209 protein-coding genes, 3 tRNA genes and 1 riboswitch (2 of these 213 only partly in view) are annotated in these 230686 nt (G+C 54.3%); of the genes, 127 read left to right on the forward strand and 85 right to left on the reverse strand.

Features of this window, described 5'->3' with window-relative positions; all coding sequences use genetic code 11:
• Both LF95_RS05975 and LF95_RS05980 read left to right on the forward strand, forming a co-directional pair.
• Positions 1 to 703: the end of a DUF2336 domain-containing protein gene (locus LF95_RS05975; protein WP_073954108.1), read on the forward strand. The gene continues 815 nt to the left of window position 1, outside the view; only the last 703 of its 1518 coding nucleotides appear in the window; its start codon lies off the left edge, out of view; the stop codon is at positions 701 to 703.
• Positions 704 to 709: 6 nt separating this feature from the next.
• The gene (locus tag LF95_RS05980) at positions 710 to 1639 is read left to right on the forward strand and encodes a hypothetical protein (protein WP_073954109.1); all 930 of its coding nucleotides are present in this window, start codon (positions 710 to 712) and stop codon (positions 1637 to 1639) included.
• A gap of 38 nt (positions 1640 to 1677) precedes the next feature.
• On the opposite strand, the gene LF95_RS05985 is transcribed toward LF95_RS05980, so the two are convergent.
• The 3 genes from LF95_RS05985 to LF95_RS05995 form a co-directional block, all read right to left on the reverse strand.
• Positions 1678 to 2007, reverse strand: a complete 330-nt coding sequence (locus tag LF95_RS05985; RefSeq protein WP_073954110.1) for a ribbon-helix-helix domain-containing protein — start codon at positions 2005 to 2007, stop codon at positions 1678 to 1680.
• A gap of 137 nt (positions 2008 to 2144) precedes the next feature.
• Positions 2145 to 2726, reverse strand: a complete 582-nt coding sequence (locus LF95_RS05990; RefSeq protein ID WP_073954877.1) for a DJ-1/PfpI family protein — start codon at positions 2724 to 2726, stop codon at positions 2145 to 2147.
• 236 nt (positions 2727 to 2962) lie between these two features.
• On the reverse strand, positions 2963 to 3973 hold the full coding sequence (locus tag LF95_RS05995; protein WP_073954111.1) for a mechanosensitive ion channel family protein: 1011 nt from the start codon (positions 3971 to 3973) through the stop codon (positions 2963 to 2965).
• A 232-nt stretch (positions 3974 to 4205) separates the two neighbouring features.
• Here LF95_RS05995 and LF95_RS06000 point away from each other — a divergent pair, with 232 nt between their 5' ends.
• Both LF95_RS06000 and LF95_RS06005 read left to right on the forward strand, forming a co-directional pair.
• Positions 4206 to 5108: an OmpA family protein gene (locus LF95_RS06000; protein ID WP_073954112.1), complete on the forward strand. Its 903-nt coding sequence runs from the start codon at positions 4206 to 4208 to the stop codon at positions 5106 to 5108.
• A 181-nt stretch (positions 5109 to 5289) separates the two neighbouring features.
• Positions 5290 to 5970: a hypothetical protein gene (locus tag LF95_RS06005; RefSeq protein WP_073954113.1), complete on the forward strand. Its 681-nt coding sequence runs from the start codon at positions 5290 to 5292 to the stop codon at positions 5968 to 5970.
• Between the two features lie 131 nt (positions 5971 to 6101).
• Here the strand turns inward: LF95_RS06005 and LF95_RS06010 are convergent, their stop codons facing one another.
• Positions 6102 to 6545 carry a CoA-binding protein gene (locus LF95_RS06010; RefSeq protein ID WP_073954114.1) on the reverse strand — a complete coding sequence of 148 codons (444 nt, stop codon included), beginning with the start codon at positions 6543 to 6545 and terminating at the stop codon, positions 6102 to 6104.
• 251 nt (positions 6546 to 6796) lie between these two features.
• Here LF95_RS06010 and LF95_RS06015 point away from each other — a divergent pair, with 251 nt between their 5' ends.
• On the forward strand, positions 6797 to 7702 hold the full coding sequence (locus tag LF95_RS06015; RefSeq protein ID WP_073954115.1) for a protein-methionine-sulfoxide reductase heme-binding subunit MsrQ: 906 nt from the start codon (positions 6797 to 6799) through the stop codon (positions 7700 to 7702).
• 21 nt (positions 7703 to 7723) lie between these two features.
• Here the strand turns inward: LF95_RS06015 and LF95_RS06020 are convergent, their stop codons facing one another.
• Positions 7724 to 8359, reverse strand: coding sequence for a LysE family translocator (locus LF95_RS06020; protein WP_073954878.1), 636 nt, complete (start codon positions 8357 to 8359; stop codon positions 7724 to 7726).
• Between the two features lie 214 nt (positions 8360 to 8573).
• Entirely contained in the window at positions 8574 to 9371 is a 798-nt protein-coding gene (locus LF95_RS06025) for an enoyl-CoA hydratase (RefSeq protein ID WP_073954116.1), read from the reverse strand.
• 278 nt (positions 9372 to 9649) lie between these two features.
• On the opposite strand from LF95_RS06025, the gene LF95_RS06030 reads away from it, so the two are divergent.
• From LF95_RS06030 to LF95_RS06050, 5 genes are all read left to right on the forward strand, one after another.
• The gene (locus LF95_RS06030; RefSeq protein WP_143181951.1) at positions 9650 to 10402 is read left to right on the forward strand and encodes a hypothetical protein; all 753 of its coding nucleotides are present in this window, start codon (positions 9650 to 9652) and stop codon (positions 10400 to 10402) included.
• 191 nt (positions 10403 to 10593) lie between these two features.
• Positions 10594 to 11037, forward strand: a complete 444-nt coding sequence (locus LF95_RS06035) for a PaaI family thioesterase (protein WP_073954118.1) — start codon at positions 10594 to 10596, stop codon at positions 11035 to 11037.
• A 159-nt stretch (positions 11038 to 11196) separates the two neighbouring features.
• Positions 11197 to 11664, forward strand: a complete 468-nt coding sequence (gene rplM, locus LF95_RS06040; RefSeq protein WP_073954119.1) for a 50S ribosomal protein L13 — start codon at positions 11197 to 11199, stop codon at positions 11662 to 11664.
• On the forward strand, positions 11664 to 12149 hold the full coding sequence (rpsI, locus tag LF95_RS06045) for a 30S ribosomal protein S9 (RefSeq protein ID WP_073954120.1): 486 nt from the start codon (positions 11664 to 11666) through the stop codon (positions 12147 to 12149). Before rplM ends, rpsI begins: the two co-directional genes overlap by 1 nt.
• Before the next feature lie 106 nt (positions 12150 to 12255).
• Positions 12256 to 13164, forward strand: coding sequence for a GNAT family N-acetyltransferase (locus tag LF95_RS06050; RefSeq protein ID WP_073954121.1), 909 nt, complete (start codon positions 12256 to 12258; stop codon positions 13162 to 13164).
• A gap of 70 nt (positions 13165 to 13234) precedes the next feature.
• Here the strand turns inward: LF95_RS06050 and LF95_RS06055 are convergent, their stop codons facing one another.
• The 4 genes from LF95_RS06055 to LF95_RS06070 form a co-directional block, all read right to left on the reverse strand.
• Positions 13235 to 13489 (reverse strand): hypothetical protein, encoded by a 255-nt coding sequence (locus LF95_RS06055; RefSeq protein ID WP_073954122.1) that lies wholly within the window; start codon positions 13487 to 13489, stop codon positions 13235 to 13237.
• Between the two features lie 151 nt (positions 13490 to 13640).
• Positions 13641 to 15335, reverse strand: a complete 1695-nt coding sequence (locus LF95_RS06060) for a phosphoethanolamine transferase (protein ID WP_073954123.1) — start codon at positions 15333 to 15335, stop codon at positions 13641 to 13643.
• Positions 15336 to 15453: 118 nt separating this feature from the next.
• Positions 15454 to 15993, reverse strand: a complete 540-nt coding sequence (locus LF95_RS06065; RefSeq protein WP_073954124.1) for a cytochrome b/b6 domain-containing protein — start codon at positions 15991 to 15993, stop codon at positions 15454 to 15456.
• A 1-nt stretch (position 15994) separates the two neighbouring features.
• A complete protein-coding gene (locus tag LF95_RS06070) occupies positions 15995 to 16273 on the reverse strand; it encodes a PepSY domain-containing protein (RefSeq protein ID WP_073954125.1) in 279 nt (92 codons plus the stop codon).
• A gap of 148 nt (positions 16274 to 16421) precedes the next feature.
• Between LF95_RS06070 and LF95_RS06075 the strand changes: the two genes are divergently transcribed.
• The 4 genes from LF95_RS06075 (at position 16422) to argC (ending at position 21127) form a co-directional block, all read left to right on the forward strand.
• Positions 16422 to 17078 (forward strand): response regulator, encoded by a 657-nt coding sequence (locus LF95_RS06075; RefSeq protein ID WP_073954126.1) that lies wholly within the window; start codon positions 16422 to 16424, stop codon positions 17076 to 17078.
• A 6-nt stretch (positions 17079 to 17084) separates the two neighbouring features.
• A complete protein-coding gene (locus LF95_RS06080; RefSeq protein ID WP_073954127.1) occupies positions 17085 to 18479 on the forward strand; it encodes a sensor histidine kinase in 1395 nt (464 codons plus the stop codon).
• Between the two features lie 48 nt (positions 18480 to 18527).
• On the forward strand, positions 18528 to 19913 hold the full coding sequence (locus tag LF95_RS06085) for a hypothetical protein (protein WP_215905652.1): 1386 nt from the start codon (positions 18528 to 18530) through the stop codon (positions 19911 to 19913).
• Positions 19914 to 20080: 167 nt separating this feature from the next.
• Positions 20081 to 21127: an N-acetyl-gamma-glutamyl-phosphate reductase gene (argC, locus tag LF95_RS06090; protein WP_073954128.1), complete on the forward strand. Its 1047-nt coding sequence runs from the start codon at positions 20081 to 20083 to the stop codon at positions 21125 to 21127.
• A gap of 76 nt (positions 21128 to 21203) precedes the next feature.
• On the opposite strand, the gene LF95_RS06095 is transcribed toward argC, so the two are convergent.
• The gene (locus tag LF95_RS06095) at positions 21204 to 22628 is read right to left on the reverse strand and encodes an aminotransferase-like domain-containing protein (protein ID WP_073954129.1); all 1425 of its coding nucleotides are present in this window, start codon (positions 22626 to 22628) and stop codon (positions 21204 to 21206) included.
• Positions 22629 to 22742: 114 nt separating this feature from the next.
• Between LF95_RS06095 and LF95_RS06100 the strand changes: the two genes are divergently transcribed.
• The 4 genes from LF95_RS06100 to LF95_RS06115 all read left to right on the forward strand — a co-directional run bounded on the left by LF95_RS06100 (position 22743) and on the right by LF95_RS06115 (position 26755).
• Positions 22743 to 23624, forward strand: coding sequence for a DMT family transporter (locus tag LF95_RS06100; RefSeq protein WP_073954130.1), 882 nt, complete (start codon positions 22743 to 22745; stop codon positions 23622 to 23624).
• Positions 23625 to 23734: 110 nt separating this feature from the next.
• Positions 23735 to 24289 carry a gamma carbonic anhydrase family protein gene (locus LF95_RS06105; protein WP_073954131.1) on the forward strand — a complete coding sequence of 185 codons (555 nt, stop codon included), beginning with the start codon at positions 23735 to 23737 and terminating at the stop codon, positions 24287 to 24289.
• Positions 24290 to 24398: 109 nt separating this feature from the next.
• Positions 24399 to 25301, forward strand: a complete 903-nt coding sequence (locus LF95_RS06110; protein ID WP_073954132.1) for a DMT family transporter — start codon at positions 24399 to 24401, stop codon at positions 25299 to 25301.
• Positions 25302 to 25417: 116 nt separating this feature from the next.
• The gene (locus LF95_RS06115; protein WP_252509669.1) at positions 25418 to 26755 is read left to right on the forward strand and encodes a cytochrome-c peroxidase; all 1338 of its coding nucleotides are present in this window, start codon (positions 25418 to 25420) and stop codon (positions 26753 to 26755) included.
• Positions 26756 to 26837: 82 nt separating this feature from the next.
• Here LF95_RS06115 and LF95_RS06120 read toward each other — a convergent pair whose 3' ends face one another.
• Together LF95_RS06120 and LF95_RS06125 are read right to left on the reverse strand one after the other, a co-directional pair.
• Positions 26838 to 27719 carry an NAD(P)-dependent oxidoreductase gene (locus LF95_RS06120; RefSeq protein WP_073954133.1) on the reverse strand — a complete coding sequence of 294 codons (882 nt, stop codon included), beginning with the start codon at positions 27717 to 27719 and terminating at the stop codon, positions 26838 to 26840.
• A 123-nt stretch (positions 27720 to 27842) separates the two neighbouring features.
• Positions 27843 to 29642, reverse strand: coding sequence for a PHA/PHB synthase family protein (locus LF95_RS06125; RefSeq protein ID WP_073954881.1), 1800 nt, complete (start codon positions 29640 to 29642; stop codon positions 27843 to 27845).
• A 192-nt stretch (positions 29643 to 29834) separates the two neighbouring features.
• On the opposite strand from LF95_RS06125, the gene LF95_RS06130 reads away from it, so the two are divergent.
• The 8 genes from LF95_RS06130 (at position 29835) to LF95_RS06165 (ending at position 39123) form a co-directional block, all read left to right on the forward strand.
• The gene (locus LF95_RS06130) at positions 29835 to 31358 is read left to right on the forward strand and encodes an OmpA family protein (RefSeq protein WP_073954134.1); all 1524 of its coding nucleotides are present in this window, start codon (positions 29835 to 29837) and stop codon (positions 31356 to 31358) included.
• A gap of 136 nt (positions 31359 to 31494) precedes the next feature.
• Positions 31495 to 32736 carry an LL-diaminopimelate aminotransferase gene (locus LF95_RS06135; protein ID WP_073954135.1) on the forward strand — a complete coding sequence of 414 codons (1242 nt, stop codon included), beginning with the start codon at positions 31495 to 31497 and terminating at the stop codon, positions 32734 to 32736.
• A gap of 123 nt (positions 32737 to 32859) precedes the next feature.
• Positions 32860 to 34164, forward strand: coding sequence for a homoserine dehydrogenase (locus LF95_RS06140; protein ID WP_073954136.1), 1305 nt, complete (start codon positions 32860 to 32862; stop codon positions 34162 to 34164).
• Positions 34165 to 34305: 141 nt separating this feature from the next.
• On the forward strand, positions 34306 to 35265 hold the full coding sequence (gene glpX / locus LF95_RS06145) for a class II fructose-bisphosphatase (RefSeq protein ID WP_073954137.1): 960 nt from the start codon (positions 34306 to 34308) through the stop codon (positions 35263 to 35265).
• A 209-nt stretch (positions 35266 to 35474) separates the two neighbouring features.
• Positions 35475 to 35930, forward strand: a complete 456-nt coding sequence (locus LF95_RS06150; RefSeq protein WP_073954138.1) for a hypothetical protein — start codon at positions 35475 to 35477, stop codon at positions 35928 to 35930.
• Between the two features lie 190 nt (positions 35931 to 36120).
• On the forward strand, positions 36121 to 37413 hold the full coding sequence (locus LF95_RS06155; RefSeq protein WP_073954139.1) for an Hsp70 family protein: 1293 nt from the start codon (positions 36121 to 36123) through the stop codon (positions 37411 to 37413).
• A 36-nt stretch (positions 37414 to 37449) separates the two neighbouring features.
• Positions 37450 to 38013 carry a TetR/AcrR family transcriptional regulator gene (locus LF95_RS06160; protein ID WP_073954140.1) on the forward strand — a complete coding sequence of 188 codons (564 nt, stop codon included), beginning with the start codon at positions 37450 to 37452 and terminating at the stop codon, positions 38011 to 38013.
• A gap of 54 nt (positions 38014 to 38067) precedes the next feature.
• On the forward strand, positions 38068 to 39123 hold the full coding sequence (locus LF95_RS06165) for an NAD(P)-dependent alcohol dehydrogenase (RefSeq protein ID WP_073954141.1): 1056 nt from the start codon (positions 38068 to 38070) through the stop codon (positions 39121 to 39123).
• A gap of 87 nt (positions 39124 to 39210) precedes the next feature.
• On the opposite strand, the gene LF95_RS06170 is transcribed toward LF95_RS06165, so the two are convergent.
• Complete coding sequence (locus LF95_RS06170) at positions 39211 to 39528, reverse strand: hypothetical protein (RefSeq protein WP_143181953.1); 318 nt, start codon at positions 39526 to 39528, stop codon at positions 39211 to 39213.
• Positions 39529 to 40047: 519 nt separating this feature from the next.
• Between LF95_RS06170 and recJ the strand changes: the two genes are divergently transcribed.
• The gene (gene recJ / locus LF95_RS06175; RefSeq protein WP_083607529.1) at positions 40048 to 41877 is read left to right on the forward strand and encodes a single-stranded-DNA-specific exonuclease RecJ; all 1830 of its coding nucleotides are present in this window, start codon (positions 40048 to 40050) and stop codon (positions 41875 to 41877) included.
• A 142-nt stretch (positions 41878 to 42019) separates the two neighbouring features.
• Here recJ and LF95_RS06180 read toward each other — a convergent pair whose 3' ends face one another.
• Positions 42020 to 42739 carry a hypothetical protein gene (locus LF95_RS06180; RefSeq protein WP_073954144.1) on the reverse strand — a complete coding sequence of 240 codons (720 nt, stop codon included), beginning with the start codon at positions 42737 to 42739 and terminating at the stop codon, positions 42020 to 42022.
• A 547-nt stretch (positions 42740 to 43286) separates the two neighbouring features.
• On the opposite strand from LF95_RS06180, the gene LF95_RS06185 reads away from it, so the two are divergent.
• From LF95_RS06185 to LF95_RS06200, 4 genes are all read left to right on the forward strand, one after another.
• Entirely contained in the window at positions 43287 to 44144 is an 858-nt protein-coding gene (locus tag LF95_RS06185) for a substrate-binding periplasmic protein (protein ID WP_073954145.1), read from the forward strand.
• Between the two features lie 188 nt (positions 44145 to 44332).
• Positions 44333 to 45025, forward strand: a complete 693-nt coding sequence (locus LF95_RS06190; RefSeq protein ID WP_073954146.1) for a glutathione S-transferase family protein — start codon at positions 44333 to 44335, stop codon at positions 45023 to 45025.
• 18 nt (positions 45026 to 45043) lie between these two features.
• Positions 45044 to 46330: an MFS transporter gene (locus LF95_RS06195; protein WP_073954147.1), complete on the forward strand. Its 1287-nt coding sequence runs from the start codon at positions 45044 to 45046 to the stop codon at positions 46328 to 46330.
• Between the two features lie 96 nt (positions 46331 to 46426).
• Positions 46427 to 46502: transfer RNA gene (locus tag LF95_RS06200), tRNA-Glu, on the forward strand.
• Between the two features lie 160 nt (positions 46503 to 46662).
• Here the strand turns inward: LF95_RS06200 and LF95_RS06205 are convergent.
• Together LF95_RS06205 and LF95_RS06210 are read right to left on the reverse strand one after the other, a co-directional pair.
• A complete protein-coding gene (locus tag LF95_RS06205; RefSeq protein ID WP_252509670.1) occupies positions 46663 to 48057 on the reverse strand; it encodes a DNA polymerase IV in 1395 nt (464 codons plus the stop codon).
• A gap of 208 nt (positions 48058 to 48265) precedes the next feature.
• On the reverse strand, positions 48266 to 49552 hold the full coding sequence (locus tag LF95_RS06210) for an EAL domain-containing protein (RefSeq protein WP_073954148.1): 1287 nt from the start codon (positions 49550 to 49552) through the stop codon (positions 48266 to 48268).
• A gap of 314 nt (positions 49553 to 49866) precedes the next feature.
• On the opposite strand from LF95_RS06210, the gene LF95_RS06215 reads away from it, so the two are divergent.
• Positions 49867 to 51216, forward strand: a complete 1350-nt coding sequence (locus tag LF95_RS06215; protein WP_252509671.1) for a tetratricopeptide repeat protein — start codon at positions 49867 to 49869, stop codon at positions 51214 to 51216.
• Here the strand turns inward: LF95_RS06215 and LF95_RS23625 are convergent.
• The gene (locus tag LF95_RS23625; protein WP_256359941.1) at positions 51209 to 51340 is read right to left on the reverse strand and encodes a hypothetical protein; all 132 of its coding nucleotides are present in this window, start codon (positions 51338 to 51340) and stop codon (positions 51209 to 51211) included. The genes LF95_RS06215 and LF95_RS23625 overlap by 8 nt on opposite strands.
• Here LF95_RS23625 and LF95_RS06220 point away from each other — a divergent pair.
• Both LF95_RS06220 and LF95_RS06225 read left to right on the forward strand, forming a co-directional pair.
• Entirely contained in the window at positions 51339 to 52085 is a 747-nt protein-coding gene (locus tag LF95_RS06220; RefSeq protein WP_073954149.1) for an SAM hydrolase/SAM-dependent halogenase family protein, read from the forward strand. The genes LF95_RS23625 and LF95_RS06220 overlap by 2 nt on opposite strands.
• Positions 52086 to 52143: 58 nt before the next feature.
• Positions 52144 to 52986, forward strand: coding sequence for an MBL fold metallo-hydrolase (locus LF95_RS06225; RefSeq protein ID WP_073954883.1), 843 nt, complete (start codon positions 52144 to 52146; stop codon positions 52984 to 52986).
• An 87-nt stretch (positions 52987 to 53073) separates the two neighbouring features.
• On the opposite strand, the gene LF95_RS06230 is transcribed toward LF95_RS06225, so the two are convergent.
• From LF95_RS06230 to LF95_RS06240, 3 genes are all read right to left on the reverse strand, one after another.
• Entirely contained in the window at positions 53074 to 53766 is a 693-nt protein-coding gene (locus tag LF95_RS06230) for an OmpA/MotB family protein (RefSeq protein ID WP_073954150.1), read from the reverse strand.
• A gap of 36 nt (positions 53767 to 53802) precedes the next feature.
• The gene (locus LF95_RS06235) at positions 53803 to 54597 is read right to left on the reverse strand and encodes a motility protein A (RefSeq protein ID WP_073954151.1); all 795 of its coding nucleotides are present in this window, start codon (positions 54595 to 54597) and stop codon (positions 53803 to 53805) included.
• Positions 54598 to 54949: 352 nt separating this feature from the next.
• Complete coding sequence (locus LF95_RS06240) at positions 54950 to 56665, reverse strand: methyl-accepting chemotaxis protein (RefSeq protein ID WP_073954152.1); 1716 nt, start codon at positions 56663 to 56665, stop codon at positions 54950 to 54952.
• A 388-nt stretch (positions 56666 to 57053) separates the two neighbouring features.
• Here LF95_RS06240 and LF95_RS06245 point away from each other — a divergent pair, with 388 nt between their 5' ends.
• The 5 genes from LF95_RS06245 to LF95_RS06265 all read left to right on the forward strand — a co-directional run bounded on the left by LF95_RS06245 (position 57054) and on the right by LF95_RS06265 (position 59869).
• The gene (locus tag LF95_RS06245) at positions 57054 to 57323 is read left to right on the forward strand and encodes a hypothetical protein (protein WP_073954884.1); all 270 of its coding nucleotides are present in this window, start codon (positions 57054 to 57056) and stop codon (positions 57321 to 57323) included.
• A gap of 376 nt (positions 57324 to 57699) precedes the next feature.
• Positions 57700 to 57957 (forward strand): hypothetical protein, encoded by a 258-nt coding sequence (locus LF95_RS06250; protein WP_143181954.1) that lies wholly within the window; start codon positions 57700 to 57702, stop codon positions 57955 to 57957.
• A gap of 127 nt (positions 57958 to 58084) precedes the next feature.
• Positions 58085 to 58612 (forward strand): adenine phosphoribosyltransferase, encoded by a 528-nt coding sequence (locus tag LF95_RS06255; RefSeq protein ID WP_073954153.1) that lies wholly within the window; start codon positions 58085 to 58087, stop codon positions 58610 to 58612.
• Positions 58613 to 58743: 131 nt separating this feature from the next.
• Positions 58744 to 59205, forward strand: coding sequence for a hypothetical protein (locus tag LF95_RS06260; RefSeq protein WP_073954154.1), 462 nt, complete (start codon positions 58744 to 58746; stop codon positions 59203 to 59205).
• A gap of 121 nt (positions 59206 to 59326) precedes the next feature.
• Complete coding sequence (locus tag LF95_RS06265) at positions 59327 to 59869, forward strand: Panacea domain-containing protein (RefSeq protein WP_073954155.1); 543 nt, start codon at positions 59327 to 59329, stop codon at positions 59867 to 59869.
• Positions 59870 to 59890: 21 nt separating this feature from the next.
• On the opposite strand, the gene LF95_RS06270 is transcribed toward LF95_RS06265, so the two are convergent.
• The gene (locus LF95_RS06270; RefSeq protein ID WP_073954156.1) at positions 59891 to 61210 is read right to left on the reverse strand and encodes a ChaN family lipoprotein; all 1320 of its coding nucleotides are present in this window, start codon (positions 61208 to 61210) and stop codon (positions 59891 to 59893) included.
• A gap of 42 nt (positions 61211 to 61252) precedes the next feature.
• The gene (locus LF95_RS06275) at positions 61253 to 62407 is read right to left on the reverse strand and encodes a trans-sulfuration enzyme family protein (RefSeq protein ID WP_073954157.1); all 1155 of its coding nucleotides are present in this window, start codon (positions 62405 to 62407) and stop codon (positions 61253 to 61255) included.
• Positions 62408 to 62523: 116 nt separating this feature from the next.
• On the opposite strand from LF95_RS06275, the gene LF95_RS06280 reads away from it, so the two are divergent.
• On the forward strand, positions 62524 to 63828 hold the full coding sequence (locus LF95_RS06280) for an NAD(P)/FAD-dependent oxidoreductase (RefSeq protein WP_073954158.1): 1305 nt from the start codon (positions 62524 to 62526) through the stop codon (positions 63826 to 63828).
• Between the two features lie 17 nt (positions 63829 to 63845).
• Here the strand turns inward: LF95_RS06280 and LF95_RS06285 are convergent, their stop codons facing one another.
• The 6 genes from LF95_RS06285 to LF95_RS06310 all read right to left on the reverse strand — a co-directional run bounded on the left by LF95_RS06285 (position 63846) and on the right by LF95_RS06310 (position 69851).
• On the reverse strand, positions 63846 to 64694 hold the full coding sequence (locus LF95_RS06285) for an EamA family transporter (RefSeq protein WP_073954159.1): 849 nt from the start codon (positions 64692 to 64694) through the stop codon (positions 63846 to 63848).
• 80 nt (positions 64695 to 64774) lie between these two features.
• On the reverse strand, positions 64775 to 65779 hold the full coding sequence (locus LF95_RS06290) for an MBL fold metallo-hydrolase (protein WP_073954160.1): 1005 nt from the start codon (positions 65777 to 65779) through the stop codon (positions 64775 to 64777).
• A gap of 181 nt (positions 65780 to 65960) precedes the next feature.
• On the reverse strand, positions 65961 to 66914 hold the full coding sequence (locus tag LF95_RS06295) for an ABC transporter substrate-binding protein (RefSeq protein WP_073954161.1): 954 nt from the start codon (positions 66912 to 66914) through the stop codon (positions 65961 to 65963).
• Between the two features lie 94 nt (positions 66915 to 67008).
• Positions 67009 to 67845 (reverse strand): ABC transporter permease, encoded by an 837-nt coding sequence (locus LF95_RS06300; RefSeq protein WP_083607531.1) that lies wholly within the window; start codon positions 67843 to 67845, stop codon positions 67009 to 67011.
• The gene (locus tag LF95_RS06305) at positions 67842 to 68675 is read right to left on the reverse strand and encodes an ABC transporter ATP-binding protein (protein WP_083607532.1); all 834 of its coding nucleotides are present in this window, start codon (positions 68673 to 68675) and stop codon (positions 67842 to 67844) included. The genes LF95_RS06300 and LF95_RS06305 overlap by 4 nt, the downstream gene beginning before the upstream one ends.
• A riboswitch (TPP riboswitch) is annotated at positions 68666 to 68777 on the reverse strand. Its footprint overlaps the gene before it by 10 nt.
• Positions 68778 to 68882: 105 nt before the next feature.
• A complete protein-coding gene (locus LF95_RS06310; protein ID WP_073954162.1) occupies positions 68883 to 69851 on the reverse strand; it encodes a quinone oxidoreductase family protein in 969 nt (322 codons plus the stop codon).
• 98 nt (positions 69852 to 69949) lie between these two features.
• On the opposite strand from LF95_RS06310, the gene LF95_RS06315 reads away from it, so the two are divergent.
• From LF95_RS06315 to LF95_RS06355, 9 genes are all read left to right on the forward strand, one after another.
• Positions 69950 to 70798 (forward strand): LysR family transcriptional regulator, encoded by an 849-nt coding sequence (locus tag LF95_RS06315; protein ID WP_073954163.1) that lies wholly within the window; start codon positions 69950 to 69952, stop codon positions 70796 to 70798.
• A gap of 217 nt (positions 70799 to 71015) precedes the next feature.
• Positions 71016 to 72128 carry an acetoin utilization protein AcuC gene (locus tag LF95_RS06320; RefSeq protein ID WP_073954164.1) on the forward strand — a complete coding sequence of 371 codons (1113 nt, stop codon included), beginning with the start codon at positions 71016 to 71018 and terminating at the stop codon, positions 72126 to 72128.
• Positions 72125 to 72571 carry a DUF192 domain-containing protein gene (locus LF95_RS06325; RefSeq protein WP_073954165.1) on the forward strand — a complete coding sequence of 149 codons (447 nt, stop codon included), beginning with the start codon at positions 72125 to 72127 and terminating at the stop codon, positions 72569 to 72571. Before LF95_RS06320 ends, LF95_RS06325 begins: the two co-directional genes overlap by 4 nt.
• Before the next feature lie 169 nt (positions 72572 to 72740).
• Positions 72741 to 72817: transfer RNA gene (locus LF95_RS06330), tRNA-Pro, on the forward strand.
• A gap of 107 nt (positions 72818 to 72924) precedes the next feature.
• Positions 72925 to 73218, forward strand: coding sequence for an ETC complex I subunit (locus LF95_RS06335; RefSeq protein WP_073954166.1), 294 nt, complete (start codon positions 72925 to 72927; stop codon positions 73216 to 73218).
• Between the two features lie 129 nt (positions 73219 to 73347).
• Positions 73348 to 73424 (forward strand) — tRNA-Arg (locus tag LF95_RS06340).
• A 381-nt stretch (positions 73425 to 73805) separates the two neighbouring features.
• Positions 73806 to 75503 (forward strand): methyl-accepting chemotaxis protein, encoded by a 1698-nt coding sequence (locus LF95_RS06345; RefSeq protein ID WP_073954167.1) that lies wholly within the window; start codon positions 73806 to 73808, stop codon positions 75501 to 75503.
• Positions 75504 to 75592: 89 nt separating this feature from the next.
• Complete coding sequence (locus LF95_RS06350) at positions 75593 to 76414, forward strand: polysaccharide lyase (RefSeq protein WP_168173662.1); 822 nt, start codon at positions 75593 to 75595, stop codon at positions 76412 to 76414.
• Between the two features lie 104 nt (positions 76415 to 76518).
• Positions 76519 to 77004 carry a hypothetical protein gene (locus LF95_RS06355; protein ID WP_073954168.1) on the forward strand — a complete coding sequence of 162 codons (486 nt, stop codon included), beginning with the start codon at positions 76519 to 76521 and terminating at the stop codon, positions 77002 to 77004.
• Between the two features lie 61 nt (positions 77005 to 77065).
• Here the strand turns inward: LF95_RS06355 and LF95_RS06360 are convergent, their stop codons facing one another.
• The 4 genes from LF95_RS06360 to hisI form a co-directional block, all read right to left on the reverse strand.
• The gene (locus LF95_RS06360; RefSeq protein ID WP_371440808.1) at positions 77066 to 77758 is read right to left on the reverse strand and encodes a DUF6198 family protein; all 693 of its coding nucleotides are present in this window, start codon (positions 77756 to 77758) and stop codon (positions 77066 to 77068) included.
• Positions 77759 to 77939: 181 nt separating this feature from the next.
• On the reverse strand, positions 77940 to 78770 hold the full coding sequence (locus tag LF95_RS06365) for an aldo/keto reductase (RefSeq protein WP_073954169.1): 831 nt from the start codon (positions 78768 to 78770) through the stop codon (positions 77940 to 77942).
• 364 nt (positions 78771 to 79134) lie between these two features.
• Positions 79135 to 80274: a CobW family GTP-binding protein gene (locus LF95_RS06370; protein WP_073954170.1), complete on the reverse strand. Its 1140-nt coding sequence runs from the start codon at positions 80272 to 80274 to the stop codon at positions 79135 to 79137.
• 42 nt (positions 80275 to 80316) lie between these two features.
• A complete protein-coding gene (hisI, locus tag LF95_RS06375) occupies positions 80317 to 80718 on the reverse strand; it encodes a phosphoribosyl-AMP cyclohydrolase (RefSeq protein WP_073954171.1) in 402 nt (133 codons plus the stop codon).
• Between the two features lie 130 nt (positions 80719 to 80848).
• Here hisI and LF95_RS06380 point away from each other — a divergent pair, with 130 nt between their 5' ends.
• From LF95_RS06380 to LF95_RS06390, 3 genes are read left to right on the forward strand one after another with little or no spacing between them, the layout of a single operon-like run.
• On the forward strand, positions 80849 to 81325 hold the full coding sequence (locus tag LF95_RS06380) for a Fur family transcriptional regulator (RefSeq protein WP_073954172.1): 477 nt from the start codon (positions 80849 to 80851) through the stop codon (positions 81323 to 81325).
• On the forward strand, positions 81306 to 82133 hold the full coding sequence (gene znuC / locus LF95_RS06385; protein ID WP_073954173.1) for a zinc ABC transporter ATP-binding protein ZnuC: 828 nt from the start codon (positions 81306 to 81308) through the stop codon (positions 82131 to 82133). The genes LF95_RS06380 and znuC overlap by 20 nt, the downstream gene beginning before the upstream one ends.
• A complete protein-coding gene (locus tag LF95_RS06390) occupies positions 82126 to 82935 on the forward strand; it encodes an iron chelate uptake ABC transporter family permease subunit (RefSeq protein ID WP_073954174.1) in 810 nt (269 codons plus the stop codon). Before znuC ends, LF95_RS06390 begins: the two co-directional genes overlap by 8 nt.
• Positions 82936 to 83018: 83 nt before the next feature.
• On the opposite strand, the gene metC is transcribed toward LF95_RS06390, so the two are convergent.
• The gene (gene metC / locus LF95_RS06395) at positions 83019 to 84203 is read right to left on the reverse strand and encodes a cystathionine beta-lyase (protein WP_073954175.1); all 1185 of its coding nucleotides are present in this window, start codon (positions 84201 to 84203) and stop codon (positions 83019 to 83021) included.
• 248 nt (positions 84204 to 84451) lie between these two features.
• Here metC and LF95_RS06400 point away from each other — a divergent pair, with 248 nt between their 5' ends.
• Complete coding sequence (locus LF95_RS06400) at positions 84452 to 85405, forward strand: threonine ammonia-lyase (protein ID WP_073954176.1); 954 nt, start codon at positions 84452 to 84454, stop codon at positions 85403 to 85405.
• A 219-nt stretch (positions 85406 to 85624) separates the two neighbouring features.
• Here the strand turns inward: LF95_RS06400 and rpmF are convergent, their stop codons facing one another.
• From rpmF to LF95_RS06430, 6 genes are all read right to left on the reverse strand, one after another.
• Positions 85625 to 85804 carry a 50S ribosomal protein L32 gene (gene rpmF, locus LF95_RS06405; RefSeq protein WP_073954177.1) on the reverse strand — a complete coding sequence of 60 codons (180 nt, stop codon included), beginning with the start codon at positions 85802 to 85804 and terminating at the stop codon, positions 85625 to 85627.
• A 41-nt stretch (positions 85805 to 85845) separates the two neighbouring features.
• Complete coding sequence (locus tag LF95_RS06410; RefSeq protein WP_073954178.1) at positions 85846 to 86508, reverse strand: GNAT family N-acetyltransferase; 663 nt, start codon at positions 86506 to 86508, stop codon at positions 85846 to 85848.
• Positions 86505 to 86975 carry a GNAT family N-acetyltransferase gene (locus LF95_RS06415; RefSeq protein ID WP_168173663.1) on the reverse strand — a complete coding sequence of 157 codons (471 nt, stop codon included), beginning with the start codon at positions 86973 to 86975 and terminating at the stop codon, positions 86505 to 86507. Before LF95_RS06415 ends, LF95_RS06410 begins: the two co-directional genes overlap by 4 nt.
• 257 nt (positions 86976 to 87232) lie before the next feature.
• On the reverse strand, positions 87233 to 88090 hold the full coding sequence (gene sseA / locus LF95_RS06420) for a 3-mercaptopyruvate sulfurtransferase (RefSeq protein ID WP_073954180.1): 858 nt from the start codon (positions 88088 to 88090) through the stop codon (positions 87233 to 87235).
• Positions 88091 to 88390: 300 nt separating this feature from the next.
• Entirely contained in the window at positions 88391 to 89104 is a 714-nt protein-coding gene (locus tag LF95_RS06425) for an alanyl-tRNA editing protein (RefSeq protein WP_073954181.1), read from the reverse strand.
• Between the two features lie 182 nt (positions 89105 to 89286).
• Positions 89287 to 89694 carry a nuclear transport factor 2 family protein gene (locus tag LF95_RS06430; protein WP_073954182.1) on the reverse strand — a complete coding sequence of 136 codons (408 nt, stop codon included), beginning with the start codon at positions 89692 to 89694 and terminating at the stop codon, positions 89287 to 89289.
• Positions 89695 to 89809: 115 nt separating this feature from the next.
• Between LF95_RS06430 and LF95_RS06435 the strand changes: the two genes are divergently transcribed.
• Complete coding sequence (locus LF95_RS06435) at positions 89810 to 90619, forward strand: helix-turn-helix domain-containing protein (RefSeq protein ID WP_073954183.1); 810 nt, start codon at positions 89810 to 89812, stop codon at positions 90617 to 90619.
• On the opposite strand, the gene LF95_RS06440 is transcribed toward LF95_RS06435, so the two are convergent.
• A complete protein-coding gene (locus LF95_RS06440) occupies positions 90605 to 91777 on the reverse strand; it encodes a PA0069 family radical SAM protein (protein ID WP_073954184.1) in 1173 nt (390 codons plus the stop codon). The genes LF95_RS06435 and LF95_RS06440 overlap by 15 nt on opposite strands.
• 168 nt (positions 91778 to 91945) lie before the next feature.
• On the opposite strand from LF95_RS06440, the gene rfbB reads away from it, so the two are divergent.
• Together rfbB and LF95_RS06450 are read left to right on the forward strand one after the other, a co-directional pair.
• A complete protein-coding gene (rfbB, locus tag LF95_RS06445; protein WP_073954185.1) occupies positions 91946 to 92998 on the forward strand; it encodes a dTDP-glucose 4,6-dehydratase in 1053 nt (350 codons plus the stop codon).
• Positions 92999 to 93152: 154 nt separating this feature from the next.
• Complete coding sequence (locus LF95_RS06450; protein ID WP_252509672.1) at positions 93153 to 93788, forward strand: LysE family translocator; 636 nt, start codon at positions 93153 to 93155, stop codon at positions 93786 to 93788.
• Between the two features lie 106 nt (positions 93789 to 93894).
• Here LF95_RS06450 and LF95_RS22935 read toward each other — a convergent pair whose 3' ends face one another.
• The 3 genes from LF95_RS22935 to LF95_RS06460 form a co-directional block, all read right to left on the reverse strand.
• Positions 93895 to 94050, reverse strand: coding sequence for a hypothetical protein (locus LF95_RS22935; RefSeq protein ID WP_168173664.1), 156 nt, complete (start codon positions 94048 to 94050; stop codon positions 93895 to 93897).
• Between the two features lie 4 nt (positions 94051 to 94054).
• Positions 94055 to 95626, reverse strand: coding sequence for an L-lactate permease (locus LF95_RS06455; protein WP_073954187.1), 1572 nt, complete (start codon positions 95624 to 95626; stop codon positions 94055 to 94057).
• 255 nt (positions 95627 to 95881) lie between these two features.
• On the reverse strand, positions 95882 to 96901 hold the full coding sequence (locus LF95_RS06460; protein WP_073954188.1) for an LLM class flavin-dependent oxidoreductase: 1020 nt from the start codon (positions 96899 to 96901) through the stop codon (positions 95882 to 95884).
• Between the two features lie 144 nt (positions 96902 to 97045).
• Here LF95_RS06460 and LF95_RS06465 point away from each other — a divergent pair, with 144 nt between their 5' ends.
• Positions 97046 to 97570, forward strand: a complete 525-nt coding sequence (locus tag LF95_RS06465) for a P-loop nucleotide/nucleoside kinase family protein (RefSeq protein WP_073954189.1) — start codon at positions 97046 to 97048, stop codon at positions 97568 to 97570.
• 14 nt (positions 97571 to 97584) lie between these two features.
• On the opposite strand, the gene LF95_RS06470 is transcribed toward LF95_RS06465, so the two are convergent.
• Positions 97585 to 98469 (reverse strand): LysR family transcriptional regulator, encoded by an 885-nt coding sequence (locus LF95_RS06470; protein WP_073954190.1) that lies wholly within the window; start codon positions 98467 to 98469, stop codon positions 97585 to 97587.
• A 121-nt stretch (positions 98470 to 98590) separates the two neighbouring features.
• Here LF95_RS06470 and LF95_RS06475 point away from each other — a divergent pair, with 121 nt between their 5' ends.
• On the forward strand, positions 98591 to 99856 hold the full coding sequence (locus tag LF95_RS06475) for an MFS transporter (protein WP_073954191.1): 1266 nt from the start codon (positions 98591 to 98593) through the stop codon (positions 99854 to 99856).
• Between the two features lie 80 nt (positions 99857 to 99936).
• On the opposite strand, the gene LF95_RS06480 is transcribed toward LF95_RS06475, so the two are convergent.
• Together LF95_RS06480 and LF95_RS06485 are read right to left on the reverse strand one after the other, a co-directional pair.
• Entirely contained in the window at positions 99937 to 100935 is a 999-nt protein-coding gene (locus LF95_RS06480; protein WP_073954192.1) for a cysteine synthase A, read from the reverse strand.
• 105 nt (positions 100936 to 101040) lie between these two features.
• Positions 101041 to 101670: an NUDIX domain-containing protein gene (locus LF95_RS06485; protein ID WP_371440809.1), complete on the reverse strand. Its 630-nt coding sequence runs from the start codon at positions 101668 to 101670 to the stop codon at positions 101041 to 101043.
• A gap of 318 nt (positions 101671 to 101988) precedes the next feature.
• On the opposite strand from LF95_RS06485, the gene LF95_RS06490 reads away from it, so the two are divergent.
• From LF95_RS06490 to LF95_RS06500, 3 genes are all read left to right on the forward strand, one after another.
• A complete protein-coding gene (locus LF95_RS06490) occupies positions 101989 to 102429 on the forward strand; it encodes a DUF3775 domain-containing protein (RefSeq protein WP_215905653.1) in 441 nt (146 codons plus the stop codon).
• A gap of 344 nt (positions 102430 to 102773) precedes the next feature.
• A complete protein-coding gene (locus LF95_RS06495) occupies positions 102774 to 104465 on the forward strand; it encodes a sensor domain-containing diguanylate cyclase (protein WP_073954194.1) in 1692 nt (563 codons plus the stop codon).
• A 290-nt stretch (positions 104466 to 104755) separates the two neighbouring features.
• The gene (locus tag LF95_RS06500) at positions 104756 to 106219 is read left to right on the forward strand and encodes an aminoacyl-histidine dipeptidase (RefSeq protein ID WP_073954195.1); all 1464 of its coding nucleotides are present in this window, start codon (positions 104756 to 104758) and stop codon (positions 106217 to 106219) included.
• A gap of 52 nt (positions 106220 to 106271) precedes the next feature.
• Here LF95_RS06500 and LF95_RS06505 read toward each other — a convergent pair whose 3' ends face one another.
• Positions 106272 to 107663, reverse strand: coding sequence for a DnaJ domain-containing protein (locus LF95_RS06505; RefSeq protein WP_252509674.1), 1392 nt, complete (start codon positions 107661 to 107663; stop codon positions 106272 to 106274).
• Between the two features lie 317 nt (positions 107664 to 107980).
• Here LF95_RS06505 and LF95_RS06510 point away from each other — a divergent pair, with 317 nt between their 5' ends.
• A complete protein-coding gene (locus tag LF95_RS06510) occupies positions 107981 to 108973 on the forward strand; it encodes a methyltransferase domain-containing protein (RefSeq protein WP_168173665.1) in 993 nt (330 codons plus the stop codon).
• A 123-nt stretch (positions 108974 to 109096) separates the two neighbouring features.
• A complete protein-coding gene (gene ykgO / locus LF95_RS06515; protein WP_007090004.1) occupies positions 109097 to 109222 on the forward strand; it encodes a type B 50S ribosomal protein L36 in 126 nt (41 codons plus the stop codon).
• A 146-nt stretch (positions 109223 to 109368) separates the two neighbouring features.
• Here the strand turns inward: ykgO and LF95_RS06520 are convergent, their stop codons facing one another.
• Positions 109369 to 111216 carry an adenylate/guanylate cyclase domain-containing protein gene (locus tag LF95_RS06520; RefSeq protein WP_073954196.1) on the reverse strand — a complete coding sequence of 616 codons (1848 nt, stop codon included), beginning with the start codon at positions 111214 to 111216 and terminating at the stop codon, positions 109369 to 109371.
• Positions 111217 to 111299: 83 nt separating this feature from the next.
• Positions 111300 to 111758 carry an Lrp/AsnC family transcriptional regulator gene (locus LF95_RS06525; protein WP_073954197.1) on the reverse strand — a complete coding sequence of 153 codons (459 nt, stop codon included), beginning with the start codon at positions 111756 to 111758 and terminating at the stop codon, positions 111300 to 111302.
• 159 nt (positions 111759 to 111917) lie between these two features.
• Here LF95_RS06525 and LF95_RS06530 point away from each other — a divergent pair, with 159 nt between their 5' ends.
• From LF95_RS06530 to LF95_RS06540, 3 genes are all read left to right on the forward strand, one after another.
• Entirely contained in the window at positions 111918 to 113000 is a 1083-nt protein-coding gene (locus LF95_RS06530) for a saccharopine dehydrogenase family protein (RefSeq protein ID WP_073954892.1), read from the forward strand.
• A 166-nt stretch (positions 113001 to 113166) separates the two neighbouring features.
• Positions 113167 to 114111, forward strand: coding sequence for a type 2 periplasmic-binding domain-containing protein (locus LF95_RS06535; protein WP_073954198.1), 945 nt, complete (start codon positions 113167 to 113169; stop codon positions 114109 to 114111).
• 90 nt (positions 114112 to 114201) lie between these two features.
• A complete protein-coding gene (locus LF95_RS06540; RefSeq protein WP_252509675.1) occupies positions 114202 to 116643 on the forward strand; it encodes a tetratricopeptide repeat protein in 2442 nt (813 codons plus the stop codon).
• 54 nt (positions 116644 to 116697) lie between these two features.
• Here LF95_RS06540 and LF95_RS06545 read toward each other — a convergent pair whose 3' ends face one another.
• The 3 genes from LF95_RS06545 to LF95_RS06560 all read right to left on the reverse strand — a co-directional run bounded on the left by LF95_RS06545 (position 116698) and on the right by LF95_RS06560 (position 119156).
• Entirely contained in the window at positions 116698 to 117198 is a 501-nt protein-coding gene (locus LF95_RS06545) for a universal stress protein (protein WP_073954199.1), read from the reverse strand.
• Positions 117199 to 117408: 210 nt separating this feature from the next.
• The gene (locus LF95_RS06555; protein ID WP_252509676.1) at positions 117409 to 118233 is read right to left on the reverse strand and encodes a TIGR02186 family protein; all 825 of its coding nucleotides are present in this window, start codon (positions 118231 to 118233) and stop codon (positions 117409 to 117411) included.
• Positions 118233 to 119156, reverse strand: a complete 924-nt coding sequence (locus LF95_RS06560) for a sulfite exporter TauE/SafE family protein (protein ID WP_073954895.1) — start codon at positions 119154 to 119156, stop codon at positions 118233 to 118235. Before LF95_RS06560 ends, LF95_RS06555 begins: the two co-directional genes overlap by 1 nt.
• Before the next feature lie 138 nt (positions 119157 to 119294).
• Here LF95_RS06560 and LF95_RS06565 point away from each other — a divergent pair, with 138 nt between their 5' ends.
• Both LF95_RS06565 and LF95_RS06570 read left to right on the forward strand, forming a co-directional pair.
• Complete coding sequence (locus LF95_RS06565) at positions 119295 to 119546, forward strand: sulfurtransferase TusA family protein (protein ID WP_073954201.1); 252 nt, start codon at positions 119295 to 119297, stop codon at positions 119544 to 119546.
• Between the two features lie 20 nt (positions 119547 to 119566).
• Positions 119567 to 120046 carry a GNAT family N-acetyltransferase gene (locus tag LF95_RS06570; protein WP_073954202.1) on the forward strand — a complete coding sequence of 160 codons (480 nt, stop codon included), beginning with the start codon at positions 119567 to 119569 and terminating at the stop codon, positions 120044 to 120046.
• Positions 120047 to 120070: 24 nt separating this feature from the next.
• Here the strand turns inward: LF95_RS06570 and LF95_RS06575 are convergent, their stop codons facing one another.
• The 4 genes from LF95_RS06575 to LF95_RS06590 all read right to left on the reverse strand — a co-directional run bounded on the left by LF95_RS06575 (position 120071) and on the right by LF95_RS06590 (position 126262).
• The gene (locus LF95_RS06575; protein ID WP_073954203.1) at positions 120071 to 121426 is read right to left on the reverse strand and encodes a DUF2336 domain-containing protein; all 1356 of its coding nucleotides are present in this window, start codon (positions 121424 to 121426) and stop codon (positions 120071 to 120073) included.
• 16 nt (positions 121427 to 121442) lie between these two features.
• Positions 121443 to 123428: a sensor domain-containing diguanylate cyclase gene (locus LF95_RS06580; protein WP_083607536.1), complete on the reverse strand. Its 1986-nt coding sequence runs from the start codon at positions 123426 to 123428 to the stop codon at positions 121443 to 121445.
• On the reverse strand, positions 123425 to 125416 hold the full coding sequence (locus LF95_RS06585; RefSeq protein ID WP_073954204.1) for a sensor domain-containing phosphodiesterase: 1992 nt from the start codon (positions 125414 to 125416) through the stop codon (positions 123425 to 123427). The genes LF95_RS06580 and LF95_RS06585 overlap by 4 nt, the downstream gene beginning before the upstream one ends.
• Positions 125417 to 125566: 150 nt before the next feature.
• On the reverse strand, positions 125567 to 126262 hold the full coding sequence (locus tag LF95_RS06590; protein WP_073954205.1) for a GGDEF domain-containing protein: 696 nt from the start codon (positions 126260 to 126262) through the stop codon (positions 125567 to 125569).
• A gap of 155 nt (positions 126263 to 126417) precedes the next feature.
• On the opposite strand from LF95_RS06590, the gene LF95_RS06595 reads away from it, so the two are divergent.
• Positions 126418 to 126741, forward strand: coding sequence for a DUF5818 domain-containing protein (locus LF95_RS06595; protein ID WP_073954206.1), 324 nt, complete (start codon positions 126418 to 126420; stop codon positions 126739 to 126741).
• A 29-nt stretch (positions 126742 to 126770) separates the two neighbouring features.
• On the opposite strand, the gene LF95_RS22760 is transcribed toward LF95_RS06595, so the two are convergent.
• Both LF95_RS22760 and LF95_RS06605 read right to left on the reverse strand, forming a co-directional pair.
• Positions 126771 to 127943 carry an SPOR domain-containing protein gene (locus tag LF95_RS22760; protein ID WP_073954207.1) on the reverse strand — a complete coding sequence of 391 codons (1173 nt, stop codon included), beginning with the start codon at positions 127941 to 127943 and terminating at the stop codon, positions 126771 to 126773.
• A gap of 13 nt (positions 127944 to 127956) precedes the next feature.
• Positions 127957 to 130338, reverse strand: a complete 2382-nt coding sequence (locus tag LF95_RS06605) for a Lon protease family protein (RefSeq protein WP_073954208.1) — start codon at positions 130336 to 130338, stop codon at positions 127957 to 127959.
• 275 nt (positions 130339 to 130613) lie between these two features.
• Between LF95_RS06605 and LF95_RS06610 the strand changes: the two genes are divergently transcribed.
• A complete protein-coding gene (locus LF95_RS06610; protein WP_215905654.1) occupies positions 130614 to 131561 on the forward strand; it encodes a PaaX family transcriptional regulator in 948 nt (315 codons plus the stop codon).
• Between the two features lie 51 nt (positions 131562 to 131612).
• Here LF95_RS06610 and LF95_RS06615 read toward each other — a convergent pair whose 3' ends face one another.
• Both LF95_RS06615 and LF95_RS06620 read right to left on the reverse strand, forming a co-directional pair.
• On the reverse strand, positions 131613 to 131942 hold the full coding sequence (locus LF95_RS06615; protein WP_073954210.1) for a hypothetical protein: 330 nt from the start codon (positions 131940 to 131942) through the stop codon (positions 131613 to 131615).
• Between the two features lie 158 nt (positions 131943 to 132100).
• A complete protein-coding gene (locus tag LF95_RS06620) occupies positions 132101 to 133660 on the reverse strand; it encodes an aminotransferase-like domain-containing protein (protein WP_073954211.1) in 1560 nt (519 codons plus the stop codon).
• 133 nt (positions 133661 to 133793) lie between these two features.
• Here LF95_RS06620 and LF95_RS23680 point away from each other — a divergent pair, with 133 nt between their 5' ends.
• The 4 genes from LF95_RS23680 (at position 133794) to LF95_RS06640 (ending at position 137418) form a co-directional block, all read left to right on the forward strand.
• Complete coding sequence (locus tag LF95_RS23680; RefSeq protein ID WP_073954212.1) at positions 133794 to 134027, forward strand: DUF1127 domain-containing protein; 234 nt, start codon at positions 133794 to 133796, stop codon at positions 134025 to 134027.
• 131 nt (positions 134028 to 134158) lie between these two features.
• Positions 134159 to 135136: a threonine dehydratase gene (locus tag LF95_RS06630; protein ID WP_073954213.1), complete on the forward strand. Its 978-nt coding sequence runs from the start codon at positions 134159 to 134161 to the stop codon at positions 135134 to 135136.
• Positions 135120 to 136502, forward strand: coding sequence for a pyridoxal phosphate-dependent decarboxylase family protein (locus tag LF95_RS06635; protein ID WP_073954214.1), 1383 nt, complete (start codon positions 135120 to 135122; stop codon positions 136500 to 136502). The genes LF95_RS06630 and LF95_RS06635 overlap by 17 nt, the downstream gene beginning before the upstream one ends.
• 100 nt (positions 136503 to 136602) lie before the next feature.
• A complete protein-coding gene (locus LF95_RS06640; RefSeq protein WP_073954215.1) occupies positions 136603 to 137418 on the forward strand; it encodes a PhzF family phenazine biosynthesis protein in 816 nt (271 codons plus the stop codon).
• A 96-nt stretch (positions 137419 to 137514) separates the two neighbouring features.
• Here LF95_RS06640 and LF95_RS06645 read toward each other — a convergent pair whose 3' ends face one another.
• Together LF95_RS06645 and LF95_RS06650 are read right to left on the reverse strand one after the other, a co-directional pair.
• Positions 137515 to 138183, reverse strand: a complete 669-nt coding sequence (locus LF95_RS06645) for an SDR family NAD(P)-dependent oxidoreductase (protein ID WP_073954216.1) — start codon at positions 138181 to 138183, stop codon at positions 137515 to 137517.
• A gap of 132 nt (positions 138184 to 138315) precedes the next feature.
• Positions 138316 to 139065 carry an SDR family NAD(P)-dependent oxidoreductase gene (locus LF95_RS06650; protein ID WP_073954217.1) on the reverse strand — a complete coding sequence of 250 codons (750 nt, stop codon included), beginning with the start codon at positions 139063 to 139065 and terminating at the stop codon, positions 138316 to 138318.
• Between the two features lie 131 nt (positions 139066 to 139196).
• Between LF95_RS06650 and LF95_RS06655 the strand changes: the two genes are divergently transcribed.
• The 7 genes from LF95_RS06655 (at position 139197) to LF95_RS06685 (ending at position 149242) form a co-directional block, all read left to right on the forward strand.
• Complete coding sequence (locus LF95_RS06655; protein WP_073954218.1) at positions 139197 to 140222, forward strand: LysR substrate-binding domain-containing protein; 1026 nt, start codon at positions 139197 to 139199, stop codon at positions 140220 to 140222.
• A 271-nt stretch (positions 140223 to 140493) separates the two neighbouring features.
• Positions 140494 to 142371 carry an SLC13 family permease gene (locus LF95_RS06660; protein WP_083607540.1) on the forward strand — a complete coding sequence of 626 codons (1878 nt, stop codon included), beginning with the start codon at positions 140494 to 140496 and terminating at the stop codon, positions 142369 to 142371.
• Positions 142372 to 142596: 225 nt separating this feature from the next.
• Positions 142597 to 143778, forward strand: coding sequence for a phosphoserine transaminase (locus tag LF95_RS06665; protein ID WP_215905655.1), 1182 nt, complete (start codon positions 142597 to 142599; stop codon positions 143776 to 143778).
• Between the two features lie 155 nt (positions 143779 to 143933).
• Positions 143934 to 145100 (forward strand): ATP phosphoribosyltransferase regulatory subunit, encoded by a 1167-nt coding sequence (locus LF95_RS06670; protein WP_073954220.1) that lies wholly within the window; start codon positions 143934 to 143936, stop codon positions 145098 to 145100.
• Positions 145101 to 145148: 48 nt separating this feature from the next.
• A complete protein-coding gene (locus LF95_RS06675; RefSeq protein ID WP_073954221.1) occupies positions 145149 to 146444 on the forward strand; it encodes an adenylosuccinate synthase in 1296 nt (431 codons plus the stop codon).
• A 164-nt stretch (positions 146445 to 146608) separates the two neighbouring features.
• Positions 146609 to 148735, forward strand: a complete 2127-nt coding sequence (locus LF95_RS06680) for a protein kinase family protein (protein WP_073954222.1) — start codon at positions 146609 to 146611, stop codon at positions 148733 to 148735.
• Positions 148736 to 148747: 12 nt separating this feature from the next.
• Positions 148748 to 149242 carry a hypothetical protein gene (locus LF95_RS06685; RefSeq protein WP_073954223.1) on the forward strand — a complete coding sequence of 165 codons (495 nt, stop codon included), beginning with the start codon at positions 148748 to 148750 and terminating at the stop codon, positions 149240 to 149242.
• Positions 149243 to 149377: 135 nt separating this feature from the next.
• On the opposite strand, the gene rpoH is transcribed toward LF95_RS06685, so the two are convergent.
• Positions 149378 to 150235: an RNA polymerase sigma factor RpoH gene (rpoH, locus tag LF95_RS06690; RefSeq protein WP_073954224.1), complete on the reverse strand. Its 858-nt coding sequence runs from the start codon at positions 150233 to 150235 to the stop codon at positions 149378 to 149380.
• A 110-nt stretch (positions 150236 to 150345) separates the two neighbouring features.
• On the reverse strand, positions 150346 to 151344 hold the full coding sequence (locus tag LF95_RS06695) for an RluA family pseudouridine synthase (RefSeq protein ID WP_073954225.1): 999 nt from the start codon (positions 151342 to 151344) through the stop codon (positions 150346 to 150348).
• A 275-nt stretch (positions 151345 to 151619) separates the two neighbouring features.
• Between LF95_RS06695 and LF95_RS22765 the strand changes: the two genes are divergently transcribed.
• Both LF95_RS22765 and LF95_RS06705 read left to right on the forward strand, forming a co-directional pair.
• Positions 151620 to 151991 (forward strand): hypothetical protein, encoded by a 372-nt coding sequence (locus LF95_RS22765; RefSeq protein ID WP_143181957.1) that lies wholly within the window; start codon positions 151620 to 151622, stop codon positions 151989 to 151991.
• A 57-nt stretch (positions 151992 to 152048) separates the two neighbouring features.
• The gene (locus tag LF95_RS06705) at positions 152049 to 152531 is read left to right on the forward strand and encodes a M67 family metallopeptidase (protein ID WP_252509712.1); all 483 of its coding nucleotides are present in this window, start codon (positions 152049 to 152051) and stop codon (positions 152529 to 152531) included.
• Between the two features lie 20 nt (positions 152532 to 152551).
• On the opposite strand, the gene LF95_RS06710 is transcribed toward LF95_RS06705, so the two are convergent.
• Entirely contained in the window at positions 152552 to 153757 is a 1206-nt protein-coding gene (locus LF95_RS06710; protein WP_073954227.1) for a glycosyltransferase, read from the reverse strand.
• Positions 153754 to 154254 (reverse strand): MarR family winged helix-turn-helix transcriptional regulator, encoded by a 501-nt coding sequence (locus tag LF95_RS06715; RefSeq protein WP_073954228.1) that lies wholly within the window; start codon positions 154252 to 154254, stop codon positions 153754 to 153756. The genes LF95_RS06710 and LF95_RS06715 overlap by 4 nt, the downstream gene beginning before the upstream one ends.
• Positions 154255 to 154577: 323 nt before the next feature.
• Between LF95_RS06715 and LF95_RS06720 the strand changes: the two genes are divergently transcribed.
• From LF95_RS06720 to rfbC, 16 genes are all read left to right on the forward strand, one after another.
• Complete coding sequence (locus tag LF95_RS06720) at positions 154578 to 156392, forward strand: type I secretion system permease/ATPase (protein ID WP_073954229.1); 1815 nt, start codon at positions 154578 to 154580, stop codon at positions 156390 to 156392.
• Positions 156389 to 157771: an HlyD family type I secretion periplasmic adaptor subunit gene (locus tag LF95_RS06725; protein WP_073954230.1), complete on the forward strand. Its 1383-nt coding sequence runs from the start codon at positions 156389 to 156391 to the stop codon at positions 157769 to 157771. The genes LF95_RS06720 and LF95_RS06725 overlap by 4 nt, the downstream gene beginning before the upstream one ends.
• Before the next feature lie 388 nt (positions 157772 to 158159).
• Positions 158160 to 159011, forward strand: coding sequence for a calcium-binding protein (locus LF95_RS06730; RefSeq protein WP_252509677.1), 852 nt, complete (start codon positions 158160 to 158162; stop codon positions 159009 to 159011).
• 76 nt (positions 159012 to 159087) lie between these two features.
• Positions 159088 to 161325: a glycosyltransferase gene (locus LF95_RS06735; RefSeq protein ID WP_073954232.1), complete on the forward strand. Its 2238-nt coding sequence runs from the start codon at positions 159088 to 159090 to the stop codon at positions 161323 to 161325.
• Entirely contained in the window at positions 161322 to 162524 is a 1203-nt protein-coding gene (locus LF95_RS06740) for a class I SAM-dependent methyltransferase (RefSeq protein ID WP_252509678.1), read from the forward strand. The genes LF95_RS06735 and LF95_RS06740 overlap by 4 nt, the downstream gene beginning before the upstream one ends.
• Positions 162521 to 163786, forward strand: a complete 1266-nt coding sequence (locus tag LF95_RS06745; RefSeq protein WP_073954233.1) for a glycosyltransferase family 4 protein — start codon at positions 162521 to 162523, stop codon at positions 163784 to 163786. Before LF95_RS06740 ends, LF95_RS06745 begins: the two co-directional genes overlap by 4 nt.
• A 14-nt stretch (positions 163787 to 163800) precedes the next feature.
• Positions 163801 to 164640 (forward strand): hypothetical protein, encoded by an 840-nt coding sequence (locus tag LF95_RS06750; protein ID WP_073954234.1) that lies wholly within the window; start codon positions 163801 to 163803, stop codon positions 164638 to 164640.
• Positions 164641 to 164650: 10 nt separating this feature from the next.
• On the forward strand, positions 164651 to 165580 hold the full coding sequence (rfbD, locus tag LF95_RS06755) for a dTDP-4-dehydrorhamnose reductase (RefSeq protein ID WP_073954235.1): 930 nt from the start codon (positions 164651 to 164653) through the stop codon (positions 165578 to 165580).
• The gene (gene rfbA / locus LF95_RS06760) at positions 165577 to 166560 is read left to right on the forward strand and encodes a glucose-1-phosphate thymidylyltransferase RfbA (protein WP_073954236.1); all 984 of its coding nucleotides are present in this window, start codon (positions 165577 to 165579) and stop codon (positions 166558 to 166560) included. The genes rfbD and rfbA overlap by 4 nt, the downstream gene beginning before the upstream one ends.
• The gene (locus tag LF95_RS06765) at positions 166553 to 168745 is read left to right on the forward strand and encodes a hypothetical protein (RefSeq protein ID WP_073954237.1); all 2193 of its coding nucleotides are present in this window, start codon (positions 166553 to 166555) and stop codon (positions 168743 to 168745) included. Before rfbA ends, LF95_RS06765 begins: the two co-directional genes overlap by 8 nt.
• Positions 168732 to 170057, forward strand: coding sequence for a glycosyltransferase family 4 protein (locus LF95_RS06770; protein WP_073954238.1), 1326 nt, complete (start codon positions 168732 to 168734; stop codon positions 170055 to 170057). Before LF95_RS06765 ends, LF95_RS06770 begins: the two co-directional genes overlap by 14 nt.
• Before the next feature lie 114 nt (positions 170058 to 170171).
• Positions 170172 to 171359 (forward strand): polysaccharide pyruvyl transferase family protein, encoded by a 1188-nt coding sequence (locus LF95_RS06775; protein WP_073954239.1) that lies wholly within the window; start codon positions 170172 to 170174, stop codon positions 171357 to 171359.
• Positions 171360 to 171478: 119 nt separating this feature from the next.
• Entirely contained in the window at positions 171479 to 172474 is a 996-nt protein-coding gene (galE, locus tag LF95_RS06780) for a UDP-glucose 4-epimerase GalE (RefSeq protein ID WP_073954240.1), read from the forward strand.
• A gap of 113 nt (positions 172475 to 172587) precedes the next feature.
• Positions 172588 to 173790, forward strand: a complete 1203-nt coding sequence (locus tag LF95_RS06785) for a polysaccharide pyruvyl transferase family protein (RefSeq protein ID WP_252509679.1) — start codon at positions 172588 to 172590, stop codon at positions 173788 to 173790.
• 83 nt (positions 173791 to 173873) lie between these two features.
• The gene (locus LF95_RS06790) at positions 173874 to 175067 is read left to right on the forward strand and encodes a hypothetical protein (protein ID WP_143181959.1); all 1194 of its coding nucleotides are present in this window, start codon (positions 173874 to 173876) and stop codon (positions 175065 to 175067) included.
• Positions 175068 to 175105: 38 nt separating this feature from the next.
• A complete protein-coding gene (gene rfbC, locus LF95_RS06795; protein ID WP_083607542.1) occupies positions 175106 to 175750 on the forward strand; it encodes a dTDP-4-dehydrorhamnose 3,5-epimerase in 645 nt (214 codons plus the stop codon).
• A 30-nt stretch (positions 175751 to 175780) separates the two neighbouring features.
• Here the strand turns inward: rfbC and LF95_RS06800 are convergent, their stop codons facing one another.
• Complete coding sequence (locus tag LF95_RS06800) at positions 175781 to 176806, reverse strand: quaternary amine ABC transporter ATP-binding protein (protein ID WP_073954242.1); 1026 nt, start codon at positions 176804 to 176806, stop codon at positions 175781 to 175783.
• Complete coding sequence (locus tag LF95_RS06805; protein ID WP_073954243.1) at positions 176803 to 177669, reverse strand: ABC transporter permease; 867 nt, start codon at positions 177667 to 177669, stop codon at positions 176803 to 176805. The genes LF95_RS06800 and LF95_RS06805 overlap by 4 nt, the downstream gene beginning before the upstream one ends.
• A gap of 337 nt (positions 177670 to 178006) precedes the next feature.
• Between LF95_RS06805 and LF95_RS06810 the strand changes: the two genes are divergently transcribed.
• Together LF95_RS06810 and LF95_RS06815 are read left to right on the forward strand one after the other, a co-directional pair.
• Complete coding sequence (locus LF95_RS06810) at positions 178007 to 178597, forward strand: PDC sensor domain-containing protein (RefSeq protein ID WP_073954244.1); 591 nt, start codon at positions 178007 to 178009, stop codon at positions 178595 to 178597.
• A 94-nt stretch (positions 178598 to 178691) separates the two neighbouring features.
• On the forward strand, positions 178692 to 180368 hold the full coding sequence (locus LF95_RS06815) for a methyl-accepting chemotaxis protein (protein ID WP_168173666.1): 1677 nt from the start codon (positions 178692 to 178694) through the stop codon (positions 180366 to 180368).
• Positions 180369 to 180486: 118 nt separating this feature from the next.
• On the opposite strand, the gene proX is transcribed toward LF95_RS06815, so the two are convergent.
• The 3 genes from proX to proV all read right to left on the reverse strand — a co-directional run bounded on the left by proX (position 180487) and on the right by proV (position 183876).
• A complete protein-coding gene (gene proX / locus LF95_RS06820; RefSeq protein WP_073954246.1) occupies positions 180487 to 181503 on the reverse strand; it encodes a glycine betaine/L-proline ABC transporter substrate-binding protein ProX in 1017 nt (338 codons plus the stop codon).
• A gap of 62 nt (positions 181504 to 181565) precedes the next feature.
• Positions 181566 to 182678 (reverse strand): glycine betaine/L-proline ABC transporter permease ProW, encoded by a 1113-nt coding sequence (proW, locus tag LF95_RS06825; protein WP_073954247.1) that lies wholly within the window; start codon positions 182676 to 182678, stop codon positions 181566 to 181568.
• The gene (proV, locus tag LF95_RS06830; protein WP_073954248.1) at positions 182671 to 183876 is read right to left on the reverse strand and encodes a glycine betaine/L-proline ABC transporter ATP-binding protein ProV; all 1206 of its coding nucleotides are present in this window, start codon (positions 183874 to 183876) and stop codon (positions 182671 to 182673) included. The genes proW and proV overlap by 8 nt, the downstream gene beginning before the upstream one ends.
• A gap of 227 nt (positions 183877 to 184103) precedes the next feature.
• Here proV and LF95_RS06835 point away from each other — a divergent pair, with 227 nt between their 5' ends.
• Positions 184104 to 184601, forward strand: a complete 498-nt coding sequence (locus LF95_RS06835) for a MarR family winged helix-turn-helix transcriptional regulator (protein ID WP_073954249.1) — start codon at positions 184104 to 184106, stop codon at positions 184599 to 184601.
• A 170-nt stretch (positions 184602 to 184771) separates the two neighbouring features.
• On the opposite strand, the gene LF95_RS06840 is transcribed toward LF95_RS06835, so the two are convergent.
• A complete protein-coding gene (locus LF95_RS06840) occupies positions 184772 to 185812 on the reverse strand; it encodes an ABC transporter substrate-binding protein (protein ID WP_073954250.1) in 1041 nt (346 codons plus the stop codon).
• A gap of 338 nt (positions 185813 to 186150) precedes the next feature.
• Between LF95_RS06840 and LF95_RS06845 the strand changes: the two genes are divergently transcribed.
• From LF95_RS06845 to LF95_RS06930, 17 genes are all read left to right on the forward strand, one after another.
• Positions 186151 to 186981, forward strand: coding sequence for a 3'-5' exonuclease (locus LF95_RS06845; RefSeq protein ID WP_073954251.1), 831 nt, complete (start codon positions 186151 to 186153; stop codon positions 186979 to 186981).
• A gap of 189 nt (positions 186982 to 187170) precedes the next feature.
• On the forward strand, positions 187171 to 188175 hold the full coding sequence (locus tag LF95_RS06850) for a Fe(3+) ABC transporter substrate-binding protein (protein ID WP_073954901.1): 1005 nt from the start codon (positions 187171 to 187173) through the stop codon (positions 188173 to 188175).
• Between the two features lie 303 nt (positions 188176 to 188478).
• Positions 188479 to 189492, forward strand: a complete 1014-nt coding sequence (locus LF95_RS06855) for a Fe(3+) ABC transporter substrate-binding protein (protein WP_073954252.1) — start codon at positions 188479 to 188481, stop codon at positions 189490 to 189492.
• A gap of 15 nt (positions 189493 to 189507) precedes the next feature.
• Complete coding sequence (locus LF95_RS06860) at positions 189508 to 191244, forward strand: ABC transporter permease (protein ID WP_252509680.1); 1737 nt, start codon at positions 189508 to 189510, stop codon at positions 191242 to 191244.
• Between the two features lie 97 nt (positions 191245 to 191341).
• Positions 191342 to 192661, forward strand: a complete 1320-nt coding sequence (gene glp, locus LF95_RS06865) for a molybdopterin molybdotransferase MoeA (RefSeq protein WP_073954253.1) — start codon at positions 191342 to 191344, stop codon at positions 192659 to 192661.
• A gap of 118 nt (positions 192662 to 192779) precedes the next feature.
• Entirely contained in the window at positions 192780 to 194351 is a 1572-nt protein-coding gene (locus LF95_RS06870) for an MBL fold metallo-hydrolase (RefSeq protein WP_073954254.1), read from the forward strand.
• A gap of 386 nt (positions 194352 to 194737) precedes the next feature.
• Positions 194738 to 195961, forward strand: a complete 1224-nt coding sequence (locus LF95_RS06875) for a glycosyltransferase family protein (protein ID WP_073954255.1) — start codon at positions 194738 to 194740, stop codon at positions 195959 to 195961.
• On the forward strand, positions 195958 to 197259 hold the full coding sequence (locus LF95_RS06880) for a glycosyltransferase family 4 protein (RefSeq protein ID WP_083607544.1): 1302 nt from the start codon (positions 195958 to 195960) through the stop codon (positions 197257 to 197259). Before LF95_RS06875 ends, LF95_RS06880 begins: the two co-directional genes overlap by 4 nt.
• A 5-nt stretch (positions 197260 to 197264) precedes the next feature.
• Positions 197265 to 198410 carry a glycosyltransferase family 4 protein gene (locus LF95_RS06885; RefSeq protein ID WP_073954256.1) on the forward strand — a complete coding sequence of 382 codons (1146 nt, stop codon included), beginning with the start codon at positions 197265 to 197267 and terminating at the stop codon, positions 198408 to 198410.
• Positions 198407 to 199018: a histidine phosphatase family protein gene (locus LF95_RS06890; RefSeq protein ID WP_073954257.1), complete on the forward strand. Its 612-nt coding sequence runs from the start codon at positions 198407 to 198409 to the stop codon at positions 199016 to 199018. The genes LF95_RS06885 and LF95_RS06890 overlap by 4 nt, the downstream gene beginning before the upstream one ends.
• Positions 199015 to 200160: a glycosyltransferase family protein gene (locus LF95_RS06895; RefSeq protein ID WP_073954258.1), complete on the forward strand. Its 1146-nt coding sequence runs from the start codon at positions 199015 to 199017 to the stop codon at positions 200158 to 200160. Before LF95_RS06890 ends, LF95_RS06895 begins: the two co-directional genes overlap by 4 nt.
• Positions 200144 to 200902 carry a polysaccharide deacetylase family protein gene (locus LF95_RS06900; RefSeq protein WP_073954259.1) on the forward strand — a complete coding sequence of 253 codons (759 nt, stop codon included), beginning with the start codon at positions 200144 to 200146 and terminating at the stop codon, positions 200900 to 200902. The genes LF95_RS06895 and LF95_RS06900 overlap by 17 nt, the downstream gene beginning before the upstream one ends.
• Positions 200893 to 201567, forward strand: a complete 675-nt coding sequence (locus tag LF95_RS06905; protein ID WP_143181961.1) for a hypothetical protein — start codon at positions 200893 to 200895, stop codon at positions 201565 to 201567. Before LF95_RS06900 ends, LF95_RS06905 begins: the two co-directional genes overlap by 10 nt.
• A complete protein-coding gene (locus LF95_RS23530) occupies positions 201564 to 203639 on the forward strand; it encodes an ABC transporter ATP-binding protein (protein WP_252509681.1) in 2076 nt (691 codons plus the stop codon). Before LF95_RS06905 ends, LF95_RS23530 begins: the two co-directional genes overlap by 4 nt.
• Positions 203639 to 205579 carry an ABC transporter substrate-binding protein gene (locus tag LF95_RS06920; RefSeq protein ID WP_083607545.1) on the forward strand — a complete coding sequence of 647 codons (1941 nt, stop codon included), beginning with the start codon at positions 203639 to 203641 and terminating at the stop codon, positions 205577 to 205579. The genes LF95_RS23530 and LF95_RS06920 overlap by 1 nt, the downstream gene beginning before the upstream one ends.
• Positions 205580 to 205656: 77 nt before the next feature.
• A complete protein-coding gene (locus LF95_RS06925) occupies positions 205657 to 206655 on the forward strand; it encodes an ABC transporter permease (protein ID WP_073954260.1) in 999 nt (332 codons plus the stop codon).
• Positions 206652 to 207824 carry an ABC transporter permease gene (locus LF95_RS06930; RefSeq protein ID WP_073954261.1) on the forward strand — a complete coding sequence of 391 codons (1173 nt, stop codon included), beginning with the start codon at positions 206652 to 206654 and terminating at the stop codon, positions 207822 to 207824. The genes LF95_RS06925 and LF95_RS06930 overlap by 4 nt, the downstream gene beginning before the upstream one ends.
• 24 nt (positions 207825 to 207848) lie before the next feature.
• On the opposite strand, the gene LF95_RS06935 is transcribed toward LF95_RS06930, so the two are convergent.
• The 4 genes from LF95_RS06935 to dusA all read right to left on the reverse strand — a co-directional run bounded on the left by LF95_RS06935 (position 207849) and on the right by dusA (position 212407).
• Complete coding sequence (locus LF95_RS06935; RefSeq protein ID WP_073954262.1) at positions 207849 to 208706, reverse strand: class I SAM-dependent methyltransferase; 858 nt, start codon at positions 208704 to 208706, stop codon at positions 207849 to 207851.
• Between the two features lie 146 nt (positions 208707 to 208852).
• Positions 208853 to 210031, reverse strand: a complete 1179-nt coding sequence (locus LF95_RS06940; RefSeq protein WP_073954263.1) for a 3-phenylpropionate MFS transporter — start codon at positions 210029 to 210031, stop codon at positions 208853 to 208855.
• A 10-nt stretch (positions 210032 to 210041) separates the two neighbouring features.
• Positions 210042 to 211418: an FAD-dependent 5-carboxymethylaminomethyl-2-thiouridine(34) oxidoreductase MnmC1 gene (mnmC, locus tag LF95_RS06945; protein ID WP_073954264.1), complete on the reverse strand. Its 1377-nt coding sequence runs from the start codon at positions 211416 to 211418 to the stop codon at positions 210042 to 210044.
• Positions 211415 to 212407 (reverse strand): tRNA dihydrouridine(20/20a) synthase DusA, encoded by a 993-nt coding sequence (gene dusA / locus LF95_RS06950; protein ID WP_073954265.1) that lies wholly within the window; start codon positions 212405 to 212407, stop codon positions 211415 to 211417. Before dusA ends, mnmC begins: the two co-directional genes overlap by 4 nt.
• 110 nt (positions 212408 to 212517) lie before the next feature.
• Here dusA and LF95_RS06955 point away from each other — a divergent pair, with 110 nt between their 5' ends.
• A complete protein-coding gene (locus LF95_RS06955) occupies positions 212518 to 212910 on the forward strand; it encodes an ArsC/Spx/MgsR family protein (RefSeq protein WP_252509683.1) in 393 nt (130 codons plus the stop codon).
• On the forward strand, positions 212910 to 213590 hold the full coding sequence (locus tag LF95_RS06960; RefSeq protein ID WP_073954266.1) for an HAD family hydrolase: 681 nt from the start codon (positions 212910 to 212912) through the stop codon (positions 213588 to 213590). Before LF95_RS06955 ends, LF95_RS06960 begins: the two co-directional genes overlap by 1 nt.
• Before the next feature lie 74 nt (positions 213591 to 213664).
• Here the strand turns inward: LF95_RS06960 and ggt are convergent, their stop codons facing one another.
• Together ggt and LF95_RS06970 are read right to left on the reverse strand one after the other, a co-directional pair.
• Positions 213665 to 215548, reverse strand: a complete 1884-nt coding sequence (gene ggt / locus LF95_RS06965) for a gamma-glutamyltransferase (RefSeq protein ID WP_083607546.1) — start codon at positions 215546 to 215548, stop codon at positions 213665 to 213667.
• 167 nt (positions 215549 to 215715) lie between these two features.
• Positions 215716 to 216552 (reverse strand): alpha/beta hydrolase, encoded by an 837-nt coding sequence (locus LF95_RS06970; RefSeq protein WP_073954267.1) that lies wholly within the window; start codon positions 216550 to 216552, stop codon positions 215716 to 215718.
• Positions 216553 to 216952: 400 nt separating this feature from the next.
• On the opposite strand from LF95_RS06970, the gene LF95_RS06975 reads away from it, so the two are divergent.
• The gene (locus tag LF95_RS06975) at positions 216953 to 217630 is read left to right on the forward strand and encodes a Crp/Fnr family transcriptional regulator (RefSeq protein WP_073954268.1); all 678 of its coding nucleotides are present in this window, start codon (positions 216953 to 216955) and stop codon (positions 217628 to 217630) included.
• Between the two features lie 267 nt (positions 217631 to 217897).
• Positions 217898 to 218305 carry a DUF423 domain-containing protein gene (locus tag LF95_RS06980; protein WP_252509685.1) on the forward strand — a complete coding sequence of 136 codons (408 nt, stop codon included), beginning with the start codon at positions 217898 to 217900 and terminating at the stop codon, positions 218303 to 218305.
• Between the two features lie 146 nt (positions 218306 to 218451).
• Here the strand turns inward: LF95_RS06980 and rpmG are convergent, their stop codons facing one another.
• The 3 genes from rpmG to LF95_RS06995 all read right to left on the reverse strand — a co-directional run bounded on the left by rpmG (position 218452) and on the right by LF95_RS06995 (position 220915).
• Complete coding sequence (rpmG, locus tag LF95_RS06985; protein WP_007089918.1) at positions 218452 to 218619, reverse strand: 50S ribosomal protein L33; 168 nt, start codon at positions 218617 to 218619, stop codon at positions 218452 to 218454.
• A 93-nt stretch (positions 218620 to 218712) separates the two neighbouring features.
• On the reverse strand, positions 218713 to 220341 hold the full coding sequence (locus tag LF95_RS06990) for a S41 family peptidase (protein WP_073954269.1): 1629 nt from the start codon (positions 220339 to 220341) through the stop codon (positions 218713 to 218715).
• A gap of 172 nt (positions 220342 to 220513) precedes the next feature.
• Complete coding sequence (locus tag LF95_RS06995) at positions 220514 to 220915, reverse strand: DUF983 domain-containing protein (protein ID WP_073954270.1); 402 nt, start codon at positions 220913 to 220915, stop codon at positions 220514 to 220516.
• A gap of 204 nt (positions 220916 to 221119) precedes the next feature.
• On the opposite strand from LF95_RS06995, the gene LF95_RS07000 reads away from it, so the two are divergent.
• The gene (locus LF95_RS07000) at positions 221120 to 221908 is read left to right on the forward strand and encodes an Hpt domain-containing protein (protein ID WP_073954271.1); all 789 of its coding nucleotides are present in this window, start codon (positions 221120 to 221122) and stop codon (positions 221906 to 221908) included.
• Between the two features lie 85 nt (positions 221909 to 221993).
• Here LF95_RS07000 and rnr read toward each other — a convergent pair whose 3' ends face one another.
• The 3 genes from rnr to dprA all read right to left on the reverse strand — a co-directional run bounded on the left by rnr (position 221994) and on the right by dprA (position 228575).
• Entirely contained in the window at positions 221994 to 224321 is a 2328-nt protein-coding gene (gene rnr / locus LF95_RS07005) for a ribonuclease R (RefSeq protein ID WP_371440816.1), read from the reverse strand.
• Between the two features lie 147 nt (positions 224322 to 224468).
• Positions 224469 to 227141, reverse strand: coding sequence for a type I DNA topoisomerase (gene topA / locus LF95_RS07010; protein ID WP_073954273.1), 2673 nt, complete (start codon positions 227139 to 227141; stop codon positions 224469 to 224471).
• A gap of 162 nt (positions 227142 to 227303) precedes the next feature.
• On the reverse strand, positions 227304 to 228575 hold the full coding sequence (dprA, locus tag LF95_RS07015; RefSeq protein WP_073954274.1) for a DNA-processing protein DprA: 1272 nt from the start codon (positions 228573 to 228575) through the stop codon (positions 227304 to 227306).
• Between the two features lie 302 nt (positions 228576 to 228877).
• On the opposite strand from dprA, the gene LF95_RS07020 reads away from it, so the two are divergent.
• The 3 genes in view from LF95_RS07020 to LF95_RS07030 are tightly spaced (at most 11 nt apart) and all read left to right on the forward strand, a layout consistent with a single transcriptional unit that may run on beyond the window.
• Positions 228878 to 229384 (forward strand): hypothetical protein, encoded by a 507-nt coding sequence (locus LF95_RS07020; RefSeq protein ID WP_143181962.1) that lies wholly within the window; start codon positions 228878 to 228880, stop codon positions 229382 to 229384.
• Positions 229377 to 230051, forward strand: coding sequence for a PspA/IM30 family protein (locus tag LF95_RS07025; RefSeq protein ID WP_073954276.1), 675 nt, complete (start codon positions 229377 to 229379; stop codon positions 230049 to 230051). The genes LF95_RS07020 and LF95_RS07025 overlap by 8 nt, the downstream gene beginning before the upstream one ends.
• An 11-nt stretch (positions 230052 to 230062) precedes the next feature.
• Positions 230063 to 230686, forward strand: the 5' portion of a protein-coding gene (locus LF95_RS07030) for a YqiJ family protein (protein ID WP_073954277.1). It continues 39 nt past the right edge of the window; only the first 624 of its 663 coding nucleotides appear in the window; its start codon is at positions 230063 to 230065; the stop codon falls past the right edge of the window.

A 230686-nucleotide genomic window follows, 5' to 3' on the forward strand; every position in this document is an offset into this window, starting at 1 on the left:
GGACCGTTTGTCGCGTACCGCACAGCGCAGAATGGCGCATTTTATTGCGGCCTCGCTGTTTGATACGCTGGTTGAAGAGGGCCGCCTGCGTGCCGAAGTGGCCCGTGCCCTGCGCCAGGCCGTGCGGCAGCGGATCGAGAAAGTCCGCTTTGACAGCCGCGTTGCCCGTGATACCCGGCCGCCCATTGGTGAGGACATTGCCAATGCCGACTTGGCCGTCGAAGGCAATACCTTCGCGGATAATTCCGCGCGGCGCGGCCCTAGTGTCGAGCAATATGTGCTGGATGCCCTCGCACGCAATGACGACGAGGCCGTGGTGCGTGAATTGGCCCGTTACGGGCAGTTGCCGCCGTCCGTTGTGGCAAAAATCCTGGATTCCGGAAGTGCCCGTGCCATTACGGCAATGGCCTGGCGGGCGGGGATGTCTGCCCAGTCGGCTGTTGTGTTGCAAATCAGCTCTGGCATTGACGAAGAGGCTTTGGAGTCTCCGGCAACGGGGGGGCGTTATGGTATGCCGCGTGCCGATATGGACTGGTATATTGATTTCTTCACCGATCCTGCTCCCGCTCCGGTCGTTGATGATAAGGCCAAAGCCGAAAAGACCGCGCAAAAGGTGGTGGATGAAGCCGCCGCACGCGAAGCGGATGGCAAATCCTCAAGGTCGCCTTCCTTGCGGCGTCGATTCGGTCGTAAGGGAGACTAAGCGCCAATGTCGCTTGACCTTGGGATTTCTTATGACGGTCTGAAATATGCGCTTTCCATCAAGGATAGCTATCGCACCCGCGAACCGTTGACGGTAACGGGGGCGGGGGACCGCAAGCGCCTGCTGATGCCGGAACATCTCCTCAGCAATGATCTGGCATTGCTGCAATATGATGATCCGCTGGCACTGGCAGTGATTGCGACCAAAGACCCGGAAAGCCCGATGGCACTGGCCGCAGCCACCCGCATGGGACCGCATGCCAAATGCAAGGAACTGATTACCGGTATTTTTGAAGTGGTGGGTGATGCCACCAAGCATGAACTGGTGCATGACTGCATCAAACTGCTGACCAAAAATGCCTTTAGCCCCGAATCCATGCACGTTGTGCGCAATCGCGCCTCCAACCATGTTGTGGAAATTCGCGAGTTTTATCGTCGGGCCATGACGGAAAATTTGCGCGCGTTGCTGGATGGCAAGCGTGAGGCGCGTGATTTTGTCGATGAATTTATCGAGCTTGCGACCAGCGGAAATTTGCGGATCGAAATTTACAAACGCCTGGTGATCAAGCTGATGCGCTCTGATGCCGTTCGGCCCAGTGTGAAATTCATGCTGCTGGAGCGGTTGGACTGTTTTCCGCAGATGGTCAAAATCCAGATCGTCTCCGAGGTGAATGCTGCGCCTGATACAGCGGAATATCAAACCCTCAAGCAGGAATTGCGCTGGATTTACGAAGCCAAGACCCGGGAAACCAAACGGGAAAATGCCGAACGCTCGGCGAAACCCTGGTTGTCACCTGCGCGTATGGATTTTGCAACGGCCGTCGGGATGCAAAACAAGCGCAATGCCGAGGCAAACCGCACAGCCGACCCGTATCGTGGAACCCGGTCCGCCATGCCCGGCTTTAACAGCCGCGAAATTGCGTCCTGGTTAAGCTGATCTCCCTTTGATTTTTGGGTTGTCTGATAAAATTCGGCTTATCCGGCAATGGCCCGGTTCGGGCTATCGGCAATTTTTGCGCTGCTGGTGACGGGCAGGGGGGATGTATCAGGCTGTTGTAAATATACGGTGCAAACAACCCGCAGAAGCGACGCAAAATTGGGTATGGTGCCGCGCTGGGCCACAACCTCGTCATGGAGGATCCCCAAAAATTGCGGTGTGGAGCATCCTTCTTTCAGGGAAATTTCATCCAGAATCTGCCAAAATCGCTGTTCAAGCCGCAGGCTGGTGACAACCCCGTTAATCCGGACGGACCGGGTAACGGTTTCATACAGGTCAGGGTCGGTTCCCGAATAGATATTGCACATGGTTTGCTTTCCTGGCTGTGTTGGCCTGTTTCACGACACAAGATGCAACAACAGGCTATGATGTTAACATCCAAAACATCATAGCCTGTTTATCTCTGTTGTGTCTCGGTCCAGCCAGCAGATAACAGGTGAGGCTGTTACAGGCTGATGGTTGTGCCCAGCACCTTCAGGAATTGTGCCATCCATTGCGGATGGGCGGGCCAGGCCGGGGCCGTGACCAGATTGCCGTCGGTATGGGCAGCATCAATGTCGATTTCCATATAGGTTCCGCCGGCCAGTGTCACCTCGGGCGCACAGGCGGGATAGGCCGAAACCTTGCGGTCACGAATGATGTCGGCAGCCGCAAGAATTTGCGCGCCATGACAAACCGCTGCGATGGGTTTGTTCGCGGCATGGAATTCCTTGACCAGTTCAATAACCTTTTTATTCAGGCGCAGATATTCCGGCGCGCGCCCACCGGGGATGACCAGCGCATCATAATCGGCTGCTTTCACATCCTCAAAATTCGCGTTTAATGCAAAGTTATGGCCGCGTTTTTCGCTATAGGTCTGGTCGCCTTCAAAATCGTGGATGGCGGTGCGAACAGAGTCGCCCGCTTTTTTCTCCGGGCAAACGGCATCCACCTTGTGACCAACTGCAAGCAGTGTCTGAAAAGGGACCATCGTTTCATAGTCTTCGGCATAGTCACCGACCAGCATCAGAATTTTTTTGGCAGGCATAATCGTTTCTCCCGTGATGATTGGTATGTGCAGGCGAAGCATAGAATATTTGCCCGTTGTGCGGGTAACAGCAGGCTACTACGCTTTGCAAAAGATGGTATTCTCGGACCACTTTGCCAGCCGGTTCATAAATACAGCGCAAAAAAAACGGACATCCACCAGGGACGTCCGTTTTCATTTGCGCATTATTCTGGTGCCAGATTCTTCCGGTACGAGAGTATAGCCTGCCGTCAGGCTCAGGCTTTTGTCTCGTCAGAGGTTTTATCTGGCGTCGGGTCGGCATCAACGCTGGCAGAGGTAGAAGTTGTTTTCTTTGCTGCCGGTTTGGCCGTCGTTTTGCTGGTTTTGGGCTTTGCTGCCGCTGTGCGCGACTTGCCTTCAGACTCGGCTTTTGCCTGCATGGCAGCAGAAAGGGCTTCGGCGCTATCGGATTTCAAATGCAGGTCGCGCTGCGGGAACGGAATAGAAAAACCGGCGGCTTCCAGTTCGGTTTTTGACCGACGGCTCAGATCCCAGAAGGTTGCCCAGAAATCCGGCGTATTGGTCCAGCCACGTGCGGTAATATCAACCGAGCTTTCCCCCAGATTGGCGACAAAGGACATCGGTGCCGGATCGGCCAGAACGCGGCTGTCGCTGGCAACCAGGTTTTTCATGAATTCCAGCGCGGCATCGACGTCATCTTCGTAGGCAATGCCGACTTTGATATCAAGGCGGCGGGTCGGATTGCGCGAATAGTTGGTAATGGCGCTGTTCCAGATTTGCGAATTCGGCACCGAAATAAAAACGCCATCGCCCGTTTTCATCAGGGTGGTGAACAAAGTAATTTCAACAACGGTTCCCGAAACGGAACCGGCCGAGACAAATTCGTCCACGCGCAGGGGCCGCAGCAGCAAAATCATCACGCCCGATGCAATATTGGACAGGGTTCCCTGCAGGGCCAGGCCAATTGCCAAGCCAGCCGCGCCAAGTACGGCAATGATGCTGGTCGTTTCAACGCCAAATTTGGACAGAACAGCAACAATGACAAATACAAGTATGGTATACTGTACGACACTGGCCGCTAGCGGCTTAAGTGTATTGTCAACAAGCTTGGTGTTTTTTAAGGCGCGTCGAACCAGGGCGGCGGCTTTGCCTGCGGCCCACCAGCCGACAATCAGAATGATAATCGCGCTGACGATCTGAATGCCCATTCCCAGGGCAAAAGCGCGAATCATTTCAACAATTGAATTTGTATCTGTGCCGTTCATGCAAACCTCGTATACTTGGCCACCGAAAATAAATTGATCATGTTTTTCTATTGTGGCGTATGGTGAACCTAGGATTACATGCTTTGATCGGGTTGAAAAGGTTGCTCGGAGCCACGATAAAAAATAATATCTTGGAACCTTTCGCTTTTTTGCACGTTTCCGGTCATAATAATACCACGTTTGGTACTATTGTTAGAGTTTGATAACAACCTGAACTACTGGGGCAAAGAACATGCAGTTTCGTTCGTCTTTACTAATCGCAATCGGCAGCGTCAGTATGCTGGCCGCATGTAGCAGCATCGACAATTCAGGCACCGCTGTTGCTTATGGTGGCAACCCGCTGACCTATGATAGCTCGCTTGATTCGGCCCTTCATGGCGCCGAGCCGACCACCGCTTTTGGCAAGGACCTCAAGGCGGAATACATTGCTTACGCAGAGCGTGAAGCTGATGAATGGTACGACTTCTTTGATGCTGACTTTTTTGCCCGCAAGGCAGCAAAAGTAGCTCAAAACGAAACCATCCTTCCGGAAGATCCGGCAAACTGGCGTTTTGACGACCAGGAAATCGCCCAGAAACGTGCCGTTCGTGAAGAACTGATCGGTCTTTTGGACGGCGGTGCACGTGAAGCGATGCCTGACGTTGCCGCAACGGCACAGGCCCGTTACGATTGCTGGATCGAAGAAAGTGAAGAAGGTTGGCAGACTGACCTGATCACCAAATGCTGGAAAGAATACGAAGACGCAATCGCCAAGCTGAAAGCACCGAAGGTTGCTGCGACCGAAACACAGCCGATGGCGGCTGCACCGCGTCTTTTCACCATTTTCTTTGATTTCGACAAATCCGAAATCACCCCGGTTGCCAAACGTGTTCTCGACGCCGCTGCCGAACAGTGGGCTGCAAGCCCGGGTATGGTAACTGTCGTTGGTCACACCGACTCGTCGGGTCCGGCTTCCTACAACCAGAAGCTTTCCCAGCGTCGTGCTGACACTGCGGCCTCCGCTCTGGAAGCACGGGGTATCAAAGCTGATGGCCTTGAAGAAAAAGCCGTTGGTGAAAGCGATCTGCTGATCCCGACTCCGGATGGTGTTCGCGAGCCGCGTAACCGTCGTGTTACCATTTCGATCGACAACTAATTTAAACTGTCGGTCATTTACCAAATCTTTGGCAACGGGATGGCATCATGCCATCCCGTTGTTTTTTTTGGATTGTGAGAAGGCGCGGGGATTCAGGCGGGAAAGTATGCTTGAAATGATCAGATAAACCCATACAGTCGTTGATCATGATGATCGGGCGTACTGAGACTCCGGGGGGAAAATGAACACAAAGTCGTTTTGGCAGAAGAGTGTTTTGTGTGCTGTTTCGGCAGTATTCGGGCTTGGTCTTTTAACGTTTTCCGGTGTTTCGGCTCAGGCAGCCGAGCCAACGCCGGTTGTTCCTTTTGAAAAACTGTTTGCCAAGGAGCGTGGGGATTCAAAAGTTCTCCGGTTTAACGGCTTTTCTGGCGAAATTCCCAATAAACGCATTAAGGAACTTTTGCGCTCCGGCCCGATTTTGGGGGACCGTGTTTTATTATCCGAAGATGTCGCCGTATATTTCCCGGATGGTTATATTGTTCAGTCCCGCGCACAGTTGGCAAAATATATCCCGTCGCCAGGGTTAAAACCGTTTCAGGTTCTCTCGCGGGATAATCTGGTAAAAAATCCGCGTTATAAGCTGGTCAAGGAATTTGACGGTGTTTTGGGCCGCGAATGTGCCCGTGTGGCTTATGGGAATGGTTTTGCTTCCATGCGCATCAACCGGGCTGGCGTGATGTCGCTCATTACCGAAACACCCGGTCTTTATGATGCCGTCATGGATGAAAACACCACGACATACGATGTTACCAGCGCGGTGAAACCGGTGTTTATTGGCAATAAGGGGCTTGTCCCCGACCTGATCCGCCTGTGTCAGACGGGGACGGGCAAAATTGCCGGTACGCTGACGGCACAGAAATAACCGTTAACAATACCCCGCTTTGTCCCGTCTTATGTTTTGTCAAAGGATGTGAAGTATTCAGGCGGGAATGTTGGTGCGATTGTTATTGTTAAAGTCCCCCAAAGCTTTTCGGCGCTTGGGGGACTTTGTTTTTACGGCTTGCGCCAGTCCGCGACAAAAAGCCTTGGAATTTCGATGGCCGGGCAACGATCCATTACAACGGTCAGGCCCGCAGCTTCGGCACGCTTTGCAGCTTCGTCGTTAATCACATTCAACTGCATCCATACGGCCTTGGCCTTGATGGCAATCGCTTCATCGACAACATCGCCTGCATCTTCGGAATTACGGAAAATATCCACCATATCGACCGGTTCGGGGATGTCTGCCAGCCGGGCATAAACTTTTTGATGGTGAATTTTATCGCCCGCCTGACCCGGATTAACCGGGATGACATGAAAACCACGCCCCAGCAGAAATGACATGACCCGATTTGACGGCCGTTCCGGTTTCGGGCTGGCTCCGACAAGGGCGATGGTTTTGGTGCTGTTAAATAATTCGCGCAGGCTGTTTGTGTCGGGATTGGTGAAATTGCTCATGTTGGGTTCTTTCCATCAGCGGAAGTCGCACATTCACATCATAACCTAAAGCGATTTTTCTTTAAGATATTATCGCATCGGGACAATGGGGCACAGGCAGTGATCCACTCTGATGCAGGCCTCTCGCAGAGTTGATCATGAGTTTAAGTGATCTTTGATGCGTTGTTGCGTTCTATAGGGAGGTAAATTTGCACCATGCTGTTGGCATGGGCGGGCAATGTCGCCGTTAAACCATCACAGAAGGGAAGCCCATGTTCCCGTGGCTTGATCATTCCGGTCGTTTTTCCAGTTTCAAGTTGATGGTTTTCATCGCCATCCTTGTGCCGGGATGTGTCGTGCTGTGGCCGGTTCTGTTTCATGATGGGGTGTCTTTGCCGATCAAGGATGCCATCCACGGATCAGGGGACTGGGCCATTCGCATGCTGCTGATTTCGCTTGCCATCACGCCATTCCGGCGTGTGACGAAATTTGCCAGGGTGGTTTTGGTACGGCGCATGGTCGGATTGGCGGCACTGGGCTATGCGCTGTGTCATTTGTTGCTGTATTGTATTGATCAGTCCTTTGATATCTCGCGCATTGCGACCGAAATTGTCGTGCGGATTTATCTGACCATCGGTTTTGTTGCGGTCATGGGCCTTGTTGTACTTGGCATTACCTCGACCAATGGCATGATGCGGCGGTTGGGGCGAAACTGGGGCCGGTTGCACAAGGCAAGTTACGTCATCGCGGCCTTGGGTATTTTGCATTTTTTCATGCAGTCCAAGGCAGATGTTACCGAAGCAACGCTGATGGCCGGTTTTTACCTGTGGCTGATGCTCTCAAGGGTTGCCAGTAAAATGAACTGGAAAATGAAGTCGCCCTTCACCCTGCTGGGGTTGGCGATTGTGGCCGCCATCGGCACAGTCGCGATTGAATATGCCTGGTTTGCCCTGGCAACCGGTGTTCCGCCCCTGCGGGTTTTGCAGGCCAATTTTTACTGGATGTATCCGCCACGTCCGGCCTGGATTGTCTTGATTGCTGGTGTCTTGATTGCCCTGTTCCCGATCATCAAACAGTTTTGGGAAAATTGGCGCAATAGGGATGATCCCAATATGGCGGGATCATCCTCGCGCCGACGTAACCGGGCAGGGGCGCGTGCCCGTGCCGCAGGTCGGTAAAACGTTCGCGGTTTTTGTTTTTCAGGTCGCGGCATTTGCGCGGCGCACAAGGGCCGTCATCAGCCCGGCGGCAATCAAAACCGAACCACCAGCCCGCCCCATGATTTGCAGGGCGCGCGGGCTGCGAAATTTTTCCCGCATGGTGCCAGCTGCCAGCGCCCATAGCAGCGCATTGATCATCGCCAGCCCGACAAAGGTTGCGATCAGAACGCTAAATTGCGGGGCGACCGGCTGATGCGGCACGATGAATTGCGGGACAAAGGCAATAAAGAAAACAATGCCCTTGGGATTGAGCGCGGTGACAATATAGGCATGCAAAAACATGCGGGACGGGCGGTTGCGCCGTGCCTCTTTGGAATCTTCAAGGCTATGGGGTTTTTCTCGCCACATTTTGATGCCCAGATATATCAGGTATCCGGCCCCAACAAGTTTGAGAATCCCAAACGCCGTTGCCGAGGCGGACAACACGGCGCCCGCGCCAAGCAGGGATAGGGTCATGGCGGTAAAATCGCCCAATGCCACACCTGGCACCGTGGCCCAGGCCGTTTGCCGTCCCTTGCCCAGGGCATAGCTGACCACCAGCATGATGGTCGGGCCGGGAATGGCCAGTACAATGCTGCAGGCCAGCGCATATGTAACCCATAATTCAATTGTCACAGCTTCCCCCATTGGTCCCGTATTCATGATCATTTATGATACGGTATTTGACCGTTTCCGGGCATTATAAATGTGGCATATATGGTTGCGTAAACCGGGGCTGCCCCGTCATGGAGGCGTCAATGGCGGATTAATGACGGGGCAATGATACAGCGGGCAACAAGGCTGCCTGCAGGCAGCGCGACCTAAAGAAAAATCGCTTCAAAATACTGTATTATTCATGCCGCCATGTTGGATGGCGTTTTTCAACAAAGGCCCCAATTCCTTCATCGGCATCGCGGGTTTGCATATTGGTGGTCATGACGGATGAGGCATAATCATAGGCTGCTGCCAGCGGCATTTCGATTTGGCGATAAAAGGCTTCCTTGCCGATTTTAACCGTTGAACCCGATTTTTCGGCAATGCGCGCAGCAAGGTCGCGTGTTGCGCTTTCAAGCGTGTCTTCTGTGACAACATCGGAAACCAGCCCCATCTGCCAGGCGTGTTCGGCGGAAATGGGGTCGCCAGTCAGTAACATGCGCATGGCGTGCTTGCGGGCAATATTGCGCGACAGGGCCACCATTGGCGTAGAGCAAAACAGGCCGATATTGACCCCGGGTGTGGCAAATTTTGCCGTTTCGCTGGCAACAGCCAGGTCGCAGCTTGCGACCAGTTGGCACCCTGCTGCTGTTGCCATGCCATGTATACGGGCAATAACGGGCTGGGGCAGGGTAACTATTCGCATCATTAATTCGCTGCATTGGGCAAACAGGGCAGCATGGGCGTCACAACTCGAAATACTTTTTAATTCTTTTAAGTCATGCCCGGCGCAAAAGACTGGCCCATTGGCCGCTAGGATCACTGCGCGAATATTCGGCGACTCCGCAATGTCATTTAATTCAAAAATAAGCGCCGACATCATCTTTGAGGATAGGGCATTTCTTTGTCGAGGTTGATTCAGAGTTAGTATGGATACTGCGCCACTATCCTCACGGACGATGTATTTTTCGGTATTTTCATCTTTTTGGATCATTTTTTCCTCCCGAATGCAAATTTTACTGCAAGTTCTTATACGAATGTCATAACATGGAAATCATGGTTGCCGTTACCACTTCGGTCAGACTGTCGTGACAAAACAACTTGTCCGCCAGTTTGTCTGAACATGCTAACTGCTGCTGGCATCAGGTGTACGACATGGAACAGCGCGATCAACCCGAGCGGGGGCCGCAGGATGTGGCGCCGTCGGCATATGTTTCCAACCGCCGGATACAAGAAGCGCGCCGGGTGATATCCCCTGCCAGACGCTCTTCCATGAACCGCTATGACCGCCCTGAAGTGATTGAAGAAGAACTTGAAACCAAAAAGGCCGCCGCGATCGAGCGTTTGGCGGCCAAGGGCATTAATGTTACCCGGATTGGCCCGGAGCCCACGCCGAAGGCAGCACCGAACCCGGATCAATATGTCTGGGAAATGGATGCGCCGCAATCTGCCCAGGGCCGTGAGGAAACGGCAGGCGGAGCAGGTCGTGACGTGGGAAATAGTGCCTTTGAATGGAAAACGGACGATGCGGCACGTCCGCGTCCAGCCACGGACATATCGACAAATACCGTTCCGGGGGCTGATGGGCTTGTAGGCACGGGTGAGAAACCCGATATGGCGACACAGATACAGACGGAGCATGTGAAAACCGATGATTTATTGTCGCGATTTACCCAGGAGCCAAAAGCTGCCTTGTCTGCATTTGATGCTAACCCGGATTTGACGAATATGCCAATTGAACAGCATGGATTGCGCTTACCCGACAGACAACCGGGTACGCCGCGCCCCCCCAAAAGAGAGCCTGGTGCGCCCGTGGACCTTGTCCAGACGGGGCGGCGGCGGGCAACCCCGGAAAGTTATGCTGCGCTTGAAGGCTTGGCTGCCCAGGCACAGAAAAAGGCAGAACCGCCCAAGCGCAAAGGGGTGGAGTTTTGGGCACCCCGGATCGGTGCCTATATGATTGCGGCGGTTGCGGTTGGCTATGTTTTGGTGCTGACCTCGATCGAGCTTTATTCACTGTTTTGATCTGTCCTGTCATGTTGGCAAGGCGCATCATTTTGAATGGCGGTACTTTTTAAGGTATCGCCGTTTGTGTTTTTGGGGGCAACGACGGTGCCACCTGAAATTCCTGCATGACCTTGCTGTGTTCTTACGTTAACGTAAACGTTAATAATAAAATGACGTGATGTCAGGATTCAGCAGGGAGAAACGTGATCATGGATCGTGGAAGTGCAGGCGGTATCAGCATGCGGGACTTTGATCGCATTATGGCCGAAAAGGTGCCCTTTGTTGGCGATATGGGGGTTGTTACGGAAAGTCTTGCCAACGGCGTTGCGCGGTTGAGGTTGCCGTTTAACCCGCGTTACATTCGCCCTGGCAACGTGGTTTGCGGACCAGCCATTTTCGCCCTGGCTGATATTGCGCTGTATGCGGTTGCCTGGATGGTGGCGCCGGTTGCCGATCATGCAGTTACAAGTGAGATCACGGTGCATTTTCTATCCGGCGCAAAGCCGGGTGATCTGATTGCGGAAGCCAGTATTTTAAAGGCTGGAAAGCGGCTGCTTGTTGCGCAGTGCGACATTCGATCCGCTGTGGATGATGCCCTGTGTGCCCATGTTATTGGGACCTATGCGATGCCGCCGGCGGGCACAGCAGGATAAAAAAGCTTGCGATTGTGTGGTAAAATAATACCAAAAGATATAAGTTGTTGTTTTATAACGAATTATTCCTGTTGCTTTCCCGGTAAAAATTGGCATACTGCGCCCACTTTCAGCGAGGGGCGATTCCCTCCGTGAAAACCAGTTTCAGGTAAAGAATTTATGAAAACCTTCACTGCGACACCGAGCGACATTGAGCGCAAATGGTTCGTGATCGACGCTGAAGACGTCGTTCTCGGTCGTTTGGCTGCAATCGTTGCCAATCGTCTTCGGGGCAAGCACAAAGCCATGTTTACCCCGCACATGGATTGTGGCGATCACATTGTTATCGTCAATGCCGAAAAAGTAAAACTGACCGGCCGTAAACTGACCGACAAGAAGTTTTACTGGCACACCGGTTATCCGGGCGGTATTAAAGAACGCACCATGGACAAGCTCCTGGGCGGCGAACATCCGGAACGCGTGATCATCAAAGCTGTTGAGCGTATGATGAGCCGCGGCCCGCTGCGCAGCCAGGTTATGACCAAGTTGCACGTTTATGCCGGTACCGATCATCCGCATGAAGCGCAGCAGCCGGAAGTGCTGGATGTAACGGCACTGAACGAAAAGAATAAGCGGAGCGCGAAATAATGGCCGACACCAAAACTCTTGAAGATCTCAAGGATCTGGCGCCGGCTGGACAGGCCGCTGCTTCTGAAAGCACCCTGCCGGAACCGAAGATCGACGAACTGGGCCGTGCCTATGCAACCGGCCGTCGTAAAAACGCCATTGCCCGTGTCTGGATCAAACGCGGTTCGGGCAAGATCACCGTTAACGGTCGCGAATTCGAAAACTATTTCGGTCGCCCGGTTCTGCGCATGCTGATCAACCAGCCGTTCGGTGCTGCTGCCCGTAACGACCAGTACGACGTGTTCTGTACTGTTGTTGGTGGTGGTCTTTCCGGTCAGGCCGGTGCCGTTCGTCATGGTATTTCCCGTGCCTTGATCAATTTCGAGCCGGAACTGCGCAAAGTCCTCAAAGCTGGTGGGTTCCTCACCCGTGACTCGCGTGCAGTTGAACGTAAGAAATACGGTAAAGCCAAAGCCCGCCGTAGCTTCCAGTTCTCGAAGCGCTAACCGGCAGCTATACGCAATCGCGATTTCAAAAGCCCGCTGGTTCGCCAGCGGGCTTTTTCTATTTGGGCCTATATATTTTCATCCACGCAAACATGCGGAGACCACAATGCAATACAGACTATTACAACAACAGGACCTGCCAGCACTTGAGGGTTTTTTGTCGGCCCATACCAGCAGCACAATGTTTTTGCGCAGTAATTTGCGTGCTGCTGGTATGGGCCGACGCAACAATAATCGTTTGTCCGCCGATTATTATGGTGCCGTTTCAGAAACTGGCGATATTTGCGCCGTCATCGCCCATATGCAGGCCGGAAACATTTTGGTTCAGGGGGGCGGGGATATGGTGCCGGATCATGCCCTGACCGAACTTGTTGCCTATTGTCGCAACCGGTTGACTGGGCGGATTGCCGGGGTTTTGGGGCCGTCAAAGGCGGCCAAAAAGCTCCATAACGCCTTTGACCTGCCATCGGAAGCCTTTGCCGTTAATCATGATGAAACCCTCTATACACTGGCCCTGGATGCCGTAAAACCAGTGGTCCATCCGCTGGGGGACAGTTATCAGGTCGAGGATGCCGCCCGTATGGACCGGGCGACCTTGCTGCGCTGGATGCGGCAATACGAGATCGAGGCCCTGAATGCCGAGGAAAACCTGGCATTGGACGGCCGTGTGGCGTCGCGTGTGGTCAATGCCCTGGAGGAGCGTTGCTGGTGGGTTTTGTTTGTTGATGGCCAGCCGGTGGCACTTGCCGGATTTAATGCCCGTTTGCCTGAAGCCGTGCAGCTTGGCCCGGTCTGGACGCCGCCGGCTTATCGCAATATGGGCTATGCCCGGTTTTTGGTTGGGCGTTGCCTGCTGGCCGCCCGGGCGCGGGGCGTCAAACAGGCCGTTTTGTTTACCAATAACCCGGCGGCGCGCCGTGCTTACGAGGCATTGGGTTTTGCCGCCATTGGCACATATTGCCTGTCGCAATTGCGCCAGCCTGTTTCCATCGGCGACCAATGCGCCGGTGTTTGATCGGTTGTGATCGGGGAAGGTCGTGATGTCATGCCCTTGACAGGGTTATGTATTCATGGGGCCTTCCCGGTCAGTTGCTGTTTTGCATGACCTTTAAAATGAGGGGCTGCAAACATTTCAGGACAATATTGGCCCCGATCACAAAGATGAAACAGTAAACCATAAAACCCTGCGAGACCACCTGCAGGGCGGCATAGGCGATCAGGACCCCAAACAGTAAAAATGCCGATATGCCCAAGACAATCATGATCATGTCGCTGACATATTGTTTCTGGGCGTCCGTGCTCATGTCGTTAAATTTGGGGCGAACCGGCTTTTTGCTCATGGATGTGTCCCGTTTTTGTCTCGCCTTTTGAAAACTGTTTTCAGCACTACTGGTAAAATCAGGCAGCTTTAAGAAGTTCTTGAACGCACAAGGCCGGTTCACCGCGAGCGTGAGGTGAACCGGCCCTGCTTTTGCCAGGTTATGGGGGAGTTTACTGCATAACCGGCAGCGTTGAGCTATTGGCAGCGGTACGGGTACTCGGCGTTTCACATTTCGCCAGTATATCCTGGTTGCTTTGATACAGGCTGGTTGAAATATTCAGCAATCCCAGCACCGTTGAAAACAGATTATCCTGTGAATAGGTGTCATCCCTGGCGGTTTTGCTGACACAGGCCGGATTGATATTTTTGCTTTCTTCCGTCTGTTTTGCCATCCACATGAACATGGGCACATGAGTTTGCTGTGAGGGGGCAAACATATAGGGCGCGCCGTGCAGATAAAGGCCGTTTTCCCCCAAAGATTCACCGTGATCCGAAATGTAAAGCAGGGATGGATTGTAATCGTCAGACAGGGTTTGCAGTTTGGCAATCAGTTGCGAGACGACATAATCGGTATAACGCAGGGAATTGTCGTAACTGTTGACCAGTTCCTGATGGCTGCAATTTTCAATGTCACTGCGCGGACAATCCGGGGTGAAGGTGCGGAAATCCTGCGGATATCGTTGGTAATAGGTTGGGCCGTGACTGCCGATTATGTGAAAGATCATTAGCTTGTCGCCCGGTTTCATTTTTGCCATTTCCGGGTCGATGTCCTGCAACATGGCGGCATCCAGGCAGGTGTGCCCATTGCACAGGTCAGGATACATGTCTGATGACAGCTCGATATTGGGGATACGGTCACACACCCCCTTACAGCCGCCGTCATTTTCCTTCCAGAACACCGAAACCCCGGTTTTCGCGACAATATCAAGCAGGTTTTCGCGTTTGGAGGCATAGGTGCCGTCAAAATTGGCCCGTGTCATGTCGGAAAACATGCAGGGCACGGAAATGGCCGTTGCGGTACCGCACGAACTGACATGCTCGAAACTGACCAGTCCGGGAATGTTGCGGGTAAAGGGCGACGTATCGCGCTTGTAACCATCCAGTTCGACATTCTCCGCACGGGCCGTTTCGCCAATGACGAGAAACACCAGGTTTGGCTTGCCGGAGGCCGGGTGATGTTTGGCATCTTCGCCAATGGTCTGGAACGGGATGAAATGTGCCCTGTATTGCATTTTACCGTATTGGAGACCGGCAACAACATAGTTGAACGGCATGGCTTCCTTGCCCAGGATTTTGTTGTTGCGGCCAATGGATGCGTAATTTTTATAATATCCCGCGCCCAAAAGCCCGGTACAGGCAAGGACCAGGGTAAGGATAACCAAGCGTTGGCCCAGACCGACAAAAACGGATTTGGGGTATTTGATCGGCATCGCAATCAGGATGGCGGCAGGTAAAATGCCGGTTGTCACCACCCAGAAAACCGAATTGCCACTGACATAGGAAAGGGCTTCGGCCGGGTAGGTATCGGCGAAATTGGTAAACATCGTCTTGTCAAAGACAATGCCGTAATGCTGCATGGCATAATTGACAACAGCAGCGGTCACGATAAAGAAAACCATCGCCGGTTTGAAAATATATTTGAAGCTGAAGGGCACAAAAACCAGGGTGAGTGCCAATATCACCACCAGCGGGGCGGTTGCGGCAAACAGCGGATCATAATCCTGCATTTGCGACAGGATCGCGTAAAAATGGCGCAATAATCCCCAGTTAAAAGTGACTGTAAAATACAGCACGACCAACATGAGTGCGATGCGATAATCAAGGGCAGGAAGGCGGAAATTTTTGCGCCAGTCTGAAAAATTCATCGGGAACATCCGTGGGCAGTCGCCCGTAAGCGGGCAGGGGGATTTTCAAAGAGTTCGGTTGTTGGTTTAGGTCGCTGGCAGCGCGGGGCTGAAACGTGCCCGTGTCACTACCGGGGTCTCAGCCGATATCGCCGGGTTCGGGCGGGCGTTTGCGTCCATTGATCATGGACCGGGCCAGGTTTTCGTGATGGCGCAAACTTGCTAGCAACACGCCGCCCACATGCAGGCCCACACAAACCATCAGGCTGTTTGCCAGAAATTCATGCACTTCCTTGATCCAGTGCCAGTCATGATAGGAGGGCGTGCTATAAAGCCAGCCAGTGGCCCCGGTTGCCGCCATCAGGCCCAGCAACAGTAAAATCATGGCCCCGCCAGCCGGATTGTGGCCGACATAACGTTTTTCATGGCCCGTCACGATGGCACGCAAATAGGCCAGCACATCGCGGGGCGGGCGGACAAATTGCGTAAAACGGGCATAGCGCGGGCCGATCAGCCCCCAAAGCAGGCGAAAGACCACCAGGGCAAGGGCGACATAACCGGTTTTTTCATGCAGGGAATCCCAGTTTTCGGCTGATATCCAGGCAACAGCAAAGCAGGTGGCCAGGCTCCAGTGAAAAATTCGGACCAACGGGTCCCAAACCCGGATTGTTTCGTTCATCTTACCCCTCCTGCACTTTGACAGGTTCAAGGCTGCGCGGGTCAAAATAGGCTTCAACCCTTTTGCCCTGCGCATCGGTGGCATAAACCTCGTAGCAGCCCTCGTCGGTTTTTATGCGCACGACCTGCCAGCCCTGACCCTCAAGCTTGTGCTGCAGGGTTTCGCGCGGTTGCCACTGATCCATCGGCGCCTTGCAGATATTTTCATCGGCCCGCGCCGAAGCTGTCAGAAGCATGCCGGTGACGAATGGTATCGCTGCGACCAAAATCCTGTTTTTCATCGTGTATCGTTACCCGGAATGTGAAAAACTCGTGGATCGGGAAGGTGCCAACCTTTGCTGACAGCAGGCTGAACGTGCCGGTTAATCGTTCAGCAAATTGTCAGTTTCAAAGGTTAGAGACAGCGGGCACAAAGGATCGAGGTGGGGAATGAGACTGCTGCTAATCGAAGACGAGCAAACACTGGGCAGCGCCCTGCGCGATCATCTGGTTTCCGAAGGCTATGCCGCAGACTGGGTTGAGAACCTTGAAGATGCCGAGCTTTCGATGAAATCAACCCGTTATGATGTGATTTTGCTCGACATCAACCTGCCCGATGGCAATGGCGTTGCCATGTTGCGCGCGCTGCGCCAGCGGGGCGATGCAACACCCTGCATTATTCTGACTGCACAGGACAAAATCTCGGATCGTATTGCCGGGCTCAATGCTGGCGCGGATGATTATTTGGTCAAGCCGTTTGATCTGGGCGAAATGATTGCCCGGCTGGCCGCAGTGGCCCGGCGTTATAGCGGTAATCCCAACCCGTTATTGCACATTGGTGATGTGGAAATTGACCTGGCCCGCAGGCTGGTTTTTGTTGCCGGTAAGCCGGTGGAACTGACCGGGCGGGAATGGGCGTTATTGGAGCAGTTTGCTCATAAGCCCGGCGCCACCCTGTCCAAGCGCCAGCTAGAAGATTCGCTTTATGAATTTGGTGCCGAGATTGAAAGCAATACAGTGGAAGTTTATATCAGCCGCCTGCGCAAGAAAATCGGCAGCGATCTGATCCGCACCCTGCGCGGTGTTGGTTATCGGCTGGAGGGGTAGGGGAGCATGTTTGGTGGTTTTTTCAAAAGCCTGACAGCCGGTATCATGATCCGGGTTGTTGTCTGGGTCAGTTTGTGCTGGGCCATTGCGGCGGCACTGGCCGCCTATGTGATCCATGATGAATTAACCGAATCCTTTGACAGTGGCCTGCGCGAAACCGTTCAGGGCAATTTGCCGCTGGCGGTCGAATTTTTGATGGACCGTCCGTCAAATTCCAAAATCACCCATATTCCGGCGCGCACCGCACGCCCCGCCAGCCCGGATGACAATGGCGATGCAGACCCGGAAGAATATATTATCTATCAAATCCGCGATGCGTCAGGCCGGGTGTTGCTGCGGTCGGACAATGCGCTGGAAACGCCCTTTGCCGCCCCTTTGATGGCAGGTTTCTGGCAGGATGACACCTTTCGGTATTATTCCGAACCCACCGTGGGTGGCAGTTTATACATGCAGGTGGCCGAACCGTTGGCGCACCGGCGCGAGGCCACCTTTGAAAGTGCAATGGCCATTTTGCTGCCATTGTTTGTGCTGGTGCCGGTGTTGCTGGTGGTGATCTGGTTTAGTGTGCGGGCCGGTATGCGCCCGGTTTACCGTTTCCGCCAGGATTTGGACCGGCGCGGGGCGGGGAATATGGAGGCCATTGCCATTGATGATTTGCCCGGCGAACTCGCCGCAATGGGGCAGGATGTGAATTTGCTGTTGGACCGTTTACGTGCCGCGATGAATGCCGAACGCGCCTTTGCCTCAAACAGTGCGCATGAATTGCGCACCCCTATTGCCAGTATGTTGGCCCAAACCCAGCAATTATTGACCGAGCTTCCGGCGCAAAGCCCGCATCGCGACCGCGCCATGCTGATTGAAAGGTCGCTGGGCCGCTTGCGCCGTTTGTCGGAAAAACTGCTGCAATGGTCGCGGGCGGAATCCGGCCTTGGCAAAACCCACGAGGTTCAGGAACTTGATCCGATCATTGATATGCTGATCGAGGATATTCATCGCAGCGGGCGCTTTAAAAATACAGTTTTGCTGCATCGGCACGGGTTGCCCTTGCGTGCGCCAATGGACCCGGATGCCTTTGGCATTTGTGTGGGTAATCTGTTGGAAAATGCGCTGGTGCATGGCGATGTCAGTGTGCCTGTAAAGGTGAGGGTCGAAGGCCCCCATCGCCTGATTGTCGAAAATAGCTGCGATAAGGTGCCGCCGCATATTCTGGCAAAGCTGACGCGCCGCTTTGCCCGGCATGGCAACAGCCCGGAAAGTTCGGGCCTGGGATTATCGATCGTGGTTGCCCTGATCGAGCAGGCCGGGGGCACATTTTCCTATGCCTCGCCCATTCCGGGGCAGGAGGCCGGTTTTCAGGCGGTGCTAACCCTGCCACAAGCTCCGGTCGAGGCAAATGATTGACCATATATCCAGTTGAGCATTGCTGAAAATTGCAGGCCTGCTATCTCTGTGACAGGATTGAGTCTGATCGGGACAATCCATTTTCATCCTGTCAGGAGGTCGACAATTAAGGGTGTGCGCATTTTTGCCATTCTGGGGCTGTTATTTTCGCCGGTCTTTGGGTCGGTAACAGCGCAGGCGCGCCTGGCGGACCCGCATCAAATTCTCTACGAATATGAGGGTCGGCCTTTGGCGGTGGGCAAGTTCAGCATTGTGTCGGCCTTTCAGCAGCGCCTGTTTCAGGCCGCAGCCCAATGCCGGAAAAAGACCCCGGCAAGTTATGGCACGCCCGACGGGGCGATTGGCGCAAATACCGTGCAGGCCATCAAGGATTATATCGCCTGCCGCCCCGACCTGACCACCGGGGCAGGGGGCGAGCCCCCAGAAAGCGACGGTGTTATTACCATTGGCCTGTGGCGATCCCTGATGCCCGACATAATGCCTTATCCCGATGCCATTGAACGGGCCAATCAACTGACCTTTGCGCTGGAAGGCACGGATTATGATCGTGTGCAATTTAACTTTTGCCAGTCGCGCAATCCTTCCACCGGCAAAAGATATATCGAAGGCGACCCTTATTGTTATTCCAACGACAAGGCGTCCTATCTGACATGGGGGCCGCGCGGGGCCACCGCAGGCCACGGGGCTGAAATTCAACAGATTATCGTGCTGGCCGAAAAGGCCCATCCCGGCCTGTTGCAAACGGTTTTCGGGCCGGAGGCCGATACCATGCGCCGCCTGGTTTTGGGCGATGAAGCCAGCGTGGAAACCATTTTATGTGCCGCCTGGGCCAACCCCGCAAGGCGAGAGGATTTGCGCGCACGCTTTGCCCGTTATGGCGCACTGCATGAGGTGCAGGAAGCCTATCGTATGGTCTATGAGGCCGCCAATGCCGATGGCGGCAAGGTGCAGCGGTTTTTCAGAATATACAAGGCCTTAAAGCCGGTTATTCAACGCGATCCGACGGAAATTGATGTGGCCTTTTTTATTGATCGTGCCACACATGGCGGGGCTCCGCCGGGGAATTTGGCACCGTTGATCGAAAAAATGAACTATTTTGTCACCCGCACCAAAAAGCTGCCCTCGCCAGGCGAAATGCGCAAACAACTGGCCGCCTGGTTGCCTTCCGCCCATAAATATAATGACCGCCTGGCACGCGATGCCATTTTTCTGATTGATGATCCTGATGTGAATTTGTCTGATGCGCATCGGCGTATCTGGCAAAAACGCTCTGGCTTGCGGGCCAGTTCGTTTGGTTTGTCTGACAAACGGTATGTGCCAGCCTATCCGGTGATGCCGGTAACGGGGTATGAGGCGATCACTAAATTCCCCACCGTGCGTCCGGCGGAAAAAAGGGCCTGCCCGGCGGTGGCATTACGCCCGCGTAACCCCTGAATTGATTGCGAAAATGCCGGGAACCCGTCGGTAATAATGCGTATATGCGTAAATTGCATGGAGATAACGGTTTTTTAGGGCCGGAATGTCTTGCATCAACGGGGCATGTTTGCCAACATCCGCACGTATTTACACGTCACTTTGCCATTTAAGGAGCAAGATTTGAAATGAGCGACGTCAAGGTTAAAGTCGGAATTCTCGGTGCCAGCGGATATACCGGGGCGGAACTGGTTCGCATTCTTGCGCACCATGCCGCTGCCGAAATCGTCCTGTTGACCGCAGACCGACGCGCCGGGCGTCCCTTTGGCGAGGTGTTTCCCCACCTGGCCCATTTGAACTTGCCCACTATGATTCGTATTGATGAAGCTGACTGGAACGGCGTTGATCTGATTTTCTGTGCCCTGCCGCATGGCACGACACAGGCCGTCATTGCCGGTTTGCCGCAGCATGTCAAAGTGGTTGATCTCTCAGCTGACTTCCGGCTGTTTGACGCCGCGACCTACAAGGAATGGTACGGGGCTGAACATGCCGCCCAGGATTTGCAAAAAGAAGTGGTTTATGGCCTGACCGAGCTGCATCGCGAAAAGGTTGCCAAGGCACGGGTTGTGGCCAATCCGGGCTGTTATCCGACCCCGGCACAATTAAGCCTGACGCCGCTTTTGGAACAGAAACTGATCCTGTCGGAAGACATCATCATTGATGCGAAATCCGGCGTGACCGGAGCGGGTCGGTCGCCCAAGGAAGGCATTTTGTTTGCCGAAATTACCGAAGGCATCCATGCCTATGCTACCGGCGGGCACCGCCATGCACCGGAAATCGAACAGGGGTTGTCCTGGGCTGCCGGCGATGACGTGATCGTCAATTTCTCGCCGCATCTTATGCCGATGAGCCGCGGTATCCTGGAAAGCATCTATGTCAAGCTGGCCGATGGTGTTACGCCCGAACAGATCCACGAGGCATTGGTCAAACGTTATGAAGGTGAGCCGTTTGTACGTGTTCTGCCCTTTGGCACCACCCCGCAAACCCGCCATGTTCGTGGATCAAACTTTGTGATGTTTGGCGTGGTCAAGGACCGGGTGCCGGGCCGTGTGATTATCGTTGGGGTTGAAGACAACCTGATGAAGGGGGCGTCGGGACAGGCGGTGCAGAACATGAATGTCATGATGGGCCTGCCCGAAACGATGGGCCTTGAGCTGGAACCGCTTTTCCCGTAATCGGGTTTAAATATGATTATATGATAAACGCGCCGGATTGTTGGATCCGGCGCGTTTTTTGTCTTTTTACGCCCGTTTAGCAACCTGCCGCGCGGGTGATTTCATGGTTCAAAAAGGCCAGAATACGCGGATGAAGCGACTGGGTGACGTTAAACCGCATCAGGCTGCCCGCCGATTTTGACAGGCTGAAAACATTGCCCGGGGCGAGAATGATATTCTGTTTCAGCGCGGCATGGGCGAGATTGGCAGCATCCATATCATGGGGCAGGCGGGCCCATAAAAACATGCCCGCACCGGGCGGTGTAACCGGGGTAATGCCAAGTACATCCAATTGGCTGGCGCAGTCCGTCATGGCGCGGGCCAGGCGTTGGCGGACATGTTCCATATGTTTGCGATAGGACCCGTCACGTAAAACCGACAATACCAGTGCCGATGACAGATTGCCGCCGCCAAAGCTGGTAGCGATTTTCAAATCCAGCAATTTGTCGATCCAATCGGGGTTGGTCGCGATATATCCGCAGCGGATGGATGCCGACAGGGTTTTGGAAAAACTGCCGATATGAACAACATTTTCCAGCCCGTCAAAGGCGGCCAGGCGCGGGGCGGGGCTGGTTTCAAAATCGGCGAAAATATCATCCTCGATAATCGTGATATTGTGTTTTTCACATATTTTAAGCAGCCGGTGCGCCTTGACCGGCGACAGGCTGGCCCCCGTCGGGTTATGCAGGCCGGAATTGGTAACATAAAGGCGCGGTCGGTTTTGTTCTGCCGCGTGCTCAAAGGCGGCCATATCCGGCCCGTCGGCCAAAAAGGGAATGGCGATAATGTGGGCGCGATGGGCGTGAAACAGGGCATGAAAGTTGAAATAACACGGGTCATCGACAAAAACCGTATCGCCCGGTTCAATTAGCAAACGACATAAAAGGTCAATCGCCTGGGTGCCCGATTCCGTTAACATGATCTGGCCCGGGGCCGGGGTGATGCCATGTTCGGCCATGCGCCGTGCCAGATGGTCCCGCAACGGAAGCAGGCCCAGCGGGGTGGCGTAATCCGTAATGGTGGCATCAGGGCCGCGTGCCAAATGGCGCAGGGCGCGGCGAATGGCATCATTTGGCATCCAGTCGGGTGGTAGCCAGCCGCAGCCGGGTTTTAACACGGCATCGTCACTGTTAAGCGATTGTCGCGACACCCAGAATGGGTCAATCGCGCGGTCGAGTTTCGGGGCCAGTTGCGCAATCGACAAGGGGGCCGTTTGCCCGGCAACAAAAAATCCTGATCCCCGGCGCGAGATAAGGGTGCCTTCCGCCACCAGCCGGTCATAGGCATCGACAACGGTGGATTTTGACACCCCCATTGTTTCCGCACTTTGCCGAATGGAGGGAATACGCGCTCCGGCCACCAGGCTGCGATTGCCGATGCGCTGGCGAATATGGGCCATTACCTGATTTACAAGGCTGTCGGCACGGTCAGTTTTGGGCGGCGAAGCCGGAATTTGCGCCATTTGTACTTCCAATAATACCAATACAGTTTGTCAAAATTGTATTGGTATTATGTCTGGCGCATTTGCGTGCGGCAAGCGAATGCTGCTTCTGTGCTTATGCAGAAGGAGGTCATGATGAACCGCACAACACAGGGCTGGATTTTCGGGTTTTTGGGAATGCTGGTTTTTAGCGGGTCGCTGCCAGCCACCCGTTTGGCAATGGCGGGGTTTGACCCGATATTTTTAACCGTGGCGCGTGCGGTTTTGGCCGGGGCAATGGCGGCCGCAATTTTGTTGCTGACCCGTCAGGCCTGGCCGGGACGGCGCGAGGTATCGTCGCTGCTGCTTGTTTCGTTGGGCACTGTGGTGGGGTTTCCGCTGCTAACCGCGCTGGCGTTGCAATATATCACCGCCGCGCATTCGGTGATTTTTATTGGTCTGCTACCGCTTTCAACCGCCATATTTGGCGTGTTGCGCGGCGGCGAACGGTTACGCCCGGTTTTTTGGCTGTTTAGCGGATTGGGCAGTGCGCTGATTTGTGGTTATGCCCTCCGCAATGGCGTGAATGGTGCGCTGGCGGGTGATTTGCTGATGTTATGTGCCATCGTCGTCTGTGGTCTTGGCTACGCCGAGGGGGCGACGCTTTCGCGCAAGATGGGCGGCTGGCAGGTCATTTGTTGGGCCCTGGTGGCCGCATTGCCGGTGATGCTGGTGTTGCTGTTTCTCACCATGCCAGCCAGTTTTGCATCGATCGATGCTGCCTCGTGGTGGTCGCTGGCATATGTTGCGATTTTTAGCAGCATTGTTGGCTTTTTACTATGGTATCGCGGCCTGGCCTTGGGCGGTATCGGCGCGGTGGGGCAATTGCAATTGCTGCAACCGTTTTTCGGCATGATGCTGGCGGCGGTCATCTTGTCGGAAAATGTCGATCAGGCAATGGTCTTGGTTACAATGGCGGTAATTGCCTGTGTGTTCGGGGCCAAGCGGTTTGCCCGCCCGGTGGCACGTCAGGGCTAGTTATTCCTGACCTGTTGGTAGGGTCGGGGAATGCAGACTGTTCCCTTGTTCGTGCGAAGCCGTTAAGCTTCCTGTCATTCCTTTCCCAACCAGCAGGGACCAGACAGATTATGCCAACGATCCTGAAATATCGCGATGCCGTGCCCGTGATTGATGAAACCGCCTTTATTGCGCCCAATGCCACAATCATTGGCGATGTGGAAATTGGCCCGGAAACCGGGATCTGGTTTGGCTGTGTTATTCGCGGTGATGTGCATGAAATTCGCATTGGCGCGCGCACCAATATCCAGGACCTAACGATGGTGCATGTCGCCAAGGACAAGTTTGGCACCTATATCGGCGATGATGTCACCATCGGGCATTCGGCTGTTATTCATGCCTGTACGCTGGAGGATCGCTCCTTTGTGGGCATGTCGGCAACGGTGATGGATGGCTGTGTCATTGAACAGGGGGCGATGCTGGGGGCAGGGGCGCTTTTGGCACCGGGCAAGCGCATACCGGCGGGGCAATTATGGGCCGGTGTGCCCGCGCGCAAGGTCCGTGACCTGGCCCAGGAAGAAATCGAATTTTTCAAGATTTCGGCGGACCGTTATGCCGCCCTTGCAAATGTTTACCGCACCGATATTGCCTCGGGTCAGGCGATTGTGTCCTTGCCGGATGATTAGGGCTGGGGCATAACCCTTTTTATCAAAGCGATATGTTTCCGGCATGGAAATGTATCGCTTTGTTTATGTGCCGTTTTTATTGATGTGATCGTGGGTATCGGAACCTTTTATGACGCGCTGGCAGGCCAATGGCATTATCGTTTTTGTCGCCCTGATCTGGGGCACGACCTTTGTTGTGCAACAGACCAGCATGGACAGTATCGGTCCGTTCTATTTTACCGGCATCCGGTTTTTGCTCGGTACCATTGCGGTGCTGCCCTTTGCTCTGCGTGAAATTTCGCGCCTTTATGTCGCCGGTTACAGGTTTTCGCGCCGCGATAAAATCGGCCTGCTGGCAACGGGCCTTGCGATGTTTTTGGCCTCTATTCTGCAGCAAATTGGCATTATCGATACAACCGTGACCAATGCGGCGTTCCTGACGGCGTTTTATGTGCCGACCGTGCCAATCTTGGCCTTGCTGGTGTTTCGCATTGTGCCGCATTGGGCGGTATGGCCGGGTGGGGTTTTGTGTGTTGCGGGCACCTATATGCTCAGCGGTGGCAATCTTTCCGCCTTGGGCGAGGGCGATTTCTGGGTCATGAGCAGCGCGCTTTTCTGGGCGGCACAGGTGGTGCTGGTGGGTATTATGGCGCAACGGACCCGCGCGCCGTTAACGGTTGCAATGGTCCAGTTTTTTGTTACCGGTGTTTTGGGTGTTGTCATGGGTGCCATGACCGAGGATTTCAGCCTACAATCGGTTTATGGGGCCGGGTTCGAGATTTTATATGCCGGTCTCATGTCGGCCGGTTTGGCCTTTACCCTGCAATGTGTGGCGCAAAATTACACCGAAGCCGCCGATGCCGCGATTATCATGAGTGCCGAAGCCGTCTTTGCTGCCATCGCCGGGGCGATATTTTTGGGTGAACGCCTGGATCCTGTTGAATATGCCGGGTGCGGCCTGATTTTGGTGGCGATTATCGCCGTGCAATTGCTGCCGCTTTTGCGTCGGCGTCGTCGTTCTGTGGCGGTGTAAGGGCAAAGGCCAGAGTATTGGCCCACTGCTTTCTTCGCGATCGGGCTTGACCTTTATCAAGGAATCGCACAGACAGGAACTGTAGAAAGCAATTCAGAATGATTTGCGGTCGTACAGTGTCTGAAAGTCCCATCATGTATTTTAATGCCCCTTCATTTCAGCCGTTTCGCCCGGTTGCCGCGCGGTTTTTGCGCCTGTCGGCAACGGCCCTGGGCTGTGGCCTGTTTGTTTTTGCCCTTGCTGGTGCGACGCATTCCGTACAGGCCGCCGATAAACCCGCAAGTTCGTCCAATCCGGTTGCATCAGGCGGGGACGTGCCGTTTAAGACATTGGCTGAATTGGGCGAATCGCTGTTTTTTGATACCAATATTTCAAAAAACCGGACCCAGGCCTGTGCTACCTGCCATGATCCGGCTACGGCCTTTCGCGATCCGCGCGGAACCAATGCCAACGGGTCATTTTCGTTGGGCGATGATGGCGCATCCTTTGGCGATCGTAATGCACCAATGGCGGCTTATGCCAGCCTGTCGCCCGAATTTCACATTACCAAGGATGGCATTCCCGTGGGCGGCCAGTTTTGGGATGGACGGGCAAAGGACCTGGCGGCACAGGCAGGCGGCCCGCCGTTGAACCCGGCTGAAATGGGCATGCCCAGTGCCCATGATGTTGTGGACCGTCTTAAGGAAGACCCCGATTACGTTGAAGCCTTCAAGGTGCTGTTTGATCAGAATATCTGGGATGATGATGACGCGGCCTTTCAGGCCATGACCCAGGCCATCGCCGCCTTTGAAAAGACCGATCAGTTCACGCCGTTTGATTCCAAATATGACCGCTGGCTGCGCGGGGAATATAAAATGACCCCGGCCGAGGAACTGGGCCGGGTGCTGTTCTTTTCCCAGCAATTTACCAATTGCAACCAGTGCCACCAGTTGAAGGCCTCCGGGGCGGAGGGCGAAACCTTCACCAATTATCAGTATCACAATATCGGTGTGCCGCAGAACCGCGCCCAGCGCGAGGCCGATGGTAGTGACCCGAATTTTGTTGATAATGGCCTGCTGGATAACCCCGCCATTAACGACCCGTCCTTTAAGGGCAAATACAAGGTGCCGTCGCTGCGCAATGTCGCGGTGACTGGCCCTTATATGCACAATGGCGTGTTTCATGACCTTAAAACCGTGATCCGGTTTTATAACAAATATAATAGCCGGTCCAACGCGGCAAAGATCAACAATGAAACCCATAAGCCGTGGGCCGCGCCTGAGGTCCCCGAAACCATTTCATTGACCGAGCTTGAAAAGGGTGATGCGCTGGATACCCGTCGCGTTAATGCCCTTGTTGCCTTCCTGAAAACCCTGACCGACAAACGGTACGAGCCGCTTTTAAAGGCGCAGGAAGAGGCTGCGAAGGCGGAAAAGGCCGAAAAGCAACAGCAACAGGAAACCGCGCAAAACTGAGCTTCTCGACCGGGTTTTGTTCGAGGTGGCATTTTGACACCCGCCTGACCTTCGATGGTCAGGCGGGTGTTTTATTTTGATGTCAGGCCCTGCGAGGCATCAGGATGTCAATGATTGCACTTTGTGCAAGGTCGCCCAGTCCGGCATCGGTGGCGTGTTCAAAAACCGAACAGGCGGCATTGCCCACCGGCACGGCCTGTCGCATTTCCTGTGCCAGTTGCATGGCATAACCGGCATCCTTGGCGCGAAGGGCGGTGGTAAAATGAATGCCCTCATGGTGGTTGCCGCTGATCATGCCCGGCAATGTCAGCTTGGCCGGGCCGCTGGCAAGCGGGCCTTCCAGAAAAGTCTGGGCTACCTGTTCACCATTCAGCCCGGCCTTTTGGGCAATTGCCACCAGTTCGGCGGCAGCAGCGATATGCACGGCACCCAAAAGGTTGTTCATCAGTTTGTAAACCGTGCCGCTGCCGGTCGGGCCAAAATGAATGATCTTGCTGGCAACAGCCTCCAATACCGGGCGGGCACGGTCCAGAACAGCCAGCTCCGCCCCAATCAGAAACACGGTTTCCCCCCGTGCCACCTGTTCGGGCACGGCTGTGACGGGCGCGTCGATATAGGGGATGTTTTGGGCCTCCATAATGTCGGCCAGTTCCAGCACATAGGCATGGGACAGGGTGGAGCATTCGATCGCAATTGTACCCGGTTCAATTGCGTCAAGCGCGCCGTCATCACCCAGCCAAACGGCACGCGACGCCACATCATCGGCCATAAAGGATATGACATAACGGCATCCTTCGACTGTTTCGGCCGGGCTGGCGCATGCTGTTGCCCCCAGTGCGACGAGCGGTGCCAGTTTCTCGCCGCTGCGATTCCAGACGCGAATATCAAAGCCCTTGTCGATCAGACAGCCGATCATGGCACTCGCCATGCGTCCGGCACCGAGAAAGCCGATGGTTGTGGTCATGCCTGGGTCCAATTGTTGTTTAACGGGATCAAGGTTTCATTGTTAAATCAAAAAAGCGACTGGATTGTGAAATCCAGCCGCTTTTTTGATTTTATGTCGATGTTTTGCTGCCCGTCGCGTCGTTTACAGGCGAACCTTTACATATTCACCCGGTGCCGGGCCGATAACTTTGCGGTCGCCATCACCCGGTTTGCGGGCATCGATCTGGCCGCCGCTGCGCCGGCTGATCCAGTTTTGCCAGTCGGTCCACCAGGAACCGTCATGCTGGGTGGCTTTTTCCAGCCATTGATCCGGGTCGGCCGGGTTGCGGTTATAGGTCCAGTGGCAATATTTATTCGCTGCTGGCGGGTTGACCACACCCGCAATATGACCAGACGCCGAAAGGACGAATTTCACCTGTCCGGACATTAACTGGGTTCCGGCATAGGTGGCCTTCCACGGTGCGATATGGTCTTCGCGGGTGGAAAGGAAATAAACCGGAATTTTAATATCGCGCAGGTCAATGCGTTCGCCAAGAATGCTGATGCCACCCGGCTCGCGCAGCAGGTTTTTCTGGTACATGTTGCGCAGATAAAAACTGTGCATGGCCTTGGGCATCCGGGTGGAATCCGAATTCCAGTACAGCAGATCAAACGGGAAGGGGTCTTTGCCCAGCATGTAATTGTTAACGACAAACGACCAGATCAGGTCATTGGCGCGCAGCATGTTAAAGGATGTCGCCATATCGCGACCGTCGAGATATCCTTCCTTTTCCATGCGATGTTCCAGGCTTTCGATCTGTTCTTCATCAACAAAAACAGAAAGCTCGCCGGGTTTTTCAAAATCGGTCAGGGTGGTAAAGAAGGTCGCCGATTTAATACGCTCGTCCTTCGTTTTTGCCATATAAGCCAAGACAGAGGCAAGCAGGGTGCCGCCCAGGCAATAGCCAATGGCATTGACTTCATCTTCGCCGGTGGCTTCCTTGATCATGTCAAGGGCGGCCAGAACGCCTTCCTTGGCGTAATCGGAGAAGGATTTTTCCGCCAGTTCGCTATCGGGGTTGACCCAGGACAGGACAAAAACGGTGTGGCCCTGGTCCACGGCCCATTTGATGAAGGAATTTTCCGGTCGCAAATCCAGAATGTAATATTTGTTGATCCAGGGCGGAATAATCATCAGCGGGCGTTTGGCAACCTTGTCGGTCGATGGCGTATATTGCAGCAATTCCATCAGGTCGGTTTTGCCAATAACGGCACCCGGTGTCGTGGCAACATTTTCGCCAACCTTAAAGGCATTAAGATCGGTCATCTTGATTTGCAGTTTGCCTTTGCCACGTTCCAGATCATCAAGCAGGTTTTGCAAACCCTTGACCAGATTTTCCCCACCCGATTCGACGGTCGCGCGCAAAACTTCCGGGTTGGTCATCAAAAAATTGGTTGGCGAAATGGCATCGACGAACTGGCGGGTATAAAAATCCACCTTCTGGGCAGTTTTTTCATCCAGCCCGTCCACATCATGGACCAGCCCTTGAATCCACTGCGACGACAAAAGATAGGACTGTTTGATGTAGTCAAAAACCTCGTTGTCCTGCCAGGCTTCGTCGCGAAAACGACGGTCGCCTTTGGGTGGGGTCACAATGGGGTCGGCATCCTGGCCCAGCATGCGTAGCGTGGTATTCTGCCACAACTGCATGTAATTCTGCCAAAGTTGCATCTGTGCCTCGACCAGTTTGGTCGGGTTTTGCATCATATGCGTGCACAGTTCCATGAAGGCAGAACCGATATTTAACGGGTCGGGATCGGCGATTTCTGGGTCTTCGGCCTGGCGTGCCAGAAAATCCGCAACAAGACGCTGGCTCCTTTCGGCAATTTCGGCCATCGTGGCCGAGAGCTCTTCGGGGTCGGGATGAGGATTTCCGGTTTCGCTGGCCTGTTGATCGGTCATGGCGCCTTCCTTTATGATATCGCCCGTCATAATCGGCACGTTGGTTGAAACACTGCTTGATCCCAAGCATATCATATCCTTAGACTTTCGCAGCCTAACGTGCCACGAGGGGATGATACAAGAAATATAACATGACGTGTTTGTCGCAGATCATTTGCACGCGGTTTTTTATTATTGGAGCTAAGAATATCAATGGGTGTCTCGAAACGGACTTTGCGCGCCGGGCATAAACAGCCGGGCTTGCGCGGCCTTCTTAAAGCAGGGTCAGCATTGGCCGTGATCTTGATGCTGGGGGCCTGTTCGTCGGTGCCTGATGCCATCAATCCCGTCGAATGGGGCAAAAATATTGGCGATGCGTTTTCCGGGCAGGAGGGGCCGGAAAAATCACAGGAGCCGATTCCCGGTCAGGATAAGGATTATCCCCGTCTTGCCGATACCCCCGACCGTCCGGTCGTGGCGGATGAAGGCGAACGCCAAACGCTGTTGGCGGGCCTGGCGGCAGACCGCGCCAATGCCCGTTATACGACAGCACCGGGGCAGTCTGGCACGACTGGCACCAAATCGGTAACGTCGTCTGCCGCAAGTGGCGGTCAACAGGCGCGCGGCGCAAATTCCGCAACTGCCGGGGCGATGCAATCGGCCGCAAATACGGCTGAAACACTGCCTGCTCCTGCCAAATCCATGCCCGAACCCAAACCGGCAGAGTTGAAGGTAACGCCGCTTTCCAAGGTGGAGCCATCGCCGAGCGGTTCGCGTATTGTTGATCAATGGAATGCCAAGGCTGCGGAACAGTCTGCTTCGGCTCCCAAACCGGCCGATATTCCCGCAGCGCCGAATTTGACGGCAAAGGATGTTGCCCCTGCTGCTGGCGAAACCGGGGCTGAACAGGCAGCACGGGCCGAAAGCAAGGCAACCTTGCAGGATGCACCGCCGGTTCCGGCAGCGCCCAATCTGGCGCCGAAAAAATTGCAGGCCGAACCGCCTGTACCGGGCAAGGTTTCATCAAGCCCGTCCCCGGCCACGTCTGCTCCGGCCTCATCTGCCAACTCTGCAGCACCGGCCGAAGACCCGGTCATGAGCCAGTATAAAAGCCGCCTTGCCGAAGGCGAGGGGCAGTTTGACCGCACACCGATGCCATCAGGCACAGGCAACAAGGCATCGGGCGATTTTGATTATTCGATGTATAGCGATAACGGATCGGTCAAGGTTGATGAAAGCCAGCTGCAGGATGGTGTGCCACCGGCACCGGCCCTTAATGGCAATGGTCCGGCAGTAAGTCAGCTTGGTGAAACGCCTGATGAATTGCTGGCATCGCGTCTTGGGGTCAAGGCGGTTGATCAGCTTGCGGCAGCAAACGCGAAATCGCAGGTGGCGCAAATCCAGTTTGCTTATGGGTCGGCAAAATTGTCTTCTGTTGATGTTGGTGTGTTGCGCAAGGTGTCGCTTGCCTGGAAAAAACATCGCAACGCCCATGTGATGGTGATTGGTCATGCGTCATCCAAGACCGAGAACATGTCATTGGCTGAACATGAAAAAGCCAACCGTATGATTTCCGAACGTCGTGCCTCGGCGGTGATCAATCAGTTGCTGGCACTCGGTGTTAACCCTGAGGCTGTTTATGTTTCGGCCGAAGGGGCGTCTGATCCCCGCTATTTTGAAGGGGTTCCGGCCGGTGAAGCCGGAAACCGCCGTGTTGAAATCTTTATGGATTATTGAGCGTAAAAAAGGTACATCCTTCGAATTGTACGGCGCGCCACCTGGATTTAGCCGGGTGGCGCGCAATTTTTTTCACCAAGAGGTCGTCTTTTTCGCATAAAATTGCGAAAGACGAGTTTGAGAAGGATACAGGATAATGTCCTCTGAATTTCACCGCGTAAAACGTTTGCCGCCATATGTCTTCGCTGAAGTCAATGCGATGAAGGCGGCGGCGCGGCGAGCGGGGGAGGATATTATCGATTTTGGCATGGGCAACCCGGACCCGGCCACACCGCAGCATATTGTTGATAAACTGGTGGAAACGGTGCAAAACCCGCGCACGCATGGCTATTCCATGTCGCGTGGTATTCCTGGTTTGCGCAAGGCACTGGCGGCCTATTATGGCCGTCGTTTTGGCGTGGATGTGGACCCGGAAACCGAAACCGTTGTTACTATTGGCTCCAAGGAAGGGCTTGCCAACCTGGCCGCTGCCATCACCAGCCCGGGTGATATCATTTTGGTGCCGAACCCCAGCTATCCGATTCATGCTTTTGGTTTCATCATTGCCGGGGCCGCATTGCGGCATATTCCCATCGGGCATGATGATCAGGGCACCTTTAATGCCGAAAGCTTTATGGAGCAGCTTCACCGGGCGGTAAAACATTCCGTGCCCAAGCCCAGTGCGGTGGTGTTGAACTTCCCGGCCAATCCGACGGCGTTGACGGTTGATCTCAATTTCTATCAGGAAGTGGTCGATTTCTGCTGCGAGCATGAAATTTATATTCTGTCGGATATCGCCTATTCCGAAATCTATTTCGATGGCAATCCGCCGCCCTCGATTTTGCAGGTTCCGCGGGCCAAGGAAATTGCCGTTGAATTTTATTCACTGTCGAAAACCTATTCGATGGCGGGGTGGCGTATCGGTTTTGCCACCGGTAATAAAAAGCTGATCAATGCGCTGACACGCATTAAATCCTATCTGGATTATGGGGCATTTACCCCGGTGCAGGTGGCGGCAACGGCGGCGTTGAACGGCCCGCAGGATTGTGTGGATGAATTTCGCAATCTGTACCGCGAACGGCGCGATATTTTCATTGAAGGTATGCAGTCCGCAGGGTGGAATGTGCCCTCGCCGCAGGCGACCATGTTTGCCTGGGCGCCGATTCCGGATCAGTTTGCCGATTTGGGATCGCTTGATTTTTCCAAGCTGTTATTGCAGGAAGCCGGGGTGGCTGTGGCACCGGGCCTTGGCTTTGGCGAATATGGCGATCGCCATGTGCGTATTGCCCTGGTGGAAAACAAACACCGCATCCGCCAGGCCAATCGCAATATCAAACAGTTCTTTCAGAAATGTCCTGATGCAGAATCTGCACGGGAACTGTTGAAGAAAACCGTCTGATATCCGATAAAGCATTGTGTGTTTCGCCTGGGACATGTCCCGGGCGAAATTTTGTGTGCGCAAAGGCTGGTTTTGTGGTCTTTGGCATATGTCGGAAAACCAACTACGGCATGAGGAGTTATCGTGCAAAACGTCGTTAAAATCGGTGTGGCAGGCCTGGGTACGGTCGGTGCCGGAACCGTTAAACTGCTGAGTGAACATAGAGACAATCTGACGGACCGTTCCGGGTCTCCGATGATTGTGACAGCAGTATCGGCGCGCGATCGAACTCGGGACCGTGGTTTTTCAACCGATGGGCTGACCTGGTACGAAGATGCCCGCGATCTTGCACAGGATGCCAATGTTGACGTGATTGTCGAAACCATTGGCGGTTCCGATGGCATAGCCTATGAATTGTGTAAAATCGCGCTTGAGGCGGGCAAGCACGTTGTGACGGCCAACAAGGCCCTGATTGCCCTGCATGGTGTGGAACTGGCCCGCATTGCGGATGCCAATAATGTCACCATCGCCTATGAGGCCGCTGTTGCTGGTGGCATCCCCGTAATCAAGGCCCTGCGCGAAGGCTTGTCGGGTAATGTGGTGTCGCGTGTGACCGGTATTTTGAACGGGACATGCAACTATATCCTGACGACCATGCGTGAACAGGGCCGCGATTTTACCGATGTTCTGGCCGAAGCCCAAAAGCTGGGCTATGCCGAGGCCGATCCCAGCTTTGACGTGGATGGCATTGATGCGGCGCATAAGCTGGCGATTTTGACCAGCCTGGCCTTTGGCGTTGAGGTTGATTTTGATGCCATTGCCGTTGAAGGCATTCGCTGTGTTTCTGCCCTGGATATCCATATGGCCGAAGAATTGGGCTATCGCATCAAATTGCTGGGTATCGCAAAGCAGACCGCCGAAGGCATTGAACAGCGCGTTTCGCCAGTGCTGGTGGATCGCACCACCCAGATTTCCAAGGTCGAAGGCGTTTTTAACGCCGTTGCCCTGGAAGGCGATTATGTCGGCCCGGTGATTTTGCAGGGGCGCGGTGCAGGGGAACGCCCGACAGCATCGGCCGTTGTTGCCGACCTGGTAGACATTGCCGCAGGTCGCAAAACGCCGGTTTTTGGTGTTGCGGCGGAACGCCTTAAAAAGAATGTACGCGCGCCAATCGAAAAGCATATCGGGGCTTATTATTTACGCCTGATGGTTTGGGATCGGCCGGGTGTGATGGCCGAAGTGACCGCAGCACTGGCGCGTAATGGTGTTTCGATGGCGTCCATGATCCAGCAGGGCCGGGCGGAAACCGAAGGCGGTGTTGTGCCGGTGGTTTTCATCACCCACGAAACCAACGAAGGATCGATGCTTGAGGCGCTGGCGGAGATTACCGCCTTTGAAAGCAATTCGCAGCCGCCGGTTTTGATGCGTATTGAAAATTTCGCGTCGTAACAAAACAAAAAAAAGACATATGCGCCCCGCAGGTTTACACCAGCGGGGCGTCATAACTTTGGGAAAACCAAAGAAGTACGCCTACCGGGAAGAATGAGACGGGGCCCCCAGACCCCGCACCAACAGACAAGGACGGAAGATATGGATCGAAATCTTGCGCTTGAAACAGTACGCGTCACCGAAGCAGCTGCACTGGCCTGCTCGGGGTTGATGGGACGCGGCGATGAAAAGGCTGCGGACCAGGCCGCAGTCGATGCCATGCGCAATGCGCTGAACAGCCTTGATATTCGCGGCACAGTCGTGATTGGCGAAGGCGAGCGCGACGAAGCGCCGATGCTTTATATCGGTGAAGAAGTTGGCAGCGGCGAAGGCCCGGAAATCGATATCGCGCTGGACCCGCTTGAAGGCACCACCATTTGTGCAACCGGCGGTCCGAACTCGCTGGCTGTAGTGGCAATGGCGGAAAAGGGCGGCTTTTTGAACGCGCCTGATACCTATATGCAGAAAATTGCCGTTGGCGGTGGCCTGCCCGATGACGTGATTGACCTTGACGCAACGGCGGGTGAAAACCTGAAAAGCCTGGCCCAGGCCAAAGGTTGCGATGTTTCCGACCTGGTGGCTTGTATCCTGAACCGTCCGCGCCATGAAGAACTGATCGCCAAGACCCGCGAAGCGGGCGCGCGTATCATGTTAATCGATGATGGCGACGTGGCCGGCGTAATTGCGACCTCGCAAAAAACTTCGGGTATCGATATTTATATGGGAACTGGTGGGGCACCGGAAGGTGTGCTGGCGGCTGCCGCACTGCGTTGCATTGGCGGGCAGTTCCAGGGCCGTTTGTTGTTCCGCAACGATGATGAAGTTGCCCGTGCCCATAAATGGGGTATCGAGGATTTGAACCGTAAATATACCCTGATGGAACTTGCCAAGGGCAATGTCATGTTTGCCGCCACCGGTGTGACCGACGGGGCCATGCTGCGCGGTGTGCGCCGTTTTGCCCAGGGGGCTGAAACCGAATCAATCGTGATGCGCAGCCAGAGCGGTACCGTGCGGTATATTCGTGCCGTTCACGATTTCAGCCGCAAGGTCTGGTATAAATAATCAGCTTTTTTCGCCTTTTTTATCTTGGCGATTTGACTGAACATCAATGGGGTGCTGCGGCACCCCATTTTTTATGGCAGGAATCCGCCGTTTATTTGAATTGTGCGGCAATAATACGCGTTCTCGCAATAATATGTGGAACCTTTCCAGTTTTCCCGGCGTTTTGTTTCAAAATCTTTTTAATAAACCCGTTAATGGGACAAAAGGTTATGGACACGAGCAACGAAGAACGGGCTGCTTCCCGCCGGGGGATCGGCTATTGGGCTGTTATCGCCCTGGCGATTGTAATCCTGTGTGTTGGTATGCCGATTTTTGCCGGTGGTATCTGGTTGATTATGCTGGGGGCGTCAAGTTTTTATGCGCTGGCCGGGGCCGGTCTTTTTCTGGCCGGTTTTTTCATGATGCGCATGTCGATGCTGGGTTTCTGGTTTTATCTGCTGACTTTTATGGGCACGGCAGCCTGGATTGTGAGTGATGTGGGGATGGATCTTCATGCCCTGTTCCAGCGTTTGGCGGTGCCTTTTATCGCGTTACTGTTGGTGTTTCTGGCATCACCCCGTTTGTGGCGCGGTGGCCGGTCTGCCCGCCCGGAACCTGCCGGCGACGCGGGGAACAAAGGCTCCGTGCCGCATATGGCCTTTTCCTCACCGGATAAAAATGTCTGACGTTTTTTAATAAAAGCGTTGTTTGCATCATCAATGCGTGCGCAGCTTTTTTCTGACGGTTCATCATCTTCCGCAGTACCGGGTGATTCTGGTGCTGCGGATTTTTGTTGCAGTGCCCATCAAGCTGGGTTACATCCTTCGCCCCCTTGCGCGGGGACCGCTATTTTAACAGTTTGGAAAGGTTGCACGCATGTCCGAAATAATCGCAATGGATTTTGGCACCACCAATTCTGTTCTTGCCGTGGCGGACGAAGCAGGAAATGTGCAATCCGCCAGCTTTGACGTCGGCAATTCCCATTTTGATACCTATCGCACCATTTTGTACCTTTGGCAGGAACAGGATATTCGTGTTGCGGGTTCGATGCCGCAACTGCGCAGCTGTTCCGGTCCCTTTGCGATCGAGGAATATCAGCGCGAAAGCCAGGACTGCCGACTGATCCAGTCGATCAAATCCTATCTGGCCGCCAAGGATTTTGAAGGCACGGAAATTTTTGGCAATGCCTTCTCGCTTGAAGACCTGATTTCGCTGTTTTTAAATCAGATCCACCATAACGCCGAAAACCAGCTGGGGCATTTGGGGCGCCGGGTTATTTCCGGCCGTCCGGTTGCCTTTGCCGGTGCCCGCCCCGACAATGCCTTTGCCGAGGCGCGCTTGCGCGCATCCTATGAGCAGGCGGGTTTTGAGGTCGAGGCAATGGTGTATGAACCCCTGGCCGCGTCCTATTATTATGGGCGGACACTGGACCGGCCCGAAACCGTTTTGGTTGCCGACTTTGGCGGGGGTACCAGTGACTTTTCAGTCATTCGGTTTGAACCAGGCAAAGGGGTAGCCGGTGTCAAGGCGCTGGCCCATACGGGTCTTGGCATTGCAGGCGACAGTTTTGACTATCGCATCATCCAGAATGCCATTTGGCCGCGTTTGGGCTTTGGCACCAATTACCGGGCAATGGGCGGTACTTTGCCGGTTCCACGGCAATATTACACTGCCTTTGCCCGCTGGCATTACCTGTCGATGATGCACAACCAGCGTACCATGACCGATTTGCAGGCCATTATTCGCACCGCAGAAAGTGCCGACGATATTGCCGATCTTGTCACCATTATCGAGGATGAACTGGGCTTTTTCCTGTATCAGTCGGTGTCCAAGGCCAAGGCTGAATTGTCGTCCGAAGGGGAAACGCGGCTGCAATTCAAACATAATGGCGTTGAAATTGACGAAAAACTGACCCGTGCCGATTTTGAAAGCTGGATCAGCCCCGATATTGCCGACATTGAGAAGGCCGCCAAAGACTGCCTTGATCAGGCAGGGTTGCAGGCTTCTGATATTTCAAAAGTCTTCATGACCGGCGGTACATCTTATGTGCCAGCTGTACGCCGCCTGTTTGAAGACGGGTTTGGCAAAGAACGGGTTGAAATTGGCCAGCCTTTCCTGTCGGTCGCACATGGCTTGGCGATGATTGCAGCAGACGAGAATATCGTTTGATTGACTGATCAGTCATTTTTGAGTATATCAGGTGACATGAAAGACAAGCAGGCACATCTGATCGATACGGCAATCAAGCTGTTTGCCCGCGATGGCATATCGGTTTCCACGGCAAAACTTGCAGCGGAAGCCGGTGTGTCAAACGGGACGCTGTTTAATTATTTTCCAACCAAACAGCAGTTGATTGACAGTGTTTATCTGGCAATCAAACAGGATATTGCCGAACATGTGCTTGCCAGTCTTGGTCGGGAAATGTCGGTAAAAGAGGTCATGTTTGGCATCTGGCAGGGCTATATTCAATGGGCTTTGCGTAATCCGCTGGGGCATGAGGTCTCAAATTTGCTGAAAGCCGCCCGTGTTCTCAGTGCCGCGGCACTGGAGCAGGCCGATGCGATTTTTGAACTGAAAGTCGAAAAAATGCGGGAAGGTGTCGCCGCCCGGGAACTGGTTGAATTACCGGTGGATTATATTTGCGAACTTTCAACAGTGCAGATTTGTGTCGCAGTTGATTTCTTGCGACGGCAAAATCTTGATGCCGTTGAAATCGGCAAACATATCCATCGCAGTTTTGACGTGTTCTGGGACGGTATCAAGGCGTGACTGTTTTTTTGCCATAAAATTGACTGATTAATCACTCTATTGACGGAGAGAGAAATGCAGGTTGCTGCTTATGGTGCCAAATCCGCAACGTCCGATCTGGAGCCGTTGACGATTGAACGTCGTCAAACCGGTGCGCATGACGTTGCCATCGAGATTGATTATTGCGGTGTTTGCCATTCCGATTTGCATATGGCGCGCAATGATTGGGGTATTGCCATGTATCCGGTGGTGCCGGGGCATGAAATTGTGGGTCGTGTGACCGATGTTGGCGCCCATGTCAAAGGTTTCAAGCCGGGTGATCTGGTGGGTGTGGGCTGTATGGTTGATAGCTGTCAGTCCTGTCCGTCGTGCGAGGAAGGGCTGGAACAATATTGTGAAAACGGTATGACCGGCACCTATAATGGCGAAGACAAAGTGCTGGGAGGTCAGACCTTTGGTGGATATTCCGGCAAGGTGGTTGTGAACGAAAAATTCGTTCTGCGCATTTCTGACAACTTGGATACCAAGGCGGTTGCGCCGCTTTTGTGTGCCGGTATCACAACCTGGTCGCCGCTGCGCCAGTGGAATGTGAAAAAAGGCGACAAGGTTGGTGTGGTCGGGCTTGGTGGCCTCGGCCATATGGGCGTTAAATTCGCTGCCGCGCTGGGTGCACATGTTGTGATGATCACGACATCGGTTGCCAAGGGCGAAGATGCCAAGCGTCTTGGGGCGCATGAAGTTCTTGTTTCAAAGGACGAGGATGCGATGACTGCCCATGCGGGCAGCTTTGACTTTTTGCTGAATACCATCCCCGTCAAGCATGACCTGAACCCGTATATCGGTCTTTTGAAACGTGATGCGACGATGGTGATTGTCGGTGCGGTCGAACCGCTGGAAGGTTTCCACGGCGCCGGGCTGATTTTGGGCCGCAAACGTATTGCCGGTTCATTGATTGGCGGTATCAAGGAAACGCAGGAAATGCTCGATTTCTGTGCGGAACACAACATCACATCCGATGTTGAAATGATCGATATGGCCACTATCAACACGGCCTATGAACGCATGCAGAAATCCGATGTCAAATATCGGTTTGTGATCGATATGAAGTCGCTTCAGGCAGCTGTTGCCTGATCACCGCATTGGGCAGACATTTAAAAAGCCAAAGGCCCGCCAAACCGGCGGGCCTTTGGTGATTTTGGCCATGATATATCGGTCACATCAGCTGACACAGGCAAAATTGCCGTTGCATTTGACTTGCAAAAGTGTTGCCGAAAAAATCACAAAGCCGGTGCCGAAAAACGGCAATAGAAAAAACCAGGCGGACCATTCCCATCTTCGTAACAGCCAGGGAAAAAAGGCACCGCAAAAAGACATCAGGGGAAATAGCAGTACACTGCCAAACAGCAGATGCAGATAGATATTGTTTTCCGAACCCGGTGAATCAAACATCATCGGTGAAAACATGACAAAAGGCAGGGAGAAAATTCCTCCCAGCATACAGATCGCAGTAAGACCGCGACGTGCGGACTTCTTCATTTTACAGGCCTCGTGATCCCGTGTGGAATATGACGGCTTTTTACCGTCTGTGGCGGTTCGCCACTTTTTGATATTGATTGGAATTTCTCACACGGACGGATTTATCACAAGTAACATCTGTGATTCGCCTTTGAAAATGTGGCGGTTTTTTGTCGGGAAACGACAATATTAAAAAATACACGGCCTGAAGGTATTGTGAATACTATACTGGAAAACAGGCGGGTTAGGATCCGGATGGGGTGAATATTTGAATATCTGTGTCACCCAAGACTGGATTTTTAAAGTTTCAGTGAATTTAAGACTCGCCCTGAAATTATGAAAATGGTGGCCCTGTGATCAATTTTTGCCAGCCATTTAGCGCCCAAAAGATGAAGTGGAGACAGGGGCAGGGTGTGGTGAAGGCTGGGTGGTGTGACGTTGCAGGCGTGAAACCCGGGCTTTGGCAGAGGTTCTTTTGGGCGTGTTGCGTGACAGGCAAGCGGATTTTGCAGCCCCCAATGCGTATTTCGGGGTTTGAGGATGCGTCTCTTTGCGCTATCCAATGGCGTCATGACAGCACAGCAATCCAGTGAAACAACCTTTTTGGGCATCGAGCTTTCCGTTACCGGCAAATGGTGGCGTCAGCGCGAAGTCGATGACCGTTTGGCCGTCACATTATCGCAGCGATTTGGGGTGCCCGATATTGTCGGTCGGGTGATGGCGGCCCGTGGCATTGGCCTTGATGATGCCGCCAGCTTTTTGACACCCACCCTGCGGGATTTGATGCCGGACCCGTCCTCCCTGCGCGATATGGACAAGGCGGTGGGGCGCATTGTTGCCGCGCTGGAAAATAACGAAAAAATTGCCCTGTTTGGCGATTATGACGTTGATGGTGCGACCAGCACAGCGTTGCTGGTGCGGGTGTTTCGTGCGCTGGGCCAGGATGTCGAAGTCCATATTCCTGATCGTCTGAAAGAAGGATATGGCCCCAATGCGCCAGCCTTGCTGGACCTTAAACGGCGTGGGGCGGGGCTGGTGCTGACGGTTGACTGTGGTGTGACCGCCTATGCCCCGCTGGCCGAGGTGGCCAATGCCGGCCTGGACGTGATTGTCGTGGACCATCACGCTGCCGAACCGGAATTGCCACAGGCCGTTGCGGTGGTTAATCCCAACCGGCTGGATGATGATAGCGGCATGGGTGATTTATGTGCAGTTGGTGTGGCGTTTTTGCTGGCGGTGGCGCTGTGCCGGACATTGCGCGAAAGCGGCTTTTTTCAGAAACGTACGATCCGCCCGCCTGATTTGCGCGTGTGGCTTGATTTGGTGGCATTGGGCACGGTTTGCGACGTTGTGCCGTTACGCGGGTTGAACCGCGCGTTTGTGACCCAGGGCCTTAAGGTCATGCGCCAGCGGAGCAATTGCGGAATTTCCGCCCTGGCCGATGTTGGCGGGGTGAACGAACTGCCCAGCGCCTATCATCTTGGTTTTGTGTTGGGGCCGCGGGTGAATGCCGGTGGCCGTGTTGGCGAGGCCGGGCTGGGCACGGCCCTGTTGTCAGGGGATGATGATGCCAGGGCGCGCGCCATTGCCGTCCGGCTTGATGAATTTAACCGTGAGCGTAAAACGATTGAGGATTATGTCCTTGATCAAGCCATTCGCATGGTGGAGGAAAAAGACCGCATCGGGGCGATGGTGCTGGTCGGGGGGGAAGACTGGCATCCAGGTGTGATTGGCATCGTCGCCAGCCGCCTGAAGGACCGCTATCACGTTCCCGCCCTTGTTATGGGGCAGGTCGATGGTGTTTATAAGGGGTCTGCCCGGTCCGTGCGGGGTATCGACCTGGGGGCGGCGATTATTGCGGCCCGTCAGGCAGGGTTGCTTGTTAATGGGGGTGGGCATGGTATGGCGGCGGGCTTTACCCTGGAGCCGGAAAAACGTGCCGAATTTGAAGATTTCCTGGAAAGCCGCTTTGCCCGCCTGATTGCCGAAAACAATATTCGCCCGACCATGACGGTTGACGGTGCCCTTCATGCAATGGGGGCAACGGTTGAATTGATTGATGCGCTTGAACGCATGGGCCCGTTTGGGGCAGGCAATGCCGAACCGCGTTTTGTGTTTACCGAGTGCCGGATTGTGAAGGCCGATGTGGTTGGTGCGGATCATGTGCGGTGCATTTTAACGGGTAGCAACGGCAAGGGACGTTTGAAAGCCATTGCCTTTCGCTGCCTGGATAATGACATGGGCCAGAGATTGCTGCGTCATGGCGGGCGACCGTTGCATGTTTTGGGGCATTTGCGCCGCGATACATGGCAGGGCCGGGAAGGCGTGCAGCTTATGATTGATGATGTGGCTGATCCAGCCGCGCTTTGAAATAGCGCGCCGATGCTTGATGCTGGTTGCATGCCGGCTGTGTTTTGCCGTGATGAATGGCTCTGGGCTCTCGGGGCTCCGCTAGGGGGCTCCGAGGAAGTCTGGCCTGGTTTTGCCCCACTGTAGGGTGTCGGCCAAATCGCTAGGTTTCCGTGGGGTCGCGATGGGGGGCAGCAGCATGCTGGCGGATAATGGCCGAAACGATCTGGGCAATCAGATTGCCGGTTTCATCCTGTTCAGGCTCATGTCCAAGCACATGTATGATATCGCGATAGGTTGCCAGAATGCTCTGGGTGATCCTGCCTGCGTTATCAACGCCTTCTGCCATCAGAAAGCCGGTAATAATGGCGGACAGCAAACTGTAGTTGCTAAATATTATTTCGGTTGAGCTGTTTTCCAAAACACGCGAATTGTGCGTTTTTTTTGTCTGGTACGATCTTTTTTTTTGCGCGGATACCTCTGTCGTATCCAGGTGGTCTTCTGCCAGGTCCACTTGCAAGTCTTGGGTGTGTTGGCGCGTTAGCTCCACGGGACCGTGGTGCGCCGGATAAGTGCTATTTTCCGCCGCGTCTTGCTGCGGATGGGGAGGGGAAGACAGGGATTGTCCGGCATGAATGTAAACCGGCCCTTCGCCCGTAACGATCCATTCAAGTCGCACGGCTTTTGCCTTGGCAAGGCGGGCAATGCCGATAAATCGCGGTTCGGATTTTGCCTGGCACCAGCGATTTAATTGTTCCGGGATCACACCGGCGACCTCTGCGGCGTCTTTTTTTCGATCAAACATATCGACAACATGCCGGATGCGTTCGCCAAGGGCGGGGCTCAGGACGGGTAACGTCGTGGCACGGCTATCATTTGCCATTTCCATCGTCCTGGATAGTGAAAGGGGCAAGGGTTGATTTGGTTAAAGTTCTCGTTTGGCGCGAAATAAACGCACCGCGAAATTTTTTGGTTGAATGTCGAATTTTTTCGTTATAAGTCTTTTTCATGCTCAACTATTGTTGACTTTTTTTCGAGTTAAAGGCCGGTATAGTCGGCGATAGTGGCAATAAAACGATAGTATAGTGACGGCGGACAAAGTTTAGTCCGGCGTTCACTATTGAGTAAAAAAAATAAAGACGCTTCCTGATCTTTGTCTGCTTGTGATGCTTTAAGATGAGAACAATTGCGCGGTGATTTTATTCGTTGAAATTGGTCCTGTTGTTTTCAGTATTGCAAGCCAAGTAGAGTAGATGATGTTTGGCGTTGCTGGCAATCAACAAGTCCTTGGGAGTACGAGGTATTTTTGTTGCGAATAGTGTTTTTCGGGTTGAATTTCCTGAAAGCACATATTTGGGAGTACACTCGATATGCGCCAGACAGATTTCCCTTTTAGCCCAGTGCAATATTTAAGACATGGTATTTAATTGATGTCTTACAGTGGCTTGGGTCTTGGAACCCGCGTTGTCAGTTTGGTCATCGCGCTTGCTTTTTTATTATGTGCCCCGGTTTTTGCATCTGCGCAGCAGGCGGCGGGCCATGTCAGTGAAGAAGGTTACATAGGTGCGGCGAGATCGGTTCGTATTTATACCGAGAACCTGCCACCTTTTAATTATCTTACAGAAGACGGGTTTACGGGCATTGGGGCCGAAGTCGTATCGGCGATGGCCCGTTTGGTCGGTCATAACGGAAAATTCGAGATGATGCCCTGGAAGCGGGTTCTTTCGATACTTGACCGTGATCCCTATACTGCCGCGTTTTCAATGGTCAGGATACCTGAACGCGAGCACGAATTTAAGTGGGTTGGCCCGATCACGCACAGTGAAACGGCTTTTTATCAATTAGCAGACAGTCCCCTCCATATCCAGTCGATGGAGGATGCGCGCAATGTACCTGCTATCGGGGTAAATGCGGGAAGTGCATCCGAGCGGGCCTTGCGTGCGCTAGGATTTAAAAATGTGATGCCGCTTTATGCCCCGAATACGGGCCTGAAAATGTTGTTAAGTGGGCGCATTTCGCTGTGGGAAACGGTGGACCTTGTGGTGACTAGCCAAAGTCGCCAACTGGGCGTGTCGCCATCGGAAGTCAAGGCGGCTTTGCCCTTGGGAAAATACGACTTTTACTTGGCATTTTCGGCGAAAACCCCGGAAACGGTGGTGTTGCCTTGGCGTCAGGCGCTGAACGAATTGCGTCGCAATGGCGTTTTTGACCAAATTCAGCGACGTTATGGCGTAAAGTCATCCAGCCTTTATGGCCCACGTAAAACAAGCTTTTCCCTGTTAAATTAGGCCCGTAAAAAGCGTAGTGCTTTATATTCACCTGTAGGTTATTAATAGTTGTTAACGGTGTAAACATGTGGCGCGTTTAGGCGTTGCACGACGCGATATTTGTTGCCGTGATTGGCGAATAGTCGTTCTTTTTCTATTTTAATGGCAGTATCGGATTTATTGGATGATGCAACAAATAGGAAAGCCCGATGATAGCCACCGGCAAACCCGAACTGATCAGCTTTGATCTGTGCCCTTTTGTTCAGCGATCAGTTATCACGCTTCTTGAAAAAAATGTCGAATTTGACCTGACTTATATTGATCTTGCCAACAAGCCGGACTGGTTTTTGGAAATTTCCCCATTGGGCAAGGTGCCGGTCCTGCGTGAAAAGGGCGAAGTCCTTTTTGAAAGTGCCGTGATCAACGAATATCTCGATGAAATCAATCCGCCGTCGATCCATCCTGCTGATCCGCTTGAAAAGGCAAAAAATCGTGCCTGGATCGAAGTGGGTGGCAATCAGCTGATGAATGCCTATCGCATGATGATGGCTGAAACCGGGGAAGAGTATCAAACCCATCGGGATGCCCTGATTAAGGGTTTCAAGCCGGTAGAGGGCCAGATTGAAGGCACATTTTTTAATGGTGATACATTTTCGCTGATTGATGCCGCCTGGGCCCCCGTTTTTACCCGCCTTCTGATTGTCGAAGAGGCGCTGGGCGAAGATTATCTGGCGGGTTATCCGAAAATCCGGGCCTGGGCCGAAGCCCTGGTCGCGCGCGATAGTGTGATCAATTCCGTCATTGATGGCTTCCGCGACAAGTTCCTGACCTACCTGCAAAAGAAAACGTATAACGGTGATACACCCAGTTACCTTGCGGGCAGGCTTGCGGAGCGCGCCTGATCATCCTATTCCGATAGGATGACAGAAAAAAATCAGACAGATGTGACATCAGCGCGCGATGAACGGGGCCAGGGCAAACTTGCGTTTGTCCTGGTTCTTGTGCCGCTTTTGATGTCCTTTTCACTCAGCCAGTTTTATCGTTCTGCACAGGCGCTGCTGGCGGACTCGCTTCGGGGCGAACTGGGTGTTACGCCCGAACAGCTAGGCCTTATTTCCGGCAGTTTTCATTTTGCCTTTGCCCTGATGCAAATTCCCGTTGGTGTAATGCTGGACCGTTATGGCCCGCGTAAAACCAATGGCATCATGATGATCATGACCGTGCTGGGTGTTATCGTCTTTGCCAGCGCCCATAGTGTGACCGGGCTTATGATCGGGCAGGGGATTATCGGCATGGGCTGTGCCGCTGCCTTTATGGCGACGCTGGTTTGTGCGTCGCGCTGGGTTGCGCCTGAAAAATTTGCTGCAACATCAGGTATTATTGTCGCGCTTAGCCTGTTGGGCGTTCTGGCCTCGGCAACACCGCTGGCCGCCCTGATCGAATATCAGGGATGGCGCGGGGTTTATTTCTGGCTGGCGGGGCTTAGCCTGCTTTCCGTGGTGCTGACCTTTATCATGGTGCGCGACGAACCGCCCCATATGCGCCGCAAGCAACCGCGTCGGGGCGAAAGCATGCGCGAAGTCCTGCAGGGCATTATGGAGGTTTGGAAAAACCGGCAAATGTGGTTGCTGGTGGCGGTGGGCTTTTTTGCCTATCCGACGATTCTGACGGTCCGGGGCCTGTGGGGCGGGCCGTATTTGCAGGATGTTTTTCATCTTTCCCCGGTTGAGGTTGGCAATATTTTGCTGGGCATGACGATTGGCATGATTTTTGGCCCGCCCTGTTATGGGCATGTCTCGCGGATTATGGGGGGGCGGGCGCGACCGCTTATTCTGTTTTCGGTTTTTGTTTCTACCGCACTTTTGATCTGTCAGGCGCTGTTTGGGGCCAGTCATGTCTGGCTGGCGGCCGTTTTAATGATGGCACACGGTTTTCTGGGCAGCTGTGCCACGCTTAACTATGCCGCAAGCCGTGCTGCAGTGCCGCCGCACCTCGTAGGGCGTGCGCTGACAACGGTGAACCTTGCCACCTTTGGCGGGCTTTTCGTGCTGCAGGGTTTGGCGGGAATGATCATCGGTCATTATCCGGCCGATGCGGCAACATTGGGCTATCAATGGATGTTTGCCTTTCTTGGTATCGGCCTTGGCGTTGCCGGGCTGGCATTTATGATTGGGGGCAGGGCCGGGAAAGCCGCAAAAAACGGCTAAAAATGGGAAGGGATTAAAAAAAACGTCACAAGGGCAAAAAACCCGCTTGACCTTGACCGGTCCAATCGCTAAAAACCGGCCTCGTTAACGCGCTGCGTCCCCTTCGTCTAGAGGCCTAGGACACTGCCCTTTCACGGCGGCAACAGGGGTTCGAATCCCCTAGGGGACGCCATTTCCTTTACTGGAAATGTACCAATCACCTTTCCCATACGGGTCAGGTGATTTTTTGTTTTCGGACTATTTTTCAAGGGTTTGAATAAAATTCTTTCTTCCGGATTCGCGACTCTGTTGCCGTGATATGGTCTTGCGGGTATGCGTGCACAAATTTTCGGTCAGAATGGAAATTTGTGCTGGCGCGGTGGTTTAACCTGTTTGCGATAGGGGCGGGTCAAACTTTCCCGGATTTGCTCAAGACTGGGGCGCGGTAAAAAATCATTGCGGAAATTCGCCTGCATGTCAGGTGTCATTTCCATATGTGCCGTGGGAGGTGCGGAGGTAGCGGCATCTATCGTTGCCGTGTTAGCGTTTGCCGTCGGTGATGCGGCATCATCATTCTGGCTGCTTTTAGGGGCTATGTTGTTTTCACCGTTACGGTCGATTGCGGCATTTTGTGACGATGGCGCAAAAAGGTCGTCCGGGTCGGCGGCATCGGCGTCAAACAGGTCGGAAACACCGACACCCAGCAGGCGGAATTTGGTGCCGTCAATTTCGCGTTGCAACAGGGTCATGGCACTTTGCAAAATCACATCCTGTTTCAGGGTCGGGTAAGTCAGGCGCATATTGCGGGTGCGGGTTTTGAAATCGCCGGTCTTCAGCTTTAACACCACCGTATGGCCTGCAATGCGTTTGCGATCCAGGTCGCGTGCCACTCGTTCGACCAGGCGGGTTAAAATATCCGCAAGCGATGCCAGATCAGCCAGGTCGTCGCTAAAGGTGGTTTCCGAAGACAGGCTTTTGCGTTCCGACGATGTTTCGACCTGTCGGTTATCCTGCCCGCGCGAAAAGTGGAAAAATCGTTTGCCAATACTGCCATAACGCCCCTGCAATTGATGGATGTCGAGTTTTTGCAGCTGCCCGATGGTTGTAATGCCGTCCTGGTGCAGTTTGCGCTCCATAGCCGGGCCAACCCCCCACATCATACGCACCGGCTTGTCAGACAGGAATTCAACTGCTTCTGCCTGACCGATCAGGGAAAATCCAAACGGCTTTTTCAAATCCGAGGCAATTTTTGCCAGAAACTTGTTATAAGACAGGCCAATCGATACCGTAATGCCAACGTCGCGAAAAATCTGTTGCTGCAGCGCCACCAGATTTTCGGCCGGGCTTTGGCCCGTGCGTTCATAGGCATCGGTCAAATCCATAAAGGCTTCGTCAATCGAAAGCGGTTCGATAATCGGTGTTACCGCGCGCATCATGTCGCGAATGCGCATGCCTTCGCGCTGGTATTTCGCCATATCGGGTGGCAGGAAAATGCCATCCGGGCATAATTCGCGCGCCTTGAAGGCCGGCATGGCGGATCGAACACCAAATTTGCGGGCGATATAGCAGCAGGTCGAAACCACCCCGCGCTTGCCACCCCCGATGATGACCGGCTGATTTGCCAGTTCCGGCCGGTCGCGTTTCTCGATCGAGGCATAAAAGGCATCGCAATCGAGATGACCAATTTGCAGCTCCGGTAGTTCGGCGTGGTTGATGGTGCGTTTTTGTCCGCATTGCGGGCAGGGCATGTCGTGCGCCGCCAAAACCTGCGGGCGCCATTTATGCCGGCAATGGGGACAAATTGCGTAAATCATCCCGTTTTTGTACTGCTTTTGTTCGTTTCCTGCAAAGAAGATTTATCGCCTTCCTGCCAGTAACTGACAGGACCGATGCGCGCCCAAGCCGGCTGAACCGGATGGCGAGAACAGCATCTGATGCAGGAAAGAAGATCGTGTTTTATGCCTGCGGTTTGCGCGGTGGCGGTGTTTTTGCCGGTTTCGCCGGTTTTGCGGGCGATTTATTAGCGTTTTTGGCACGCCGGGTACGGGCGACCATATTATCCACATATCGCCCCTGAAACAGGGTAATGCCCAGCGATTGCCCGAACCGGATGGCCGTTGGGGTATCACACCGGCACAAAATAACCCGCTCACGCCCGGATTGTTGCACTAGGGTATCCATTTCGCTGTATTTTTTGCGAATGACCGTGTCGGTCATTTCTTCGCGCCAGGCGACCTTGATAAAATCCGCCTTCAGGCTTTTGCGATCGACAAATGACAGTGATTCCACGGTAAGATTATCGATCAGCACGCGATAGCCGCGCTCGTGGAATTCATCGCGCAGGCGCAAATAGGTTTCCAGGTTTGAAAACAGGTCAACCTGGTTAAATTCAAGAATGACATTGCCCGGCCAGTTGCGTCGCACAATTTCGTCAAACCGTTCAAATTCGCGGGTGGTCAGGGTGGCGAGGTTCAGATTGATCGAAAAGGACGCTGCATGTGTTTTAAAGGTGCGTTTGCACAGATAGTTCAACATGCGTTTGTCCAGCACTTCGGTCATGTGCTGAAACAGCCATTTATTCGATGCCAGGTCGATATCGGGCATGATGGCATCGCGCAATTCGGCAATGGAGACGAAAAATTCGTCAAAAACCGGGTGCAGTTCGCCCCCATTGGCTTTTGACAGCACACAGACCGGTTGTTGGCGAATATGGGCTGAAAGGTCGGCGCTATGAATGGTTTCTTCTAGCTGTGCCAGATTGTCGGCATTGATCGGTTGTAACTGCACCTTTTGTTCGGCGGCCAATTCACGCCGTTGCTGCTTTTGGGCGTTTTCGCTCATGTAGCGGCACAACAGTACAAATTCCTGAAATTCCGTATTCAGATTGTACCAGGTGCAAAAGCCGGTTTCTTCGCTTTCATCCTGTGCAACCGGATCATCGCGAAATAAATACCGCAGTGTTTCAACACCCGGCTCGACATCGGCAATCGATTTGTCTTTCCAGATGAATAGCAGGTCATTATTGGTCAGGACAAAAATGCGGCCCACGAACAGTTTGACATAGCTTTCAAAGGTGTTGGTTGCAACACGGATATGATAATCGCGCCGGTGAAAGGGCTTGAGACGCGACAAATGGATATGCACTGCCCGATGCCCGAATTTTCGGGTCTCAAGCCGTTGCACGTAATCAAGCAGCAGGTGTTCCTGCAGGGCCTGTTGTCCATATTGTTGCGGTTCGATCAAGTACAACTCCCTAGCGCGTTGCTTTTGGGTTTGATCCGGTTTTCAGGCTTAAGGCATGCTCCTTAAACGACGAAGCCGAACCACACATTTTATATGTGATTTCATTTTTTTGGCAGATATTAGCCATACCGCATAGTTAATGGATTAACAAAGCGATTTTAACGATTTATTGCATGACAAACGGTCACTTTACCATCATGCGCGGCATGGCTGGCGGGGGCTTGGCGAACTTGACAGGAACACGGGGAAGTGGTCCCTTGTTCTGCAAATCGATAGATGGGGATGGCGCGATGAACGCGGTCAGGAATAAAACCGTGAATCCTGCAGGTCGTGGGCTGCGTGTGCTGATGATGGCCGGGCTGGTCTCGCTTGCGGCGGCATGTGCACCAATTGGTGATCAGGAATTCTGGAACCAGGCAACATCCTTTGCCGGCAAGGATGATACTGCCCTTGGCCTGTCCGAGGTGGTATCGGGAAATTACCCGGCAGCGGAAAAATATCTTGATGCCGCGATCCAGCGTAATCCCCTGAATGGCTATGCGTTGTTATGGCGCGGTATCATGTATCAGAATACCGGTCGCCCCGATAAGGCCCGTCAGGATTATAGTGCGGTGATTGCGTCCAATCCGCCCGGTACGGTTGTGATGGCTGGTCCAACCGTGATGCAGCTTCATCCGCTTCATGATGCCGCACAATATAACCTTGACCGGCTGGAGCAGGGGTTGCCCGGCGTGGTTGGTTTTGGCCCCGAGGCATCCCGCATGGCGGCGCAATCGGATGCACCCGGTGCCACGATGTCCGCACCGTTTGATAACGGCCAGGGGGCGCCGCAGGCTGTACCGGCAACCAAATCGGCGGCTGATGCCAATATTGCCAAACGGTTTGCCATTTTACGCAATTTGCAAACCGCAGGCCTGATCACGCCGGAAGAATATTCTGCCCGTCGCGCGGCCAATATTGGCGCGTTACTGCCCATGACATCGCCGGCCCCGGCGGCGTATCTGGACCGGCAGCCACCAGATGGACGCGAAATTCAAGACCGGCTGGAGCAGTTGAACAAGGCACTGCAAATGGGGGCGGTTTCGGTGCAGGACCATGTGAATGAACGCACCGCAATTTTGGATGGTTTGTTGCCTGCCGAGCCCCGCGAACGGGCAACACCGGCGCCAGCCCCGCAAGGCCTGATGGATGCGGCACGCCAAATTGCCCGGATCGAGGATTTGCAAAAAGAAAAGCTGATCACGCCAACCGAATTTACCAAGGAACGTAACGCCATCGAGGCGTCGATCATTGAACCGGCCAATGCCAGCATGGTTTCGCAGGAGGGCCAGCCCGTGCGCCGGGTTGCTACGGCATCGGATGCCGAAAGTCGCCCGGTGAAAAAGGTGGCCTCTGCCCCGGCATCATCCGCTGTCAAAAAAACCGGAAATGCCGAAGTCCATTTGGCCTCCTATCGTAATCAGACCCAGGCAGAACGTGGCTGGCTTATTCTGGCCAGCCGGTTTGCCAACGAACTTACCGGGCTGGATCATGAAATTCGCCGTGTTTCGGTGCCGGGCAAAGGCACATTCTATCGTCTGTTGGCTGACGGGCTGGACCCGGCAAAGGCCAACAAGATTTGTTCGGACCTGAAGCGTCGCGGGCAATATTGCGATGTTAAGTAAGGTGCCGGGTAACATAGCCCAATGGCGATACGGGGCGTAAGTGTGCCGCATCGTCATTGTGATGTTTGTCATAGGCCAGTGCTAAAATCAGGATCAAACTGGCAGGCAAACAGGTTACGATCATGATTCTGATCTTTAGTGATTTTCATTTTACCGGTCCCTATAGCGGCGCGATGCAGGCAGCTGTGATGCGCCATGCCGGGCGGAAGGAAAGTGTTGTCAATTTGATGCTGGATGCACCAGACCGTGATCCGATGCGATCGGCCTATTTGTTGGCATCTTTACGGCGGGAATTCCGGGCCGGTGATATCGGTTTGTGTGTTGTTGACCCCGGTGTTGGCAGTGCCAGGCGCGCCATTGTCGCCCAGTGTGATGACAGTTATTTTGTCGGCCCCGATAACGGGTTGTTTGAATTGCTGGTTCGCCGTGCGCACGATGTGCGCCTGTGGCAGATAGACTGGGAACCGGATGGCGTCTCTGCCAGTTTTCACGGGCGCGATATTTTTGGCCCGGTGGCGGGTATGCTGGCCGCCAACACCAATTTTGCCCGCCATGAACTGGAACTGGACGACCGTTTTGCCGGGGCGCGGGACTGGCCCGATGATCTGGCCGAGGTGATTTATATCGACGGTTATGGCAATGCCATGACGGGCCTGCGTGCCAAAAGGGAAATGGCAGACGGGGCGATATTAACCCTGGGTGATCTCGAAATTGCCAGGGCGCGTACTTTTTCGGACGTGCCGGTGGGGCATGTTTTTTGGTATGAAAATTCGTTTGGTTTGGTGGAAATTGCGGTAAATGGCGGACGGGCCGACCAATTACCAGGGCTTGAAATTGGATGTGCTCTTCGCTGGATTGATGCCGGATGAGAAAAAAATTGCTGCTCGCGACAGTCTGGGGCGCCAAGAAGAACGGGAAACGCGCGCGATGACCATAACGGTCAAATTCTGGGGGGTGCGGGGCAGCATTGCCTGTCCGTCACCGGACCATATTGTTTATGGTGGCAATACCAGTTGTGTTGAAATGCGGGTTGGGGATCGGGTCCTGATTTTTGATGCCGGTACCGGCATTCGCAATTTGGGTCGCGATCTGGTGCGCCGGGGTATTTCCAGTGCCGCCATTTTTCTGACCCATACCCATTGGGACCATATTAATGGCTTTCCATTTTTTGTGCCGGCGTATGATCCTGGCAACAGCTTTGAAATTTTTGCCGGGCATTTGACCGGGCAGGGCGGGGTGGAAAAGGTTTTTTCTGCGCAAATGGCAAATCCGACTTTTCCGGTGCCGTTATCGGCCATGCGCTCCAGCCTGACTTTTTGTGATTTTGAAACCGGTACGACCTTATACCCTGCGCCAGACGTCACGGTGCGCACGGCACCTTTGCGCCACCCTAACGGGGCGGTGGCTTATCGGGTGGATTATGGCGGGGCGTCGGTCTGTTATGTGACCGATACCGAACATCAGCCCGGTAAAACCGATCAGACCATTCTGGATTTTATCGAAGGGGCTGATCTGGTGATTTATGATGCCACTTACACCGATGCTGAATTTGAAAGGCGCACTGGCTGGGGGCATTCCACCTGGCGCGAAGGGGTGCGTTTGTGCCAGATGGCACATGTTGGCCAATTGGCCCTGTTTCATCATGATCCCGATCACGACGATAAAATCATGGCCGAAATTGAAAAACAGGCGCGTGCCGAATGGGCATCGGTTTTTGCCGCCCGCGATGACATGGTCCTCGACATTACCGGAAAGACACGGGCAGACTGACGGGGCCCCGTTTTGTCGTCTACGCGGTGCCGGGCAAAAGGTATCAGGCGCAGGCCATTGGTTTTGGCAAATTAAAGGCAAATCGCTTTAGCGTGAAAATTTCGGGAATATACGTATTTCCACCCGCCGGTTGGCTTCCTGGTTTTCGGGGATCGGGTTGCCCGCGTCATCTTCGTTGGGTAGTTTGGGCATGGTGTCGCCATAGGAAATGGCGCGCATCCGGTCGGATTGCGGGTCAACGCCTAACGCACCAAAGAAACGGACAACCGCAATGGCACGCCCCGCGGCCAGTTCCCAGTTGGAGGGAAATCGCGGAGTGCTGATCGGGGTGTCGTCGGTATGGCCTTTCACCTCGATCTGGAACCCCATATAGCGGGGTTGTTTCAAAAGATCGCCAACATCCTTTAAAAACAGCACGGCATCGCGGGTTAAATCGGCCGAGCCAGGCTGAAAAAAGGACCCGTTTGCCAGTTCCATCAAAATGCCTTCGTCATCCGTGCTGACATGAACCGATTTATCCAGTGCCAGGTTAAAGACAACGTCCTTAAGGTCGGTTTCCAGAATTTCGGTGGGGCGCACAACGCTGCGCTTGCCAAGATTTTGCGCAATACCGGCCTGGATTTTTTCAAAGACCGGCAATTCGATTTTAGAAAAACTGACCAGCATGATGAAAAACGCCATCAACAGCGTAATGGCATCGGCATAGGTCGCCAGCCAGTCTTCGCTGATTTCCTCTGGTTTTTTGTTTTCCGCGAGGGGTGATTTGCGACGCCGGGTCATGTGCATTTCCTGTCAGCCAGAAGGAACCAAACCGCCTTATTGCGGGGCCTTGTCCATGTTGAAATGGATCTTCGGGTCCAGAAACGAGTTCATCCGGTCCTGAATGGCACGCGGGCCTTTTCGGTCGGCCAGCATGATCAACCCTTCCGCAATCAGCGAATTGCGAAATTTCATGATTTCTTCGCGCTGCTGGATTTTGCTGGCGGCGGGAATGAAAAAGAACCGTGCCGCGACAATGCCATACAGGGTCGTGATCAAGGCAATGGCGAGGCCTGCACCTAGCGAGGTGGGGTCATCGCCCATTTTATCAAGCATAATCACCAGACCAACCAGTGTACCGATCATGCCAAAGGCCGGGGCAGCCCCTGCCATGCTGCGCAAAATGTCCACGGGTATGACGGCGCGGTTATAGGCACTTTCAATGGCATTAAACAGCATATCGGCGACATCATCCCCGTTATAGCCGGTAATGACAATTTCCATTGCCCAGCCGAGAAACGGCTCTTCTTTATCAAGACGGGTGATTTCCTGTTCAAGGGCGTTAATGCCCTTTTTTTGCATCAGGTAGCCCCATTTGACGACACGGCCGACTTCGCCGGTTAATTGTCCGCGACCCATGCTCGGGGCGCGAAAAATTTTAAAAATCAACTTGATTGCCTGAAAAACATACCTTGTTTCATAAGCAATGAAGGTGGCTGCGAACGTCCCTCCCAGCACCATCAACACGCTTGATAGGCTGAGAAATACGACATAATTGTCAGTCGAAATATAAATCGACGTAACAAACAGGCCGATACCGGCCAAAATCCCCAAAATCGTTGTCAGCGACATCGCTTTTCACGTTCCCTTAAACAGAAATCTTCCTGACTTCCGCCCCCAATTGCGGATCTGCCAATGGCAGCGACCACGAAAATCCATCATAGACTGCGTTTGCCATGCTGTTAAGCAAAGAGCAGTGCTAGGCTTAAAATGCTTCCAGAAAGGATGCGTTCAGGCTTGTTCAGAAAACAACCATCCCCGAAAGTATTTGATATGGTTGGAGGAGACCATTCGTTCAAGGCTGATAAAGGCCCGGGACCATTTTGTGAAGGCAAGAAAAAGCACCCTGCGTCCCAATTTGAACACAGGGTGCCATGATTTTTAAGATTACAAACGATATGTTCAGTCGTGCGGAACCGGATATTTAGGCCTTGCGGATTCCTTCCAGGAACCGGTCTACCTCGGCCCGCAGATTTTGCGAAAGCGTGCCCAGTTCCTCGGCAACCTGCAAAACCGAATGTGCAGACTGGTCGGTTTCGGCAACTGTGTGGCTGACACGTTCAATATTACGGGTGACTTCCTGGGTGCCGATGGCGGCCTGTTCCACGTTACGGGCAATTTCCCCGGTGGCGTCGGCCTGTTCGCGCACGGCTTCGGAAATGGTGTTGGTAATATCGGTAATGCGCAGGATGACGTCGGAAATATCCTCGATCGATTTAACGGTCTTGCCGGTTTCATTTTGAATGGCGTTGATCTGCTCGGAAATATCCTCGGTCGCGCGTGCCGTCTGATTGGCGAGGTTTTTGACCTCGGCTGCAACCACGGCAAAGCCTTTGCCGGCTTCCCCCGCCCGGGCAGCCTCGATGGTGGCATTCAGGGCCAAAAGGTTGGTCTGACCGGCAATATCGTTAATCAGGCTGACGATTTCGCCAATTTTACCCGCCGCTTCGGACAGGCCCGCTACCGTGCGGCTGGAAATATCGGCTTCCTGCGATGCCTCGGCCGTAATCTCGGTGGATTGATGGGCCTTTTCGCCAATTTGCGTGATCGAGGCGGTTAAATGGTCTGCTGCGCCGGAAACCGTGCGCACATTGGTTGTGGCTTCTTCAGAGGCCGCGGCGACCGTTGTGGCGTTTTTGCTGGCCCGGTCGGCCGCCCCCACCAGTTCACGGGCGGTCGTTTGCATTTTGCTGGCAGATTCGGAAACCGACGCGACAATGGTTGCGATGATTTTTTCAAAATCGCCAATCAGGGCTTCCAGCCGGATCATACGGCGTTCGCGCTGTTCCTGGGCGGCTTTTTGTTCCCGTTCCATCCGTTCCTTGGCAATGGCATTGGTTTTAAATACCTCGACCGAGCGGGCCATCGCGCCGATTTCATCTTTGCGCTGTGTTCCGGTAATATCCAGGTCGGTTCTGCCATTGGCCAGATCGCGCATCACACCGCCCAATTGAGACAGAGGATTAATCACGATGTTTGAAAGCAGGGCGCGAATGCCGATCACAGTCAGGATTGCAACGACAATACCGCCAATCGCAATACCGGCCAGAATGGTATTGGTTTTATGTTCCTCCGGGGCGACTGACAGGCTGGAGGACAGAACGGCAATGACGTCGCCTTTTTCTTCGTTCATCAACCCGTTATGGCAGGTAAAGCACACTTCCTGATTGGCCCCTTCGGTCACACCCAGCACAATGGGCATTGACATGCGATAGGTGCCTTCGTCGGTATAGCGGCCCACAAGTTTGCCGGTTTCGATGGCTTCCTGGTCAATGGCGTCACGCGGCAGTTTTAGGGGTTTTTCGCCATTTTCCTCCATATAGGTCAGGGTTTTGGGTGCCCAGACCGACCATAGTTCGCCAGGGTAATCCTTGTTCCGGCTGTCAAACCAGTTATTGAATACGCGAATGCCGATATCTTCGGAATCTTCAATCCGGGCCGCCATGACATTGACGATCAGGGCATGAAGCGACGTCAGTTCGTTATCACTGAGCTGGCGCAGCTTTGCATCCATTGCGTGGCGTTCAGTCATGGCAATCAGGATAAGGGCAATCACCATGACGGCGGTAACACCAAAGGCAGATGTCACCATAAACCGTTTTCGGATACCCATCCGTTTCCAACTGGATAAAAGCGCCATAAATTTCCCTCAAGCCTGCGAAAAGACTGGAATGAGCACAGCGGGATTCCCCATAAATCCGATTGTGCCAGATTTGAATTAATAACCTGAAAAATCCCGCTTTTGGGCCGACGAAACATTGATTTGCCTCAAGTCAAAGGCGATATTCAGAAATATTCCAAATTTCACCTGAAATATCTCGCAGGTTGTATGGTCTTTTATATTTTATATGCCTTTTGGTCTGTTTCGCGACATAATCTGCCCCGGAATTGCGCGTGAAAAATCGTTGCCGGTTTGCGGCCGCGCGGTTGAAATTACGGTGCAAGGCGGGCATACCATGCGACCGGGACAAAAGATGTTGCCGCTTGATGGCAGCCACACATCAAACAGAAAATGGTTGGGGGTTTGGATGAATATCACCTTTGCGCAAGCACAGCAGAAACTTGAAGAAATTACCGCCGAGATGCTGGTTCTGATCCGTCAGTACGGGCTGGATGCGGAATCCCCCTTTGATGTGATCGAGGTTGCCCGCAGCAAAATAGACAATCAGCAGGATTATATTCGTTTTCTTGAGCTGTCGCTGGAAGGGCGTATTTACGGGGAATATGCCGAAGCCCTGCAAAAACAAATGGATCGCCAGGCATCGGAAACAGACGACCCGTCCAACAATATTCATTAAGGCCGCCAGGGCATTTATTGCGCCGGCATTGATGTCGATTTTCTTTGTCGGCACGGCCATTTATGAAATCAGGGTGCCTGCAGTGTTTGCGGGCACTTTTTCATGTCTCACCATTTCGTTACTGTGACATTCCTGATCTGGCGCAACCGGCTTTTATGGCGGGTTTTCAGGTGCTCGCAGGGATGTATCCGGAGGGATTGCGGCAAACGTCACAAAATGTTCGCCAACATGTCACCGTCCTGCAGTTGAGAAACCGTATTTCCCGGCCTATATGGCGTGTGTCGATGCGATGTACCAGCGAGTACATAACAAACGCACGGCCATGTCTGGCGCTTTGCCGGGCATATCCGGGAAAACGAGTAACAGGATGACCGCCATGAACAAAAGTTATGTTCAGACCCTGATGGAAGTCGAAAAGGTTTTTGGCCAGATCAATGACCATGATTATCGTTTATACCGGGCGGTGTGGGGCAATCGGCGCGCAGCCGATATTGGCATGCCGCGTGGCACCCGGGCCGAAATAAGCCGCAAGCTGGCCGATGATTTCACCTCATCCGCTCATGTTGGTGTTGGTGGTGTTACCGGGCAGGCCATTGTTGGTGGCCGCAAAATGGATTTCCACCACGCTGCCTGATCCGTTCTGATACTGATTTGCCGAAGGGCATTGCATTTTTTATCAAGCTGCCCGATTTTAGGCCGCCTTTCGATTTTGTCGAAGGCGGCTTTGTTGTTTTCTTTTCGGGCCGGAGGCCAGATCTGTTATGTCGATTAAATCGCTGATTCGCACAATTCCCGACTATCCCAAGAAGGGGATCATGTTTCGCGATATCACAACCCTGTTTAGCGATGCCGAAGGGTTGCGCGAGGTTGTTGATACCCTGGCTGGTGAATTTCAGGATCAGAATATCGATGTGATTGCCGGGATCGAGGCACGCGGTTTTATTGTTGGCCCCGCAGTCGCACTGGCGCTTGGCGTCGGGTTTGTACCGGTACGCAAAAAGGGCAAATTGCCCGCCAAAACCGTATCGGTCGAATATGACCTTGAATATGGTTCGGATATTATTGAAATACATGTCGATGCCATCAAGCCGGGCCAGCGTGTTTTGATCCTGGATGACCTGATTGCAACGGGCGGCACCGCACTTGCGGCCATTGAACTGGTGAAAAAGGCGGGCGGCATTCCGGTATGTTGCGGCTTTATCATTGATCTGCCCGATCTTGGCGGTGCAGACCGCATTCGCGCGGCGGGTATTCCAGTTTTCAATATGGTTGAATTTGAAGGCGATTGATTATCTTGTATCGTGCCTGAGAGCGGGAACAGGGCAGAATCGGCGGAATTTGGTGATTTTTCCGGTAAATTAGGATATAATCATTTTAAATGATCATTTGATCATCCATCCATATCCAAAGGGTGAGGGTCATGATTCCGCAACTGCCTCCTGCTCAGGCCACCAATGCCGCGATATATGCCTCGCGGTTGGCGCCTGCTGGTGCGCGCGGTATTGCCTCTGTCACCCGCAGCGACGGCATTGAACAGCCCAATGAACGTTTTGGCTATCAGCCCGATACTGACGGCACCCTGTTTAATGCCTTTATCGAGGAAAAAAACGGCCACGGCACTTCGCAAGGCGGTGGTCAGAATGAAGAACAGTCTCGGGAAAATGCCAGCAAGGGCCGTGTGCAAAAAACGGCGGGCACTTTCAGGCGAGAAGGGGGCCAGCCTGCCGATCCTGAAGGCATCCGGTTTGACGAGCTGCTGGATTTTGAAGGCCCGCTGGATTTGGGGGCACGCCGGTCGCCGCAATCCATGTATGCAATGGTCAATGTTGTTACCCACGGTGGAATGCCCGAACGTGGGCAATATTTTGATTTCCAAACCTGATGCCAACCGGCTGGCTTGTTTGTTTTGATGAGCCTTGTTGTCGGCTAATCGGCTGGCTATCATGCGCGCATGGAAGCGGCCGGTTTGACGGCTCCAATATGTGCGGGTTTGCAGGACAGGTATGAAACAAAAACCGGTTCTTTATTCGGTATATGATGTGGCGTTGCGGTTGATCGATCATGCGCTGAATGACAATGAATATCTTCAGCCGCAAAAACTGCACCGGTTGCTGTATCTGGCACAGGGATATTTTGGTGCATCCTATCATGGGGCCATGCTGATGCCGGCCCTTTTTGTGGCCGAAGAAGCCGGGCCAATTGAACCCAACCTTTATGTTCTGATGGAAGAAACCCGCCCGGATGTGCGCCTGAAAGCCATCAATGACAAAACCCGCCATTTTATCGAAAGCGTCTGGCGTCAGTTCGGGCATCATTCTGTGGATCATCTGAATGCCTCGATCCGCAATCACGCCCCCTATCAGGAGGCCTGGCGTGCAGGCCCCGGAACACTGATTTCGTTTGAGGAAATGGTCCGTTTTTATACGGCCGTGCGCAAATCGGCGACAACCCCCGAGGCCGAGGATGTGGTGCGCCCGCGCGTCATGCGTTCGCACAAGGGCAAACCCGTTGCCACCACCGACTGGCGGCCGCGCCGCCTTAAATAACCCTGTTAAAGTCTTTTGACCCTAATCCTTCGGCCGTGCAGGCGGGATCGGCATGATCAGGCGGTTCGGGTTATCGGAAGGTTCCGGGTCTATCACCGGGTTTTTTGAATTTGCCTTGTGGCCCGGTGCCGGTGTTTCCTTTTCCGGATCATGTACTCCTGTGTCGTTATCGGTTTTGGGGCCTTTTGTTTTGGCATCCATTTCAGGCTTGCTTGGAGCCGTGTTCTTTTGATGCGGTGCCTTGTCGGGCGTTACGGGGGCCAATGTATCGGCGCCGTCATCCGAACGGGTGGGGTCGGTATTATCGGCAGAAGGTTGCATGCCATCATCCTGTGGCGACACATTGGGCATTTCGATGCCCTCGCATGGGTCTGGTTGTTCCAGCCCGGATGTAAACCAGATGAAATCCACACTGTGGCCGGGGCCAAACATTTTTGGAAAATCGGCTGGTTTGGCGCTGGAAACCGAAAGGTCGGGGGCCTCGATCATGGCGATAACGATGCTGGTGGCTTTGGGATCAAACCGTTTTAAATGCCACGGCACGGCAACATTGGCACGCACATGCATGGCACCGGCAATCAAAAATGCGCCCTTAATGCCTTTTTGGTGTTTGGCATCAAACATGGCGCGGGCAAGCGACGCATCACGGGCAAACTGAATGGTGCTAAAGGGCGGGGCCTGGTTTGGCTTTAACATCCCGCAATGGGCATCGACAATTTCCTGGTCAAACAGGGTTTTGATGTTGTCGGGCAGGGGCGGCAGCACCAGTTTTTTGGCAAGGGAGGCTGGCAGGGCGACAGTGCCCTTTTTCATCATCGGGCCAAGCAGGGCATTAGGTAAATTGCCGGCGACCATTGGTAATTGATGGTTTCGTGCGGCTTGTGCGATGGGGGAATAATCATGCCAGGACGGCCAGCCACTGTCTTCCCAGCCTATTGCCGCACCCAGGTCTTCAATTTCAAGGTCCGGGTTGTCCCAGGCGGCATCGAGTGCTTCTTGCTGATCACGGTTGATCATTTCCCAGACAACGGCACGTTTGATGCCATCACCAGATAGCAGGTCAACCAGTTCGGCCTGGCGCTGATGATGGACCAGATTGGTGTGACTTTCGCCCAGCAGAATGTATTTTGCCCCCGCAGCGGCCGATTGCAGCGTTTCGAGGCGAACATATTCGTTTTTGGCGACATCAAAGATCAGGCCGGGTGTGGGTGACATCGGCCCGAAATAGGAACTATTGGCCCAGGATCGCCCCGCAACACCGATGCAAAACACAATCAGCAGACAAACAAAAAACGGCCAGCCGGTCTTTCCGGCCTGTGGTTTGTTGTAAATTGTGGGCATGTCTCTGTTCGGTGTTGTGAGCGATAAAGGGCTGTGAAGCTGCTATTTTGTGTCGGACAATGCCGTTTCAATATCGGCAATCAAATCGTCATCGTTTTCAATGCCGACCGACAGGCGCAGTAAATCGCCGGGCACCGGGCTGGTTGGCCCCTCGACAGAGGCCCGATGTTCAATCAGGCTTTCCACACCGCCAAGCGACGTGGCGCGTTTGAATATGCGACACGCATTGTGAAAGGCAACAGCACGTTCCGTTCCGCCCTTGACCCGGATTGACAGCATACCGCCAAAGCCACCATTCATTTGCCTTTTGGCAATGTCGTGACCGATATGGCTTTCAAGGCCGGGATATTGAACCTGTTCGATTTCGGGGTGGTTTTCAAAATGGCGGGCCAGGGTCATGGCGTTAGCCGATGCGCGCTCGACCCGAAGCGATAGGGTCCGCATACCGCGCAGCAAAAGCCAGGTTTCAAACACACCCAATACGGCCCCGCCGCCTTTATGCTGTTTGCAGACCTGCTCCCAAAACGCATCTTTTTTTGCACAGGTAAGCGTTCCGGCCAAAACGTCGCTATGACCGTTCAAATATTTGGTGGCGGAGTGCATGACAATATCTGCGCCAAAATCGATGGGCCGGGTCAAAAGCGGTGTTGCCACTGTATTATCCACGGCAACAATCGCGCTAATATCGTGGGCGGCCTTGGCAACGGCGGCAATGTCGGTAATTTGCCAGTCGGGGTTGGCGGGGGTTTCCAGCCAGATCAGTTTGGTTTTGCCCGGCAGCATATGACGTTGCCAGGCATCGGCATCGCCATTATCGACGAAATCAAATGTCAGGCCAGCGCGCACGCCAACATCCTGCATATAGGCGCGCAAGGCCCAATACATAACTTTGGGGGCCACCACATGGTCGCCCGGTTGCAAGGCCTGCAAGACACACACCGCCGCCGCCATGCCCGATGCAAACAGGCGGCTGTCCGCCCCGCCTTCCAGCGCTTTTAAGACGGCACAGGCCTGGTCATAGGTGGGGTTGTCCGCCCGGCTATAACAGCGGCCCTCGTGATAGCTAAGGTCGGTATTGCGTTCAAACGTTGTCGAGGGGTAAAGCGGCGGGGTTACGGAACGGGTTGCGTCGTCCACCCAGCCTAATGCCTGTGCCGCAACGGTTGCGGGATGCTGGTTATTGGGTTTGTGGGGCATTTTTTGATTTCCATGCGCATGGTGGCCGTGGTTAATTGCCTTACCCTAATGCGCCCTATCATTTTGGGGAACCATAAAAAACGCCCCTTTGTCCGGCCCGCGGAGATATTTCACAAATGCCAACACAAAACATTCCAGAACAGGCCGATATCGTGATTATTGGCGGTGGTATTCAGGGGGCCGCCAGCGCCTATTACCTGCAAAAGGCCGGCATGTCTGTTGTGTTGCTGGAAAAGGATACGATTGCCTCGCATCAATCCGGCCGGGCCTGGGGTTTTGTGCGCCAGCAGGGGCGCGACCCGGTGGAACTGCCTCTGATGAAGGCCTGTATTGCGATTTGGCCGGAGCTGGAGCGTGAACTGGGCGCGGATCTGGAATGGCGGCAGGGCGGTGTTTTGTATGTCGCCAACAATGATGCCGAAATGGCATCCTATGAACGCTGGCTTGCTGATGTGAAGCCTTATGACATCGGGTCACGCACATTGGGCCGGGCCGAAGTGGAAAAATTGATGCCGGGATTGGCCGCCCCTGGTGTTGGTGGCCTGTTTACCGCCAATGATGGCCAGGCAGAACCGAAAAAGGCCGCGCCGGCACTTGCCTTAAAAGCGCATGCCTTGGGCGCGGTGATTGTGCAGGGGTGCGGCGCGGTCGATATCGAAACCGAAGCCGGGCAGGTAAGTGGTGTGATGAGTGAGCGGGGGGTGATCAAAACCCGCATTGTCATTTGTGCCGCAGGGGCGATGACCCATAAATTTGTTGCGAAATTTGGCCGTCGTTTGCCGCAGCAAACAACGCGCAGCACAGTTATTCGCACCAGCCCCATTCCGCCCATATCCGCTGTTTCCGCCCTGATTGAAGGGTTGGGGTTTCGTCAGCGCGCCGACGGGTCGCTTAATCTGGCCGATGATGTGAATAGCGATATTGACCTAACCCTGTCGCGGTTCAAATATGCGGGCGATTTCTGGCCTGCTTACAAGGATAACTGGCGCAATTTCAATTTCCATTTAGGCATACGGTTTATCGATGATCTGGCTGATCATTTGCCAGGTTCCCCGGCGGCCGATAAACCGTTGATGGGGCGTCGGCAAACCACGGCATTGCCCAACCCGAAACGGGTGCGCAATGCACTTGCCGCCTTCAAACACCTGTTTCCCGATGCCGAAACGCCCAAAATCGTCGATCAATGGGCCGGGGATATTGATGTAACGCCCGATGCCGTGCCGGTGATTGACCAGCTTGAAAACCCGGCGGGCTTTTTTGTTGCCACCGGTTTTTCGGGGCATGGTTTTGCCATGGGGCCGATTGTCGGCAGGGTGCTGTCGGAATGGATCACAAAAGGCGCGCCTTCGATCAATTTGGATGATTTTCGCCTTAACCGGTTTGAAACCGGTGAAAAGCGATTGCCCTATAGCGTTTTGTAAATCGGGTTTTTTGCGCATCAATTACGCGAGAAACGCAGCAGAACCGCGCCACACAAGGTCATCATTGTTGATGCCAGCTTTATCAGATTAAGTTTTTCGCCAAGGAAAAAAACACCAATTAAAAGCGCGAAAACAATGCTGGTTTCACGCAGGGCAACCACAAGCGCGATGGGCGCGTTTGTAAAGGCCCACATAACGGTGGAATAGGCGATAAAGGATGCGCTGCCGCCGATAAAAAAGGCCCGTTTGCCGTTGCGTGCAATGTCGCGCAGGATGTTGGGGCGGTGCATATGGGCATACAGGCCAAATACCATAATATTGCCAAGGGTATGCCAAGCATAATAATCCAGCACACTGCCTGCCAGGCGTGCGCCGGTCCCATCGGTCAGTGAATAGGCGCTGATAAAACAGCCGGTGATCAGGGCCAGAATTGCCGCGCGGGCATTGCGTAACCCGTCGGCCTTGCGTACCAGGCACAGGCTGATAATACCGCAACCGATTAGCAAGATGGCGCTGCTTTCAATCGGGCTTAGCACCACCCCCAAAAACAGCACCGATATGGCGGCAACAATCAGCGGGGCCGAACCGCGCGCAATCGGGTAAACCTGGCTTAGGTCGCCAAACCGGTAGGACGCGATTAAAAACCACTGATAGCCCAGATGCAACATGACCGACCCTATCAGATAAGGCCAGCTTGCCGGGGCGGGGAGGCTGGTAAAGGGCAGCAACACCAGTAACAGGGGCACATGACCAAAAATAACCGCGGTCATGTTCAACAATTTGTCCTGCCCACCCTTGATCAGGGCATTCCAGACCGCGTGCATCAGAGCAGCACCGATGACAGCCAAAAATACTGTGATGCTCACGTTGCATAATCCCCGATTTTAAGTTCGTTAATAGTTGAATAATAACGACAATATTGCTGTTTTCCAAACAATAAGGTCTGTTATATGTCTGCTTGGGGATCAGGAATATGGTGATGGGTACCGCCAACGGGCAGGGCGATAAAATCCGCCGGGTCTTCGCCTGCCTGCATCATGGCGCTGTGCAATCGTGCCGGGGGGTCGTCCACCGGTTCGGATGTTAAAACGAACGTGCCCCAATGAATGGCGATGGCCTGTTTTACCTGCATTGTCTGTTTGATCAAAACGGCTTCTTCGGGGTTTACATGCGCGGTTTTCATAAAATCACGCGGCTCATAAGCCCCAATCGGGATCAGCCCAAGGTCAAACGGGCCATATTTTGCCCCCATCTCGGCAAACAGTTTTTCGTTCCAGCCGCTATCACCGACAAAATAAAATCTGAAGCCATTGGTAAAGGTCAGGGCATAACCACCCCACAACATTTCCTTGCGATCACTCATCTTGCGGCTGGACCAGTGATGGGATGGGGTATGGATTATCTTAACGCCGTTAACTTCGGCATATTGGTCCCAGTCCATTTCAAGGCAGCCTTCAATTCCGGCCTCCTTAAGAAGGTTTGCGTTTTTCAGCGGAACGATATAGGTGGGCTCGTTGCCAATTTGGCGTAAAGATTCAAGATCACAATGATCGTAATGATTATGCGATAGCAGAACCATGTCGATCTTTGGAAGTTGATTAATTGTAAGGCCGGGCGGGGAGTAGCGTTTGGGGCCAAATTTTTTGAAGGGGGACGCCCTGTCGGAAAAGACCGGGTCGGTCAGAATATTGATGCCCTGATACTGCACCAGAACAGAGGCATGGCCGATCCAGGTGACTTGGGCAACATCCGGGTTCGGGCTGTGAATGGCATCAAGGTCCGGGGCGACGATGGGGGTTTTGCCGGTTTGGTGTTTCGCCTTGGGCCAGCTTTCCCTGCCAAAGAAACGACGGCGTAAAAACCGGAAAAACGATTTCTTGCCTTCGGGCAGGGGATAGCGGTTTTCAAACCCGTTGTCGGTGTGATGGGGCGGAGGTGACGAGGAATTCACAGATTTTACCTTATGATTTTTGTTCTTTTACTATGTGTAGCAGATACAAAGTCGCGCAAGTTGCCATTTTGGCAGGGTAAATCATTTTTCTGGTATTATAGAAAACAAAACGGACGCAACCCGAAGGCCACGTCCGTAACTTGTCCGTCTTTGTAAAAGACGCATTTGGTCAGCGCGGGAGTTATTCAATCACATCGACATAACTGTCCACATCGGGTTCGTGGTCAATAATCCCAGTATCCTGCAGATATTTGGCAAAGCGGGTGTAACGTGCCTTGTCCACGGCGGCCGGGCGCAGGGCAAAACGGGTGAGGGTATCGCCCCAGGCGCGTTTGTTTAATTCGTCATCCAGGTTGGGATAGGCAGCAATAAAGGCTTTCCAGCTTTCATCGGGGTGGTTGATCAGGTATTGCGTGGCTTCTTCCAGGGCTTCGAGCATCTTCTTCATGCGTGGATCATGGGCCTTGTCCTTGCGCACGGTCAGGATCAGTTCGTCATAGGGCGGAACACCCTCTTCCTCGACATAAAATGCCTTGCCCGGTTTGCCTTCAATGTCCATCTGGTTCAGTTCGAAATTGCGATAGGCCCCAATAACGGCATCCACCTGGCCTGAATAAAGCGACGGGGAGAGCGAAAAATTCACATTGACCAGTTCAACGGAACTGATGTCCACCCCGTGGCTTTTGAGCATGGTGCCCAAAACCGCATCTTCAAACCCGGCCAAAGAATAGCCGATTTTTTTGCCCTTGAGATCGGCAATTTCCTTGATCGGCCCGTCTTTTAACACCACCAGCGCATTGAGCGGGGTTGCCACGAGTGTGCCAATGCGCGTGAGCGGCAGGCCCTGTGCCACCTGCACATGAAGCTGGGGCTGGTAATTCACCGCAACATCCCCCTGTCCCGCTGCCACCAGGCGTGGCGGGGCGGACGGGTCGGCTGGTTCAATCAGCTCCACATCCAGGCCATGCTTGGTAAAAAAGCCTTTTTCCTTGGCCACCACCAGCGGTGCGTGGTCCGGGTTTACAAACCAGTCGAGTAGGATGCTGAGTTTTTCATTGGCGTGCGCAGGCAGGTTGGCAAGGCAAAGGGCTGTGCCAATCGTTGCGACGGAGAACAGGTTTTTCAGGCGAGACATGAGCAAGATTCCCATTTGCAGGCGTGAAGGATGAAAATTGTGTGCGCCGGGCCAAGGCAGGCCTATCCCCGGCGGATGAGGCCGGTTTGGGCTGTCAGTCGTGTTTTGCCAGGCTGTCGGGTTGCCAGGGCAACATGCGGCGCAACAGCCGGTCGACAATGAAATATTGCGTAATGGAAAAGGCACAGAGGATGAGCAGGCAGGCAAAAACCATATCGATCTGCACCCGCGCATTGGCGTGCAGCATCAAATAACCCAGACCCTTGCTGGAGCCGACCCATTCGCCAATAATCGCCCCAATCGGCGATACCGCCGTTGCCACGCGAAAGCCCGAGGCAAAAGCAGGCAGGGCGGCAGGCAAACGAATATGGGTGAGCATCCGCCAGCGGTTGGTGCCCATTGTGCGGGCCAAATCCAGCCAGCCCGGTTCTGTGCGTGACAGGCCATCAAAAAAGGCGACGGTGACGGGAAAGAAAATGATCAGCGCGGCCATCGCAATTTTTGATGCCATGCCAAAACCCAGCCAAAGCACCAGCAAGGGGGCAATGGCAAAAAACGGAATGGCTTGCGATACCAGCAGGATCGGCATCAGCCAAAACCGTATCGGGCTGAACAATGCCATTGGCATGGCCGCCAGCGCCCCCAGGGCCGCCCCGGCAAACAGGCCAATCACGGTTTCGGCAATGGTATAGCCCGCATGATCCAGCAGCACCGCATGGCGCTGGATCAGCGCCAGCCATACATCATAGGGGGCGGGCAGCATATATTTGGGCGCGCCCGTCACGCTCACGACAATTTGCCAGGTGGCGATCAGGGTGATGATGATGATAAAGGGTCGCGCGAGTTTTAGCAGCTTGCGCTCTGCCAGCGGGGTGACAGAACGGGCAGGAACAGCCGGGCTGGTGGATTTGACGGATCTGGTAACGGTCATGGCTTTGCCTCCGCCAGGTCGGACCGGTCGCCTTGTGACGACAAGGCCCCTAATTGCCGCAGCAATTCCGCCTGATGGCGCAGGATAACCGGGTCGGTGATATCGCGCGGAATGTGACCGTCGGGAATAACCGCATCGGACAGGGTTGCCGGGCTGCCCTGCAACACCATCACCTTATGGCCGACGCGAAGGGCTTCGAGCGGGTCATGCGTGACCAGTAAAACGGTTTTACCCTGTAAAACCCGTGCCGCTAAGTCCTGAATACGCATGCGGTTGAGCGGGTCAAGGGCGGAAAATGGCTCGTCCATTAACACAACTGGCCGGTCTTCCATCAGGGTGCGGGCCAGGGCGGCACGTTGTTTCATTCCGCCCGACAGTTCCGCCGGGCGCATATGCGCGGCCTTTTGCAGGCCAACCTCGGCTATTAAATGATCGGCCCGGGAAAGGTCCGGTTTTTCGCTGCGTAATACAGCGCCCAGCACCACATTTTCCCGCACGGTTCGCCACGGCAACAATAAATCCTGTTGTGCCATATAGGCGACCCGGTCGTTCAGGGCTTTGCCATCGCTACACGTAATGGTGCCACTGGCGGCATCACTGCCCACCAACCCGGCGAGAAAACGCAAAAGGGTGCTTTTGCCCACGCCGGATGGCCCCAGCAAACAGGTAAAACTGCCCGCGCCCAGATCAAGCGACAGGTTATGGAACAAACGGGTAATATTAAATTCAACACAGGCATGGCGCAAGTGAACATCAAATGATGTTCGGTTTTGACCGGATGGGGCCTGTGAATGCCCGGTAACGGGCGGTCTTGTATCGGTATCTGTCATACGATCCTTCCTACGCCGGTCTTAACCGGTTCAGGTTCAAAGGGTCGTCCGGCAACACCGAACCTCTCAGCCCGTTTACGACGGGCCCCCCTGGAGATGACCCGACTATGCGCAGATGAAACCCCGGCGTCAAGTTTTGAGATCATTCTTTTTCGTTTGATCCCGATTGGCCGGGGTGTCATCGCCCTTATTTTCGGGGAGGCGGACTTATTTATCGACTTTCAGATAAACGGCCCCGTTTGTTGCCCCAGCCTCAAGGTCGGCATGGGCTTGGGATGCGTTGGCAAAATCATAAATATGTGCCGCCGGAAGGGATCCGTGGCGCAAAATATCAAACCATGCTTTTGCCGCATTATGATACCTTGGCATGTCATTGATGAAGGCCAGAACACTGGCGCGAATTAAAAACCGGTTTGCCAGCGTGTTGACATTCAGCAAGGGTAAATCCCCGCCGACCTGGCCGATATTCGCCGTTGTCCCAAAGGGTTTGGTGGATCGGATGCTCTTGCTCAGGGTTTCGCCGCCAATACCATCAATGGCATAATCAACGCCCTGACCATCTGTCAGCTCCCTGATGACCGTTTCAAAATCCTGGTCTTTGTAGAATATGGCATGGTCCAGGCCCTGTTTTTGCGCCAGCCTGGCCTTTTCGGCGGTGCTGACCGTGCCAAAGGTGGTGATGCCCAACTGTTTTGCCCAATGCACCAGTACCTGGCCCAAGCCGCCCGCTGCGGCGTGAACCAGCATGCTTTGTCCCGGTTGGACCTTGCATACATGCACCAGCAGAAAATACGCCGTCAAACCGCGCAGCAGCGACCCGGAAATTTGTTCATCGCCAAGGTCATCGGGCAGCTTTATCAGGCGGTTGGCCGCAACATTGCGCATCGCACAATAACTGCCAACCGGGAACCCGGCATAGCCAACCCGGTCGCCAATTTCAAAACCCGTAACATTGCTGCCAATGGCACAAACAGTCCCCACAGCCTCCACACCGATGCTGCCCGGAAGGTTCGGCATCGGGTAAAGGCCCTTGCGAAAATAAACATCAACGTAATTAACGCCAATCAGGCTTTGTTTGACGCACACTTCATTGGCCTGTGGTGCAGGCAGCTCAATGTCGGTGGCATATAGAACCGATGCGCCGCCGCTTTGGTCCATGTGAATGATACGGCTCATGTCTGTCTCCTGAATGTTGTGACACATTCAGGATTACGGTGTATTTGTCATGGGGGAAATTGCATATATTTGCATGCTAAATGGGTGATAATGCACAAATGAACTGGGAAGATTTTCGCTATTTTCTAACTCTGGCTGAAACGGGCAGTTTCTCCGGTGCGGCTCGCAAGCTGGGGGTTGATCACAGCACGGTGGCCCGGCGTGTCGCCGCACTGGAGGTGGATGTTGGCCTGCGTTTGATTGACCGTTTGCCCAAGGCAGTGATGTTGACCCAGGAGGGGCAATTGCTGGCGGGGCGCGGGCAGGAAGCACTTGACGCCATGTTTGCCGTGGAACGCGCGGCAGCCGGTTCGATGACGGGTGTTTCGGTGCCGCTTTGCATCAGCGCGCCGCCATCCCTGGCCCGTCATGTGATTGCGCCAGGCCTGCACGGCTTTCGTCAACAACACCCGACGATCGAAGTGATTTTGCAGGGGCAAACCCAGTCGGCGGATTTGAACCGCCGTCAGGCTGACATTGCCATTCGTCTGTCCCGACCCCGAAAATCCAGCGTCATTACCCGTAAATTGGCCGATATGCCGATGGCCTTTTATGGGGCGGCCGATTATCGCAAACCCGAGGTGGATTGGGATCTGATCAGTTGGGATGACAGCAGTGCGGATATTCCGCAATATCGCTGGCTTGAAAACCGGCTGGCGGGGCGCTCGGTTGTTTTACGCTCGAACGATATGGATGTTCAGGCTGCGGGCGCGCGCGCCGGGGTGGGGGTGGCATTGTTGCCCTGTTATTTGGGTGATACGGACCCGCATTTGCGGAAATTTAAGGGGCAAGAGGATTTCCCCACCCGCGAGATATGGATGCTGGTTCATGCCGATTTGCGCCATGCCCCGCGTGTGCGAAGCGGCATGGATTTTTTGATCAGAACCATCGAAGGTCTTGCCGCATGACGGCTATTTAAGGTGTAGGTGGCGGTTAAACATGTTTCAAATTTTGAAATATTGCAATTGCGAGAATATTTTGGGGTGTTTTACGTAATATCCCTTGAAATTAAGAAGCACTTCTGCAAACCCTAACACCGGAAGCATTCAGAGGCGGGGCCTTTGGCCCTGTGCTGGTTTTCTGTGCTTTTCCGCCGTTATTCATGCCTTGGTGTTCTGAATTTTTATGCTGCATGCGCCGCGTATGATTGCCGCCGAAATTTATCGCGGTTCATCTTATGGCCCCAATCATCCCTTGGGTATTCCCCGGGTATCTCTGGTTGTGGATATGGTTCATGCCCTGGGCTGGGTAGATGCGGAGAATTACAGTGTTGGGCCGCTTGCAACACCGGCGCAATTGGCGCGTTTTCATACGCCCGATTACATTGCCGCTGTGATGCAGGCTGAACGAGACCAGTTTCTGCCCGAAGAGATGATGCAGCGTTACAAGCTGGGCAAAAACGGAAATCCGATTTATCCGGAAATTTTCCGCCGTCCGGCAACTGCCGCAGGATCATCGATTTTGGCAGCGTCGCTTTTGCAGGATGGCGGCATTATCCATCATCCGGCAGGGGGTACGCATCATGGGCGTGCTGCCGAGGCATCGGGGTTTTGTTATTTCAACGATCCGGTGTTGGGCATTTTAACCCTGCTTGATGGTGGACTGGACCGCATTTTGTATGTGGACATTGATGCGCATCATGGCGACGGGGTGCAACTTGCCTTTACAGATGATGATCGGGTTTTAACGGTTTCCGTTCATCAGGCTGATTTGTGGCCGCGAACCGGCGACATTACGGATATTGCAGGCGGTATGGCGCGTAATTTGCCGGTGCCAGCCGGTATGAATGATGATGAAATGCGCTTTGTGCTGTTTGAATATCTTTTGCCCCTGGCAGCGGATTTCAAACCGCAGGCAGTGGTCATGCAATGTGGCTGCGACACCCTGGCAGAAGACCCCCAGTCGCGGCAAATGCTGGGGAATGGGTCGGTCTGGGAGGTGGTAAAAGAATTTGTCGGAATAGCCCCGCGCCTGCTGGTTTTGGGTGGCGGTGGTTATAACCCCTATGGGGTGGCCCGATGCTGGGCCGGGATATGGGCAATGCTGAATAAAAATGAAATTCCGGAAAAATTACCGGAATCAGCAGAAGAGATACTGCGTGACATAAAATGGTCGCATCGTCTTGGCAGACAGCCGGCGGCCAGCTTGTTAACAACCCTTGCCGATGACTGGCGGGGTGGGGAAATCCGGGCGGAAGTCCGGGGTCATGTGCAGTTTCTAAAAGGGTATGGGGTATGAAGTCTTTCGTTCAAATGGTGTTTGTTTTTTTCTGTGTCAGTGCGGCGGTTATGGCTGGCCTGAATGCAAAAGCCACGGGTTTTGAGCGATCGCGTCTTTTGGTGGATGGACAGGTTTTTAACGTCGAACTGGCGCTGAGCCCCGAGGAACGGGCACAGGGCTTGATGTTTCGCACCCAGATGGCCGATGAAAACGGGATGCTGTTTGATTTTGGTCAGCCACGGGACGTGTCGATGTGGATGAAGAACACCTTCATTTCGCTTGATATGCTGTTTATCGATCAGAATGGCAAAATCGTCGGTATCGCACCGCGCACGGTGCCAAAATCCGAAGCCATTATTTCCTCGCCGCGCCCGGTGCGCTTTGTGCTGGAACTTAATGGTGGGTTGGCCGAAAAGTTTGATTTCAAAGTTGGTGATATGGTCGATGGCCTGCCGCGTTAAGAGGGCAGGCAGGCTGGCGAACAGTTCGTAAGGGGCATGGGGCGCCCCTGGTTTGCCAGCCCGGATTGGCTGAAACCGGCAAAACGGCATGTTATTGTAAAAAAGGTGATAAAAAGCATCAAAGCGGTCTTGCCGCGAACAGATTAAGGTGCTAAATCCCTCCCCGTGTCGGGAAGTGGCGCAGTCTGGTAGCGTACCTGCTTTGGGAGCAGGGGGCCGTGGGTTCGAATCCCGCCTTCCCGACCATTTTCATCCCTAAACGGGTGTTTGCATTTTCAAGTCGCCCATAGGGGTGTAAACTGGACTATGTAACGTCGTTATTCAGCCGGTTGATCAATCTAACGAGGGTGCCGATGAAGGTTCGTGTTTTCAAACCCGCGAAAAATGCCATGCAGTCCGGCCGCGCCGGGACCAAGCATTGGGTCATGGAATTTGAACCACAAGATCGGAAAAAAGCGGATCAGCTGATGGGCTGGATCGGGTCGACAGATACCCGTGGTCAGGTTCGGATGGAATTTGAAACCCTGGAAGAAGCGCAGGCTTTTGCGGCAAAGCATAATCTGATTGCCGAAATCGAACAGCCCAAATCCCGCAAAATCCAGATCAAATCCTACGCTGACAATTTTGCTTTCAAACGCGTTGTCTGATTGTGTTTTCTGGTTTGCGCGTCAAACCAGTTCCGGGGCGGGTAACGCCCCGTTTTGCTGTAAAGCCCGTATGGGATGCTGTCATTAAGTCTGGATACAGCACCTTCAAAAGGCCCTTTCGGCCTCTGCGGTCCCTTAGCTCAACTGGATAGAGCAACAGACTTCTAATCTGTAGGTTGCTGGTTCGAGTCCAGCAGGGATCGCCATTTTTCATCTGAAATTAAGTTGTTAGACGGAATTTCACGCATCATTCAGCATTTTGATGCGTGATTTGCATATCGTGCTCTAAAATTTTTGCGCGCGTCATTTTGTGGGCACATTCTTTGTTCTTCCACATTTTTCAGCGTTTTGGCGCGTAATATAACAGTGTATGAAGAGCTTTAATAAGCTGATTTTTATCATCACATATCCCTTATAAATTGATTAAATAGCGCCAATATATCCTAATATTAGTGATGTTTGCGAATATGCACGCTGATATCGTTGCTGTCAGGCGCGATGCAGCGTGTGCATGTGCATGTTTGGCTGGGATAGCAACGCATGCTTTGGTGCAAAGCAAGAGCATCATCGTCTTAGGGAGGGTGTAAATGTTCGGTATTCAGTCTGATGCGACAAGTATTCTTGAGGCGATCAAAAGGTCCCAGGGCACCATCGAATTTACCCTTGATGGGACGATTACGGATGCCAATGAAAAGTTTCTGTCGTTAATGGGATACGGGCTTGGCGAGGTGGTGGGGCAGAAACACAGTATTTTTGTTCATCCTGATGATGCAAAATCGGCCGACTATCAGGATTTCTGGCGCCGCCTACGGGGTGGGGAATCGTTTAGTGCCGTGTTTCGCCGGATTGCCAAAGGTGGCCGTGAAGTCTGGATACAGGCGACTTATAATGCGGTTCTTGATCGTAAGGGAAACCCTTACAAGGTTTTTAAGGTCGCGACCGATGTGACCGAAAGCCGTTTGCAGGCGGCGGACCATGCCGGGCAGGTTGATGCCATCCGTAGATCCCAGGCGGTGATTGAATTCGATCTTCAAGGAAATGTGCTTTATGCCAATGCGCATTTTCTGTCGGCAATGGGCTACCGGATTGATGAAATCAAAGGTCGGCATCATCGTATGTTTGTTGACGAGGGGTATGTGCAAAGCCCGGAATATACCGATTTCTGGCGTCGGCTGGCTGCCGGGGAATATTTGAGTGGTGAATATCAGCGGTATGGCAAAAACGGACGCGAAGTCTGGATTCAGGCAACCTATACCCCGATTGTTGATATGGCGGGTCGCCCTTTCAAAGTGGTGAAATACGCATTGGACGTAACAGATGCCAAGAAAACAGCCATTGACCATGCGGCCCAGATCGAGGCCGTGCATAAGGTCGAGGCCGCGATTTCATTTGATATGAATGGCAAAATTCTGGATGCGAACAAGCTGTTTCTTGATCTGATGGGCTATCGCCTCGACGAGATCAAAGGCAAGCATCATCAGATGTTTGTCAGCAAGGAAATGGCACAAAGTTCTGAATACAAGACATTCTGGGATACGCTAAAGGGCGGACAATATCTGGTGTCCGATTTCAAACGCATTGCAAAAGGCGGCAAGGAAGTCTGGATTCATGGCAGTTATAATCCGGTTTTTGATTTGAATGGCAAGCCGTTCAAGGTGGTCAAGTTTGCGTCTGACATCACCGCGAATATCCGTGCGCGTAACGTGTTGCAGGAACTGGCAGAGGGATCGTCAGAAAGTGCCGAACTGATTGCCAGTGCATCAGAAGAAATGCTGGCATCGATCCGCGAGATCAGCAGCAATATGTTTAAAACCAAGGCCATCGCCGACGAAATTGTGTCCAAAAGTGATGCGGCGGAAAATGTCCGGCTAGATCTGGAACGGACATCCGAGGCGATGGAAGGCGTTGTTGATATTATCCGAACACTGGCCGAGCAGGTAAACCTGCTGGCTTTGAATGCCACCATTGAAGCGGCGCGTGCCGGTGATGCCGGAAAGGGATTTGCCGTCGTTGCAGGCGAGGTTAAAAGCCTTGCGACCCAAACAGCGAAGGCAACAGACGAAATTGCCGCCCAGATCGAGGCCATGCAAAAGATTACCAGCCGTGTGACCCGTTCGACACAGGATATTTCAGGATCGGCCAGTTCCGTAGCCGATTATGTAAATGCAGTCGCCTCGGCAATCGAGGAGCAAACGGCCGTAACTCATGATATTTCCCGCAATATCGAGGTTGTTTTCCGGGGTATTGTTGAGCTGACTGAATGTGTGCGGGGGGTTGCAAAATAGGGGATTTGAGCGGCCTGCGGGTTGCCGTTATCCGGACATGATCTGTGTGCAGACTACCCGTCTTTGCAGCAGCAGGGATGGGTGGTCACATGGCTGGAAAACAGGGTTTATGGATTGTTGCGGCATTATGTGTGCTGGCGGGCGCGATGGGTGCGAAGGCTGGGGATATGGTGCCGCAAACGCAGCAACCGGCCTCTCCTGATGCCGTTTCGCGAGGCAATTTTGGCCCGTTCGTCCGTTCCCTGAATGATCGTGCCTATGGCTATCAGCTTGTGCCGGACCCGGCCGTGGCCGCTGACAGGGCAGGGTCCGGTCAACCCGCCCGGATCGTTGAAAAATTCGAGGTTCACCCCGGTGATTGCGGCGGCGATAATGCGATTGATTGCGGCCGGGACCGTGAACGTTCCGAGCTGAGCGAACGGGGCGCACGTAACCCGGCGGGCAGCACATACTGGTATCGCTGGTCGCTTTATATCCCCACGGATTTTGTTGATGTCAGCCCCACCAAGGTTGCTTTGGGGCAATTCCATCAGGAAGATAGCCATCCGGCCTGGATGTTCGAGGTGGACGGGTCAGGTTACCATCTTGATGATCATGTGACGGGGAAGAAACCGCGTTATCATACCCTGATCAAGGCAGGAGACTTACGCGGGCGCTGGCATGATATCGTTGTTTTTGCCCATTGGTCGAAGGATGACAGCGGTATTTTGCGGGTGTGGGCCGATAACGATTTGAAATTCGATTATCAGGGGCCGACCATGACCGCCGAAAAAATCTATTTTAAATATGGGCTCTATCGGTCCTTTGTTTCACGTTATCAAAATGCCAATGAAACTGATAAGGTCCCGGCACAAACCGTATATTTCACCAATGTCCGGCGGGCGGACAGACGGGAAGGTTTAGGGTCTTAAGGTACCTTATTCTTTTAGAGGGTGGAGCTTGACCATTTGCGACTATTCCCAATAACTCAATAACTTGGCATGTTTTGCCGGTTTTGATATTTGGGGGAAGTTTTATGAAAGCACGTATTTTGGCCTTTATGGCCTGCCTGGTTCTTGGGGCCTGTTCAACGGCAATTGAAACGCGCACGGCCATGCCGCAAAATATTCAGCATGATTTGGTTGTGGATGATGTTGTGGTTTCGGCAGAAAAATCGGTCATGATAGAAAAATCTGCACTGGATCGTTTGAAAACGGCTGTCGAAAATGGTTTTGCCGCCCAAACCAAAGGAACCCAACCTGTTCACGTTTCGCTGAACGTGAAGGATTTTAAAATCCAGAGCGAAGCCGGGCGCCTGTTTTTGGGGGCCTTTATGGGAGCAAATTACATGGATGTTGGCGTTGTCGTTACCAGTGACGCCGGCATCACCCTTGCAGAATTTGATGTGCGACGCGAAAGCAACCCGGGCGGATATGGCGCGTTTTATAGCCAGACCGATGCCACTGTCGATGAAACGGCGGAGGGGATTGTCAATGCTGTGATGGGTAAGACAAGCGACTGATGATCTGAAGGCGGTATCCCGGCAACGGAATACCGCGTTTTTTATTTTGGTGCGCGTTGGTTTACCGTGCTGTAAAATAACGTCCTGGCCGGTGGTTGAGCGCGATGATCATATTTAGAACCGCAGCCCCGGCCAATGACAGTAAAACCTTGTCAAACGGCAGGATAAACAGCGCGCAGACCATAATGGTGGTATCGACGCCAAGCTGAAAATAACCCGCGCGAATGCCGTGATGTTCCTGCAAATAAAGGGCTAGAATATTGATGCCGCCCAACCCGGCACGGTGGCGAAACAGCATTAACAAGCCAACCCCCATCAGGCCGCCGCCAATGAGTGCGGCATACAGCGGATGCAAACTTTCAATGTCGATCCATAGCGGGGTTAACCGTGAGAAGGCCGAAACCAGGCCCACGGCAACAAAAGTTTTAAGGGTAAATTCCCATCCCATGCGTTTGAAGGACAGCCAGTAAAACGGCAGGTTCAAGGCAAAGAAAACAATACCAAAGCCAAGGCCGCTGGCGTGATGGATCAGAAGTGCCGCGCCTGCCGTGCTGCCGGTAATCAGAATGGCCTGCGAATACAGGGTTACACCCAGCGAAACAATCATGGTGCCAAGAACAAGGGCGAGTGCATCCTCATATTTGCGATGCGCGATGGTTTGGTCGGGTGTCTTGGTCTCTGTTTTGGCTTTTGCCGGTTTCATGTCCGCCGGGTCAATCGCGGGGGCAGCCTGTTTCTGATGTGTATCGCCCATTGCCATCATCAATCATAAATTACGTGATGATTGATGTTACGCATTTCGCATGTGCGAAACAAGGGGCCGGCTTCCTACAGGCAATATTCGCCGGTTTATGTCCTAAATTGTTGTTCAAACGCAAAAGACCGGCCGTCGAATGGCCGGTCCGGGGTGTTTTGTGCCGCAATATGAGGCTTGGTCAGGCGGCATCATCCCATTTTGGGGCGAAGTCCGGGTCGATCAGTCGTCCGTCGGGGCGGGCAAGGTTGTGGATGGTTGCCATTTCCTCATCGCTTAGCTCAAAATCGAAAATATCGAAATTGGCCTTGGCATTTTTGGGCGAGCCCGATTTGGGAATGGCCATGACATTGTCCTGCTGCAAAAGCCAGCGCAATGTTACCTGGGGGGCGGACTTGCCATGTTCCTTGCCAATCGCAACCAGGGTCTCGTCCTTTAGCACATTGGCGCGTGCCAGTGGGCAATAGGCGGTTAGCAGCATGTCGTGCTTTTTCAGGCAATCGAGAACCGTTTTTTGTGACAGATACGGGTGATATTCGACCTGATTACATAAAAGTGGCAGGTTGCTGTATTTTACGGCCTTTTCGATTAGTGCCGTTGGGAAGTTGGAAATGCCGATATGTTTGGTCATGCCCAGATTGCGCACCTCGTTAAGGGCGGCAACGGTTTCTTCCAGCGGAATCTCGTCATTGGGCCAATGCAGCAGCAGAAGGTCTACATGGTCAAGGTCCAGCTTGCGCAGGGATTCAACAACCGACGTTTGCAAATCGCCACTTTGAAATTTGTCGTACCAGACTTTTGTGGTGAGAAAATAATTGTCGCGCGAAAGCCCGCTTGCCTTAAGGCCGCGTCCGACACCGTCTTCGTTGTGATACATTTGGGCTGTGTCGAAATGGCGGTAGCCAATCTCGGCGGCCTTTGCCACCATCGTTTCGGCCGCAGCAGAATCAAGCTCATAAGTCCCGAAACCAAGCGCAGGTATTGAAACGCCGTGAATATCACGAGTGATCATGGTGCGTATCCCCTGTTGTTTGATTGTGGTTTGCCCTGTTGATGCACAAATGCGTTTCTTTTGCGGCGCATCATTCCGGGTGCACGGGCATTTATTCCAAGTTTAAGTTCAGAGTTAGTTCAGATCAACGGAACCGCAACCTGTACCGGGGAGTGAGGACACGATACGAGGGGTAAGAATGCCGCTTTGCCGCCATGCGAATGGGGGATAAAAAAGAAAAAAGCCGGCCGTGAATGCGGCGACCGGCTATAAAGTTTCAGGACTTAGAGTGAGGCTGTATCAAGCCTCCCGTAATCTGACAGATAAGAAGCCCCTATACGTTGATATGCGTCAAATTGCAGGAAACATGCGGTATTTTGCGGGATTAAGCTTGATGATGTGCATCTGCACCGGATGTTTCGTCAATGGCGGCATTGAGCTGCAAGAGTGATTCCCGAATAACCTCCGGTCCCAAATCACGGGTGATGAAAATCAGTTTGGAACGGTGGTCATCATTGGGCCAGGCGGGTAGGGTGGCGGGGGGATGAAATATATGTTGCACCGCATGAATGGCGACCGGGCAGTCCTCTCCAACCAGATTAAGAATGCCTTTGATGCGCAAAAGATTCTCGCCGCGCATTTGGGTAAAAATCTCTGCCCAGGTGACAAAGGCATCCCAGTGTAGCGGTTCATCAAATGTCAGGCAAAAAGAGGCGATATGATCGTCATGGCGGTTCACATCATGATGATGGCCGTGACGGTGTTCATGTTCATCATTGCTGTGATCGTGATGATGATCATCATCATGGGCGTGATTATGGCTGGTGGCACTGTCGGCATAGGCCTCTTCACGCAGCCATTTCTGGACATCCATCGATTTGGTCAGCGGGTTATAAAGACCGGCGTTAAACAGTTTTTCGGGTTCGACCTGGCCCATATGCACTCGGTAAAGCGGGGCGGCAGGGTTGAGCTTGTGCAGTCTTTCTTCAAGGGTCAGCAGGGTTTCTTCGGTTGCGAGGTCGGCCTTGGTGATCAGAATACGGTCCGCAACAGCCGCCTGTTTAACACTTTCAACATGGTCATCAAGCTGCCCGTTGCCATAAACGCCGTCCACTGTGCTGACCACGCTATCAAGGCGGAATTTGTTGGTCAAAAGCGGGTCGGTCATCAATGTGTGCAGGATGGGGGCCGGGTCTGCAAGGCCCGTGGTTTCAATCACCACGCGGTTAAAGGCGGCTACTTCGCCCCGTACACGACGAACAAACAAGTCGCGTAATCCGTTAATCAGGTCGCCCCGCACCGAACAGCAAATGCAGCCGGAATTAAGCAACATCACATCTTCGGAAATTTCCTGCACCAGCAAATGATCAAGGCCGATTTCGCCAAATTCATTAATCAGAACAGCAGTGTTGTGCATATCTTCATGCGCCAGCAGAGCATTGAGCAGCGTGGTTTTGCCGCTACCCAAAAAGCCGGTAATAACGGTTACGGCGATCCGTTCGTTTTGTTCAGTGCCAAGGGCCATGATTTTGCCTTTCGCAGTGCGGGTTTGGGGCAGCGATGCGGCTTATTTCTGTTTGCCATAAAGGTCTTCGGCAGAAATTTCCGGCTCGGCAATAATGGTTTCAAACCCGTCGCGCACGGCAAAGTAAAAACAGTTCCGCCGTCCGGTGTGGCAGGCGACACCTTTTTGCTCCACCTGCACCAAAACGGTGTCCTGGTCACAGTCATAGCGGAAATCCACCAGGTGCTGTTCCTGGCCGGAGCTTTCGCCCTTGCGCCATAATTTGCCGCGCGAGCGGGAAAAATAACACACGCGCCCGGTGCTCAGCGTCTCGATCACGGCATCCCGGTTCATCCAGGCCATCATCAAAACTTCGCCGCTGTCATGCTGCTGGGCGATGGCCGGGATCAGCCCCTGTTCGTTGAATTTCAAACGGTCTGCGATTGCGGCAAAGGCGTTGGTCATGGTCGCGGGCTCCGGTCGGGCAATGTGGTTAAATTGTTTGTTGGCGCTTGACGAAATGATATAATATAACACTTGGATAAAAGCGATCCCCAATCGCGATATAATGAACACAAGTCACCAGGAACACGCAATGACGGACCTTTTCCCCGAAAAGGGGCATGATCACGGCCGCTGTATTGATAGCGCCCTTCGGCAGGCAGAAGACGTTGCCCAAGCCAATAATGCCCGCTTTACCGACATGCGTCGCCGCGTTTTCACCCTGATCTGGCAGTCGCACAAGGCGATTACCGCTTATGAATTGCTCGATTCCCTGCAGGCCGAAGGGGTGCGTGCCCAGCCGCCCACGGTGTATCGGGCGCTGGAATTTCTGGTGGGTTTGGGGTTGATCCACCGGATTGAATCGCTCAATGCCTATTTTGGCTGCGATATGCCCCATTACGAACATTTGGGGCAGTATTTTATTTGCCGCAATTGTGGCCGTGTTGCCGAGGCCGTGAATGATGACATGAGCAACGCCGTCCATGCTGCTGCGCGCGCCGTCGGGTTTCGCATCGAAGCCACCACCATTGAAATCAAGGGGTTATGCCATGATTGTGCCACTCATTGAGGGGCAGGGGTTAACCCTTTCTTTTGGCGGGGAAGCCGTGCTGGACAATGTTAGCCTTGCCATTGGCAAGGGCGAGATCATGACCCTGATCGGCCCGAACGGGGCGGGGAAATCAACGCTGGTCAAGGCGTTGCTGGGTCTGTTGCCTGTACAGAGTGGCATCATTACCCGCAAGCCGGGGCTCAGGGTGGGCTATGTGCCGCAAAAGCTGGCAATTGACCGTGTTTTGCCCATGACGGTCAAACGTTTCCTGAACCTGACCCATCATTGTTCCCTGGCGGAGCGGACGGAAGTTTTGGCCCATGTTGGGGCCAGCCATGTGCTGAACAGCCAGATTGGCGATCTTTCAGGCGGGGAAACGCAGCGTGTGATGTTGGCCCGCGCGCTTTTGCTCAAACCCGATTTGCTGGTGCTTGACGAACCAACCCAAGGGGTTGATGTGGCGGGGCAGGCAGAGCTTTATCGCCTGATCGAAACCATCCGCAAGGAACAGGGCTGTGCCGTTTTGATGATTTCGCACGATTTGCATCTGGTCATGGCAAAAACGGACAAGGTTGTGTGCTTTAACCGGCATGTATGCTGTTCCGGCCTGCCTGAAACTGTGCGCCAGCACCCGGAATATCGTTCGCTGTTTGGCTATCGTGCCGCAGATGCGATTGGCATTTATCATCATGAACATGACCACGAACACGATATTTCCGGCCAGGTGGTGGACGGGTGCGGGCATGATCATGCCCATCATCACAATCATAATCACGGCCACAGCCACACGCATACTCCCCGCGCAAAGGAGCATTTAAATGGATAGTTTCCTGTTGCGCGCCATTACCGGCGGGGTGCTACTAGCCTTGGTGTGCGGGCCGTTTGGCACCTTTATCGTTTGGCGGCGGATGGCCTTTTTTGGCGATACGCTGGCCCATTCTGCCCTGCTGGGTGTTGCGGTGGGGTTGCTGTTTGGCATTGATGTGCGCCTTGGCATGATTATCACCTGCCTGATGGCGGCGTTGCTTTTGGCGCTGGGCCAGCGGCAAAGCAAACTTGGCAGCGATACGGTATTGGGCATGCTGGCCCATTCAACCCTGGCGCTTGGCATGGTCGCACTCGCCTTTGTGCAGGGTGTTGCGGTTGATATTATGGCCTATCTGTTTGGTGATATTCTGGCAATTAACACCGCAGATCTTTGGTTGCTGGGCCTTGGCGGCGGTGCGGCGGTTTTGGCCCTGGTTGCTATGTGGCGGCCTTTGCTGGCCCTGACGGTATCGCCTGAAATTGCCGCAGCCGAGGGCGTGCCGGTGGAGCGCCTGCGCCTTGTTTTCATGCTGCTTATGGCGCTGGTAATTGGCATTGCCATTAAAATTGTCGGGGTGTTGCTGATTACCGCCCTGTTGATTGTGCCTGCCGCCAGTGCACGGTTTTTCTCGCGCACGCCAGAGCAAATGGCCGTTGGTGCGGCCCTGTTTGGGGTGGCGGCGGTGTTGGCCGGGATTGCCCTGTCCTGGCATGTCGATAGTCCGGCCGGCCCCAGCATTGTTATTTCTGCTGCTGGCCTGTTTTTGGTCAGTAGCGCCGTTGCGCCGCTTTTGCGACGACTGGCGCATTTATCCAAATAGGCATGAGATTTAGAATGTTACGTAAAAACGGCGCGGGATGATATTTTCCGCGCCGTTTTTTTGGGGGGGTGTTCTGGATTTGCTTAGGCCGATTTCAGCCGTTCAAACCCTGCTTTTAGATCGGCGATCAGATCGTCGGTATCTTCAAGCCCCACATGGATGCGCACCAGCTGGCCGGGGTCGTTCCATGTGGCGGCGGTACGGATGTTTTTCGGATCAGAGGGCAAAAGCAGGCTTTCAAAGCCACCCCAGCTAAAGCCCATGCCAAACAGATCCATGTGATCGAGCATTTTTGCCAGTTGCGGGCGTTCAACCGGATGCAGCACAAAGGAAAACAGGCCGCTGGCACCAATAAAATCACGCTTCCAGATCGCATGGCCCGGATCATCGGGCAGGCCGGGATGCAGAACGCGGCTGACTTCCGGGCGGGATTGTAGCCATTTGGCAATGGCAAGGCCCGATTCATGATGCTGGCGCAGGCGCACATTCAGAGTGCGAAGGCCGCGCTGTGCCAGATAACAGTCATCCGGCCCAATCGAATCGCCCGAAATCATGACCTGTTTGATGCAGGTATTAAAATCCTCCGCGGTCGCGGCGGTGATGGTACCCATCATCACATCCGAATGGCCGACGATATATTTTGTGCCCGCCTGGATTGATACATCCACACCCAGTTCAAATGGGCGGCACAGGGTTGGCCCGGCCCAGGTATTATCAAGCAGAACCTTGGCATTTTTTGCGTGCGCGGCCTTGGCTATGGCCGGAATATCCTGCATTTCAAAGGTCAGAGAACCGGGGCTTTCACACCAGATGACGGTGGTATTGTCACGCACAATACCGGCAATATCGGCCCCCAGGGTGGGGTCGTAATATTCAACCTCGACGCCGAATTTCTTTAAAAAGGTGTTGGCAAGGTTCCGCGTCGGGAAATAGGTGCTATCGGTAATCAGCACATGGTCGCCCGGTTTGACAAAGGCGAGAATGGCGTTGGTGATTGCTGAAACGCCTGATGATACGCATAAGGTGCCGTAACCACCTTCAAGCTCTGCAACCGCTTCTTCCAGTAAAAATCGCGTTGGTGTGCCGTGGCGGCCATAAAAATCTTTGCCATGCGGCAGGGGGGAGGCTTTATCCAGGGCTTCAAGGTTTTCAAACAGGATGGTAGATGCGTGCATCACGGGCGGGTTGACGACACCATGATATTCGCGGGACCGGCGCCCGGCGTGAACCAGTCGTGTCGAGGGTTTGAAATCTTTGTTAGCCGACATAAAGCATTTCTCCTTGCCGCATTGATGCAGCCTGTGTGTCATTTTGATGGATCAAGTCAAAGCATCTTGACCCCGCCGGATCAAGGTTTTTTACCGGAATATGATGTGGTTTGTGCAGGTTATGCCCGACGGCCGAGGCTGGATGATGCCCTTTGGGGCCGGCTTGATGATTTGTTGTAAATGTCGTTGCGCTGCGCTACCCAAAGATTAAATGATTTAGGCAGTTTGTCTTTGGAAGGGGAGGTTTCGTGATTCAGCTTCAGGATTTTCGCGCGGCACGCCGGTTAATTTCGCCACATATGCGAGTGACACCGGTTTTTGCCATTGGCAAGCCCGATTTCGGAACGGGATTTTCCGATGCCAGTGCTATGCCCAATCTTTTCCTGAAACTGGAAAACCTTCAGGTATCCGGCTCCTTTAAGGCGCGCGGGGCGATGAATGCCGCGCTGAACCTGGATGAAAGCGTTCGCCAGAAGGGTCTGGTAACGGCATCGGGCGGTAATCATGGCATGGGGGTGATCAATGCTGCCCGGGTGCTGAAAGTACCGGTCAAAATCTTTTTGCCGACCAACACCCCCAAGCCCAAGGTGACAAAGCTGCGCAAGTCCGGTGTGGATGTGACGCTGACCGGAACGGTATGGGATGAAGCCAACCATGCCGCGATCACCCATGCGCGCGATACCGGCATGGCCTATATCCACCCCTTTGCCGATCCTAACGTGATTGCCGGGCAGGGCACCATCGCGCTTGAGCTTTTGGAGCAACAGGCCGACCTGGATACCCTGGTGATTGCCGTTGGCGGTGGCGGGCTTATTTCCGGTGTGGCAACGGCAGCACGAATGATCCGCCCCGGTATTCGCATTATCGGGGTGGAACCGACGGGCGCGCCAACCCTGTTTGAAAGCCTGAAACAAAAAGAAGTGGTGACATTACCGGCGGTCAATACCGCGGCAACCAGTTTGGCCCCGCGTCAATCCTCGGCCCTGAATGTTGATTTGATTGGCAAAAATGTCGATCGCATCGTTTTGGTTTCGGATGATGAGATGCGCCATGCGGCAGGCTGGATGTGGCGCGAACTGGGCCTGTCGGTGGAGCTTTCGGCGGCGGCGGGGCTTGCGGCGGTGATGCAAAACCGGTTGGGCGACGGGGATATGGGAAAAACCGGTATTGTTGTGTGTGGTACTGGTACCGACGGCCAATAAAGGAAGTATCTGGTTGTTCGGTGATATTTGGTGACGGCCTGCAAGGAATGTGTAGGTCGTTATTTTTGATCATGGACAGCTCGCGCGCATAAAAAAAGGATGAAACCTTGCGGCTTCATCCTTTTTTAAACCAGCCGTAGCCCAAACGGGATACGCGGAAAACAGCGTCGCAAACCAGCGAAGCATTTACTTGGGAAAGCCAAAGCCTTCCCGCGTAAATTACATCTTCGGTTCGACGACCTGACGACCACGGTACATACCGGTCTTCAGGTCAACGTGGTGCGGGCGATGCAGTTCGCCGGTTTCTTTGTCTTCGCGGTACGAGCCCGCGGCGAGCTTGTGATGCGAGCGACGCATGCCCTGACGGGACTTGGTCACTTTACTTTTTGGCACTGCCATGGGTCATAATCCTCTGGCTTGGGTAAACTCAGGCGCGCTTGTTACCTTGCGCGGTCGGGAAAGTCAACGATCAAAGTGTCCGAATTGTCAAATTCGCCATCTTTTTGCGCTTTTACGGTCGCTGTCTTGTTCGCCTGTGTCACACTGGCGGGAATAAGCCCCGTATCACGCGGATCGTCGATAATCTCTGTTTGTTGGTCATATACAGTAAAGCCCGCCCGTTGATAAGCCCCTAATGCAGATGGATGGTCCATTGAGCAGGTATTTACCGTTAATCGGCGTGGCGAGAAGCTCCAGGCGGTATCAACAGCCCAGTTTAACAGGTATTTGCCATATCCCTTGCCGATGAATTCCGGGATCAACCCCATATAGGAAAGATCAATCGTCCTGTCATCTTCCAGCAGGATCAGGCTAAGCTCGGCAAAACCGGCCGGAACACCGCCGACATACAGAACATAAACGTGATTTTCCGCGCTGGAGAGAATCGCACCCAGTTCATTATCTTTCAACTGGCGGCGATACCACCACAGCCAAGGCTCGCCCACAGTATTATATAGATAGCGATAAAACGAAACGGTTGGTTCTTCTGCGCGGACGATGGCGACTTTCCCAGGGGGGACAATTGCCGGTGGGCGGTCAGGCTGGTGCGCCATTTCCAGATAGGTAATGGTGACGTCCAGTTTTCCCGGTTTTTTCGCACTCATGAAGATAACCTTTTTTCATAAAACCGGTCATCCTGTGTGGATGATGACCGGGAAGGCGCGGTTGTCAGGCGATATCCCTGACGACGATAGAATTTGGCCGCCCGTTCGGATGCGGCATGAACACTGCATTTTTCCAAACCAACGTGGCTCAGGATATTTTCGGCCATGTCGAGCATGGTGGCCCCATGACCACGACCACGCAAGGACGGGGCAACGGCCAGATAATGCACCCAGCCGCTTTTGCCATCATGGCCTACCATTACGGTGGCAATCACCGCTTGCTTGTGGGCCTTTCTGGCAATCAGCACCGATCCCCGGCCTGATTCATAACAGTTGCGCAAATCATCTTGGGCATTGCTGTTCTGCTCGATCAATCCGGCATCATACCATAAATTGATCACCGCGTCGCAATCATCGCGATTTGTCAGTAACAGGCGTTCGATGATTAGATCTGGTTCTGCCGTCACAAGGGGGACACCGTTATTTGTTGTCACATTCCGTGTTTTGGCTCGGGCCGGAGTGCAGGGCGATGCGGCGGGGATCTGGTATCGCGGTATTTCCGGCCCGGCATGTATGCGGTGCTCAGGCATATATATCAGTCATTCTCTTTACCTGTTCGCCGGGCTTTGTTCCGGCAGGGGCTGTGCCCTGTTAATTTAAAAACGGCCCCGTATTGCCTGGATGGATATGGCAATACGGGGCCAAATATGTATGCGGGGGCTGGTTATGATGTGCCTGATGCACGCGGACTATCTGGGTGCGATGCCCATTCCGCCCACGAACCGTCATAAACGGCAACGTGCTTTTTCCCGGCAATATAGGCGCCCATTGCCAGCACACAGGCCGTCACACCCGACCCGCAACTGGTGACCACCGGCTTGTCCAGGTTCACACCAGCATCCTTGAAAACATTGCGGATCTCGTCGGATTCCTTGAATGTGCCATCGCTATTGAGCAGATTTTCAAACGGCACATTATACGAACCGGGAATACGACCGGGCTTGCCCCAGCGTTCCTCTGCCGTACCGGCAAAACGCCCGGCTGAACGGGCATCAACAACCTGTTCGCGGCCAGTTTCAACATTTGCCAGTATCTGGTCATATTCGCGCAGTAAAAAGCTGTTGGCCCGTGCGGTAAAATGGCGTTCGCGCGGCGGGGTGGGGGCGTCGGTCACGGGGTGGCCTTCGGCCTCCCATTTGGGCAGGCCACCATCGAGGACAACAACATCGCTATGTCCGAAATGGCGCAGCATCCACCAGGCCCGGCAGGCGGCTGATGCCACACCGGTTTGCGCATAAACGACAATGCGCACCCCATCACCCAGGCCCAGTTTGCGTACCTTGGCCGAAAATTTGATGGCATCGGGCATCATATGGGGCAGGGGCGCGCTGTCATCGGCGGCAATATCGTCAATATCGAAAAAGACGGCACCCGGAATATGCTTTTGATCAAAAATGGCGCGCGCGTCCTTGTCGCTGCCCGGCATATACCAGCTGGCGTCAATCACCCTGACGTCAGGGGCATTCAAATGCTCCGCCAGCCACTGGGTGGAAACCAGCGCGTCGGATTTGGGTTCGGTCATGGTCAAGCTCCGGTTTGCAATGGTGGGTATTGCATGTCCCCGGTCGGTTCCGAAGATCATTGTTTTTAAAAAAGGCGCTGCCCGGTTTTGGGGCCGCGACTTATTAACATGAAAGAAACCGGTGTCCAGCCCACTCGCATGACGGGGCAATAATTTCGCCGACGGCGTTTATCCTGCAACACCTTGCCCGGGCAGAACCGGGCGTATGGGGCCCATCGCGCGTTCCGGATCGATTTCCATCCTGTTTATAAATCGTGACCTGTCCCTACCGGGCGGTTTTCGACGTTAATTCTGAAAACTTTATGCCTGTTCGTCAAAAACAATATTAATGCGACGGTTCTGGCGGCCTTTCTTTTCGATTTTTGAAACGCGCACCCGGCCAATTTCGGATGTATTGCGTACGTGGGTGCCGCCGCAGGGCTGGTAATCAATCCCCTCGATTGTCACCGTGCGCACTGTGCCACCATCCATTGGCGGCTGGACCGACATGGTCCGCACCAGATCGGGATTGGCCTTTAATTCCTCAACCGTGATCAGTCCGTCATAAACCTTGGCATTCCGGGCCAAACGCGCGTTTAGCTGTTCAGTCAGTTCGTCCTTGTCGGGGCTGCCTTCCATGTCAAAATCCAGCCGCGCCTTGTGGCTGGCAATGTTGCCGCCCGTCACCCCGCCATCGACAATTGAACATAAAACATGCAGGCAGGTGTGAAAGCGCATGTGCCGGTACCGTGTTTCCCAATCCAGCACGGCAGTCACCTTGCTGCCAATCGCGGGCAGGTCGTGTCCTTCGGCAATGACGTGAACCGGCTTGCCCGATTCGCGGTCCTTCACCGTGATACTTACTGGCAATTCCGTTCCATTTTCCAGTGTCAAGATGCCGCTATCGCCGGTTTGTCCGCCGCTGGTCGCATAAAATACCGTTTGATCAAGGATCACACCATTTTCGACATGGTCCGTCACGGTGGCAACACAGCTTTGCTGATAGGCATCCTGGCGAAATAACAATTCCGTCATCTAAAACTCCCGATCTTTGTGTGCTTTTGCAAAAGCACCGGTTTCTTGATTGCATTTGGCCCATCGTGGCGTGTGGCAATCGCCGCTGTCGAGAACAAAATTGCTGTTTTCTCATCGCATTTGCCACTGGGTCAGGACGGATATAGCGACCGGAAACGGGAAATGATTTCACAAAACTGCGCTTAATCGTGTTGGGCGATGCGTGATCCCAGGTCGCGGTCATCCGCCGTGCCTTCCATCAGGTAGGTCAGTTCTTCAACCCGGCAAATGCGGCCTTTGTGCAGGGTGTAAAAGGCAATCACCTTTATATGGATGGTCTCGCCGTTTTTCTTTTGCGCATGCACAAAATGAATATCGGCAATGGTGTTGCCATCGGTAATGATTTTTTCAAAACGGATGTCGGTTTTGATCAGGGTGTGACGCAAAGTATCCGCATGTTGCAGAAACGCCGTTAAATCCAGCTTCTTGCCATCAACGATTTGCACGTAATCCGGGGTAAAAAAGGCAGTAAGGTTTTCTGTCGGAACGCTCTGGTCCGTCAGGGTTTCAAACAGGGTTTCCAGCAGATTTTGCGCGTCTTGTGGTGTCATTTTGCTTTCTCCGGGCGGACAAAGACCCAATGTCTTTGCTGATCACGGGAGATTAGCGGTATAAAATTGGCATGTCTGACGGACCCATGCCAAAGAATACGGAATTAAGGCCATAATGGCAGATTATTTGATCGATCCATCCCTGCTGGACGACACGAAGGATGCAGCCGCGATCCGGGGGGTGGTGCGGCGCAGTGCGCTTGTGCGCGATACCGCACGTCATGCCCATGCCTACGGGCAATTGATTGGCCCGCTCAAAGGATCGGTCCGAATTGAGACCGATGCCGGCATTTGGGTGGTACCGGCCTGTCATGCGGTCTGGGTGCCACCCCATCATCATCATGGTTTGCACTCAAATGGCCCGTTTCAGGGATGGAGCATCTATGTCCCGCCGGTCTTGTGCGCATCATTGCCGCAAAGCCCGGTCACGCTTCACGGCAATGCGCTGCTGGAGGCGGCGATTAAGCGTGCCGCCCTGTGGCAGGATGGCCCGCAAACCCCGGCCCAGCATCGTTTGGCCCAGGTTATTTTGGATGAAATTGCGTCTGCCTTGCCTGTTGGCCTGAATCTGCCAGCCCCACAGGACCCGCGTTTGCAGCGCATTGCCCGCAAACTTGCCGCCGATTTGGCGGACCAACGCGGGATGGCACAATGGGCCAATTGGGCCGGCATGGCACCCCGTACCCTTAGCCGCCGTTTTGTTGCCGAAACCGGCCTTACCTTTCGCGACTGGCGGCAACGCGCCCGGTTGCTGGCGGCACTGGAAATGCTGGCATCAGACCAGGCAGTAACGACCATTGCCCTTGATTTGGGCTATGAAAATATAAGTGCCTTCATTGCTGCCTTTAAAAAGGTATTTGGCGTCACGCCGGGGCAATATGTGGCCCAATTGCCGGATGCCGGAACGACATTAAAACAGGCATAACTGCCCATCCGGGCCGGGGCGGACAAATCCGCTGCAATCCAGGTCCAGCGAACGGCCGGTCATGGCGTGTTTGCGCCGGGCCAGGTCAAACCTTTTGGCAATCAAATCGGCAATTGGGCCGCTGCCGCGCATGCGACTGCCAAATGTGGCATCATACACCTTGCCATCGCGCATTTGCCGCACCAGCGACATGACTTTGTCGCGCCGGTCCGGGTAATGGTTTTGCAGCCATTCCTCAAACAAATCGGCAATTTCCAGCGGCAGGCGCAGCACAATATGCGAAACCGATTGCGCCCCGGCCTGCTTGCAGGCGGCCACCAGATTTTCAATTTCGCTGTCATTCAGGCCTGGAATAATGGGTGCGCATAATACCGTTACCGGAATACCCGCATCGGCCAGTTTGCGAATGGCATCCAGCCTGCGATGCGGCGCACTGGCGCGCGGTTCCAACAGGTTGGATAATCGGTGATCAAGTGACGTTACCGATACCGCAACCGTTGCCCGGTTTTGCCGGGCCATTGGGGCGATAAGGTCCATATCGCGGCAGACAAGGGCCGATTTGGTAATGATCGAAAAGGGATGCCGGCAATCGGCCAGCACCTGGATCAATTGCCGGGTTAATTGCTTTTCGCGTTCAACCGGCTGGTAAGGGTCGGTCGCAGTGCCAATCACGATGGGGGCGGGCATATATGTTTTGGCCGCCAGTTGTTTGCGAAGCAGGGCCGGGGCATCGGGCTTCCAGAACAGTTTGGTTTCAAAATCCAGCCCCGGAGACAGGCCCAGATAGGCATGGGTTGGCCGGGCAAAACAGTAAATGCAGCCATGTTCGCAGCCGCGATAAGGGTTGATCGAGCGATCAAATGGTACATCCGGGCTTTGGTTGCGGGTAATCACACTGCGTGCGCCATCAATACCCAATGTGGTTTTCAGGCGTGGGGCCTCTGGCATACCCCCACCAGCATCATCATCACCATTGGCTGTGCCATCGCCACTTTGCATTAACCAGCCATCATCCCACGCATGATGCGAAAATTTTTCAAACCGGCCATTGGTATTCGATACCGCGCCGCGCCCTTTGTGCGCACGGGCAGGCAGTAGGGCAGGGTCCTGTGCGGGGGTATTGCGGGTATCGGCAGTTGGCTGGGGGCTGGTCCGCATGGCGGAACTCCGATGGCAAAAGGGCAGGGCGTTGTTGGTGTGGTAATATAGAACAAAACAGAAACATTGCAATCGTAAAACCCTTTTTCTGCCTTTTGCGGGCCATGTTTGAATGGTTCCATCACATGCCCTTACAGGCCGGTATTTTCAAAAAAAACGAGGATATTCATGCGTGTGATCGTCACTGGCGGTGCCGGTTTTATCGGATCGGCCCTGTGTCGCTATCTGGTTGGTGATTGTGGTTGGCAGGTGCTGAACCTGGATAAGCTGACCTACGCGGCCGACCAACGCTCTTTGGCCGCGATCGAGGGCGCACCGGGCTATCGTTTCATGCAGGCTGACATCGCCGATGGTGATAAAATCAGCCATATTCTGGGGGATTATCAGCCCGATGCCATCCTGCATCTGGCCGCTGAAAGCCATGTCGATCGCTCGATCGACGGGCCGGGGGATTTTATCCAGACCAATATTATCGGGACATACTGCCTTTTGGATGCGGCGCTGAAATACTGGCGTAATACGCCTGCAGACCGGCAAAAATCCTTCCGGTTTCATCACGTTTCAACCGACGAGGTTTATGGATCGCTGGGCGCGGAAGGATTGTTTGGCGAAAACACGGCCTATCAACCCACCTCGCCCTATTCGGCCAGTAAGGCATCGTCGGATCATCTGGTGCGGGCCTGGTATCATACCTATGGTCTGCCGGTGGTGGTGTCGAATTGCTCGAACAATTATGGCCCGTTCCAGTTTCCCGAAAAATTCATTCCCTTGATGATTCTCAATGCAATGGCAGGGCGCAAATTGCCGGTTTATGGCGATGGGCAAAATATCCGCGACTGGCTGCATGTAAATGACCATGTTGCCGCCCTGCGCCTGATTTTGCAGCATGGCGCGGTTGGCGAAACCTACAATGTTGGCGGGCGAAATGAAGCGCGCAATATTGATATTGTGCATCACATCCTGCGCCATGTGCGTGACCTTTCCCCGCACCGCACCCTGCCGCCCGATGATGAAATGATCGAATTTGTCGCCGACCGGCCCGGCCATGACCGCCGCTATGCCATTGATGCGACCAAGCTGGAAAACCGCCTGGGCTGGCAGGCGCAATACAGCCTTGAAACCGGCCTGCGCGATACGGTGGCGTGGTATCTGAACCATTCAGGCTGGTGGCAACCGATTTTGGATCGCAAATACCAGGGGCAGCGTCTGGGCGTGGCTTAAGGACCATTGCCTGATCACGCTTTAATCAATCTTTGCGGGCCGCGTATCGCAATAAGTGGGTATGTGCGGTCAAGCCTGTATCGGGTTTTGGGTCAATCGGTTAATCTGGCATTCTTCTGGTTCTTTACCATGTACGCATAAAAGGGGAATGCCGGTGCTAGATGGAGCGCAGATACTCACGTTTACGCTGGTCACATCGCTTTTGGTGATGTCACCCGGCCCCAATGGGGTATTGGTTGCCAAAACGGTGCCAACATCGGGCCGGGCGGCGGGCTTTGCCAATGTAGCCGGGTTTGTTACGGCATTTTACCTGCATGGAACGCTGTCCATTTTTGGTATTTCCGTCATTCTGGTGCAATCGGCGCAGGCATTTTTTGTGGTTAAAATGCTGGGCGCGGCCTATTTGTGCTGGGTCGGGATCAAGGCGCTGCGCGATGCCTGGCGCGGGGTTAAAACCGTGGCTGAAACTGCGCCTGCGCAACGCAAACGCACCCTTGCCAAGGCCTATGCGGAGGGGTTTTTGACCAATGCGCTTAATCCCAAGGTGTCGATTTTTTATCTGGCGGCTTTTCCCCAATTTGTCCCGGTCGGCGCGGGCTCGGTCACGGCGGCCTTTACGCTGGTTTGCCTTCATGCCCTGATCAACGCTGTATGGTTTAGTGCAATGGTTCTGCTGCTGGCCCGCCTGACGGGGGCGGTGCGCAATGGCCGTTTCCAGCGGGCGTTAAAGGCCGTAACCGGCACTGTCTTTGTTGCCTTTGGCATCAAGCTGGCAACATTCCGTCCCTAGCCGGTTCCGGTTTTGTGATGTAACTGCGAAAACGCCCAAAATGTTATCGCCGTTTACATTGTATGCCCTGAATGGTCATTGAGTTCTTAAAGGGCGCAAAGGGGCCTTATTTGCGCAGGGCAATCAGCGCCATGACCAGCACAAACAGGGCAAATAAAATATCGGCCAGTATCGCGTTATGGCTCATTGCCAAAAAGGATATGACGGGCAGGATCAGGGACGCGAGAACCAGAAAAACCGGATTAAACAGGAACTTTTTCATTTTACTAGCCCCCCAGCATCATTGTGACCAGCAAAATCCCCAGGGTCCAAACCCCGCAAAGCAGGGTCAGGATCATCCCGGTTTTCAGCACCACCGAAAGGACCGGCCCTTCCTTGCCCGAAAGGCCGACGGTGGAGCATCCCACCATGATTTTGGACGGGGCCAGCATGCTGCCAAGCGAAGCACCCGTGGCCTGGGCGGCCAAAATGAGTGCGGTGGAAAGGCCGGAAAGCTCCGCGGTGTGGCGCTGGAACATGCCAAAAACCACATTGGAATTATTGGTGCTGCCGGTCATAAAGGCACCAAGTGCGCCAATTAACGGGGCCACCAGCGGATAGGCGATGGCAAAGGCCCCGGAAAACAGCTTGGACCCGCCTTCGGCCAGGGCAAAGGTCATCCCGGCATGGTCCATCATCAGGGCCAGGCCAATGACCGGCACCATGCCAATGCTGGTGGGCAGGCCGCTTTTAAGCGTGCGCTGCATGATGCGTTTGCCAATGCCCGCAGCATATTGATTACGCAGTTTGAAAAAGACAAAACTGATGGCGGCGGTATAAAGCAAAAGTGCGCCGGGATGACCAAAAAGGGCGATGCCTTTGGCATCCTCGGCGGCAATTTTCCAGCCTTGCAAGGTTTCCATCGCGGGGAAGGACAGGGTCAGTTCGATGCCGTTCAGGAACTGTTTGATCGGTGTCACAAAGGTGGCCAAACCGACAATCACCATAAAAACCAGATAGGGGATTAACCCTTCGATCAGCGGCATGTGGTGCGTGTCGTCGCCATTGGGTTCGGCAATGTCATCGGGGTGTGGTTTCCAGAACCGGGTGACAACAATGGAAACCGCAAGCCCGGCGATACCGGCCGTCAGCCCGCCCAGGGTCCAGACCCCGTAATTTGCCATCATATATTGGGCCACACCCATTACCCCGGCAATAATCACCAGCGGCACAATCCGGCGGCGCACGGTGCGAAAACCACCATCAAGCCACAATACCGCCGCCCCGCAGGTAAAGCCCGAAAGGCCCAGCAAAATCGCGGAATAATGGGTCAACTCGCTGCCGGGAATGCCGGTCACACCAATCAGGGCCTCGAACGAGGTTGCCATATTGCCAAAAAGCACGGACCAGCTATGCCCGATCATGGGGGCGGCAACGGCAAGGACCGGCGAAAACCCCATGCCCAGCAACAAGGGTGCTATCACCGCAATGGGTACGCCAAAACCGGCAACCCCTTGCAGAAAGGTGGCAAAGACATAGCCCAAAATCAGCAATTGCAGGGGGCGGTCATCGGTCAGTTTGCGGATGGCCGCGCCAATGGTTTTAATGGCCCCGGCTTCTTCGGCGACAAAATACAAAATCAATGCCGCCCACACGATATAAAGAATATAAAGGGCGAGCATCACACCCTTGGCCTGCGCGACGATGAGCATATCAATTGGGGTGCCAAAGGCAAAAAAGGCAATGGCGGCGGTAACAAACCACGCAGCCGCCCCGGCACGGGCCGCCCCCCAGTTTGCCTTGATCATTAAAAACAGAATGGTGGCAATGGGCAGGGCCGCCAGAATAAATTTGATCATCGCGAACGCATAAACCTTTGCAAGCAAGACATTGCGGCAAAAGGAGAAATTGTTTTAACCGCGCCGGTATCATGTCCGAAGGCGTTACGATGTGCAAGCGAATGCAGGCTGCTTTTCACAATATGGAAGTGGTTCGTTATCTGGCCGAATTGGTTCACATATGGGGGCCACATAAAAACCGCCGGGCAAGCCAGTGCCCGGCGGCTGGTGAAACATGTCTTCTTAAGGGGGAAAGGCTAAATGACCTGATTTTTCTCAGGCGCAGGCAGTTTTGGCCTTTTCGTCCGCCAGTTCATCGCGAATGGCCGCCCCGATGGTAAAGGATTTCAGCCGTGCCTGATGGTCAAAGATGTTGGCTGTCAGGATCAGTTCATCCACACCGGTTTCATAAAGAAATTCCCGCACCTTGGCCTTGACCGTGGCGTGTGACCCCACTGCGGCATAGCGCATGGCATGGTTGACGCCGGCTTTTTCAATCGAATTCCAGATGGTATCCATATCCTCAACGGGGGCGGGCAACTGGCCCGGATTGCCCCGGCGCAAATTTAAAAATTGCTGCTGCATCGAGGTGGCAAGATGCTGGCCTTCCGCGTCGCTATCGGCAGCAAAAAAGCCCATTGCGGCCGCAGCATAGGGTTTATCCAGCTGATCGGACGGTTCAAAGCGCGAACGATAAAGATCGAGCGCCTGCATCAGATAATCGGGCGCGAAGTGCGAAGCAAAGGCAAAAGGCAGGCCCAACCGCGCGGCAAGGTCGGCGGAGAACAGGCTGGAGCCCAAAAGCCACATGGGAACTTGCGACCCATAACCTGGAACGGCACGAATGGCGGGTTTGCCCTCCAGCGGGGCAAGGAATTGCTGAACCTGCAATACATCCTGAATAAAGCGCTCCTCGCTGCCGTGCATGTCGCGGCGCAGGGCAGCCGCCGTGCGCTGGTCCGTGCCGGGGGCGCGGCCAATGCCAAGATCAATCCGGCCCGGATGCAGGGCATCGAGGGTGCCAAACTGTTCGGCAATCACCAAAGGTGCATGGTTGGGGAGCATAATGCCACCAGAGCCAACCCGAATGGTTTTGGTGCCCCCGGCAACATGGGCAATGACCACGGATGTGGCGGCACTGGCAATGCCGGGCATGTTGTGATGTTCGGCCAGCCAATAGCGATGATAACCCAGCTTTTCGCCGTGTTGGGCCAGCTCCAGGGTGTTGCGCAGCGCATCGGATGGATGTTCGCCCGTATTTACCGGGCAAAGGTCAAGGATGGAGAAACGTGTCATAACAATATATCCTGTTGGGCGCAGGGCGTTTTTTCAGCCGCGCCAATGGGCTCTGTTAAGACCTAATTTAGGGCAAAAATATCATAACGCCAGCGCGCGGTATCATTTTGCGCAAGCGTGACAAAACAGGATGAGGGCCGGGATATGCTGATTATTTTGGGCGGATTGCCCGGTTGCGGCAAAAGCACGCTGGCGGAAAAACTGGCCCGGGCCCTTCCTGCCATGTGGCTGCGCATCGACAGCATCGAACAGGCCTTGCGCGATGCCGATGCGCAATATGGCACTGGTAACCGCGAAATGGGCCCGGAGGGTTATATGGCGGCCTATCGGGTGGCAGAGGATAATTTGCGGTTAGGTCATTGGGTGATTGCCGATAGCGTTAATCCCATCGCCATCACCCGTGATGCCTGGCGTGATGTGGCAAGCAGGGCGCAAGCCCGGTTTTGCGAGATTGAACTGGTTTGTTCGGATGCGGTCCTGCATCGCAAGCGGATTGAAAACCGTATATCAACCGTTGAAAACCTGAAATTGCCGGACTGGCAGGCGGTGCAAAACCGTGAATACCAACCCTGGCAAAGCAATCCACTGGTGCTTGATAGCGGCCTGAATGATGCCGATACGTTATTTCAGCAGGCATTGGCATATATTAAGGATGCCGTGCGCGTGTGATGTAGCCTGATGGCTCAGGGCTTTTTGATGATCCTGCCAATGAAATTGTCGGTCACAGTTGAGCGTGTATCGCGCCGATAGGCCAGGGCGAGATAGGCCATCGGCGCGCTGTCTGCTATTGGCCGGTAAACGACACCGCGCGCCTGTAATTGCTGCATCGATGTCGGCACCAGCGATACGCCCAGTTCGGCCGCAACAAGATTGATCACCGAACCAAACTGTGGGGCGGACTGGCCCAAGCGCATTGTAAACCCGGCCCGTGCGCAGGCATTCAACACATTGTCAAAATGGGTGGGGCCGACCTCGCGCGGGGTTAAAATGAAGGGATCATCGGCGAGTGCGGCCAGATTAACGGTCTCGGCACTGGCAGCTGGATGGCCGCTGGGGAGAACGGCCACCATCGGTTCGGCCCCCAACTCATGCAGGGCAATATTGGCATGATCCACCACATTCTGGCGCAAAAAGGCGGCATCGAGTTGGCCGTCGATCAGGCTGGCAAGCAGGCGGGTGGAATTGGTTTCGGTCAGGGTCAGGTTCACCTTTGGCCAGGTGCGGCGAAAGGCCCGAATGGCCGATGGCACAACCGGGTTAAACGCGGCAGAGCCGGTAAAACCGACATGCAAATTACCCACTTCGCCGCGTGCAGCACGCCGGGCGGCCTGCACCGCCTGTTGTGCCAGGGCAGGGAACTGACCGGCAATGTCGCGAAAGGCCCGCCCGGCATCGGTCAGTTCCGCGCCTTGCGGGCGGCGGTGAAACAGTTTGGCACCAATTTCAGTTTCCAGATCCTTGATCTGCTGGCTAAGCGGCGGCTGCCCGATACCAATTTTCTGGGCCGCACGGGTGAAATTGCCTTCCTCGGCCACGGCCAGGAAATAACGGATATGTCGCAGTTCCAATTTCGGTATCTCTAAAACATATGAAAAATGCCACTAACATATATTGGACAGATGATCGAGAAGGTGCAACAGTTTCAGCAAATCAAGAATGCCGCCCACGGCAATTTACCAAGGACGAAACATGAGTGATCAAACGGCAGACCATGACCTGCCATCCACCCCTGTGCCCTCAGCCAGCCCGCAAAGCTGGGTAGAACCCGGCACACCAGCTTATCGCCGGGTGGCGATGGCCCTGTTTTTGGCCGGGTTTGCCACCTTTACCCTGATTTATTGTGTGCAGCCGCTCTTGCCAGCCTTTTCCGCCGATTTTGGCGTGAGTCCGACCGAAAGCTCGCTGGCCCTGTCGCTAACAACCGGGTTTCTGGCCTTTTCGATTTTGCTGGCCGGTGCCGCATCCGAGGCCTTTGGCCGCCGTCGGCTGATGTTTGTGTCGATGTGTGCGGCATCGGTTTTAAATATTGCCGAGGCCTTTATTCCCAACTGGCATGTTTTGCTGGTGATGCGGGCCCTGGAAGGGTTTGTTCTGGGCGGCGTGCCTGCGGTTGCAATGGCGTATCTGGCCGAGGAAATCCATCCGCGCGGTTTGGGCTTTGCGATGGGGTTGTATGTTGGCGGTACAGCCTTTGGCGGCATGACGGGCCGTGTTGGCGTGGGCTTGTTGACCGAATTTTCATCCTGGGAAGTTGCCCTGGGGGTGCTGGGGGTGATTGACCTTCTGGCAGCGATTGGCTTTTTCATTTTGCTGCCGCCCTCGCGCAATTTTACCACCAAGCCGGGCTTTCAACTGGCCTATCATATCAATGCCTGGGCCAGGCATTTGCGCCATCCGGCATTGCCGTTGCTGTTTGCCATTGGTGCGCTGGCGATGGGCTGTTTTGTCACGGTTTATAACTATGCCGGTTTCCGGTTGGTGGCGGCGCCTTATCATTTGGGGCAGGGGGAAATCAGCCTGATTTTTACGGTTTATCTGTTTGGCATTGCCGCGTCATCCCTTGCCGGGGGCATGGCCGATAAACACGGGCGCGGCCCGGTGATGGCGATTGGCCTTGTGGTGGCACTGGCCGGTGTTGCCTTAACGCTGGCCAGTTCAATTTACGCCGTGATTGGGGGCATCATTGTTTTAACCAGCGGCTTTTTCATGGCCCATTCGGTCGCCAGTGGCTGGGTCGGGCGCATGGCAACCCAGTCCAAGGGGCACGCGGCCTCGCTTTATCTGCTGTCCTATTATCTGGGCTCCAGTGTCATGGGCTCCATCGGCGGCTGGTTCTGGACGCATGGGGGATGGTTTGCCGTTGCCGGTTTTGCCTGTGCGTTGCTGGTGGTTGCTCTGCTGGTTTCCGGCCATTTATGGCGCTATGCCCGCAGGGTGGAAACCTGCACGGCCTGACCGTTCTGATCGTTCTGACCGCGCAATAAAAAACGCCCCGGCAGTAAATTGCGGGGCGTTTTTGCGGGAAAACTTGGCGTTTAAAGCCAATCAGGCGTTGGCAGGCCTTTTTCTTTCAGGAAGGCCGGGTTCCAAAGCTTGCTTTGATAACGGGTGCCAAGGTCACACAGGATGGTGACAATGGTGTGGCCCGGGCCCAGTTCGCGGGCAAGCTTGACGGCACCGGCAATATTCACCCCGGTGGACCCGCCCATGCACAGGCCTTCTTCCTTTAACAAATCAAAGACGATGGGCAGCATTTCTTCGTCGCTGATCTGGAACGGGTGATCAATATCAAGCCCTTCCAGATTGGCGGTAATGCGGCCCTGGCCGATCCCCTCGGAGATCGAGCTGCCTTCGGATTTGAGTTCGCTATGTTTGTAGTGGCTGAACAATGCCGCCCCCATCGGGTCGGCCAGGCCGATCTGGATGTTTTTATTGCGCTCACGCAGTGCCATTGCCGTCCCGGCCAGGGTGCCGCCGGTGCCAACAGCCGCGATGAAACCATCCACCTTGCCATCCGTCTGTTGCCAGATTTCCGGGCCGGTGGTGTCAAAATGGCCCTGGCGATTGGCAACATTGTCAAACTGGTTGGCCCAGATGGCACCATTGGCTTCGGTTTTTGCCAGTTCTTCGGCCAGACGACGCGATACGTGCACATAATTGTTTTCATCGCGATAGGGCACAGCGGGGACTTCGCGAAGGTCGGCACCCAAAAGGCGCAACAGGTCCTTCTTTTCCTGGCTTTGGGTTTCGGGGATGACAATGACGGTGCGATAGCCCAGGGCATTGCCCACCGTTGCCAGGCCAATGCCGGTATTACCCGCCGTGCCTTCAACGATGACGCCGCCGGGTTGCAGCAGCCCGCGTTTTTCGGCATCGCGAATAATGGCAAGGGCGGCACGGTCCTTCACCGACCCGCCGGGATTGGTGTATTCCGCTTTGCCCAAAATGGTGCAGCCCGTCAGCTCCGATACCTTTTTCAGGCGGATCAGCGGGGTGCGGCCAATGGCTTCGATGGTGCCATTGCGAATGTCCATGACAGACTCCAGAATTATCTGATTGCAAACTATATGGCTGTTGATTGGTCCTTTTATACACAAAAGTCAAGTCAGTTTTAAAAATATAACGTAATTTTTGTGTTATTATTTTGGTGTTACAGCCTCCTGACGCAGGCGATCACGGTTCAGCATCAGCCATTGCAGGGCCATGATGGTCGGTGCATTGCAGAATTCACCGGCCTTGAGCATGGCAAAGCAGTCATCGGCTGATTTGGTGAAAACGCGAATATCCTCGCCTTCTTCATCCAGTCCATGCAGCCCGCCGGCCTTGGCGGCATCGACCCGGCCATAAAAGATTTGCACCGTTTCGCTGGTACAGCCCGGCGAAGCGTAATAACGCGGAACGATCACCTCCAGCGGGCCGATGATATCACAGCCCGATTCCTCAATTGTTTCGCGACGGGCCACATCCTCCAGGCTTTCACCCGGTTCAACAATACCGGCCACAATTTCGACCAGCCAGGCGGGCATGTCGGGGGTGTCGCGATGAACGCTCAGGGTCGCGGGGCGGAACTGTTCGATCAAGACAACCTCGTCGCGCACCGGGTCATAGGGCAGCACGGCCACAGCATGCCCGCGTTCGAGGACTTCGCGCCTGATGACCGGGCTTTGGCCGCCGTCAAACTGTTTGTGACGCAGTTCATAAACATCCAGTTTGAAATAGCCATCCCAGCCGCGCTGGCGCTTTATAATTTCGATGTCACGATAATCCAATTTCATTTCTCCGGTTGTGGGGCGGCGGGCTGTTACCATATCCTAGCCAGTATGGCCCCGCCAGCAAAGTGACCGGGCCAGCCTCGCACAGAGGGTGCAAGTATTGGTTCTAGGCTGGTATCGGGAACATGTGCTTTGACAATGTGTTACAGGGCATAGGTGATGCCCGTAACAATGGGCAGAATGATGGCATTAAAGGGCAGTTTTGTTTTTGGGCTTGCTGGCCTGCCACGTTGAACACATGTTTTGCTGTGCCGTGATTTTGCTTTTTGTGATGTCGTGCCGTAACGGAATTTTTCTTTAAAAACGGAGAATTTTATGTCGGACGTGATGGATGATGCACAGTCAGATGAATTTCCCGCCATCGATATGGAAAAAATCGCCTTTATTTTGCTAAAGGCGCGGGCCTTTGATGCGCAGGAAGATGTGGTGGAGCCCGATTACGGGTCCAACGCATCGGATGACCAGTTTCGCGAAGTGCTTGAAGCCTATGGCGATGATGCCACCCATGCCGAACTGGTCGAGGCGATAAATGACCTGAATTGGGACGAGCAGTGCCAGCTGGTGGCCCTTGTCTGGATCGGGCGGGGCAGCTTTGATGCCGATCAGTGGCAGGAAGCTTTGAGCGAGGCGGAAGACGGCCATACCAACCATACCGCAGAATACCTGACCGGGATGCCGATGCTCGGGGAATATATCGAGGAAGGTTTATCCGCCTTTGATATTTCGCTTAGCGATATTGAGGCGATGCACCTCTGATCCCGAGACGATTTCCGATTGTTCTTCTGGTGGGCCGAAACCTGGTTTCGGCCCGCGTTGATTTTATGCAGCTTCACCTGTGATGTTTATCCATTGGGTGGAATATTTAGAAAATCTTATGCTATTTGTTGTTTTATTGGATGAGGTCGGCTTTCGGGCTCCTGACCATATAGATAAATTTGGTATGTCTCGATAAAATGAGGCAATCACTGGGATTTGCAGATCTGGCTGCTCTTTGTTCCAGCTGTTTTGGGAGTGTGAGCCGAAATGTATGATGAGGTTGAGCTGTAGGCAGTTTGTTTTAACAGATTTTATCGGGAACGGCTTTTCGTCGGGGGACTGGATTGGCGCGTTTTGAGAAAAAAGAGATTGACCGGTTATATGGGCAATCAGCTGTTGGCGTCGTTATCCATCGGGAATTGGTGGCTTTGTACGTTAACGATGCCTATGCCCGCATGATGGGATGCCGGAACGCGGTTGAATTCATGTCTGGCCCGGAACTGGTGCATTATATTCCCCCCGCTTTTCATCGCGAAGCCCTGAAGTTATATCGGGATTTCATGAACGCTACCGGCTTTCATGGCTGGAAAAAGGTTTACAATTTGCGGCGCGATGGCTCGCCGGTGTGGCTTGAAATCAGCGATGAAACCATTGATTGGGAAGATGGCCGTGCCTTGATGACCACAGCCCAGGTCATTGAAAATGGCAGCACGGCCATGCAGGTGGACCATATGCTGGGGCGGTCCTTTATTGGTGTTGCCGTGCATCGCGACATGAATGCCCTGTATGTCAATGATGCCTATGCCACCCTGATGGGGGCGGAAAATGCCAGCGATTTCATGAAGACACCAGATTTGCTGCGATTTATCGCACCTGAATTGCGCGAGATAACATCGGCCACCAGCGAGAAAATATCGCAGGGCCTTTTTAACGGCAGCCGGCGGCGGGAATGCAAGTTTCTGGATGATGGCAGCGAGGTCTGGTGTGACCTGACCGATGAACGCATTTTATGGCATGATGGCAAACCCGCGATTTTGACTACCGCGCATGATGTGCGCGAGGAAGTACGCATGAATAATATGCTGGTGCGCAATCGCAACAGTTTGCAAAATGCGGTTGCCGAAGTCATTCGCATGGTGCCAACCGCCGTCGCCATGTTTGACGAAGACCTGCATGTTTTGCATTTCAATCGCGAATTTTCCCGTTTGTTTGCCCGAAATCCGGGGATGTACCCGGCGACAACCCCGGAATTTGATGTTTCCGGCCTGCGCCTGATTTACCGCGAAATGGTTGCGGCTGGACATGACCATGCCGATCGGAACGGGGTTTTGTCGCCTTCTGGGCGCCTGACCGATATTCGCATCAATCGTCTTCAGGGTGGCGGCATGATGGTTTCGGCACTGGATGTGACCGACCATAAGGAAGTAGAAAAACAGTTGGCGGTCCTGGCCTCGACCGACCCGCTGACCGAGGTTCTGAACCGTCGCGGGTTTGAGGGGGCGGTAAACCGGTTGCGCGATATTCGCCGCCTGCGCAATAAAAAATGGCATTTCGGTATCGCCGTGCTGGACCTGGACTATTTCAAACAGATCAATGACAGTTTTGGTCATGCCTGCGGCGACCGGCTGCTGCAGGAGGTTGCGGCGGTGCTGCGTGGGGCGTTGCGGGATGACGATTTGGTTGTCCGGCTGGGGGGCGAGGAATTTGCCGTTTTGCTGCCATCGGCCACGGGGAAAATTACACAAATGATTGCCGGGCGACTGGCTGAAATGATTGGCGATATCCGCCTGGCGGACGATGCCGGCAATGCCGGTGTGGTACGTGTGACCGCCAGTATCGGTGTTACCATTGGCGGTGATGTTGGTGATAAAAACGGGGGCGAGGTGGATTTGCCAACCGCGCTGCTGGTGGCGGACCGCGCCCTGTATCAGGCCAAAGAGGGGGGGCGAAACCGCATTGTTTTTGCCGATCCCACTTTGCCGGAACCCACCATTGCGCCCAATGCCGGCCTTCCCGAAGATAAAGCCGAAGATTGACGCCTGTGAGATACAGGATGGTTATCCCCGGTTGGGTGGGGATGTTTTGTATGTGGTCTTCTGCGCGAAAACCCTGATGTGACGGTGGAAATTCCCGTCAATTTGCGATAATCAGAAGGCAGGATGATTTCAGGACTGCTTTTGGGTGTGTTTTTTGTGCCTCCCCGACTTGGATCATGATGACGCCGGTTTTTTGGGCGGGTTTTATGATGGCATGATAACGGTGCAAAAGAAGCTGCCAGAAAGCCGGTTTTGAAGTCAGATGTTAATCCAGACAGGAGAGCGCCACCGTGGGCAATATCAGCCATCTTGAACCAACTGCAATTTGGGCGAATTTTCAGAAATTGTGCGACATCCCCCGGCCTTCGACCAAGGAAGAGGCCGTGTTGCAGATGATTGAAAAGCTGGCCGATGAACAGGGTTGCAGCCATTACCGCGACAGCGGCAGCAACCTGGTGGTCAATGTCCCGGCAACGCCGGGCTATGAAGACCGTAAAATGACGGTTTTGCAGTCTCATGTCGATATGGTGGCCCAGGCCAATAGCGGATCGACCCACAATTTTGATACCGACCCGATTAATGCCTATGTTGATGGGGACTGGGTAACGGCCGATAACACCACGCTGGGTGCCGATAACGGCATTGGGGCAGCGGCCATGCTGGGGGTGATGTGCGACAAATCGGTTGAACACGGCCCGCTGGAATTGCTGTTCACCGTGGATGAGGAACGCGGCCTGACCGGTGCGATGAACCTGGAGCCAGGCCGCCTTCAGGGTGAAATTCTGCTGAACCTCGATACCGAAGATGAATATGAACTCTATGTCGGCTGTGCTGGTGGTGGTGATCTGGTGGCGCGCTGGCAATATCAGGCCGATGCGGTATCGGATGATCAGGTGGCGCGCAAAATTGCCCTGACCGGTCTTAAGGGCGGGCATTCGGGCATTGATATCATTTTGGGTCTTGGTAATGCCAACAAGCTGATGGCGCGTTTCCTGCGCCATCTGTTGCGTGATTTGGACGCCCGCATCGTTACCATAGAAGCCGGTACGGCGCGTAATGCCATCCCGCGGGAATCTTTTGCCACCATTGTTTTGCCTGTGGCGAATGTCGGGGCGTTTGATCAGGCGATGGGCGAATTCCGCGATGCCATTATTGGCGAATATGCCGATCTGGAGCCGAATTTTGCCATTGCCGCCAGCGAAATCGAATTGCCGGAAACGGCGATGACACCGGCAGATAGTGTGACCTTCAATAACGCCATTCTGGGTGCGCCCAACGGGGTGCAGGCCATGAGCACAAGCGTGCCCGGTGTTGTTGAAACATCGGTTAATCTGGCGATTGTTTCGGTGGCGGACGGGCAGGCGAAGGTAACACTTTCGGCACGCAGTTCGATTTCAAGTGCGCGCGATGCCACCCGCGAGGTTGCGACGGCGGTATTTGAAAATATTGGGGCCACCGTTACCTGGGGTGATGCCTATCCGGGCTGGAAACCGAACATGGACAGTGAAGTGCTGGAAATGATGCAGGCCGTGCATCGCGACCTGTTTGGCAAGAAAGCCGAGGTAAAGGTTATCCATGCCGGGCTGGAATGTGGTGTTCTGGGCTCGAAATATCCCAACTGGGACATGATCTCGTTTGGGCCGACCATCAAACGTGCCCACAGCCCGGATGAATGCGCCCATATCCCGTCGGTTGCCCGGTTCTGGGATTATTTGCGTGCAGCGCTGAAGGCTATTCCGGCAAAGTCTGCCTGATCAGGTTTGATGTGATCTGATGATCGTTAAAAATGCGACTGGTCCTGCGGGATCAGTCGCATTTGTTTGTTTTGCACCATTCATCGCGCGCGGCACTGCCATCGCCGGGTGTCAGGGCGTCGGAATTGACATAGCCATCTTCACCCAGTTCGGTTTCGACGCGGATCCAGAAATTTTTATTCTCGCCACGTAGAAAAACAGTTTCAAACCGCGATAGCGGACGCATGACGGGAAAATTTATGCCCGCCCCGGTGCGCAGGTTCAAAAACGGCTGATCAACATAATAGGGGTCGCTTTTGGGGGTGATCAGGTCCTCGATCTTCTCACGCACTTTGGCAATACCGGTTTCGACCTGGCGGGGGAACTCGGTGGTGAAATAGCCGTGTGCCGGACCAAAAGCGAGCAGCAGGCAGAAAATAATCACAAATACCGGGCTAAGATGCAAAAGCGCATCAAACATGGCGACATGTTTCCATTCGTCGCGGACCCGGCGGGCGGGTTCGCCGGTATCAAGCCTTCGTATATTGGCCCGGATCTGTTCGGCCAGGGCGGAACGGTTATTGCCAATAAAATCCGATGCCTGCAGCAAAACCGCGCGGGCCAGCTGTTTGTTGCCACTGCGTTCAAAGGCGGTGGCCTGGTTAAACAGCAATTGCGCATTGGCTTCGGGCGGAAAAACACCGCCGCGCATATTGGAAATGATCGCCCGCCAGGCCGGAAGGATGCTGCGCCAGCCCCAAAAACCGCTTAGCCAGGTGCGTAAACTTGCCCGCAGCGCCATGCGCCGAGCCCCCTTGGGGGATAGAACCGCGCTGACGGTATCGCGGCGGACGGAGTTTAAAAAGCCGTGTATCACGGTAAATTCGATATGTCGGGGCTGGGCCGAAATGACATCGGTGATCGCACAGCGGGCATAACCGTTACTATCGCCATTGCGTTGGGATGACTTGTGGTGCCGCCGCGCACCGGGATTGACCTTTGGGTCGCGCTGGCCGGTTTTTTCCTGATGCTGCTGATAGGCCGAACTTGCCCTTGCATAGCGGTCTTCCCGGCTTTCGGGGCGCTGTTTGCGGCCTGCACCGGCAAATCCCTGCCGTCCGGCATTGCCGCTATGTCCGGTGCTTTCGGTATTCCCGGTTGCGTGGGGGCTGCTGGCATGTGGTCCGGCTTTGTCGTTGCCACTGGTGCGGCCGGCCGGGCGTTTGCGAATCCCTGCCAGAATTTCATAGGCCTCGGTTACGTCCTTGAAACGTTCTTCCGCATCCGGGGCCGAATTTCGGTCCGGGTGGTATTCAAAGGCCAGTTTCCGATAAGCCAGCTTGATTTCTTTTTCGCTGGCCCCCGGCTTGATCCCAAGCTGGCGATAATAGATGGATAGGGGGTCGTTACGCATGCGGTTTTTGGTGTCTCTTGGGTCGGTCAGGCCAGCGGAATATCCCGCCATAAAAATGCCTGTCAGGCAGCGTTGCCCGCTTGGCAGCCATATTGTGAAATATTAGAGCGGTTTGCGCCACATTTGTTTGTGTTTTGACGTTATTGAAAAAAATATCGCTCAGCAGGGGCGATTTGCCCTGGGCGGGCAGGTGGCAGGTGGCAGGTGTCCAATGGTGGCAATATATAGTGGAATGTTTCATTCTTTACCTTGTTGCAGGGATCAGGGATGATAATAGGCAGGTTTGCACGCCAACAGATAAACGCATACGGGCGGTTTCATTGAAGTTGAAGTTCTGGCAACGAAAATCATCGGACGCCAATCCATATATGAAAGATCAGATGTCGCCGGATGGCACCCTTGCCTCCGGGGCGATTACGGTGCCGTTTCGCAAGCGCTTGCGGGCGCGCTGGGAAGGATATGACGACCCGGCGGAATATTATCTGTTTGAACAGCAATTAAACGATTATCGCCGCTGGCTGCAGCGGATGCTGGTGCTGGCATCCCGCCCGATCCCCGAGGATGAGGGCGAACTGGACCTGGATGACGAAGTCGGTCGCTGGCCGCCCGAACGGATGAAGCTATACGGCAAGCTGTTTGACCGTGGCATCATGAAGCCGGGCGGGCATGAATATGCGCTGGAACTGGCAAAGCCCCTGGCCCTTGATGAAACCATGAGCTGCATTGAAATTGGTGCGCGTATTGGCGCCACGGCGCGTATTTTGGCCGATAAGTTTGGTGTCTGGGTAACGGCAATGGAACGCGACGGGGAACTGGCCCTATTGGGGATGGAGCGTTCGGTGGCCGCCGGGGCGCAAAAAAAGGTGCCGGTCCAGCAATATGACCCGCTGGCACCGGAATTTCGCAAAAAGTATTTCAACGTCGTTTATTCGTTTGGCGAGATGTTTACGGTCAATAAGAAGGATACCTTCCTTTTGAAGCTGACCGAATCGCTGCGCGAGCAGGGACAGTTGCTGATTACCGATTATGTGGTGACAGGAAAAGCCAGCGAATCCTCGGAAAGCTATCGAAAATGGATGGCAACCGAAGAGGAAAAACCCCATCCGTGGACGGCAGATCGCTATAAAGAGATTCTCGGCAAGCTGAGATTTGACATCCGAATTGCCAAAGATGAAACCGAATTACACGTTCATCAGATCAAAACGGCATGGGTGACCCTGGTCAGCGAGCTTCAAACAAGCGGTTTGGACCCCGATTTCATCGCTTTTCTCGAAGATGACATGGAAATGTGGATGAACCGGGTAAAAATGCTTGAAAATGGTGAACTGGCCTATTATCGGTTCTACGCAACGCACGACTAACGCTCTGACACCGCCTGGTTAACGCTAAAAGGTAAAATTATTGCGTTTTAAGTGTTGACAGGGACTGGGGTGACTTCTATTTTCCCGGCTCCCAATAGGGCCAAGTTTCTAAGGTTTACTGTTATGAAGATCCGGAACTCGTTGAAATCCGCGAAGCTGCGGGAAAAAGGCTGCCGTATCGTGCGCCGCCGTGGCCGCGTATATGTCATTAATAAAAAGAACCCCCGTTTTAAGGCACGTCAGGGTTAATTCCCTTACGGACCTGAAACAAGGTTTTACAAAACGCCACTATCCTTGTGATGGTGGCGTTTTGTGTTTTTTGGCGCTGTGCGTGGGCTCCAGCCAGCCCCTGTCGTTCCTGTGACTGCTTGCAGTGTGTTTAAAGACAAATCGCCCTAGTCAGGCGCGTTGGCAACGGTATAAACGGCGGTGGACTGGCTGCGACCACGCAGCAGGACGTCCCCCGCAATGGTGACGCGGGTAGGGTTTGCCAGGCTGTTGCGCGTGCTGTCACTTAACAGGATTTCGGTGCCAAAGTGCTTGTTTTCGGCTTCAAGCCGTGACGCACTGTTGACCGCATCGCCATGCACGGTAAAGGACAACCGGTCGGTTGCACCGACATTGCCTGCAATCATGCGCCCGGTATTGATCCCGCAACGGCACGATATTGTTTGTCCGTCAAACATCTGGTTTTTGACGGCCTTTTGAATGTTGATGGCGGTATCAAGGGCGGCATCGGCATGATGATTTAAATCGTCAAAGGCATTGTAAACCGCCAGCACCGCATCGCCCTGAAACTGTGTGATAATGCCACCATGCTGTTCGATGATGTCGGTGACGGTATCAAAATAGGCATTCAGCATGGCAACGATTCGCGCAGGGTCCAGTTGCTCGCACATGGTGGTAAAGCCGACAATATCCACAAACAGTACGGTAGCATCGCGTTGTTGGGGCGGTAAAACGCCGGAATCGGTGCCTGATGCCAGTAATTCCCGGGCAATCGAGGGCGGCAGGAATTTGCCAAACAGGCTGCTGATGCGTTCGCGGTCACGCAGCGCGACAATCATATGGTTAAAGGACCGCGCGGCATCGTCATATTCGCGAATACGACTGCCGGTCAGGCTGGGGATCATATCAAGATGGCCGGATTCAAGGCTGCGCGCGGCTGTGGCGAAACGGCGAATGGGGCGGGTAAAATGGCGCGAAACAATGATGGCCATAATAATGGACAGCAACAGCACAAGCCCGCCCAGCACTGCAGTTAGAACCAGGCGGTCAAATTCGGCATCAAACAGGCTTTCTTCAAAATGAATGCCAATGATCAGCGGCGAAAAAGGCGTATTTTCGACCTGCCGGGTTACGATGACAGAATACTGGTCGTTCAGGTTTAGCCCGGAAAGCTGCACATTGCTGGTCGTTGTGCCTTTGTTATAGGCGGGGTAATCAAGCTTTTCCGACTGGCCGAGATTGGCCAAAACCGGGTCGCCAATATCAACCGTGCGGGGCAGGGGAATCGGGCTGCGCCGGATTTGTCGGGCATCATCCACCAGGGTGCTGGCAATATGGTTGCCCCAGCTTTGCAGCATGGGGTGCGCGAGAACCCGGTTACCTGCCACAATGATAAACGGCACACCGGGTGAATTTTCGCGCCCGCGCACCAAACTGTGCGACAGGTTGGAAAGGGAAATATACTGGACAAAAATTCCCAGATAATGCCCGTCGCGCAGCAGCGGCACCCAGTCCACAATCACTGGCTGGTTAAAAAACGGGTCCCAGCGCGGAAAGCTGGTGCGGTTTTCGCTTGGGCCACGCAATTGCGAAATTTCCGATATCAACATGTTGTCAGGCGACAGGGTATATTTGATTGCCGACATATCGGCGGGGTTGTATCCGGTAAATTCCCGTTCGCCATTGATCAGGCCATAGGCCATGACATCCATTTCGTCGGCCGCAAGGGCGCGCATGGCATTGTCCCAGCCTAGGGTGAAATCCGGGTCCAGGCGCCCCTGGGAGACTTGATCAGCTACCCAGTTGGCCCGTGCGCCAACATTATCCATGCGTTCGCTCATGGCGCGCTGTAGTGAAATCAGTTCATTATCTGCCACCAGCACCCACAGATTGCGGGTGTTTTCGTAGGCCGCCCCCAACCCCAAATACAGGGCAACGCCAACGCCGCCGATACTGGTCGTAAGAAAGCTGGCAAGCAGTACGGTTAGAACAGAATAGCGCCGTTTGGTTTTCAAGTCTGACTGGCCTTGGCAGAAGCGGGATCGGGATGTGGATAACGAGGTCCTGACGCTAGAGTAAGTCTAGTGGCTTTCAAATCCTAGGAAAATGGTTGAGGAGACGGACGACGATCAAACTTGGTGGAAAGAATGATCGAGCTTGATGTGCGTTTAATCCCCCCCAATGTCCCGATACGGTCCAGAAGCTGGTCAAGTTCTTCGGGCGTGTCGGCACAAATTTCGGCGATCAGGTCAAATTCCCCCGAAATCGCCAGACAGCGAATGCAGCCGGTGATTTTTTGCAGGGCGGCCACCACTCCGGCTGATTTTTGCGGTTCAACCTGGATCATCACCTCGGCCAACAGGCGCGGGCGGGCTTCGTCGCCTAAAATAACCGAATAACCCCGGATAATCTGGCTTTTTTGCAGCCTTTCCAGGCGTTCCTGTACGGCAGAGCGGGACAGGCCCACATCGCGCGCCAGGGCGGCGGTGGGCAGGCGGGCATCCTGTTGCAGGCGGGCAATCAGGCGGCGGTCAATTTCATCAAGCTGTCGTTTCAACGGAAATACCCATGAATATGATGGTTCATTTAGACGTTTCCACAGTATTGCCGGGTTGTTTCCGGCAGTCCAGTGGCAGAGCATTTAAAGATTGAAATTATTCAAACCCAACAATCCTTGACCGCTGCATCAGGCGGCACATTTTATCGGGAGATGGCAATGAAAAAAGTACTGGTTCTGGGGGCAGGTAAAATTGGCCGTATTGTTTCGGTTATGCTGCATGAAAGCGGTGATTATGCGGTCACATTGGCTGACTCCAATGGCCAGATGCTGGAAGTATGCGCACCGGATAATGCGGCCAAGCTGGTTACGGTTGATGTTACCGACGAAGCTGCCTTGCGCGATGTCGCGCGCGGCCATGATGCCATTCTTTCCACCTGTCCGTTTTATCTGAATGTCGCGATTGCCCGTGTCGCGCGTGATATTGGGGCATCCTATTTTGACGTGACAGAGGATGTTGAAACCACCCGCGCCATTCGCGAAATCTCCAAGGGGGCGGACGGCGCCTTTGTCCCGCAATGTGGTTTGGCGCCGGGTTTCATTTCGATTGCCGCTCACGACCTGTTTAAACGGTTTGATAAAGTGCGCAGCCTGCGCCTGCGGGTAGGGGCCCTGCCACAAAACCCGACCAACCGTTTGAAATATAATCTTACCTGGTCCACCGATGGCTTGATCAATGAATATCTGAACCCGTGTGAAGCGATCCATAAAGGCAAACGCATCGAGGTTTTGCCGCTGGAAGGATATGAGCGTTTCACCATTGATGGTACCGAATATGAAGCCTTCAATACATCGGGCGGGGTTGGTGCCCTGTGTGACATGCTGGAAGGCAAGGTCGATAGCCTGGATTACAAAACGGTGCGCTATCCTGGCCATCAGGAAATTCTGAAAATCCTGATCGAGGATCTGGCACTGGGGCAGCGCCCGGAGCTGATGAAGGATATTTTTGAAAAATCGCTGCCGATTACCAGCCAGGATGTGATTGTCATTTTTGCCGATGCCGTTGGCGAGCGTGACGGGTATCTGTGTGAAGAAAACTTCATTCGCAAAGTACATGGGACGCGTATCGGCCCGCGGGACTGGTCGGCCATTCAGGTGACGACATCGGCGGGTTTGTGCGCCGTGATGGACATGGTGTTGACCGGCAGCCTGCCGGGCAAGGGGTATATTCAACAGGAACAGGTTACGCTTGGTGACTTCCTGGCAAACCGGTTTGGCCGTTATTACCAGCACGCTTCCTGACGGCAGGAACAGGATATTTTCTTGGGAGCGGGTCTGCCAGGTGCAGGCCCGTTTTGAGTTATGTGAGGCGGGTTAGTTTTGTGTCTAATACGAAAGCAGGGGATAGGGTATGGTGTTGCCATAAAATATAATTCTGTTTGGACCGCAAGGTTCAGGGGAGGAAAAAATGTGGTGTTGGCGCCGGCTAAACTGTGATTTTGCAAAAATTCTTGCCGTGTTGCTAACCGTGATGGTTGGCTCGCTGCCAAGGGTTGCGCAGGCGGACCCGCCTCTTGTCATGCCGATCCGCTCCGTTGATCTTGCCGGGGTGCAAGAATGCTATAATGACCCGCATCCAGGCGGGTTTTGTGACCAGTGTAAAAGTCCTAATACGGGCAATTATTCACTGACCAATTATGTACTGTTGCGTGAAGCCCTGAAAGCAGGGGGCATGGATGTTAAATTGGTTGGTATTGGTTCGCCAAATTCCGCGCGCAGCAGAATGATGGTCGAAACCGGGATGGCGACGATTAAAGCCGACTGGGATTTTAACATGGATCAGAATGAGCATGTTTTGAAAAGCGATGCCTTTATTCGTTCGGGTGAATTTTTTAAAGGGATTTATGGCCTACCCGAGAATCCATTATTGAAAAACATTCACGATATAAGGGATTTGCGCCCTTTGATTGCGGCGACCAACCTGCATTGGCGGCTGGACTGGCAGGTTTTGCAAAATATGCGCCTTGCCAGCCTGTTTCCGGCAAGCACAATGTCGCAGATGTATAATCTGATCGGGCAGGGCCGTGCCGATTTTACCTTGCTGGAATTTTCAGCCCGCCCCGACATGGTGCGGGAACTGAATGGGTTAAAACTTGCGCCGGTGGCTGACGTAAAGGTGGCCTTGCCTGGCTCCCAGCATTTTATGGTATCGCGCGGGGATATGCGGGCAGAACGAATTATTGCGGTTTTGAACCGTGGTTTAAAGACGTTGCGCGAAAATGGTCTGCTTTCGCAATGTTTACATCAGGGCGGGGTGATTAATGCCAAAGCCGCAGACTGGAAGGTTTTAAACGCGGGCGAACCCGGTATTTCAGAACATCACACTTTTGACTTACTGGAAAATCATCGTTGATCTGGCAGGTCGCCTTTTGTTTGATTGTCCCTGTTTGAATTGCGTGGTTTGTTAACGCTTGCTGGTTATTGTTCGCGCATGAATATCGAAATGCGTTCTGATCGAATGGTTGAAAATTCGTTGTCTGAGCTGGGCGAGATGTTTTATTCAGCCCTCGACCTGTTCGAGGCTGGTCATTTCGCGGAGGCCGAAGATGCCTGCCGCATGTTGACGCTTGCCTATCCGCAAGCGGTTGAGCCCATGCACCTTGCCGGTTTGGTGGCGTTGAAACAGGGCCGGTTTGATATTGCGGCCGAACGCATGGGCCGTGCCGCCATTGCCGATGCCAGCAATGCCGAAATCCAGCATGACCATGCCCGCGCCCTGAAGGCGGCGGGTAAAAACCGCGATGCCATTGGCGCGTTTAAACGCGCGATTCGCCTGTGTCCGGACTCGGCGGCCCTGTATTGTAATCTTGCCAATACCTATCGCGACCTTGGCGATCTTGACCATGCGCGCGAAAATTACGAAACCGCGCTGGAGCTGGCCCCCGATAGTGCCGATATCCACGCCAATTACGCCGCCTGCCTGCGCGATTGTGGTGATTTGGAAAAGGCCGAAGCCGAATGCCGCCATGCCCTGTCTTTGTGTGACGATATCGTCATGGCGCTGGTATTGCTGGGCCAGATATTGCTTGATCAGGGGCGCACGGTGGCCGCCAGTGATGCGCTGATGCGGGCATTGCGCTTGTCGCCGGGCCATAAAAAGGCCTTGACCGCCTATGGTGAAGCGCTGTTTCGCCTGGGGCAGTTTGCCGGGGCGCTGCATTGTTTGCGTCAGGTTCTGGCCCTGGACCCCGATGCCGAAATTGCCCGGCGGACCCTGGCCTTGCTGAATTTGCGGACCGGGCAGGGGACGGAAGCCATTGCCGCCCTTGAACCTCTTTTGCGCCATTACCCCAATGACCCGGAATTGTTGCTGATGATGGGCGAAGGCTTAAGCCTTTCGGGACGTCATAACGAGGCGGTCGAACGTTTTGGTGCCGCGATCGGGGCCGGGGGCGGTGACGATGCGGTTTTCCGCCTGGCAGTTGAACTTTCCGAGCAAACCGACGCCGAAATGGCGCACGAGGTTTTGCAAAAGACCATTGATCGCAAAATTCGCAATGGCGAAGATGCAACTCTGTTTCGCACGGCCCGGCGGCTGTTATTTTCGCCGGTTCCGGTCGATATTAACGCCCAGAATGATGAAGTCGTTCGTGACATTGTCGAAGATGCCATTTTATCTGACGATGAGAATGGCACCACCCCGGTTCCCGGCCGGATAGACCCGGTGACATTAACCCGGTTTCCGCCGGTCTGGCGTGCCGCCCTGCGCCCGCAGGGGGATGACCAGTTGCGGGCTGTTGGCCGCTATTGGGAGCAACTGGCCGCTGATGCTGATGTGCCATCGGTGCGTGATGCCACCTCGACAAAGGGTCGCAAGGTGCGGCTGGGCATTGTATCGGCCAATATGTGCAATAATGGCATCGGCCGCTGGATTGCCGGTTTTGTCGCCGCCCTGGACCGGGACAGGTTTGATATTACCGTGGTGCGCCCGCCTTTGGGTGAAGATGATATTACATCGCGCATTGATGCCAATGCCGACCTGGTGGTGCGCCTGCCGCTGGATCCCAAACATTCGGCCCGGGTTATTACCGGCCTTGAATTTGATGTGCTGCATTATGTCGATGCCCAGGCCGATGCTTATACCATGTTATTGGCAAGCTGGCGGCTGGCCCCGCTGCAAGTGGCCGGGGGTGGCATTGCCGCGACAACCGGGCTTGCAAATATTGACTATCATTTCGTTGCCGATGACTGGGAAGCTGCAGGCGGGGAAAGCCGATATAGTGAAACACTGGTGCGGTTGCCAGGCCTGTTTGTAAATGGCGAGGCCCCCAATGTGCCCGATAACACCACCCGCGACCTGCAACGCCAGTGGCGCATTGACGAGGACCGCAACAGTTATTTGTGCCCGCAACCGCTTGATGTTTTAAGTGCGGATTTTGACCCGCTGATTGCCGAAATTCTGCGCCTGGATGAAACAGCGGAATTGTTGCTGATTGCTCCGGCCCGCGATGCCTGGGATGCGGCATGGGGGCGGCGTTTTGCCATCAGTCATGGCGATGTGGCCGGGCGGATGCGCTTTGTCAATGTGCGCAACCGGGCCGAAATGCTATCGCTTTTGGGTGCGGTGGATGTGGTGCTGGAAAGCCCGGCCTGGAACGATGCGATGCTGGGCTTTGACTGTTTGGGGCTGGGTGTGCCGCTGGTAACATTACCGGGCAAGGAAGCCCGCACCCGGCGGAGCCATACCTGTTATCGGCAAATTTCGGTTTTTGACTGTGTGGCCTATAATTCGGCTGATTATGTCGAAACAGCCCTGACACTGGCAACCGATAAACGCCGCCGTTCGGTTATTGCCCAGGCCATTCGTAACCGGTCACATGTCTTGTTCGGGCAGCAGGAATCGTTTGATGCCTACATGGATTTCCTGGAACAGAAAACGGCCTGACTTTTGTAAGCAGGCCGTTTTAAGACATGTTGGATTGTCAGATCAAACGGCGGATTAGCTTAGGGCGTCTATATCGGCATCGGACAGGGCCGCAGGCACAATAGTAAGTGGCAAGCGCAACTGGCCGACCACGTCGCTTTTGGTCAGGGCCGTAATCAATGGTCCGGGGCCTTCATTATTTGCACTGGCGGCCAGCACCAGAATGGAAATTTGTTCTTCTTCCAGCACGGAAAGAAGCTCGTCCTTGATGCGCCCTTCGCGAATGAACAGCAGTGGCATAAAACCGGTTTGTTCGTGCACGTAACCTGCCAGTTCATTAATACGGTTTTCGGCATTTTCGCGGGCTTCTTCCTGCATCAGGTCGCCAACGGCCATCCAGTGCTGGAATTCGGCGGGTTCGATCACACTCAGCAGTGCAACCCGGCCACCGGTATGCTGGGCACGGCGGCAGGCATAGCGCAATGCCTTGGTCATTTCGTCGCTGTCATCGACGACCACCAGAAATGTTCGGTTATTTGAACTCAGCAGTTCCCGATCAGCGTTAGTGGAGTTCATGTGGTTCCTGCCCTGTTTAGATGGAGGCGGTCGCGGCGCGGCATTGCCATGTTGCGACCTGTCTTTCTATTGTGTTTGCCAAATTGTGCCGCATGCGGCGGGCAATATCCAAGCCCTTTTTGCATGAAATGCTGCATGGCGGCCTGCAAAAAATGCGATTCACACAACCAGTGCGCGTGTTTTTTGGCGGATATCGTAGCAAAAACGGTGTTAGTTTTTGCGGAAAATAACGCTGGCAAGCCAGCCGGCAAAACCGGCAATAATCACGGCAATAATGCCATAAAGGGCGGAATAACGGTGGGCGAAATCATAAACTTCGGCACTGACGCCGGTTTTGGAAACCACCAGCGGGGTGCTTTTGATGCTGGCAATTTTGCCGTCCCGGATCAGGTACACATCAATCACATAGGTGCCGGTTGGCGTGTTGGCAGGAAAATGAATGTCGGTGCGAAACAGCTGGTTTGACAAAAAGCTGATTTTGGCCGGTTTGTCATTATACAGCCCGGCATATTCCATATTGCGCAACAAGGCCTCCCGATACAGGCTGTCATCGGTGTCTTCACCCTGCATTGTGGTGACAAAACGCTGGTTTTGCAGCCCGATATGGCGCGAGGCAAACAGCCTGTCATTGGCAATCAGTTCAATGGGCCTGCTTGCTGCTGTGGCATAGTAGGTGGGGACATTGCGCACATAGGCACTTTGGGAATTGATCCAGATGCCCAATTTGCGTTCCTTGCGGCGCACAACCATGTCGCGTTCCGGTCCACGCACGGTGATAACGACATCGCCCTTGGTTTCAATGGCCCCGAACAATAAGACGTCGGTGCCGGTAAAACCGGTGCTGATCGCAACCAGATGGTTCGACAGGTCCACCACCAGCGGGTCGGCCTTGGCTGGTTTGATGTCCAGCGCAGCCCAGGCAAGGATCAATAGGCAGGCCATGAAAACGGGCAGGCGGGGCGCATCGGGCACGGATTTTTTGGTGGCGGCAGTGTTGAAAAACGGACAGGGAATATTATGACGGGGCTTCATCATTACAGGTTCCCCGGCGCAACGGAAAACAGGTCGTTGGGGGTAATGACAAGATCAAGCGCAAGTTTGATACATACGGCCAGCACCAGGGCGGCCAGCCCGGCACGCAGATATTCCGCCTTGATGCGTGCGCCAAAGCGCGCGCCAAATTGCGCGCCGACAACCGCACCGGCCACCAGCAACAGGGCCAGAGCAATATCAACGGTGTGCGTTTGGATCGATTGCAGGATGGTGACGTTGGCCGAAACAAAAATGATTTGAAACAGCGACGTGCCGATGACGACACTGGTGGGCATGCCCAGAATGTAAATCATGGCCGGAACCATGACAAACCCGCCACCAACCCCCATCAAGGCGGTTAGCAGGCCAACAAAAAAACCGACCAGAAGTGGCAAAAGCGCGCTGACATAAAGCCCGGAGCGGTAAAACCGGACCTTGAGCGGCAGGCGGTGAAAAAAGCCGTGCTGGTGTTTTTTGGTGCGGCGAACCTGGCCGCTTTTGCGCCGGGTTCGGAAAATGGCGCGCGAGGCCTCGATCATCATCATGCCGCCAATCGTGCCAAGAAAAACGACATAACACAGCGAAATGACCAGATCGATTTGCCCAAGAGAACGCAGCCAGGCAAAAACACCCACACCGGATGACGAGCCGACAAGACCGCCCACCAGCAGGACCAGCCCCATTTTGACATCCACATTGCCGCGTCGCCAATGCACAATCACCCCGGAAAGGGATGAGGCAACAATCTGGTTGGCGGCTGTTGCCACCGAAACCGCAGGCGGAATGCCAAAAAAGATCAGAAGGGGGGTTATCAAAAATCCACCCCCCACGCCGAAGAGTCCGGACACAAATCCGACACCGCCGCCGAGACCCAAAATAAGCAGAACATTTACCGACATCTCGGCGATAGGCAGATAGATTTGCATTTCGGCAGCACAGGCGTGAGCGTTTGATTGATTATTTGTGGTCAGTCTAACATATTGTGCAAATGCAACAATCGCCAAATCATCAATGACGTCATTTGTCGTGATTGATGTGCAGATTATAATGTTGAAGGAAAAGCCATGACAGCTTCAGCCGGTGAACCTTTCAGCCTGGTTCTGGATGCGCGCGGGTTGATGTGCCCGATGCCGGTTTTAAAAACCAAAAAGGCATTGCGCGATGTTCCGCCGGGCGGTGTCCTCAAGGTGATGGCAACTGACCCGGGCTCTGTCGCGGACATGAAGGCATTTTGCGATATGACAGGCAATATCCTGCTGGCCTCTCTTGTGGAGGGGGATGTTTTTGTTTACCACATTGAGCATCGCCAGAAATAACGGGACTGTTTGGAATATCAATGGCTTCACAAAATATTACGTGGTGGCGCGGCACGTTTGACGAAATGTCGCTGTACCAGTTGCATGACCTTTTGATGCTGCGCCAGCAGATTTTTATCATCGAACAAAATTGTATTTTCCCGGAAATTGATGGCCTGGACCCGCTGTCCATTCATGTGCTGGGCATGATGGATGGCAAGGTTGTCGCCGCAACCCGCATTGTCCCCGCCGGGATTGACCCCGAGCATGGCCAGCAGGGCAATGACCCTGCCATTGGCCGCGTTGTGGCGTCGGCAAATCTGCGCGGGCAGGGGGTTGGCCGTGAGATCATGAAACAGTCGATCCTGGCCTGCGAAGAACAGTTTGCCGGCCTCGGTATTTTCCTGAATGCCCAGCATCATCTGGAAAAGTTTTATGGTGCCCTTGGCTTCGTTCAGGAAGGGGAACCGTTTGACGAGGACGGTATTCCCCATATTTCCATGCGCCGCCCGGCAGCCTGAACATTCACGCTGCCCGGCAAAGGGTTAGCGTAGCCCGACAGTCGCCATGCCGGTGAAAAATTCAAGCTGCCAAAGCATGTCGTCCTCGCTTAGGGGGTAAGCATTGCCTGAACGCGGGTTAAGGGCCTGCCCCGGCGGAACATGCCCCAGCTTGACCTGTATTTTTACCGCAAGGTCGGCTGGCAACCCGGCCTTCCAAGCCAGCGAAACCACCCCCTTGGCGGAATGGGTGTTGAGCACCTTTGCAACTGCTTCAGGTGGGATGCCAGCCCGCACGGCAAGGGCGGCACGGGCAAATTTGACATCGTTTTCCGTCATGGCGCTGGCAATGTGGGCATCGGTCAGCTTGCCTTTGGCATGCAGGTCGATAGCCATTTGATAGGCCTCGTCCTGGGTCATGCCGGATTGATCATCATCCGGTGCGGCATTTTTTTTGTCGGCGGATTTTTTGTTGGTGTTCTTTTCGTCTTTGACAGGATGTTCGGTAAATTCTCCGGCCTCGATCCGTCGTTCGACAACCTTGCGCACCAGGGCAAGCTGGTCATCTTTCAGGTCTTTGCGCCGTTCCAAAACCGAAATCAGGTTCTGTGCGACAAAGCGCGCCAGTTTACCCGCGGCCGAGGGGCCAAGTTTCGGGCGTTTTACCAAAGGTTCATGCCATTCTTCAATGTCCGGGGCGCGATCAATAAGCTGATCAAGGGTTTCTTCGCGAATCTGGGCGGAACGGTTGCCTAAAAGATGCGAAATGGCATCCTTATCAGTTGATGCGGCAATGGCATCGGACAGCCGTTCGTTCAGGTTCCGGCGTTGGGAAACAAAGCTTAGCGCGCCAGACCCGGTATTGTTTTCAATAATTTCCAGCAGGTCCATTTCGCTCAGGACCGGGGAATATTGCAAAATCGGCCCACAAACGACGGTTTCGGTATCGCGGGCCAGTTTGGCAATGATCGGCTGGGGCGCCTGGATAAATTCTTTCAGGGTTTCGGCAATAACCTGACGCACCTGAATGGCCTGGTCACGGGCCAGTTTTTCCAGCGCCTGATAGGTCATGCGCCGTAATTTGTCGGTTTCGTTGTCGGTCAGGCCATCGGCCAGATTGGCGATTTTCTGGGCCAGCGTGCCGCGAACATCGTCGTCCTTGTCATCGGTCAGCAGCAGGTCGGCCTGAACCGGTGTTGCCTCGTTTTCGGCAACGCGGCGGCGCACGGAGGCATCGGCGTCATTGGCGAGAAAATACAGAATTTCCGGTCGCGTATCGTGGCGTTGAGCAAGGGTCCCGCGCACATTGGCGGCCGGGCTGGCCGCCATGTTCTTAGCTTCTTCATAGGAAATCGGCGTTTCCTTGCGCCGCGTAAACACACGCTGCAAAAAACCCTTCATCGGGCAGGCTCCCTAGTCATTTTTTTGCCGGCATATGAATGCCGACTGGTTCGGCAATGGCGTAGCTGCCCTTGCCGTGTTTCTTGACCTGATACATCGTGTCGTCTGCACGTTGTACGAGGTCATCGATTGTTTCGGTTTCGTGGGTTTCATGGACGGCAATGCCCAGTGAAATGCCCAAAGGCCGGTCTTCACGGCCCGAAAAGGGTCGCAGGCTGGCACTTGCTGCAATCAGGTCTTTGGCACGATTTTCGGCAGCGGATCGATCGGTCCGATCCAGCCAGAGAACAAATTCATCCCCGCCCAGCCGTGCTACCAGGTCGCCAGGGCGGGTATTGTCCTGCAACATGCGGCTTAAGGTCAAAATGGCTTCATCACCGCGCTGGTGCCCGTGAATATCGTTGACCAGCTTGAAATTGTCCATATCGACATACATCAGGGCTGCGGGGGCTGGCTGCTTTAAAAGCCGGTCGTAACGCCGTTTCAGCTCGTCAAAAAATGCCCGGCGGTTCAAAAGTCCGGTCATGCCGTCTGTGCGTGACAGAGTGACGATACGATCGTGATTATCCGCCTGTTCGATGGCAATGCCGATCTGGTCGGCCACATCGTCCATGATGGCGCGTTCGCCTTCGTTGGGCAGGGGATTTTCGCGCTCGAACAAAAAAGCGACAGCGCCGTTAATCCGGTGGTGATAATGACAACGGCGAATTTTGATCCAGTAGTCACCATGCTCGATTTCCTGATTATCGGTATCGGCAGGAAGCTGGCTGAGGATTTCGGCGGCGACCTTTTTGTGAATATCCTCGCCGGTGCTGGCAACGTCCTTCATTTTACCGTTCTGTGTATCGCAATCGGGACGGAAAATGATGCAGGCGGTACAGGCAAGTGCACGCGAACTGGCGCTGGCGGCGGTGCGTAAAACTTCGGTCGGGTCAATTTCATCACGCATGGCACGCACGATATAGGTAATCAGTCGGTCACGGTTTCGGGCGTTGGCAATTTCGGTTTCGTGCCGGCGCTGTTCGGTTATGTCGTGGGCCAGGCCGCGCGCGCCACTCCATTGGCCGTCGCGGTTAATGACCGGCGTTGCCGAAACCGACAGGCAGGCACTGCTGCCATTGGCACGGTAGAACCAGATCGGCACGTCGCGCACAGGGCGTGTGGTGCGAAATACCTGTTCGGCCTCCTGGTCGTTTTTTTCGATCATGAAATCGACTGGCAGGCGGCCCAACAGGGCCTTGGCCTGATAATCCATTGCGCCACGCGGGGAGACAAAAACAAACTGGCCGTTTTCATCGGTTTCCCAGGCAAAGGCTGATGATACTTCGACAATGTCGCGATAGCGCTGGCGTGAATCAATCAGGGCTTCGCGCAGATTGCGATCCATCGATACATCGCGTGGCAGCAGCAAAATGAAATCATCGTGCATTGGCAGGGCGGTCAGCTCGAGTGTTGCCGTGCCGCGCTGCACTTCGAAGGTCAAAAGCTGGACAACGCCGCCGGGGGTTTCCAGGGCGCGTGCAACCAGTGCGATGATTTCGGGAAACAGGCCTTCGCGAATGCCATCAGCAAAACCCATTGCATTTTTGTTGGCAAAAAGCGGTGTGCCATCAGCGCGCATCACCATCACTGGCGCTTCGGCCTGGGCCATTGTTGTGGGGTTTAGCTCAAAGCGCAGGGCGCTTTGGTCAACATCGCCGGCATCGTGATGGTTCAGTGTGCCACTAATTGCGGCTTCACGACGTTCGATCAGGTCGTTGGGTTGTGCCTCGCCTGGCGAGGCGGCAACGGCATCATCTGGTTTGTTGCTGCGATCTGCCGGTATGGCAGAGAGCGCAGAATTTGAAGAAGTAGCAGAAGCTGAAGATGGCAGGTCATCCGGGTTTTCGCCAATCTTGCGGGCGGCTTCGGCCAGTTCCGCGTCGATATTTGTTTTTTCGCGGGCGATTGCCACCTTTTCGTTTGGTGATTTTTTAATACGGTCAATCAGACGCGAAATCATCGGCGGTCTCCTGCAGACGAAGAGGCAGTTGGTGCGGCCGTGGGGGCAGCGCTGCGGCGGTTTTTCGGGGCGTGGCCGATGGCTTCGGGATGACCAAGATGATAGCCCTGTCCGAAATCTATTCCCAGGTCGCGAAGAGTGGTGAAGGTGTCCATATCATGGATCATTTCGGCGATGGTCAGAATATTCAGATCATGACACAGCGAGGCGGTTGCCTTTAAAAAAGCCCGGCCTTTGGGGGTCGCCAGCGCGGTTTGCATCGCCCGCCCGTCAAATTTGATCACATCCACATCCAGTGCGCTCAGATATTCGAAATTTGCCGCCCCCGCGCCAAAATCATCCAGACATACCATATGGCCCCGCACGCGCAGCTTTTGTAGGGTCTTGTTGACCTGATGCAAATTGGTGATGCGTGCCGTTTCGGTGACTTCAAAATAAACCAGGGCCGGGTCAATGGCGAAATCACCTAAAACATCCAGCAGGGCTGTGTCAAAGTCGGGTTGTTCCAGGGAATGCCCCGAAAGATTGATGGCAATATGAATACCGGCCGGGCAGGCGTTGGATTGCATATATTCAAGCACCTTGCGCGACATCGCCAGGTCGAATTCGGTAATAAGGCCGGTGCCTTCGGCGAAATGGATGATCTGGTCAATTGCAATGGTATCGTCGGTGCCGGTAAAGCGGGCCAGGGCCTCGTAATGATGGATTTTTTCATCATTCAGGCCGACAATCGGCTGTAAAGCGATAGCAAAGGAGCCGTTTTTAACGATTTCGCGAAAGGCGCGCACTGATTTCATGGTTTCCTGAATCAGTCCGGGCAGGCTGGCGGAAAGTTTTTCGGCGCTGACATCATCGGGATGATCGCGGCGGGAATGCAACCGGTTAAGGGCATAGGCCACAGCACGGGTCAGATTGGTGGCAAAAATGTCGCCCGCAACGGTTTGCTGATGATGAACAGCACGGGCAACTTCGTAATCCGGCCCCTCAAAAACCGGTTTGTCTATGCCGTTTTCCGTCTGGAAGGCTGTCAAAGAGGACGCCAGTGCCGCATCGTCAAGCGTATCAAGGGCGTTAAGCGCGGCCAGCGTGTTTTCATCAATGGCGAAATTTTGCGGGTCATATTCCGAATGTGGATTGTCGGCATTTATGTTCCCCCCCGCAGTGTTTTGACGGGCGGCAAAGGCCGGGTCGTCGCTGCGAAGTGCGCTGGCATAGGCAACAATGCGGCGTTCAAGCTCGATCATGGGTTCATGTATGCCAGCTGCATTTTGCGCATCGCGGTTTGCATCCCCATTGCGGCTGCGTTCGCGGATCATGGCGGCCAGTTCGTTTGCTGCTCTGGTTTCGGCCCGACTGCGCGCCGCAGCAAGGTTTTCAAGCACGATTAAGGCGTGGTTGTGATGGCCGGGTGTAGTGTCGGTATGTGCGGTTTCGCGCGGTGCTGTTTGGCTGGAATTGGCAAAGTGTGTGGTGGCCGCTTCAGGCAGCGTTTTTTCGCCAGTATTTGTTATTTTGGTTGTGCCGGGCAAACGACTGCGTCCCGCAATGCCCTGCTGCAATATCAGGCGGTCAATGCCCAAGCGGGCGCGTGGGCGTGCCGGGCGATGGCGAATTGCCAGAAAATACCGGGCAATCGGGTCCGATATCAAATACCCGCTGATCGATACCGGTAAAACGCCAGGCATGGATGGTTCTGTATTTGCGGGCAGCTTAAACTCGATGTCGAGTTCTTCGAGGCGTTTAACACCGTTATCGCCATGCAGGTAAGCGCGCAGCAAAGGGCGCTCGGCCGGGATAACAAGATGTTCCAGTGCTTCGCCTACCAAACGTTCCGGTGGGCAGCCCAGCAGGCTTTTGATGGCACCGGCGGCAAAAATGACATGGCCATTTTCGTCCACTTCCAGCAGCATATCGGCCCAGCAAAACGCCATTGCAGCCAGAAGGTCGCGGTCAGTTTCGCCAAATTCTGCCGAGAAATGTTCCGTCATTCAGGGGGTGCCACGCTATTCTTGTGAGGGTTACAGAGGAGATGGAATGTGCCGCTTATCATCTCCAATAGTATAAATAGCGTTTATTTTGGCGATAATGAAGGAAAAGCGGAAAAAATACCGGTTGGGGGTGTATTATATGGTCCCGTTCTAACCGGTTTGGGGCAAAAAGACATCGGCACAGGAGGATTTTGAATTTCGGGTGTTATGCTTTTCCCGATACATTTCAAGATCTGCACTGTGCAAAACATCTTTTAGATGAGCCTGCTGGTTGCACTTTTCCGCACCGAAGCTGGCCTGAATGTGAATGTGTGTCTTATGCCACAAGACCGGATTATCGGCCAGCGACGCTTTGATGTTGCGAATAAATGTTTCGGCATCGGCAAAGCCGGACGACCATATCGCAATGGCAAATTCGTCCCCGCCCAAACGCGCGGCAAAACCCGGTTCGGGCAGGTGTTTTTGGATCAAGCGGGCAAAGTGGCGCAAGACCGCATCGCCGGCAGCGTGCCCGTATTGGTCATTGGTGTGTTTAAATCCGTCAAGATCGGCAATGACGATATACAAATCTGTCTGCTGCGGGACGTTGTTTTTGGCGTTTTTGTTGAACAGCTTGCGAAACCCGCGCCGGTTTGAAAGGCCTGTCAGTTCATCGGTTTCGGCAAGGTTCTCCAGTTGACGGACCCGGATTTCGGATTTTTCCAATTGGTCGCGCAGGGAACGGATGAGGGTGAGAAGCGTTGCAAGTTCATGGGTCAGCCCGGTATCATCGGCAGAAACGGGCGCAGGGCGCGTTTTTGCCGCCTTGATCAGCGATTGCAGAAGCGGAAGGTCTAAATCCTTCATGTTGATCTATCGCTAGTTTCTTGCAATGACACGGGACGGTGAAACAGGTAAATAATGCAATCAGAAGTGATGATTAACAGGCTGTCGGTTACAAGAGTCTTAACAAATTCTTTAATCGCGGTTTTAAAATGACATTACGTCAAGGAGACGTGCAGATGAATTTCGGGTTTGGCGGCAAATATACAAGAATTGTTGGTGCATCCGCATTGGTGTTGCTTTTGGGCGCGTGTTCGACTTTTGATCGTGAAACCATCACCACTTCTGGTGAAATCACCGATCAGGGCCAGGAATGCGTGACGTTCCGCGCCACTGACGGCACCCTTTATGCCCTTGCCAACAAGGCGACGTCCTTCCGCCCGGGCGACCTGGTGCGTGTTACCGGGCATAGTGCCCTGATGACGACGTGCCGCGAGGCAACAACCCTGATTGTTGATAAAATTACCCTGCTTTCCCCGGCAAAGCAGACGCAGACTCAATGACAGGGACTGATGATACGCCATTACGCGTATTATTTGGCTAAACCGATACATTCAATGCCGTCAGCCTGCAGCTGGCGGCATTTTTCCTTGGCGGCGTCCAGACTGGCAAAGCCGCCCATACGCAGGCGGTGAAACTGTCCTTTGCCGGCAATATCCACTGTGCCCAGGTAATGATGATAGGTTTCTGCCAGTTGCGGATAGCGCACGGCAAAGCTCGCCCAATAGGTTTCAGCCCCAATGGCGGACCTGAAGGCACCTAGCTGCACCGCATAATTCCCATTGGCTGTTTTGCCCGACATATCGGCGGCATTGATTGCCGTTGCCGTTGCCGTTGCCGTTGGGCGCGGGGGCATTGGTTGTTGCATCTGGGAACGACCGGAGGCGTCCTGCGTCGCAGGTTCTGTAACGGGGATGGTTGCCGGTGTGGCATTGGGAGTAGGTTGTGATGGTATTGCAAAAAGGTCATTGCTGCTGGGGTTGCTGTCAGATACCGCAGCGGGGGTGGACAATACCTTGTTTAAATTGGGCGGAGTATTGTCTTCACCTGCCTGTTGCGGTGTTTGGCTTTGGCTCCAGGGGGTGACGATTTGTGCCCTTTGTACAGTGGGGTGCGTTGGCGGTGTTATCGTTGGTTTGGTGATAACAGGTGCGGTTACGCTGCCCTTTGGTTCGGTTTGCGCCCTGTTATGTGCCGTTTGCGGTTTTGTCCAGGCCAATGCCGTTTTTGACGCGCCGGTTTCGGATGTCATGATAGAGGCCTGAATAACATCAGGGTTTTGCGCGGCGTGTCTTGTACCTGCCTTTTTTTGCGCCTTGCCTGTGCTGTGCCGATACTGGCTGGAAAGCCGAAAATCCGCAGTTTGAGAATCCGGTGTATTCGTGCGGGCCTGATAGGCCTGTCGATGCTGTTTTGCCAGTTCCAGCAAATCCAGCGGCCCGGAAGACGGGGCAGGCTGCCCCGTGATTGTGCGGGCACTGCCGGGCAGGTTGGTCGGAATGGCATTAATGCCACTAACCGTATCGTCATTGCTGTTCAGATCGGCATTTTGCGCCTGTGCTGTGCCTGTGGCGATCAGCAGAACCAATCCAAATGTCATTGCCGCAGAGGCCAAGGATGCCGCGCGCAGCCGGAGCCACCCCTGATCACAGAATGGATCAGGGGCAGGGGCTGGTTTGGTGGCGGTTTTGATCACAGCTGACATGGTTATTCCGACGTTATTCCGACCAGCCGGGATAGGCATGGCGTTCGCGCAACAACACATCGTTGCGGCGCAAGCGTTCAAGTGCCAGGCCAAAAACACTGTCTTTGGGGTAATTGCCATCGGCATGGTCGCCACAGGGTTTGCCCGTGAGGATTTCGATGGCATCACTTATACTGTCGATGGTCCAGATGTTGAATTTACCCTGGCGGATTGCCTGGACGACCTCGTCACGCAGAATGATGTTTTCGGCATTGGCCGCAGGCACGATCACACCCTGATCCCCGGTAAAGCCCTGATCGGCGCAAATGCGATAAAAGCCCTCGATTTTATGGGAAATGCCGCCCACGACCTGGGCTTCGCCAAACTGGTTCATGGACCCGGTGACGCCGATATTTTGTTTGATTGGCACATGGGAAATGGCGGAAATGATGGCGCATAATTCGGCCAGCGAGGCAGAATCGCCTTCGATACCGCCATAGTTTTGCTCGAACGTGACAGAACAGGCAAATGATAGCGGAAATTCCTGGGCAAAACGCGATTTCAGGAAGCCTTCGATCGTCATGACCGATTTTTGCTGCAGCGGGCCGGAAAGATCGACCATGCGTTCGATATTGAGAACCCCCAAATTGCCCACATAGCTGCGGGCCGTAACACGGGCGGGCAGGCCAAAGGCATGGTCGCCATAATCCAGCACGGTCAGCGCATTGACCTGACCAATCACGCTGCCAAAACTGTCAATCAGGACTTCACGGCGCTGTACACGTTCGTGGGATCGGTCCTCAAGGCGGCTGTTGCGGTGGCGGCGTTCTTCGATCGCGCGTTTGACATCGGCAGCGCGAATGGTGGTGCGGTCCGCCGTTTTTGCCAGTGCGCCTGCTTCAATGGCGACATCTTCTACCCGTTCGATCTGGGCGGAAAGTTTGTCGCGTTCACCCGCCCAGCGCGAAGCCTGGCCCAAAAGCTGGCGAATGGCACCGGTATCAATGGAAATACCGGCACGATCCTGCACCGATTGGGTCAAAAGCCCGGTATAGGTTTTGATGTTGGCAGCGACGGCGGGCATATCCGGGTCAATATCGGCCTTCACACGGAAATGGTTGCGAAAATCCACATCGAGCGAAAAGAACGTGTAGTAATATTTGGGCGCACCCACGATGACAATTTTGACATCCAGCGGAATGGCACGCGGTTCTGGTGCCCCTGCGGTGGGCGGCCCGGCTTTCTGGCGTTCTTCGATGCGGATTTCGCCATCGCGTAGCGCGGCCTTAAGGTAGCTCCAGCTTTCTTCATGTTCGACAAGTGATTCAGCACGTAGCACCAGCACCCCGCCATTGGCCCGGTGCAAGGCCCCCGGTGTGATCAGCGAGAAATGCGGGTGCATACCGCCTGCCATTGGCCGATACTGGATTTGCCCAAACAGATTATCGTAACTGGGCGAGGGTTCGAGCACCACATCGGGATGTTCATCGCGCGAATGGTCAATCAGCAGATTGACGGCATAGCGGTCCTCGACCGTTTCGGGCATTTTGCCATCGCCCGGGTCAATCGCGGGCTGGTCATCTGGTTCTTCAAAGGCATCGATATTATCAAGAATATCGGCTTCCAGTGCATCGAACCAGGCATTGAGGCCCGGTACGGTAAATTGTTCGCGCAGTTTTTCGATGCGGGGTTTTAACACCACACTGGCAGCCGATTTGCGCAAACTGTCCAGGGTTTCACCAATCTGGTCTTCAAGTTCGCGGGTTGCCATCAGGGTTTTGCGGGCTTCCTCGGCAACTTCCTCAAACACGGCATCGGCGTTATCGCGGCGTTCTTTGGTCAGTTTGTCCATTGCGACGGGTTCGCCCTCGTCATCGATGGCAACAATCATCACGCCTTTTTCGTTTTCCTGCACATCCAGGCCGCGTTCGCGGGCAAAATTGCGCAGGGTTTCGAATTTGTCGCGCACCTGGTGGCGGGCATCTTCGGTTTGGGCCTGGGTTTCCGTCAGATGTGCGGGGGCATTAAAGGCGGAGGCAAAGGCTTCGCGCAGATGCGAAATCAGGGTTTCCATCGCATCGGCCAGTTTGCGGCCATTGCCCGGTTCCAGGCTGTAGGGGCGGGGGCGGTTGCTGCGGGAAAAATTGTTAAGATAAACCCAGTCGGACGGGGCCGGGCGGTCGGCCATGGCCTTTTTCAAATAATCCAGCGTTGCAGTCATGCGGCCGGCACGATCCAGGCCCAACACAAAGACGTTAAAGCCCGGTTCCGACATGGACAGGCCAAATTTCAGGGCCTCTGCGGCGCGAAAATGCGATGTGAAATCGAATATTTCTGGTGTGGTGTCCTTTTGCGGACTGCGAATACGGAAATGCGGAAAGCAGCAATCGTCAGCATCAAGGCGGGAAATCGGCATGTTCGCTCTTTTGTAAGGGCCCCGGAAACCCGCGCCGATCCGAATGAAAGAACGCAGGTGCAAAATGATTTTGGAAGGAAGCCTATGTGATGGTCAAGCATTGCCTGTGCGAATTTTGGCCCAGGCTGGTTTTCGCGTAAAAATTGCCGGTTTTATGATACGGATATTGCTGAAAAATGATAAAACTGTATCATGAATTTGGGCCATGTGGCGCGACGCGGCCGGGTTAGAAAACAGGGGCGTTTACAGGTTTGGTTGTTATGCAAGATCAGGTGATGAACCGCAAGTCAAACCCGGCATTTCAACAGTTTGAACATATACGATCCGCGCTGGATTTAAGCAGTCGCACGGTTGTTATTACCTTTTTGTGTGATGTTTTGCGCCCACGGGGTGATTCTGTTTTGCTGGCCGATTTGATTGCGCTGTTATCACCCGTCGGCGTAAGCGAACGTGTGTTGCGCACTGCCGTTTTTCGCATGTCGCGCGATGGCTGGCTGGAACCCAACAGGGTGGGGCGCCAGGCGCTATATCGCGTAACAGACGAAGGCTGGCGACTGATCGACCCCGGATGCCGGCAGTTTTATACCGCGCCGATTGAGAAATGGGATGGTCAATGGACGTTGATCATATTTGATAATCACGCCACCACGGCAGAGCAACGACGGAATGTGGCCCGCCTCCTGGCGTGGCGGGGGTTTGGGGCGGTATCTGGCAATGTCTTTGCCCATCCGGGGATCAATATTGCCCTGACACGGCAAATTTTAACCGAAACCGGGCATGCGGCGTCGGCGATTTCGTTGCGGGCGGAAACCCAGGATATTGCAGAATCGGCATCCTTGCGCGATATGGTCGCCGCAACCTGGGATCTGGCGGGGTTGCAACAGCAATACCTGCAAAAACTGGCCTTGTTCGAGCCATTGTTGTCGCTGGATTTAGCCCGCCTGTGTTCGCCCGAACTTGCCTTTGCCTTGCGCATGGTGTTGATGCACGGGTTTAAACAGGTTGTGCTGCGCGACCCGGGCTTACCGGCCGAATTGCTGCCTGCGGACTGGGCCGGTCGCCATGCCAAGGCGGTTATAAGACGGCTTTACTGGCAATTGGTGCCCTTGTCCGAGCCGTTTGTTACCGGGATTTTTGGTCAAAGTGTTCATTCGCCACATGGATATGACGAACCGTCGTCGTGGTTTTTTAAACGGCTGGGTGGGCCTGAAACCGGCGACTAAATTGGAAAGCGGCATGTATCAGATGCCGCTTTTATTGTGCCTGACAAGGAATCAGATCGGTTCGGCCTGTGCCGTGTTGCGTTCGATATTGCGCAGATATTGCAGGATATAGGCGATCGCCATCATAAAGGCCCATTGCACCAGGCCGCCGACGGCAAACATCAGGCTGGGGAGATACAGCATGAAGGCGTATTGCCCGCGCATGCCATAGCCCATTTGGTGGGGCAAACTTGCCAAGGCCATAACCAGGCATGCGACAAGAAAAATGGCCGCTAGAACCTTGATTAGATTTTCCAGCCAATGGCTGGTTGAATCGCGCCCTGTTTTATGTGTTTCAGGCGTTGCATACCCGCCAACCCTGTCTTCGTTGCTTGTGTGCATGGTGTATCCCCCAATCAAGTTAGATGTGCTTGTGAATGCACATCTTTCTCCCTGATTGAAGGATCAAATGCAATATTTTGGTGTATTCCATTGGGAACACACTTTTTAATACTTAAAGGCGTCTGCGCAAATCGTGCTGTGTCTCTCCAACAGTCGCCTTACATTACATGGGCGTCGCTAAATTCGCTGGTTTGCAGCAGGCGCAGAATGGTGTTCACACCATGATGAATGCGTTCGGTCGAGCGTTCGGCGCCAAAAGCCAGGCGCAGGCCGCGCGGCGGGACGCCAACGGCAAATTGTTGTGCCGCTGTCAGCATAACGCCGGAATTGGCGGCATTCATGACCAGTTCGCTGGTTTCGATATGGTCGGGCAGGGCAAGCCAGATGTGATAGTTGGTGGGGTGAAACCGCACGTCATATCCTTTGAGGCTGCCAAGAATAATGCCCAGGCGGCGCGACGCTTCTTCGCGGTGCCAGTTTTCATATCGTTCGACCGTGCCATCATTGATAAGGCGTGTGGCCAGTTCCAGTCCAATGCCTGGCGTCATCATGCAGGTGGTGCGAATGCCGCTGGCAAGTTTGGCAATATACTGGATCGGCGCGTGAATGAAGCCGATGCGCAGGCCGCCACCAACACTTTTTGAAATGCCGTTCAGGTATACCGCCCGTTCGGGCACAAAACACGAAAGCGGCGGTGGGGCAGCGGTATCGAGGAAGCCATAAATGCCATCTTCGATCAAAATCAGGTTATGTTTGCGCAGTATTTCGGCAATCGCGATGCGGCGTTCGTGGCTCATAGTGCTGCAAAGCGGGTTGTGCAAAGTTGGCATCAGGTAAATCACGCGGGGGGACTGTGTCCGACAGAGATTGTCCAGTACGTCGGGCAGAATGCCTTCTTCGTCCATTGCAATGCCGCGCAGGCGAAACTGCATCATGGCGGCCAGGCTGCGCAGGTTGGGGTAGGTCAGTTCCTCGCATAAAACAAGGTCGCCAGGACGGATAAATGTCATCAGGGCAACGGTCATGGCATGTTGCACGCCTGCGGTGGGCAATACACGGTCCGGGTTGTCATCCAGGCCAAAACGCCCGGCCATTGTCGCCAGTGCCTGGCGATGATGGGGCATGCCATATTCGGTTTTATAAGTGATCAGGCTCTCAATCGGGCCGCTTTGGGCAATATCGATCAAGACCTGGTTGATATGGCTTTCCCGGGGTGGAAGCGGGCAGTTCATGCGAAAATTGATCGGCCCGTCTTCGATCTGTTCCGGATAATAATGGCGGGGTTCACGCTGGTTGGTAAAGGAAACATCCGCTGTGCCGAAATTGACCGGTGTGGTGTTTCCCGCCGATGCGGCATAGCCATTTGTTATTTCCTGCCTGGGGGTGCTGGCGATGTCGTTTGTTTCAGGCTGTTTTGTATCAGCATCAAAGGTCACGGGATGGCCGGGCAGTAGAAGCGGCGTATTAATATCCATCGGTACGCTGACATAGGTTCCCCGTCCCACTTCACCAATGGCAAGGCCCAGGCGTTCAGCCTCGCGATAGGCGCGCGTAACGGTGCCCACAGTAACACCCAGATGATAGGCCAGGTCTCGATGAGTCGGCAGGCGGTCCCCCGCCTGTAACTGCCCTTTTTCAACGGCATCGCCAATGGCGTGCGCGATACGGCGGTAAACCGGGCCGCTTCCGGATGAGATGTCGGGGATCCATATTGTCATGGTGACAATGTTTAGTTTGACATAGATACAATGTCAATGACAAAAGGAAATCGATACAATTTGGAAGCAGGAGGAAAACATGACGAATTGTAACGATACAATCCGGTTTCCTGCGACTCTCGCAAGCGCTGATATGCAGCATGGCCAGAGCGCAGGGGATGCGAATGCAACCCGCCAGGGTTTTGTGCGTACAGCGGTTATCCGTCTGTTTTCACTCCTGGTCTCCGCGCAGAAAAAACATCGTGATCGTAATAGTATACGTCACCTTGATGACAGGTTGCTGCGGGATATTGGTTTGCACCGGGCTGATGTTGAGCATTACGTTTCAGTGCCGGTAAATACTGATAAACACCCGCGCGGTTTTTAACTGCGCAGCGACCGGAACATTTTGCTCTTTCATGTTCCGGTCGTCACCCCCTTTTGGGGTACAATATTGTTTGCATGTGACACGCAATCCTGGATTGATATACCGTCACATTGTGAGGTAAGGGGGACAATATGTTTACTGTACGCGAACTAACCGAAGCAGCCGATTTTGTGCATGATTATGTCCCGCCAACCCCAACCATCCGATGGTCATTGATTGAACGTGCGACCGGACTTTCGATTTATGTGAAGCACGAAAACCATACGCGGCTTGGCGCCTTCAAGGTGCGTGGCGGATTAACCTTTTGTCGTTCCCTATCCCGATCCATGCAGGTCGTTAACGGGATTATCAGTGCGACACGCGGTAATCACGGCCAAAGCCTTGCTTTTGCTGCCAGTGTTTTTGGTTTGCGTGCCACCATCATTGTCCCGCATGGCAATTCGCGCGAGAAAAACGCCGCGATGCGTGCCCTTGGGGCCGACGTTATTGAACATGGGGACGATTTCCAGGATGCCGCCGATTTTGCCCGCCAAAAGGCGGCTGAGGACGATCTGATCATGGTGCCGCCGTTTCACCCGGAGCTGGTGCGCGGTGTGGCGTCTTATGCGATGGAGCTGTTTGGCGCAGTTGATAATCTGGACCGTGTTTATGTGCCGATTGGCATGGGGTCGGGCATTTGCAGCCTGATTACCGCGCGGGATGCCCTGGGCCTTAAAACCGAGATTATCGGTGTGGTGGCAACAGGGGCAGATGCGGTGCGCCAGTCTTTTTTATGCGGTGAAATATGCGAAACCGCCACGGCCAATACCTTTGCCGATGGCGTTGCCTGCCGCAAACCGGACCCGACGTCCTTCGAGATTATTAAAAAAGGTGCTGCCGATATTATTGCCGTAAGTGATGAGGACATCATGCAGGCGATGCGGCTTTATTTCAGTGCCACCCATAACGTTGCCGAAGGGGCGGGGGCCGCCGCCCTGGCCGGTTTGATGGCCGACCGTGCGCGCGCCATTGGCAAGAAAAACGCCGTTATTTTGAGCGGTGCGAATATAGACCGCGATATGTATGCCGAAATCCTGCAGGGAAGTAACCGTGATGAACCGGAAATTTGACGACCTTAATGAAATTGGCGACATCTTTGCCCTGACGGGTGATATCGCCCGCGACTATTTGTTGGCGGGCGAAGAAACATCTGTCGTTTGCGCTGATACCAGCGCCTTTGATCCGGCAGCCCCACTGCCGGCGCGCGGCGATGGCGCCGTTGCGGCCCTTGATGCCCTGAAAACCGAGATCCTCCCCTTCGTTGCCACCTCGACAGGGCCGCGTTATCTGGGATTTGTCACGGGCGGTGCAACACCTGCTTCCATCGCAGGTGACTGGATCGCCAGTGCCATTGACCAGAACGCTACCGGGCCGGACGGTACCGTCGCCGCCGCAGTTGAACAACTGGTCCTGAACTGGATTTGTGATATGGCAGGCATGCCGCGCGGTCGTTTTGATGGCGTGCTGACCACCGGTGCCACGGCATCGAACCTTTTGGCCGTGGTTGCGGCCCGACAATGGTGTGGTGAACAAATTGGCGTTGATGTTGACGCGGATGGGGCGATTGCCCTGCCGTCGTTTGAAGTCTTTTCCGCCACCCCGCATGCCAGCATGATCAAGGATTTGTCGGTGGCCGGGGTCGGGCGCAATAACGTCATTCGTGTTGCCACCGAACCGGGGACCGAGGCCATGCACGTTGGTGACCTCGCGGCAAAACTTGAAAGCAGCACCTCGAAGGCGAAAATGGTGATTGCCAGTGCCGGTACTGTCAATGCAACAGATTTTGATGACCTTGTCGCCATCGCCGATATGTGTGCCGCCTATGGGGCGTGGTTGCATGTCGATGCAGCCTTTGGGCTGTTTGCCGCCCTTGATGAAAGGCGGGCACATTTACTGGCCGGGATCGAACGGGCGGATTCCATTACGTCAGACGGGCATAAATGGCTGAACGTTCCGTATGACTGCGGCATTTTTCTGACCCGGCAGATTTCCGTTCTGGAAAAGTGTTTCCGTGCCTTTGCGCCCTATCTTGAAACCAAGGCCGAAGGGAACAGTTACATCAATCGTGGTGTTGAAAATTCCCGCAGGTTCCGCGCCCTGCCGTTATGGATGGCGATCAAGGCTTACGGCCGGGCAGGTTTTGCCGATATTATCCGTCGCAACTGTGACCAGGCGCGTGATCTGGCCCATTGGGTGGCGGACCATTCCAACCTGGTCTTGCTGCGTGATCCGCAACTGAATGTCGTGATGTTTTGCTGTCGTGGCAACGATGATGCCAATCGTGCGCTGCTTGAGCGCATCAACGCGACGGGCAAAGTGTTTTTAACGCCGACCATCTATAATGGCCGTTTTGGTTTTCGTGCGGCATTTAGCAATTGGCGCACCCGTGATCATGACCTTGAGATTATCAAGGCCGCGATTGAGAGTGTTCTGTAAGTCGCCATTGTGAGAATGGGCGCGTCGACATATGCAAAATGGCTTTGCCGCAGGAAAGACGCGCCCGTTTATTCGGGTTTAGGAAAATGGGGTGTGCCATATGACAACATTGCCAATTTATCAGCTTGATGCCTTTACCAGTCATTTGTTTGCCGGAAACCCGGCAGCTGTGGTGCCGTTGGAACAGTGGTTGCCAGATGAAACCATGCAATTGATCGCGCTGGAAAATAATTTGTCGGAAACGGCATTTTTTGTTCCGGTCGAAGGCGGGGATGCCGATTTTCATATTCGCTGGTTCACACCGACGGTCGAGGTGCCGCTATGTGGTCATGCGACCCTTGCCAGCGCCTTTACCATTTTTAACCAGCTTGGTTTTAACGGCGATGAAATTCGCCTGCAAAGCAAAAGTGGCATTTTAACCGCGCGGCGCGATGGCGAGGCAATTGTGCTGAATTTTCCGGTGCAGCCGATTGTGCCTGGCACCGTGCCAGACGAGTTTGCAGCTGCGCTGTCGCCGGAAAAACCGCAAGAGGTATTTAAGGTGGTCAGCCGCGATACCGATTTTGTTCTGGTTTATGGGAATGGTAAAACCATTCGCGATATGAAACCCGATATGTCGGTACTTGGCACATTGGCTGATCGCGGGGTAATTGTCACCGCACCTTCCGACAGTGATGATTGCGACATGGTATCGCGGTACTTTTTACCCGCCTTGGGCATTAATGAAGACCCGGTAACAGGTTATATGCACTGCGTTGTCGCACCTTATTGGGCCGGGAAAACCGGCAAGACCAACCTGATGGGCTATCAGGCATCGGCTCGGGGCGGCTTTATTGATTGCACGGTTGAAGGCGAGCGGGTGCACCTTAAGGGCCGGGCGGTCCTGTTTATGAAGGGCGAGATTTATCTGCCGTGATAGCGGCCTGAATTGATGGCGTGCGACCCTGTTTGGGCGACCGTAAATTTTGGGAAAACACCCCGGCAATATTTGGTATTGGCGGGGTGTTGTGCTTTATGCGGCATGGCGGGCAACATGGTGGTCAAAGTTAAAAGTGGTGCCGGTGATAAAGTCGGCATCCGGCCCGGCCAAAAACGAAAGGCCGCTGGTGATGTCGCCAACAAGCGAGGCATTGCCAAACGAAGCCGTCAAATTGCTGCGATCCAGAAAGTTTGATTGCAGGCGGTTGACCGTCACATGCTTTGAATAAAGCGATTTTGCACTGTTGGTGATCAGGTCATTCAGGGGGCTGTGCGTATTGTTGTTGTAAGCCTTAACAGTGCGCGGGTGGGCGGTAGAATTGCCAATGGTGATGATGCGTCCGCCATCACGGATGACCGGGGAAATCGCCTCAATTGCGGTTTTGCTATACAGGCGTTCGTCATCCTGCAAAACAAACGAAACATTGTTGATGACAAGAATATCAACCTGGCCAAAATCTTCGATGACCCGCGATATAAGGGCCTTGATGCCTGAAATGCGGTCGCAATTGATGGCATAGGCCCGGGCATTGACTCCGCGTGCTTCCAGCCCGGTAACGATACCGGCGGCATTCCAGGCATTTGCCGGATGGCTGATAATCACGTCGGCACCCTGATCGGCCAGGGTTTGGGCACTTAATGCGCCCATTCCATAATGTCCGTCGGTGACAATGGCAATTTTGCCCGTCAGTGGTTTGTTCATGACCATTCTCCTTAAAGCGGTCTTCGCTGTATGAACAAACCATAGAAAGCGGTGCTGATTTGGCATAGCCCCCGATGTTACGACTTACCGTTCACGATTTGGAACGCTGTTGGTGGCTTTGGGGTGTTGGTTTTACGCGCTGTAGCCGCCATCAACTGTCAGGACCGTGCCAGTGATATAGGATGCCGCCGGGCTGGCGAGAAAGGTGATAGCGGCGGCGACCTCTTCGGCCAGGGCGGGGCGGCCCAGGGGCACGGCTGTTTTGTAGGGGGTGGGGTATTTTGCCAGCGGGTCCATCAGCTCGTCATCGACAAAACCGGACTGCACAACATTGACTGTGATGTTGCGCGGGCCAAGGTCACGCGCGGCCCCCTTGGTATAGCCGACCATCGCCGCCTGGGTGGCGGTAAAATCGGCCAGGCCGCTGGTGCCGGCATGGGCACACAGGCAGGACCCCAGCGTGATGATGCGCCCGCCATCGCGCATCAGCGGGGCTGCTGTGCGAATGGTCGAGCTGGTTGCGCAAAAATTGACGGCATGCTGGCGTTTGATGCCGTGTATGTCGGCATCGGGATTGTCCACCTGGCCGCACACGGCAATGGATGCGGCATTTACCAGAATATCGAGCCTGCCGAAATGCGCGGCCGCGGTTTGCACCATCGCATTGACCTGAAGGGTATCGGCCGGATCGGCTTCAAAGGATTTCGCCTCAACCTTAAGGGCCTGAAGTTCCGCGATCATTTCCTTTGCGGCCTGACGGTTGCAGACATACCCGATGGCGATGTTTGCGCCTTGTTGGGCAAGCATACGTGCGGTTGCCGCACCAATCCCGAAAGATCCCCCTGTGACCAGGGCGACTTTGCCGCTTAGAAGTTTCGTCATGGTGGCTCCGGTTGAAGTTCCAAAAAGACCGATTCATCAATGATGGTCAGGAATTTAGAATTTGTAAGACATGGACAGAAGTCCCTTTTTGCGTCACCCTGCGTTCAGTATATGGAACAATGGGGCCAGTCATGCAGGACTTGAATGATCTTTTTTACTTTGCGCAGGTGGTGTCGTATGGCGGTTTTGCGCCGGCGGGCCGTGCGCTGAACCAGCCAAAGTCAAAATTAAGCAGGCGCGTAGCACAACTTGAAGACCGGCTGGGTGTCAAGTTGATTGAAAGATCCAGCCGCCGTTTCCGGGTGACGGAACTGGGCCAGGCCTTTTACGATCGCTGTGCCAATATCCTGAGCGAAGCCGAAGAGGCCGAAGCTATTGTGGCCGAGGCCAAAGGGGTGGAACAGGGGATTGTGCGCATCAGTGTGCCCCCGGCGATGCTGGAAACGGCCCTGGCCGAAGTGCTGGCCGATTTTAGCGAAAAATATCCCAAGGTGCAGTTGCGCGTTATGGCAACCAACCGCCGTGTTGATTTGATCGAGGATCGTGTTGATGTGGCGTTTCGGGTGCGTGATTCGCTGGATACCGATGCGACATTGATTGTCAAAACCCTGGGTCTTGCCGACGCGGTCATGGTTGCAAGCCCGTCACTGGTGAAAAAGCTGGGGCCGAATTTTACGGTTGATGATATCAACCGGTTCCCGACGCTCAGCATCAAGGGCGAGGATAGCGATAGCATTCGCTGGCAGCTTGTTGGCCCCAATGATGATACACGCATGCTTGATGTCACCCCGCGTTTGGCAACCAGCGATATTTCCATGATTCGCCAATGTGCCCTGCGTGGGCAGGGCATTGCCCTGTTACCCCGTTTCAGCACCCACCACGCCATTCAGGCGGGGCGTTTGGTGCAGGTTCTGCCCGAATGGCGCGCGGTTGGCGGTATTGTGCATATTCTGTTTAAGGCGCGGCGTGGTTTGCCGCCTGCGGTGCGGGCATTGATCGATCATTTAACCGAACGGGCGCGCGAACGCACCCTTTGGGAATGTGACGAAGCCCTGGAACGGTTGTGCCCGCATTATATTTGTGGTGAGGGCGCTGCCGAAAAAAGCCTGATAGCGGGTGTTTTTGCCGCCGAACCTGAACAAGTGGTTAGTGCCTGACCCCAGAAATGGCAGGCAGACAAAACGCAAAATCCGTGTAACCCTAACCGTTCCATATTGGTTGCGGAAATTTTCCCTGCCTCGGTTGGCTGGCAGAATAGATGTGTCTTTTTTGCTATTTGTCAGACCATCGCCGCGCGATTTTTATTGACCGCATGGCGGTGCTTTCGGCTAAGTATGGGTGATTTAATAAATGAGACTCCCCCGGCAAGACGGGGGACAGCCCGTATTGCGGGTTGTAAAAGGCGATTTGCGACAGGGGAAATTCAACGTGCTAGACAATGTCGTCGCCAGTAGTGCGACACCGTTGCAGATGTGGGTTGTGCTTGCGCTGGTCGCGGGTTCACTCGTGCTTTACGGCTGGGAACGCATCTCGCTTGAAATAACATCAATGGCGATCATTGCTGTTCTGCTGCTGTTTTTTAATATTTTCCCGCTCAACAATGCCGACGGCGATAACCTTTTGGGGCCTGACACCATCATGTCGGGTTTTGCCAACCCGGCCTTGCTGACAGTGCTGTCGTTGCTGGTGGTGGGGCAGGCGCTGGTTCTGACGGGCGGGGTCAGTTACATCGCCGGGCTGATTACTGAACATGGGGGCAAAAATGCCTCGCTGGCCATATTTGTCGGTTTGTTCGTGGTCATGCTGCTCTCGGCGTTTCTTAATAACACGCCGGTGGTGGTTATCTTTATTCCCATCATTCAGGCGCTGGCAGACCGTATCCAGCGATCTCCCAGTTCTCTAATGATCCCGCTTTCCTTTGCTGCCATTTTGGGGGGGATGACAACGCTGATCGGGTCGTCAACCAACCTTCTGGTGTCCAGTTCACTGATCGAACTGGGAATGGACCCGCTGGAATTTTTTGAATTCAGCATCGTTGGCAGTGTGTTGGCATTATCCGGTTTTGTGTATGTCCTGCTGGTTGCACCGCGTTTGTTGCCCGCCCTGGCCTCCATGAGCAGCCGCCTGACCAAGCCCGATGGCAGTGGCAAACAGTTTATTGCCCAAATTACGGTGGGTCCGGCGTCGAAAATGATTGGTACCAAGCCGGTGGCCGGGTTTTTCAAAAATCTGCCCAATGTCACGATCCAGATGATTGTGCGGCGCGAACATGCCGATTTGCCGCCCTTTGATGAACATATGGAAATTCAGCCCGGTGACGTGCTGGTGGTTGCCGCCACGCGCAAGGCCTTAACCGAGGCCCTGCAAAAAGACCCCGGGCTTTTGCATGCCGAGGCCGCAGCGGTGCATCAGGAACCGGGCAATGGCAACACGGAAACCAAATCCAGCCAGCTTTTGGCCGAGGTCATGCTGCCGCCTGGCTCGCGGCTGATTGGCTTTAACCTGGAGCAGATCGGTTTTCGGTATCAATACAAGTGCCTGGTGCTGGGCATTCAGCGGCGGTCGCGGATGATTCGCACGCAAATGACCGAAATCCGGCTGGAAGCTGGTGACGTGCTGCTGGTTCAGGGCCGGTCTGAGGATGTGGAGGCGCTGCGCACAATTCGCGATGTTGTGCTGCTGGAATGGTCCACCCGTGCGCTGCCGCGTCCGTTTCATGCCCGCCGGGCGGCTTTTATCTTTTTGGGTGTTATTGGCCTTGCCGCAACCGGTGTTGTGCCGATCATGATTTCCAGCTTTATTGGCGCGGGGCTTATGATTGCGTCGGGCGCGCTGAATATGCGGCAGGCTGCCCGGGCGATTGACCGGAAAATTGTGTTGTTGGTGGCAGCGGCCCTTGCATTGGGCAATGCGTTACAGGCCACCGGTGGTGCATCCTACGTTGCCGAAATATTGCTTAACGCGTTGCACGGGGCACCGGCACCGGTGATTTTGTCGGTGTTTTTCCTGATGGTGGCGGGTTTCACCAACGTTTTGTCAAATAATGCCTGTGCGGTGCTGTTTACCCCCATCGGTATTGGCATGGCCCAGCAGCTTGATGTGCCGCCGCATGTTTTTGCCATTGCGGTGGTGATGGCGGCAAACTGTTCTTTTGCATCCCCGGTCGGTTATCAAACCAACCTTCTGGTGATGGGGCCAGGGCATTACCGCTTTATCGATTTTCTTAAATCGGGCACCCCGTTGATCCTGCTGTTATGGATTGTGTTTAGCTTGTTTGCACCTTGGTATTACGGCCTTTCCTTCTGATCTGGTTGTTATGAACGCCGATACGAAAGCCGGTTCGCGATTATGCGGCCGGCTTTTTCCGTGAGGGTGGGGCGGCATACCCAAATCGGCAATAACCCTTGCGCCGAACGCGTTTGACTTTTAGCGCCAAGGCAATAGGATCGCGCTTCGCTTACCAATGTGCCGCAAATATGTGCCGGATTCCCCGGTTCTGCGGTGTTTTTCTGTCTGATCAGGAACAGCCTCATGGTCAATATTGCCGATTTTCCAAAACCTGCCAACCGTCCTGCAAGTGCCAATTTTTCGTCGGGTCCGTGCAAAAAACGCCCGGGTTGGTCCGCAGATAAACTGGAAACCGAGGTTTTGGGACGTTCGCATCGATCTCCGCTGGGCAAGGCACGGCTGGAAGAGGCCATTGATCGGACGCATGACCTGTTGCAGTTGCCCGAGGGGTATTTGGTGGGTGTTGTTCCCGCATCCGATACGGGGGCGGTTGAAATGGCACTGTGGTCGATGCTGGGCGCGCGTGGCGTGGATATGCTGGCTTGGGAAACCTTTGGGTCAACCTGGGTAACGGATGTGATCAAGCAATTGAAGCTTGATGATGTGCGGGTGTTCCAGGCCGATTACGGCAAATTGCCCGATTTGACACAGGTGGATTGTGATCGAGATGTCGTTTTTACCTGGAATGGAACCACCTCGGGGGTGCGCGTTCCCAATGGGGACTGGATCGCGGATGATCGTAAGGGCCTTACCTTTTGCGATGCGACCTCGGCCATTTTCGCCATGGAACTGCCGTGGGAGAAGCTCGATGTTATTACCTATAGCTGGCAAAAAGTGTTGGGCGGCGAGGGTGGACATGGTGTCATTATCCTGAGCCCGCGTGCCGTTGAACGCCTTGAAAGCCATGTTCCGGCCTGGCCGATGCCGAAAATTTTCCGCATGACCAAGGGCGGCAAGCTGATTGACGGTATCTTCCGGGGCGAAACCATCAATACTCCGTCGATGCTGGTGGTTGAAGACGCGATTGATGCCCTGAAATGGGCGGAGGATGTTGGCGGCCTGGCAGGCCTTTTGTCACGCACTAACGAAAATCGCCGGTTGCTGGATGAATGGCTTGTCAAAAGCGAGTGGGCGGCTGATTTGGCGGAAAAGCCCGAAACGGCGTCCAATACCTCAATGTGTATCAAAATCGTCGATCCGTGGGCGCTGGCCCAGGATTCAAAAACCCAGGCAAGCCTGCCCAAACGCATTTCCCAATTGCTGGAAGGCGAAAAAGTTGCCTATGACATTAATGGTTATCGTGATGCGCCTCCTGGCCTGCGAATTTGGGGGGGGGCGACTGTAGAATCCTGCGATATCAGTGCTTTGCTGCCGTGGCTTGATTGGGCCTACGCCGTTGCAAAGGCCGAAATTACCGCAGGCTGATTTTAAGGATTGCGATAATATTTGCGTTTTTCGGTTTTTCCGTTGCCCTGTGCCTCACAACGCGGTAGTAACCGCTACCGGATGCACAGGGCATGACGCATGCGAACCTTAAACCTTGCCCGAATTTGCACGCACAGTCCGGAAAGTCTGAACACATGACCGAACTCGCCAGGAAAGCCCTTCTCCCCGCCGGCTTGCAGGATGTCCTGCCGGTGGTTGCTGCACAGGAAGCTGAAATCCGCGAAAAGCTGATGGCGAGTTTCGCCCTGGCTGGCTATGACCGCGTAAAAACCCCGCTGGTCGAATTTGAAGAAAGCCTGCTTGAAGGCGCTTCTCCCGAACTTGCCAAACAAACCTTTCGTTTGATGGACCCGGTATCCCGTCGCATGATGGGGGTGCGTTCCGATATGACCCCGCAGGTGGGGCGTATTGCCGCGACCCGCCTGAAGGATGATCCGCGTCCGCTGCGCCTGGCTTATTCCGGCGATGTGTTGCGTATTCAGGGCACACAATTGCGCCCGGAACGCCAGTTTGCCCAGGTTGGCGCGGAACTGATTGGCGTTTCCAGTGCCGCTGCCGATACCGAAATTGTTTTGCTCGCCCTTGAGGCCCTGGACAATGTTGGTTTGCCCGACGTGTCGGTTGATTTGAACCTGCCAACATTGCCATCCCGCCTGTTCGAGGCCTTTTCCGTTGCCCCTGATGACCGCGAAAAACTGACCGAGGCGCTAGAGCGCCGCGATGTTGCCGCGATCAAGGCAGCAGATGGCCCGGTAACAGATGTGCTTGTGACCCTGCTGGAGGCAGCAGGCCCGGCGGCGACAGCATTGCCACGTCTTAAACGGCTGGAATTGCCGTTGGGGGCATCGGAGGATTTGCACCGCCTGGTCGAGGTGGCCGAACGTATTTTGGCATCTGACCTGGATGCCGCCCTGACAGTGGACCCGGTGGAAATGTCCGGTTTCCGGTATCAGACCGGTGTCAGCTTTACCATTTTTGGCAAGCATGTGCGTGGCGAACTGGGCCGTGGCGGCCGTTATCGTGCCGGGGGCGCTGGTGGCGAAGTTGCCACGGGCATGTCATTATTCATGGACACGGTTTTGCGTGGCCTTGAAAGCCCGAGCGCAACACCGCGGGTTTATCTGCCGTTGGGTGTGGCCCAGCATGAAGCACGCAAATTGCGTCGCGAAGGCCATGTGACCATTGCCGCCCTTGAAGGGGCGGCCGAAGCCAAAACAGCCGATGCCGCCCGCAAGGAAGCGGTAAGAATGGGCTGTGATTTTATTTATCTGGATGGGCGGGTCGAACCGCTGGACGCGTAGGTTTTTTCGCAAGAAAAGGCCGTTTTTTATCGCTCAAGGAGTTTTGCGATGACCAATGTTGCCGTGATCGGTTCCCAGTGGGGGGACGAAGGTAAAGGCAAGATCGTTGACTGGCTGTCGGAACGTGCCGATGTTGTCGTTCGGTTTCAGGGTGGTCACAATGCCGGTCATACGCTGGTCATTGATGGCAAGGTTTATAAACTGAGCCTGCTGCCATCAGGCATTGTGCGTGACAAGAAATTGTCCGTCATCGGCAATGGTGTTGTCGTGGATCCTTGGGCATTGCTGGCCGAAATTTCGCGCTTGCAGGAACAGGGGGTGACCATCACACCTGAAAACCTGCGTGTTGCCGAAAATGCCTGCCTGATCCTGCCTTTGCATGGCAACCTGGACAAGGCCCGCGAGGCCGCCGCAACCGGCAATAACAAAATTGGCACCACCGGCCGTGGCATCGGCCCGGCCTATGAAGACCGTGTAGGTCGTCGTGCCATTCGCGTTGGTGATCTGGCCGATGAAGAATTGCTGGCCGCCAAGGTTGAAAACCTGCTGACGCACCATAATGCCCTTTTGCGTGGCCTGGGCCAGCCGGAAGTGGATGGTGCCGAATTGCTGGCACAGCTTAAGGAAATCGCCCCCAAGATTCTGCCGTTTGCCGATACCGTTTGGAAATCGCTAAACCAGATCAAGGAAGCCGGTAAGCGTATCCTGTTTGAAGGTGCGCAGGGCACGATGCTTGATATTGACCACGGCACCTATCCCTTTGTCACCTCGTCGAACACCATTTCGGGGTCGGCTGCGGGTGGTTCGGGCATCGGCCCGTCGGGTGTGGGTTATGTTTTGGGGATTACCAAGGCTTACACCACCCGCGTTGGCGAGGGTCCGTTCCCGTCCGAACTGTTTGATGCCGATGGCGAACGCCTGGGCGAACGCGGCCATGAATTTGGCGTGGTTACCGGCCGCAAACGCCGTTGTGGCTGGTTTGATGCCGCCCTTGTCCGTCAGTCGGTCAAGGTCAATGGCATTCACGGCATCGCGCTGACCAAGCTGGACGTGCTGGATGGGTTTGATGAAATCAAAATCTGCACCGGTTACGACATCGACGGCGAGATTTACGATTACCTGCCAGCCAATCAGCGCCTGCAGGCCAAAGCCAAGCCGGTTTATGAAACCATTCCTGGCTGGTCTGAAACCACGATGGGCGCGCGTAGCTGGGCCGATCTTCCGGCAAGTGCCATTAAATATGTCCGCCGGATCGAAGAACTGATCGAGGCTCCGGTAGCGCTGCTGTCCACCAGCCCGGAACGTGATGATACCATTCTGGTTCACGATCCGTTCAGTGCCTGATCTAAAATTGGATATTGATGCGAAACCGCCCGCTTTGTCGGGCGGTTTTTGTATGGGGATGGTTATTCGCGTTCCACGATAACGTCTTGCCCGTAACGGTTAAGGGAAGTATCGTCTAGGGGATTTTACCCAGCGTGTTCATGAACTTTTAAATTGCGGGTCCGATGGCTGATAACGCAAAGATGCAGCCCGACGAAGCGTCATCCGGGCCAGATATGGACCTGGAAGGCGATGAAGCGGGACTTGGTCAGGAAGACCAGAAAGCACCGTCGTCAGATGTGCCGCCGCCTAAAACCGGCGGCAGCAGACATGTTGATGTTGGCAATTTCCGGGTTTTTCCTGATCTGAGGCTGCCCGAATTTGATAGTGGTCCGTCGCAAGCCTTTGTTGCCGAAGGTATCAAGCGCGATGATGGTGCCATTTTTGCGTTGGTTGCCGATCCGACTTTGCCCACCCGATCGGAATTGTTGCGCGTGCTGTCGGGCATGCGTATTGGCGGTCAGCTGGATCTGCTGGATTACGATATTGTTTATTGGCCGCCGCTGGATCGCTGCACAATTGTGTGTTTTTACTCCAAGCCCGGTGGCAGCAAGGTTTTTACCGATGGTGGAAAAAAGGCCGTTATTGACGAGCATGACCTGCCATCAATTGTCATTGTGCCACTGATCAATATCTTGACGGTTTTGTCAGATAAAAACCTGGCCCACCGTAATATCCGCGCGGATAATCTTTTCTTTGTCGATGAAAAACGCGCCAGCGTTATTGCCGGGGATTGTTCATCCTGTCCGGCGGGGTTTGCCCAACCCATTGTATATGAACCGATTGACCGCATGCTTGCCGAACCCGCCGGACGCGGGGCAGGGGCGCTTTCGGATGACATGTATGCCCTGGGCGTTACCCTTGCCGCTTTGGGCATTGGTCATACGCCGTTATACAAGTTTTCCGAAAAGGAAATTGTCGATATGAAACTGGCCCGTGGCTCGTTTCAGACACTTGCGGCACAGGAAAAACTGCCCTTAACCCTGATCGAGCCGATCCGGGGGCTCCTATGTGACGATTACGAGGAACGCTGGGGCCTGACAGAGCTGAATAACTGGCTGGATGGCCGCAGGGTCAAGCCGGTACAGGGGAATACCGAACGCCGGGCTGCCCGGGCGCAAAATATTGGTGGGCGCGATTATTATACCGCGCGCGGCCTTGCCAGTGGTATTTTTAGCAATTGGGCGGCTTCCCTTGCACCCCTGCGCGACGGTGTCATCGAAGTATGGTTGCGGCGCGGCATGAATGATGCCGACCGTTCCAAGGCCATGTCCGAAGCCATGCGGCAAATGGCGTGGTCGGGCAGTGACAAGCGCACGGCCGAAGATGTGCTGGTGTCGCGCGGTATTGCCATTCTTGATCCCAATGGGCCGGTGCGGCACAAAACCTTTTCCGCGATGCTCGACGGGTTGGGGCCGATGCTGTCTTATGATGTGCAGCATGGCAAGGGCGCGCAGGCTTTTTCCGAAGTTGTGGTGCGCGATTTGCCAACCTTCTGGTTTTCGCGCATTAGTGGTTTTCGCCCCGAAATTCAGTCCCAGCAGCAGGTTTACAAAGGCCTGCGTTATTACATGCAGCAGCAAAGCATGGGCTATGGTTATGAACGCTGCCTGTATGCGCTGGTCAAAAATCAGCATTGTCTAAGCCCGCTTGTGGAAAATGAATATGTTATTCACATCGCGCAGCTTTTGCCGGCACTGGAAAAAGTGGCATCCGTTACCCCGCATAGCAGTTGGCCGGTTGACCGGCATATTGCCGCCTTCATCGCCGTGCGTTTGCAAGATGACACCGAACCACAATTAACCGCCCTGCAAAACCCGGGGGACGAGGTGGAATTCAGCCGGTCGATTATCAGCCTTCTGGCGCTGGTGCAGTGGCGTCACGGGCCAGATAGTCTGCCCCATCTTGGCCTGTGGGTGGCCCGTTTGATGGAACCGGCGACCAAGGTTTTTCATAGTCGTGAGCGGCGTGAAAAGGTGGAACGTGAAATTCCCAAGCTGGCAAAACGTGGCAATCTGGTTGAGCTTTACAACCTGATCAATGACGAAAAGGAACGGCGCAAGGACCAGGACGAGTTCATTTCTGCGGTTGAAGAATATTCTGCCGCCGATAGCGAAGTGTTTGACCTGGAAACGTCTGGTCCGGCCCGCATGATCCTGGCCGAGCAGATTGGGCGACAGGTGGCGTCATTTGCCTCGACGATGATCGCACTACTGACCGTTTCGGCCCTGTTCATGATGACGGTGTGGTAAGGGGGCAGTCGCATGGCAAAGAAAAAAAAAGATAAGGCCGCAAAAACCGGTGCCAAAAAGTCCGGTGGATTGTCCTTTTTCGCCATTTTGGTGATGGGCGTTTTGCTGTTTATGGTCGCGCTGCCAACCTTTATCACATTGGTGGTCGGCCTGTTGCCGTCGGTTTTGGCTTTTTTCTGCGACCGGCATCACGGGCGTTATCTGGCCCGGTGTGTTTTTGGCTTAAACTTTTCAGGGGTGGCCCCTTATGTGATGGAGCTGTGGCATGATGGCGGCCAAAGTGTTTCCATCGCGACCCAGCAATTGCTTGACCCGATGACGATGGTCATCATGTATGGCGCGGCAGGACTGGGATGGTTGATGTATCTGGCTATGCCGCCGATTGTTGCCAATGTCCTGAACCTGACGGCCCAGCGGCGCACCGTCGAACTGCGCGAACAGCAGCGCGATCTGGTCAAGGTTTGGGGTGAAAACCTGATTTCCGAAATCGAAAAAGGCCAACGTTAAGCGGCTTTGTCTTGCGGGGCGCAAGACGCTAGATGTTTTTTGTGGTGGGTCTTATACAAACAGCAAGAACGGCCACAGGCCGTTCTTCAGCGCGGGCAAGAAACCATCAGTCTTGCCCGCCGCGCTGGAATATTGTTAACCCTGCATCTTCTGGCAGATTTTTTCAAAGGCGCGAACTTCGATTTGACGAATACGTTCGCGTGAAATGCCGTAGGTCATGCTAAGGTTTTCAAGCGTAACTGGTGTTTCGTAAAGGCGACGCTGGGTCAGAATGTCGCGTTCGCGTTCATTCAAGCCCGACATTGCGTCCTTGAGCAAGGACATGCGCTGAACAAACTCCTGGCGGCGACCCAGGCGGGATTCCTGGTCTTCCTCGTCGCTTTCAAGCCAGTCCAACCATTCGCCTTCGCCTTCAACCCGTACCGCTGCGTTCAGCGAGTGATCCGGGCCGGAGAGCCGGCGGTTCATCATCACGACATCATCTTCCGAGACATTCAGTTTCTCGGCAATGGTTTCGACCTGTTCGGGGGTCATGTCGCCTTCTTCAATCGCCTGCATCTGGTTTTTCAGCTTGCGCAGGTTAAAGAACAGCTTTTTCTGCGATGCTGTCGTACCGATTTTCACCAGCGACCAGGAATGCAGGATATATTCCTGAATGGCCGCGCGGATCCACCACATGGCGTAAGTTGCCAGGCGAAACCCTTTATCTGGGTCAAAGCGTTTGACGGCCTGAAGAAGACCAATATTGCCTTCGGAAATCAGCTCGTTAATCGGCAGGCCGTAACCGCGATAAGACATCGCGATTTTTGCAACCAGACGCAAATGACTGGTGATCAGTTTTTCGGCTGATTTATCGTCCTGGTGGTCCCGGTAGCGTTCCGCAAGGGCGGTTTCGATTTCTGGTGCCAACATCGGATACCGGCGGATACGCTGTAAATAGCCCGTCAAACCATCCGGCGAAATCGACAATTCTGCTGCATTACCCTGTTTCATTGGTGCCTCCCAATGCGCTCGTTAAACCGTGCGTGAAACCCCAAGCACTGATAACAAGGTATACAGAGGTATTAGTCGTCGTCAATATAAAATTAAGAGAAAAGTATACGTCACATGAAACTTAAGGATAGGTTTAGTGCCAAGTATATAGCTATGAGATCATCTGGAAGGGGGGCCTTGAAGCTGATGAACTCCCCGGTCCTAGGGTGCGCAAAGCCTAGGGTTTGTGCATGTAGGGCCTGTTTCCCGAAATTGGCGAGAACGGCCTGGGATGATGGTTTAAGGTGCCTAACCGGACGAGATTTACTGTAAACTGGATCACATACAAGTGAGTGTCCGATATGGGCCATATGTACCCGTATTTGGTGTGTCCGCCCGGTCGCAAGCTTGCATTTAACAACGGATGCCAAGGAGTCGGGCCGATTCTCTATCACCTTATAGTAGGTAAGTGCCGGTTTTCCCCCGGAGGCGAGAACGGCCATTTTTTTGCGGTTTCGCGGGCTGCGGCCAATATTGCCCGCGATTTTACCCTCGGTTGGGGATGGAACACCCCACACAATTGCAACATAGGTTCGTTCAATATTTTCCTTATCCTCGGCAAACAGCTTGGACAGGGCGCGATGGGCCATGTCATTTTTGGCAACCACCATTGCGCCGCTGGTGTCTTTGTCCAGACGATGGACAATGCCAGGCCGTTTAACCCCGCCAATACCCGACAGGCTGTCACCACAATGGGCCAAAAGGGCATTGACCAGCGTGCCGCTTTCATTGCCGGCAGCCGGGTGCACCACCATGCCCGCCGGTTTGTTGATGACCAGCAGGTCGTCGTCTTCATATAAGACATCCAGGGCGATGGTTTCGGCTTCGGGGATGGCTGGTTCGGCAGGCGGGATTTCCAGGGTCATGATTTGCCCGGCCCGCACCTTGACTGAAACACTGTCTTTGACAGTACCGTCAATTGTCAGATGCCCGTCGGTGATCAGGGCCTTTAACCGCGAGCGTGATTCCTGCGGCCATGCGCGGGCCAGGACCCGGTCCAGGCGTTCACCGGCATCTTCGGGCCGGGTAACATAAACCAGGTTGTTTTCATCATGAGTCGCATCGGACATGGAACAGCAATTTCATCACTAGGGGACGGTAAAATGGCACAGCCGCAAGACTGCGTCATCTTAGCAGTTTGCTCCTGGCTTGCCAGTCGGGCTGGCGCAACATAGCGAAAAAACAGTTATTTGCAATTGCCCAGCATCGTGGAGTGATATGTGTTTATTCGGGGCATCATGCGGGTAATGCCTTGGTTGAAGAAACGTCTTTCTGTATGGTGCAGGTTGTTGCTCTGTTTAGTATGCGGGAAAATATGCGCGTTATAAAAATACTTGTGGCCGTCATGGCGTTGTTGATCCTGGTCGGCATTGCGCTGGTGGTTTATGGTTTGCAGCGTGACAAGGCCGCCCGGCAGGCTGATAATTCCACGACACAGACCGTCAATCTGGAACCGCAGGCCCCGATTTCGGATGGTACGGGCAGCAACAATGTAGCCCCTGCTACCGGAAATAACGACGAACTTGAAGATCCGCTTGACGAGCCTTTTGGCACCATCAATGTCGATCTGGCGGCAGATGAAACGCTGCTGTCCTTCCGTATTGATGGTGACCGTGCCTTTTTGCATCTTACCGGGCCCAAGGGCGCACGCATTGTGGTTGTTTCCATGATTGACAAAAGTGTTCTGGGCCAGATTTTGCTGATGAAGCCAAACTGAGCATATTGGCTTTCCGCATAAAACTGCGCAGCGATTTGGCAGAGTGTGGTGATCGCGATGATGGTGGACCGGGTCGTCATTTCACAACAATTGTTAGATGAAATTCTGGATCATGCGGCGCAAAGCTGGCCAATGGAATGCTGTGGGTTGCTAATTGGCCGCCCAAATCGGCCAGAGCCCCCCAAGAAAAGCGACAAAATCGCGTGTGAAATGGTTATTTCGCGCATTGTGGTTTCGGGCAATGTTGCCGCAGACCCGGCCATGACGTTTGAAATTGATCCCGGATTACTGCTGCGGACCCATCGTGCCGTCCGGGATCGCGGCGAGGACATTATTGGCTGTTATCATTCCCATCCCAACGGCAACATCCTGCCATCCCGCACCGACCTTGAACGGGCAGAGCAGGCCGGGTTTTTATGGCTGATTGCCGGAAGTGCGCCGGAAGGGGTGACGGACTGGGCTTTGTATCGGCGCATACCATTGCAGGATAGCGATGCAGGGCCGCGTGGTTTTCGGCCCTGCCAGTGCATGGTTGTTTGACCTGGTTTATTTATTCGGGGCTAGCCTGCAACAAGCCGTTCCAGCGCCCCGGTCTGGCGGGCAAGGCAGTGCCCCAATTCGTAGCGGTTGCCAACGATTTGTCGGGCGGTTTGGCGTAACGCATTATAATGCTGTGGATGATCCAGCACATCACCGATCTGGTTTGCCAGGGCATCGCTATCCCAAAAATCAGTCAGCAGGCCGTTTTTGCCATGACGGATGACTTCTTCCACCGGTCCGGTTTGCGAGCCGATAACAAGCGCGCCGCATGCCATTGCTTCCAGTACTGACCAGGACAGAACAAACGGAAATGTCAGATAGACATGCACCCGGCTGATCTGAAACAGGGCAACCAGCTGTTCATGGGGGATTTGCCCCAAAAACACGATGCGTGACGGATCAATGGCGGTTTCTTCCATCATGATTTCGCGCCACGGGCGGCCATCGGGGGCGGGTACGCCATAGCTAACACCATCGCCCCCTGCCACCAGAAACAGGGCATCGGGGTGGGTTTTTGCCGTTTTGGCCGCTGCACGCATGAATTGGGGAAACCCGCGATAGGGTTCCAGGTCGCGCGCAACATAAGTGACAACCGGGGTGTTACGATCAATCACGTTGCCATCGGGCAGAGCGAATTTCACATTTGCATCGGGTTTGCATCGCTGCATGTCGATGCCATCGTGGCATACGCCAATTTTGCCGCGCAACAGTTTGGGGTAGGCAGCCTTTTGCCACTGTGTCGGGCTGATACCGGCATCGATTTGTTCCAGCGTCAAAAGCTGGCTGCTATTGCGCAGGCGCAACTGTTTGCGCTGATTAAGCGATACCTGTTCTTGTGGGTCAAACCCGACATCGCGTCCGCTGGCATGATAAAAATGTTCGCAATAGCCCAAAAGCGGCCTGTCGGGCAAAACATCGCGGGCAAACATCATGCTGCCCCAGCCGATATGGCCAAAGACAATGTCGGGTTTGCCTTCCCGGGCTACCAGGGCTGCCAGTGTATCGGCCGCCTGATGGCCGATTTCGGTATGCAAATCAAGGTGACTTGCCGGTTTGACATGGGCGGGCAGGGCATCGGGCGAACGATGTGTTAGGACACGAATGCCCGGCAATCTGACATTCATGCCTTCACACAAAAAGGATACCTGCCACCCGGCATTGGCCAGGTGACAGGCAAGATGTACAAATTGTCCCGGCCCACGACGATGGACAAAGACAATTTTCATCGGCGATTGCGTGCTTCGTTGCCTGTCATTGGTGCGGAGGCGGGAACACCGCCATACCGCAAGGTTTGCGTCCAGAATTCCTCCAGACGGCGCAGGGTATGCAGGGCATTTTCAAGCTCTGCTTCTCCACCCCGTCCATTGGCAAGGGCTTCGTGATATTCCTCGTGGAATTCACGCAAGGCATCGCACAGGGCATGGCCTTTGTCGGTCAGCTTGATCCGTGCGGACCGGCGGTCCCGGGCCATAACCTGACGTTCAATATAGCCTGATTCCACAAGCTGCTTGAGGTTATAGGACGCATTCGACCCCATATAGTGCCCCCGATCGAGCAGATCACGAACCGAGAGTTCGTCATCGCCGATATTGAATAGCAGGGCTACCTGGGCCGGGCTGATATCATCATTGCCCAGCCGGATCAGATCGACGCGCAACAGGTCGGCAAATCGCCGATAGATTCGTTCAACTGTGTTTGCAAGTTCAAGGTGAGTGACGGTCATGGCATTCGATCCGTTATCTGGTCCCAAGATTTAGTGGCCGTTATGCAGCTTGCACCGATAGCGACCAGAGAATTTAGGAAGACAACAGGACGTTGTTTTGTAACTGTTTCCAATCTGTCCAATCCTTCCTGTAGTTTGCTCAGAATTTTGAAGTATTTTCCAAGTTTTTACCCCCGGTATACTTCGTTTATTTGTGTTTTTACATTGTCCCATCATGAACATTAGATCGACATATTTCGATTTATTTTATTGCATCATGATTTCGCAACTATGTGAGCAGATTGCGGAAAAACTATGACTTTTTGCAAATTGGATGAGATTGGATGCAATTTCGGTCAAAAGGTGCGCAAAGCACCATGACAGCGCGGCTGGAAACACGCCCCGCTCTTGATGCGCCCACATTGATCCGCGAAGCCCGTTTTACGTTTGTGCGCGGCCTGACCTGGGCCGGGATCGTGAGTGGGTTTATCAATATCCTTCAACTGACCGTGCCGCTTTTCATGCTGCAGGTCCACGACCGGGTGATCAATAGCCAAAGCTTCGATACCCTGAAGCTTCTGCTGATCATCGCTGTAGGTGCCATCATTTTGTATGGCATTCTGGATTTCATTCGCGCCATGACCTTTCAGGAAATGGCAAAGTCATTGTTGCGGCGTCTGAACCTGCCAGCGATTGCCGCCGCCATGAGCGTCTCGATGGAGAAGGGCTCCACACCGGGCACCCAGGTCCTGCGGGATTTAGCCGATCTTCGGACTTTCATTAATGGCAATACGATTGGCGCGCCGCTTGAGGCTTTGTGGTCCCCGATTTTTTTGGGCGTGATGTTTGCCCTACATCCTTATTATGGTCTGGCCGGTGTGATTGGCGTGATCATGCTGATTGGTCTGAGTTTGCTGGGGGACCTTTTGTCCCGTCGCATTACTAAGGAAGCCAATAGCGCCAATTTGCGTAACATTGCCGATATTGGGTCGGCCATCCCCCATGCCGAAGCCATCGAGGGGATGGGCATGATGCCGGCCCTTGCCATGCGCTGGCGTTCCGCCCAGCATCACACCACCGAATTGCTTGATATTTCCAATGCACGCGGCAAGGGCATGTATTCGCTGACCCGGTCGCTGCGCTATGGTTTGCAGGTGGGGGTGCTGGCAATGGGGGCGGCCTTGGTCATCAAGGGCGAAACATCGCCGGGTGCGATGATTGGCGGCACCGTGATCATGGGGCGCTTGCTGCTGCCGTTTGACAATGTCACCCGCGACTGGCGCGGGTGGGTTAATGCCCTGTCGGCGTGGCAGCGCATTCGCGACATTCTGGAACAGCGCCAGTCCGAACGCGAAGTGGAACCAACCCCGCGTTGTGAAGGCCCGCTTGTGGTCGATAACCTTGTTTATGCTGTGGCGGGCAATAATGTGCCGGTGCTCAAAGGCATTTCGTTTGACATTAATCCCGGTGAAATTCTTGGCATTATCGGCCCGTCGGCCGCCGGGAAATCCACGTTGTCGCGTGTCCTGATCGGGGCGGCAAAGCCCACAGCAGGCGGGGTTTATCTGGATGGGCACAGCACCTATTTGTGGGAACGCGGTTCCTTTGGCGACATGGTGGGGTATCTGCCGCAATCAGTGTCGCTGTTAAATGGCACCATTCGCGAAAATATTGGCCGGATGCGCGAAGCCGACCCGCGCAAGGTTATTGACGCCGCCCGTGCGGCCGGTGTGCATGAAATGATTGGTCGTTTGCCGCTGGGCTATGACACGCCCATTGGTTCGGGCCGCTATACGCTGTCGGGCGGGCAAAAACAGCGCATTGCGCTGGCCCGCGCCCTGTATGGCTGGCCGCGCTTGCTGGTTCTTGATGAACCCAATGCCAACCTTGATGCCGAAGGCGAAGCATCCCTGATCCGGGCCATTCGGGCCGCATCGGAAAACGGGGCGATGGTGGTGCTGATTGCCCATCGTCAATCCATCATGCGTTATGCCCATAAATTGCTGGTGTTGCAGGAAGGCCGTGTCAAACAGTTCGGTGAACGGACAGATGTGGTGCAGGCCCTTAGCGAACCCGCCACTGATGTTAAATCCCTGCCGGAGGCTAACCGCAAATATGTCGCCAATGGCGGCAAGCTGGAAAACGGAGGTGCGGCATGAACCGTTTAATCAACCTTGATGAACGGGGTAATGTTATTAACCCTGACGCCCCGCAACCGGTTTGGCACGAAGTATTGGCCGAGGAACGGGCAGCTTCCAAACAAAGCCTGCGCAAGCCGATCATGGCTGGCGCCCTGGTTATTCTGGTGGGCTTCGGCGGTTTTTTGCTGTGGGGTTTTAATGCCCGGCTGGATAGTGCTGCTGTTGCATCGGGCTCGGTAATTGTCGATTCGCGCAAGAAGACGGTTAATCATCTTGAAGGTGGTATTCTTAAAAAGCTGCTGGTCGATGAAGGTGAGCATGTGCGTGCAGGGCAGCCGCTTGCCTTGCTGGATGGTACCCGTACCCAGTCGGAACTGGAGCAATTGCGCGGTGAAAAATACGGCTTGCAGGCCAAGCTGGCCCGCCTGCGGGCGGAACAGAAAGGCGATAAGGCCATAACCTTTCCCGATACCCTGTTATCGTCAAAGGAGCCGTATGTGGCCGATATTCTGAATGATGAAAAACGCCTGTTTGACAAGCGTAAAGAGGTTTACCTGGCCAAGCGTGACGCCCAGGAAAAACAGATACGCCAGTTTTCCGCCGAGGCGGATGCACTGGATTCCCAGATCAAGGCCCGCGACCACCAGCAAAAACTGGTGAAAGAACAGCTTGATGGTGTACGTGAATTGGCCTCCAAGGGGTATGCGACCCGGACCCAGCTTGTGGAAATTGAAAATAGCTGGAGCGATCTGGTTGGGGATGCCGGCGAGTTCAAGGCCCAGCGGGCCGCAGCCGAACAGCAAAAAGCCGGTGCCGAAATTGCGCTGGCATCCATTGAAATGGAATGGCAGAGCGACATTGCCAAATCCATTCAGGAAACCCAATTGGCGGTAAATGATGTTAATCAGCGCATCACGGCCAAGAATGACGTGTTAAGTCGCCTGGAAATTCGTTCGCCCCAGGATGGCATTGTTAGCAACATCCAGATCAGAACGCCAGGTGGCGTCATCAGCCCGGCCCAGCCGATTATGGATGTGGTGCCCGACCAGGAACCGCTGGAGATCGAGGCGATGATCAACCGCCGTGATATTGATGCGGTTCATATGGGCGCGGATGCCCAGGTCCGCTTGACGGCTTATAATCAGCGTCGTCTGGCACCGATCAAGGCTAAAATAAGCTATATCGATGCCGATCAGACCGTCGATGAAAAACGCGATTCATCCTATTATGTCGTGCGCGCCAAAATTGACCCCAGCGAATTGGCCAACCACCCCGATGTTAAATTGCGGGCAGGGATGCCAGCCGATATTCTGGTGCTCAATACCCCACGCACCGCGATCGACTATCTGCTTGACCCGATCATTGAAAGCATGGATCGCGCCTTCCGCGAGGATTAATCAGCGTTATCAAAGTACAGGTTGGGGCAGGGGCCGTTTTGTACCAAATAACCCCAACCTGTTAAAATGACGCGATTTTTCGGCAATTTTGCCACGATCAAAGACCGGCCCTTCAAAGGCTGGTCTTTTTTTGTTTGTTAATGGTTTAAATTTTAAATCAAATATAGATCAAATGTATTGTAATAATAAAAACAAGAATCCAAGTAAAAATGTGTAAAAATTTCCTCTCTACATAATATCGCCACAATAATACCTTGATAATAACTTCCTATAAGAAAGCAAAAGAATATAGGGTTCGTGTGTGGCCGGTTTCCGGGCGATACATGAACCTGAGGGAACGGCCAGCCTCTAGTCACACCGAAACCCGAAATGGGACAACAAGGAGGATATGATGGCAACTCTCGAAGGCGGTGCATATGACGATACGCTTCTCGGGTCACGCTTTAGCGATGTGATTTTTGGTCGCGGCGGTGACGATACCCTGTTCGGACACGGGCAGAATGATGTTCTGTTCGGTGAAGAAGGCGATGATCACCTGTTTGGCGGGTCGGGCGACGACGTGTTGCTTGGTGGTGCCGGCCGCGATCTTTTGTTTGGCGGTTCGGGCGATGATCAATTGCTGGGCGATAGCGGCAATGACATGCTGTTTGGTGGACATGGTGACGACCAGCTTTTCGGTGGAGCTGGCGACGACCTGCTGACAGGTGGTCAGGGCAATGACCTGCTTGATGGTGGCGATGGCAACGATCTGATGCAGGGCGGTTCTGGCAGTGACATCATGTATGGCGGTGCCGGTGACGACATCATGCTGGGTGGTTCCGGCGATGACCTGATGCAGGGTGGTGACGGCAATGACGTCATGCTTGGCGGATCGGGTGACGATGTGATGAATGGCGGTGCCGGTAACGACCTGATCATGGGTGGTTCCGGTAACGATGTCATCAATGGCGGTGCTGGCGACGATGTTCTTGTCGGTGGTGCCGGTCAGGATAACTTTGTCTTCTCTGGCGGTGGTGGCAACGATGTTGTCCTCGACTTCCAGGTGGGTGAAGACATGCTCTCGATTTCCAAGGGCATTAACGACACCGATATTTCCTCGGCCGATGATGTTGCCGCACGGGCAACCCAGGATGGTGCCAATACGGTTATTGACCTTGGTAATGGTGATTCCATCACCCTTAACAATGTTGATGCACAGGAAGTCCAGGATCATCCGGACCACTTCTTCAACGTTCAGTAACGATACCGGGATGTTCGCAGTGCTCGCTGCGGGCATCCCATTTTTTTCGTTTCATCTGTAAGGGTACAGGCGCCAAATGCTTGAACTTGCCACGTCTGATGACAGCCCGTTGTCCGGCGATATGCCGGAGGTCTGCCGACTGACCCCCGATACGCTGATTTTGGTCTGGAACCTGCCGACCCGTTTGTGGACTGTCCCCAAACTGGAAGCACGTGACGGGCAGAAAATTTCCCCGCAGGCAACCTTGCGTTTGCCGCTGGGGAGCGGTGGAACACGGCTTTTGCGTGTGATCCCCCAACCCAAAGATCACCCGCTGTCCCTGGTGGCTGAAACCGGCACGTTGGGGCGGCAGGAGGAAATTACCATTGCGCCTGATGGGCAGTTTGACCCCATCGATGCCTATGTGCTGCTCGATGATGTGACGCCAGCGGGGCGTTTATCTCTTCTTTCAGCCATGCTCGGCGCCTGGGCCAGCATGTTTCGCATGCGGCGCAGCCGCAGCTATACCCAGGTTTTAAACCGCTTGGTGGCGCGGATTGTCGAAGACCCGCAGCGTGCCCAGCCGGTCGCCCGCCTGAGCGAACGGCAAATGCTGATCGCAACTACACTGCCCGTCGCCTTTGGCGGGATTGAAGCCACCTATGTGGTGTCGCCCACCGGGTTTTGGCGCTTGCCGCAAACGGCCCATCATGGCCGAGAAACCCCAAATGGGGCGAAACAGACATTCTTTATCGCTGATCGCAATGGCCTGGAAGCCGGGGCCTATCTGGTGATTACCGGCAGCCGTGCGCTTGCCATTCGCCACCTTGAAGGCAAGGCAAATTTGCCGTCCTTGTCGCGCTGGTGGCTGGCACAGGGCAAGGCCGATGCCGATTTGCGCGAATATGCCATTGATGCCCTGGCGCGCGGCGATGCCACATCGCGCAAGGCCGCCCTTGAATTTCAGTTGCGCTGCCCGCTTTCCGCCCAGCGCGTAACCGGTGGTGGTGGCCTGCCATCGGGCGAGGTGGACCTTGCCGTAACCACGGCACGCGGCACCCTGATTGGGGGCTGGTATCGTGATCCGGTTGAAATGGTGGGCGGGGTGGATGTGCTGGACCATACCGGCACTGAACACGGCTTTGAAAATCATTTCTATCGTTATGCCGGGTCGGTGGTGGAGGACGAAAAAACCGTGCCTGCCACCGGGTTTGTCGGCTTTCATCCGGAAATTAAAAGCCAGGTGCCGATTTTACAGCCGCGCAGCATTTTGCGGCTTACATCGGGCAGTCGCCATTTGATGGTGCCAACCGCCCAACCTGCCGACCCGGCGGAGGCCCGTGCACGTATTTTACGTGCCGTGCCGCCGCAGCACCTGAATGACGATATCATGGAAAACTGCCTTGCGCCGGTGATTGGGGATGTGCAGCAAAAACTGCTGGGCAGTATTGGTGGCCCGACCGTGATCGACATTGGTGAACAGCGTAACGATCCGTCGGTATCGATTATCGTGCCGCTTTACCGGGTATTGGATTTCCTGCGCGCACAAGTGGGCGCCTTTGCCTGCGACCCCTGGATTTCGCAGCATTGCGAACTGATTTACGTGCTTGATAGCCCCGAACAGGCCGAACAAACCGAACATCTTTTGCGTGGTCTTTATCAGTTGTATGGCGTGCCGTTGCGCCTGGTCATTATGGCGCGCAATGGCGGGTATGCCCGGGCGTGCAATAGCGGGGCTGCCGTTGCCCGGGCCGATTTGCTGGCGATGCTGAATTCCGACATTATCCCGCATCGCACCGGCTGGCTGGGCACGATGGCAACCCGCATGGGCGGCGATAAGGATGTTGCAGCTGTGGGTCCCAAATTGCTGTTCGAGGATGGATCACTTCAACATGCCGGGATGTATTTTGCGCGCAATGAACGCGGCCAGTGGTTGAACCATCATTATTACAAGGGCATGCCGGGCGGGTATCGCGATGCCTGTGTTGAACGGTCGGTGCCGGCGGTAACAGGGGCCTGCATGCTGCTGCATCGTGGCGTGTTCGAGGATGTCGATGGCTTTAGCGAGGATTACGTCATTGGCGATTACGAAGACAGTGATCTGTGCCTGAAAATCCGCGCCCAGGGCTTTGACATTCGTTATGTCCCCGATGCCGAACTTTATCATTTTGAACGCAAATCCATCTCGACCCATGCCGATTATATGCGCGGTGTTGCGACGCAATATAACGCCTGGCTTCACGCCCGCCGCTGGAATGATCAGATGACCGAACTTTCCACTTACGGTGTTGCGCCACAAGCTGGCGACGTTTTGACGGGGGAACGCCTATTATGAACAGTATTCTTGCCATTCCGGGGCATCGCCCGCAAAAAACCGAGGCCGATGCCGGGGCCGAGACAAAAACGTCGGAATATCCATCAATACGCATCATGCGGGATCCGGCGGAAAAGCGCATGAATGCCAAAGACAGCTCTGGGGATACTGCAAATACCTCCGGGCCAGGTTCCGCGCCACAAGATCGCGCGGCCGCGGCGGCGGCGCAAATGTCCGATGTTGCCCCTATCGGGCCGCCCGCCGCCAAGGAGGGTGCCGTTGCAAGCGACGCCGATAGTGGCCTGTTAATCCCCGATACATCTCTGGGTGAAACGGTGGATGGCGACGACGATACCCCAACCGAAAAAACCGCCAGGGGCCGCGCCGGACGCAAAACATCGTCCTTTGCCAATTTAACGCCGCGTCAGGAAGTGTATTTGGGGGCCATTTGTCGCCAGATCGCCCAAAACCGTTTTCTGCCAAGCCCGGCAAAGGACGAGGTCTTTGTTGGTGATGGCGATTACCTTGCTATCGGCGCTGAATTTTTAGGCCATTTTGTCCGGCTGGGCGGTTTGAAGCCGACCGAAAGTGTTTTGGATATTGGTTGCGGGATTGGCCGCATGGCGGTGCCGTTAACCCAATATTTGGTCCCGGGCAAAACCCGTTATCTGGGCATTGATCCGGTCGCGGACGGGGTGAAATGGTGCCAGCAAACCATTAGCCCGGTTTACAGGGATTTTCGTTTTCAAACTGTCGATCTTGCCAACGCGCTTTATAACCCGGACGGCAAGGTGGCTGGTGAAAGCTGGAAATTGCCCGCCCAGGATGGGGAATTTGATTTTGCCACGATGGTTTCGGTGGCAACCCATCTTCCCCCGGCCGAGGTTGAACGGTATTGCCAGGAAATTTTTCGGGTTTTGCGGCCCGGTGGTCGCCTTTTTATTACGGCCTTTATCATTCGCAGTGCCGAGGAACTGGCAGCCCCGAAATGTGACCCGCGCTTAAGTGGCCTTGTGCGCGAAAAGGACAAACCCTGCTGGCATTTGCGCGGTGAAAACCCGATGGCCGCTGTTGGTTTTGACGAAGGCTATTTGGAAAAGCTGCTGGCCAGGGCCGGGTTTGCCCTGCTGCGCAAAAGTTTTGGCGCCTGGCATGGCGATAAATCCCCGCATTATCAGGATATTCTGGTGGCCCAGAAACCGCGCAGGAGCAACACATGAACCCGCGTATTCTGGTATTGGCCCATAATCACCCGGACCTGCATCCCGGCGGGACCGAAATTTTCGCCCACGACCTGTTTAATGCCTATAAACGGGCCGGGTGCGAGGCCCTGTTTGTTGGCGCGACGAATGATGTGCATCGCACACGTCGCCCTGGCACAAGCTTTCAGGCGGTCAATGACAGCGACGATGAATTACTGTTCTGGGCGGGTCATTTTGACCGTTTCAACATGTCCCAGACCGACCTTTATGCCGTTGTGCCTGCCATAACCGAACTTCTGGAAAATTTCCGGCCAGATGTGGTTCATATTCATCATTTGGTGTTGTTTGGTATCGAATTGCCGATGTTGATCCGCCGGGTTTTGCCGGATTGCAAAATTGTCATGACGCTGCATGATTATTACCAGATCTGCCCGCATGACGGCCTGATGATCCATCGTGAAACCCGGAAGCGATATCAGTCGCTGGATGTATCGGGCGAAAAATGCGGCCTTGCGGGGATCACCCCGGACCAGTTTGCCATGCGGGCAGTCAATATTCGCAATCATTTGCGCGCTGTTGACCTGTTTTTGTCACCCAGCCGGTTTTTGCGGGAACGTTATATTGAATGGGGCCTTGATCCCCATAAAATCGAGGTGATCCATAATGGTCGCCCGGCGGTGCGTTCCGTGCGCCGTCGTGATCATGGCACGGGCGGCATGCCCAATGTGTTTGGCTATTTTGGCAATCTTAACCCCTGGAAGGGGGCGGATGTGTTGCTGGAGGCTGCCCGCAGGCTGATTGCGGAGGATGTTGATTTTGAACTGCGCATTCATGGCGGTGCACCGTTCCAGACAGCGGCCTTTAATGAAAAAATTGACCGCCTGTTTGAACAGACCAGCAGCCGGGTTGTCCGCCTTGGTGCTTATGACCGTGATGATATTCCCGAACTGATGGCCGCCGTGGATTGGGTGGTTGCCCCGTCTATCTGGTGGGAAAACGCCCCGTTGGTCATTCAGGAGGCCTTTCAGCATAACCGTCCGGTGATTACTAGCAATATTGGCGGCATGGCCGAAATGGTGCGTGACGGCATGGATGGCTTGCATGTGCGCCCCGATGACCCGGCTGCCCTTGCCCGCACAATGGCCGATTGCGCCATCAACCCGAAACTGTGGAAGAAACTTTCGGGCAATGTGCGCGCCCCGGCCAATATTGATGATGTCGCCCAAACCCATCTTTCGCGTTTTCGTAACCTGATCCGGCCCGACTTTGTTGCGGCCTGACAAAGGAGATTTTCATGGCAGTTGCACAGGAAAAGACCAAGGATACGACTGATACGACCCCGCCAGCCGCCAATCCGTCGGTGCAGGCACAAAAGGCGGCACCGGCACAAAGTGGTGCCGCACAAAATGCCAAGCCCGCCCAACAGGCGGAGGGACCCTTGGTGCTGGAAGGCAATGTCGATGCGATTGACCGTGAACGCCTGTTTGGCTGGGTGTGGTGCCCGCAGCGGCCCGATGCACAAATTGATGTAATCGTTCGCCTGAACGGTCATACCCTGTTGAAGGTCAAGGCGGATCGGGAACGGATTGATTTGCGTCGCAACGGCATTGGCAATGGCAAACATGCCTTTGAAATCGAACTGCCCGAAGCCGCCCTTGCCGCTGCCGATAGCCTGAGCGTTGTGGCAATTACCCCGGAAACCGGGGCCGAAACCGCCTTGCGCATTCCCTCGCAAACCGAACAGGCGGCCCATTCGGCGATGAATGCACCGCTGGGCAAAATTCTGGACCGGCTGGACCGCTTGCTTGCAGCCCAGCATATTTTGCAAAACGGTCAGCGCGAAGCGGCCAAGCGCCTGATTGATTCCTCCAAACGCATGGATGAATTGGCATCGGCCGACGATGGCATCGAGGCCGGTGTGCGCCTAGTACGCAATGGACAGGAAGAACTCGCCAGCCGGGTTGAGCAATTGGAAGTATTCTTGGTGCGGTTCGACAAATCGCTGGGCGGTTTTGATGAACGCCTTGCCGTCCTGAATGACAAGCACCGCAATGATTTGCGAACCCCGCTTTTGTTGCTGGCGGTTTTGGTGGGGCTGGTCGGTGGTTTGTCGCTTGGCGCAATTGTGTGGTGAGGTGGGCAAAATGACAATGAACCCGTTAAACGCCATTTTCGAACTGCCGGTTCGCAAATATGTCCTGTTATTGGGCGCGGGCGGCCAATTGGGGCAGGAATGCGCCGCACAATTGGCAGAGCAGGGCATTTCCCTGTTTGCGCCGCCCCGCCATGATCTTGATCTGGTCGAACTGTCGCCAATGTTACACGCGATAAAAGCACATCCCCCGGCGGTGGTGGTGAATGCGGCAGCATTTACCGATGTTGACGGGGCGGAAACCCTTCGGACAGAGGCACGCCAGATCAATGCGGAAGTGCCGGGCCTTTTGGCCGAAGTCGTGGCTGACATGGGTGTGCGCCTGATCCATGTATCGACCGATTTTGTTTTTTCAGGTGAGGGTTCCAGCCCTTATTTTGAAAGTGACAGGACCGGACCAGTCAATTGGTATGGTGCGACAAAACGGGCAGGGGAGCGTGCGGTGCGTATGTCGGCCCCTGAGACAGTGATTTTGCGAACTGCGTGGTTACATGGCCGTCATCGTCGGTGTTTTGTTCAGGCAATGGCCGAAAAGCTGGCGCGCGGTGAACAAATTTCCGCTGTGAATGACCGGTTTGGTTCGCCCACCTCGGCGGTGATGCTGGCCTCCCACATTATCCGCCTGTGCCAGCGCATTATTGCGGGTGACGCCATTGAAGCCGGGATCTTCCATTGTGCCGGGATTGGCGGGGCCAGCCCCTATGACATCGCATTGGAAATTGCCGATCATGTCGGGGCGGATCGTGGTTTGGTTGCGCCAGTTTCGGCGGCAAACCGCAATGAAATCGCCGCCCGCCCGCCATTTGCCGTGCTCGATTGCAGCAAAATCGCCCGTCATTTGCAGTTGCCCTGCCAACCCTGGCCGCAGGGGTTGGCTCAAACCCTGACGCAATCGGGCATTCCAGAGGGGAAAATCGCATGAAGGGCATCATTCTGGCCGGCGGCACCGGCAGCAGGCTGTGGCCGATCACCCATGCGACCAACAAGCAATTGTTGCCTGTCTGGGACAAACCCATGATTTTTTATCCCCTAAGCACCCTGATGCTGGCGGGTATTCGCGACATTTTGATCATCACCGCTGCCGGTCAATCCGGCGCGTTCATGTCGCTTTTGGGTGATGGCAGCCAGTTTGGCGTACAGCTTTCCTATGCCGAGCAGCAGAAGCCCAACGGCATTGCCGAGGCGCTGCTGATTGGCCGGGATTTTCTGGATGGGGATTCTTGTGCGCTGATTTTGGGCGATAACCTGTTTCATGGCGATAATTTGGGCGCGCGCCTGCAAGCCGCCACCCGCCGCCATGACGGGGCCACGGTATTTGTCCATGCCGTGCGCGACCCGGAACGTTATGGCGTTATGGCATTTGATGGCGATGGCAAGCCATTGGATATTATTGAAAAACCATCCCATCCGCCGTCCAACCTGGCGGTAACGGGCCTGTATTTTTTTGATGCAACCGCGCCGGAACGCGCAAGCGCCCTTCACCCCTCCGGCCGGGGCGAACTGGAAATTACCGACCTTAACCGGGCCTATCTTGAGGATGGCATGCTGAATGTTGAAATGCTGGGCCGGGGATGTGCCTGGCTTGATACCGGCACACCGGCCAGCCTGTTGCAGGCCGCCCAGTTTGTGTGTTCGGTCGAGGAACGCCAGGGCCTGAAAATTGGCAGCCCCGAGGAAACCGCCTGGCGGCTGGGCTGGATTGCGCGTGACGAAATGACGCGCAGTGCGGGCTTTAACGCCAACAGCGAATATGGCCGCTACCTTGCGGATATGGCCCAGGCAGATGACCGCAACGCCATTGGCCTTGAGGTGGAAGGCCTGGGCGCGTTTGGCTTTGTGACCGCACATGAAAAACAGTCATTTTACAGTTCATCACATAACAGGAGAGCAGGGCATGAGTGAGCCTTCAGGCCTGCCATTGGACGGGGCAACCGTCATGGCCACACTGGTGGACGAAGGATTGGCCCTCATGGCCGGGGTGGGCAGTGCCATGCCCGCCACGATTGATGTTTACCTTAACGGGTCGCCCGATGCCAAGGTGCAGGCTTCCCTGATCAGTTGGCGTCGTAATGACAGTTCGGCTGATTCCGCCTTTGGTTTTATCGCCTTGCTGCCGCTGGTCAATGTTAGTGGGGGCCGCCTTAAAAAGGTGGTGTTCCGTCGCCCCGGCCAACCGGCTGAATATGCCATTGAAAGCCGGGGGCAGGGCCTGGAGGCGATATTGTCTGCCGTGGCGGAACAGTCCGGTGCGTCCTTTGCCGGGGTGATGGATGGCGTGATCGAGGCGCTGTTGGCCGGTAAAACCAACAAAAAACGCTTGCGCACGGTGGCCGCACTGGTCCGCATCGCAGCGAGCAGCAACGGCTTTGTCGAAGTCCTGGGTGGGCTTGAAGATAACGAACTTTATATTCAGGGCTGGTCCAGCAACTTTCCGCATGGCCGCACCCGTGTGATCGCGATTGAGGATGGCCCGGTACTGGCCGAATTGACCAGTGCGGAATTCCAGCGTGATGATCTGGGCGAAGATGCCGCCGGGGTTATTGGCTTGCTTGAGACCGAACGGGTGGTTAAACCGGAAAAATTGCAGCGCATTTATTTCCGGGGCAAGGATGGCTGGTACGGGATCGAGGTCTATCAGCAGCGTGTGCTGGTCGCCCCGCGTGATGTCCCGGCGCATATCCGGTCTGTCTTGGGCCGGGTCAAGGCATCGGATCATATCCTGGAGCAAATGCAGCTTGCCGCCCATCGCTTTGATGGCCGTGATACGGTCTCCGACCTTGACCGTCCCATTCGTGTCGGCATCGACTTTGCGTTGGTGATTGAAGGCAGTGGTATTCTGGTTTCCGGCTGGATGCTGGACCCGGACCGTGGGGTCAATGAAATCAACCTGCGTGTGGGCCAGGACAGCATTCGCATTGACGATAGCTGGACCCGCCAGACCCGCCCGGATGTGACCGAAGCCTTCATCAATGATCCGATGTTTTCCGGCATGAATTCGGCGCGCAACAGCCACGGTTTTTTGGTGTTCTGCCCGCTGGCCGATACCCCGGCATCTGATCAGCCGATTTATCTGGAATTCAACATTACTGACAGTTTCCCTGCCTATTGTCCGCTTAATCCGACCCGGGCATCGGCACGTCAGGCCCTTTCACGTGTTTTGCCGTCGCTGGACCCGCGATCTGTTACGGCATCAAGCAGCATTGAACGCCAGTTTGGCCCGATGCTGCAAAATATGACGGCGCAAAGCCCGTTTGCCATTGATGTGCATGACATTGGCAATTTTGATGAAAATGCCCCCGTCACCCTGATTGTTGGCGCGGATGACACGATTGGCGATATGGGTGTGACCATCGCGCTTTTGGGCCTGGACCCGGAAACGCGCAAATTGCCCATCGTTATTGCTGGTCCGGCGGAAAGTTTTGATCAGGTTGGTAGCGACATGTTGCGCCTGGCAGCCTTTTACAAACTGAATGTGCGTTTCGTTTTTGCCGAAGGTGTCGAGGATTATTGCGATGCGCTGGAAGTCGGTGTGAAAGCCACCAAATCCGATGCCGTTTGTTTGATGTCTGTGCATGTATTGCCGCGCGAAAAGGGCTGGTTTGGCCCGCTTTTGAATGCCTATCGCAAGCGCGGCAGCAAGGGGGCGGTTTGCCCGACCATTTTGTTTGAAGATGATTCCGTGCGCTGGGCCGGCACCTGGATCGAGGAAGGGCCGGAAGGCAAATATCTGGCAGATCGTTATGTGGGTTATCCGCGTGCGGTGTTAACCGATGCCGAACCCTGCGAGGTCAGTGCCGGGACGGTGGAATGCTGCATTTTGCCGCGTGCGGCCTTTCTGGATGTAAAGGGATTTACCCGTGGATATATCGGCCCGTCGGAAAAGGGCCTGGATATTGCGCTGAAATTGCGCATGGCCGGAACGCCATCCTACTGGCTGCCGGAAGTTGAATTATTGGGCAGTGAACAATCCATAACGTCCACGCCCGCCTGGGAGGAACTTTCGCATCGTTTGGACCGCTGGGCGTTTGATCGCCGCTGGTCTTTGGTCGTTTCAAATTTGCGGAGCCACAATCATGCCGTCGACTGATTTGCGTGTGCTGGTCATCTCCCACGGTCATCCCAGTCTGTCGCTGGGCGGGGCCGAAGTCGGGTCTTATAACCTGCATAAGGGACTGAACGAACTCGACGGTGTCGAGAGCTTTTATCTGGCACGGGTGGGGCATCCGGTGCCGCGCCACGGGGCATCCGCTCTGATGAGCCTGCGCCAGAAAGACAATGAAATTCTTTATCACGCGGAAAATTATGATCATTTTTTGCTATCAAACCGCAGCACCGGCGAAATTGACCGCGACCTTTTGCGGTTTGTGAAGGATTACAACCCCGATGTGGTGCATTTTCACCATGTGTTGGGGCTGGGCATGGAAACGATCTATGCGGTGCGCGAAGCCCTGCCGGATGCTGCGATTTTCTTTACCTTCCACGAATTTCTGACCATGTGCCACAATCACGGCCAGATGGTTAAAAGTGGCGGGCACAAACTGTGTAACCGGGCCAGCCCGATTGATTGCAATGGCTGTTTCGCCAATATTTCCCCGGCATCCTTCCTGCGGCGTGAACGCTTTATCAAATCCATGCTGGACCTGGCCGACCATTATGTATCGCCCAGCCAGTTTTTGGCGGACCGTTTCATCGATTGGGGCCTGGATGCCGATAAAATGTCGGTCATTGAAAATGGCCTGGATATTGACAAACAGGCCGCCCTTCGCCCGCTGACCAAGGCGCAACCGCGTCGTTCCCGCTTTGCCTATTTTGGTCAGTTAACGATGTTCAAGGGTGCCGATGTGCTGCTCGATGCGGTGGGGCGTGTGCCGGAATCCATCTGGGGCGATGATGCCCGTTTGATGATCTTTGGTGGCAACCTTGATCGCCAACCCCTTGATTATCAGGAAAAAGTCAAAGACCTGATCGAAAAGGCGGGCGAGCGGGTGCGGTTTTATGGCGCCTATCAAAACACCGAAATGCCGCGCCTGATGGAAATGGCCGACTGGACCATTATCCCGTCCATCTGGTGGGAAAATTCACCGATTGTTATTCAGGAAGCCTTCTTTCACGGGCGCCCCATGATCGCCAGTAACATTGGCGGCATGGCCGAAAAAATCGAAGACGGGGTAAACGGCCTGCATTTCCGTGTTGGCAGTGCCGAAGACCTGGCCGACCGTTTGATAGAATGTCTGACAGACCAGACCTTGTGGGACCGGATGCACAACGGGATTCGTCGTGCGCCGACCTATATCGAATGCGCAGAACAGCATCTTGCGCAATATCGGGGGGTTCTCGAAAACCGCCCGTCCGCTGTCGCACCCGCTGCGACACCACACCAATCCGTGGTCGGGGCGTGACGGCTTTGCCTGTCACATCTTGAAGCGACCGGAACGTTAACCACGCCATAGCGCGAAAGAGTGTTGGCGAACGGAAAAAACAGCCCTCACTCATCAACTGCAAGGAGAAAGAACATGGCGCGCGTCCTCGTAATGATTCCCTCGGGCGAAGTCTACGACCATGATTGTGTCCGCTGGTATAATTATCGCGATGTCCAGAAAAGCATTAACCACTATCACAATATTGGTGATGCCTTCGTGTTTGATTCATCACTCAAGCTGATGAACTTTGACAAGCTGGGTGTGTTGCCCATTGCCGATCCGAAAATGGAAGATATTGATCGCCTGCGCGAAGAATATGATTACGTCTTCCTGCGCGGTTCAAATTATATCCATTCCCATATGGACTGGCGCAATACGGTGGCGGTTCTTAAACGTCTGAAGCTGCCGGTTCTGGGCTTTGGCATTGGGGCACAGGCTCCGGTCAAGGGCAAGCTGGAGCTTTCCGAACAGACCAAAACCGTTTTGCATATGATGGCGGATTCAACCACCTCCATCGGGGTACGCGGGGCCTATACCGCACAGGTTCTGTGGGACCTTGGCATTACCAATGTGCGTATTGTTGGCTGCCCGACAGCATTCCGTGCCAATAACCCCAACATGCGTATCAAACTGCCCGCATTGGAGGACGTTAAAAATGTGGGTGTGACGCTGCGTCGCGAAGTATCGCCCGCCTATGCACAGGATATTAAACGTTACCTGACCTTCCATCGGGACCTGGTCAAGGAACTGGCAAACCGGTTTGATGTGACCCTGATGGCCCAGGGCGAACCGGAGGAAAAGAAACTGGTTTTCGGCACGGACGTTCAAAAACAGGAAGCCATGCAGGCCCTGAAGGACAATGACTGGGTCAAGAACTGGTATCTTGATGATACGATGGAAAAGCTTTACCGGGAAAAGCTGTTCTATTCCGATGTGGTGTCGGATTACGAGGATTTGGTTCGTACGAAGGATTGCGTGCTGGGTTACCGTTTGCACGGCAACCTTATGGCATTGTCCAACGGTGTTCCATCCGTTTACTTCACCTATGACAGCCGCACCGTCGAATTTGCCGAAACCTATCAAATCCCCAGCTATGACGTTTTCTCGCAAAAGGATTTCGTGCTGGAAGATTACTGGGACCAGTCCCTGTTTGACAAATTCAACCGCGCCTGGTTCCAGACCTATCGCGAAATGCAAACCTTCCTGAGCGAAAACAACATCGATCACAAGATGACCGATGTGATGGCATCGCAAAACCAGCCGCAGCGCAAAGTGGCCTGAATTTAAAAACCTCTGCATTGCCGCCAGCAAACAGGCGGGCGGCAATGCCCCTTATTTGCGGTTCATGGTCAAATTTACCCCGACCCCGACATGAACCGCCCTTGCAAGGAGGCAATAAAATGACAGTACTTGTTACCGGTGGCGCAGGTTATATTGGCAGTCACGCCGCACTGGCTTTGCTTGATGCGGGGCGCAAGGTTGTAATCTTGGATAATCTCAGCCAGGGCCATCGCTGGGCGGTGCCCGCCGGGGCCGCCTTTGTCGAAGGCGATTGCGGCGACCTTGATCTGGTCTCGCGCGTTATTCGCGAACATGGTGTCACTGCCATCATGCACTTTGCCGGTTCCATCATTGTGCCGGAATCCGTGGTTTATCCGCTGGATTATTATTACAACAACACGGTCAATTCCCGGGCCCTGGCCCAGGCGGCGGTTGATAACAATGTCCGTCATTTTATCTTTTCATCTACAGCAGGTGTGTACGGCGAACCGGCCAAAACCCCGATTTTGGAAGATTTCCCCTCCAAACCGATTTCGCCCTATGGCACGTCAAAAATGATGACGGAAAAAATGCTGCAGGATGCTGCCGTGGCCTATGACTTCCGCTTTGTGGCCCTGCGTTATTTCAACGTTGCTGGGGCCGACCCGCAAGGCCGGGCCGGACAAACCTCGCGCAAGGCCACCCATCTGATCAAAATCGCCAGCCAGGCCGCCAGCGGTGTGCGCAGCCATTTGGATGTTTATGGTGATGATTATCCGACCGAGGATGGCACCTGTGTGCGCGATTACATTCATGTCAGCGACCTTGCCAATGCCCATGTGCTGGCCCTGGAATATCTGGAAAAGGGTGGCGAAAGCGATGTGATGAATTGCGGTTATGGCCGTGGTTTCTCGGTTTATGAGGTGATTGATGCGGTTAAGCGTGTGTCGGGCAGTGATTTTACGGTGAACCTTGCCGAACGTCGTGCGGGCGACCCGGCAGCGTTGATTGCCGGGGCGGACCGCATTCGCGAGAAGCTTGGCTGGGAACCCAAATATGATGACCTTGATACCATCGTGACCCATGCGCTTGCCTGGGAAGAAAGCCTGAAACAGCGCCAGGCCAACGCCGCCTGACATGGCAAAAACGGGGTGAAAACACCCTGACAAAACGCAAAAAATAAACGAGCAAATTGCCGAAATATGCACCGCATAGCGTGCATATTTCGGCCCCGAGCAGGAGTTTCCAGATGGTTGAAAATATCAAGCCGGGCCGCAAGCCCCGGATCGGCGTGCTTATGCCTGCGGGCAAGGTGGTTGATGGCCACGGTGTTGTCACCCACACCTTTGGTGCACCGCAGCGCGCAACCGAACTGTTTACCAATATTGGCGACTGTTTTGTCTATGACAGTTCACTGCGCATCCTTGATTATGCCGAACTTTACCCGATTTACGGCCAAAGCAGCGGCGGGCTGAGCCAGGAGCAGATCGAAAAGATCAATACCCTTGATTACATCTTTTTGCGCGGTTCGAACTACATTAACACCAATGGGCAGTGGGATGAAATCACGGCTGTTTTGGAAAAAACCAAGGTGCCGGTTATGGCCTTTGGCATTGGTGTCCAGGTGCCCGATAATTCCGACGAATATGTCAATGAATCAACCAAACGCTTCCTGCAACTGGTGGCGGACCGGTCCAAAACCATTGGCGTGCGTGGGGCCTTGTCGCGCAAGGCGCTGAATTCGATTGGCATTAAAAATGTGCGTATTTTTGGCTGCCCGACGGCGTTTCGCCATTGCAAACCGGAACTAAGCCTGCCGCGCCTTAAGGCCAGCGAGATTAAAAATCTTGGCTTTACTCTGCGCCGTAAAACGCATGGCTTTGCCATGTTGCAGCGTTACATGCTGCGCACATTGGCGGAAAATTACCGTACCGAAATTTTATGTGCGGGCGAGCTGGAAGAAAAAGCCATTTTCTATGCCCGCAGCAATCAGGTGAACAATCCCAAGCACGTCATGGAAAAGGCCGTTGCTAGCCTGATCAAGGAAAAATGGCTCTATGGCGAGAATGATCCGCTGCTGGATCTGTATCGTTCGTCGCTGAGCGTTTTTGAAACCGTCAGTGATTTTGAAGATGCCGAATGCCGCCAGGATGCCGTTACCGGTTTCCGCCTGCATGGCAACCTTCTGGCTTTGGCAAACGAGGTTCCGGCCCTTTACATCACCTACGATACCCGGACCCGCGAATTCGTCAAAACACTGGGCATTCCGCATGTTGACGGGCGCTATATCGACCGTTTCTCGTTCGAGGAAGCCTGGGACAACGCCGATTTTGATCTGTTTGAAAAAACCTATGCCGAACGGTTCAAGGATTTGACCAAATTCCTTGATGAAAATGGCATGGCACATCGCCTGAGCCAGAACCCGACCCCAAACCTGAGCAAGGCGGCGTAACCATGCCAACGGAATGTGCAGGGACCCTCCACGCCCTGCACATTCCGGCCCTTTTGTTGGCGACAATAGCGCGGATATGAAAAGTGCATAGAAACGCGATTATCGGATTTTTGGGAAGTGCCATTCTGGCCGTAACGGCCGCCTGGCTTGTTCAATCGCCAAAGGCGCAGGAGCTGGATGTAAAGCTTGCCGGGCGCGATAGCGTTTTGTTTGATACAGCAATCAATGCCTGTGATGATTCCCATTTACCGGATGCCCCGGCACGCGCCTTTCGCGATGGGGAAGGGCGCATGGTGCTGTTTGCGCCCAATTTTCGCAATCGTGCCTTTGTCGGCCAAAACCTTGAAAACCTGCATAAGGATTGCAACAGCCGGTTTAAGGCCGCAGGCAAGGCCGACCCGGGCCTGCTGGATGACCGCACCTGGCTTCATGCCATTTATACCGACGATGGTGAAACGGTTTATGCCCTGGGCAGTGCCAGTTTCATGCCCTATCGCCATGACATGCCCTGCAAGGATGCCACCCAGCGCACCGATTGCTGGATCAACGGGCTTGTTACTCTGAAATCAACCGATGGCGGGCGGCATTTTACCTATCAGGCGCAACCGCCGCATCATGCCCCGTTTCCGCCGCCAATGGCTTATCGCGATGACCGCAAACATGCGCCAAGCTATGTGACGGCCACCAATATCGTGCGCTGGAAGGATTATCTTTATACTATCCTGTGGCGACGTGGGGTGGATTTCAAATCATCGCGCAATTGTTTGGCCCGTGCCCATGTCGATGACCCGCGAAGCTGGCAATTGTGGAATGGCAAAAAGTTCGTCGATGCCGCGCGCCTGACGCCCCATAACGGGTGGGAAGTGTATCAAACCGATTGCGCCCGTGTTGGCCCCTATGGGCTGACATCGATCAGGGGCATTGTACGCCATGAAGCCAGCAACACTTTTATCGCAGTGTATAAACACCGCCGTAAACACAAAGACGGCAGTTCTGAACACGGCATTTATTATTCAACGTCAAAGGACATGATCACCTGGTCCATGCCCCGTCTTTTGCTCCCGGCGGACCTAAAGCCCGATGCCGGGCCGGGCGACAGCTATGTGGCCTATCCATCCATCATTGATGAAGACAGCAAAGACCGCATTTTTGGCACGGTGGATGATCAGGCCAGCCTGCTTTACGTCAAATTCGTGCCGGTAAAGCGCAACGGCAAATGGGGCATGACCCGCCAGCTTATGCGCCAGCCCATCCGCTTTACCAATGACGAAAAGTAGGGTGCAAATCCCCAAACTCCAATCAAGGAACCAAATTCATGCAGTTTGACCGATTTGACATAGAAGGACCGCTGCTTTTTGTTCCCAATCAGCACCGTGATCCGCGCGGCATTTTTGCCGAAACCTTTCGCGAGGACGAATTTGCTGCCGCCATCGGCGATACCAAACTGGTGCAGGAAAACCAGTCCATCAGTGGGCCGGTGAATACCATTCGCGGCCTGCATTTTCAGGTTAATCCGCATGCCCAGGGCAAACTGGTGCGGGTGACACACGGGGCGATTCTGGATGTGGCTGTCGATATCCGGCCCGATAGCCCGACCTTTGGCAAACATATCCGCATCGAGCTTTCCGATCAGAACTGGTATCAGCTATGGGTGCCGCCAGGATTTGCGCATGGGTTCCGCACCCTGGTGCCCGATACCACGGTGGTTTACAAGGTCAGCGATTATTACAGCCCCGAACATGATCGTGGCATCGCCTGGAATGACCCGGACCTGGCAATTGACTGGCAACTGGGCCGCATGGAGCCGGTGATTTCGGAAAAGGATGAACGTCATGCTTCCTTTGCCGATTGGAAAATGTGCCATGAAAGCCGGGGTTTTCTAATGGATGAAGTCGCCATTCCGCAGCATCATCCCATTGCGTCCGAGATGTGGGACTATCAACCCATGCAGGCGTCTTAAGCTGCTTTGCAATGGGAGATTATGCGTCGATCAGGCGGCGAGGGCGGCAATCACCTGATCTTTGCTAAGCGTGCCAATGCGTTGTTGTTTGTGGTTGACCACATTCATGCCCGCCGGGCAGGCAATGGCAATGGGTAAAATATCTTCAAGGCGCATGTCGGCGGCAATTTCCGGCCAGTTGCCAGATTCTGCCTGTGGTGTGTTATCATCAATCGGCATCATCAGGGTTTTGGCGCGCAGTACGCGCGAACGGTTTATATCGCGGGTGAAGGCGCGTACATAATCATCGGCGGGTTTCATCACAATTTCTTCCGGTCGCCCCACTTGGATCAGGGCACCATCTTTTAAAATCGCAATCCGGTCGCCCAGCTTCAGGGCCTCGTCCAAATCATGGGTGATGAAAACAATGGTTTTATGAAGCTCGCTTTGCAGCTTCATCAATTCGTCCTGCATGTCACTGCGGATCAACGGGTCCAGCGCGGAAAATGCTTCATCCATCAGCAAGACTTCCGGGTTGGTCGTTAAGGCACGGGCAAGCCCTACACGCTGTTGCATTCCGCCCGAAAGTTCGTCGGGAAAACTGTCTTCGTATCCGGCAAGGCCAACCCGTTCGATCCATTTACGGGCGGCATTTTGGCGTTTTTGCCGGTCGGTTTTCTGAATTTTCAGGCCATAGGCGACGTTATCGAGCACATTGCAATGGGGTAGCAGGCCAAAACGCTGAAACACCATGCCCAGCTTTGCCCGGCGAAAGGCATTTAGGCGTGCCGTCGTCATGTTCAGGATATTCTCCCCGCCAAACAGGATTTCCCCTGCCGTCGGGTCAATCAGGCGGTTCAAATGCCGGATCAGGGTTGATTTGCCCGAGCCCGAAAGCCCCATCACCACAAATGTCTCGCCCTGTTCAATCGACAGCGACACATTGTTTAACCCCACCGTATGGCCGGTTTGTGCAAGGATGTCGTCCTTGTTTGCGCCTTTTCGCGCAAGTTCCAGCGCCTTTTGCGGATGGGGGCCGAATATTTTGTAAATATTGCGAATATCGATATAGCTCATGCCCCGTCTCCTGCCTTGGAGGTATGGCGGGATTTCTTGCCATAGGATTGCCCAATGCGGTCAAACACCACGGCCAGCAACACAATGGCAATGCCTGCCTCCACACCTTGCCCTACATCCAGGCGCTGAATACCGGTCAAAACCTGTTCGCCCAGGCCCCGCGCGCCAATCATGGAGGCAATCACCACCATCGAAATCGACATCATGGTGGTCTGGTTAATACCCGCCATGATGTTGGGCAGGGCCAGGGGCAGTTGTACCCCCCACAAAATTTGTGCCCGGCTGGCCCCAAAGGAGCGCGATGCCTCCAGCACTTCCTTATCGACCAGGCGAATGCCCAAATCGGTCAGGCGGATCACGGGTGGAGCAGCATAAATGACGGTTGCCAAAATCGCAGGGACCTTGCCCAAACCAAACAGCATCAAAGCCGGGATCAAATACACAAAGCTGGGCATGGTTTGCATCATATCGAGCAATGGCACCATCACGGCGCGTAGTTTGTTCGACATTGCCATGCCAATGCCCACCGGAATGCCGATAATGACCGAAAGGCCGGTTGCAATAATCATCAGGGCCAGGGTCTGCATGGCCTTGTTCCACAGGCCCAGCGTACCAATGGCGACCATCGCCAGCGCCAGGCCCAAAGTGGTTTTCCAACTGCGGCTGGCATGAAAGGCAATGGCGGCGATAATCGCGATGACAAGCCACCAGGGGGTGGCGCGCAGCAGATGTTCCAGCCACACCAATACGGTCAACAGGGCATCGGCAAAGGCCTCAAAGGCATCGCCGTAATTTACCACCAGCCAGTCCACCAGCGCATTGACCGATTTGCCAAGGGGGATATTCAGCTTTTCAGGAAACATGAACCTGTTTTCCGTTTTTTTAAGGGCAGGGCGTTTTCCTGAAACCTAACAATGATGGGTCGATAACTCACTCTTTAATCGGTTTTTCCGCGTCAGCAGATGTCAGGAGAACCGTTGCCAATGTCACAGAACGCACGGATCAAACATAATGTTCCGCGTAATTAAATTACGCGGGTGGGGATTGATGCCGCAATTTTCAAGGAAATTCCGACGGATTTTAGGAAATATCTTTTGTTGAATTTTTCCTTCCTCTCCCAACGTTTGACTAAGGAAAGGCACTGTTTGCCGGTGCCTGTTTTGGGGCTGTCGATTTATCGGCAATTCGGAGGATGGATATATGACACTAAAAACGAAGATGCTGGCGATATTTGTTGTCGCACCACTGGCCCTGGTTGGCAGCATGACCTTGGCAAATGCCAACGAATTTGAAGGGCAATTGCGCAATTACTCCCAGGATGTGAAAGCATGGCTGTCAGACCCAGTTGTGATTGATGCCGTGAAGGCCCAAAACGCCGAAAATGCCAACCTGACACAACAGGATATCGACAATCTGGACAAGCAATGGCGGGCCGAAACCGCCGCCACGGACAAACCCCTGATTGACAAGGTTCTGGCGCGGCCGCTGTCGAATTTTTTGCGCGAGAAGGCTGACGCGGCCCAAGGGCTGATTACGGAAATCTTTGTGATGGATAACAAAGGGCTGAATGTCGGGCAAAGTGATGTCACCAGCGATTATTGGCAGGGTGACGAAGCCAAATGGCAAAAAACATTCCTTGTCGGGCCGGGCGCCATTCACATGAGCGACGTTGAGCTTGATGAATCGACCCAAACCTACCAGTCGCAGTTAAGCCTGCCCGTGGTTGATAGCGACGGTAAAACCGTCATTGGTGCGGTTACGGTCGGGGTCAATGTGGAATTGCTGGAATAACAATGCCTGGTTTCAGCCAGTCGTCGTGGCCTGGATCACGGATAATTAAGAAAAACGAAGTGTCCTTCGGGGCAGGGAATGTGGGAAAATGAACATGGAAAATGGTGTAAAAGATGGTGGATCAGCCATTCCGCCGTTTGTCCGCAGTGGGTGGTCCATTCGCAGCAAACTGATTTTTGGTGTTGCCGCAACAGTTGTTATCGCTTTCATCGCAACGATCTATGTTGGCATCATTTTTTCAATTGATTCAGCAAAGGCCCGGCTGACGGACAGCAATGCCATCGTCACCTCGTTGATCGCGTCGCAAAATGGCGGGGCGGTAAAATTCCACAAGGCCGACGTGATCGAGGCCTCTTTTCAGAATCTGATATCGGATGAGCGCGAAGCACTGGCATCTGTTCTGGCAATCGATGTGGAAGGCAAGGCGATTACAAACTTTGCAGCGCCGGGCGTGGCACCGGCGCTGGCTGCACAGCTAAACGAATTGGGACAGGCGGCCATTCAGGCCGCCGCACGCCAGGAAACCCGAATTGGCGACATGCAGGTGATTGCCGAACCGGCAATCTTTGGCAAAAATCAGGATGTCGTTGGTTCGATTGTCATGGCGTGGTCTTTTGCCTCGCTTAAGGCTGAAACAGTGAAGAACGCCATTGATCAAACCGTGATCGCCATTGTGTTGCTGACGGCTTGTCTGGCGTTTCTGTTTTTACTGATCCATAAAATCGTGGCATCTCCCCTTAAATCCATGACCGGTGCCATGACACAAATCGCCGATGGCAATTTTGATGTTGTTGTGCCTGCCGGGATGCGACAGGATGAAATGGGCGAAATGGCACATGCCCTGAATGTATTTAAGGAAAATGGTCAGCGCATCGCCCGCCTGCGTGAAGAACGAAAGGAACTTGATGCCCGAAATGCTGCTGAAAATACCCGCCGTCTTGATGAAACCGCAAAGTCGTTTCGCGGGACGGTTGGCAGTATTGTCGAGGCGGTTTTAAGTTCTGCCAATGGTTTATCGGATAACGCCCGCATTTTGGCTTCAGCCACCGATACCTCGCGGCAAAAAACGGATCGGGTGTTAAAAAGCGTTGCCGAAGCCTCAGACGGGGTGGAGCAGGTTGCAACCGCCGCCGATAGATTGCGCAGCGCCCTGCACGAGGTCTCCCAGCAAATGACGCAATCGCGTACCGCCATCGAAGAAGCGGTTTCGCAAACCCGCCATACCGACGAAACAGTTGCCAATTTGTCAGACGAGGCGCGCAAGATTGGCGATGTGGTGAAACTTATTCAGGATATTGCGGCCCAAACCAACCTGTTGGCGCTGAATGCCACAATCGAAGCCGCACGGGCAGGTGATGCCGGCAAAGGGTTTGCCGTGGTTGCCAACGAGGTTAAGGCCCTTGCCAACCAAACTGCTCGCGCTACCGAGGAAATCACCAAACAGATTTCAGCCGTGCAACATATTTCCGAGGACGCCGCCGGCGCGATTGGACAAATTGGCGAGCGGATCAGCCAGGTGCATGCTGTGTCGCTTAATATTGAAAATGCGGTTGAAGACCAATCAAATGCAGCGAACGACATTACCCGCACCATCGATCAGACCGGCCACGCCATTACCAATATGAATGACGATATCCACGATGTGGTCGGTTCCATCCATGAAGCCGGCGAGGCAACCGGACATGTCCGGCGCTCCTCTGCCGAATTGGAGGAAGAGGCTCACAATTTACAGAAAAATGCCAATCTGTTTTTGGAATCCATTCGCAAATAGGCGGGATACAGGCGGTTTTAACGGGTGCTACGGAAAACAAAACAGCCCGCAGGCGTGAACCTGCGGGCTGTTTTTAAATGTCGGTGGTCAGAGAGTGGTCTGACGAAACGTCGCGAACTTATTCCGCTGCGGCGCGGGCTTCTTTGAGCCAGCCGTCAAACTTGCTCTGGTTGGCCTTGATCCAGGCATCTGCATGACGCGAGATGTCCTCGGCTGATTTTTGACCGTCGCGCATCAGCAGGTTTTCAGCACTGATGTCATTTGCCGAAATCTGCATGATCGAGAACAGCTTGGCAGCTGCCGGGTTTGCTTCTGCCCATTTCTTGTTGGCAATGATCTGCTGGTTGTTCACCTGGAAACCATAGTTGCTGCCATCGGGCAGGGCGGTGTCGGCATCCTTGTTTTCACCCGGAAGGGATGAGAACGGAACCTGCAGCCACACGGTGTCTTTACCCGGGACCAGAACGCCCGATACCCAATACGGGGTCCAGGTGTAATACAGGATCGGATCACCCTGTTTGTAACGGGTAATGGTATCGGCGATAATGGCCGAATAGGAACCCTGGTTATGCTCGACCGTATCGCGCAGACCATAGGAATCCAGGTGATGTTCGATCACCTTTTCACAGCCCCAACCCGGATTACAGCCAGCTAGGTCGGCTTTGCCGTCGCCATTGACGTCAAAAATCTTGGCAATTTTCGGGTCTTTAAGCTGTTCGATGTTGGTGATGTTGTATTTTTCGGCGGTTTTTTTGTCGATCAGGTAACCCTGAAGCGCACCCGGCGAATACACCCCCTCGCGATAGATTTTTTCATCGCCGCCTGCATTTTTATAGAAATCGGCATGCAGCGGGTTCCAGAAGTCCGCCATAAAGGTGCCATCGCCATTGGCAATGGCAACAATACCGGTGGCATATTCGATTTCCTGGATGTCTTTGACGTTATAGCCAAGTTCTTCCAGTGCCTTCATCACGATCTGGGTCTGGAAGGTTTCTTCGGCGATCGAGCTTTTCAGCGGTTGAACGTCAACACCTTCGCCCGGCTTCATATTGTCGGCAAATGCGGTGCCTGCCAGCAGCATGCTGCTTGTGACAGCAATCGCTGCACCGGTGGAAATTTTTTTCAGGATGGTCATTGGCTTCTCCTTGTTATGTGGTTTGGGCCGTTGATTCAGCCTTTATTGCAACCGCCTGGCGGTTATTTCTTGCCCATAAGGGAACGGACGAGGCCAACCGGACCGGTTTGATACCAGTGACGGGAGCCCTTGCTGCGCATGTCCTGACCAAGGGCCTGGGTCATGCGGTCCAATACAATTGCGAGTAACACGATGCCGATGCCGCCCACAGTGGCGAGGCCCATATCCAGGCGGCCAATGCCGCGCAACACCATCTGACCAAGGCCACCCACGGCAATCATGGAGGCAATCACCACCATCGACAGCGCAAGCATCAGGGTCTGGTTGACACCGGCCATGATGGTCGGCATGGCAAGGGGCAACTGCACACGAAACAGAAGCTGTTTCGGGCTGGCACCAAAGGAACGGGCGGCTTCCACCAGATCAGCCGGGACCTGGCGAATACCCAAAATGGTCAGGCGGATCAGCGGGGGCAGGGCGAAAATAATGGTCACGACCACACCAGGCACGTTGCCAATGCCAAACAGCATCACGATTGGCACCAGATAAACGAATGCCGGTGTGGTTTGCATGGCATCAAGGATTGGCCGTGTAATGCGCGAGGCCTTGTCATTACGTGCCAGCCAGATACCGGTAGGCAGGCCAATAATAACGCAGAACAGAACCGAGGTGATGACCAGGGCCAGCGTGATCATGGCTTCCGACCAGGCGCCAATCAGGCCAATGGCAACCAGCGACAAAAATGTGCCGATTGCCAGCCTGCGTCCTGCCACCTGCCAGGCCAGCAAGGCCATAACGACAATCACGATCAGGGCGGGGGTTGCTTGCAGGCCGGTTTGAACGCCGGTCAGAACGGCATCAATCGGCCAGCGCACGGCCTGAAAGAAGCTGCGGAAATTATCAACGACCCAGTCAAGGCCATTATTCACCCAGATATCAACCGGGAAGGCGGCATCGCGAAAGGGATGGACGATGCTAAAATGATGTTCCGGTGCCGGGGCGGTATTTGCCAGCCAGTCGCCTGAGGTATCAGAAACGCCGCTGCCGGCAGACGGGTCCGGGGTGCCCCAGGGGTTGGATGCTGCCGACGAGGCAGCGTCCCCGCCGCCCGATGTGGCGGTATCGGCGGCACCTGATTGTCCGCTACTTGCCCACGGATTGCTGTTATCAGCCATTGGTCAAATCTCCTTCCGGGTCAAGCGTTGCAAGCAATTTCGCTTTTCTGATCACGCCGGTATATCGCCCATTGTCGGTCACAATCGGGACACCGCACGGGGCATGGGCAACCTTGCCGATCAGTTCGGAAAGCTGTGTGTCTTCGGTCACGGGCTCAATATCGGGCAGGAACGCCGCCGAAAGCTTTTCAGCCCCGGCCTTGATGGCGCGTTCAACGCTTTCCTGCGAAATCACGCCATGAAATTCCATGTTGCTGCCAACGATATAGCCAAATTCGCGGTTTTCGGTTTCAAGGCGGCGCTGTGCGGTTTTAAGGCCAACACCCTCGCGCTCGATCACCGTGGTTTCGCGTTTGGAAACAATATCTTTTGCGGACAGAATGGTGGAAACATCCACTCCGCGAAAGAATGATTTGACGTAATCGTTTGCCGGGTTGTTGAGGATTTCCTCCGGTGTGCCAACCTGAACCACAATCCCGCCTTCCATGATGGCAATGCGGTCGCCAATGCGCATGGCTTCATCCAGATCGTGCGAAATAAAGATGATGGTACGCTTGTGTTCGCGCTGCAAAATCAGCAATTCGTCCTGCATTTCGGCGCGAATAAGCGGGTCAAGGGCGGAAAAGGCTTCGTCCATCAGCATCACGGCTGGGTCATTGGCAAGCGCACGGGCCAGCCCGACACGCTGCTGCATGCCACCGGAAAGTTCGTCGGGGTAGGAATCTGCCTGGGCGCGCAGGCCAACCTGCTCAAGCGCATTTAGCGCGCGCTGCTGGCGTTCTTCCAGGGCAACACCGGCAAGTTCCAGGCCAAAGGCGGCATTATCGACAACGGAAAGATGCGGCATCAGGGCAAAGGACTGAAACACCATCGACATATCGCGACGGCGCAAATCCATCAGTTCCTGCGCATTCATTGCTGCAATATCGACCCCGTCATACAACACCTGCCCGGCGGTGGGTTCGATCAAACGGTTGAGCAAACGGACAAGCGTGGATTTACCAGAACCCGAAAGCCCCATCACCACGAATATTTCGCCTTCGCGAACGGTGAAATTTGCACCGCAGACGCCAACTGTCTGGCCCGTTTTTTCAAAGATTTCTGCTTTGTCGATACCCTCATTCACCATTTTCATGGCCTGGTCGGGGTGGTCGCCAAAGACTTTATACAGGTCTTTTACAACAATTTTATCTGTCATGGTCCCCTGTCGGTTTTTGGAACGAGCATCTTGCCCCGCCCGGTTTATTCCGGAGGTTCAAGATCGTTCGTTTTGTGTTTGGCCAGTCTGACTGGTCGTGGCCAGTGCGATCGCTTCCCCGAGCACCGTCACATTCAATACCAAAGATAGTTACAATTCAAAACATTTGATGTCAAATTATATTTGAGATAAGTTGTCGGTGTTTTGGGAATTTTGAAAGTGTTTTGATGACGTCAGAACAGCAAAAACGACGCGACTCACTCGATGTTCTGGTTGCTCTGCGCCAGATCATTCGGGCATCCGATCTGCATTCAAAACATGTGATGAAGGTTTGTGGGCTAACCGTACCGCAACTTGTGGTGTTGCTCGCCATCCAGGAGCTTGGTGATGTAACGGTAAAGGAAATTTCGCGCCATGTCTCGTTAAGTCAGGCAACGGTGACGACCATCCTTAACCGTTTGGAGGAGCGAAACTTCGTGCGTCGTGTGCGTAATGCAACCGACAAGCGTGTGGTGAATAGCTGTCTGACCCAAAAGGGGTCGGATATGATCCGTAATACGCCACCTTTGCTGGATGATGATTTCATGGATCGCTTTGAAGGCTTAAAAGAAAACGAGCGCGGACGGATTGTTACATCACTAAAGAAAATTGCGATGCTGATGGAGGGGGATGACGTGGATTTGCGTCCGCCAACGAAGCCTCGTCATAAAGAGGAAAGTTGTTGATCCGATGTTTGTTTTAAGCTGGCTTTTATGCCGCGATTTTTTGATAACGCCCGTTTTGGGGTTTTGTTGCACGATAAATAAAAAATTGGGGCAGCGCATGACTGCCCCCAGGGTGGTTTCACGATCTGCATACGGTAGGCGACAATGATTGTCGCTGCATAAAGACCCTTTTAAAGGCTGTCTTTTATTCGCTGGGCAACATCCGCCGGGACCCATTTTGTCCAGATATTCTGTTTTTCCTTTAGAAAATATTCGGCGGCTTCTTCAGTTTTTTCACCTTCATCCTGCATATAGGCCAGCATTTCCGAAACCAGCGCGCTGCTGGTGTGATAGTGCGATAAGAATTCCGTCAGTGTCGGGGCGGCTTTCATGAAGCCGGTATTCACACCGACCGTGACCGTACTTTGAGGATAGGCAGTTGCCTGGCTGACATCGCTGCCATCTTTCAGCTTGTCGAAAATTTCCTTGTTATAGGCCGGTTCTTCCAGCTTGACGCTGTCATAAAGGCCCATCACCCAGGTCGGCCCCCAATAATAATACAGGATCGGCTCGCCCCGTTTATTGGCCGATGCAATGGCGGCTGACAGGGCCGCCCCCGTGCCAGGACGGAAATTGGTGTAGCTGTCTTCAAGGCCATAGGCCTTAAGCTTGTTGCTATTGACCTTTTCACAGACCCAGCCGGACGGGCAGTTGTAAAAACGGCCTTTGCCCGGTTCTTCGGCATCTTCAAACAGTTTGGTGTATTTTGGAAGGTCCGAAACTGATTTCAGGTCGGGCGCCATTGGCTTGATACCGCGCTTTTCGTCCCCCTCAATTACAAAACTGGGCACGAACCAGCCTTCGACCGCATCGTCAAAGTTAACGCCAATCTGTTTAACGGTTCCGGCTTCTTCGGCCTTTTTCCAGGCGTCTGCCACATTGTCACGCCAGATTTCCATCACAACATCAATGTCACCTTTGCCTGCCCCCGTGAGCAGCGGAATGGTCTCGCCGGGCAGGGCATCGGTTTGGCAGCCGTAACCTTTTTCCATGATGTAACGGGCAACTGCATTATGAAACAGGGCACTGTCATAATTAAGCCCGGCAAACATCACCGGGCGGTCAATCTCGCAGGATGCGTCGGCAGCACGGGCAGGGGTTGTATTAAGTTGCAGGGAAAGGCCGATACCTATGGCCATCAACGTTGTAGCTCCGGCGGGCAGGAATTTCATGTTCAGGGTTCCTCGACATTTTTTGACAGTCCGGAAGCGCATCATGTGCCAGCCGGCTTGTTATGATACGAACCAAAAAGGATATGGTTCCCTCATGCCTGTTTCTGGCGGTCCGATACAGTTTGGTGAAAAGTGTACCTGTCGTGTTTCGGGTCGTGCAACCTCTGATCCTGATGCAATTGACAGGATGTGTCAGCAGGTTGAGGGAACGGGCGGGCCGGTCATCAATATGGCAGCAGACGTCTCTCGCTTCAGGATCATGTCTGTTAATGCCGGTGCGTTCGGGTATATGGTCGCTCCATGTCCGCCTGCGTCCCCTAACAGGATTGAAATCTGCCATGCACGACAGTTTGTTTGTTTTTGATATTGAAACGGTGCCCGATACCGATGTTTTGCCCAACCTGACCGGTGAAACCGCACCGGACCCGGAAACCGGACGCAAAATGCTGGAGCAATATCATCTTGATATTACCGACGGGCGCAACGGTTTTGCCCGCCAGCCCTTTCACAAGGTGGTTGCGATCAGTTTTCTGCGGGCCACCATTCAGCGTGACGGCAATCTTGAAACCTACGAGATCGAGGAATTGCGATCCGGCGGAGATTTGACCAGCGAAGAAAAAGACCTTGTTGCCGGTTTCTTTGCCTATTGCGGCAAGCTCTATCCCCGGTTGGTGAGTTTTAACGGGCGTGGTTTTGATTTGCCGGTTTTAAAATATCGGGCCATGAAGCATGGGGTTTCGGCGCGCTGGCTGCATCAGTCGGCTAATAAATGGGAAAATTACACGTCGCGTTACGCGCCCAACTGGCATTGCGACCTGGCCGAGGTTTTGTCGGACTATGGTGCATCGGCACGGACTAAAATGAACGAGGTGTGTGCAGCACTTGATTTGCCCGGCAAAACCGGCGTTGATGGCAGCAAAGTTGCCGACATGTTTGACGCGGGCGAAATTGACGGCATTCGCCGTTATTGCGAAACCGATGTTTTAAACACCTATCTTCTATATCTTCGCTATGTCCTTCATACCGGCCTGTCGGACCATGATGGTTATAACCACGCCATCAATTTAACCGTGGCCTGGCTGGAAGAACGGGCAGGGGATATCCCTGCTTATCAGGAGTTTCTCGAAGCCTGGCGGGTTTCCAGCAAGGGAAGTTTCAACATTTTGTGATCGGATTTTGGGGCAGGTTTGCCGGGCTGCGTGATGTGTTTCACAGCGGCGGCGGATATTTGCGCATTCAGTTTGGAGTGCGAGCCATTTGCAGGTAACGTTCTTGCGGCTGAAAACCATTCGCAATTTCATTTGCGATGTTACCACGTAAATCTGGAAAGGAACGCCCCGTTGAAGATCAAAAAAGTAATGACTGGTATTGCATTTGGTGCATTGGCACTGGGGTCGGCAACGGCCACTGCATCAGCGCAGGAGGTCAATGTCTATTCGCTCCGTCAGGCGTTTTTGGTTGAGCCGCTGTTTGCAAAATTTACCGAACAGACCGGTGTTAAGGTGAATGTGATTTTCGCCGAAAAGGGACTGGTCGAACGGATCAAACAGGAAGGGGTTAACAGCCCGGCGGATGTGTTGATGACGGTTGATATCAGCCGTATTTCCGATGCTGTGGCCGCCGGTGTGACCGAAAGTGTTGACAGTGATGTTTTGCAAAACAGCATTCCGGCCCATTTGCGCGATGAAGACGGGCACTGGTTTGCCTTAACCCAGCGCGGTCGCGCCATTTATGCTTCCAAGGAGCGGGTAGCAGAAGGCGAAATCACCAGTTATGAAGACCTGGCCGACCCGAAATGGGAAGGACGGGTTTGTACCCGGTCCGGCACGCACGATTACAATATCGCCCTGTTTGCATCCATGATTGCCCATCACGGGGCAGAGGATGCCAAGACCTGGCTGGAAGGTTTGAAATCCAATCTGGCCCGTAAACCGCAGGGCAATGACCGTGGGCAGGTCAAGGCAATCAAGGAAGGCGAATGTGATATCGCCATCGGCAACACCTATTATTTCGGGAAAATGATGGACAACCCCGACCAGCGGAACTGGGCCGAAGCGGTCAATATCGTATTCCCCAATCAGGCTGATCGTGGCATGTCGATGAATATTTCCGGTATGACCCTTATTAAGGGCGCACCGCATAAGGAAAATGCCATCAAGCTGATGGAATTCCTGGTCAGCGATGAGGCCCAGCAAATCTATGCCGAAGTGAACTATGAATATCCGGTCAAACCGGGTGTTGAATGGGCTGAAAACGTAAAATCCTGGGGGACTTTCAAGGCCGACGCATTGCCGTTGTCCGAAATTGCCCGCCTGCGCGCTGATGCCGTGCGGATGGTTGATCAGGTTGGTTATAACGAATAAGCCCGTATCGCCGGGTTTAGCAGGATAGTTGCATTGCGCCTGGGGCAAGGTTTTGCCTCAGGCACTTTTTTTTTAGCATGCAACAAAAATATTTTGCTTTTAAATCTTTTTAAAACAGGGCTTTGTTTCGTGATCTTAATGGCAATTTCAGACCGGTTTTGCATATGAAGTTGTTGAGAGAGGCGATATTGCTGTGATCGTTGTGATTGAGCCTTGCCAACTTGGTTCATGAAACGTTAATTTCGCGCCCTGCGAATGTTTTTCATTCCCATTGTCATTATTGGAACGATCAGGAGAGCCTTCATGAACCTGCGAAAAATTATTCTTGGACTGGCGATAGCAACTGTTTCATGCTCCGTCGCCCAGGCCGCGCAGGAAGTGAATGTCTATTCGCTGCGTCAGCCGTTCCTGATCAAGCCGATGTTTAAAAAATTCACCGAAGAAACCGGCATTCGCGTTAATACCCTGTTTTCGCAAAGCGGGCTGGTGGAACGTGTGAAACATGAAGGGCGCAACAGCCCGGCGGATTTGCTGTTAACCGTTGATATTGGCCGCATTCAGGATGCGGTCGATGCCGATATCACTCAATCCCTGACCAGCGACGTGATCGAACAGAATATCCCCGCGCAATATCGTGACAAGGATGCCCAGTGGGTTGGCCTGACCACCCGTGCGCGTGTTATCTACACGTCGCTTGACCGGCTGGAGCCGGATGCCCTTAAAACTTATGAAGAACTGGCCGATCCCAAATGGAAAGGCCGCATCTGCATTCGTTCGGGCATGCACGTTTATAATATTGCCCTGGTGGCCTCGATGATTGCCCATCATGGCCCGGAAAAGGCCAAGGAATGGCTGGTCGGGTTAAAGGATAATCTGGCCCGCAAACCGCAGGGTGCAGATATTGACCAGATCGAGGCCGTATCGCAGGGCGTATGTGACGTTGCGATTGGCAATTCCTATTATTACGGCAAAATGCTGGATGATCCGAACAAGGCCGATGCAGCCAAACAGGTCCGCATCGTATTCCCCAATCAGGAGGGTCGCGGCACCCATGTGAATATTTCCGGCGTTGCACTGATGAAAAACGCGCCGAACAAAGAAAACGCCATCAAGCTGGTGGAATTCCTGTCGGGTGATGAAGCCCAGCATATGTATGCCGAAGTCAATTTTGAATATCCGGTAAAGCCCGGCGTTGAATGGTCGAAAATGGTGGCGTCCTGGGGCCGGTTTGATGCCGATACCCTGCCACTGAACGAAGTGGCGGATTTGCGGGGCGATGCCATTCGCATGATCGACGAAGTCGGCTTTAACGAATAAAGATATCGGTGCATTTTGGCAACTCATCCGGATTATCGCTCGTCCGCCACCAGCGAGACCTTTGACCCGCTTAAACATCGTCCGCTGGTGCGTTCCATGCGCTGGTGGCCACAGGGGCAATCTTCCTGGTGGCTGGGTGGGGCAATGGTTATTGCCTTGCTGGTGGCCGCGCCGATTGTGGCTGTTGTTTATCTGGCCCTGTTCCCTACCGAAAATATCTGGCCGCATCTGGCCTCCACGATGTTGCCGCGTTATTTGTCCAACACCTTTATCCTGATGATCGGGGTGGGCATTGGTGTGACGCTGATGGGCGTTTCGTCCGCCTGGGTGGTGACAATGTGTCGCTTGCCGGGCAAGCGATTTTTTGAATGGGCGATGCTGCTGCCAATGGCTGTTCCGGCCTATATCGTGGCCTATGTTTATACCGACCTTCTGGAATATGCCGGGCCGGTGCAGGGCACCATTCGGGCCTGGTTTGGTTTTCAAAGTGCGCGGGATTACTGGTTTCCTGATATCCGCACCAAGGGCGGCGCGATTATCGTGCTGAGCTTGACACTTTATCCCTACGTTTACATGCTGGCTCGGGCGGCGTTCTTGTCACAATCGGTTTGTGTGCTCGAAGCGGCACGGGTGCTGGGCCGTGGCCCCTGGAATGCCTTTGTCACCGTGGCCCTGCCATTGGCCCGCCCGGCGATTGTGGTGGGCGTGATCATCGCGCTGATGGAAACCCTGAATGATTTTGGCACCATCGATTTCTTTGCCGTTCACACCCTGACTGCCGGTATTTTCAATGTTTGGCTGGGAATGGGCAATGCCGGTGGGGCGGCGCAAATTGCGCTGACCATGCTGGTGGTTGTTGTGGTGCTGATTTTGGCAGAGCGTTATTCCCGCCGCCGCCAGCGTTTTCACGATACCACATCACGCTTTCAGGAACTGCCGGGCTATGAACTGGGGCTGGGGGCAAAAACGGCGGCCTTGCTGGTTTGTACATTGCCGATTGTGCTGGGCTTTGTCATTCCGGCCTGGGTGCTGATTTATTATTCGATTGGCTATTTTGACCAGTCCTGGACCAGCGACTTTTTTGAATTTGCCGGTAACAGTTTGCTGGTGTCGGGCCTTGCCACCTTGATGGCGGTCGGGGCGGCATTGTTCTTGGCCTATGCCCTGCGCCTGTTTCCCAAACCGGCCCTGCGGGCCTGTATCCGGTTGGCATCGGTTGGTTATGCGGTGCCAGGGGCCGTGCTGGCAATTGGCGTTTTGGTGCCCTTTGCCGGGCTGGATAATGCCGTTGATGCCTTTATGCGCGATCATTTTGGTGTATCAACCGGCTTGTTATTAAGCGGTACCATTTTCGCCATCGTTTTTGCTTATAGTGTGCGGTTCATGGCGGTGTCTTATGGCTCGATCGAGGCGGCCCTGGGCAAGGTCCGCCCCAGTATGGATGATGCGGCCCGCACCCTGGGCGAAACACCATTTGGCACCTTGAAACGCATTCATTTCCCCCTGGTGCGCGGCGGCATTTTGGCCGCCTGTGTGCTGGTTTTTGTCGATTCAATGAAGGAACTGCCCGCAACCCTGATTTTGCGACCCTTCAATTTCGACACCCTGGCAACCCATGTTTACCAATATGCCAAGGATGAAATGATCGAACAGGCCGCCCTTGGGGCCTTAACCATTGTACTGGTTGGGGTTATTCCCGTGGTAATGTTAAGCCGTGCTATTTCGCGATCCCGGCCCGGACATCGTAATTGACTGGTTTTGCTGGAACATTTCGCCATCTGCCTTGTTTTCTCTGGCGTAATCGCGCTATTAGATAGCGGGATTTTCTTTCCACAGTGAGGATGGCGACATGGCAGAAAAATCGGCGAATTCAGGGGCTGACAAAAATTCCGTCGCCGATATTGGTCGTCAGCCGGGTTTAACGCCGCTGGATGTTGCCTTGCGGCTGGCGTGTGAACAGGTGCCTGTCTCCGACCTGATCGAAACCCGTGACCTGATGGACTGTTACGGTGCCATCCTGCGCGAAGATGTTCTTGCCTCGGTCAATGTGCCATCGGTCGATAATTCGGCGATGGATGGTTATGCGCTTCGGGTGGCGGATTTGGCCGCATTGCCCAAAACCGGGCCGATCACCTTGCCGGTTGCCGGTGCCGCGCTGGCGGGGCATCCGTTTGTCGGGGATGTTCCGGTGGGTCGTGCCGTTCGCATTGCCACGGGGGCGGCCATCCCGCAAGGGGCGGATGCGGTGATCATTCAGGAAAATGTCGCAGCCAACGAGGATGAAAGCGAAATCCGCATCGAACGGGTGGCGATTGACCGTATTCGCCATGGCGACAATATCCGGCGTGCTGGCGAAGATGTAAAAAAGGGAACGGTTGTTTTACCGGCAGGCAAACGGCTGCGCCCGCAGGATGTTGCCGTTGCGGCCGGGCAGGGGCGGGCGCATTTGGTGGTGGCACGCCCGTTGCGGGTGGCCGTTTTTTCCACCGGCGATGAATTAGCCGCACCGGGGGGCGACCTGCCGCCGGGCGGCATTTATGACAGCAACCGTTTTGCCATGATCGGCATGATGCGTGCCATTGGCTGTGATGTTACCGATCTTGGCCTGCTGCGCGATGATTTTTCGGTGTTGCTAGCCGCCTTAAGCGAAGCCGCACAAAACCACGACGTGATTTTAACCTCTGGCGGGGTCTCGGTTGGCAAGGCGGACCTGTTAAAGCCTGTTGTTGATTCCATCGGTGACATTCATGCCTGGAAACTGGCAATCAAGCCAGGCAAGCCCCTGATGCGGGGGCGGATTGGTAATTGTCTGGTGTTGGGGTTGCCGGGTAACCCGGTTTCGGTGATGGTTTCCGGCTTGTTATATGCTGTGCCGTTGCTGCTGCATATGATGGGCATCAGATCCGAAGACCGTGCAGCCGTTCGGTTCCCGGTTCCTGCCGGTTTTAACCTGAAACGGGGAACGGGGCGGCGCGAATGGTTGCGCGCGCGCCTGCATCGTAACGGTAATGGTCAAATGGTGGCTTTGCCGTTTCATTCCAGCAGTTCCGGGGTTTTATCATCAATGGTGTGGGCCGACGGCCTGATCGAACTGGCAGAAAACCGTGCCAGCGTAGAGCAAGGCGCGATTGTTGATTACATTCCATTTGCCGGTTTGCAGGCATTTTAGAGTGATGAATTATTGGATGTTTTTCGCCAATAATTCTTGTGACTGATCCATATCATGGAGCCATCTTCCTCGCGCGCTCATTGTAAGTTTCAGGTGGGCGATGCGTGAGGAGGCTTTGATGACACTTTCAGTTACATTTTGTGGCGCGGCAGGTGGTGTGACCGGGTCCTGTTACCTGTTACGCACACCGGTTGGTAATTTCCTGATCGATTGTGGCATGTTTCAGGGCAACAAAACGGTCAAGGAACTGAATTATGGCCCTTTTCCCTTTGATGCTAGCGACATTCGCGCCGTTTTGCTGACTCACGCCCATATCGACCATTCCGGCCTGATTCCCAAGCTGGTCAAGGCCGGTTTTATCGGTGTGGTTTTTGCCACCCAGCCAACCTGTGATTTGCTGACCTATATGTTGCCTGATTCCGGCTATATCCAGGAAACTGAAGTGGATCGCCTTAATCGTCGCAATGCCCGCCGGGGGAAGCCAGCCGTAGACCCCATTTATACGCGCGAGGACGCCGAAAAGGCCCTGAAACGGTTGCGTCCGGTTGAATATCATGAATGGGTCGAAATTGTTCCCGGTTTCGAGGTGCGCTATTGGGATGCAGGGCATATTCTGGGCTCGGCCTCTATCGAGATTAAAATAGATGGGGAAGCCGGTCAGAAACCCAGGCATTTGCTGTTTTCAGGCGATATTGGGACAGGCGAAGCCGTGTTTAACGAGGCCCCCGAAGGCCCGGCCGATGTCGATTATCTGTTTGTTGAAACCACCTATGGCGACCGGGAACGGGTGGATATGTCGGCGAATGAACGCCGGGGACAGCTGGCCAGCGAAGTGCGGGCCGCCCTGGAGGCCGGTGGAAATTTGGTGATCCCCAGCTTTGCTGTTGCCCGCACCCAGGAATTGCTGGTGGACCTGGCAGCATTGTTTAACAGTGGCACATTGCCCAAGGCTGATGTGTTTATCGATAGTCCGCTGGCCCAGCGCGCAACCGGGGTTTTCGCCCGCTACCTGCCGCCCGAAGATGCCCACGCCCTGACACATCCCAATTTTCATATGGTGCCCGATGTCGAGGCCAGCATTCAGCTTGCCCGCATCAAAAAGGGGGCGATTATTTTGTCGGCCAGTGGCATGTGTGATGCAGGGCGTGTGCGCTATCATTTGAAAAACAATTTGTGGCGGGCGGAATGTACTGTGTTGCTGGTCGGGTTTCAGGCTGCCGGGTCATTGGGGCGTATTTTGCTGTCGGGGGCAAAATCGGTTCGTATTCACGGCGATGAAATTCAGGTGCGGGCGCGTATTCGCAACCTCGATATTTATTCCGGCCATGCTGATCAAAAAACGTTGTTAGACTGGGTGAAGGGGCGTTTGCCGGTTCATAAAAAGATTTTCCTGACCCACGGCGAAAATGCCGCGCGGGCAACGTTTCAGGATGTGTTGCTGGCAAATGACATTGCGCCCAAACTTCTGTCCTGTCCGACACTCGATGAAACGGTCCTGTTGCAGCGCGGGCAGGAACTACAGGCACCGATTGCCAAACGGGGCGGTGCCGATGCCATGTCGCGCGAAGACTGGCACAATGATTATGCCCGCACCCTTACCGCACTTTCGGAAAAACTGGCCGGTCTTGGCACCAATCGCGAACGCGAAAAATTACTGGCGAAACTGGCAGGGATGATCAACCGGGCATGACGATATGACGGTTTCTAGAAGCGAACTTTTGGTGTGAAAGCCCAAAAACGGCTGAGGTGTCATTCTTTTGGGTTGCTGTGTTTAACGGTTCATCAACCCAGAAATGTCGGGGGATAATTTTATTGCAGCCGCGAAAATGGCGTTGTTGCTGTAATTCGGCCGATTTTATGACTTTCTGATATCTGCACGGGCGTTTCTGATGGTTGCATCTCACTGAAATCTGCTAACTATTGGAACGGATTTTCTTGTCATTATCCAAATTCCTGTCACTTTTATAAAAAAAGGCGATGGGGAGGTTCAATGGGACATGGACGACGGAATGGCAGCAAGGTATTTGCTGGTAAGACAACCATGTCTTTAGGGACACCCGAATTGCGGACGGTATTATGTCTTTAAAGGGCGCACGCGGCTATCGTGTTTTGATCTATAGTCACGACACATTTGGCCTGGGTCATTTGCGGCGTTGCCGCACCATTGCGCATGCTTTGGTCGATAACAGGGATGATGTTTCGGTGTTGATCCTGTCGGGATCACCGATCATTGGCAGCTTTGAATTTCGATCCCGTGTCGATTTTGTACGCATTCCTGGCGTGATCAAGCTTTCCAATGGCGAATATACGTCGCTGAACCTGGATATCGATGTCGAACAGATGCTGGCGATGCGTGAATCGATCATTCAGCACACCGCCGATGCCTTTGACCCCGACCTGTTTATTGTCGACAAGGAACCGCTGGGTCTGCGTGGTGAGGTGGAACCGACCTTAAAAATGCTCAAGGAACGTCATACGCGCCTGGTGCTTGGCCTGCGTGATGTTATGGACGACCCTGAAACCCTGCGCGAAGAATGGCAGCGCAAAAACTGCGCGCCCGCCCTTGCCAATTATTATGACGATATCTGGGTTTATGGCCTGCGCGAAATCTGCAATCCGTTGCAGGGCATCGATCTTCTGCCTGGTGTCGAAGAGAAAATGACCTATACCGGCTATCTGCCGCGTACCGCGACCCGCAAACCTGCCCCTGAACACGGCTCATTGGGCCTTGATGATCCCTATTTCCTCGTGACCACAGGTGGTGGTGGCGATGGTGTTAATCTGGTGGATTGGGTGATTAGTGCCTATGAGGCTGATCCTGACATTCCCATGCCTTCGCTGGTGGTTCTGGGGCCGTTTATGGCCCCGGCGGAACAGCAGAAATTTATGGAACGGGCCGAAAATATCGACAAACTTTCGGTCATCACCTTTGATGCCAATGTTGAAATGCTGATGGCAAAATCGGCCGGTGTGATTGCGATGGGCGGGTATAATACCTTCTGCGAAATCCTGTCATTCGATAAACCCTCTATTATCGTGCCGCGCACCGTGCCCCGGCTGGAGCAATATGTGCGGGCATCGCAAGCCGAAAAGCTGGGCCTGGTTCGAATGTTAACCGAAGAGGGCGGACGCCCGCCGCTTGAAATGGCGGAGGCTTTGCGTGGCCTTGCTGCTCAACCAGCCCCCTCAAGTGTGACAGTGCCGGGGCTTATGGGCGGGTTGGAAACGGTGTCATCGATGGTGGAGCAATGGTTGCCCCGTACTGGTGGCCTGCCTGAACCCGAGTATGCGACGGCATGATTTCTGCCCCGATGGAAGGTGTTGATCATATTGCCATTGTGGTAAAGGGCTATCCGCGCCTGTCGGAAACCTTTATTGCCCAGGAAATATTGGGTATTCAGCAGGCCGGTATTCCCTACCGTATTGTTTCGCTGCGTCATCCGACCGATAAAAAACGCCATCCCATTCATCATCGTATTACCGGTTCGGTCGATTATTTGCCGGAATATTTGCATGACGAACCCTTGCGCGTATTGGCCGGCTGGTGGAAGGCACGCCGTATGCCGGGCTATCGCGCGGCCATGCGGGCCTGGTGGCGCGATTTCAGGCGCGATGCTACCCGCAACCGCATTCGTCGCATGGGCCAGGCGATGGTGATGGCCGCTGAACTGCCCGCTGACATTACCCGCATTTACGCCCATTTCCTGCATACCCCGGCATCTGTTGCGCGCTATGGCGCGATGATACGGCGATTGCCGTGGTCCTGTTCGGCCCATGCCAAGGATATTTACACCAGCCCCGATTGGGAAATGCGCGAAAAACTGGCCGATATGGACTGGCTGGTCACATGTACCCGCGCCAATGTGGATCATTTAAAGGCATTGGCGGACGACCCAGCCAAGGTGAATTTGCTGTATCACGGCCTCGATTTTTCCCGCTTTCCCGAAGAATTACCTAATCGCCCGTTACGTGATGGCAGTAATGAAAATGATCCGGTGATCATTTTATCTGTCGGGCGGCTGGTCGGTAAAAAGGGCTATGACGACCTGTTGCGTGCCCTGGCAAAATTGCCAACCGGCCTGCATTGGCGCTTTGTCCATATCGGCGGCGGCAAAGGCGAAAAATACCAGGCTCTGGCGCGGGAATTGGGCATTGCCGATAAATGCGACTGGCAAGGCCCGCGTGACCAGGCCGAAGTGATTGCCGCCTGCCAAAAGGCCGATTTGTTTGTTCTCGCCAGCCGGATCGAAAAAGACGGGGACCGTGATGGGCTGCCCAATGTGCTGATGGAGGCACAGCTTTGTGGTCTTGCCGCGGTCTCCACATGTATTTCCGCCATCCCGGAATTAATTCGCGATGGGGAAAATGGCCTGCTGGTGCCCGAACGCGATGAAACCGCCCTTGCGATTGCCTTGCAGGATATGATTGGTGATCCGGCAAAGCGTATTCGTATGGGGCAGGCGGGCAATGATATTGTGCGTCGCGATTTTTCCTTTCATGCCGGAATGCGCGAACTGGGCCGCCGGTTTGGCATTGTTCCTGCCGAAAAACCTGAAATTGCGGGTACAGATGACGCACTTGCCACCGTGCGGGAGTAACCGCCATGCGAATTGCGTTTTACGCCCCGCTAAAGCCGCTTGATCATCCGGTGCCATCCGGTGATCGTTTGATGGCCCGGTTGCTGGTGGCAGCCTTAAAACGCGCCGGGCATGATGTGGATATTGCAGCCCGTTTGCGAAGCCGGGTAGGCGATGGCAACGCCCTGCGCCAACTACAACTGGCTGAACTGGGCGGCAAACTGGCTCGCCGGTTGCTGCGCCGTTATGAAACCGGTTTTTTGCCCCGGCCTGATATCTGGTTTACCTATCATCTTTATTACAAGGCACCGGACTGGATTGGTCCGCTGGTCGCAGCCGAGTTGGGCATTCCCTATATCCTGTGCGAGGCATCCCATGCCCCAAAACGGGCAACCGGCCTCTGGGCGGCCAGCCACCGGGCAGTTGAGCAGGCGTTAAAACAGGCCCGTGCGGTTTTGTGCCCTAACCGGGCCGATATGGCATGCCTGGCCCCGGTTACTGGGGGACAGAAACTTCATTTTTTACCGCCTTTCACCGATATTGGCGTGTGGCAGGGGGCGGACAGTCTATCTGCATCACAAAAGGATGCGGCGGTAAATTCGGGGCCGGTCGAAATGATCACCGTTGCCATGATGCGCCCGGGCGACAAGTTTCAATCCTTTGTTCTGCTGGCCAAAGCGCTGGCCGCCCTGCCACCGGATTTGCAGCAAGGCTGGCGGCTGACGATCGTCGGCGATGGCCCGGCGCGAAAGGATGTTGCCGGGCTATTTGGGCGGTTTGCAGCAGACCAGGTGGTTTTTGCCGGGCAGTGCGATACCGAAAAAACACGGGATTATCTGGCCCGCGCCGATTTATGCGTTTGGCCCGCCATTAACGAGGCCTATGGCATGGCCCTGCTGGAGGCACAGGCCGCAGGCCTGCCGGTGCTGGCCGGTGACTATGGTGGTGTTGGTGGTATTGTGCGCGATGGCGAAACGGGGTGGCTGGTCCCGGCGGGTGATCCGGCAGCATTTTCCCGCCAATTGGCACACTGCCTTGCCAATCGTGCGGTATTAAAACCCGTTGGGCAAAAGGCGGCACAAAATGCCTTGGCCCATCACGATATTTCAGCGGCAGCAAGGGTGCTGGACTGCGTGATTAGGGATGTTATTGATCAGCGGGGCACCCCATGACGCAGGCTGATTTTTCATTTGCCGTTTTGCGACATGGTGCCACATCCTGGAACCGCGACGGACGTATTCAGGGACATAGCGATATTGGCCTGTTGCCCGAAACCCGCGATCAGTTGTGTCGGTTGCGTATCCCCGGCGAATGGGCCGATCAGCCCTGGTATACAAGTCCGTTAAAACGCACGGGCGAAACGATTTCGGCACTGGGTATTGACGCGGTTGGTGCATTGCCTGCTGTCATCGAAATGGATTGGGGGCAGTGGGAAGGCCGAAAATTGGCCGATATTCGCGCCGAGCTGGGCGATGCCATGCAACAAAACGAGGATCGCGGCTGGGATTTCCGCCCCGAGGGTGGTGAAAGCCCACGCGAGGTTTTGCGGCGTGTGTTGGCATTTTTGCGGCAATGGCCGGATGGTGACTTTGGCGTGACAACCCACAAAGGCGTTATTCGTGCCCTGTATGCACATGCGCGGGGCTGGAACATGCTGGGCAAAAGCCCCGATAAACTGCACTGGGATGCCTTGCATGTTTTTCGCTGGTCGGCGGCGGATGGTTTGTCCGTCGCGCAATTGAATGTGCCCCTGATCCCGAGAAAAGGACGGCCCCAATGACCGATGTAATGATTTATGTGCAGCATTTGCTGGGAATTGGTCATGTCCGCCGTACCGCCTTGCTGGTGGCCGAAATGCGCAAACTGGGCCTGACGGTGGGTGTTGTCAGCGGTGGCATCCCCGATGATGCAATTGATTTTGGGGCCGATTGCATCATTCAATTGCCCGCGTGTCGCAGTGCCGATCATGGTTTTTCCGGTCTGGTCGATCAGGATGGAAAACCGGTGGACGATGCCTGGAAGGATGGTCGCAAAAACGCATTGCTGGCGGCTTATCAAAAACTGTCGCCGCGCCTGTTGTTGGTGGAAATGTTCCCCTTTGGCCGCCGGGCCTTTCGGTTTGAATTATTGCCACTTCTCGAACAGGCCGGGCAGGAAGGGGTGAAGCGGGTATGCTCGGTGCGTGATTTGCTGGTGCGCAAAAATGATATCAGCAAGGAACGCTGGATGCGGGACGTGGCGTTATCGCATTTTGACCGGGTGCTCGTACATGGCGACCCGGCGGTTTTTGGCTTTGACCGCAGTTTTCCCTTTGCTGCCGATCTGGATGATATGCTGGACTATACAGGCTATGTTGCCGCCAATGTGAAACGCGATAACAGCGTATCTCGTGCAGGCGTGGTGGTATCGGCCGGTGGGGGGGCTGTTGGCGCGGATCTGATCCAGGCCGCAATTGCTGCGCGCCCATTATCGGCCAAATATGCAAAGGCCCGTTGGGATATTATTACCGGCCCGCATTTCCCTGCTGATACTTTTGCCCATCTGGCGGTCAATGTGCCTGACGGGATAACGCTGCATCGCTTTTTACCCGATTTTCGCGACAGGTTGGCGCGGGCCGAAGTTTCGGTATCCCAGGCAGGCTATAATACTCTGATGGATGTGCTGGCCGCTGGCGTGCCGTCGGTGATGGTGCCCTTTGCCGAAGGCGGGGAAAGCGAACAGAGCGAACGGGCCGCGATTTTTGCCGATAAAGGCATTATTTCGCTACTGCCAGCCAGTCAACTTTGCCCGGATGAACTGGCGCGCGTGATTGATAATGCAGATTTTCCCAAAGAATTTGAATTATTGCTGGACGGGGCGCGTATAGGTGCGGCTAAAATCAGGGCAATAATAATGGGGAAAGATCATGGGCACCTGGGATGACCTTCGCACCGAGCTTGATTGCTGGGCGCAGGCCGGACAACAAGCGACGATGTGGTGGCGGGACGACGATGCCGTTTCCGTAACCCCGCAGCTTGAGGAAATCCTGTCCTGCGAGCGCAGTTATCATGTGCCTTTGGCGTTGGCTGTTGTTCCTGGAACGCTTGAAAATGACCTGCCTGAACGCCTTGTTGAAACGGTCGATACCCGTATTTTGCAGCATGGCTGGCGGCATCAAAGCCACACCCCGGCGGACCGTAAAAAGCAGGAACTCGATGATGTGCGCCCGGTCGAATCCGTCCTGGCGGAGGTTCAATCGGGCTTTGATATCCTCACCACGCGATTTGCAAGCCGTTTTTTACCCGTTATGGTTCCACCCTGGAACAGAATTGCCCCTGCCGTTTTGCAGGGCCTGCCTAAAATAGGCATCCGTGCGGTTTCAACATTTGGGGCGCGCAAAGCCAGCCAGCCGATTGACGGGTTATTGCAGGTGAATACCCATATTGATGTGATCGACTGGCGTGGAACCCGTGGATTTGTGGGGGAAAGCCCGTGCCTGGCGGCGATGATTGATCATTTGCAGGGCCGCCGTACCGGCACATATGACCCGGAAGAGACTACCGGTCTTTTAACCCATCATCTGGTGCATGATGCGCCGACAACCACCTTTTTGCATGATCTGTTTTCGTTTGAGCATCCCGCTCTGCAATGGCAGGCCATTCCCGGGGTGTTTCCGTGGCAATAGCGGTGGACCAGTTTTTAAAAGACAGCCCGGTGATAACGGGTGGATTAGGTGATACAAAAGTGAATATCAGTGAAGCAGACCTGAACAACAGCCCCGTGGTACCGGAAGGCCAGGACAGCCGTAACACCGATATCACGGTGATGCAGTATCCGCGCCGTGTGGTGATGCCCGATTTGATCCGGTCGGTGCTGGGGATTGTGCTGTGTGCCGGTATCGCATTTACCCCTGATGTGATCGAGTTGCTGCGCTGGATCGCCGGGGCGCTGATTTTGCTGTTTCTGGGTTATCTGTTACGTACCCTTTTTCGGTTGGGAGCGCGTATTCATGTATCGGACTATGGGGTGCGGCAAAGCGGCGTGATGTCGGGCTCGGCTTTTGGCTGGTCGGAACTAACCGGTTTTCGCCTGCGTTATTTTAGCACCTGTCGCGATGGCAAAAAGGGCTGGTTTGAAATGACCCTGGAGGCGGCAGGGACCAAACTGGTTGCGGAATCAACCCTGAACGGGTTTGGACGTCTTCTGGAACTGGCACGCGATGCCGCAAACGAAAACCAGATTATGATCGACGACGTGACACGCACAAATTTGTTGCGCATGGACGAGGCGGATAATCTTGTCAAGGCGCAGATCAGCGGGCGTGGCGGGGTAATGGGCGAGGGGCAATGACCGATATTCTGCGTATCCGGGATCTTGAGGTCGAATTCGTAACACCGCATATGCGGACGCGGGCCGTTGACAAGGTCAGCTTTCGGATCGGGGCGCAGCAGACGGTTGCTTTGGTTGGGGAATCCGGGTCTGGCAAAACCACCATATCCCAGGCGATTATGGGCATTCTGCCCGAGGCCGCACAAATTACCGGCGGTAGCATTATTTTTGCCGACCCGAAAAAGCCTGGTACCCGGGTCGATATTGCCATGCTGTCGGCCAATAGCACCGAAATGCGGGCCATTCGCGGCGGCAGCATTTCAATGATTTTTCAGGAACCCATGAGTTCCCTTTCCCCCATTCATACCGTGGGCGACCAGATTACCGAGGCGGTACGCCTGCATCAGAATGTTGGTGCGAGCGAGGCACGCGACCTTGCGCGCGAGATGCTGGAACTGGTGGGATTTCCCAATGCAAAGTCTGCCTTGCGCACCTATCCGTTTGAACTTTCCGGCGGGTTGCGCCAGCGCGCCATGATCGCAATGGCGCTGGTATGTCGCCCGGCATTGCTGGTGGCCGATGAACCGACAACCGCCCTGGATGTGACCATTCAGGCGCAAACTTTGCGTTTAATCAAGGATTTGCAGAAGAGCCTTAAGATGTCGGTTTTGCTGATTACCCATGATTTGGGGGTTGTTGCCAACATGGCCGACCATACCGTGGTGGTTTATAATGGCCGGGTGGTTGAACGCGGGCGCACCGACGATATTTTCATTAATCCCGGCCATGCCTATACACGGTCGCTGCTACAGGCGGTGCCGCATTTTGATATGGGACCGGATGAAAGGTTAAAGCCCCTGCGCGAAATTAAACCGCGCACTGATGGTTTGCTTACCCTGACCGACAAGTTTGACCGCAAAATGGCCCGCCTGAAAGAACATGCGGCCTCTGGCAACGGGCGGGGCGAAAAAGACGACACCGCGTTGGCACATAATCAAACTGGCAGGGACGGTACAAATCCTGACAGTACAGCGCACCAGCCTGCCGGTCTTGGCGCTGTGATGACAGGTGAGGGTGCAAACGCCCAGCCAAACCAGCGTTTGTCGGGCGTGGCCAGGGGCGAGGCGGTGTTGTCGGTTACGCATTTGAATAAAAGTTTCCCGGTGCGTAAAAGCGGCTGGTTTGGTGTTGATGAACGGCGCATTCAGGCCGTAAGCGATGTGTCGTTAACGGTGGGTCGTGGGGAATGTGTGGGGCTGGTTGGCGAAAGTGGCTGTGGCAAGACCACCCTTTCCAAGCTGATTATGCGGGCAATGGCACCCGATAGCGGCAGCATTCTGTTTCGCGGCGAAAGCGGCCAGATGACGGATCTGGTCGGCCTGGATGAAGAACGGTTAAAACCCTATCGCAAGCGCATACAGTTTGTGTTTCAGGACCCGTTTTCATCGTTGAACCCCCGCATGACAGTGCAGGACCTGATTAGCGAACCGATGCTGATTCATGGGGTCGGCACATCGGAATACCGGCGCAAAATGGTGCTGGAACTAATGGAAGTTGTCGGGCTTGATCCGCGCTTTTTAAACCGCTATCCGCACAGTTTTTCAGGTGGGCAGCGCCAGCGTATTGGCATTGCCAGGGCGCTGTGCCTCAGGCCGGATTTATTGATCCTTGATGAGCCGACTTCCGCCCTCGATGTGTCGGTTCAGGCGCAAATTCTTAACCTTCTAAAGGATTTGCAGCGCGACCTTAACCTGACTTATTTGTTTATTTCGCATAACCTTGCCGTGATTGACTATATGGCAGACCGTATTGCGGTGATGTGCGCCGGGCGTATTGTGGAATCCGCACCGCGTTCCAGCCTGTTTAAAAATCCGGCCCATCCCTACACCCGTGCGCTATTAAATGCCGTGCCCTATGCCGACCTGGATCATCCGCTGGATTTTTCCAAAATCATGGATGGAAAATGTTCTGACCCGTCGGCCTGGCCTGCCCCCTTTACGGTTGACCGTCAGTCAAACCCGCCAATGGTGCAATTGGCCGAAGACCATTTTGTGCGCATGAGTCGACCCGATTATCAGGAGATTGCTGTTTGATGTTTTCTTTTGCCAGTTTTCCCACCGTGCCGCATGCACAAAAACACAAGGTGGCATTCGCATCGGGCGCGATGGCTTTTTTGCTGGGCTGTACGCTGTTTGCAGGCAGTGCCTGGGCCGAGATCCCCTATTTTGCCGATAAGGTAAAATCTGGCGTGTTGCCAGCAATGGAGCAGCGTTTGCCCGAACATCCCCTGAAACTGGATTTCGCTGCCGAAGGTAAGGAAATTGGCAAATATGGTGGCGATATGGTCACAATCATGGGGCGGTCCAAGGACATCCGCATGGCGGTGGTTTATGGCTATACCCACCTGATCGGTTATGACCAGAACCTGGAGCTGAAGCCCGATATCCTTGAAAGCCTGGATGTGAACGAGGATGGCAGCGTTTTTACCCTGCGTCTGCGCAAAGGGCATAAATGGTCGGACGGGGCCCCATTTACGGCCGAGGATTTCCGTTTTTACTGGGAAGATGTGGTTAATAACGAGGAATTGTTCCCGGTTGGGCCGCCGCGCTTTTTGCTGGTGGATGGTGAACCCCCGAAATTCGAGGTGCTCGATAAATATACCGTGCGCTATAGCTGGTCGCAACCAAACCCGTTTTTCCTGCCGGAACTGGCTGCCACGCGGCCGCCCTTTATTTACCGGCCCGCGCATTATTTAAAACAGTTCCACGAAAAATATCAGGACCCGCAAAAGCTTGCGGCGATGGTGAAGGAACGGGGCCTGCGCAATTGGGCGGTTTTGGAAACCGATATGGACCGGCCCTATAAACTGGAAAATATTGACCTGCCAACATTGCAGCCCTGGGTTATCCGTACCCAGGAACCGTCGGACCGGTTTATCTTTGAACGTAATCCATATTTTCACCGGGTAGACCCGGATGGGAACCAGTTGCCCTATATTGACCGGATGATTTTTAATATCTCGAATGCCAAGCTGGTTCCGGCCAAGGTCGGTGCAGGCGAGGTGGATATTCAAAGCCGTATTCTGACCTTGAAGGACTATACGTTCCTGAAACAGGCGGAAAAGGACAAGTCCTTTCATGTACGTTTGTGGGATGTGGGCTATGGCAACTATGCCACTCTTTATCCGAACCTGACGGTGTCGGACCCGGTATGGCGCAGATTGCTGCGCGATTTGCGCTTCCGCAAGGCATTGTCGCTGGCGATTAACCGGACAGAGTTAAACCGGGTACTGTTTTTTGGACTGGCCACACCACGCAACAATACGATTTTGCCCAAAAGCCCGTTATTCAAAAAGGAATATGCGACCGAGAATATCGGGTTTGACCTGAATAAGGCCAATGCGCTGTTAGATGACATGGGCCTTACCAAACGCAATGACGATGGTATTCGCCTGATGCCCGATGGCAGGCCGCTGGAAATTATCGTCGAAACGGCCGGGGAAAACCCGGAATATGATGACATTCTCGCCCTGATTGGTGATAGCTGGCAAAAGGCGGGCATCAAGCTTTATGTCAAGGCGTTGCAACGCGAAGTGATGCGCACCCGTGCCTATAGCGGGGATACGGTGATGTCGCTTTTTACCGGCATTGACAATGGTCTTGCTGTGCCATCATCGGTACCGTCGGAATTTGTCCCGGTTAATCAGGATAGTTTGCAATGGCCCAAATGGGGCCAGTATTACCAAACCGGCGGGGAAGCAGGCGAAAAACCCGATATGCCCGCTGCTGAAGAATTGATGAAGCTTTATGATCAGTGGCGCATCGGCGGGCCGGGACAGCAGAAAAAGGCATGGGAACATATCCTTGATATTAATGCCGAAAATCTGTTTTCTATTGGGCTGGTCGGAAATGTGCCGCATCCGGTTGTGGTGGCTGACGGTTTAATGAATGTGCCGGAAAAGGGTATTCACAGCTGGGAACCGGGCGGATTTTTTGGCATCTATCATCCCGATACCTTTTGGTGGGATCGTTAAGTAAAAATATTTGGCGCACGGCAGGGGAGTGGTGCGCTAAAGCCCGTTACGGGGGAACATCTTGGGGAAGAGCACGCATGCTAACATATGTGGCGAGAAGGCTGCTGGTTATGATACCGACACTGTTTATGATCAGTGTGCTGGTCTTCATTGTCATTCAGCTGCCCCCGGGTGATTTTTTAACCACCTATATGAACGAGCTCAAGGCCCAGGGGGAAGCGGTTGATCCTTCAAAAATTGCTTTCCTGCGGGCGCAATATGGCCTTGATGACCCCCTTTACATTCAATATTTCCATTGGGCGTGGGGGCTTTTGCACGGCAATCTTGGTTTCAGTTTTGAATATAATTTGCCCGTGACCGAGGTGGTCGGTGACCGTTTGTGGCTTTCGATGGTGCTGAATTTCAGTACCATCCTGTTTATTTACGTGGTCAGTTTCCCCATCGGCATTTATTCCGCTACACGGCAATATAGCTGGGGCGATTATGGCATTACGCTGTTGGGCTTTTTGGGCCTTGCCATGCCCAATTTCCTGTTTGCGCTGATCCTGCTTTATTATGCCAATGTGGTGTTTGGCACCTCGATTGGCGGGTTGATGGACCCGCAATTTATCAATGCCGGTTGGTCATGGCCCAAGGTCATTTCGATTATCGAACATTTATGGGCACCGGTTTTGGTGATTGGCACGTCGGGCACAGCGGCGATGATACGGCGGTTGCGCGCCAATTTGCTTGATGAACTGGGCAGGCAATATGTCGTGACGGCACGCGCCAAGGGCTTGTCGCCGATGAAGGTTTTGTTCAAATATCCGCTGCGTATGTCTTTGAACCCGTTCATTTCCGATATTGGCAATATCCTGCCGCAGGTGGTTTCGGGGTCGGTTCTGGTGTCTGTGGTGATGTCTTTGCCAACAACCGGGCCAATGCTGTTATCGGCGCTGCAAAGCCAGGATATGTATCTTGCCGGGTCATTTTTGATGTTCCTGGCATTGCTCACGGTGGTGGGCATGTTCGTTTCGGATTTGCTGCTGGCCTGGCTTGATCCGCGTATTCGCCTGCAGGGGAGCATTTCCCAATGAGCCGCCATACACAGGACCGCGCCGACGAGCATTTTGTCGATACCCAGCCTTTCGATCCATGGGATAAAGAAGAGCTTTCGCCCGAGCAGGAACGCTATTTCCTGGCGTCACAATGGAAGCTGATCTGGTGGCGGTTAAAAAAGCATAAACTGGCTTGTGTTTCGCTGATCATTCTTGCCGTGATGTATGCCGCCATTTTCATTGTCGAGTTCCTGGCACCCTATGCCCAGGAATCGCGTGATAGCCAAAATATCCATCATCCGCCGCAGGGCATTCACCTGTTTAACGACGGGTCATTTGTTGGTCCGTTCACCTATGGCACCGACTTTTCCATCGATATGGATACCCTAAAGCCGATTTATAAACCCAACCCGGACAAGATCGACAGGCTGCGGTTTTTCTGTGCGGGCGACCCTTATGAATTTTGGGGCCTGTTTAAGGCGGATGTGCATCTGGTGTGCCCGGCCAGGGATGGCACGCTGTTTTTGCTGGGAACCGACCGTTTGGGCCGCGACATGTTTTCGCGCATTATTTATGGCGCACGCATTTCGCTGACCATTGGTCTGGTTGGTATTGCCGTTAGTTTTGTGCTGGGCGTTCTGATTGGCGGGATAGCCGGATATTTTGGCGGCTGGGTGGACAGCTGTGTGCAGCGCGTGATCGAGGTGATCCGCTCCCTGCCGGAAATTCCGCTCTGGATGGCGCTTTCGGCGGCCTTGCCCGTCACCTGGAGCCCGGTTTTAATCTATTTTGGCATTACCATCATTTTGGGGCTGATTGACTGGACGGGGCTTGCCCGTGCGGTGCGGTCCAAATTCCTGGCCCTGCGCGAGGAGGACTATGCCCTTGCGGCACGCCTGACCGGGGCGACCCCAAAACGCATCATTGCCCGCCATTTGCTGCCCAATTTTGCCAGCCATCTGATTGCATCGGTAACGTTGTCGATCCCGAATATGATTTTGGGTGAAACAGCACTTAGTTTCCTGGGGCTTGGCCTGCGCCCACCGGTGACAAGCTGGGGCGTGTTACTTAACGAGGCGCAAAACATCAATGCCGTGGCGGTTTATCCGTGGTTGATGCTGCCGGTTGTACCGGTGATTATCGTGGTACTGGCCTTCAACTTTTTGGGCGATGGCCTGCGTGATGCGGCCGATCCCTATAAAAACTGATCGGGCTGGTGGCGCAACGGATGGCTATTTCTTGCGCAGCCACAGACTGGTTTCGATGCTGCCTTCGACCAGGGGCAGGTCATTGGCGATGGAGGCGGTGACCGTGTCCTTCATGAAGCTGTTGGCATAGGCTGATGACCACATGATGTCAAAGCCATTGCCCGACAGCAGGGCGGCAACGCCCTGTTGTTCGTTATAACCGCGCCACTGCCAGACTGACGGATAATCGCCAGGCAGGCAAATATCGTGGATATGAATGATCACCCCGGATGGCAGCATTGGCAGCACGTTTGAAAACAGCATATCCACATCGGTACCGGGCATCAGGATGTGGCTGCTGTCAATCGACAGAATATCCCCCGCCGACAGGTCGGCGAAAACTGACATCGGCACCTGTTGGACGATTGTTTGGTGGAGGGTGATGGGCAGCTGGGCAATATCGGCGCGCGGGGCCGGGTCGATAGCGGAAATAAGGGTATCAAGCCTTTCATCCAGCACAGCACGATAGAAAAAACGGGTGCTGTGCCCTGATCCCACCTCGACAATGCGCTGCGGGCGCAATTCGCGGGTAATGACATAGGCCATCATGCCATCCATGCCGGGAAACCAGCCCTGTTCCCAGCGCGGGTCAGGCGGCGTTGCCTGTTTAAACCCGACCAGAGCATCGCGATAAAGCTCTGCCTTTAACAACCAGGATTTGAAGTCCTCGCGGTATTTTGTAAACTGTTTTTCCAGTGTTGTGTAATGCGGGCGGCCAACCGTCTGTGCGGTTTGTGCTGCATACCGATAGGGGATGAAATACCCGGCTGGTTCCTTCCCGAACAGGGTTTTTAGGCCCAGTTTCCAGCGGCGGATTTTTTTGGCAAAGGGAAGGTTGGTCATTATCATCCTTTATATCGGCCCGATCGGGCAATATTCCTAGGTTCCTGCCCGCTATCTACCCGGTTTTGGCCGGAAAGGTAAGGGGCATAAATACCTGATATGTTGTGTGTTCAGGGAATTGCATTAAAGGTTGGAAGTGATTGCCGTTAAATGGGAATGGTGTTGCCTTCCTGCCAGCGCCGGCGGAGCCATAGCGAGAAGAAAAGCGAGATTGCCGCAAAGATGACCATCAGGAAATAGGTTTGTGAACCGAAATGCTCAAAAAGCGGGCCGGACATCCAGATCGAGCCACCCAAAAACAACCCCATCGAGAGTGTTGCCATCAGGCTTTGTGCTGATGTTGCAATTTGGGCGGGAACCGCCCGGGCAATAAAACCAATGGCGCCCAAATGCGCAATGCCGAATGTCAGTGCGTGCAGGGGCTGGACCAGCAGGATCAGCCAGAAATTATCCGTCATGCCCAAAACCGTCCAGCGGACGATGCCGCCAATCGCCCCGATGGCGAATAACAGGCCCGGATGATAAGACCGCATATATTTCCCGGCCAGCGCAAACAGAACGATTTCGGCCATCACACCGGTTGACCAGAAAAGACCGATCTGATCATGGGAAAAACCCACATTTTCCCAATGGACCGAGGCAAAACCGTAATAGGTGCCGTGACTGGCCTGGGAAAAGCAGATACAGCCCAGATAGATCAGGAAAACCGGCGATTTAATCAGATACAGGATCGAGGACCCACTGCGCAACGGACGGTCGGTTTGCGGGTTCGGCATTTGGGTGATGATGGCAAAATTGACAATGCCAGCGGCACAGATCATCCAGATAATCGCGTCATTGCCGGTAGCATCCAATACCCAGCCTGCCCCATAGGAGGCGGCAATAAAGGCCAGTGACCCCCACAGGCGAATACGGCCATAATCAAGGTCGCGCTGTTTGCATTCATGCACCGTGATGGTGGTGCCAAGGGGCAAAAGCGGCGCATAGGTAAAGCCAATGATGGCCGAAAGCCCCAACAGGAACCAGAACTGGTCGGCAAAGGAAAAGGCGATGATGGTCAGGATATAAATCCCGGCCAGAATGATCATGGGCGTTTTGCGATTGCCGGAGCGATCCGCCTGTTGGGCGATCAGCGGGTCGGCAAAGATGCGGATCCAGTTGGGTAAAGACAGCAAAATGCCAATTTCGCCCCCCGACAGCCCGTGTCCCTTAAGCCATACCGGCCAATAAGGCAAAAACACGCCCTGGATCAAAAACAGGCCAACAAAAAACAGCGCCAGAATAATGGCCGTCTGGCGGCGGGTGGCATTAGCGGGGCGTGTCATGGGTGACGTCTCATGGGGTGATTTCTCTGGGGGCGATAAGTCCGCGTTTGATGGCGCGAACAATATAACGTGCCGGATGCACGGCTTCTTGTACAGGGTTTGCCAGCGGGTGAGACTGGCCGGTGATGTGGCTGGCAATAAGTTCGGCGGCAAGCGGCGCGCCAATCATGCCGCGCGCGCCAAAGCCTGTACAGACATACATGTTTTTGTGGTAAGGCGCACGGCAATATCGCGCATAATGCCGCCCCTTATCAAGGTCGGGATAGGCCTCCAGATAAGCCTGATAATCAGGGGCAGGGCCAATCAGGGGCAGGTGGTCTGGCGTGGTGGTGCGCAGGCCCGCGCGACCGGTTAAATGCGCTGGTGACAGGCGTTGTGCCAGTTCAGGCAGGGCAAGGCCCAGTTGGGCGATATTGGCTGCGTGGTCGCTATCAAACACATCGGTATGGCTGGCATGGCGGTCAAATGTTGCGCCAAAAACATGTTGTCCGTTGCGTTCCGGTGTCAGATAGCCCTTGTGGCTTAGAACACAATTTACCTTTAAATCATCCAATATATCCTTGGAAAAACAGGATATTTGTCCGCGCAGCGCCACCAGGTAATCCTGCATCCAGGATGTTTGGGCAAAGGCGGCTGTTTCCATTGCCCCGGCAATGATGACAGCGGCAAAATCGCCTAAAACGGCCCCATCATGCCCGCGTAGCTGCACACCACCTGTCGGGTGCGACATGATTTGCGTTATCTTTTGCCTGGTCTGTCGAACGGATTTTTCGGCCAGAACATTGCAAACAGACGGCGGATTAACCCAGCCTGCATCGCGGTAAAACAACCCGCCGACGGGGACGGGCATGCCAAGGACGTCGCTGGCATCAGCAACAGAGAGATATTGAACCCCTACCGCATTATTATCGTCTGGCGCGGTTGCGGACTGTTTTTCCAAAATGGCGTGCTGGCGGGTGTCATCACGCGGTGTGGCGGGCAGGGAGAGCACACCACAAAAGGCCGCCTCGATGGCAGCTCCGCCATTCAGCTTTTCCCGCACAAGAGCGCTGCTATGGCGAAAGCCAGCCTCGTAAAAGCGCCCGGCAAGGCTGTTATCGGCGGTAATATAGGGCTCCAACATGCCAATCGGGTTGCCCGAAGCCTCGTTTGCCAGGCGGGCATGGCGTTCAAATAATGTGGTGCCAATACCTTGCTGATTTAGCGCGTGGCAGCAGGATGTCCCCGCAATGCCGCCGCCAATCACGGCAACATCATTGGTGTGGAGGGGGCTGCGTATAAAGGGCGCTGTCGGGGCAAACCACGGCTTGTCGGCCAGTTTGTAAACCGTTTTGTCACTGACATTGGTATTGGCATTGGCCCTGTCGTCGCCCGGCGGGATCGTCATGCACTGGCTTCGTCGGGTTGTTCGGCCACCAGGGCCAGGGCCTCGCGCACCACATTGGCATCAGCACCTTTGCGATGGGCGTTTTCACTGATGTAACGGCGCCATTGTTTGGCCCCGCGCAGGCCCTGAAACAGGCCCAGCATATGCCGCGTCACATGGCCCAGCATGGCGTGGGGTTCCTCAAGGTGGGCTTCGATATAGGGCAGCATAGCCTCCACCACCTGATGGCGGGTGCGCGGGGTGGTGTCGTCATCGTAAAAACGCGCATCCACATCGGCCAGCACATAGGGGTTCTGATAGGCTTCCCGCCCGATCATGACACCGTCGACCTGTGCCAGGTGGGTTTCGGTTTCATCAAGTGTCTTGATGCCGCCATTAATGATGATTTCAAGCTCCGGCAGTTCCTGCTTTAACTGATAAACCAGATCATATTTCAGCGGTGGAACTTCGCGGTTTTCCTTGGGGCTAAGACCGTTTAGCCACGCCTTGCGGGCATGGACGATAAAGGTTTTGCACCCGGCATCGGCCACGGTTTCAACAAAGCGTTTTAGCGACGGGTAATCTTCCTGATCATCAATGCCAATGCGGTTTTTAACCGTGATGGGGGCATCAGATGCCGCAATCATGGAACGTACACAATTGGCGACAATATCGGGCGTTGCCATCAGGCAGGCGCCAAAGGCCCCGTTTTGCACCCGGTCGGACGGGCAACCGCAATTCAGGTTGATTTCATCGTAGCCATAGCCATTGGCAATGTCGCAGGCGCGTGCCAGGTCTTCGGGGTTGCTGCCGCCAAGCTGCAGGGCAACGGGATGTTCCGCATCATTATAGTGCAAATGCCGGTGGGCATCGCCGTAAATGATGGCACCGGTTGTCACCATTTCGGTGTAAAGCAGGGCATGCTGGCTGATCAGCCGAAGAAAATAGCGATCATGCCTGTCTGTCCAGTCCATCATCGGGGCAATAGAAATACGCCGGTTGACAGTCATGCCATCCTGTTCCTGAAATGGGTTGCATCCTTGGGGTTGCCGTATCGTTGGCGCGGTCTTTATATAGTGTCTTGGATTTTGGTGCAAATGCCTGCAACCCGATGGTTGGCATGGCTGCTTTGCGCGTGTCTGGCAAACAGGATGTTTTTATGATTACGGTTTACGGTATCAAGAATTGCGACACGGTGCGCAAATCGCTGAAATGGTTTGAGGCACAGGGTGTAGAAACCAAATTCCACGATTTTCGCGTTGACGGGTTGGAACCCGCGCTGGTGGTGATGTGGCTGGGTGAAGTGGGCGGCAAGGTGCTGGTTAATAAACGCGGGCCCAGCTATCGCAACCTTTCTGATAGTGATAAGGCCGCCTTGGAAACCGATGATCTGGCAGCGGCAAAGGTGCTGGCGGCAAATCCAACCGTGATCAAACGCCCGGTGGTGGATTTTGGAAGCGTGCGTACTGTTGGTTATGATGAAAACCGCTGGAAAGGTCTGGTGACGGCATAATGGATCAGGTTGTAGTAAAGCCGAAAATTGGTGCCGTGCTGTTTGATTGTGACGGGGTGCTGGTTGATACCGAAAATCTTGGTAATGCCGTTCTGGTCAAGCTGCTAAATGAATATGGCTGCCCTGTGACCGAAGACATGACGCATCGGCTGTTTGTGGGCGGGACGCTGTCCATGATCGGCCCGAAAATGACGGAAATGTATGGTGTTACCCTGCCGGATAACTGGACAGATGAATGTTATGCCCGCACCTTCGAGGCGCTGCGCAATGACATGGAACCGTTTGATTATGTCGACGATATTCTTGACCTGCTAGACGGGGCCAATATCCCCTTTGCCATTGGCAGCAACGGTCCGCACGACAAAATGGACATTTCGCTGGGCAAGGTGAATATTTTAAACCGTTTTACCGGGCGCATTTGTTCCGCTCGCGATGTGCCTCATGCCAAACCCGCGCCGGATGTTTATCACCTTGCTGCCAGCCGGGTGGAGGTTGATATTCATGACTGTATCGTCATTGACGACAGCGTGAGCGGTGTACGCGCCGGTGTTGCTAGCGGGGCCACCACGATCGGTTTGGTTGGCGCGACACCGGGCAATTTGTTGCTGGAAAATGGGGCGCATTACCTTGCCAATGACCATCGTGAGCTTTACGAGATGCTAAAGGGCTGGTTGTCCTGAGACGATATATCTGGACCAAAAAACGGGCCCCTGAAGGCCCGTTTTTCGTATCCGCTTTATGATTTGGTGATTGTCTATTGGCCGACCACAATGCCTTCACGGCGTGGATCGGCCCCGCCGGTCAGGCCATCAGGGCCGATCTTGATGATATGCAGGCCTGAATTAAGGTCGCGGATATCGGTTTTAAATCCGGCGGCTGTGAGGGCTGGTGCCAGTTCTGTTGCCTTGGTGCCTTCTTCGATATCAAAGGTACCAAAACGGTTGACCAGATGCGGCATGGCGGCGGCCTGTTGCGGGTCCATGCCCCAATCGATCATGGCGATGATGGATTGCGCGACATAGCCAATGATGCGGCTGCCGCCTGGCGAGCCTGCGGCAATGACGGGTTTGTCACCCTGCATGACAATGGTGGGCGACATGGATGAACGCGGGCGTTTGCCCGGTTCTACACGGTTGGCAACCGGGTTGCCATTGGCATCGGTGGGTTTGAAGGAAAAATCGGTCAGTTCGTTGTTCAGCAAAAAGCCGTTTGTCATCAGGCGCGAACCAAAGCCGTTTTCAATGGTGGTGGTCATGGAAACAACATTGCCCCACGAATCCACAATCGAGAAATGGCTGGTGCAGGGGAATTCGATGGCATTGTCATCGGCCCAGTTCGACGCATGGATTTGCGGCGGATTACCCGGTTTGACGGCATCGGCGGGCAGGGCCATGCCGCGGTCGAGCAGGCGGGAGCGTTCTGCCAGATAACCTTCATCCAGCAGGCCCTTGGTGTTCATCGGCACAAAATCGCTATCTGCCATATAGCGCCCGCGATCGGCAAAGGCCAGACGCGAGGCATCGCCAATCAGCCGCCAGCTGGTGGCGGAATAAGGGCCATATTTGGCAATGTCATAGGGTTCGATCATGCCCAGAATTTGCCCGACCGTCAGTGCGCCGGACGAGGGTGGGCCCATGCCGCATACATCGTAGCTGCGGTAAAAGGCGCAAACCGGGTCGCGTTCCTTCACGTCATAGGCCGACAGGTCTTCCTGCGAGAGCAGGCCGGGATTCCAGCTTGCTCCACGGACTTTGTTTACAATCGCATCGGCAATCGGGCCGTGATAAAAGGCATCCGCGCCGCCCTGGGCCAGCGTGCGCAGGGTATTGGCATAGGCCGGGTTTTTAAGCAGTTTGCCAGCGGGCAGTGGTTCGCCCTTGGCATCAAGAAAATAGGCCGCAGCTTCGGGGTCCTTTTTCAGGCGTCCGCCATCTTCCTGCAGTAATTCTGCCAGACGCGGGCTGACCAAAAAGCCCTTTTCGGCGCGGTCGATCGCTATCTCAAACAGGCTGGGCCAGGGCATTTGCCCCCATTTTTGATGCGCTTTCTCCAGCAGCATCGGGGTGCCCGGCGTGCCGACAGACCGCCCGCCAACAACCGCATCATAAAATTTAAGCGGTTGGCCATCCTTGCCCATGAACAGGTTTTCATCCGCTGCCATTGGCGCAGTTTCGCGGCCATCAAGGGTTGTCAATTTTTGGTGGGCGGCATCGTAATAGACCAAAAAGGCCCCGCCGCCCAGGCCCGATGATTGCGGTTCGACAAGGCCCAGCATGGTTTGCACGGCAACCATCGCATCAATTGCATTGCCACCCCGGCGCAGTACATCCGACCCGGCCTGAACAGCCAGCGGGTTGGCGGCACTGATCATCCAGTTTTGCGATTTAACCGCCTCTCGTGTCTGGTTGGTGGCTGCACCACTTTCGGGGGCAACGGCATCGGTGACTTGTTGTGCCAGGGCATGCTGGGGGATGGCGGCAAAACCAAGGCTTGCCACGAACGCGGCCAGCGCAAGACAGGGCAGGGTGTGATGGTGGCGTGTGGAGCAACCCGGTTTGGGCAAAACAGAAAGAATGCTGTTGTGAGTGGCACGCTGGGATGTTGTCTCGACGGCTGCCGAAAAGAATTTTCCTGTCATGGCTTCCTGTCTTTTTGTTGTGATGTTTTGACGATAGGAAGGAATGGTTTCAGAAAAATGCAACTTTGAAAAGTAAACAATCCCGCATGGTGCGTCGTGTGGTGTTTAACATTCAGCTTTGGCGGGGCATCGGTCGTAAAACGGATGCCCCGGTTTTTTACGTAAAATCAGGCGGCATTTTTGCTTTTTGAACTGTCACCTTCGTGTGCCAGGGTCTTTTTCATCCAGCCAAGAATATTATCGGCGGCATCCTGCCAGTGGGTATCAAGCATCATGGCATGCGCAATATGGTCCAGTAGAATATAGTCGGCGTCATAGCGTGCAGCGGTATGATGGACCAGTTCGCTTGGCACGATTTCATCACGTTTCGAACCAATGACCAGCATGGGGGGCAAATCGGCGGGTGATAAAAAGACCGGGTTGGTCCCGGCCATGTCCATCAATGCCCGGTGGCTTTCGGTTTCAAGGCGGCCAAAATAGATCATGCCGTCGTCTGATGCGACATCGCTTGAGAGCATGGCCCGTCCCAAACGATCCCTAAGCAGGGTGTGCGGCCCAATTGCCTGAAGCCAGAACATTTGTAAAAATAGATCGGGCTGGGACATCGCCATCATTGCATTGTTTGCCAGCAATCCTTCGGGCGGAACCGAAGACATCAGAACAACGGCGCGCGCCGGATGTTTTTCCAGATATTTCTGAACAACATAGCCCCCCATTGAATGACCAATCAGGATTGGGGTTTGGCCCAGCGTGTCGATGACGGTTTCAAGGTCTTCGACATAATCGTCAATCGAGGCAAGGTTGCGTATGTTGCGTCCGCCAGAACCGCCATGTCCGCGTAGGGAGAATGAAATCGTCTCATAACCCTTATCGGCAAAATAGGTCAGAAAATGTTCATTCCAGCACCAGGCCCCGGTAAAGGCCCCGTGCACCAGAACCACGGGATTGGAGCACAGGTGAGGGCCGGTTGGCTTGCGACGAAAAATTTCCAGTTCAGGACTCATCAAAGCCTCCTTACGCAGTTGTTTCGGGCGGATGTCGATTAAGGTCGCGAGGTTGTATGGCAGCAATAACAAACGGGTTGGGCTAAGGCATTTTCCGTGCGCTGTCCCTAGCGTGGCCTGGGGCAGGCTCATCACTTTTCAGGCACTTGCGTTCCGAATTGGCAGAGACAAAACCGCTATCCGGGAACTGTGTCGTCTGCCGGGCAATCGGCAAACATCAACGGACAATATTTTAGCACATGATCATGCAAATGGCACGTTTCTATCCCTTGTAGATAGGATTGCGATCATCATGTGCATTCCTTATGATAAGAGTGACGACGTGTGATCGACATGCAGTTCCCGGTAAGGAGGGTGAGATTACCGGTCATGAATTGCAGGTCAGAAAAGGCCGGGGGCGATGATAAAACTGGGTGTCGTTGGAATATTGTCAGATCTGGACGATGCAGCATTGGCAGATGTTGAAAAACATGTGCGTCGACGTGTTTTTCAGCCAGGGGCGGAAATTATTGAATCGGAAGGGGAAAGCAGTGATGTTTTCCTGATCCTTTCCGGGGCGGTACGGGTGGTCAATTATTCCTTATCGGGCCGGGAAGTGACATTGGAAGAAATTGGCACCGGGGGCTGTGTTGGTCATTTGGCTGCAATTGATAGCGAACCTCGATCTGCCTGTGTGCTGGCGATTGGCGTTACCGAAGTTGCCATGATGAACCCTGCCAGTTTTGAAACCGTGGTGAAGAACCACCCCACCGTAGCGTGGCGGGTTATTTGCGAACTGGCCCGGATTGTTCGGGCGTCGACACGGCGTATTGTTGATGTCAGTACCCTGGGGGCAAATGCCCGGGTGATTGCTGAAATATTCCGCATGGCGCAACCGATGACCCAGGAAGATGGATCTGCCGTGATAAAACCGGTTCCGGTTCATTCGGACCTGGCCGCAAAGGTGAGTACTTCGCGCGAAACGGTGGCGCGTGTTTTTGGCAGTCTGACCCGTCAGGGCATTGTGCTCAAGCAGGGCGACAGCCTGTTTGTGCCCGATATTTTGCGCCTGGAGGCCCTGTTAACACAGTCAGACTAAGGCCTTGGCGCCATCCTGAAGATGTATTTAAAATGCAGCCGAAATATATCCATATTTGGGAAGTGTGAAAAAAAATGATCCATCTTGTGATGGCTGTCACAGCGCAAGCTACAGGCGGGGCGTAGGCTTTGAGCGTCCGATCTGATGATCGTGGCAAATCTCCCCCAAGAGATAAATTTACTGGCCGCGCCTTCGGGCGCGGCCATTTTTTTTGGTTTGTCGGTGGCATTTATTCTACTATCCGCGGCAGTGCGACGGAATGGTGAGATGAAAATGCGAATATCGATTGGACTGGCGGGATTAAGTGGCATGAGTGCCGTGGCATTGGGGGCCTTTGCCGCACACGGTATGGCGGGCCAGGAAATGGCTTATGCCCGCGAATTGGTGGAAAAGGGCGCACATTACCAGCTGGTTCACGCCGTTGCGATTGTGGCGGTTGCGGTGTTTGCGCTTGTGCGGCCCCATATACGTTTGCTGGCTTATGCCAACGCGGCCTTTTTGCTGGGCAGCCTGCTGTTTTGTGGGTCGCTTTATGCGATTGCCTTTAGCGGTGTGCCGGCCTTTGGCATGGTGGCCCCCATTGGCGGGGTCAGCTTTATGGCGGGGTGGCTTATGCTGGCCATCGCCGGTTTTAAGGCAGAGCCAACTCCGTTGGGGTCTGATGACGCGAATTGATATGATGTCGTAAGATCAGATGTGATGTGATGGTCAAGTGCTGTCACATCACACGGGATTGAACCGAACATGAAAAAAGGCGTGATCCAATAAAGGGTCACGCCTTTTAAATTCGGGTAATCCAGTTGCCCTTGCGGACAAGTTGATTACTTCATTTTCGCTTCTTTAAACTCGACATGCTTGCGCACGACCGGGTCATATTTGCGAAACGAGAATTTCTCGGTGGTATTCCGCGGGTTTTTCTTCACAACGTAGAAATAACCGGTGTCTGCGGTGCTTACCAACTTAACGAGGATCGAAGCGGGCTTCGCCATGTCTCTGCATCCTGTACTCAGGTGTGTCTAGGCGGCGGAACATAAAGAAAATGGCCGTGGTGTCAACCCATATTGAGGCCTTTTTCCGCTTTTTTAGTTGTTTGTTGGTTTTGGTGCGATTTCCTGGCTGCTTTGCTGGCGAAAATAGCCATATGCGACTGGATTTTTGAGAATGTCCAACGCCACATCGACATCATATTTGTCGGTGCTGTAGCTTGGCGGACATTTTTTGCGCAGGGCGGCACGTTCCGATTCATTTTTTAAATCAACCGTTCGCCAGGCCTGCAGGGTATCGGCCAGCTTGCCTTTCTGGCGCATGGCATGGTCTATCAGCTCTGCCGGGGACTGGTCTTCTATGCCCGAGGTGCATATTGCCGGGTGTAAACCGATTCGATCAAATGTGTAACCCGAGGGGGCAACCAGGCGCGACCAGGTAAAGGTGATGGTTCCGTGGTTTTTAAGGTCGTTAATCGCTTGTACAGAGCCTTTGCCAAAGCTGGTTGAGCCTACCAGCACGCCCCGGCCACGATCCTGCAGGGAGGCTGCCACAAGCTCCGCCGAGGAGGCAGTGCGCCCGTTGATCAGCACCACAAGCGGCAGGCCATTGGTAAAATCGCGCGCATCGGCGGTAAAAATGTGTTTGGCTGCGGGCACGCGGGTGATTGTGGTGCCAATCGGACCATTGTTTAAAAACGCATCGGCAACCGATACGCCCTGATTTAGGATGCCGCCACGGTTGCCCCGCAAATCCAGGATAACGCCCGCCAGCGGGCCGGATGACCATATTTTGGCATCGGCAATGGCCTGTTCGATTTCGTCGGCGGTGTCGTTATTGAAACTGCGAACCTCGACGATCAGGACATGATTTCGGATTTCGGCAAATACCGTGCGGGCAATAATCCGTTCACGCGGAACTTCAAGTGTGCGCACAAGGCTTGAGCCAGTCGGGTTGATTTCAAGCACGGCAATGCTGTCGGGCGCCCCTTTGAGGCGCTCGATCACATCCATTCGGCTGCGATTATAAAGGTCCGTGCCATCAACACTGATGATCTGATCGCCCGCATGAATGCCATATTTCAGGGCCGGGGCGTTTTCGACGATTGTTTTTACGACCGGATAGCCGTTTCCGGCAATCAGATCGACACCAATGCCAATATATCCCTCGCGTCGATCACGGGATGTTTCAGCGCGGTTGGGGGTTTCATAACGGCTGTAAGGATCCAGGCCATCAATGGCCCCCGAAATAAGGCGTGACTGGATTTCAAGCGCGCTGGCCTGGCGGATGGCCGGGGAATAGACCCGATAGGTTCGTAAACTGTCCATGATCAGGTTTACCCAGATATCGGCATGGATATGGTCGTTTCTATCGGCATATTCCGCATCGGGCAGGGGCAGTTTTGCAACCTGTTCGCGGCCATAGCGCGCTATAAGGTCATCCGGTGTGATTGAAACCGAAATTTCGGGATCAATCATCTCGAGCCCATCGATGGCTTTGATGGTTAATTGTTCGGGCAGAAGCGGGTCGATATAGCGATTGCCAAGCAGATTTAACGCCTGGGTGACGACGGCCCGGGTGGCGTCATCGCTGGTGTCGGTCAGGGTAAGGGACGGGCGCTGGGTACAGGATGACAATAAAAACAGGGCAAGGCCCAAAGGGGTGATGACGGATTTGACAAAACCGACCCCTTTTGCCCCGGAGCGGTGGCGGTACCCTTCAGTCATTGCAATCAGATATCCTGTATGCCGTGCGATTCCGTGAATGTTGTATTGCGACGCCAGCCATTGCCTGCTGGACATCATATGCCTAAAAAGCCGTCTACCGCATGGATATTTCAAAGTTTTTTTGGGGGTAGTAAGGCTACCTCGCAAGAATTTGCGAGCGATGCCCTGTTTGTCAACCCCGGATGCCCATTGCCCACTGCACCCCCAAAACCCCGCCTTTGACAAAAGGCAGCAGGCCAAGTGTCAGGGCAAGTGTTACCGGTATCCATATGCCCAGTTGCAGCGCCATGGATGGTGTGCCCGATTGCTCGACGGCCAGGGCACCGGGCACCACCAAATGCCCGACAATGAAAATTGTGAAATAGGGCGGGGCATCGTCGCAGCGATATTCGCCCAGTTTATGGTCACAGCAGTCACAGGTTTCACGAATTTTCAGATACCCGTTAAAGGCCAGCCCATGTCCGCAATTGGGGCATTTGCGGCGAAAACCCCGTCTTAGGCCGGTGAAAAACCGCGACGCGCCGGATTCCGGGGGGTAATCATGCGATGTATCATGCGGGTCTGGGGTCATCATTTGCAGGGTCCCTGACGGTGGTAATAGGTATCCATATGGAACTAATCATTTTTCTGCGATCAAACGTGTAAATTTAATGCACGCAAATGACTGCACGTATATGTATGCTTGAAACAAGACCATCATCGGAGCGATCGCTACGATCGGCAAGCATTTTTACGTGTTCTCGCGACGCGACAGAAAGACTCAGGAGCCTTCTTTATCATGGACAATGCTGACGACATTATCTCGCGGCTGAAGCAGGACTTCATTGAAGATACGATTGACCGTGTTGACCGGATTGAAACCACGATTGACCGGGTTGCTGGCGGTATGGATGACGCATCGGCCGGTATCGCCGAATTGCGCCGCGAGGCACACACCGTCAAGGGACTTGCCGGGTCTTTCGGGTTTCCGCTGGTCGGCGCGATTGCACACCGGCTGGAAGATTATATTGCCGATTTAACCAAAATTGACGATCAACATGCGGCATCGCTGGTCGATTTTACCACCTGGATACGCGAAATCGTTGAAAGTGGCACCAATCCGGCTGCTGAAGAAGAAATTCGCATTTTGCGTTCGCTGCCATCGCGTACCGCATCGGGCAACGCGGCAGACGGGGCGCCAGGGGCGACTTCCGCGCGTAGTAACCAGCTGGAAGTGCTGATTGTGACGGCAACCGCTGTCCAGGCGCACTTTTTGCAGCGTGAATTGCGCGAACGTGGCTACCGCACCATTGCCGCGCGTTCAGCGGTCGAAGCCTTTCAGACGGTCGTGCAATCGCGCCCGGATGCGATTATTTCGGCGGCCGTGCTCGATGGTCTTAGCGGGATTGAACTTATTCGTGCCCTTTCGGCGATGAAAACGCTGCAAGGCAAGCCGCTGGGTCTTCTGACCAGTTTTGATGCCAGCCACCCTGACCTTGAGGGGCTGCCAGAAAATGTTACCGTGATTACCAATCGCGGGCGCGAAACAACAAAACATCTGGTGAAATTTATTGAAACGCTGGGGTAAAGCCGGGTGTTTTCACAAGGTCGTTTTGATCGTTTAAAAGACAAAACCCCGCATTTTGTGCGGGGTTTTGTTGTTATGGCGGGGCTTATGATTGAGGTTTGCTGGCCGCACGGTTGGCCGCGCGCAATTTGCGCTGCTTTTTCGGCATTGTTTTTTTACCATCGGCCTTTGTGCCCGCGGCCTTTTTGGCACTGGCACGAAAGCCCGGTTTGGCACCGTGGCGGTCATTGCGGTCACCAGGGCTGCGTTTGCCTTTGCCGCGCGGTGGGCCGCTGCGCCTCCCGCGCGGGCGTTCAACCAGGTCGCGTGTCGTAATGTCGGCATGATCGGCCAAACGCAAAGAAAGTGAACCTGTGGCGGCATCGGCATCGGCCACGCGCACCACAACATCATCCCCCAGTCGGAAGGTTTTGCCGCGATTTTCACCGACCAGACAATGATTGATTGCGTCATGGACGTAATAATCGTCGGGCAGGGTGCTGATGGGCACCAGGCCATCGGCCCCGGTTTCATGCAGGGTTATAAACAGGCCAAAATGTGTGACGCTGGAAATTCTACCCGGCAGTTCTGCACCGACGCGGTCGGCCATATAGGCCGCAACGTAACGGTCAACCGAATCACGCTCCGCCATTGCCGCACGGCGTTCGGTGCCGGAAATATCCTCGCCAAGCTGTTCAAACCGTTCGCCGTCCTGCGGGCGCAATGCGCCTTCGCCCAAATGCAAACCGGCAATCAGGGCGCGATGCACCAAAAGGTCGGCATAACGGCGGATAGGCGATGTGAAATGGGCATAACGGTTAAGAGCCAAGCCAAAATGGCCGATATTATCGGGGCTATACATGGCCTGGGACTGGCTGCGCAAAACCACCGTGTTAATCAGTTCTGCTTCGGGTGTGTCTTTTGCCATTTGCAAAATCTGGTTGAAATCACGGGGTTTTAAAACCGACCCCGGTCGCAAATTATAACCCGCCCCTTCAAGAAACTCACGCAAAGCCTCCAGCTTTTCCTCGCTGGGGGCATCGTGGATACGATACATGCAGGGCTGTTTGAGGCGTTCCAGTTCTTCGGCAGCACACACATTGGCCGCGATCATGAATTCCTCGATCAGCTTGTGGCTGTCAAAGCGGGCGCGTGCGGCAACAGCAACGATTTCGCCCTTGTCATTCAATTCGATCTTGCGTTCAGGCACATCCAGTTCCAGAACGCCGCGTTTTTCGCGCGCAGTCAGGAAGGCGTTATAGGCGCCATAAAGCGGACGGATTACCGTATCAAGCAGTGGTGCGGTTGTTTCATCGGGCGTGCCATCCATTGCGCGCTGCACCTGGTTATAGGTCAGGCGTGCGGCCGAATTCATCATGCCACGGCAAAATTTGTGCCGTAATTTATTGCCTTTGGCATCCAGCCACATTTCAACGGCCATGCAGCCACGATCTTCATGCGGGACCAGCGAACACCAGCCGTTTGAAAGCTCAAACGGCAGCATCGGTACAACACGATCGGGGAAATAGCAGCTATTGCCGCGTTTTACCGCTTCACGGTCCAGCGCATCGTCGGGGCGCACATACCAGGACACATCGGCAATCGCCACCATGACATGCCAGCCACCGGGGTTTTCCGGGTCGGTATCGGCCTCGGCCCAGACGGCATCGTCAAAGTCGCGGGCATCTTCGCCGTCAATGGTGACAAGCGGAATTTGCCGTAAATCGGTACGGTTGCCCATGGGGGTGGCTTTGGACTCGCGTGCCTGCAGTTCTACCTCGGGCGGAAATTCAAACGGAATGCCCCGGGCATGAATGGCAACCAGACTGATGGATTTGGGTTCGTTGATATTGCCCAATACATCAATAATCCGGCCCTTGCGCAGGCCAAAATGTTTGCCTGGCAGCAATTCTGTCAGCACAAGGGCGCCAGCCTCAAGGCCGGGATGGTCATCTAACGGTACGGCGATTTCGCCACTGTCTTTGCGGTCGGTCGGCACAACCCGGCCTTCGCGCTGATTGGGGCGGAAAATACCTAAAATGCGCTGCGGTCCGCTGCCCAACAGGCGCATGACGCTGGCATCATAGGTGTTTTTGCCGGTATAGCGCAGCTTGGCGAGGATTTTATCGCCAATGCCTGGTGCGCTGGGGCCGTTGCTGCCACGACGTGATGATTTCACGTAAATGACCGGCGGATCATAGGGTTCTTTCCAGACATTGGGACGGGCAAGGACTTCGCCATGTTCGTCCAGTCCGGTAATTTCCAGCACTTCGACCGGAGGCAGGCGACCGGGTTTGTTAAACCGTTTGCGCCCGGCCACAACGTCCCCGCCAAATTTCAGATCCTTGAGCATTTTTTTAAGCTCGATCTTGGCCGCGCCACGGATATTGAAAGCGCGGGCAATTTCGCGCTTGCCAACCGGCGTCGGGCTCATCTCGACAAATTCGAGGATCTGCTCTTTGGTCGGGAAGGGAATGTTATCTTCGTTATTGTTCGCCAAGTTTGTGGCGTCCTTTCAAAATTCTTGTGCGGGCCGGAAGGGCATACAGTCTATTCCGGCCTGAAAAGGCTGGGCTGCCTTTTATTTGGCAGCCGCCTTTTTGGTGGTTGTCTTTTTCGCTGCCGGTTTTTTGGCAGTTGTTTTCTTTGCCGCCGTCTTTTTGGCGGGGGCCTTTTTCGCCGGTGCTTTTTTCTCGGCGGTTTTCTTGGCACCCGAAGCAGCCGTTTTGCCGGTTTTACCGGCTTTGGCTTCTTTTTCCTTTAAGGCGGCGATCGCCATTTCCAGGGTGACATCTTCTTTTTTGGTGTCACGCGGCAGGTTGGCGTTGGTTTTCTTGTGTTTGACAAACGGGCCCCAGCGACCCTCGGCCAGGAAAATGGGTTCGTTATCGTCAGGATGTTTGCCAATTTCCTTGCCGGCTTTTTCGCGTTTGTCGGCAATCAGGGTAATGGCGCGGTTTTCACCAATCGTCAGGACATCATCGTCGGCCTTAAGGGAGGCAAAAATGCTGCCTGCCTGAACATATGGCCCGAACCGCCCGACATTGGCTTTGATGGTTTCGCCCGTTTCCGGAAACACGCCAACATCGCGTGGCAATGTCAGCAGTTCTTCCGCCTTGCTCAAATCAACGACGGAGGGTTCCAGACCCTTGGGCAGTGAGGTGCGTTTGGGTTTGACCTTCTTGGGCTTGCCATTTTTGCCCTCGACGGTTTCTTCCTCGCCAAGCTGCACATACACCCCATAGGGGCCTTTGCGCAAGGTAATTTCCTTGCCCGTGGCGGCATCAACGCCCAGAACCTTGGGGCCGCCATCCAACTCGGCGGTGTCGCCAGCATTGTCATTGGCAACCATCGGACGGGTATAGTTACAGTCCGGGTAATTGGAACAGCCCAGGAAGGCGCCGAATTTACCCAGCTTCAGGCTCAGCGTGCCTTCTTCGCATTTCGGGCATTTATGCGGGTCCGATCCATCTTCTCGCGGGGCGAACAGATAGTTTTCCAGCATCACCTGCAGGGCATCAAGAACATCGCTGATCTTGAGTTCCTTGGCTTCATCGACATTGCCTTTGAACGATGTCCAGAAATCGGTCAAAACATCGCGCCATTCGCGTTCGCCATTGGCAACATCGTCAAGCTGGTTTTCCAGCTCGGCAGTGAAATTGTACTGAACGTAGCGTTCAAAGAACTTCGACAAAAATGCCGTTACCAGTCGCCCGCGATCCTGGGCAATGAAACGGCGTTTCTCCAGGGTAACGTAGTTACGGTCCTGCAACACCGAAATGATCGAGGCATAGGTTGACGGCCGGCCAATGCCCAATTCTTCCAGCCGTTTGACCAGGCTTGCCTCGGTATAGCGGGGCGGGGGCTGGGTGAAGTGCTGGTCTACCGATACTTTTTCAAGGCCGGGTTTCTGGCCTTCTTTTAGCGGCGGCAGGCGACGGTCATTATCATCGTCGTCGGAATCATCCTTGCCTTCCTGATACAGTTTCAGGAAGCCATCAAATTTAACGACCGAGCCATTGGCACGCAACACGACATGATTGTCGTTTGAGGCCAGGTCAACCGCCACCTGGTCAAATTTCGCGTCTTCCATCTGGCAGGCAACGGTGCGCTTCCAGATCAGGGTGTAAAGGGCCAGTTGGTCCTTATCAAGGTGGCGTGCCACCTGTTCAGGGCGGCGGAAAACATCGGTCGGGCGGATGGCTTCGTGCGCTTCCTGGGCGTTTTTGGACTTGTTGGCAAAGCTGCGCGGGGCGTCAGGCAGGTAATCCTTGCCGTAATCCTTGTCGATCAGGCGCCGCGCACCGGCCAGTGCCTCGGACGACAGCACAACGGCGTCAGTACGCATATAGGTGATCAAACCAACGGTTTCGCCGCCAATATCAACGCCTTCATACAGGCGCTGTGCCAACTGCATGGTGCGTTTGGTGCCAAAGCCCAGCTTGCGGGAGGCTTCCTGTTGCAGGGTCGATGTGGTGAAGGGCGGCTGCGGACGACGTTTAACGTCCTTGCGCTCAACCTTTGAAACGGTATAGCTGCGCGCTTCCACCTTTTCCTTGGCCAGTTTGGCGTCGTCTTCGCTGCCCAGTGCCAGTTTATCGAGCTTCTTGCCATCCAGATGGGTCAGGCGGGCGGAAAACTTGCCTTCGGGCACGCCAAAATTGGCTTCCAGCGACCAGTATTCATCGGGACGGAAGGCCTCGATCTCGATTTCGCGTTCGCAAATCAGGCGCAGCGCTACCGACTGAACACGTCCGGCAGAGCGCGAACCGGGCAGCTTGCGCCACAAAACCGGCGACAGGTTAAAGCCCACCAGATAATCCAGCGCGCGGCGCGCCAGATAGGCATCGACCAGTTCCTGATTAAGGGCGCGCGGATGGGCAATGGCCTCGGTTACGGCACGTTTGGTAATTTCATGAAACACCACACGGTGTACTTCGCGTCCGCGCAAAAGCTTTTTCTGTTCCAGAACGTCGAGAATATGCCAGGAAATGGCTTCCCCTTCGCGATCCGGGTCAGTTGCGAGATATATGGTATCGGATTCGCGTGCGGCAGCAGCAATGTCCCGGATCTGCTTTTCCGAGCGGCTGTCGGTTTCCCAGATCATGGCAAAGTTATTATCTGTATCGACCGATCCGTCCTTGGATGGCAAATCGCGGATATGACCAAACGAGGCCAACACCTTATAATCATCACCGAGATATTTGTTTATCGTCTTGGCTTTGGCTGGCGATTCGACGATGACAAGATTCATTACTTCTTACGTGTCCGATTTTTGCGCCTGAAGGCGGAAAAGGTATGCCGCAAAGCATATTTATCGCAAGTCTCCATCACAGAATGATGAAAAATGCGCACGGATTGTGTCTTAAAACGCTGCTGACGTCTGATATTGGCTTCATTTCAACGACGGCAAGACTCAATTAGGGATACGCGATACCCTATTTCCGGGGTGCCGTTCAACCCTTCCTGCAAGTTCGAGTTCGATCAGCAGGGTGGAAACATCCCCTGCAGACAGATTGGATGCCCTGATCAGACTGTCAATTGCCATTGGTGCACTTGACAGCAATTCATATATTTCTTCGGTGGCGCGGGCAGGTTCACCCCGGGACGCTTCGGGTTTTAAAACAGGCGCGTTTGCAGGGCTTTGCAAGGGTTTTTCCGTTTTATTATTTTCTCCGTCATCGGGCATTTTTGCCTGATCCTGCTCCATGCTTGCCAGAATTGCCGCAATGTCGATAGCCCCGTTTGGGCCCGGGGCAGGACGATTGTCAGTATTAAAGACCGGTATTGGTGCATCAAATTGCCGAAGGTCCTGTGCCGGGCCAACAACATCCAGAATGGCATCAATGGAGTCGCACAATATTGCCCCGTCGCGGATCAGGCTGTTGGGGCCAGCAGCACGCGGGTCGGTGGGGGACCCGGGCACAGCAAAAACATCGCGCCCCTGTTCGGCGGCCATGCGCGCGGTAATCAGAGAGCCCGAATTGCGCCCGGCCTCAATGACGACAATACCCTGCGACAGGCCCGAAATAATACGGTTACGGCGCGGAAAATGCCGTGCCTGTGGCTTTAAGCCCGGTGCCATTTCGGAAATCACACAGCCATTTTCGCAAATGCGCCGGTATAGATCGGCATGTTCACGCGGATAAATCACATCCACCCCGCCAGCCACCACGGCAATTGTCACCCCCGCGTTGTTGCTGCCTGACGAGGAAGTGTCGGTTTGTTTTTTTAAGGCGCTGATGGCCCCCTCGTGGGCAGCACCATCAATACCGCGTGCCAGGCCCGATGCCACATTGTAACCCGCCAGGGCAAGTTCGCGCGCCAGCTTGCCCGCAAACTGACAGCCTCCCAGCGACGCATTTCGTGCCCCGACAATGCCAATGGTCGGGTAGTTCAGAAATGCCGGATCGCCCAGGACATAAAAGTAAGGCGGGGCATCCTCGATCGCGGCAAGGGCGGGGGGGTATTCCGGGTCGCCCCAAATGATGGGCCGGGCCGACAGAGCTTGGGCGGCTTCGATTTCGGCAATCGTGTCTTCGCGTGTGGCAATTTGGACCGGGCGCTTGGCCCGGCTTTTGGCAATGATGTCGGGCAGGGCGTCCAGGGCATGGCGCGCCGCGCCGAATTGCTCAAGCAAGCGGCGAAAAGTCACCGGTCCGATCTGGCTGCTGCGCGCAAGACGCATACGAGCCAGTCGTTCGGATTGGGGAAGCCGTGCGGGTTGTGATGTGTTTGGATTCATAACGTCCGGATTGTGACTATCCGGGCCTTAAAACGTCAAGCATTTCTGTCGTCACATCAGCAAGTTAGAAGCTGTAAGGGTGCTGGTGGTCACATTTTCGCCAGTTTTAGTTGTCATTTTAACGTCATCGTTTGTTTACAAATGAAAACAAACGTATTGACTTCTTTTAAAAGTGGAATACTCTGATTGTGTAATTGTTGGTGTATTCACCTAAAGAGTGTTGAAAGACAGGCGGGAGAGCGGTTTTGCCGAGTAAATCAGTTCCATTCAGTGTTCGGCTGCCTGCAAAAGATGCTGACTTCATTGCGTCTTTGGAAATTCCCGGTGCGGTTACACCGAGTGATAAAATCCGGCAGATTATTTCCGATGCGCGCCTGCGCAATCAGGTAGGGCAGGATTTTAATGAAGTCCTTAAAGCGGTACAGGAAGATTTACGACCATCCGTTGATAATTTGCGCAATCTGGAGCGCGAGGCGGACATGCAGTCTGAATTGATGCACTATTTTGCGGACTGGCTGTGCGAGACGCTGGCCGAATTTATGTGCAGTCCTGAAAAGACCGATGATCTTGTTAAATATGAGGCCCGGTTGGCGCAAAGGACGGTGAAACTGACCGAATATATCCTGCGCCTTGCCATTACCGAGGATGCCCCCTGTTTTAATCCCGGGCTGATGACCAACACAACCAAACGCATTGTTGAATTGGCGCACGTGATCGAAGCGCGAAACAAAGAGGAGAAGGCGAATGTCTGAAGGATTGTCAAGCCGCGTGGGCAGGATCATCAGTGGCGGGCTGAATGCCTTTCTTGATGCGGTTGAAGATGCTGCCCCCGAAGCCATCATGGAACAGTCCGTTCGCGAAATCGACGATGCCATCGCCGAGGTTCGTGATGAACTGGGCAAGGTTATTGCTGCCAAGCATCTGGCAAATAAAAAGCTTTCCGATAAAAATTCCGAACATGAAGACCTGTCGGATAAGATCGAGATTGCGCTTGGCGAAGGGCGGGATGATCTGGCTGAAACGGCGGTTTCCCATCAGCTTGATATAGAAGCGCAAATTCCGGTTCTGGAACAAAGCATTGCCGAGGCCGCTGACAGAGAACGCGAACTGGAAGGATATGTTGCCGCCCTTCAGGCGCGTAAGCGCGAAATGAAAGCAGAATTGCAGCGTTTTCGCGAAGCACGCGAGGCTACCAGAATAAGTACCTCGGGGCAGGGGGCAGAGGCATCTTTGGGGCAGGGTGTATCGAGGGCAAGCCAGGCGTTTGAACGTGTGATGGAGCGTCAGGGTGGCGCAGGGGCTGCTGGAGGCATGACAGCACCAAAAACTGCAGCCCAGCTTCAGGAACTTGAAGCGCTGGCCCGTAAAAACCGGGTGAATGAACGCCTGGCCGCGATCAAGACCCGCCTGAATAAATAAGTGGTTTGGTGATGTTCCTGTCCTATCTGAACGAAACGTCAAATTTCCCGTTTTCGGTTTCCCTTGTGATCGTGGCTATTTTGGCGCTGATCGAGGGTATTGGCCTGGTTATTGGGGCCGGGATATTCGGGTTTCTCGATGGCCTGTTGCCTGACATTGATCTGGATATTGATGTGCCGGATATGACAGCGCCCTCAATTGGCGGCCAGTTTCTGACCTGGCTGCAAATTGGCCGCGTGCCCGTGATTTTTTCACTGATCGTTTTTCTGGTCGCGTTTGGTCTGATCGGACTGTTCCTGCAGGGAATGGTCACAGCCGTTTTTGGCGCACCTTTGCCAGCCCTTTTGGCCTGCATTCCTGTCCTGGTTCTTTCCATGCCGGTGTTAAGCGTTGGAAACAGGGTGCTTGCGGCTATTATTCCACGCGATGAAACATCTGCTGTTTCGCATGACAGCCTGATTGGCAAGCCAGCGGTAATTACCGGCGGCGAGGCACGAAACGATTACCCGGCCCAGGGCAAGGTAAAAGATCAGTACAGGCAAACACATTATATCTTGATCGAACCTGACAATGACCAGGATATTTTCCCGCAGGGACAACAGGTGCTGTTGGTGCGCAGGCACAAATCCATTTAT

Source organism: Thalassospira sp. TSL5-1, assembly GCF_001907695.1.
Taxonomy (GTDB): domain Bacteria; phylum Pseudomonadota; class Alphaproteobacteria; order Rhodospirillales; family Thalassospiraceae; genus Thalassospira.

What these genes read in the sequence shown, in the direction of transcription:
- LF95_RS06730 (WP_252509677.1), top strand. Translation starts at nt 158,160, where the DNA reads ATGATGGCAACTCTCGAAGGCGGTGCATATGACGATACGCTTCTCGGG.
- LF95_RS06135 (WP_073954135.1), top strand. Translation starts at nt 31,495, where the DNA reads ATGTCCTCTGAATTTCACCGCGTAAAACGTTTGCCGCCATATGTCTTC.
- LF95_RS06735 (WP_073954232.1), top strand. Translation starts at nt 159,088, where the DNA reads ATGCTTGAACTTGCCACGTCTGATGACAGCCCGTTGTCCGGCGATATG.
- LF95_RS06250 (WP_143181954.1), top strand. Translation starts at nt 57,700, where the DNA reads ATGAACAAAAGTTATGTTCAGACCCTGATGGAAGTCGAAAAGGTTTTT.
- rpmF (WP_073954177.1), bottom strand. Translation starts at nt 85,804, where the DNA reads ATGGCAGTGCCAAAAAGTAAAGTGACCAAGTCCCGTCAGGGCATGCGT.
- LF95_RS06715 (WP_073954228.1), bottom strand. Translation starts at nt 154,254, where the DNA reads ATGACCGTCACTCACCTTGAACTTGCAAACACAGTTGAACGAATCTAT.
- LF95_RS06725 (WP_073954230.1), top strand. Translation starts at nt 156,389, where the DNA reads ATGAACCGTTTAATCAACCTTGATGAACGGGGTAATGTTATTAACCCT.
- LF95_RS06710 (WP_073954227.1), bottom strand. Translation starts at nt 153,757, where the DNA reads ATGAAAATTGTCTTTGTCCATCGTCGTGGGCCGGGACAATTTGTACAT.
- LF95_RS06010 (WP_073954114.1), bottom strand. Translation starts at nt 6,545, where the DNA reads ATGAGCAATTTCACCAATCCCGACACAAACAGCCTGCGCGAATTATTT.
- LF95_RS06920 (WP_083607545.1), top strand. Translation starts at nt 203,639, where the DNA reads ATGTTTTCTTTTGCCAGTTTTCCCACCGTGCCGCATGCACAAAAACAC.
- LF95_RS06995 (WP_073954270.1), bottom strand. Translation starts at nt 220,915, where the DNA reads ATGATGACCCCAGACCCGCATGATACATCGCATGATTACCCCCCGGAA.
- rnr (WP_371440816.1), bottom strand. Translation starts at nt 224,321, where the DNA reads ATGAGCCCGACGCCGGTTGGCAAGCGCGAAATTGCCCGCGCTTTCAAT.
- LF95_RS06235 (WP_073954151.1), bottom strand. Translation starts at nt 54,597, where the DNA reads ATGTCGCTGACAACGATTTTGGGGATTTTGGCCGGTATCGGCCTGTTT.
- LF95_RS05985 (WP_073954110.1), bottom strand. Translation starts at nt 2,007, where the DNA reads ATGTGCAATATCTATTCGGGAACCGACCCTGACCTGTATGAAACCGTT.
- rfbC (WP_083607542.1), top strand. Translation starts at nt 175,106, where the DNA reads ATGCAGTTTGACCGATTTGACATAGAAGGACCGCTGCTTTTTGTTCCC.
- LF95_RS06530 (WP_073954892.1), top strand. Translation starts at nt 111,918, where the DNA reads ATGAAAAAAGTACTGGTTCTGGGGGCAGGTAAAATTGGCCGTATTGTT.
- LF95_RS06410 (WP_073954178.1), bottom strand. Translation starts at nt 86,508, where the DNA reads ATGAGTGCGAAAAAACCGGGAAAACTGGACGTCACCATTACCTATCTG.
- LF95_RS06070 (WP_073954125.1), bottom strand. Translation starts at nt 16,273, where the DNA reads ATGAAAAACAGGATTTTGGTCGCAGCGATACCATTCGTCACCGGCATG.
- LF95_RS06110 (WP_073954132.1), top strand. Translation starts at nt 24,399, where the DNA reads ATGACGCGCTGGCAGGCCAATGGCATTATCGTTTTTGTCGCCCTGATC.
- LF95_RS06815 (WP_168173666.1), top strand. Translation starts at nt 178,692, where the DNA reads ATGGAAAATGGTGTAAAAGATGGTGGATCAGCCATTCCGCCGTTTGTC.
- LF95_RS06050 (WP_073954121.1), top strand. Translation starts at nt 12,256, where the DNA reads ATGCAATACAGACTATTACAACAACAGGACCTGCCAGCACTTGAGGGT.
- LF95_RS06935 (WP_073954262.1), bottom strand. Translation starts at nt 208,706, where the DNA reads ATGACCAACCTTCCCTTTGCCAAAAAAATCCGCCGCTGGAAACTGGGC.
- proW (WP_073954247.1), bottom strand. Translation starts at nt 182,678, where the DNA reads ATGGCTGATAACAGCAATCCGTGGGCAAGTAGCGGACAATCAGGTGCC.
- LF95_RS06240 (WP_073954152.1), bottom strand. Translation starts at nt 56,665, where the DNA reads ATGGCGCTTTTATCCAGTTGGAAACGGATGGGTATCCGAAAACGGTTT.
- LF95_RS06555 (WP_252509676.1), bottom strand. Translation starts at nt 118,233, where the DNA reads ATGATGAAGCCCCGTCATAATATTCCCTGTCCGTTTTTCAACACTGCC.
- LF95_RS06170 (WP_143181953.1), bottom strand. Translation starts at nt 39,528, where the DNA reads ATGAAGAAGTCCGCACGTCGCGGTCTTACTGCGATCTGTATGCTGGGA.
- LF95_RS06535 (WP_073954198.1), top strand. Translation starts at nt 113,167, where the DNA reads ATGTGGTGTTGGCGCCGGCTAAACTGTGATTTTGCAAAAATTCTTGCC.
- LF95_RS23625 (WP_256359941.1), bottom strand. Translation starts at nt 51,340, where the DNA reads ATGATCGTAACCTGTTTGCCTGCCAGTTTGATCCTGATTTTAGCACTG.
- LF95_RS06350 (WP_168173662.1), top strand. Translation starts at nt 75,593, where the DNA reads ATGGCTGGAAAACAGGGTTTATGGATTGTTGCGGCATTATGTGTGCTG.
- LF95_RS06770 (WP_073954238.1), top strand. Translation starts at nt 168,732, where the DNA reads ATGCCGTCGACTGATTTGCGTGTGCTGGTCATCTCCCACGGTCATCCC.
- LF95_RS06425 (WP_073954181.1), bottom strand. Translation starts at nt 89,104, where the DNA reads ATGACGGAATTGTTATTTCGCCAGGATGCCTATCAGCAAAGCTGTGTT.
- LF95_RS06695 (WP_073954225.1), bottom strand. Translation starts at nt 151,344, where the DNA reads ATGTCCGATGCGACTCATGATGAAAACAACCTGGTTTATGTTACCCGG.
- LF95_RS06610 (WP_215905654.1), top strand. Translation starts at nt 130,614, where the DNA reads ATGAACCGCAAGTCAAACCCGGCATTTCAACAGTTTGAACATATACGA.
- LF95_RS06845 (WP_073954251.1), top strand. Translation starts at nt 186,151, where the DNA reads ATGCACGACAGTTTGTTTGTTTTTGATATTGAAACGGTGCCCGATACC.
- LF95_RS06015 (WP_073954115.1), top strand. Translation starts at nt 6,797, where the DNA reads ATGTTCCCGTGGCTTGATCATTCCGGTCGTTTTTCCAGTTTCAAGTTG.
- rpoH (WP_073954224.1), bottom strand. Translation starts at nt 150,235, where the DNA reads ATGAAACAGGGTAATGCAGCAGAATTGTCGATTTCGCCGGATGGTTTG.
- LF95_RS06080 (WP_073954127.1), top strand. Translation starts at nt 17,085, where the DNA reads ATGTTTGGTGGTTTTTTCAAAAGCCTGACAGCCGGTATCATGATCCGG.
- dusA (WP_073954265.1), bottom strand. Translation starts at nt 212,407, where the DNA reads ATGACTGTCAACCGGCGTATTTCTATTGCCCCGATGATGGACTGGACA.
- LF95_RS06165 (WP_073954141.1), top strand. Translation starts at nt 38,068, where the DNA reads ATGCAGGTTGCTGCTTATGGTGCCAAATCCGCAACGTCCGATCTGGAG.
- LF95_RS06505 (WP_252509674.1), bottom strand. Translation starts at nt 107,663, where the DNA reads ATGGCGGGATATTCCGCTGGCCTGACCGACCCAAGAGACACCAAAAAC.
- LF95_RS06100 (WP_073954130.1), top strand. Translation starts at nt 22,743, where the DNA reads ATGAACCGCACAACACAGGGCTGGATTTTCGGGTTTTTGGGAATGCTG.
- LF95_RS06870 (WP_073954254.1), top strand. Translation starts at nt 192,780, where the DNA reads ATGACACTTTCAGTTACATTTTGTGGCGCGGCAGGTGGTGTGACCGGG.
- sseA (WP_073954180.1), bottom strand. Translation starts at nt 88,090, where the DNA reads ATGACCGAACCCAAATCCGACGCGCTGGTTTCCACCCAGTGGCTGGCG.
- LF95_RS06680 (WP_073954222.1), top strand. Translation starts at nt 146,609, where the DNA reads ATGGCTGATAACGCAAAGATGCAGCCCGACGAAGCGTCATCCGGGCCA.
- LF95_RS06890 (WP_073954257.1), top strand. Translation starts at nt 198,407, where the DNA reads ATGACGCAGGCTGATTTTTCATTTGCCGTTTTGCGACATGGTGCCACA.
- LF95_RS06875 (WP_073954255.1), top strand. Translation starts at nt 194,738, where the DNA reads ATGTCTTTAAAGGGCGCACGCGGCTATCGTGTTTTGATCTATAGTCAC.
- metC (WP_073954175.1), bottom strand. Translation starts at nt 84,203, where the DNA reads ATGTCGGCTAACAAAGATTTCAAACCCTCGACACGACTGGTTCACGCC.
- LF95_RS06855 (WP_073954252.1), top strand. Translation starts at nt 188,479, where the DNA reads ATGAACCTGCGAAAAATTATTCTTGGACTGGCGATAGCAACTGTTTCA.
- LF95_RS06475 (WP_073954191.1), top strand. Translation starts at nt 98,591, where the DNA reads ATGAGTGATCAAACGGCAGACCATGACCTGCCATCCACCCCTGTGCCC.
- LF95_RS22760 (WP_073954207.1), bottom strand. Translation starts at nt 127,943, where the DNA reads ATGTCAGCTGTGATCAAAACCGCCACCAAACCAGCCCCTGCCCCTGAT.
- mnmC (WP_073954264.1), bottom strand. Translation starts at nt 211,418, where the DNA reads ATGACGATCCCGCCGGGCGACGACAGGGCCAATGCCAATACCAATGTC.
- LF95_RS06665 (WP_215905655.1), top strand. Translation starts at nt 142,597, where the DNA reads ATGGTCAATATTGCCGATTTTCCAAAACCTGCCAACCGTCCTGCAAGT.
- LF95_RS06300 (WP_083607531.1), bottom strand. Translation starts at nt 67,845, where the DNA reads ATGACCGTTACCAGATCCGTCAAATCCACCAGCCCGGCTGTTCCTGCC.
- LF95_RS06060 (WP_073954123.1), bottom strand. Translation starts at nt 15,335, where the DNA reads ATGAATTTTTCAGACTGGCGCAAAAATTTCCGCCTTCCTGCCCTTGAT.
- LF95_RS06295 (WP_073954161.1), bottom strand. Translation starts at nt 66,914, where the DNA reads ATGTCTCGCCTGAAAAACCTGTTCTCCGTCGCAACGATTGGCACAGCC.
- LF95_RS06850 (WP_073954901.1), top strand. Translation starts at nt 187,171, where the DNA reads ATGACTGGTATTGCATTTGGTGCATTGGCACTGGGGTCGGCAACGGCC.
- LF95_RS06120 (WP_073954133.1), bottom strand. Translation starts at nt 27,719, where the DNA reads ATGACCACAACCATCGGCTTTCTCGGTGCCGGACGCATGGCGAGTGCC.
- LF95_RS06720 (WP_073954229.1), top strand. Translation starts at nt 154,578, where the DNA reads ATGCAATTTCGGTCAAAAGGTGCGCAAAGCACCATGACAGCGCGGCTG.
- LF95_RS06565 (WP_073954201.1), top strand. Translation starts at nt 119,295, where the DNA reads ATGACAGCTTCAGCCGGTGAACCTTTCAGCCTGGTTCTGGATGCGCGC.
- LF95_RS06005 (WP_073954113.1), top strand. Translation starts at nt 5,290, where the DNA reads ATGAACACAAAGTCGTTTTGGCAGAAGAGTGTTTTGTGTGCTGTTTCG.
- glpX (WP_073954137.1), top strand. Translation starts at nt 34,306, where the DNA reads ATGGATCGAAATCTTGCGCTTGAAACAGTACGCGTCACCGAAGCAGCT.
- LF95_RS06675 (WP_073954221.1), top strand. Translation starts at nt 145,149, where the DNA reads ATGACCAATGTTGCCGTGATCGGTTCCCAGTGGGGGGACGAAGGTAAA.
- LF95_RS06570 (WP_073954202.1), top strand. Translation starts at nt 119,567, where the DNA reads ATGGCTTCACAAAATATTACGTGGTGGCGCGGCACGTTTGACGAAATG.
- LF95_RS07025 (WP_073954276.1), top strand. Translation starts at nt 229,377, where the DNA reads ATGTCTGAAGGATTGTCAAGCCGCGTGGGCAGGATCATCAGTGGCGGG.
- znuC (WP_073954173.1), top strand. Translation starts at nt 81,306, where the DNA reads ATGATTGTGCCACTCATTGAGGGGCAGGGGTTAACCCTTTCTTTTGGC.
- LF95_RS06685 (WP_073954223.1), top strand. Translation starts at nt 148,748, where the DNA reads ATGGCAAAGAAAAAAAAAGATAAGGCCGCAAAAACCGGTGCCAAAAAG.
- LF95_RS06975 (WP_073954268.1), top strand. Translation starts at nt 216,953, where the DNA reads ATGATAAAACTGGGTGTCGTTGGAATATTGTCAGATCTGGACGATGCA.
- rfbA (WP_073954236.1), top strand. Translation starts at nt 165,577, where the DNA reads ATGAAGGGCATCATTCTGGCCGGCGGCACCGGCAGCAGGCTGTGGCCG.
- LF95_RS06075 (WP_073954126.1), top strand. Translation starts at nt 16,422, where the DNA reads ATGAGACTGCTGCTAATCGAAGACGAGCAAACACTGGGCAGCGCCCTG.
- LF95_RS06655 (WP_073954218.1), top strand. Translation starts at nt 139,197, where the DNA reads ATGCAGGACTTGAATGATCTTTTTTACTTTGCGCAGGTGGTGTCGTAT.
- LF95_RS06220 (WP_073954149.1), top strand. Translation starts at nt 51,339, where the DNA reads ATGATTCTGATCTTTAGTGATTTTCATTTTACCGGTCCCTATAGCGGC.
- LF95_RS06390 (WP_073954174.1), top strand. Translation starts at nt 82,126, where the DNA reads ATGGATAGTTTCCTGTTGCGCGCCATTACCGGCGGGGTGCTACTAGCC.
- LF95_RS06510 (WP_168173665.1), top strand. Translation starts at nt 107,981, where the DNA reads ATGAAAGATCAGATGTCGCCGGATGGCACCCTTGCCTCCGGGGCGATT.
- ggt (WP_083607546.1), bottom strand. Translation starts at nt 215,548, where the DNA reads ATGACAGGAAAATTCTTTTCGGCAGCCGTCGAGACAACATCCCAGCGT.
- LF95_RS06065 (WP_073954124.1), bottom strand. Translation starts at nt 15,993, where the DNA reads ATGAACGAAACAATCCGGGTTTGGGACCCGTTGGTCCGAATTTTTCAC.
- rplM (WP_073954119.1), top strand. Translation starts at nt 11,197, where the DNA reads ATGAAAACCTTCACTGCGACACCGAGCGACATTGAGCGCAAATGGTTC.
- argC (WP_073954128.1), top strand. Translation starts at nt 20,081, where the DNA reads ATGAGCGACGTCAAGGTTAAAGTCGGAATTCTCGGTGCCAGCGGATAT.
- LF95_RS06490 (WP_215905653.1), top strand. Translation starts at nt 101,989, where the DNA reads ATGTCGGACGTGATGGATGATGCACAGTCAGATGAATTTCCCGCCATC.
- rfbB (WP_073954185.1), top strand. Translation starts at nt 91,946, where the DNA reads ATGCGTGTGATCGTCACTGGCGGTGCCGGTTTTATCGGATCGGCCCTG.
- LF95_RS06260 (WP_073954154.1), top strand. Translation starts at nt 58,744, where the DNA reads ATGATTCCGCAACTGCCTCCTGCTCAGGCCACCAATGCCGCGATATAT.
- LF95_RS06765 (WP_073954237.1), top strand. Translation starts at nt 166,553, where the DNA reads ATGAGTGAGCCTTCAGGCCTGCCATTGGACGGGGCAACCGTCATGGCC.
- LF95_RS22765 (WP_143181957.1), top strand. Translation starts at nt 151,620, where the DNA reads ATGGCGTTGTTGATCCTGGTCGGCATTGCGCTGGTGGTTTATGGTTTG.
- LF95_RS23530 (WP_252509681.1), top strand. Translation starts at nt 201,564, where the DNA reads ATGACCGATATTCTGCGTATCCGGGATCTTGAGGTCGAATTCGTAACA.
- LF95_RS06315 (WP_073954163.1), top strand. Translation starts at nt 69,950, where the DNA reads ATGAACTGGGAAGATTTTCGCTATTTTCTAACTCTGGCTGAAACGGGC.
- rpmG (WP_007089918.1), bottom strand. Translation starts at nt 218,619, where the DNA reads ATGGCGAAGCCCGCTTCGATCCTCGTTAAGTTGGTAAGCACCGCAGAC.
- LF95_RS06205 (WP_252509670.1), bottom strand. Translation starts at nt 48,057, where the DNA reads ATGCCCTGCCCGCAATGCGGACAAAAACGCACCATCAACCACGCCGAA.
- LF95_RS06810 (WP_073954244.1), top strand. Translation starts at nt 178,007, where the DNA reads ATGACACTAAAAACGAAGATGCTGGCGATATTTGTTGTCGCACCACTG.
- LF95_RS06435 (WP_073954183.1), top strand. Translation starts at nt 89,810, where the DNA reads ATGGCAGATTATTTGATCGATCCATCCCTGCTGGACGACACGAAGGAT.
- LF95_RS06745 (WP_073954233.1), top strand. Translation starts at nt 162,521, where the DNA reads ATGAACCCGCGTATTCTGGTATTGGCCCATAATCACCCGGACCTGCAT.
- LF95_RS06345 (WP_073954167.1), top strand. Translation starts at nt 73,806, where the DNA reads ATGTTCGGTATTCAGTCTGATGCGACAAGTATTCTTGAGGCGATCAAA.
- LF95_RS06775 (WP_073954239.1), top strand. Translation starts at nt 170,172, where the DNA reads ATGGCGCGCGTCCTCGTAATGATTCCCTCGGGCGAAGTCTACGACCAT.
- galE (WP_073954240.1), top strand. Translation starts at nt 171,479, where the DNA reads ATGACAGTACTTGTTACCGGTGGCGCAGGTTATATTGGCAGTCACGCC.
- LF95_RS06900 (WP_073954259.1), top strand. Translation starts at nt 200,144, where the DNA reads ATGGGCACCTGGGATGACCTTCGCACCGAGCTTGATTGCTGGGCGCAG.
- topA (WP_073954273.1), bottom strand. Translation starts at nt 227,141, where the DNA reads ATGAATCTTGTCATCGTCGAATCGCCAGCCAAAGCCAAGACGATAAAC.
- LF95_RS06275 (WP_073954157.1), bottom strand. Translation starts at nt 62,407, where the DNA reads ATGCCCCACAAACCCAATAACCAGCATCCCGCAACCGTTGCGGCACAG.
- LF95_RS06560 (WP_073954895.1), bottom strand. Translation starts at nt 119,156, where the DNA reads ATGCAAATCTATCTGCCTATCGCCGAGATGTCGGTAAATGTTCTGCTT.
- LF95_RS06740 (WP_252509678.1), top strand. Translation starts at nt 161,322, where the DNA reads ATGAACAGTATTCTTGCCATTCCGGGGCATCGCCCGCAAAAAACCGAG.
- LF95_RS06580 (WP_083607536.1), bottom strand. Translation starts at nt 123,428, where the DNA reads ATGATTTCGCGTCTGATTGACCGTATTAAAAAATCACCAAACGAAAAG.
- LF95_RS06750 (WP_073954234.1), top strand. Translation starts at nt 163,801, where the DNA reads ATGGCAGTTGCACAGGAAAAGACCAAGGATACGACTGATACGACCCCG.
- recJ (WP_083607529.1), top strand. Translation starts at nt 40,048, where the DNA reads ATGCGTCTCTTTGCGCTATCCAATGGCGTCATGACAGCACAGCAATCC.
- LF95_RS06105 (WP_073954131.1), top strand. Translation starts at nt 23,735, where the DNA reads ATGCCAACGATCCTGAAATATCGCGATGCCGTGCCCGTGATTGATGAA.
- LF95_RS06265 (WP_073954155.1), top strand. Translation starts at nt 59,327, where the DNA reads ATGAAACAAAAACCGGTTCTTTATTCGGTATATGATGTGGCGTTGCGG.
- glp (WP_073954253.1), top strand. Translation starts at nt 191,342, where the DNA reads ATGGCAGAAAAATCGGCGAATTCAGGGGCTGACAAAAATTCCGTCGCC.
- LF95_RS06380 (WP_073954172.1), top strand. Translation starts at nt 80,849, where the DNA reads ATGACGGACCTTTTCCCCGAAAAGGGGCATGATCACGGCCGCTGTATT.
- LF95_RS06990 (WP_073954269.1), bottom strand. Translation starts at nt 220,341, where the DNA reads ATGACTGAAGGGTACCGCCACCGCTCCGGGGCAAAAGGGGTCGGTTTT.
- LF95_RS06620 (WP_073954211.1), bottom strand. Translation starts at nt 133,660, where the DNA reads ATGACAATATGGATCCCCGACATCTCATCCGGAAGCGGCCCGGTTTAC.
- LF95_RS06650 (WP_073954217.1), bottom strand. Translation starts at nt 139,065, where the DNA reads ATGACGAAACTTCTAAGCGGCAAAGTCGCCCTGGTCACAGGGGGATCT.
- LF95_RS06640 (WP_073954215.1), top strand. Translation starts at nt 136,603, where the DNA reads ATGACAACATTGCCAATTTATCAGCTTGATGCCTTTACCAGTCATTTG.
- LF95_RS06180 (WP_073954144.1), bottom strand. Translation starts at nt 42,739, where the DNA reads ATGGCAAATGATAGCCGTGCCACGACGTTACCCGTCCTGAGCCCCGCC.
- LF95_RS06835 (WP_073954249.1), top strand. Translation starts at nt 184,104, where the DNA reads ATGACGTCAGAACAGCAAAAACGACGCGACTCACTCGATGTTCTGGTT.
- rfbD (WP_073954235.1), top strand. Translation starts at nt 164,651, where the DNA reads ATGACAATGAACCCGTTAAACGCCATTTTCGAACTGCCGGTTCGCAAA.
- LF95_RS06270 (WP_073954156.1), bottom strand. Translation starts at nt 61,210, where the DNA reads ATGCCCACAATTTACAACAAACCACAGGCCGGAAAGACCGGCTGGCCG.
- LF95_RS06030 (WP_143181951.1), top strand. Translation starts at nt 9,650, where the DNA reads ATGAACCGCTATGACCGCCCTGAAGTGATTGAAGAAGAACTTGAAACC.
- LF95_RS06325 (WP_073954165.1), top strand. Translation starts at nt 72,125, where the DNA reads ATGAAGTCTTTCGTTCAAATGGTGTTTGTTTTTTTCTGTGTCAGTGCG.
- LF95_RS06805 (WP_073954243.1), bottom strand. Translation starts at nt 177,669, where the DNA reads ATGTTTCCTGAAAAGCTGAATATCCCCCTTGGCAAATCGGTCAATGCG.
- LF95_RS06160 (WP_073954140.1), top strand. Translation starts at nt 37,450, where the DNA reads ATGAAAGACAAGCAGGCACATCTGATCGATACGGCAATCAAGCTGTTT.
- LF95_RS23680 (WP_073954212.1), top strand. Translation starts at nt 133,794, where the DNA reads ATGCAGCATGGCCAGAGCGCAGGGGATGCGAATGCAACCCGCCAGGGT.
- LF95_RS06440 (WP_073954184.1), bottom strand. Translation starts at nt 91,777, where the DNA reads ATGCGGACCAGCCCCCAGCCAACTGCCGATACCCGCAATACCCCCGCA.
- LF95_RS06615 (WP_073954210.1), bottom strand. Translation starts at nt 131,942, where the DNA reads ATGCACACAAGCAACGAAGACAGGGTTGGCGGGTATGCAACGCCTGAA.
- LF95_RS07000 (WP_073954271.1), top strand. Translation starts at nt 221,120, where the DNA reads ATGGACAATGCTGACGACATTATCTCGCGGCTGAAGCAGGACTTCATT.
- LF95_RS06585 (WP_073954204.1), bottom strand. Translation starts at nt 125,416, where the DNA reads ATGACGGAACATTTCTCGGCAGAATTTGGCGAAACTGACCGCGACCTT.
- LF95_RS06955 (WP_252509683.1), top strand. Translation starts at nt 212,518, where the DNA reads ATGGCTGCTTTGCGCGTGTCTGGCAAACAGGATGTTTTTATGATTACG.
- LF95_RS06800 (WP_073954242.1), bottom strand. Translation starts at nt 176,806, where the DNA reads ATGAGCTATATCGATATTCGCAATATTTACAAAATATTCGGCCCCCAT.
- LF95_RS06155 (WP_073954139.1), top strand. Translation starts at nt 36,121, where the DNA reads ATGTCCGAAATAATCGCAATGGATTTTGGCACCACCAATTCTGTTCTT.
- LF95_RS06460 (WP_073954188.1), bottom strand. Translation starts at nt 96,901, where the DNA reads ATGACACGTTTCTCCATCCTTGACCTTTGCCCGGTAAATACGGGCGAA.
- LF95_RS06370 (WP_073954170.1), bottom strand. Translation starts at nt 80,274, where the DNA reads ATGGCCCTTGGCACTGAACAAAACGAACGGATCGCCGTAACCGTTATT.
- LF95_RS06540 (WP_252509675.1), top strand. Translation starts at nt 114,202, where the DNA reads ATGCGTTCTGATCGAATGGTTGAAAATTCGTTGTCTGAGCTGGGCGAG.
- LF95_RS06895 (WP_073954258.1), top strand. Translation starts at nt 199,015, where the DNA reads ATGACCGATGTAATGATTTATGTGCAGCATTTGCTGGGAATTGGTCAT.
- LF95_RS06480 (WP_073954192.1), bottom strand. Translation starts at nt 100,935, where the DNA reads ATGGACATTCGCAATGGCACCATCGAAGCCATTGGCCGCACCCCGCTG.
- LF95_RS06320 (WP_073954164.1), top strand. Translation starts at nt 71,016, where the DNA reads ATGCTGCATGCGCCGCGTATGATTGCCGCCGAAATTTATCGCGGTTCA.
- LF95_RS06000 (WP_073954112.1), top strand. Translation starts at nt 4,206, where the DNA reads ATGCAGTTTCGTTCGTCTTTACTAATCGCAATCGGCAGCGTCAGTATG.
- proX (WP_073954246.1), bottom strand. Translation starts at nt 181,503, where the DNA reads ATGACCATCCTGAAAAAAATTTCCACCGGTGCAGCGATTGCTGTCACA.
- LF95_RS06940 (WP_073954263.1), bottom strand. Translation starts at nt 210,031, where the DNA reads ATGACACGCCCCGCTAATGCCACCCGCCGCCAGACGGCCATTATTCTG.
- LF95_RS06970 (WP_073954267.1), bottom strand. Translation starts at nt 216,552, where the DNA reads ATGAGTCCTGAACTGGAAATTTTTCGTCGCAAGCCAACCGGCCCTCAC.
- LF95_RS06545 (WP_073954199.1), bottom strand. Translation starts at nt 117,198, where the DNA reads ATGAACTCCACTAACGCTGATCGGGAACTGCTGAGTTCAAATAACCGA.
- ykgO (WP_007090004.1), top strand. Translation starts at nt 109,097, where the DNA reads ATGAAGATCCGGAACTCGTTGAAATCCGCGAAGCTGCGGGAAAAAGGC.
- LF95_RS06925 (WP_073954260.1), top strand. Translation starts at nt 205,657, where the DNA reads ATGCTAACATATGTGGCGAGAAGGCTGCTGGTTATGATACCGACACTG.
- LF95_RS06360 (WP_371440808.1), bottom strand. Translation starts at nt 77,758, where the DNA reads ATGGGCGATACACATCAGAAACAGGCTGCCCCCGCGATTGACCCGGCG.
- LF95_RS06230 (WP_073954150.1), bottom strand. Translation starts at nt 53,766, where the DNA reads ATGACCCGGCGTCGCAAATCACCCCTCGCGGAAAACAAAAAACCAGAG.
- LF95_RS06595 (WP_073954206.1), top strand. Translation starts at nt 126,418, where the DNA reads ATGAATTTCGGGTTTGGCGGCAAATATACAAGAATTGTTGGTGCATCC.
- rpsI (WP_073954120.1), top strand. Translation starts at nt 11,664, where the DNA reads ATGGCCGACACCAAAACTCTTGAAGATCTCAAGGATCTGGCGCCGGCT.
- LF95_RS06310 (WP_073954162.1), bottom strand. Translation starts at nt 69,851, where the DNA reads ATGAGCCGTATCATTCACATGGACCAAAGCGGCGGCGCATCGGTTCTA.
- LF95_RS06645 (WP_073954216.1), bottom strand. Translation starts at nt 138,183, where the DNA reads ATGAACAAACCACTGACGGGCAAAATTGCCATTGTCACCGACGGACAT.
- LF95_RS06195 (WP_073954147.1), top strand. Translation starts at nt 45,044, where the DNA reads ATGACAGAAAAAAATCAGACAGATGTGACATCAGCGCGCGATGAACGG.
- LF95_RS06590 (WP_073954205.1), bottom strand. Translation starts at nt 126,262, where the DNA reads ATGAAGGATTTAGACCTTCCGCTTCTGCAATCGCTGATCAAGGCGGCA.
- LF95_RS06880 (WP_083607544.1), top strand. Translation starts at nt 195,958, where the DNA reads ATGATTTCTGCCCCGATGGAAGGTGTTGATCATATTGCCATTGTGGTA.
- LF95_RS06605 (WP_073954208.1), bottom strand. Translation starts at nt 130,338, where the DNA reads ATGCCGATTTCCCGCCTTGATGCTGACGATTGCTGCTTTCCGCATTTC.
- LF95_RS06930 (WP_073954261.1), top strand. Translation starts at nt 206,652, where the DNA reads ATGAGCCGCCATACACAGGACCGCGCCGACGAGCATTTTGTCGATACC.
- LF95_RS06190 (WP_073954146.1), top strand. Translation starts at nt 44,333, where the DNA reads ATGATAGCCACCGGCAAACCCGAACTGATCAGCTTTGATCTGTGCCCT.
- LF95_RS06465 (WP_073954189.1), top strand. Translation starts at nt 97,046, where the DNA reads ATGCTGATTATTTTGGGCGGATTGCCCGGTTGCGGCAAAAGCACGCTG.
- dprA (WP_073954274.1), bottom strand. Translation starts at nt 228,575, where the DNA reads ATGCGTCTTGCGCGCAGCAGCCAGATCGGACCGGTGACTTTTCGCCGC.
- LF95_RS06575 (WP_073954203.1), bottom strand. Translation starts at nt 121,426, where the DNA reads ATGAAGGGTTTTTTGCAGCGTGTGTTTACGCGGCGCAAGGAAACGCCG.
- LF95_RS06185 (WP_073954145.1), top strand. Translation starts at nt 43,287, where the DNA reads ATGTCTTACAGTGGCTTGGGTCTTGGAACCCGCGTTGTCAGTTTGGTC.
- LF95_RS06705 (WP_252509712.1), top strand. Translation starts at nt 152,049, where the DNA reads ATGATGGTGGACCGGGTCGTCATTTCACAACAATTGTTAGATGAAATT.
- LF95_RS06125 (WP_073954881.1), bottom strand. Translation starts at nt 29,642, where the DNA reads ATGACCGATCAACAGGCCAGCGAAACCGGAAATCCTCATCCCGACCCC.
- LF95_RS06035 (WP_073954118.1), top strand. Translation starts at nt 10,594, where the DNA reads ATGGATCGTGGAAGTGCAGGCGGTATCAGCATGCGGGACTTTGATCGC.
- LF95_RS22935 (WP_168173664.1), bottom strand. Translation starts at nt 94,050, where the DNA reads ATGAAAAAGTTCCTGTTTAATCCGGTTTTTCTGGTTCTCGCGTCCCTG.
- LF95_RS06430 (WP_073954182.1), bottom strand. Translation starts at nt 89,694, where the DNA reads ATGACACCACAAGACGCGCAAAATCTGCTGGAAACCCTGTTTGAAACC.
- proV (WP_073954248.1), bottom strand. Translation starts at nt 183,876, where the DNA reads ATGACAGATAAAATTGTTGTAAAAGACCTGTATAAAGTCTTTGGCGAC.
- LF95_RS06785 (WP_252509679.1), top strand. Translation starts at nt 172,588, where the DNA reads ATGGTTGAAAATATCAAGCCGGGCCGCAAGCCCCGGATCGGCGTGCTT.
- LF95_RS06335 (WP_073954166.1), top strand. Translation starts at nt 72,925, where the DNA reads ATGAAGGTTCGTGTTTTCAAACCCGCGAAAAATGCCATGCAGTCCGGC.
- LF95_RS06980 (WP_252509685.1), top strand. Translation starts at nt 217,898, where the DNA reads ATGAAAATGCGAATATCGATTGGACTGGCGGGATTAAGTGGCATGAGT.
- LF95_RS06630 (WP_073954213.1), top strand. Translation starts at nt 134,159, where the DNA reads ATGTTTACTGTACGCGAACTAACCGAAGCAGCCGATTTTGTGCATGAT.
- LF95_RS06355 (WP_073954168.1), top strand. Translation starts at nt 76,519, where the DNA reads ATGAAAGCACGTATTTTGGCCTTTATGGCCTGCCTGGTTCTTGGGGCC.
- LF95_RS06455 (WP_073954187.1), bottom strand. Translation starts at nt 95,626, where the DNA reads ATGATCAAATTTATTCTGGCGGCCCTGCCCATTGCCACCATTCTGTTT.
- LF95_RS06840 (WP_073954250.1), bottom strand. Translation starts at nt 185,812, where the DNA reads ATGAAATTCCTGCCCGCCGGAGCTACAACGTTGATGGCCATAGGTATC.
- LF95_RS06225 (WP_073954883.1), top strand. Translation starts at nt 52,144, where the DNA reads ATGACCATAACGGTCAAATTCTGGGGGGTGCGGGGCAGCATTGCCTGT.
- LF95_RS06025 (WP_073954116.1), bottom strand. Translation starts at nt 9,371, where the DNA reads ATGATCCAAAAAGATGAAAATACCGAAAAATACATCGTCCGTGAGGAT.
- LF95_RS06670 (WP_073954220.1), top strand. Translation starts at nt 143,934, where the DNA reads ATGACCGAACTCGCCAGGAAAGCCCTTCTCCCCGCCGGCTTGCAGGAT.
- hisI (WP_073954171.1), bottom strand. Translation starts at nt 80,718, where the DNA reads ATGACCAACGCCTTTGCCGCAATCGCAGACCGTTTGAAATTCAACGAA.
- LF95_RS05995 (WP_073954111.1), bottom strand. Translation starts at nt 3,973, where the DNA reads ATGAACGGCACAGATACAAATTCAATTGTTGAAATGATTCGCGCTTTT.
- LF95_RS06255 (WP_073954153.1), top strand. Translation starts at nt 58,085, where the DNA reads ATGTCGATTAAATCGCTGATTCGCACAATTCCCGACTATCCCAAGAAG.
- LF95_RS06130 (WP_073954134.1), top strand. Translation starts at nt 29,835, where the DNA reads ATGGGTGTCTCGAAACGGACTTTGCGCGCCGGGCATAAACAGCCGGGC.
- LF95_RS06885 (WP_073954256.1), top strand. Translation starts at nt 197,265, where the DNA reads ATGCGAATTGCGTTTTACGCCCCGCTAAAGCCGCTTGATCATCCGGTG.
- LF95_RS05990 (WP_073954877.1), bottom strand. Translation starts at nt 2,726, where the DNA reads ATGCCTGCCAAAAAAATTCTGATGCTGGTCGGTGACTATGCCGAAGAC.
- LF95_RS06280 (WP_073954158.1), top strand. Translation starts at nt 62,524, where the DNA reads ATGCCAACACAAAACATTCCAGAACAGGCCGATATCGTGATTATTGGC.
- LF95_RS06305 (WP_083607532.1), bottom strand. Translation starts at nt 68,675, where the DNA reads ATGACAGATACCGATACAAGACCGCCCGTTACCGGGCATTCACAGGCC.
- LF95_RS06365 (WP_073954169.1), bottom strand. Translation starts at nt 78,770, where the DNA reads ATGATCACTCGTGATATTCACGGCGTTTCAATACCTGCGCTTGGTTTC.
- LF95_RS06150 (WP_073954138.1), top strand. Translation starts at nt 35,475, where the DNA reads ATGGACACGAGCAACGAAGAACGGGCTGCTTCCCGCCGGGGGATCGGC.
- LF95_RS06635 (WP_073954214.1), top strand. Translation starts at nt 135,120, where the DNA reads ATGAACCGGAAATTTGACGACCTTAATGAAATTGGCGACATCTTTGCC.
- LF95_RS06095 (WP_073954129.1), bottom strand. Translation starts at nt 22,628, where the DNA reads ATGGCGCAAATTCCGGCTTCGCCGCCCAAAACTGACCGTGCCGACAGC.
- LF95_RS06960 (WP_073954266.1), top strand. Translation starts at nt 212,910, where the DNA reads ATGGATCAGGTTGTAGTAAAGCCGAAAATTGGTGCCGTGCTGTTTGAT.
- LF95_RS06055 (WP_073954122.1), bottom strand. Translation starts at nt 13,489, where the DNA reads ATGAGCAAAAAGCCGGTTCGCCCCAAATTTAACGACATGAGCACGGAC.
- LF95_RS05980 (WP_073954109.1), top strand. Translation starts at nt 710, where the DNA reads ATGTCGCTTGACCTTGGGATTTCTTATGACGGTCTGAAATATGCGCTT.
- LF95_RS06245 (WP_073954884.1), top strand. Translation starts at nt 57,054, where the DNA reads ATGAATATCACCTTTGCGCAAGCACAGCAGAAACTTGAAGAAATTACC.